The organism is Cupriavidus pauculus (assembly GCF_002858765.1).
Classification (GTDB): Bacteria; Pseudomonadota; Gammaproteobacteria; order Burkholderiales; family Burkholderiaceae; genus Cupriavidus; species Cupriavidus pauculus_B.
In genome coordinates this window covers 340,752-564,772 of the sequence record NZ_PJRP01000001.1, presented here as the reverse complement: position 1 = coordinate 564,772, position 224,021 = coordinate 340,752, and the positions used below count along the sequence as shown (strand labels likewise).

The 224,021-nt window shown below is 66.1% G+C and carries 216 protein-coding genes, 1 tRNA gene, 1 pseudogene and 2 riboswitches (1 of these 220 only partly in view); of the genes and pseudogenes, 71 read left to right on the top strand and 147 right to left on the bottom strand.

The window, feature by feature from the left end:
* From CYJ10_RS02580 to pth, 3 genes are all read left to right on the top strand, one after another.
* Positions 1 to 306, top strand: the final stretch of a protein-coding gene (locus CYJ10_RS02580; protein ID WP_066739710.1) for a ribose-phosphate pyrophosphokinase. 648 nt of this gene lie to the left of the window's left edge; only the last 306 of its 954 coding nucleotides appear in the window; the start codon falls outside the window, past its left edge; it ends in the stop codon at positions 304 to 306.
* A 164-nt stretch (positions 307 to 470) separates the two neighbouring features.
* Entirely contained in the window at positions 471 to 1,085 is a 615-nt protein-coding gene (locus tag CYJ10_RS02575; RefSeq protein ID WP_101679987.1) for a 50S ribosomal protein L25/general stress protein Ctc, read from the top strand.
* A gap of 103 nt (positions 1,086 to 1,188) precedes the next feature.
* Complete coding sequence (gene pth / locus CYJ10_RS02570) at positions 1,189 to 1,785, top strand: aminoacyl-tRNA hydrolase (RefSeq protein WP_101680390.1); 597 nt, start codon at positions 1,189 to 1,191, stop codon at positions 1,783 to 1,785.
* A gap of 119 nt (positions 1,786 to 1,904) precedes the next feature.
* Here the strand turns inward: pth and CYJ10_RS02565 are convergent, their stop codons facing one another.
* The 5 genes from CYJ10_RS02565 to CYJ10_RS02545 all read right to left on the bottom strand — a co-directional run bounded on the left by CYJ10_RS02565 (position 1,905) and on the right by CYJ10_RS02545 (position 6,584).
* Positions 1,905 to 2,165 carry a YfhL family 4Fe-4S dicluster ferredoxin gene (locus CYJ10_RS02565; RefSeq protein WP_101679986.1) on the bottom strand — a complete coding sequence of 87 codons (261 nt, stop codon included), beginning with the start codon at positions 2,163 to 2,165 and terminating at the stop codon, positions 1,905 to 1,907.
* A 67-nt stretch (positions 2,166 to 2,232) separates the two neighbouring features.
* Positions 2,233 to 2,718, bottom strand: a complete 486-nt coding sequence (gene coaD / locus CYJ10_RS02560) for a pantetheine-phosphate adenylyltransferase (RefSeq protein WP_101679985.1) — start codon at positions 2,716 to 2,718, stop codon at positions 2,233 to 2,235.
* 237 nt (positions 2,719 to 2,955) lie between these two features.
* Positions 2,956 to 3,588, bottom strand: a complete 633-nt coding sequence (gene rsmD / locus CYJ10_RS02555; protein ID WP_180862825.1) for a 16S rRNA (guanine(966)-N(2))-methyltransferase RsmD — start codon at positions 3,586 to 3,588, stop codon at positions 2,956 to 2,958.
* 73 nt (positions 3,589 to 3,661) lie between these two features.
* Positions 3,662 to 5,026: a M16 family metallopeptidase gene (locus tag CYJ10_RS02550; RefSeq protein WP_101679983.1), complete on the bottom strand. Its 1,365-nt coding sequence runs from the start codon at positions 5,024 to 5,026 to the stop codon at positions 3,662 to 3,664.
* Positions 5,027 to 5,048: 22 nt separating this feature from the next.
* A complete protein-coding gene (locus tag CYJ10_RS02545) occupies positions 5,049 to 6,584 on the bottom strand; it encodes a M16 family metallopeptidase (RefSeq protein ID WP_101679982.1) in 1,536 nt (511 codons plus the stop codon).
* Positions 6,585 to 6,644: 60 nt separating this feature from the next.
* On the opposite strand from CYJ10_RS02545, the gene ftsY reads away from it, so the two are divergent.
* Positions 6,645 to 7,916, top strand: a complete 1,272-nt coding sequence (gene ftsY / locus CYJ10_RS02540; protein WP_101679981.1) for a signal recognition particle-docking protein FtsY — start codon at positions 6,645 to 6,647, stop codon at positions 7,914 to 7,916.
* Positions 7,917 to 8,015: 99 nt separating this feature from the next.
* Here the strand turns inward: ftsY and maiA are convergent, their stop codons facing one another.
* Both maiA and CYJ10_RS02530 read right to left on the bottom strand, forming a co-directional pair.
* A complete protein-coding gene (gene maiA / locus CYJ10_RS02535) occupies positions 8,016 to 8,663 on the bottom strand; it encodes a maleylacetoacetate isomerase (protein WP_101679980.1) in 648 nt (215 codons plus the stop codon).
* A gap of 4 nt (positions 8,664 to 8,667) precedes the next feature.
* Complete coding sequence (locus tag CYJ10_RS02530; protein ID WP_101679979.1) at positions 8,668 to 9,369, bottom strand: fumarylacetoacetate hydrolase family protein; 702 nt, start codon at positions 9,367 to 9,369, stop codon at positions 8,668 to 8,670.
* Positions 9,370 to 9,545: 176 nt separating this feature from the next.
* Between CYJ10_RS02530 and CYJ10_RS02525 the strand changes: the two genes are divergently transcribed.
* The 5 genes from CYJ10_RS02525 to ybiB all read left to right on the top strand — a co-directional run bounded on the left by CYJ10_RS02525 (position 9,546) and on the right by ybiB (position 14,896).
* Positions 9,546 to 10,181: an ANTAR domain-containing response regulator gene (locus CYJ10_RS02525; RefSeq protein ID WP_101679978.1), complete on the top strand. Its 636-nt coding sequence runs from the start codon at positions 9,546 to 9,548 to the stop codon at positions 10,179 to 10,181.
* A 563-nt stretch (positions 10,182 to 10,744) separates the two neighbouring features.
* Positions 10,745 to 12,055: a CmpA/NrtA family ABC transporter substrate-binding protein gene (locus CYJ10_RS02520; protein ID WP_101679977.1), complete on the top strand. Its 1,311-nt coding sequence runs from the start codon at positions 10,745 to 10,747 to the stop codon at positions 12,053 to 12,055.
* Positions 12,056 to 12,156: 101 nt separating this feature from the next.
* Positions 12,157 to 13,026: a nitrate ABC transporter permease gene (gene ntrB, locus CYJ10_RS02515; RefSeq protein ID WP_101679976.1), complete on the top strand. Its 870-nt coding sequence runs from the start codon at positions 12,157 to 12,159 to the stop codon at positions 13,024 to 13,026.
* 13 nt (positions 13,027 to 13,039) lie between these two features.
* Entirely contained in the window at positions 13,040 to 13,843 is an 804-nt protein-coding gene (locus tag CYJ10_RS02510) for an ABC transporter ATP-binding protein (protein WP_101679975.1), read from the top strand.
* Positions 13,844 to 13,906: 63 nt separating this feature from the next.
* On the top strand, positions 13,907 to 14,896 hold the full coding sequence (gene ybiB / locus CYJ10_RS02505) for a DNA-binding protein YbiB (RefSeq protein ID WP_101680389.1): 990 nt from the start codon (positions 13,907 to 13,909) through the stop codon (positions 14,894 to 14,896).
* A 49-nt stretch (positions 14,897 to 14,945) separates the two neighbouring features.
* On the opposite strand, the gene CYJ10_RS02500 is transcribed toward ybiB, so the two are convergent.
* Positions 14,946 to 15,818 carry a pirin family protein gene (locus CYJ10_RS02500; RefSeq protein WP_101679974.1) on the bottom strand — a complete coding sequence of 291 codons (873 nt, stop codon included), beginning with the start codon at positions 15,816 to 15,818 and terminating at the stop codon, positions 14,946 to 14,948.
* Positions 15,819 to 16,173: 355 nt separating this feature from the next.
* Between CYJ10_RS02500 and rpoH the strand changes: the two genes are divergently transcribed.
* Positions 16,174 to 17,109: an RNA polymerase sigma factor RpoH gene (gene rpoH / locus CYJ10_RS02495; protein ID WP_101679973.1), complete on the top strand. Its 936-nt coding sequence runs from the start codon at positions 16,174 to 16,176 to the stop codon at positions 17,107 to 17,109.
* A 108-nt stretch (positions 17,110 to 17,217) separates the two neighbouring features.
* Here the strand turns inward: rpoH and CYJ10_RS02490 are convergent, their stop codons facing one another.
* From CYJ10_RS02490 to CYJ10_RS02470, 5 genes are all read right to left on the bottom strand, one after another.
* Positions 17,218 to 17,832, bottom strand: a complete 615-nt coding sequence (locus tag CYJ10_RS02490) for an SCO family protein (protein WP_101679972.1) — start codon at positions 17,830 to 17,832, stop codon at positions 17,218 to 17,220.
* A 95-nt stretch (positions 17,833 to 17,927) separates the two neighbouring features.
* Complete coding sequence (cyoE, locus tag CYJ10_RS02485) at positions 17,928 to 18,854, bottom strand: heme o synthase (protein ID WP_374703223.1); 927 nt, start codon at positions 18,852 to 18,854, stop codon at positions 17,928 to 17,930.
* Between the two features lie 8 nt (positions 18,855 to 18,862).
* Positions 18,863 to 19,966, bottom strand: a complete 1,104-nt coding sequence (locus CYJ10_RS02480) for a COX15/CtaA family protein (protein ID WP_101679970.1) — start codon at positions 19,964 to 19,966, stop codon at positions 18,863 to 18,865.
* A 75-nt stretch (positions 19,967 to 20,041) separates the two neighbouring features.
* A complete protein-coding gene (locus CYJ10_RS02475; RefSeq protein WP_257992069.1) occupies positions 20,042 to 20,677 on the bottom strand; it encodes an SCO family protein in 636 nt (211 codons plus the stop codon).
* A 47-nt stretch (positions 20,678 to 20,724) separates the two neighbouring features.
* Positions 20,725 to 21,444: an SURF1 family protein gene (locus CYJ10_RS02470; RefSeq protein ID WP_101680387.1), complete on the bottom strand. Its 720-nt coding sequence runs from the start codon at positions 21,442 to 21,444 to the stop codon at positions 20,725 to 20,727.
* 99 nt (positions 21,445 to 21,543) lie between these two features.
* Here CYJ10_RS02470 and CYJ10_RS02465 point away from each other — a divergent pair, with 99 nt between their 5' ends.
* Positions 21,544 to 21,753 (top strand): twin transmembrane helix small protein, encoded by a 210-nt coding sequence (locus CYJ10_RS02465; protein ID WP_066739763.1) that lies wholly within the window; start codon positions 21,544 to 21,546, stop codon positions 21,751 to 21,753.
* Between the two features lie 210 nt (positions 21,754 to 21,963).
* On the opposite strand, the gene CYJ10_RS02460 is transcribed toward CYJ10_RS02465, so the two are convergent.
* From CYJ10_RS02460 to CYJ10_RS02430, 8 genes are all read right to left on the bottom strand, one after another.
* Entirely contained in the window at positions 21,964 to 22,824 is an 861-nt protein-coding gene (locus CYJ10_RS02460) for a cytochrome c oxidase subunit 3 (RefSeq protein ID WP_101679969.1), read from the bottom strand.
* 96 nt (positions 22,825 to 22,920) lie between these two features.
* Positions 22,921 to 23,136: a DUF2970 domain-containing protein gene (locus CYJ10_RS02455; RefSeq protein WP_101679968.1), complete on the bottom strand. Its 216-nt coding sequence runs from the start codon at positions 23,134 to 23,136 to the stop codon at positions 22,921 to 22,923.
* 12 nt (positions 23,137 to 23,148) lie between these two features.
* Positions 23,149 to 23,703: a cytochrome c oxidase assembly protein gene (locus tag CYJ10_RS02450; protein WP_257993077.1), complete on the bottom strand. Its 555-nt coding sequence runs from the start codon at positions 23,701 to 23,703 to the stop codon at positions 23,149 to 23,151.
* An 82-nt stretch (positions 23,704 to 23,785) separates the two neighbouring features.
* On the bottom strand, positions 23,786 to 23,932 hold the full coding sequence (locus tag CYJ10_RS34405; protein WP_219621413.1) for a cytochrome oxidase small assembly protein: 147 nt from the start codon (positions 23,930 to 23,932) through the stop codon (positions 23,786 to 23,788).
* Between the two features lie 100 nt (positions 23,933 to 24,032).
* A complete protein-coding gene (ctaD, locus tag CYJ10_RS02445) occupies positions 24,033 to 25,664 on the bottom strand; it encodes a cytochrome c oxidase subunit I (protein WP_066739775.1) in 1,632 nt (543 codons plus the stop codon).
* A 42-nt stretch (positions 25,665 to 25,706) separates the two neighbouring features.
* A complete protein-coding gene (gene coxB / locus CYJ10_RS02440; RefSeq protein ID WP_101679966.1) occupies positions 25,707 to 26,972 on the bottom strand; it encodes a cytochrome c oxidase subunit II in 1,266 nt (421 codons plus the stop codon).
* Complete coding sequence (locus CYJ10_RS02435) at positions 26,969 to 27,550, bottom strand: DUF2244 domain-containing protein (RefSeq protein ID WP_101679965.1); 582 nt, start codon at positions 27,548 to 27,550, stop codon at positions 26,969 to 26,971. The genes coxB and CYJ10_RS02435 overlap by 4 nt, the downstream gene beginning before the upstream one ends.
* A gap of 263 nt (positions 27,551 to 27,813) precedes the next feature.
* The gene (locus CYJ10_RS02430; RefSeq protein WP_374703212.1) at positions 27,814 to 28,770 is read right to left on the bottom strand and encodes a methyltransferase domain-containing protein; all 957 of its coding nucleotides are present in this window, start codon (positions 28,768 to 28,770) and stop codon (positions 27,814 to 27,816) included.
* Between the two features lie 84 nt (positions 28,771 to 28,854).
* On the opposite strand from CYJ10_RS02430, the gene CYJ10_RS02425 reads away from it, so the two are divergent.
* Positions 28,855 to 29,565, top strand: coding sequence for a ComF family protein (locus CYJ10_RS02425; protein WP_101679963.1), 711 nt, complete (start codon positions 28,855 to 28,857; stop codon positions 29,563 to 29,565).
* A gap of 51 nt (positions 29,566 to 29,616) precedes the next feature.
* Positions 29,617 to 30,087, top strand: coding sequence for a tRNA (uridine(34)/cytosine(34)/5-carboxymethylaminomethyluridine(34)-2'-O)-methyltransferase TrmL (gene trmL, locus CYJ10_RS02420; RefSeq protein WP_101679962.1), 471 nt, complete (start codon positions 29,617 to 29,619; stop codon positions 30,085 to 30,087).
* A gap of 30 nt (positions 30,088 to 30,117) precedes the next feature.
* Here the strand turns inward: trmL and CYJ10_RS02415 are convergent, their stop codons facing one another.
* From CYJ10_RS02415 to CYJ10_RS02395, 5 genes are all read right to left on the bottom strand, one after another.
* Positions 30,118 to 31,101: a Bug family tripartite tricarboxylate transporter substrate binding protein gene (locus CYJ10_RS02415; protein WP_101679961.1), complete on the bottom strand. Its 984-nt coding sequence runs from the start codon at positions 31,099 to 31,101 to the stop codon at positions 30,118 to 30,120.
* A 5-nt stretch (positions 31,102 to 31,106) separates the two neighbouring features.
* Positions 31,107 to 32,132 carry an NAD(P)H-dependent glycerol-3-phosphate dehydrogenase gene (locus CYJ10_RS02410; protein WP_101679960.1) on the bottom strand — a complete coding sequence of 342 codons (1,026 nt, stop codon included), beginning with the start codon at positions 32,130 to 32,132 and terminating at the stop codon, positions 31,107 to 31,109.
* A 130-nt stretch (positions 32,133 to 32,262) separates the two neighbouring features.
* Positions 32,263 to 32,781 carry a protein-export chaperone SecB gene (gene secB / locus CYJ10_RS02405; RefSeq protein WP_066739790.1) on the bottom strand — a complete coding sequence of 173 codons (519 nt, stop codon included), beginning with the start codon at positions 32,779 to 32,781 and terminating at the stop codon, positions 32,263 to 32,265.
* Between the two features lie 206 nt (positions 32,782 to 32,987).
* A complete protein-coding gene (gene grxC / locus CYJ10_RS02400) occupies positions 32,988 to 33,245 on the bottom strand; it encodes a glutaredoxin 3 (protein ID WP_066739793.1) in 258 nt (85 codons plus the stop codon).
* 85 nt (positions 33,246 to 33,330) lie between these two features.
* Positions 33,331 to 33,744: a rhodanese-like domain-containing protein gene (locus CYJ10_RS02395; RefSeq protein ID WP_101679959.1), complete on the bottom strand. Its 414-nt coding sequence runs from the start codon at positions 33,742 to 33,744 to the stop codon at positions 33,331 to 33,333.
* Positions 33,745 to 33,888: 144 nt separating this feature from the next.
* On the opposite strand from CYJ10_RS02395, the gene gpmA reads away from it, so the two are divergent.
* The 3 genes from gpmA (at position 33,889) to CYJ10_RS02380 (ending at position 37,306) form a co-directional block, all read left to right on the top strand.
* Complete coding sequence (gene gpmA, locus CYJ10_RS02390; protein WP_101679958.1) at positions 33,889 to 34,635, top strand: 2,3-diphosphoglycerate-dependent phosphoglycerate mutase; 747 nt, start codon at positions 33,889 to 33,891, stop codon at positions 34,633 to 34,635.
* A gap of 208 nt (positions 34,636 to 34,843) precedes the next feature.
* Positions 34,844 to 36,454 carry a S41 family peptidase gene (locus CYJ10_RS02385; RefSeq protein WP_101679957.1) on the top strand — a complete coding sequence of 537 codons (1,611 nt, stop codon included), beginning with the start codon at positions 34,844 to 34,846 and terminating at the stop codon, positions 36,452 to 36,454.
* A 99-nt stretch (positions 36,455 to 36,553) separates the two neighbouring features.
* Entirely contained in the window at positions 36,554 to 37,306 is a 753-nt protein-coding gene (locus CYJ10_RS02380; protein ID WP_101679956.1) for a HesA/MoeB/ThiF family protein, read from the top strand.
* Between the two features lie 318 nt (positions 37,307 to 37,624).
* Here the strand turns inward: CYJ10_RS02380 and bfr (CYJ10_RS02375) are convergent, their stop codons facing one another.
* The 10 genes from bfr (CYJ10_RS02375) to CYJ10_RS02330 all read right to left on the bottom strand — a co-directional run bounded on the left by bfr (CYJ10_RS02375) (position 37,625) and on the right by CYJ10_RS02330 (position 47,114).
* Positions 37,625 to 38,104, bottom strand: coding sequence for a bacterioferritin (gene bfr, locus CYJ10_RS02375; RefSeq protein WP_101679955.1), 480 nt, complete (start codon positions 38,102 to 38,104; stop codon positions 37,625 to 37,627).
* Positions 38,105 to 38,262: 158 nt separating this feature from the next.
* The gene (locus tag CYJ10_RS02370; protein ID WP_101679954.1) at positions 38,263 to 38,568 is read right to left on the bottom strand and encodes a (2Fe-2S)-binding protein; all 306 of its coding nucleotides are present in this window, start codon (positions 38,566 to 38,568) and stop codon (positions 38,263 to 38,265) included.
* A 226-nt stretch (positions 38,569 to 38,794) separates the two neighbouring features.
* Positions 38,795 to 40,552, bottom strand: a complete 1,758-nt coding sequence (gene ptsP, locus CYJ10_RS02365; RefSeq protein WP_101679953.1) for a phosphoenolpyruvate--protein phosphotransferase — start codon at positions 40,550 to 40,552, stop codon at positions 38,795 to 38,797.
* A 49-nt stretch (positions 40,553 to 40,601) separates the two neighbouring features.
* Positions 40,602 to 40,871, bottom strand: a complete 270-nt coding sequence (locus tag CYJ10_RS02360) for an HPr family phosphocarrier protein (protein ID WP_092603109.1) — start codon at positions 40,869 to 40,871, stop codon at positions 40,602 to 40,604.
* Entirely contained in the window at positions 40,840 to 41,295 is a 456-nt protein-coding gene (locus CYJ10_RS02355) for a PTS sugar transporter subunit IIA (RefSeq protein ID WP_101679952.1), read from the bottom strand. Before CYJ10_RS02355 ends, CYJ10_RS02360 begins: the two co-directional genes overlap by 32 nt.
* 124 nt (positions 41,296 to 41,419) lie before the next feature.
* Positions 41,420 to 42,373 carry a glutathione synthase gene (gene gshB / locus CYJ10_RS02350; protein WP_101679951.1) on the bottom strand — a complete coding sequence of 318 codons (954 nt, stop codon included), beginning with the start codon at positions 42,371 to 42,373 and terminating at the stop codon, positions 41,420 to 41,422.
* Positions 42,374 to 42,472: 99 nt separating this feature from the next.
* Positions 42,473 to 43,768 (bottom strand): glutamate--cysteine ligase, encoded by a 1,296-nt coding sequence (gene gshA, locus CYJ10_RS02345; protein ID WP_101680386.1) that lies wholly within the window; start codon positions 43,766 to 43,768, stop codon positions 42,473 to 42,475.
* Positions 43,769 to 44,339: 571 nt separating this feature from the next.
* Positions 44,340 to 45,875: an ammonium transporter gene (locus CYJ10_RS02340; RefSeq protein ID WP_101679950.1), complete on the bottom strand. Its 1,536-nt coding sequence runs from the start codon at positions 45,873 to 45,875 to the stop codon at positions 44,340 to 44,342.
* Between the two features lie 32 nt (positions 45,876 to 45,907).
* Complete coding sequence (locus tag CYJ10_RS02335) at positions 45,908 to 46,246, bottom strand: P-II family nitrogen regulator (protein WP_066739826.1); 339 nt, start codon at positions 46,244 to 46,246, stop codon at positions 45,908 to 45,910.
* Positions 46,247 to 46,310: 64 nt separating this feature from the next.
* Positions 46,311 to 47,114, bottom strand: a complete 804-nt coding sequence (locus CYJ10_RS02330; protein WP_101679949.1) for a TorF family putative porin — start codon at positions 47,112 to 47,114, stop codon at positions 46,311 to 46,313.
* A gap of 524 nt (positions 47,115 to 47,638) precedes the next feature.
* Here CYJ10_RS02330 and CYJ10_RS02325 point away from each other — a divergent pair.
* From CYJ10_RS02325 to CYJ10_RS35160, 3 genes are all read left to right on the top strand, one after another.
* A complete protein-coding gene (locus tag CYJ10_RS02325) occupies positions 47,639 to 47,902 on the top strand; it encodes an accessory factor UbiK family protein (protein WP_101679948.1) in 264 nt (87 codons plus the stop codon).
* 85 nt (positions 47,903 to 47,987) lie between these two features.
* Positions 47,988 to 48,440, top strand: a complete 453-nt coding sequence (locus tag CYJ10_RS35165; RefSeq protein ID WP_257992056.1) for a magnesium chelatase domain-containing protein — start codon at positions 47,988 to 47,990, stop codon at positions 48,438 to 48,440.
* On the top strand, positions 48,437 to 48,760 hold the full coding sequence (locus CYJ10_RS35160; RefSeq protein WP_257992053.1) for a magnesium chelatase subunit ChlI family protein: 324 nt from the start codon (positions 48,437 to 48,439) through the stop codon (positions 48,758 to 48,760). Before CYJ10_RS35165 ends, CYJ10_RS35160 begins: the two co-directional genes overlap by 4 nt.
* Positions 48,761 to 48,884: 124 nt before the next feature.
* Here CYJ10_RS35160 and CYJ10_RS34520 read toward each other — a convergent pair whose 3' ends face one another.
* The 3 genes from CYJ10_RS34520 to CYJ10_RS02305 all read right to left on the bottom strand — a co-directional run bounded on the left by CYJ10_RS34520 (position 48,885) and on the right by CYJ10_RS02305 (position 50,458).
* On the bottom strand, positions 48,885 to 49,010 hold the full coding sequence (locus CYJ10_RS34520) for a hypothetical protein (RefSeq protein WP_257992051.1): 126 nt from the start codon (positions 49,008 to 49,010) through the stop codon (positions 48,885 to 48,887).
* Between the two features lie 84 nt (positions 49,011 to 49,094).
* Positions 49,095 to 49,748: a LysE family transporter gene (locus CYJ10_RS02310; protein ID WP_101679946.1), complete on the bottom strand. Its 654-nt coding sequence runs from the start codon at positions 49,746 to 49,748 to the stop codon at positions 49,095 to 49,097.
* Between the two features lie 98 nt (positions 49,749 to 49,846).
* Positions 49,847 to 50,458: a hypothetical protein gene (locus tag CYJ10_RS02305; protein WP_101680385.1), complete on the bottom strand. Its 612-nt coding sequence runs from the start codon at positions 50,456 to 50,458 to the stop codon at positions 49,847 to 49,849.
* A 141-nt stretch (positions 50,459 to 50,599) separates the two neighbouring features.
* Here CYJ10_RS02305 and CYJ10_RS02300 point away from each other — a divergent pair, with 141 nt between their 5' ends.
* From CYJ10_RS02300 to CYJ10_RS02290, 3 genes are all read left to right on the top strand, one after another.
* The gene (locus CYJ10_RS02300) at positions 50,600 to 51,094 is read left to right on the top strand and encodes a thioredoxin fold domain-containing protein (RefSeq protein WP_101679945.1); all 495 of its coding nucleotides are present in this window, start codon (positions 50,600 to 50,602) and stop codon (positions 51,092 to 51,094) included.
* A gap of 129 nt (positions 51,095 to 51,223) precedes the next feature.
* Entirely contained in the window at positions 51,224 to 51,760 is a 537-nt protein-coding gene (locus CYJ10_RS02295) for a TlpA disulfide reductase family protein (protein ID WP_101679944.1), read from the top strand.
* A gap of 170 nt (positions 51,761 to 51,930) precedes the next feature.
* A complete protein-coding gene (locus CYJ10_RS02290; RefSeq protein ID WP_101679943.1) occupies positions 51,931 to 54,039 on the top strand; it encodes an ATP-dependent helicase in 2,109 nt (702 codons plus the stop codon).
* Between the two features lie 141 nt (positions 54,040 to 54,180).
* Here CYJ10_RS02290 and cmdF read toward each other — a convergent pair whose 3' ends face one another.
* From cmdF to CYJ10_RS02270, 4 genes are all read right to left on the bottom strand, one after another.
* Positions 54,181 to 55,785 (bottom strand): tyrosine 2,3-aminomutase, encoded by a 1,605-nt coding sequence (gene cmdF, locus CYJ10_RS02285; protein WP_101679942.1) that lies wholly within the window; start codon positions 55,783 to 55,785, stop codon positions 54,181 to 54,183.
* A gap of 308 nt (positions 55,786 to 56,093) precedes the next feature.
* Complete coding sequence (locus CYJ10_RS02280; RefSeq protein ID WP_101680384.1) at positions 56,094 to 57,416, bottom strand: sigma-54-dependent transcriptional regulator; 1,323 nt, start codon at positions 57,414 to 57,416, stop codon at positions 56,094 to 56,096.
* A gap of 23 nt (positions 57,417 to 57,439) precedes the next feature.
* Positions 57,440 to 59,461, bottom strand: coding sequence for a sensor histidine kinase (locus CYJ10_RS02275; RefSeq protein WP_101680383.1), 2,022 nt, complete (start codon positions 59,459 to 59,461; stop codon positions 57,440 to 57,442).
* A 148-nt stretch (positions 59,462 to 59,609) separates the two neighbouring features.
* A complete protein-coding gene (locus CYJ10_RS02270) occupies positions 59,610 to 60,899 on the bottom strand; it encodes a dicarboxylate/amino acid:cation symporter (RefSeq protein ID WP_101680382.1) in 1,290 nt (429 codons plus the stop codon).
* Positions 60,900 to 61,368: 469 nt separating this feature from the next.
* Here CYJ10_RS02270 and CYJ10_RS02265 point away from each other — a divergent pair, with 469 nt between their 5' ends.
* The 7 genes from CYJ10_RS02265 to CYJ10_RS02235 all read left to right on the top strand — a co-directional run bounded on the left by CYJ10_RS02265 (position 61,369) and on the right by CYJ10_RS02235 (position 67,032).
* Positions 61,369 to 61,689, top strand: coding sequence for a (2Fe-2S) ferredoxin domain-containing protein (locus CYJ10_RS02265; protein WP_092603084.1), 321 nt, complete (start codon positions 61,369 to 61,371; stop codon positions 61,687 to 61,689).
* A 115-nt stretch (positions 61,690 to 61,804) separates the two neighbouring features.
* Positions 61,805 to 62,449 carry an alpha/beta hydrolase gene (locus CYJ10_RS02260; RefSeq protein ID WP_101679941.1) on the top strand — a complete coding sequence of 215 codons (645 nt, stop codon included), beginning with the start codon at positions 61,805 to 61,807 and terminating at the stop codon, positions 62,447 to 62,449.
* Between the two features lie 43 nt (positions 62,450 to 62,492).
* Positions 62,493 to 63,698 (top strand): D-alanyl-D-alanine carboxypeptidase family protein, encoded by a 1,206-nt coding sequence (locus CYJ10_RS02255; protein ID WP_101679940.1) that lies wholly within the window; start codon positions 62,493 to 62,495, stop codon positions 63,696 to 63,698.
* A 29-nt stretch (positions 63,699 to 63,727) separates the two neighbouring features.
* The gene (locus CYJ10_RS02250) at positions 63,728 to 64,036 is read left to right on the top strand and encodes a DUF493 family protein (protein ID WP_101679939.1); all 309 of its coding nucleotides are present in this window, start codon (positions 63,728 to 63,730) and stop codon (positions 64,034 to 64,036) included.
* A gap of 4 nt (positions 64,037 to 64,040) precedes the next feature.
* Positions 64,041 to 65,234, top strand: a complete 1,194-nt coding sequence (locus CYJ10_RS02245) for a class I SAM-dependent rRNA methyltransferase (protein WP_101679938.1) — start codon at positions 64,041 to 64,043, stop codon at positions 65,232 to 65,234.
* A gap of 310 nt (positions 65,235 to 65,544) precedes the next feature.
* Positions 65,545 to 66,522 (top strand): NAD(P)H-dependent flavin oxidoreductase, encoded by a 978-nt coding sequence (locus tag CYJ10_RS02240; RefSeq protein ID WP_101679937.1) that lies wholly within the window; start codon positions 65,545 to 65,547, stop codon positions 66,520 to 66,522.
* A gap of 30 nt (positions 66,523 to 66,552) precedes the next feature.
* Complete coding sequence (locus CYJ10_RS02235; protein WP_180862822.1) at positions 66,553 to 67,032, top strand: YbaN family protein; 480 nt, start codon at positions 66,553 to 66,555, stop codon at positions 67,030 to 67,032.
* Between the two features lie 34 nt (positions 67,033 to 67,066).
* Here CYJ10_RS02235 and CYJ10_RS02230 read toward each other — a convergent pair whose 3' ends face one another.
* The 7 genes from CYJ10_RS02230 to CYJ10_RS02200 form a co-directional block, all read right to left on the bottom strand.
* On the bottom strand, positions 67,067 to 68,317 hold the full coding sequence (locus CYJ10_RS02230; protein WP_101679936.1) for a phenylacetate--CoA ligase family protein: 1,251 nt from the start codon (positions 68,315 to 68,317) through the stop codon (positions 67,067 to 67,069).
* A gap of 20 nt (positions 68,318 to 68,337) precedes the next feature.
* The gene (locus CYJ10_RS02225; protein WP_101679935.1) at positions 68,338 to 69,153 is read right to left on the bottom strand and encodes an ABC transporter ATP-binding protein; all 816 of its coding nucleotides are present in this window, start codon (positions 69,151 to 69,153) and stop codon (positions 68,338 to 68,340) included.
* Positions 69,154 to 69,215: 62 nt separating this feature from the next.
* Positions 69,216 to 70,562, bottom strand: coding sequence for an ABC transporter substrate-binding protein (locus CYJ10_RS02220; RefSeq protein WP_101679934.1), 1,347 nt, complete (start codon positions 70,560 to 70,562; stop codon positions 69,216 to 69,218).
* A 42-nt stretch (positions 70,563 to 70,604) separates the two neighbouring features.
* Positions 70,605 to 71,681, bottom strand: coding sequence for a branched-chain amino acid ABC transporter permease (locus tag CYJ10_RS02215; RefSeq protein ID WP_101679933.1), 1,077 nt, complete (start codon positions 71,679 to 71,681; stop codon positions 70,605 to 70,607).
* 12 nt (positions 71,682 to 71,693) lie between these two features.
* Positions 71,694 to 72,608, bottom strand: coding sequence for a branched-chain amino acid ABC transporter permease (locus CYJ10_RS02210; protein ID WP_101679932.1), 915 nt, complete (start codon positions 72,606 to 72,608; stop codon positions 71,694 to 71,696).
* 18 nt (positions 72,609 to 72,626) lie between these two features.
* The gene (locus CYJ10_RS02205; protein ID WP_101679931.1) at positions 72,627 to 73,583 is read right to left on the bottom strand and encodes an ABC transporter ATP-binding protein; all 957 of its coding nucleotides are present in this window, start codon (positions 73,581 to 73,583) and stop codon (positions 72,627 to 72,629) included.
* Positions 73,584 to 73,600: 17 nt separating this feature from the next.
* On the bottom strand, positions 73,601 to 75,565 hold the full coding sequence (locus tag CYJ10_RS02200) for an AMP-dependent synthetase/ligase (RefSeq protein ID WP_101679930.1): 1,965 nt from the start codon (positions 75,563 to 75,565) through the stop codon (positions 73,601 to 73,603).
* 240 nt (positions 75,566 to 75,805) lie between these two features.
* On the opposite strand from CYJ10_RS02200, the gene CYJ10_RS02195 reads away from it, so the two are divergent.
* On the top strand, positions 75,806 to 76,486 hold the full coding sequence (locus tag CYJ10_RS02195) for a Crp/Fnr family transcriptional regulator (RefSeq protein WP_101679929.1): 681 nt from the start codon (positions 75,806 to 75,808) through the stop codon (positions 76,484 to 76,486).
* A gap of 23 nt (positions 76,487 to 76,509) precedes the next feature.
* On the opposite strand, the gene CYJ10_RS02190 is transcribed toward CYJ10_RS02195, so the two are convergent.
* The 5 genes from CYJ10_RS02190 to CYJ10_RS02170 form a co-directional block, all read right to left on the bottom strand.
* The gene (locus CYJ10_RS02190) at positions 76,510 to 77,763 is read right to left on the bottom strand and encodes an insecticidal delta-endotoxin Cry8Ea1 family protein (RefSeq protein ID WP_101679928.1); all 1,254 of its coding nucleotides are present in this window, start codon (positions 77,761 to 77,763) and stop codon (positions 76,510 to 76,512) included.
* Between the two features lie 415 nt (positions 77,764 to 78,178).
* The gene (locus CYJ10_RS02185; protein WP_374703222.1) at positions 78,179 to 79,060 is read right to left on the bottom strand and encodes a 3-hydroxybutyryl-CoA dehydrogenase; all 882 of its coding nucleotides are present in this window, start codon (positions 79,058 to 79,060) and stop codon (positions 78,179 to 78,181) included.
* 42 nt (positions 79,061 to 79,102) lie between these two features.
* Entirely contained in the window at positions 79,103 to 79,540 is a 438-nt protein-coding gene (locus CYJ10_RS02180; protein WP_101679926.1) for an HIT family protein, read from the bottom strand.
* 100 nt (positions 79,541 to 79,640) lie between these two features.
* Entirely contained in the window at positions 79,641 to 82,937 is a 3,297-nt protein-coding gene (gene icmF / locus CYJ10_RS02175) for a fused isobutyryl-CoA mutase/GTPase IcmF (protein WP_101679925.1), read from the bottom strand.
* Between the two features lie 298 nt (positions 82,938 to 83,235).
* On the bottom strand, positions 83,236 to 83,574 hold the full coding sequence (locus tag CYJ10_RS02170; protein ID WP_101679924.1) for a DUF2917 domain-containing protein: 339 nt from the start codon (positions 83,572 to 83,574) through the stop codon (positions 83,236 to 83,238).
* 178 nt (positions 83,575 to 83,752) lie between these two features.
* Between CYJ10_RS02170 and CYJ10_RS02165 the strand changes: the two genes are divergently transcribed.
* Positions 83,753 to 85,153, top strand: coding sequence for an aminotransferase-like domain-containing protein (locus tag CYJ10_RS02165; RefSeq protein WP_101679923.1), 1,401 nt, complete (start codon positions 83,753 to 83,755; stop codon positions 85,151 to 85,153).
* On the opposite strand, the gene CYJ10_RS02160 is transcribed toward CYJ10_RS02165, so the two are convergent.
* The 3 genes from CYJ10_RS02160 to CYJ10_RS02150 form a co-directional block, all read right to left on the bottom strand.
* Entirely contained in the window at positions 85,154 to 86,563 is a 1,410-nt protein-coding gene (locus CYJ10_RS02160; RefSeq protein WP_101679922.1) for an amino acid permease, read from the bottom strand.
* Between the two features lie 298 nt (positions 86,564 to 86,861).
* Complete coding sequence (locus tag CYJ10_RS02155) at positions 86,862 to 88,379, bottom strand: CoA-acylating methylmalonate-semialdehyde dehydrogenase (RefSeq protein ID WP_101679921.1); 1,518 nt, start codon at positions 88,377 to 88,379, stop codon at positions 86,862 to 86,864.
* A gap of 31 nt (positions 88,380 to 88,410) precedes the next feature.
* Positions 88,411 to 89,742, bottom strand: coding sequence for an aspartate aminotransferase family protein (locus CYJ10_RS02150; protein WP_101679920.1), 1,332 nt, complete (start codon positions 89,740 to 89,742; stop codon positions 88,411 to 88,413).
* Between the two features lie 308 nt (positions 89,743 to 90,050).
* On the opposite strand from CYJ10_RS02150, the gene CYJ10_RS02145 reads away from it, so the two are divergent.
* Positions 90,051 to 91,499, top strand: a complete 1,449-nt coding sequence (locus tag CYJ10_RS02145) for an aminotransferase-like domain-containing protein (protein WP_101679919.1) — start codon at positions 90,051 to 90,053, stop codon at positions 91,497 to 91,499.
* Positions 91,500 to 91,514: 15 nt separating this feature from the next.
* On the opposite strand, the gene CYJ10_RS02140 is transcribed toward CYJ10_RS02145, so the two are convergent.
* The 4 genes from CYJ10_RS02140 to leuC all read right to left on the bottom strand — a co-directional run bounded on the left by CYJ10_RS02140 (position 91,515) and on the right by leuC (position 95,625).
* Positions 91,515 to 92,066: an acyloxyacyl hydrolase gene (locus CYJ10_RS02140; protein WP_257992023.1), complete on the bottom strand. Its 552-nt coding sequence runs from the start codon at positions 92,064 to 92,066 to the stop codon at positions 91,515 to 91,517.
* Between the two features lie 594 nt (positions 92,067 to 92,660).
* A complete protein-coding gene (locus CYJ10_RS02135; RefSeq protein WP_101679917.1) occupies positions 92,661 to 93,539 on the bottom strand; it encodes an alpha/beta fold hydrolase in 879 nt (292 codons plus the stop codon).
* 12 nt (positions 93,540 to 93,551) lie between these two features.
* A complete protein-coding gene (gene leuD, locus CYJ10_RS02130; protein ID WP_101679916.1) occupies positions 93,552 to 94,196 on the bottom strand; it encodes a 3-isopropylmalate dehydratase small subunit in 645 nt (214 codons plus the stop codon).
* 13 nt (positions 94,197 to 94,209) lie between these two features.
* Entirely contained in the window at positions 94,210 to 95,625 is a 1,416-nt protein-coding gene (gene leuC, locus CYJ10_RS02125) for a 3-isopropylmalate dehydratase large subunit (RefSeq protein ID WP_101679915.1), read from the bottom strand.
* Between the two features lie 142 nt (positions 95,626 to 95,767).
* Between leuC and CYJ10_RS02120 the strand changes: the two genes are divergently transcribed.
* A complete protein-coding gene (locus CYJ10_RS02120; protein WP_101679914.1) occupies positions 95,768 to 96,685 on the top strand; it encodes a LysR family transcriptional regulator in 918 nt (305 codons plus the stop codon).
* A 112-nt stretch (positions 96,686 to 96,797) separates the two neighbouring features.
* Positions 96,798 to 97,808 (top strand): CDF family Co(II)/Ni(II) efflux transporter DmeF, encoded by a 1,011-nt coding sequence (gene dmeF, locus CYJ10_RS02115; protein WP_101679913.1) that lies wholly within the window; start codon positions 96,798 to 96,800, stop codon positions 97,806 to 97,808.
* Positions 97,809 to 97,846: 38 nt separating this feature from the next.
* Here the strand turns inward: dmeF and CYJ10_RS02110 are convergent, their stop codons facing one another.
* From CYJ10_RS02110 to ribA, 6 genes are all read right to left on the bottom strand, one after another.
* Positions 97,847 to 98,830 carry a quinone oxidoreductase family protein gene (locus tag CYJ10_RS02110; RefSeq protein ID WP_101679912.1) on the bottom strand — a complete coding sequence of 328 codons (984 nt, stop codon included), beginning with the start codon at positions 98,828 to 98,830 and terminating at the stop codon, positions 97,847 to 97,849.
* A 71-nt stretch (positions 98,831 to 98,901) separates the two neighbouring features.
* Positions 98,902 to 99,345 (bottom strand): GNAT family N-acetyltransferase, encoded by a 444-nt coding sequence (locus tag CYJ10_RS02105; protein ID WP_101679911.1) that lies wholly within the window; start codon positions 99,343 to 99,345, stop codon positions 98,902 to 98,904.
* 373 nt (positions 99,346 to 99,718) lie between these two features.
* Positions 99,719 to 99,793, bottom strand: a tRNA-Cys gene (locus CYJ10_RS02100).
* A gap of 143 nt (positions 99,794 to 99,936) precedes the next feature.
* On the bottom strand, positions 99,937 to 100,416 hold the full coding sequence (gene bfr, locus CYJ10_RS02095) for a bacterioferritin (protein ID WP_101679910.1): 480 nt from the start codon (positions 100,414 to 100,416) through the stop codon (positions 99,937 to 99,939).
* A 212-nt stretch (positions 100,417 to 100,628) separates the two neighbouring features.
* The gene (locus CYJ10_RS02090) at positions 100,629 to 101,084 is read right to left on the bottom strand and encodes a PA2169 family four-helix-bundle protein (protein WP_101679909.1); all 456 of its coding nucleotides are present in this window, start codon (positions 101,082 to 101,084) and stop codon (positions 100,629 to 100,631) included.
* 174 nt (positions 101,085 to 101,258) lie between these two features.
* Complete coding sequence (gene ribA / locus CYJ10_RS02085) at positions 101,259 to 101,855, bottom strand: GTP cyclohydrolase II (RefSeq protein WP_101679908.1); 597 nt, start codon at positions 101,853 to 101,855, stop codon at positions 101,259 to 101,261.
* 555 nt (positions 101,856 to 102,410) lie between these two features.
* Between ribA and CYJ10_RS34515 the strand changes: the two genes are divergently transcribed.
* Positions 102,411 to 102,740: a hypothetical protein gene (locus CYJ10_RS34515; RefSeq protein ID WP_257992017.1), complete on the top strand. Its 330-nt coding sequence runs from the start codon at positions 102,411 to 102,413 to the stop codon at positions 102,738 to 102,740.
* A gap of 444 nt (positions 102,741 to 103,184) precedes the next feature.
* Here the strand turns inward: CYJ10_RS34515 and CYJ10_RS02070 are convergent, their stop codons facing one another.
* Positions 103,185 to 104,306, bottom strand: coding sequence for a 4-hydroxyphenylpyruvate dioxygenase family protein (locus tag CYJ10_RS02070; RefSeq protein ID WP_101679905.1), 1,122 nt, complete (start codon positions 104,304 to 104,306; stop codon positions 103,185 to 103,187).
* Positions 104,307 to 104,553: 247 nt separating this feature from the next.
* Here CYJ10_RS02070 and CYJ10_RS02065 point away from each other — a divergent pair, with 247 nt between their 5' ends.
* The 4 genes from CYJ10_RS02065 (at position 104,554) to CYJ10_RS02050 (ending at position 109,007) form a co-directional block, all read left to right on the top strand.
* Positions 104,554 to 105,387: a shikimate dehydrogenase family protein gene (locus CYJ10_RS02065; RefSeq protein ID WP_101679904.1), complete on the top strand. Its 834-nt coding sequence runs from the start codon at positions 104,554 to 104,556 to the stop codon at positions 105,385 to 105,387.
* Between the two features lie 59 nt (positions 105,388 to 105,446).
* Positions 105,447 to 106,772 (top strand): MFS transporter, encoded by a 1,326-nt coding sequence (locus tag CYJ10_RS02060; protein ID WP_101679903.1) that lies wholly within the window; start codon positions 105,447 to 105,449, stop codon positions 106,770 to 106,772.
* 46 nt (positions 106,773 to 106,818) lie between these two features.
* On the top strand, positions 106,819 to 107,883 hold the full coding sequence (locus tag CYJ10_RS02055) for a porin (RefSeq protein WP_101679902.1): 1,065 nt from the start codon (positions 106,819 to 106,821) through the stop codon (positions 107,881 to 107,883).
* Between the two features lie 140 nt (positions 107,884 to 108,023).
* Positions 108,024 to 109,007, top strand: a complete 984-nt coding sequence (locus CYJ10_RS02050; RefSeq protein ID WP_101679901.1) for a LysR family transcriptional regulator — start codon at positions 108,024 to 108,026, stop codon at positions 109,005 to 109,007.
* A 102-nt stretch (positions 109,008 to 109,109) separates the two neighbouring features.
* On the opposite strand, the gene CYJ10_RS02045 is transcribed toward CYJ10_RS02050, so the two are convergent.
* Positions 109,110 to 109,877: an IclR family transcriptional regulator domain-containing protein gene (locus CYJ10_RS02045; protein WP_101679900.1), complete on the bottom strand. Its 768-nt coding sequence runs from the start codon at positions 109,875 to 109,877 to the stop codon at positions 109,110 to 109,112.
* Between the two features lie 146 nt (positions 109,878 to 110,023).
* Here CYJ10_RS02045 and CYJ10_RS02040 point away from each other — a divergent pair.
* A pseudogene (locus CYJ10_RS02040) lies at positions 110,024 to 110,866 on the top strand (sugar phosphate isomerase/epimerase family protein); the annotation flags it as partial.
* A 26-nt stretch (positions 110,867 to 110,892) separates the two neighbouring features.
* Here the strand turns inward: CYJ10_RS02040 and CYJ10_RS02035 are convergent.
* The 3 genes from CYJ10_RS02035 to glmU all read right to left on the bottom strand — a co-directional run bounded on the left by CYJ10_RS02035 (position 110,893) and on the right by glmU (position 115,226).
* Positions 110,893 to 111,783, bottom strand: coding sequence for a DMT family transporter (locus tag CYJ10_RS02035; protein WP_101679898.1), 891 nt, complete (start codon positions 111,781 to 111,783; stop codon positions 110,893 to 110,895).
* Between the two features lie 227 nt (positions 111,784 to 112,010).
* Entirely contained in the window at positions 112,011 to 113,849 is a 1,839-nt protein-coding gene (glmS, locus tag CYJ10_RS02030; RefSeq protein ID WP_101679897.1) for a glutamine--fructose-6-phosphate transaminase (isomerizing), read from the bottom strand.
* Between the two features lie 12 nt (positions 113,850 to 113,861).
* Positions 113,862 to 115,226, bottom strand: coding sequence for a bifunctional UDP-N-acetylglucosamine diphosphorylase/glucosamine-1-phosphate N-acetyltransferase GlmU (gene glmU / locus CYJ10_RS02025; RefSeq protein ID WP_101679896.1), 1,365 nt, complete (start codon positions 115,224 to 115,226; stop codon positions 113,862 to 113,864).
* Between the two features lie 266 nt (positions 115,227 to 115,492).
* Between glmU and CYJ10_RS02020 the strand changes: the two genes are divergently transcribed.
* A complete protein-coding gene (locus CYJ10_RS02020; RefSeq protein ID WP_101680380.1) occupies positions 115,493 to 116,299 on the top strand; it encodes a DUF6279 family lipoprotein in 807 nt (268 codons plus the stop codon).
* A gap of 77 nt (positions 116,300 to 116,376) precedes the next feature.
* On the opposite strand, the gene ttcA is transcribed toward CYJ10_RS02020, so the two are convergent.
* The 3 genes from ttcA to CYJ10_RS02005 form a co-directional block, all read right to left on the bottom strand.
* A complete protein-coding gene (ttcA, locus tag CYJ10_RS02015) occupies positions 116,377 to 117,348 on the bottom strand; it encodes a tRNA 2-thiocytidine(32) synthetase TtcA (protein WP_101679895.1) in 972 nt (323 codons plus the stop codon).
* A 136-nt stretch (positions 117,349 to 117,484) separates the two neighbouring features.
* Positions 117,485 to 117,883, bottom strand: coding sequence for a dihydroneopterin aldolase (locus CYJ10_RS02010; RefSeq protein WP_101679894.1), 399 nt, complete (start codon positions 117,881 to 117,883; stop codon positions 117,485 to 117,487).
* 24 nt (positions 117,884 to 117,907) lie between these two features.
* The gene (locus CYJ10_RS02005; protein WP_180862821.1) at positions 117,908 to 118,729 is read right to left on the bottom strand and encodes an SDR family oxidoreductase; all 822 of its coding nucleotides are present in this window, start codon (positions 118,727 to 118,729) and stop codon (positions 117,908 to 117,910) included.
* A 16-nt stretch (positions 118,730 to 118,745) separates the two neighbouring features.
* On the opposite strand from CYJ10_RS02005, the gene CYJ10_RS02000 reads away from it, so the two are divergent.
* Together CYJ10_RS02000 and CYJ10_RS01995 are read left to right on the top strand one after the other, a co-directional pair.
* The gene (locus tag CYJ10_RS02000) at positions 118,746 to 119,924 is read left to right on the top strand and encodes a class I SAM-dependent methyltransferase (protein ID WP_101679893.1); all 1,179 of its coding nucleotides are present in this window, start codon (positions 118,746 to 118,748) and stop codon (positions 119,922 to 119,924) included.
* Positions 119,925 to 119,944: 20 nt separating this feature from the next.
* On the top strand, positions 119,945 to 120,139 hold the full coding sequence (locus tag CYJ10_RS01995; RefSeq protein WP_092602987.1) for a DUF2905 domain-containing protein: 195 nt from the start codon (positions 119,945 to 119,947) through the stop codon (positions 120,137 to 120,139).
* Between the two features lie 166 nt (positions 120,140 to 120,305).
* On the opposite strand, the gene CYJ10_RS01990 is transcribed toward CYJ10_RS01995, so the two are convergent.
* The 4 genes from CYJ10_RS01990 to CYJ10_RS01975 all read right to left on the bottom strand — a co-directional run bounded on the left by CYJ10_RS01990 (position 120,306) and on the right by CYJ10_RS01975 (position 125,548).
* Positions 120,306 to 121,547 (bottom strand): multifunctional CCA addition/repair protein, encoded by a 1,242-nt coding sequence (locus tag CYJ10_RS01990; protein WP_101679892.1) that lies wholly within the window; start codon positions 121,545 to 121,547, stop codon positions 120,306 to 120,308.
* A gap of 2 nt (positions 121,548 to 121,549) precedes the next feature.
* Complete coding sequence (locus CYJ10_RS01985) at positions 121,550 to 122,239, bottom strand: glutathione S-transferase family protein (protein ID WP_101679891.1); 690 nt, start codon at positions 122,237 to 122,239, stop codon at positions 121,550 to 121,552.
* A 232-nt stretch (positions 122,240 to 122,471) separates the two neighbouring features.
* Positions 122,472 to 123,494 (bottom strand): complex I NDUFA9 subunit family protein, encoded by a 1,023-nt coding sequence (locus CYJ10_RS01980; protein ID WP_101679890.1) that lies wholly within the window; start codon positions 123,492 to 123,494, stop codon positions 122,472 to 122,474.
* A gap of 86 nt (positions 123,495 to 123,580) precedes the next feature.
* A complete protein-coding gene (locus tag CYJ10_RS01975; RefSeq protein ID WP_101679889.1) occupies positions 123,581 to 125,548 on the bottom strand; it encodes a lytic transglycosylase domain-containing protein in 1,968 nt (655 codons plus the stop codon).
* Positions 125,549 to 125,649: 101 nt separating this feature from the next.
* Between CYJ10_RS01975 and CYJ10_RS01970 the strand changes: the two genes are divergently transcribed.
* Complete coding sequence (locus CYJ10_RS01970; RefSeq protein WP_101679888.1) at positions 125,650 to 126,282, top strand: 5-formyltetrahydrofolate cyclo-ligase; 633 nt, start codon at positions 125,650 to 125,652, stop codon at positions 126,280 to 126,282.
* An 80-nt stretch (positions 126,283 to 126,362) separates the two neighbouring features.
* Here the strand turns inward: CYJ10_RS01970 and CYJ10_RS01965 are convergent, their stop codons facing one another.
* The 5 genes from CYJ10_RS01965 to ahcY form a co-directional block, all read right to left on the bottom strand.
* Positions 126,363 to 127,133: a Mut7-C RNAse domain-containing protein gene (locus CYJ10_RS01965; RefSeq protein ID WP_101679887.1), complete on the bottom strand. Its 771-nt coding sequence runs from the start codon at positions 127,131 to 127,133 to the stop codon at positions 126,363 to 126,365.
* A 90-nt stretch (positions 127,134 to 127,223) separates the two neighbouring features.
* A complete protein-coding gene (locus CYJ10_RS01960; RefSeq protein WP_101679886.1) occupies positions 127,224 to 127,586 on the bottom strand; it encodes a TfoX/Sxy family protein in 363 nt (120 codons plus the stop codon).
* 4 nt (positions 127,587 to 127,590) lie between these two features.
* On the bottom strand, positions 127,591 to 128,421 hold the full coding sequence (gene metF, locus CYJ10_RS01955) for a methylenetetrahydrofolate reductase [NAD(P)H] (RefSeq protein ID WP_101679885.1): 831 nt from the start codon (positions 128,419 to 128,421) through the stop codon (positions 127,591 to 127,593).
* 47 nt (positions 128,422 to 128,468) lie between these two features.
* Entirely contained in the window at positions 128,469 to 128,816 is a 348-nt protein-coding gene (locus tag CYJ10_RS01950; protein WP_101679884.1) for a phage holin family protein, read from the bottom strand.
* 140 nt (positions 128,817 to 128,956) lie between these two features.
* Positions 128,957 to 130,375, bottom strand: coding sequence for an adenosylhomocysteinase (gene ahcY / locus CYJ10_RS01945; protein ID WP_101679883.1), 1,419 nt, complete (start codon positions 130,373 to 130,375; stop codon positions 128,957 to 128,959).
* A 145-nt stretch (positions 130,376 to 130,520) separates the two neighbouring features.
* A riboswitch (S-adenosyl-L-homocysteine riboswitch) is annotated at positions 130,521 to 130,593 on the bottom strand.
* 101 nt (positions 130,594 to 130,694) lie between these two features.
* On the opposite strand from ahcY, the gene thiD reads away from it, so the two are divergent.
* Together thiD and CYJ10_RS01935 are read left to right on the top strand one after the other, a co-directional pair.
* Entirely contained in the window at positions 130,695 to 131,525 is an 831-nt protein-coding gene (gene thiD / locus CYJ10_RS01940; RefSeq protein ID WP_101679882.1) for a bifunctional hydroxymethylpyrimidine kinase/phosphomethylpyrimidine kinase, read from the top strand.
* Positions 131,526 to 131,543: 18 nt separating this feature from the next.
* A complete protein-coding gene (locus CYJ10_RS01935) occupies positions 131,544 to 131,999 on the top strand; it encodes a PGDYG domain-containing protein (protein WP_101679881.1) in 456 nt (151 codons plus the stop codon).
* Here CYJ10_RS01935 and CYJ10_RS01930 read toward each other — a convergent pair.
* From CYJ10_RS01930 to thiC, 6 genes are all read right to left on the bottom strand, one after another.
* Positions 131,996 to 132,430 (bottom strand): PaaI family thioesterase, encoded by a 435-nt coding sequence (locus tag CYJ10_RS01930; RefSeq protein ID WP_092602957.1) that lies wholly within the window; start codon positions 132,428 to 132,430, stop codon positions 131,996 to 131,998. The two genes, CYJ10_RS01935 and CYJ10_RS01930, sit on opposite strands and share 4 nt — an antisense overlap.
* Before the next feature lie 156 nt (positions 132,431 to 132,586).
* Positions 132,587 to 133,717, bottom strand: coding sequence for a thiamine phosphate synthase (locus tag CYJ10_RS01925; RefSeq protein WP_101679880.1), 1,131 nt, complete (start codon positions 133,715 to 133,717; stop codon positions 132,587 to 132,589).
* Positions 133,714 to 134,562 carry a thiazole synthase gene (locus CYJ10_RS01920; protein ID WP_101679879.1) on the bottom strand — a complete coding sequence of 283 codons (849 nt, stop codon included), beginning with the start codon at positions 134,560 to 134,562 and terminating at the stop codon, positions 133,714 to 133,716. The genes CYJ10_RS01925 and CYJ10_RS01920 overlap by 4 nt, the downstream gene beginning before the upstream one ends.
* Positions 134,563 to 134,570: 8 nt before the next feature.
* Complete coding sequence (gene thiS, locus CYJ10_RS01915; RefSeq protein WP_092602951.1) at positions 134,571 to 134,768, bottom strand: sulfur carrier protein ThiS; 198 nt, start codon at positions 134,766 to 134,768, stop codon at positions 134,571 to 134,573.
* Between the two features lie 12 nt (positions 134,769 to 134,780).
* Positions 134,781 to 135,980 (bottom strand): FAD-dependent oxidoreductase, encoded by a 1,200-nt coding sequence (locus CYJ10_RS01910; protein ID WP_180862820.1) that lies wholly within the window; start codon positions 135,978 to 135,980, stop codon positions 134,781 to 134,783.
* A 163-nt stretch (positions 135,981 to 136,143) separates the two neighbouring features.
* The gene (gene thiC, locus CYJ10_RS01905; RefSeq protein ID WP_101679877.1) at positions 136,144 to 138,021 is read right to left on the bottom strand and encodes a phosphomethylpyrimidine synthase ThiC; all 1,878 of its coding nucleotides are present in this window, start codon (positions 138,019 to 138,021) and stop codon (positions 136,144 to 136,146) included.
* A 124-nt stretch (positions 138,022 to 138,145) separates the two neighbouring features.
* Positions 138,146 to 138,248: riboswitch (TPP riboswitch) on the bottom strand.
* 175 nt (positions 138,249 to 138,423) lie between these two features.
* Here thiC and CYJ10_RS01900 point away from each other — a divergent pair.
* Entirely contained in the window at positions 138,424 to 140,118 is a 1,695-nt protein-coding gene (locus tag CYJ10_RS01900) for an acyl-CoA dehydrogenase family protein (protein ID WP_101679876.1), read from the top strand.
* A gap of 176 nt (positions 140,119 to 140,294) precedes the next feature.
* Complete coding sequence (locus tag CYJ10_RS01895; protein WP_101679875.1) at positions 140,295 to 141,836, top strand: methyl-accepting chemotaxis protein; 1,542 nt, start codon at positions 140,295 to 140,297, stop codon at positions 141,834 to 141,836.
* Positions 141,837 to 141,888: 52 nt separating this feature from the next.
* Here the strand turns inward: CYJ10_RS01895 and CYJ10_RS01890 are convergent, their stop codons facing one another.
* Positions 141,889 to 143,571, bottom strand: a complete 1,683-nt coding sequence (locus tag CYJ10_RS01890; protein ID WP_101679874.1) for a GMC family oxidoreductase — start codon at positions 143,569 to 143,571, stop codon at positions 141,889 to 141,891.
* 235 nt (positions 143,572 to 143,806) lie between these two features.
* On the opposite strand from CYJ10_RS01890, the gene CYJ10_RS01885 reads away from it, so the two are divergent.
* The gene (locus CYJ10_RS01885; protein WP_101679873.1) at positions 143,807 to 145,210 is read left to right on the top strand and encodes a coniferyl aldehyde dehydrogenase; all 1,404 of its coding nucleotides are present in this window, start codon (positions 143,807 to 143,809) and stop codon (positions 145,208 to 145,210) included.
* Positions 145,211 to 145,361: 151 nt separating this feature from the next.
* Here CYJ10_RS01885 and CYJ10_RS01880 read toward each other — a convergent pair whose 3' ends face one another.
* Both CYJ10_RS01880 and metK read right to left on the bottom strand, forming a co-directional pair.
* A complete protein-coding gene (locus CYJ10_RS01880; protein ID WP_180862819.1) occupies positions 145,362 to 146,249 on the bottom strand; it encodes a Kdo hydroxylase family protein in 888 nt (295 codons plus the stop codon).
* Positions 146,250 to 146,390: 141 nt separating this feature from the next.
* Positions 146,391 to 147,554: a methionine adenosyltransferase gene (gene metK / locus CYJ10_RS01875; protein ID WP_101679872.1), complete on the bottom strand. Its 1,164-nt coding sequence runs from the start codon at positions 147,552 to 147,554 to the stop codon at positions 146,391 to 146,393.
* Between the two features lie 272 nt (positions 147,555 to 147,826).
* Here metK and CYJ10_RS01870 point away from each other — a divergent pair, with 272 nt between their 5' ends.
* The 4 genes from CYJ10_RS01870 (at position 147,827) to CYJ10_RS01855 (ending at position 151,378) form a co-directional block, all read left to right on the top strand.
* A complete protein-coding gene (locus CYJ10_RS01870) occupies positions 147,827 to 148,720 on the top strand; it encodes a lysophospholipid acyltransferase family protein (protein ID WP_101679871.1) in 894 nt (297 codons plus the stop codon).
* The gene (locus tag CYJ10_RS01865; protein ID WP_101679870.1) at positions 148,717 to 149,610 is read left to right on the top strand and encodes a lipid A biosynthesis lauroyl acyltransferase; all 894 of its coding nucleotides are present in this window, start codon (positions 148,717 to 148,719) and stop codon (positions 149,608 to 149,610) included. The genes CYJ10_RS01870 and CYJ10_RS01865 overlap by 4 nt, the downstream gene beginning before the upstream one ends.
* A gap of 14 nt (positions 149,611 to 149,624) precedes the next feature.
* A complete protein-coding gene (gene dapF / locus CYJ10_RS01860; RefSeq protein WP_101679869.1) occupies positions 149,625 to 150,491 on the top strand; it encodes a diaminopimelate epimerase in 867 nt (288 codons plus the stop codon).
* 77 nt (positions 150,492 to 150,568) lie between these two features.
* The gene (locus CYJ10_RS01855; RefSeq protein ID WP_101679868.1) at positions 150,569 to 151,378 is read left to right on the top strand and encodes a polyphosphate kinase 2 family protein; all 810 of its coding nucleotides are present in this window, start codon (positions 150,569 to 150,571) and stop codon (positions 151,376 to 151,378) included.
* A 24-nt stretch (positions 151,379 to 151,402) separates the two neighbouring features.
* Here CYJ10_RS01855 and CYJ10_RS01850 read toward each other — a convergent pair whose 3' ends face one another.
* Together CYJ10_RS01850 and pyrE are read right to left on the bottom strand one after the other, a co-directional pair.
* The gene (locus CYJ10_RS01850; protein WP_101680377.1) at positions 151,403 to 152,734 is read right to left on the bottom strand and encodes a DUF3734 domain-containing protein; all 1,332 of its coding nucleotides are present in this window, start codon (positions 152,732 to 152,734) and stop codon (positions 151,403 to 151,405) included.
* Positions 152,735 to 152,792: 58 nt separating this feature from the next.
* On the bottom strand, positions 152,793 to 153,470 hold the full coding sequence (gene pyrE, locus CYJ10_RS01845) for an orotate phosphoribosyltransferase (RefSeq protein ID WP_066730642.1): 678 nt from the start codon (positions 153,468 to 153,470) through the stop codon (positions 152,793 to 152,795).
* A 31-nt stretch (positions 153,471 to 153,501) separates the two neighbouring features.
* Between pyrE and CYJ10_RS01840 the strand changes: the two genes are divergently transcribed.
* Entirely contained in the window at positions 153,502 to 154,278 is a 777-nt protein-coding gene (locus CYJ10_RS01840; RefSeq protein ID WP_101679867.1) for an exodeoxyribonuclease III, read from the top strand.
* Positions 154,279 to 154,462: 184 nt separating this feature from the next.
* Positions 154,463 to 155,410 carry an N-acetyl-gamma-glutamyl-phosphate reductase gene (argC, locus tag CYJ10_RS01835; RefSeq protein WP_219621411.1) on the top strand — a complete coding sequence of 316 codons (948 nt, stop codon included), beginning with the start codon at positions 154,463 to 154,465 and terminating at the stop codon, positions 155,408 to 155,410.
* A 99-nt stretch (positions 155,411 to 155,509) separates the two neighbouring features.
* Here the strand turns inward: argC and CYJ10_RS01830 are convergent, their stop codons facing one another.
* Entirely contained in the window at positions 155,510 to 156,442 is a 933-nt protein-coding gene (locus CYJ10_RS01830; protein ID WP_101680376.1) for a M48 family metallopeptidase, read from the bottom strand.
* A gap of 117 nt (positions 156,443 to 156,559) precedes the next feature.
* Here CYJ10_RS01830 and CYJ10_RS01825 point away from each other — a divergent pair, with 117 nt between their 5' ends.
* The gene (locus tag CYJ10_RS01825) at positions 156,560 to 157,840 is read left to right on the top strand and encodes a muropeptide transporter (RefSeq protein ID WP_101679865.1); all 1,281 of its coding nucleotides are present in this window, start codon (positions 156,560 to 156,562) and stop codon (positions 157,838 to 157,840) included.
* Between the two features lie 67 nt (positions 157,841 to 157,907).
* Here the strand turns inward: CYJ10_RS01825 and CYJ10_RS01820 are convergent, their stop codons facing one another.
* From CYJ10_RS01820 to argB, 6 genes are all read right to left on the bottom strand, one after another.
* Positions 157,908 to 158,726, bottom strand: coding sequence for an acyl-CoA thioesterase (locus tag CYJ10_RS01820; RefSeq protein ID WP_101679864.1), 819 nt, complete (start codon positions 158,724 to 158,726; stop codon positions 157,908 to 157,910).
* A gap of 129 nt (positions 158,727 to 158,855) precedes the next feature.
* Positions 158,856 to 159,467: a methionine biosynthesis protein MetW gene (gene metW / locus CYJ10_RS01815; protein ID WP_101679863.1), complete on the bottom strand. Its 612-nt coding sequence runs from the start codon at positions 159,465 to 159,467 to the stop codon at positions 158,856 to 158,858.
* Positions 159,464 to 160,636 (bottom strand): homoserine O-succinyltransferase MetX, encoded by a 1,173-nt coding sequence (gene metX, locus CYJ10_RS01810; RefSeq protein ID WP_101679862.1) that lies wholly within the window; start codon positions 160,634 to 160,636, stop codon positions 159,464 to 159,466. The genes metW and metX overlap by 4 nt, the downstream gene beginning before the upstream one ends.
* A gap of 286 nt (positions 160,637 to 160,922) precedes the next feature.
* Positions 160,923 to 161,579 carry a nucleoid occlusion factor SlmA gene (slmA, locus tag CYJ10_RS01805; RefSeq protein ID WP_101679861.1) on the bottom strand — a complete coding sequence of 219 codons (657 nt, stop codon included), beginning with the start codon at positions 161,577 to 161,579 and terminating at the stop codon, positions 160,923 to 160,925.
* The gene (locus CYJ10_RS01800) at positions 161,576 to 162,610 is read right to left on the bottom strand and encodes an HAD-IA family hydrolase (RefSeq protein ID WP_101679860.1); all 1,035 of its coding nucleotides are present in this window, start codon (positions 162,608 to 162,610) and stop codon (positions 161,576 to 161,578) included. The genes slmA and CYJ10_RS01800 overlap by 4 nt, the downstream gene beginning before the upstream one ends.
* Positions 162,611 to 162,681: 71 nt before the next feature.
* The gene (argB, locus tag CYJ10_RS01795; RefSeq protein ID WP_066735077.1) at positions 162,682 to 163,599 is read right to left on the bottom strand and encodes an acetylglutamate kinase; all 918 of its coding nucleotides are present in this window, start codon (positions 163,597 to 163,599) and stop codon (positions 162,682 to 162,684) included.
* A gap of 156 nt (positions 163,600 to 163,755) precedes the next feature.
* Here argB and CYJ10_RS01790 point away from each other — a divergent pair, with 156 nt between their 5' ends.
* Both CYJ10_RS01790 and CYJ10_RS01785 read left to right on the top strand, forming a co-directional pair.
* A complete protein-coding gene (locus tag CYJ10_RS01790; protein WP_101679859.1) occupies positions 163,756 to 163,977 on the top strand; it encodes a cysteine-rich CWC family protein in 222 nt (73 codons plus the stop codon).
* Between the two features lie 63 nt (positions 163,978 to 164,040).
* Positions 164,041 to 164,982 carry a LysR family transcriptional regulator gene (locus CYJ10_RS01785; RefSeq protein ID WP_101679858.1) on the top strand — a complete coding sequence of 314 codons (942 nt, stop codon included), beginning with the start codon at positions 164,041 to 164,043 and terminating at the stop codon, positions 164,980 to 164,982.
* A 52-nt stretch (positions 164,983 to 165,034) separates the two neighbouring features.
* Here CYJ10_RS01785 and CYJ10_RS01780 read toward each other — a convergent pair whose 3' ends face one another.
* Complete coding sequence (locus CYJ10_RS01780) at positions 165,035 to 165,532, bottom strand: copper chaperone PCu(A)C (RefSeq protein ID WP_101679857.1); 498 nt, start codon at positions 165,530 to 165,532, stop codon at positions 165,035 to 165,037.
* A gap of 205 nt (positions 165,533 to 165,737) precedes the next feature.
* Here CYJ10_RS01780 and CYJ10_RS01775 point away from each other — a divergent pair, with 205 nt between their 5' ends.
* Complete coding sequence (locus CYJ10_RS01775) at positions 165,738 to 167,111, top strand: ATP-binding protein (RefSeq protein ID WP_101679856.1); 1,374 nt, start codon at positions 165,738 to 165,740, stop codon at positions 167,109 to 167,111.
* The gene (locus tag CYJ10_RS01770; RefSeq protein WP_374703211.1) at positions 167,111 to 167,734 is read left to right on the top strand and encodes a response regulator transcription factor; all 624 of its coding nucleotides are present in this window, start codon (positions 167,111 to 167,113) and stop codon (positions 167,732 to 167,734) included. The genes CYJ10_RS01775 and CYJ10_RS01770 overlap by 1 nt, the downstream gene beginning before the upstream one ends.
* A 74-nt stretch (positions 167,735 to 167,808) precedes the next feature.
* Here CYJ10_RS01770 and CYJ10_RS01765 read toward each other — a convergent pair whose 3' ends face one another.
* On the bottom strand, positions 167,809 to 168,135 hold the full coding sequence (locus tag CYJ10_RS01765) for a hypothetical protein (protein ID WP_101679855.1): 327 nt from the start codon (positions 168,133 to 168,135) through the stop codon (positions 167,809 to 167,811).
* A gap of 353 nt (positions 168,136 to 168,488) precedes the next feature.
* Here CYJ10_RS01765 and CYJ10_RS01760 point away from each other — a divergent pair, with 353 nt between their 5' ends.
* A complete protein-coding gene (locus tag CYJ10_RS01760) occupies positions 168,489 to 169,046 on the top strand; it encodes a YcnI family copper-binding membrane protein (RefSeq protein WP_101679854.1) in 558 nt (185 codons plus the stop codon).
* A gap of 86 nt (positions 169,047 to 169,132) precedes the next feature.
* Here CYJ10_RS01760 and CYJ10_RS01755 read toward each other — a convergent pair.
* The 5 genes from CYJ10_RS01755 to CYJ10_RS01735 form a co-directional block, all read right to left on the bottom strand.
* Positions 169,133 to 170,502, bottom strand: a protein-coding gene (locus CYJ10_RS01755) for an IS3 family transposase (RefSeq protein WP_374703210.1) whose coding sequence is annotated in 2 segments (ribosomal slippage) — positions 169,133 to 170,034 and positions 170,034 to 170,502 — 1,371 coding nt in all. Because the reading frame shifts where the segments join, the coding sequence is not laid out codon by codon here.
* Between the two features lie 84 nt (positions 170,503 to 170,586).
* Positions 170,587 to 171,918 carry an ATP-dependent protease ATPase subunit HslU gene (gene hslU, locus CYJ10_RS01750; protein WP_101679853.1) on the bottom strand — a complete coding sequence of 444 codons (1,332 nt, stop codon included), beginning with the start codon at positions 171,916 to 171,918 and terminating at the stop codon, positions 170,587 to 170,589.
* Between the two features lie 18 nt (positions 171,919 to 171,936).
* Complete coding sequence (gene hslV / locus CYJ10_RS01745) at positions 171,937 to 172,473, bottom strand: ATP-dependent protease subunit HslV (protein ID WP_101679852.1); 537 nt, start codon at positions 172,471 to 172,473, stop codon at positions 171,937 to 171,939.
* 237 nt (positions 172,474 to 172,710) lie between these two features.
* Complete coding sequence (locus tag CYJ10_RS01740) at positions 172,711 to 173,697, bottom strand: tripartite tricarboxylate transporter substrate-binding protein (protein WP_101679851.1); 987 nt, start codon at positions 173,695 to 173,697, stop codon at positions 172,711 to 172,713.
* 238 nt (positions 173,698 to 173,935) lie between these two features.
* Positions 173,936 to 174,847 (bottom strand): alpha/beta fold hydrolase, encoded by a 912-nt coding sequence (locus CYJ10_RS01735; protein ID WP_101679850.1) that lies wholly within the window; start codon positions 174,845 to 174,847, stop codon positions 173,936 to 173,938.
* A 148-nt stretch (positions 174,848 to 174,995) separates the two neighbouring features.
* Between CYJ10_RS01735 and CYJ10_RS01730 the strand changes: the two genes are divergently transcribed.
* The 6 genes from CYJ10_RS01730 to CYJ10_RS01705 all read left to right on the top strand — a co-directional run bounded on the left by CYJ10_RS01730 (position 174,996) and on the right by CYJ10_RS01705 (position 181,813).
* Entirely contained in the window at positions 174,996 to 175,526 is a 531-nt protein-coding gene (locus CYJ10_RS01730; RefSeq protein ID WP_101679849.1) for a Fur family transcriptional regulator, read from the top strand.
* Between the two features lie 50 nt (positions 175,527 to 175,576).
* Positions 175,577 to 176,683 carry a CobW family GTP-binding protein gene (locus CYJ10_RS01725; RefSeq protein ID WP_101679848.1) on the top strand — a complete coding sequence of 369 codons (1,107 nt, stop codon included), beginning with the start codon at positions 175,577 to 175,579 and terminating at the stop codon, positions 176,681 to 176,683.
* A 354-nt stretch (positions 176,684 to 177,037) separates the two neighbouring features.
* Entirely contained in the window at positions 177,038 to 177,724 is a 687-nt protein-coding gene (dksA, locus tag CYJ10_RS35330; protein WP_257991990.1) for an RNA polymerase-binding protein DksA, read from the top strand.
* 218 nt (positions 177,725 to 177,942) lie between these two features.
* Positions 177,943 to 179,127 carry a GTP-binding protein gene (locus CYJ10_RS01715; protein ID WP_101679847.1) on the top strand — a complete coding sequence of 395 codons (1,185 nt, stop codon included), beginning with the start codon at positions 177,943 to 177,945 and terminating at the stop codon, positions 179,125 to 179,127.
* Entirely contained in the window at positions 179,117 to 179,536 is a 420-nt protein-coding gene (locus CYJ10_RS01710) for a hypothetical protein (protein WP_257991984.1), read from the top strand. Before CYJ10_RS01715 ends, CYJ10_RS01710 begins: the two co-directional genes overlap by 11 nt.
* Before the next feature lie 108 nt (positions 179,537 to 179,644).
* Complete coding sequence (locus tag CYJ10_RS01705) at positions 179,645 to 181,813, top strand: TonB-dependent receptor (protein WP_101679845.1); 2,169 nt, start codon at positions 179,645 to 179,647, stop codon at positions 181,811 to 181,813.
* Between the two features lie 166 nt (positions 181,814 to 181,979).
* Here the strand turns inward: CYJ10_RS01705 and CYJ10_RS01700 are convergent, their stop codons facing one another.
* The 24 genes from CYJ10_RS01700 to CYJ10_RS01580 all read right to left on the bottom strand — a co-directional run bounded on the left by CYJ10_RS01700 (position 181,980) and on the right by CYJ10_RS01580 (position 206,159).
* Positions 181,980 to 182,531 (bottom strand): GNAT family N-acetyltransferase, encoded by a 552-nt coding sequence (locus CYJ10_RS01700; protein WP_101679844.1) that lies wholly within the window; start codon positions 182,529 to 182,531, stop codon positions 181,980 to 181,982.
* Between the two features lie 2 nt (positions 182,532 to 182,533).
* Entirely contained in the window at positions 182,534 to 183,478 is a 945-nt protein-coding gene (locus tag CYJ10_RS01695) for an MBL fold metallo-hydrolase (protein ID WP_257991983.1), read from the bottom strand.
* Positions 183,475 to 183,726 (bottom strand): DUF1289 domain-containing protein, encoded by a 252-nt coding sequence (locus CYJ10_RS01690; protein ID WP_101679843.1) that lies wholly within the window; start codon positions 183,724 to 183,726, stop codon positions 183,475 to 183,477. The genes CYJ10_RS01695 and CYJ10_RS01690 overlap by 4 nt, the downstream gene beginning before the upstream one ends.
* Entirely contained in the window at positions 183,723 to 184,217 is a 495-nt protein-coding gene (locus CYJ10_RS01685) for a YbaK/EbsC family protein (RefSeq protein WP_101679842.1), read from the bottom strand. The genes CYJ10_RS01690 and CYJ10_RS01685 overlap by 4 nt, the downstream gene beginning before the upstream one ends.
* 18 nt (positions 184,218 to 184,235) lie before the next feature.
* The gene (locus CYJ10_RS01680; protein ID WP_101679841.1) at positions 184,236 to 185,168 is read right to left on the bottom strand and encodes a hydroxymethylglutaryl-CoA lyase; all 933 of its coding nucleotides are present in this window, start codon (positions 185,166 to 185,168) and stop codon (positions 184,236 to 184,238) included.
* 51 nt (positions 185,169 to 185,219) lie between these two features.
* Positions 185,220 to 186,161 carry a 2-hydroxyacid dehydrogenase gene (locus CYJ10_RS01675; protein WP_101679840.1) on the bottom strand — a complete coding sequence of 314 codons (942 nt, stop codon included), beginning with the start codon at positions 186,159 to 186,161 and terminating at the stop codon, positions 185,220 to 185,222.
* Positions 186,162 to 186,512: 351 nt separating this feature from the next.
* Positions 186,513 to 188,564, bottom strand: a complete 2,052-nt coding sequence (locus tag CYJ10_RS01670; protein ID WP_101679839.1) for an acetyl/propionyl/methylcrotonyl-CoA carboxylase subunit alpha — start codon at positions 188,562 to 188,564, stop codon at positions 186,513 to 186,515.
* A gap of 65 nt (positions 188,565 to 188,629) precedes the next feature.
* Positions 188,630 to 189,670, bottom strand: a complete 1,041-nt coding sequence (bioB, locus tag CYJ10_RS01665; RefSeq protein ID WP_101679838.1) for a biotin synthase BioB — start codon at positions 189,668 to 189,670, stop codon at positions 188,630 to 188,632.
* Between the two features lie 37 nt (positions 189,671 to 189,707).
* Positions 189,708 to 190,457 (bottom strand): dethiobiotin synthase, encoded by a 750-nt coding sequence (gene bioD, locus CYJ10_RS01660; RefSeq protein ID WP_101679837.1) that lies wholly within the window; start codon positions 190,455 to 190,457, stop codon positions 189,708 to 189,710.
* Positions 190,454 to 191,674, bottom strand: coding sequence for an 8-amino-7-oxononanoate synthase (bioF, locus tag CYJ10_RS01655; protein ID WP_101679836.1), 1,221 nt, complete (start codon positions 191,672 to 191,674; stop codon positions 190,454 to 190,456). Before bioF ends, bioD begins: the two co-directional genes overlap by 4 nt.
* Positions 191,664 to 193,034 carry an adenosylmethionine--8-amino-7-oxononanoate transaminase gene (gene bioA, locus CYJ10_RS01650; RefSeq protein ID WP_374703221.1) on the bottom strand — a complete coding sequence of 457 codons (1,371 nt, stop codon included), beginning with the start codon at positions 193,032 to 193,034 and terminating at the stop codon, positions 191,664 to 191,666. The genes bioF and bioA overlap by 11 nt, the downstream gene beginning before the upstream one ends.
* Positions 193,035 to 193,426: 392 nt before the next feature.
* The gene (locus CYJ10_RS01640; RefSeq protein WP_101679834.1) at positions 193,427 to 194,215 is read right to left on the bottom strand and encodes an enoyl-CoA hydratase/isomerase family protein; all 789 of its coding nucleotides are present in this window, start codon (positions 194,213 to 194,215) and stop codon (positions 193,427 to 193,429) included.
* Between the two features lie 23 nt (positions 194,216 to 194,238).
* Positions 194,239 to 195,165 (bottom strand): dienelactone hydrolase family protein, encoded by a 927-nt coding sequence (locus CYJ10_RS01635; protein ID WP_101679833.1) that lies wholly within the window; start codon positions 195,163 to 195,165, stop codon positions 194,239 to 194,241.
* A 46-nt stretch (positions 195,166 to 195,211) separates the two neighbouring features.
* Positions 195,212 to 196,819 carry a carboxyl transferase domain-containing protein gene (locus tag CYJ10_RS01630; protein WP_101679832.1) on the bottom strand — a complete coding sequence of 536 codons (1,608 nt, stop codon included), beginning with the start codon at positions 196,817 to 196,819 and terminating at the stop codon, positions 195,212 to 195,214.
* A 70-nt stretch (positions 196,820 to 196,889) separates the two neighbouring features.
* The gene (locus CYJ10_RS01625; protein WP_101679831.1) at positions 196,890 to 197,324 is read right to left on the bottom strand and encodes a YchJ family metal-binding protein; all 435 of its coding nucleotides are present in this window, start codon (positions 197,322 to 197,324) and stop codon (positions 196,890 to 196,892) included.
* Entirely contained in the window at positions 197,321 to 198,007 is a 687-nt protein-coding gene (locus CYJ10_RS01620; RefSeq protein WP_101679830.1) for an HAD family hydrolase, read from the bottom strand. The genes CYJ10_RS01625 and CYJ10_RS01620 overlap by 4 nt, the downstream gene beginning before the upstream one ends.
* Positions 198,004 to 198,663 (bottom strand): 2-hydroxychromene-2-carboxylate isomerase, encoded by a 660-nt coding sequence (locus CYJ10_RS01615; RefSeq protein ID WP_101679829.1) that lies wholly within the window; start codon positions 198,661 to 198,663, stop codon positions 198,004 to 198,006. Before CYJ10_RS01615 ends, CYJ10_RS01620 begins: the two co-directional genes overlap by 4 nt.
* Positions 198,664 to 198,714: 51 nt before the next feature.
* Positions 198,715 to 199,845, bottom strand: coding sequence for an acyl-CoA dehydrogenase family protein (locus CYJ10_RS01610; protein WP_101679828.1), 1,131 nt, complete (start codon positions 199,843 to 199,845; stop codon positions 198,715 to 198,717).
* Positions 199,846 to 199,857: 12 nt separating this feature from the next.
* Positions 199,858 to 200,538, bottom strand: a complete 681-nt coding sequence (locus CYJ10_RS01605; protein ID WP_101679827.1) for an SDR family oxidoreductase — start codon at positions 200,536 to 200,538, stop codon at positions 199,858 to 199,860.
* 43 nt (positions 200,539 to 200,581) lie between these two features.
* Positions 200,582 to 201,772: an acetyl-CoA C-acetyltransferase gene (locus tag CYJ10_RS01600; protein ID WP_101679826.1), complete on the bottom strand. Its 1,191-nt coding sequence runs from the start codon at positions 201,770 to 201,772 to the stop codon at positions 200,582 to 200,584.
* Positions 201,773 to 201,814: 42 nt separating this feature from the next.
* Complete coding sequence (gene can, locus CYJ10_RS01595; protein ID WP_101679825.1) at positions 201,815 to 202,486, bottom strand: carbonate dehydratase; 672 nt, start codon at positions 202,484 to 202,486, stop codon at positions 201,815 to 201,817.
* Entirely contained in the window at positions 202,483 to 204,294 is a 1,812-nt protein-coding gene (gene aceK / locus CYJ10_RS01590) for a bifunctional isocitrate dehydrogenase kinase/phosphatase (protein WP_101679824.1), read from the bottom strand. The genes can and aceK overlap by 4 nt, the downstream gene beginning before the upstream one ends.
* 110 nt (positions 204,295 to 204,404) lie before the next feature.
* A complete protein-coding gene (locus tag CYJ10_RS01585) occupies positions 204,405 to 205,586 on the bottom strand; it encodes an isovaleryl-CoA dehydrogenase (protein ID WP_101679823.1) in 1,182 nt (393 codons plus the stop codon).
* Between the two features lie 147 nt (positions 205,587 to 205,733).
* Positions 205,734 to 206,159: a MerR family transcriptional regulator gene (locus tag CYJ10_RS01580; protein ID WP_101679822.1), complete on the bottom strand. Its 426-nt coding sequence runs from the start codon at positions 206,157 to 206,159 to the stop codon at positions 205,734 to 205,736.
* Between the two features lie 177 nt (positions 206,160 to 206,336).
* Between CYJ10_RS01580 and CYJ10_RS01575 the strand changes: the two genes are divergently transcribed.
* Positions 206,337 to 207,413, top strand: coding sequence for an MBL fold metallo-hydrolase (locus CYJ10_RS01575; protein ID WP_101680372.1), 1,077 nt, complete (start codon positions 206,337 to 206,339; stop codon positions 207,411 to 207,413).
* Here the strand turns inward: CYJ10_RS01575 and CYJ10_RS01570 are convergent.
* The 5 genes from CYJ10_RS01570 to argS all read right to left on the bottom strand — a co-directional run bounded on the left by CYJ10_RS01570 (position 207,410) and on the right by argS (position 212,682).
* Positions 207,410 to 208,264, bottom strand: coding sequence for a helical backbone metal receptor (locus CYJ10_RS01570; RefSeq protein ID WP_101679821.1), 855 nt, complete (start codon positions 208,262 to 208,264; stop codon positions 207,410 to 207,412). The two genes, CYJ10_RS01575 and CYJ10_RS01570, sit on opposite strands and share 4 nt — an antisense overlap.
* Positions 208,264 to 209,061 (bottom strand): SDR family oxidoreductase, encoded by a 798-nt coding sequence (locus tag CYJ10_RS01565; protein WP_101679820.1) that lies wholly within the window; start codon positions 209,059 to 209,061, stop codon positions 208,264 to 208,266. The genes CYJ10_RS01570 and CYJ10_RS01565 overlap by 1 nt, the downstream gene beginning before the upstream one ends.
* A gap of 256 nt (positions 209,062 to 209,317) precedes the next feature.
* Positions 209,318 to 209,956 (bottom strand): thiol:disulfide interchange protein DsbA/DsbL, encoded by a 639-nt coding sequence (locus CYJ10_RS01560; protein ID WP_101679819.1) that lies wholly within the window; start codon positions 209,954 to 209,956, stop codon positions 209,318 to 209,320.
* Positions 209,957 to 210,069: 113 nt separating this feature from the next.
* Complete coding sequence (locus CYJ10_RS01555) at positions 210,070 to 210,807, bottom strand: SPOR domain-containing protein (protein WP_101679818.1); 738 nt, start codon at positions 210,805 to 210,807, stop codon at positions 210,070 to 210,072.
* A 54-nt stretch (positions 210,808 to 210,861) separates the two neighbouring features.
* Complete coding sequence (gene argS / locus CYJ10_RS01550; protein ID WP_101679817.1) at positions 210,862 to 212,682, bottom strand: arginine--tRNA ligase; 1,821 nt, start codon at positions 212,680 to 212,682, stop codon at positions 210,862 to 210,864.
* A 185-nt stretch (positions 212,683 to 212,867) separates the two neighbouring features.
* On the opposite strand from argS, the gene CYJ10_RS01545 reads away from it, so the two are divergent.
* Positions 212,868 to 213,188, top strand: coding sequence for a DUF1840 domain-containing protein (locus tag CYJ10_RS01545; protein WP_101679816.1), 321 nt, complete (start codon positions 212,868 to 212,870; stop codon positions 213,186 to 213,188).
* A 310-nt stretch (positions 213,189 to 213,498) separates the two neighbouring features.
* Here the strand turns inward: CYJ10_RS01545 and CYJ10_RS01540 are convergent, their stop codons facing one another.
* Both CYJ10_RS01540 and CYJ10_RS01535 read right to left on the bottom strand, forming a co-directional pair.
* Positions 213,499 to 213,918, bottom strand: coding sequence for a DUF883 family protein (locus CYJ10_RS01540; protein ID WP_101679815.1), 420 nt, complete (start codon positions 213,916 to 213,918; stop codon positions 213,499 to 213,501).
* 72 nt (positions 213,919 to 213,990) lie between these two features.
* Positions 213,991 to 214,155 (bottom strand): DUF1328 domain-containing protein, encoded by a 165-nt coding sequence (locus CYJ10_RS01535; protein ID WP_066734861.1) that lies wholly within the window; start codon positions 214,153 to 214,155, stop codon positions 213,991 to 213,993.
* A 281-nt stretch (positions 214,156 to 214,436) separates the two neighbouring features.
* Between CYJ10_RS01535 and CYJ10_RS01530 the strand changes: the two genes are divergently transcribed.
* A complete protein-coding gene (locus tag CYJ10_RS01530) occupies positions 214,437 to 215,828 on the top strand; it encodes a sensor histidine kinase (RefSeq protein WP_101679814.1) in 1,392 nt (463 codons plus the stop codon).
* A gap of 74 nt (positions 215,829 to 215,902) precedes the next feature.
* On the opposite strand, the gene CYJ10_RS01525 is transcribed toward CYJ10_RS01530, so the two are convergent.
* The 5 genes from CYJ10_RS01525 to CYJ10_RS01505 form a co-directional block, all read right to left on the bottom strand.
* Entirely contained in the window at positions 215,903 to 216,310 is a 408-nt protein-coding gene (locus tag CYJ10_RS01525; protein ID WP_066734857.1) for a response regulator, read from the bottom strand.
* Positions 216,311 to 216,379: 69 nt separating this feature from the next.
* Positions 216,380 to 217,012, bottom strand: coding sequence for a response regulator (locus tag CYJ10_RS01520; protein WP_101679813.1), 633 nt, complete (start codon positions 217,010 to 217,012; stop codon positions 216,380 to 216,382).
* 304 nt (positions 217,013 to 217,316) lie between these two features.
* Complete coding sequence (locus CYJ10_RS01515; protein ID WP_101679812.1) at positions 217,317 to 217,712, bottom strand: hypothetical protein; 396 nt, start codon at positions 217,710 to 217,712, stop codon at positions 217,317 to 217,319.
* 327 nt (positions 217,713 to 218,039) lie between these two features.
* Positions 218,040 to 220,787 (bottom strand): methionine synthase, encoded by a 2,748-nt coding sequence (gene metH, locus CYJ10_RS01510; RefSeq protein WP_101679811.1) that lies wholly within the window; start codon positions 220,785 to 220,787, stop codon positions 218,040 to 218,042.
* 33 nt (positions 220,788 to 220,820) lie between these two features.
* Entirely contained in the window at positions 220,821 to 221,888 is a 1,068-nt protein-coding gene (locus CYJ10_RS01505) for a homocysteine S-methyltransferase family protein (protein ID WP_101679810.1), read from the bottom strand.
* Positions 221,889 to 222,137: 249 nt separating this feature from the next.
* Here CYJ10_RS01505 and CYJ10_RS01500 point away from each other — a divergent pair, with 249 nt between their 5' ends.
* Entirely contained in the window at positions 222,138 to 222,530 is a 393-nt protein-coding gene (locus CYJ10_RS01500; RefSeq protein WP_101679809.1) for a rhodanese-like domain-containing protein, read from the top strand.
* A gap of 73 nt (positions 222,531 to 222,603) precedes the next feature.
* Here the strand turns inward: CYJ10_RS01500 and CYJ10_RS01495 are convergent.
* A protein-coding gene (locus CYJ10_RS01495; protein ID WP_101679808.1) for an IS3 family transposase occupies positions 222,604 to 223,970 on the bottom strand; the annotation gives its coding sequence in 2 pieces (ribosomal slippage) (positions 222,604 to 223,493 and positions 223,493 to 223,970; 1,368 coding nt in all).
* Positions 223,971 to 224,021 lie beyond the last annotated feature (51 nt).

The following is a 224,021-nucleotide window of genomic DNA, read 5'->3' as shown; positions in this document are numbered from 1 at the left end:
TGCGTGATCATGGACGACATGATCGATACCGGCGGCACGCTGTGCAAGGCTGCCCAGGTGCTGAAGGAACGTGGCGCGCTGAAGGTGTTTGCCTACTGTACGCATCCGGTGCTGTCGGGCGGTGCCGCTGCCCGCATCGCAGCTTCGGAACTGGACGAAGTGGTGGTCTGCGACACGATCCCGCTGTCCGACGAAGCCCGCCAGTCCGGCAAGATCCGCCAGGTTTCGACCGCCCCGCTGCTGGCCGAGACCTTCACCCGGATCGTCAAGGGTGACTCGATCATGTCGCTGTTTGCCGACCACTGATCGGTAAACAAGCGCAGGACGGGCAAAAGCCTGCTAGAATTTTGGGTTTACCGCATTGGCCACCTCAGGGTGGCCAATGCGATTCGTGCGGTACGGTTTGAATGCCGTATCGTCAGTCGAGGCTGTCTGGTCGCGGACAGCCTTCTTCACATCTGGAGTTGAACATGAAAGTAGTCGCTTTCGAGCGTAGCGTACAGGGAACGGGTGCGAGCCGCCGCCTGCGCAATTCGGGCAAGACCCCCGGCATCATCTACGGCGGCGCCGCCGAGCCGAAGATGATCGAACTGGATCACAACGCACTGTGGCACGCCCTGAAGAAGGAAGCGTTCCACTCGTCGATCCTGGATCTGGAAGTGGCTGGCAAGGCTGAAAAGGCCCTGCTGCGCGCATTCCAGATGCACCCGTTCAAGCCGATGGTGCTGCACGTTGACTTCCAGCGCGTGTCGGCCACGGAAAAGATCCACGTGAAGGTGCCCCTGCACTTCATGAACCAGGAATCCGCTCCTGGCGTGAAGCTGGGCCACGGCATCGTGAACCACATCCTGAACGACCTGGAAGTGTCGTGCCTGCCGGCCGACCTGCCCGAGTTCATCGAAGTGGATCTGGCTGCAGCCGAACTGAACCAGACCATCCACCTGTCGGACCTGAAGCTGCCGAAGGGCGTGACCGCGATCACCCACGGTGACGACAACCCCGCAGTGGCCAACATCTCGCTGCCGGCTGGTGCCCAGTCGGCCGAAGCCTCTGAAGGTGGCGAAGGCGAAACGCCGGCTGCCTAAGCTGCCCGCGCTTCACGAAAAGACCGCCGGTTCGCCGGCGGTTTTTTTTCGTACGCCGTTTTCGCGTATCCTTTCACGCCTGCTTTTTCGCTTTCTTCAGCCCATGATCAAGCTCATCGTCGGCCTCGGCAATCCCGGGGCGGAATACGAGGCCACGCGCCATAACGCCGGTTTCTGGCTGGTCGACCAGCTCGCCCGTGTGGGCGGCACCACGCTGCGCGTGGAAGGCCGCTTCCACGGCCTGGCCGGCCGCGCACGGCTGTGGGACCAGGACATCTGGCTGCTCAAGCCGTCCACGTTCATGAACCGCTCGGGCCTGTCCGTGGTGTCGCTGGCGCGCTTTTACAAGATACTGCCCGACGAGATCGTGGTGGCGCACGACGAGATGGACCTGCCGGCAGGCTCGGTCAAGCTCAAGCGCGGTGGCGGCTCGGGTGGCCACAATGGCCTGAAGGATATCTCCGCCCACCTGACCACGCAGGACTACTGGCGCCTGCGCCTGGGCGTGGGCCATCCACGCAACGCCCCGGGCGCTTCAGCCGGCGGACGCGAGGATGTGGTGAATTTTGTGCTGAAACCGCCACGCAAGGAAGAACAGCAGGCCATCGACGAAGCGATCGACCGCTGCATGGGCCCGCTCGGCGTTCTGGCGCGTGGCGAGAGCGAGCGCGCGATGATGGAGCTGCATACCGGCCGCTAGGCCACGCACGGCACGTCGCCATGAAAAAACCCCGCCGGCCTTGCGGTCGTGCGGGGTTTTTCGTTTCTGCTTGTCTGCTTTGTGGGGCCGGAACGAAGTGGCCGGATGTGTCTCCGGCTTCAGGCCGCATGCTTGGCCGCTGTGAGCAGCCGGTAGCGTTGCATCAGCACCTCGTGCGATTCGATGCGGTTCGGATCCTTCGGAATGCAGGCCACAGGACAGACCTGCTGGCATTGCGGTTCATCGAAGTGGCCGACGCATTCGGTGCACTTGTTGGGGTCGATCTCATAGATCTCGGGCCCCATCGAGATGGCTTCGTTCGGGCACTCGGGTTCACAAACGTCGCAATTGATGCAGTCGTCGGTGATCAGTAGCGCCATGATGGTTCCTTCCAGCGACCCCACCCGCGCCCGGACTGGCCACGTCGGCGGAATCGAAGCCCGTATTTTATTCCGGTTTGCCGATCTTCTCCTGAAGCCAGCGCTCCACGGAGGGGAAGACAAACTTGCTGACATCGCCACCGAGCACGGCGATCTCGCGTACGAACGTGCCGGAGATGAACTGGTACTGGTCCGACGGCGTCAGGAACATCGTCTCGACATCGGGCAGCAGATAGCGGTTCATGCCGGCCATCTGGAATTCATACTCGAAGTCCGACACCGCGCGCAGGCCCCTTACGATCACGCGCGCGCTGTTCTTTCGCACGAAATCCTTGAGCAGGCCCGAAAAGCCTTCGACCCGGACGTTCGGATAGTGGCCCAGCACTTCACGGGCAATGCCGATACGCTCTTCGAGCGAGAAGAACGGGCGCTTGTTGGGGCTGTGCGCCACGCCGACCACGAGTTCGTCGAAGATATTCGACGCACGACGGACGAGATCCTCGTGTCCCCGGGTCATGGGATCAAAAGTACCGGGATAGACGGCGACGACCATGTTTCCTCCTTTGGGGCTGCCCGTTGCCGGCCCGCGATACCGGGGCCGCTCTCGAATACTGCCTGCGTGACGGGCGTTGGACAAACAACAGCGGCGTAGTGTAACCCCAAACGCAGCTTTTGGAAGTCCGCCCGGACGGCTTTTTGCCGCATTGCAGCAGGCCCGCAAACGCTTGCCCGGCGCGGCAAACCGCCTGGCAGTCGTCATATGACCCGCGTCATCCGACGACGCTGGTTCCTAGTCCGCCCCGTTGCCGGCGCGGTGCTGCAGCAGGTGAAAATGCACGGCGCCGGCGCGCGCCTGGCGGATGATCTCCAGCGAGGCCGGCACCGGTGCATCTGCACCGATCAGCGCCTTGTCCGACTCGACATAGACCACGCCGCCCGGCCGTGTCAGGCGCGCCGCGTGCTCCAGCGCGGGGCCGATCCAGTCCTCGGCAAACGGCGGATCCAGGAAGACCACGTCAAAGCCGCTGGCCGGCATCTGCGCCGCCGCCGCGAAGGCGTCGGCCTGGACGACCCGCACCTGCGACGCGTCGAGCTTGTACTGGTTGTCGCGCAGCTGCTTGGCCACGCGGGGATTGGCTTCGACCATCGTCACCGCCGCCGCGCCGCGCGATGCGGCCTCGAATCCCAGCGCGCCCGATCCAGCGAACAGGTCCAGACAAACCAGGCCGGTCAGGTCCTGGCCCAGCCAGTTGAACAGGGTTTCCCGGACACGGTCAGGCGTGGGGCGCAACCCTTCGGCTTCCAGCACCGGCAGCAGCGAACGTTTCCAGCGACCGCCGATGATGCGCACCTGGGTCGGTGCCTGGCGGGACAGAGAAGTTCGCCCGCGCGGTGCGGGCGAAGGTCGGGATTGCGGATTCATGCCGTGATTGTAGAGCCTGCCAAGCCCCGGCACAGTGCCACGGCGTGTGCTGCCCCACAACCAGGCCGAAGAATCACTTTTCCGGGCCGCCGACGATGACCGTGGCCATGGCGTCCGGATGGACGTGGCGCTGGAAGGCGGCACGCACCTGATCGCGCGTGACCTTGTTGATCTGCGCGGTCCACGTATCCAGATAGTTAAGCGGCAGGCCGTACCAGCCAATGTTGGCCACATTGGTCAGCAGCTTGCGGTTGCTGTCGATACGCAGCGGGAAGCCGTTGACCAGGTTGTCCTTGGCGGCCTTCAGTTCGGCATCGGTCGGGCCCTGGGCCACATACTGGGCCAGGATCTGACGTACCAGCCCCAGCGCCTCGTTGGTGTTTTCCTTCTTGGTCTGCAGCGTGATGCTGAACGGCCCCGGCTGCTTGGACGGCGCGAAATAGCTGTCCACGCCATAGGTGAGCCCACGCTTCTCGCGCACCTGATCGGTCAGGCGCGAGCTGAAGCCACCGCCGCCCAGCACGTAGTTGCCCACCAGCAGCGCAAAGTAATCGGGGTCGCCGCGCGCGATGGCCGGCGCGCCAATGGCCACGCTGGCTTGCTGCGCCGGGTGCCGAATGCGCTTCTCGCTGGCCGGAATCGTCATTTGCACGTCGGGCAGCTTCGGCGCCGCAGTGCCCTCGGGCAGGCCACGCGTCAGGTCTTCGGCAATCTGCTCGGCCTGCTTGCGGTCGATGGCACCGATCAAGGTCACGACCGCACGCTTGGCCGTGTAGTTGTCGCGCCAGAACTTCAGCAGGTCATCGCGCGTGATCGAACCCACCGATTCCGGTGTGGCCGAAACGCCATATGGATGGGTGGGGTAGATCGCCTTCGACAGCGTCTTGTCGGCGATCACGCCGGGGCGGGTATCCCCCTCGCGGATGGCGGTAATCAGGCGCTGCTTCTCGCGGGCCACCACAGCGTCGGGATAGGCCGGCGCCTTGATCAGCTGCCCGGCCAGCCGCAGTGACTGCTCACGTTCCGACGGCGCCGTCAGCGTACGCAAGCCGATGCCGCCCCGGTCGCCGCCGGCAGCGCCGCCAAAATCGGCGCCGGTATCGGCAAAGGCGTCGGCAACCTGCGCCTCGTTGCGCGCGGGCTGGCCATCCTGCGCGTTGGCGCCCTTGTCGAGCAGCGCCGCGGTCAGCGTGGCCAGGCCGGACTTGCCGGGCGGGTCATAGCGGCTGCCGGCGTCGAAGTCGATATTGACGTCGAGCATCGGGATCGACGGGCTCGGCACGAAAAACACCTTGGCGCCGGTGGATGCCGTCCAGCTTTCGATGGGAATGGCGGCCTGGGCAACGGAACCGGCCAGCAGCGCGGCCGCCCCGCAAGCGGCGCCGGCCAGGCGGCGCAACACTCGCGGGGACGCAATCGTCATGACGGACAGGGACATTGTTTCTCCTTGGACGCTGTCCTCAGTGACGCAGCCCTTCGGGGGCGGCTGTCTTGGGCTTGTTGGGGTCGATCGGCTGCGGCAGCAGCGTGGCCACGGTCAGGTTGTCGTCGCTGAAATACTTGGCGGCAACCGCCTGCACCTGGGCCGGGGTGACTTCCTTGATCTTGTCGAGCATGCGGTCGATCTGGCGCCACGAGATGTTCGAGATCTCGGCCACGCCGATTTCCATGCCCTGCCCGAACACCGAATCGCGCTTGTAGATCTGTCCGGCCACGACCTGCGCCTTGACCCGCTTGAGCTCTTCCTCGGACACCCCGTTCTTCGCGATGCGCTGCAGTTCCTCGCGCAGCGCCTTCTCGATTTCCTCGGTGGTGTGGCCGCTGGCGGGCGTGCCGTCGAGCACGAACAGCGATTCGTTGCGGTTGATGCTGTCGTAGCCCACGTTGACGTCGTCGGCCAGTCGCTGCTCGCGCACCAGTTCGCGCGTCAGGCGGGCGTTATCGTAGCCATTCAGCACGGCCGACAGCACCTCCAGCGCGTACGGATCGACGTCCTTTTCCACGTCATACAGGCGCGGCACCTTGTAGGCCAGCACGATGTACGGGTTCTCGGCCGGCGCCTTGACCCAGATCCGCTTGATGCCCTGCTGGGCCGCTTCCAGTTGCGTCTTGCGAAGCGGCAGCGGGCGCGCCTTGAGCTTGCCGTAGTAGCGCTCGGCCATCGCCCGCACCTCGTCGGCCTTCACGTCGCCCGTGACCACCAGCAGCGCGTTGTTCGGCACGTACCAGGTCTTGTACCAGTCCTGCACGTCTTCCACGCGCATGTTGACCAGGTCGTCCATCCAGCCGATCACCGGATGCCGGTACGGCATGGCCGTGTAGACCGTGGCCAGCAGCTGTTCGTAGACCTTGCCGCGCGGGGAATCGTCGGTCCGCAGGCGGCGCTCTTCCATCACCACCTTCATCTCGCGGTCGAACTCTTCCTTCTTGATGATGAGGTTGGCCATGCGGTCGGCCTCGAGCTCCATCATCTTCGGCAGGTACTGCTTGGCGATCTGCTGGTAGTAGAGCGTGAAGTCGCGGTTGGTCAGCGCATTCTCGCGGCCGCCCAGCAAGGCGATCTGCCGCGAGAACTCGCCGATCGGCACCTTGGGCGTGCCCTTGAACATCATGTGTTCGAGCATGTGGGCCACGCCGGTGGTGCCGCTGACTTCGTCGCTGCCGCCCGCCCGGTAGTAGATCTGGTGCGCCACCGTGGGCGCGCGATGGTCTTCCTTGACGATCACGCGCATGCCGTTGGACAGCCGGAATTCCGTGGTGCCGGCCTCCGTCTGGCCCACCTGGCCGGCCGTGGCCATGCCTGAAGGCGGCCCCTGCGGGGTAGTCGCCCTGGCGGTCTCGCCCCTGGCCTGCGCCCAGGCGGTGCCGGCCAGCGGGCCGGCCAGCGAAGCGACGATCAGGGTGGATAGAAGGCGCCGCGAGAATCGGGCGGTGCCGGTGGACGGCGATGCAATGCGGGCGGCGCCCGCTCCGGACAAGTCAGCGCAATGGTTCATGCGACCCCGTCTGCTAGAATTTTGGCGATTGATTCTACCGGGGTATTGACCCCTTTCCCAATGTTTAGTTTCTGGAAGAAGCGCAAGGCCGAGCCGGCTCCCGCGTCCGTCGAGCCGCCGGCGGCTGCACCTTCGCCCGCACCCGCGCCCGCGCCGGCCCCCGCGCCCGCACCGATTCCCGCCCCGACCCCGGCTCCGGCACCCGCGCCGGTGCCTGTCCCCGTGCCGGTGCCGGTCCCAGCGCCGGCTCCCGTTCCCGCGCCGGCTCCCGTTTCAACGCCAGCGCCTGTCCCTGCGCCCACCCCGGCGCCCGTACCGGTCCCCGTGCCCGTGCCGGCCCAGGTACCGCCGCCCCCGCCTGCTCCGGTTGCCTACGAACCGCCCGTGGTCGAGGAAATGGAACTGGTGCCACCGCCCGCGCAAACCGCCGAGGCCAAGCGCGGCTGGATGTCGCGCCTGAAGGCCGGCCTGTCGAAGACCAGCCGCAACATCGGCGTGCTGTTTGTCGGCGTGAAGGTGGACGAGGCCCTGTTCGAGGAGCTGGAAACCGCGCTACTGATGTCGGATGCCGGCGTCGAGGCCACCGAATACCTGCTGGGCGAACTGCGCCGCCGCGTCAAGAGCGATCGCATCGAGACGGCCGACGGCGTCAAGGCGGCGCTGAAGGACCTGCTGGTGCAGCTGCTCAAGCCGCTGGAAAAGACCATGGAGCTGGGCCGCGAACAGCCGATGGTCATGATGATCGCCGGCGTGAACGGCGCGGGCAAGACCACCAGCATCGGCAAGCTCTGCAAGCACTTCCAGAGCTACCACCAGTCGGTACTGCTGGCCGCCGGCGACACGTTCCGCGCCGCCGCGCGCGAACAGCTGACCATCTGGGGCGAGCGTAACAACGTGACCGTGGTGGCCCAGGAAAGTGGCGACCCGGCCGCCGTGATCTTCGACGCCGTGAATGCCGCCCGCGCCCGCAAGATCGACATCGTGATGGCCGACACCGCCGGCCGCCTGCCCACGCAGCTGCACCTGATGGAAGAACTCAAGAAGGTCAAGCGCGTGATCGGCAAGGCCATGCCCACGGCCCCGCACGAGTGCCTGCTGGTCATCGACGCCGACACGGGCCAGAACGCCCTGGCGCAAACCCGCGCCTTCGACGACGCGCTGGGCCTGACCGGCCTGATCGTGACCAAGCTCGACGGCACGGCCAAGGGCGGCATCCTTGCCGCCATCGCCCGCCAGCGCCCGGTGCCGGTGTACTTCATCGGCGTGGGCGAGAAGGTGGAAGACCTGCAGCCGTTCAGCGCCGAGGAGTTTGCGGAAGCGCTGCTGGGGTAAGCGCCCCGGCTGGCCCTCGCAAAGGGCGACACGCCCAAAGAAAAACCCCGGCTTTGACGCCGGGGTTTTTGCTTTCTGGCCAGGCACCGCCTGCCGTGTCTACTCGCTATCCGGCTGCACGCCCGGTGCGGTCTTCTGGAACGCGTCCAGTTCCATGCAGTTGGCGTGGATCTGCGAGATGGTCGGGAACGGGGTCAGGTCCACGTTGAACCGCTGGGAATTGAACACCTGCGGCACCAGACACAGGTCCACCAGCGTCGGCGTATCGCCAAACGCGTAGCAGCCCACACGGCCCAGTTGCCGCAGGTTCACCTCCAGCGACGCAAACCCCTGCTCGATCCAGTGTCGGTACCAGGCGTCCTTGGCTTCCTCAGACACCTTGAGCTCGTGCTTCAGGTACTTCAGCACGCGCAGGTTGTTCAGCGGATGGATCTCGCAGGCGATTTCCTGGGCCAGGCCGCGCACCACGGCGCGCTCGAACGGGTCTTTCGGCAGCAGCGCGGGCTCGGGATGGGTATCGTCGAGGTACTCGATGATGGCCATCGACTGGATCAGCGGACGGCCGTCGACCACCAGCGTCGGCACCACGCCGTCGGCGTTCAGCGCGCGGTACTCGGGCTTCAGCTGCATGCCGCCTTCCTTGAGCAGATGCACGCCCTTGTAGTCGTAAGGCAGGCCCTTCAGGTTCAGGGCGATGCGTACGCGGAACGAGGCCGAGCTGCGGAAGTAGCTGTGGAGCGCGAGCATGGCGTCAGACCACCTTGATGGTCAGGTCGCCCACGCCGGCCACGTGGCACTGCATGACGTCGCCCTTGACCACCGGGCCCACACCTTCGGGCGTGCCGCTGTAGATCAGGTCGCCAGGCTGCAGTTCAAACAGCTTCGACAGGTACGACACCATTTCGGGCACCGACCAGATCAGGTCCGACAGGTCGCCGCGCTGCTTTTCCACGCCGTTCACGGCCAGCGTCACGGCGCCCTTTTCCGGGTGACCGATGGCGGACACCGGCACGATCGGGCCGATCGGCGCCGACTTGTCGAACGCCTTGCCGGTTTCCCAGGGGCGGCCGGTCTTCTTCGACTCGTTCTGCAGGTCGCGGCGCGTCATGTCCAGGCCGATGGCGTAGCCGTAGACGTGGCTGGCGGCCTGTTCCACGGGGATGTCCTTACCGCCCGTGCCCATGGCCACGACCAGTTCCACCTCGTAGTGGCAGTTGCCGGTGCCCGGGGGGTACGGGAACGTGCCTTCGGTGTTATCGGCCACGTAGCTGACCGCGTCAGACGGCTTGCAGAAGAAGAACGGCGGTTCGCGGTCGGGATCCGAGCCCATTTCACGCGCATGCGCGGCATAATTGCGGCCCACGCAATACACCCGGCGCACGGGGAAGCTTGCGCTGCTGCCACGGACCGGCACCCCGACGGGGGCCTGCGGGGCGAATACGAACTCGGTCATTCAAACTCTCCTGCTTTCTCTTTTTGATGGAATGCCGCGCCAGTGCATTCGGCGTGCCCCGGTTTCGGAAATCGGGGGCGCGGCAGGGGCAAAGCATACACCCGGCGTACGGTGGCATACAGTGGAAGCAACCCCGGCGCGAATCTTGCATATTGCACTGCAACCAAGCGACCGCCATGAACCGCCGCACCTCGCCCCCCCCTGTCAGTCCACCGCCGGCCGCAGGCTCCCGCACCCTGAGCATCCTGCTGGTGCGCGACCCGCACGACGCCGATCCGCTCAATGTGGAGACAATCCGCGCCGGATTGGCGCAGGCCGGCTTCACGACGGTGCAGACCGTCGACGCCGACCTGCGGCTGCCCGACGTCATCGCGGCCACGCTGCCTGACCTGGTGATCATCGCGTCCGAATCGGCCGCCCGCGACACCATCGAGCATGTCTGCGTCTCCACCCAGCACGCCCCGCGCCCGATCGTGCTGTTTACGGATAACGACGACGCCCTGCGCATCAAGGCCGCGCTGTCGGCCGGCATCACTGCGTATATCGTCGACGGCCTGCGCGCCGAGCGCGTCAAGACCGTGCTGGACGTGGCCTATGCGCGGTTCGAGCTCGACCAGCAGCTGCGCGCCGAACTGGATGCCACCAAGCTCAAGCTGGCCGAGCGCAAGACCGTGGAACGCGCCAAGGGGCTGCTGATGGAGTCGCGCGGCATCACCGAGGACGACGCCTACAAGCGCCTGCGGTCGATGGCGATGGAGCGCGGCATCAAGCTCGTGGAAGCCGCCCAGCGCGTGATCGACGTGATGGGCTGACGTCCGCGACGCCCGCCCTCCCCTGCGACGCCCGCCTTCGGCCCCCTCTCAGACCCCTCTCAGACCCCTCTCACACCCCCCTCGGACCCGCACGCCACCCTGGCGCCATCCTCACGCCAGCCCGGTGCATGCACGGGCCTGGCGCTGCACCACTCCCGCCGCCTGCCCACCCAAGGCTGCACCACTCCCGCCGGCCGCCCCGTTCCCGCCCCTTCCCGCACGATTTCGAGCTGCCCGTCCGCCCCGCCGGTCCGCGCAGGCCGGCGCCGCGTGCACCGTCGCCATGCGCGGCGCCTCCGCTTGGTGAAAAGCGCCGCTGGCCATACGGTTTTGTGCACCGCAACGAGCATGGCACGGCGCTTGCGTTATCGCTGGCAAGGCCAACGACGGCCGGCATCACCCAGCATCACCGGCATCACCGGCATCACTCACAACATGCATGCCCGCGCGCCAACGACGGCGCGCGCGGCATCGGACAACGGCGTCCTGCACCGCACCCTCCGGCTTCTGGCGAATCCTGGGGCTGCGGTCGGGACGCCTTTTTTCTTCTCGGAGCCATCGCAATGCCCTCTCGCCTCAAGATTGCCAAGCCCAACGTCGCCGACAACGCCGCCGCCGACCGCGCGCCCGCCAGCCACGGCCGCCGCCGCGCGCTGGCCACCATTGCCGGCGCCAGCGTGATGACGCTGGTCGACCCGCTGGTGCGCAGCGGCGCCTGGGCAGCCGGCTCCGACGCGCCCGAGAAGGCCGAGGTCAAGATCGGCTTCATCCCCCTGACCGACTGCGCGTCGGTGGTCATGGCGTCGACGCTGGGGCTGGACAAGAAGTACGGCATCAAGATCACCCCGAGCAAGGAAGCGTCGTGGGCGGCCGTGCGCGACAAGCTGGTCAACGGCGAGCTCGATGCCGCGCACGTGCTGTACGGGCTGATCTACGGCGTGCAGCTCGGCATCGGCGGGCCCAAGAAGGACATGGCGGTGCTGATGAACCTGAACCACAACGGCCAGGCCATCACGCTGTCGCAGAAGCTGGCCGAAAAGGGCGTCAAGGATGGCGCCACGCTGAAGGCGCTGATGACCCGAGAAAAGCGCGAATACGTGTTCGCGCAGACCTTCCCCACCGGCACGCACGCCATGTGGCTCTACTACTGGCTGGCCGCCAACGGCATCAATCCGATGCAGGACGCCAAGGCCATTACCGTGCCGCCGCCGCAGATGGTGGCCAACATGCGCGTGGGCAACATGGACGGCTACTGCGTGGGCGAACCGTGGGGCGCCCGCGCCATCGCCGACAAGATCGGCTTCACGGCCGAAACCACCCAGGCCATCTGGAAGGACCACCCCGAGAAGGTGCTCGGCACCACATCGGATTTCGTCCAGAAAAATCCGAACACGGCCCGCGCGATGGTGGCGGCCATCCTGGAGGCGTCGAAGTTCATCGACGCATCGGCCTCGAACCGCCGCAAGACCGCCGAGACCATCGCGGCCAAGTCCTACGTCAACACCGACATGGACATCATCCTGGACCGCATGCTGGGCCGCTACACCAATGGCCTGGGCAAGACCTGGGACGACCCCGATTCGATGAAGTTCTACCAGGACGGGCTGGCCAACTACCCGTTCCTGTCCGACGGCATGTGGTTCCTGACGCAGCAGAAGCGCTGGGGCCTGCTGAAGGACCACCCCGACTACCTGGCCGTGGCCAGGCAGGTGAACCGCATCGACGTGTTCAAGCAGGCCGCGGCTGCCGCGCAGGTGCCGCTGCCCAAGAGCGACTTCCGCACCGCAAAGCTGATCGACGGCGTGACCTGGGACGCCACCAAGGACCCGAAGGCATACGCCGACGGCTTCAAGATCAAGGCCGGCGCGCTCTGATCCCCCACGCGTTCTTCGCGACCTGATCGCCCTTTGGAAAGGAGCCTGCCGTGAATGCCATCGCCCCTGCCGTTACCCCCACCTCTCCGCAAGGAGCCGCCATGGATGCCGATGTCCTCGATACGGAAGCCAAGGAACATACGCGCCGCCGCGCCCAGGAGATTGCCGCCCAGGCGAAGCAGGCCGCGCGGCGCGAGGCCGTTGCCGGCGTCGTGCTCAAGTGCGTGCCGCCGCTGGCCGGCTTCGTGCTGTTCCTGCTGGTCTGGCACGGTATCGCCACGCTGATCCCGGCGCTGCCCACACCGGGTGCCACGTGGAATGCCGCCGTGCCGCTGTTTGCCGATCCGTTCTATCGCAACGGGCCGAACGACCAGGGCGTTGGCTGGAACATTCTGGCGTCGCTGGCGCGCGTGGCGGCGGGCTTCGGCCTGGCGGCAGTGGTCGGCATCCCGGCCGGCTTCCTGCTGGGGCGCTTCGCGTTCCTGAACGCGATGGCGGCGCCGGTCATCAGCCTGCTGCGGCCGGTGTCGCCGCTGGCCTGGCTGCCCATCGGCCTGCTGCTGTTCAAGGCGGCCAATCCGGCCGCGATTTGGGCCATCTTCATCTGCTCGATCTGGCCAATGATCATCAACACGGCAGTGGGCGTGACCCGCGTGCCGCAGGATTACCTGAACGTGGCCCGCGTGCTCGACCTGTCCGAATGGAAGATCTTCCGCAGCGTGCTGTTCCCGGCCGTGCTGCCGTACATGCTGACCGGCGTGCGGCTGTCCATCGGCACCGCGTGGCTGGTGATCGTGGCCGCCGAGATGCTGACCGGCGGCACGGGCATCGGCTTCTGGCTGTGGGACGAGTGGAACAACCTGAAGGTCGAGCACATCGTCATCGCCATCTTCATCATCGGCGCGGTGGGCCTGGTGCTGGAGCACCTGCTGCTGGCCCTGGCGCGCCGCTTCAGCTACGGCAACACCTGATCGGAGCCCCGTCATGGAAAAATTCGTCAGCATCGAAAACGTCGGCCAGACGTTCAAGACGCGCAAGGGCCCGTTCGTGGCATTGCGCGACATCAACCTGTCGATTGCCGAAGGCGAGTTCATCACGCTGATCGGGCATTCGGGCTGCGGCAAGTCCACGCTGCTGAACCTGATCGCCGGCCTGACCACGCCAACCACCGGCGCGCTGATTTGCGCCGGGCGCGAGATCGCCGGCCCCGGGCCGGAGCGCGCCGTGGTCTTCCAGAACCATTCACTGCTGCCGTGGCTGACGTGCTTCGAGAACGTCCACCTGGGCGTGGAGCGGGTGTTTGGCGCGGCGGAGAACAAGGCACAGCTAAAGGCCCGCACGCACGACACGCTGGCGCTGGTGGGCCTGACCCACGCCGAAAGCAAGTATCCACACGAGATTTCGGGCGGCATGAAGCAGCGCGTGGGCATTGCCCGGGCGCTGGCGATGCAGCCCAAGGTGCTGCTGATGGACGAGCCGTTCGGCGCGCTCGATGCGCTGACCCGCGCCCATCTGCAGGACGAACTGATCAAGATCGTGGCGCGCACGAAGAGCACCGTCGTCATGGTCACGCACGACGTGGACGAGGCAGTGCTGCTGGCCGACCGCATCGTCATGATGACCAATGGCCCGGCGGCGACGATCGGCGAGGTCCTGAGCGTCGATATCCCGCGCCCGCGTGACCGCGTGGCGCTGGCCGACGACAAGACCTACCACGCCCGCCGGACGGCCGTGCTGGATTTCCTGTACCGCAAGCAGCGCAACCCGGCGCTGCAAGAGGCCGCCTGAGCCTTTCGCCGGCGGAATCGTGGGGCTATCATGAACCCCACCCCCACGATTCCGGCAGTCATCATGACCACTGCAGCAGATTCGCCATTTTCGGCGGCAAAGTACATCAAGGAAATTGGCCGCGGCGTCAACGGCGCCCGCGCGCTGCCGCGCGAGGATGCCCAGGCGTTGTTCGACGCCATGCTGGCGGGCCGCATTTCCGATATCGAACTGGGCGCCGTGCTGATGGCGTACCGCATCAAGGGTGAGGCCCCGCACGAACTGGCCGGCATGCTGGAGGCCGCGCACCAGCATTGCCAGCCGCTGGCGGCGCCGCCGGACAAGCCCGTGGTGGTGATCCCCAGCTACAACGGCGCGCGCAAGCAGCCCAATCTGGTGCCGCTACTGGCAATGCTGCTGGCGCGCGATGGCGTGCCCACGCTGGTGCATGGCGTGCGCGGGTTTCAGGGCCGCGTCACCAGCCTGGCCCTGTTCGACGCACTGGGCGTGCCGCTGTGCGCCACCACCCAGTCGGCGCAGGACCAACTGCGCGCGGCATCGAACCCGCTGGCCGTGTTGCCCATCGACGTGCTGTCGCCCGCGCTGTCCACCCTGCTCGACAAGCGCGCCATCATCGGCCTGCGCAATTCGTCGCACACCATCGTCAAGATGCTGCAGCCGGTGGGCGCCCACACGCCGGCCGAAGCCCTGCGCCTGTACAGCTACACCCACCCCGAGTACCGCGAAACGCTGACCGACTATTTCTCGCACGAGCCGGCCAACGTGCTGCTGGGCCGTGGCACCGAGGGCGAAGTCGTGGCCGATGCCCGCCGCAGCACGCGCATCGACTGGCTGCACGATGGCCATCAGCGCACGATGGTTGACCCGGTGGGCGGTTCCATCGCCGAAGTGCCGGCGCTGCCGGCCGGCACCGATGTGGCCGACACGGCGGCCTGGATCCGCAAGGTGCTCGATGGCGCGGAGCCGGTGCCCGCCCCCATCGCCACCCAGATCGCCACCATCAAGGAATGCCTGCAGCAGGCCACACGTGTGGCCTGGGCCAATCCGGTCTGATCGTCCGATCCTCTGAAAGGCGGCCGGCGGAGGTTGGCTGGCCTGCGACCTAGCGTCGCACCGGCAGCGGGATCCGCTCGGTTTCGCCGGGCACGTGCGGGAACTGGTCGTCCTGCCAGCGCTGGCTGGCTTCCTCGATGGCTTCCTTGCTGCTGGCCACGAAGTTCCAGAAGATAAAGCGCCGGCCGTCGGTCGGGTCGCCGCCAAGCAGCATCACACGCGACGGGATGGTCGCCGTGATCGTCACCGGCTCGCCCGGCGTGAGCACCACCAGATGCTCGGCGGGCAGTGTCTCTCCGTCCATTTCCAGGTTGCCGTCCACCGCATAGATCCCGCGCTGCACATGTTCCGCCGGAATCACCAGGCTGGCGCCGGCATCCATCTCGATGGCCACGTAGAGCGTGCGGCTGTACACGCGCACCGGGGATTCGGCGCCGAACGCATCGCCGGCGATCACCGTCATCCGTACGCCCGGCAGTTCCAGCTTGGGCAGCGTGGCGCTCGGATGGTGGTGGAACGACGGCGGATCGTTCTCATGGGCCTGCGGCAGCGCCACCCAGGTCTGGATGCCGTGCAGTCGCGGGCCGGCCTCGCGCGCGGCGTCCGGCGAGCGTTCCGAATGGACGATGCCCGTGCCGGCCGTCATCCAGTTCACATCCCCGGGGCTGATCACCTGCTCGCTGCCCAGGCTGTCCCGGTGCATGATCTCGCCCTCGAAAAGGTACGTCACCGTGGCCAGGCCGATATGTGGATGTGGACGCACATCCATGCCCTGCCCCGGCGCCATCTCCACCGGGCCCATGTGATCGAAGAAAATGAACGGCCCCACGGTCTGGGTCGTGGCGGCGGGCAGCAGGCGGCGTACGGTGAACTCGCCGATATCCCGCACATGCGGTTTCAGCAAGTGTTCGATAGCAGACATGGAAACTTCTCCAAGGAATGGTGCAATGCGGCTGGAAAACAACTTCAGTGTAGCGAATCCCGCAATTCACCATCCCGAAATTGCAGTGAATTCGTCGGAAACCGATTGACCAACGCGTCCTCTAATATTTCTATCGGGAGCACGCTACCCGCCAGGCCTTGTGGGGACTGGGATGGGGCCGGGAGATTCAGGCTATCGGATAGCTATCGAAATACCGGTGACGATGTTACGGAACTATCAACCCCATAGACCTTCTAACTTAGCACTCGTCCGGTTCGAGTGCTAATATGCGTTGCAATGCGGTGTCCTTCCGGGACACACCGGCAACCCACCGCCGGATGCGAAAGGAGTCATAGTGAACGCAGTCCTGTCTGCCGATCAAACCCAAGTTTCTCGCCGTCTGCCGACGGCGCCCCAGAGTGCTGCCGCGAACAGCCTTGCGCTGACGTTTCCGGGCACGCTGGGCAATCTGGATAGCTATATCCAGGCGATCCATCGCATTCCTCTGCTAACCCCCGAGGAAGAGTTGAGCCTGGCCCGCGACCTGCGCGACAACGAATCCGTCGATGCCGCCCGCCGCATGGTGATGTCTCACCTGCGCCTAGTCGTGTCGATTGCCCGCCAGTACCTGGGCTACGGTCTGCCGCACGCCGACCTGATCCAGGAAGGCAATATCGGCCTGATGAAGGCCGTGAAGCGCTTCGACCCCGAGCAAGGCGTGCGCCTGGTGTCGTACGCGATGCACTGGATCAAGGCCGAGATCCACGAATACGTGCTGAAGAACTGGCGCATGGTCAAGGTGGCCACCACCAAGGCCCAGCGCAAGCTGTTCTTCAACCTGCGCAGCCACAAGCAGGGGGCGCATACCTTCACGCCCGAGCAGATCGAGGCCGTTGCGCGCGAGCTGAACGTGAAGCCCGAGGAAGTGATGGAGATGGAAACCCGCATGTCGGGTGGCGATCTGGCGCTGGAAGGCCAGGTCGACGATGGCGAGGAAGAATTCGCCCCCATCGCCTACCTTGCGGACAACCACAACGAGCCGACCAAGGTCATCGAGGCCAAGCACAACGACCGTCTGCAGGTCGAAGGCCTGGAAGAGGCGCTGGGCAAGCTCGACCCGCGCAGCCGCCGCATCATCGAGGCGCGCTGGCTGGACGTCAACGACGACGGCTCGGGCGGCTCCACGCTGCATGAGCTGGCCGCCGAATTCGGCGTGTCGGCCGAGCGGATCCGCCAGATCGAGGCGGCCGCGATGAAGAAGATGAAGGGTGCGCTGGCGGCATTCGCCTGATCCACGCGCCTGCGGCAACGCGAAATGTAAAAGGCCGGTCAGGACTTGACCGGCCTTTTTGTTTGCCTGGGCACCCCGGCATCGCTGCCAGGGCCGCCCTCACGTCCCTCAGGACATCAGCGCCTTCAGGTCATGCGCGATGGGCTCCGGGCCCTGGCCGTGGCGGATGAACAGTCGCAACTGGCCGCTCTGGTCGAATACGTAGCTGCCCGCCGAGTGATCCATCGTGTAGTTGTTCGGCGATGAGCCCGGCACCTTGGCGTAGTACACCTTGAAGTCCTTGGTCACCTGCTTGAGCGCGGCTTCGTCAGCCGGGCGCAGGCCCAGGAAGCGCGCGTCGAAGGCCGGTACGTACTGGCCCAGCAGCGTGCCGGTATCGCGGTCAGGGTCCACCGTCACGAACAGCACCTGCACCTTGTCGGCGTCGGGGCCCAGTTGCTCCATCACCTGCTTGAGTTCGACCATCGTGGTCGGGCAAACGTCCGGGCAATGCGTGTAACCGAAGAACATCAGCACCACCTTGCCCTTGAAGTCGCCCAGCGTGCGGGTCTTGCCCGTGGGGTCCTGCAGCGCGAAGTCCTTGCCGAACTCACTGGCGCCCGAGATATCGACGTTCTTGAACGACGGCTTCGGCTGCCCGCAGGCGGCCAGGAGCCCAGTGCAGACAGCAAGCAGGAAAAAGCGGCGGAATGTGGCGAAAAAGCCAGAGGCGGAGTTCGGCATGCGTCGGAGCGATGGGAAGCAAGATACGCCCGAAAGTATCGCCGATCACGCGGGCCGCGACCTCCGGGCGCGGCAAGATGCCGCAGGCAGACCGATCAGGCCTGCGGCACGAACTTGAAGTAGTGATCCACCAGCAGCGCCGCGAACAGCAGCGACAGGTACAGGATCGAGTAACGGAAGGTGCGCTGCGCGAGCTGGTCCGAGTAGTTGCGGAACAGCTTCCAGGCGTAGCCCAGGAACACCAGGCCCAGCGCCAGCGCGGCCACCAGGTAGATCACGCCGCTCATGCCGTAGACGAACGGCAGCAGCGTGGCCGCGATCATCACCAGCGTGTACAGCAGGATATGCAGCAGCGTGTAGCGCTCGCCGTGGGTGATCGGCAGCATCGGCAGGCCGGACTTGGCATAGTCGGCGCGGCGATACAGCGCCAGCGCCCAGAAGTGCGGCGGCGTCCACGTGAAAATGATCAGCACCAAGAACCAGGCCTCGGCCGGCACGGTACCCGCCACGGCGGCCCAGCCCAGCGCGGGAGGCATGGCGCCCGACAGCCCACCGATCACGATGTTCTGCGGCGTGGCCGGCTTCAGCAGGATCGTATAGACCACGGCGTAGCCCAGGAACGTGGCGAAGGTCAGCCACATCGTCAGGTCGTTGGCAAACACGTGCAGCAGCCACATGCCGGCCCCGCCCAGGATGGCCGAGAAGATCAGCGTCTGGGTGGTGGTGATCTCGCCGGTGGCCGACGGGCGCCAGGCCGTGCGACGCATCAGCGCATCGATCTTCTGTTCCACCAGGCAGTTGATGGCGAAGGCCGCGCCGGCCAGCAGCCAGATACCGGCGGCACCGCCGATCAGGACCGACCAGGGCACCATGCCCGGCGTGGCCAGGAACATGCCGATGACAGAGCAGAACACGGCCAGCTGCGTCACGCGCGGCTTGGTCAGTGCGGCGTATTGTCGGGCCAGGTGACGAATTCGGCCCACGGAAGAGTGGGAGTGGGTAGCGGTAACCACGGGGGGCATCTTGTCCTTCATGTGGCGCGCGCCGCAATTGCGGATTGGGCGGCGGCGCCTGCGGAGCGGGTCGCGAGGCCGATATTGTAGTTGAGACGGAGCAACAGCATCAGCAACAGGGCTGCTCCGCCGTTATGTGCCACCGCCGCCACCAGCGGCCAGTCGAACACGATATTGGACATCCCGGTGGCCAGTTGCAGCGCCAGCACGGCCAGCAGCCACTTGCCATGGCGCGCCAGCCCTTCCAGCCGGCGGGCCCGCAGGCCGAACCACGCCAGGTAGCCCAGCACCACGAACGCAAAGCCGCGATGCACCCAGTGGATGGCCACCAACGCGGCGTGCGGGATGTAGTCGCCGTCGGCCGTCATGCCCAGCTGGCGCCAGAGCGTGAAGCCATGGCGGAAGTCCATCTCGGGCACCAGTTGGCCGTTGCAGAGCGGGAAATCGGTACAGGCCAGCACCGCGTAGTTGGTGCTGACCCAGCCGCCCAGGAAGATCTGGATCACCAGCAGCACAATGGCCAGCAGCCCCGCCCAGCGCAGCGACGCAGCCTGCTGCGCCACCCCGTGCGGCCGGTCGTTGCGCGAACCCAGCCAGATCAGCGACGCCAGCAGCAGCATGGCCAGCATCAGGTGCGTGACCACGATGATCGGCTGCAGCTTCATGGTGACGGTAAGCATGCCAAAGGCGCCCTGCACGCAGACCAGCACGAACACCGCCGTGGCAAACCACGGCGACTGCTTCAGCTCGCGCCGCTTCACCCACGCCAGCACCATCAGCGAGATGATGAGCACACCCACCGCCATGGCGAAATAGCGATGGATCATCTCGATCCACGCCTTGACCAGCGTCACCGGGCCGCTCGGCAGCGCCGTTTCGGCGGCGCGGATCGGCTCCATCGCCGCGTGCGGGTTCGAGTGGCCGTAGCAACCCGGCCAGTCCGGGCAGCCCAGGCCAGAGTCGGTCAGCCGCGTGAAGCTGCCGAACATGATCAGGTCCAGCGTCAGGAACGCCGTGATCCACACGAGCTTGCGATATTTGTCACGGCTGCCGCGCACCATCACATAGGACAGTGGCAGCAGGGCGATCAGGATGCCGATGATGGCGAGCTGGAGCAGCATTTCGGTACAGCCGGTAATTCAAGAAAAAGACGATCAGGGTCGATCGGTCGGTGCGTCAGGGTGGTGCCAGGCGCGTCAGCCGATGCGCGAGTACTTGAGCAGCTTCTTCAGGTCGCTGCTCACCTTCTTCGGGTCGGGGTCCTTCGGCCAGCGCATCATCAGGTTGCCGAGCGGGTCGACCAGGAAAATCGTGTCCTCGGCGCGGCTGCCCTCCTGGGCCGGCAGCCATTGTGCGATGGTCGCCTGGTCCATGCGCAGGAAGCGCACGCCGGCATACGGTTCGTTGTAGGCGGCAGATAGCCGATCGTCCACTTTGCCGGCATCCTGGATCAGCCAGACCGGCACGATGCGCTCGCGGTCCTCGCCCTGCCCGGCGCGGATCTGGCGCATCGTGAACAGCTTGCGCGCGCAGGCGTCGTCACAGGCGGACGGATCGGTCATCAGCATCAGCCATTTGCCGCGCATCGACGCCAGCGGCACGGCCTCGCCACGCTCGTTCACCAGTTGCGCGGCAGGCATCGGGCGCTGCGGGTCCACCAGCGCGCCATAGTTGGTGCTCGCGCCCGTCGGCTTGATGACGTAGTAGGTGAAATACGAGAACAGCACCGGCGATGCGCAAACCAGCAGCAGCATCAGCATTTGCAGGCGGCCACGGCGCGTGCGGGCGTCGATGCGGGGGTCGGGCGTGGCCGAGGGGTCTTGCTGCGGCATGGAGGATGTCTGTACGTTCATCGTTCGATCAATCTGATCACTGTCGATCATTCGGTTGCGGTGGCCGGCCCGGCATCTCGCCGGGCGCGGCGCCAGCCCAGCACGACCACCAGCACCACGGTCAGCGCGGCCAGGCCGAACCACTGCGCAGCGTAGCCATAGTGACGGTCGGCGCCAAAATCGGCGGGCGCCCAGTCGCGCGCCAGACCATCCCCGGTGTCGGTCGACTGTTCCAGCACCACTGGCAGCAGTGGCGCACCGGTCTCACGCGCATACGCGGCAAGGTCGATATTCTGACGTATCTTGCGGCCGGCCTCCGCGGCGGGGTCCTGGCCAAGGCTGTACACGCGCGGCACGGCGGCCAGCGCGGTGCCTTCGACGGTGACCTCGCCCACCAGCGTCGGGAATGGCGCGATGCGCGTGCGGTCCTGCGCGTCGCGCGGCAGCCAGCCGCGCAGTACCAGCACCTGGCCACCATCGGCCAGCTTCAGCGGCGTCAGCACCAGAAAGCCGGCACGGCTGTCGGTGCCGTTGCCGTGCGGCCGGTTGTCCAGCAGCACGGTGCGGTCATTGTCGAAGCTGCCGCGTGCGCGCACGTGGCGGTCCACCAGCGGGGCGACGTCGGCCTGGCCGGCAGCCAGATCCACCGGCGGCTGGACGGCCAGCGCCGCGAGCCGGCCAGCGCGATCGGTCTTCTCGTGGGCACGGCCCAGTTGCCAGTTGCCCAGCGCGCAGGTCACCGCGATCACCGCCAGCGCGGCAATCATCGGCACCGCGCCCGGCGCGCGCCACCGCCTGCGGGTCGTCACGGGTTTCCTCCGGCGGCGGCGGTGCCATAATGGGCGCTTGCCGAAAAGAGCCCCCACATGCGCTTTGTCATCATCGTCGCCTTCATCCTGATCATCGGCAGCCTGTCATCCGCGCTGTTCTTCATGATGCGCGACCGTGGCCGCACACCCAACATGATGCGCTCGCTGATGCTGCGCGTCGGCTTCTCGATCGCCCTGTTCCTGTTCATCCTGTTCTCGCACTGGATGGGCTGGATCCAGAGTACCGGCATCCACATGTCACCATGAGCCGGGATACCAAACAAAAAGCGCCGCTGAGACAGACCTCACGCGGCGCTTTTTGTTTGTGGCTGGTGTTGCTCCCCTCTCCCGCCGCGCGGGAGAGCGGTTGGGGGAGAGGGCGGGCGTATCAGGATGCCACCGTCGCAACTTGCATCGCCGCGCCCTCTTCCCCGGCCCCTCTCCCACAAGCGGGCGAGGGGAGAAAACCACCCGTTCCTACAACCAGTACACAACCACGTACAGGCCCAGCCAGACCACGTCAACAAAGTGCCAGTACCAGGCCGCGCCTTCAAACGCGAAGTGGTGATCCGGCGTGAAATGGCCCTTCAGCACGCGACCCAGCACCACGGCCAGCATGATCGCGCCCATCGTCACGTGGAAGCCGTGAAAGCCGGTGAGCAGGAAGAACGTCGAACCATAGACACCCGACGTGAGCTTCAGGTTCAGCTCGTGGTAGGCGTGCATGTATTCGTAGACCTGCAGGCACATGAAGATCGCGCCCAGCAGGATGGTCAGCACCAGGCCCTGGATCAGCTGGTTGCGCTTGCCGGCCAGCAGCGCGTGGTGTGCCCAGGTCAGCGTCACGCCCGAGGTCAGCAGCAGCGCCGTGTTGATCGTCGGGATCGGCCAAGGACCCATGACCTGGAAGCTCTCCACGGTGCCCGCCGGGCCCGTGTTCGGCCACACGGCCGCGAAGTCCGGCCAGATGATCTTGTTGCTCAGGTCGCCCAGCCACGGCATGGCGATGGTGCGGGCGTAGAACAGCGCGCCGAAGAACGCCGCGAAGAACATCACCTCGGAGAAGATGAACCAGCCCATCGACCAGCGGAACGACGTGTCGATGTTCTTGCCGTACAGCCCGCCCTCCGATTCGCCGATGGCGTCGCCGAACCAGCTCTTGAGCACGAACAGGAACCACACCAGGCCGAAGCCGCACAGGTATGGCGCCCACGGCTGCCCGTTGACCCAACCGGCGGCTCCCGCGCCGGTCATCAGCAGGCCGAACGCCGCCGTGATCGGATGGCGCGACGGGCCCGGCACGAAGTAGTACGGGGCGTTTGCGCGATTCGCACTCATTCTTCTATCTCCAGCTCAAAGTCTCGATTCATGTTATCCGCCCGTCCGGCCCCGACATCTGGCCGGCGGCGTGCTCGCTTTGTATCTGCTGCCCTGCTATGCCTGGCTGACCACCACGCGCACGATGGCGATCAAAACCGCCACGAACACTGCCGCCGCAATCAGCCCGGCGATGATCACATGCACCGGGTTTAGGCGCGCCATGTCGGACTCGTGCTCCGACCCCTTACGCAGCCCGATGAACGACCACAACACCGCGCGCACCGTCTGTGCGAATGACGCCTTGCGATGCACCGGATCGTCCGTCGCCATGCCTTGCCCCTCTCAGCCGCCCTGCCGCGTTGCCGTCACACCGGCTTCCGGGGCCTGCGCCACCGGCGTGCCGATCTCGAAGAACGTGTACGACAGCGTGATGTTCTTCACATCCTTCGGCAGCTTCGGATCGATCACGAAGACCACCGGCATGTCGCGCGCCTCGTTCGCCTTGAGCGTCTGCTGCTTGAAGCAGAAGCACTCCACCTTCTTGAAATACTCCGTGGCCTGCTTGGGCGCGTAGCTCGGGATGGCCTGTGCCGAGATGTCGCGCGACTGGCCGTTGGCCACCTCGTACACGATCGTCGTCAGCTCGCCCGGATGCACCTCCATCGAGCGCTTCACGGGCCGGAATGCAAACGGGCCGCGCGCATTCGAGTCGAACTCCACGGTAATCGTGCGGGTCGTGTCGACCTGCGTGTTCTTCACCGCCGCCCCCGCGCCGTACAGGTCGCGCGTGGTCACCACGTTCAGGCCGGTGATGTCGCAGATCGCCTTGTACAGCGGCACCAGCGCGTAGCCAAAGCCGAACATCAGCGTCACCACCACCAGCAGCCGCTTCATCATGCCGCGGTTGAAACGCTTTTCGAGGGCTTTGTCCTGCGCGTCCACGACGTTGTCTCCGGCTTTTGCTTTCTTTCTTATCGGGTCAGCCGCCAAGAAACTTCATCTTGGCCACAAACCCCAGGAAAAAGACTGCCACGACCGACAACAGGATCCATCCCAGGCGCCGGTTGGCGGCTTTCTGGCTGGCTTGGCGTTCCACTTGCGACGGGCTTTTTGCTGAGGGCTGCATGATTCGGATCTCGCTGGCCGGACGCCCGTGGGCATCCGGCCGATTTGCACTACTTCGCACTACTTCGCGATATTTCGTAAAACTACGATCGTGCCTGCGCTTACTTCACCACCGGCGGTTCCTCGAAGGTGTGGAACGGGGCCGGCGACGGCACCGTCCACTCCAGGCCTTCGGCGCCATCCCAAGGCTTGTCGCCGGCGGCCTGGCCGCCACGGTACGACGGCAGCACCACGGCGAAGAAGAAGTACACCTGCATCAGGCCGAAGCCCAGCGCCCCCAGCGACGCCACGGCGTTGAAGTCCGTGAACTGGGTCGGGTAGTCGGCATAGCGGCGCGGCATGCCGGCCAGGCCCAGGAAGTGCATCGGGAAGAAGGTCACGTTGAAGAAGATCAGCGAGCCCCAGAAATGGATCTTGCCGCGCATCTCGTCGTACATGAACCCGCTCCACTTCGGACCCCAGTAGTAGAAGCCCGCGAACAGCGCGAACAGCGAGCCCGCCACCAGCACGTAGTGGAAGTGCGCCACGATGAAGTACGTGTCCTGCAGCTGGATGTCGATCGGGGCGACAGCCGGCATCAGGCCCGTGAAGCCGCCGATCGTGAACACGAAGATGAAGCCGATCGCGAACAGCATCGGGGTCTCGAACGTCATCGAGCCGCGCCACATCGTGGCAATCCAGTTGAAGATCTTCACGGCCGTTGGCACCGCGATCAGCATCGTCGCGTACATGAAGAACAGCTGGCCCGTCACCGGCATGCCCGTGGTGAACATGTGGTGGGCCCAGACGATGAACGACAGGATGGCGATCGACGCCGTCGCGTACACCATCGAGCTGTAGCCGAACAGGCGCTTGCGCGCGAAGGCCGGCACCACGTGCGAGACGATGCCGAACGCCGGCAAGATCATGATGTACACCTCGGGGTGCCCGAAGAACCAGAAGATGTGCTGGTACATCACCGGGTCACCGCCGCCGGCGGCCGAGAAGAAGCTCGTGCCGAAGTGGCGGTCGGTCAGCACCATCGTAATGGCGCCAGCCAGCACCGGCATCACGGCGATCAGCAGGTAGGCGGTAATCAGCCACGTCCAGCAGAACATCGGCATCTTCATCAGCGTCATGCCGGGGGCGCGCATGTTGAGGATGGTCACGATGATGTTGATCGAGCCCATGATCGACGACGCGCCCATGATGTGCATGGCGAAGATGGCCATGTCCATGCCCGGACCCATCTGCACCGACAGCGGCGCGTAGAGCGTCCAGCCCGCGGCGGTGGCGCCGCCCGGTGCGAAGAACGAGCCCACCAGCAGCAGCGCGGCCGGCGGCATCAGCCAGAAGCTGAAGTTGTTCATACGAGCGAACGCCATGTCCGATGCGCCGATCTGCAGCGGGATCATCCAGTTCGCGAAGCCCACGAACGCCGGCATGATCGCGCCGAACACCATGATCAGACCGTGCATCGTGGTGAACTGGTTGAACAGTTCGGGGCGGAAGAACTGCAGGCCCGGCTCGAACAGCTCCAGGCGGATCAGCAGCGCCAGCACGCCGCCCGACAGCAGCATCGTGAACGAAAACAGCAGGTACAGCGTGCCGATGTCCTTGTGGTTGGTCGCGAACAGCCAGCGGCGCCAGCCATGCGGATGATCGTGCGCGTGATCGTCATGGCCGTGACCATGATCGTGATCGTGCGCGTGGTCGTGCGGATGGCCCAGTGTCTCCGGGGTAGCGGTACTCATCGCAATGACTCCATCAATTCCTGAATGCGGGGCTGCCGCGGGTCAGCCTGCGACGCGGTTGCCCGCGAGGCTGGCCTGCTTGTCGTTGGTCGGCGTGGCGGCCTTCTTGGGGGCCGTATCGCCAGCTGCGGCCTGTGCGCCGCCGCCTTCCGGGAACTTGCCAGCACGGGCTTGCGAGAAGGCCGCCGGCTGAATCACTTCACCGGTCTTGTTGCTCCAGCTGTTGCGCGTGTACGTCATGACCGCGGCCAGTTCGGTATCCGAGAGCTGCTTCCACGACGGCATGCCGCCCTTGCCTTCCAGCAGAATGTGCATCTGGCCGGCCTTCGGGCCGTTGACGACCTTCGAGCCGTCCAGCGCCGGGAACGCGCCCGCGCCCTTGCCGGTCGGCTGGTGGCAGACCGCGCAGTTCGCCGCGTAGACCTTCTCGCCGCGCACCTTGATCTCGTCGAGCGTCCAGGTCTTGTTGGGATCGTCGGCGGCCGCGGCCATCAGCTTCTTCTTGTCGTCGACCCATTTGGCGTATTCGCCATCGGACACCACGCGCACCACGATCGGCATGAACGCGTGTTCCTTGCCGCACAGCTCGGCGCACTGGCCACGGTAGACGCCGGTCTTCTCGGCGCGGAACCACGTGTCGCGCACGAAGCCCGGGATCGCATCCTGCTTGACGCCGAACGCCGGGATCATCCAGGCGTGGATCACGTCATTGGCGGTCGTGACGATGCGGATCTTCTTGTTGACGGGCACTACCAGCTCGTTGTCCACCTCCATCAGGTAGGTGTTCGACTTTTCCTGCTGGTTGTTGATCTGCTCGCGCGGCGTCGTCAGCGTGGACACGAACGAGATGCCCTCGCCCTGGCCCTTGAGGTAGTCGTACCCCCATTTCCACTGGTAGCCGGTGGCCTTGATCGTGATGTCGGAGTTCGTGGTGTCCTTCATCGCCACCACGGTCTTGGTCGCCGGCAGCGCCATGGCGATCACGATCAGGAACGGCACGATGGTCCAGACCACTTCCACAGTGATGCTCTCGTGGAACGAGGCCGCCTTCGCGCCCTTGCTCTTCCGGTGCTTGAAGATGGAATAGAACATCACGCCGAACACGGCGATGAAGATCACCGTGCACATGATCAGCATCATCCAGTTCAGCCAGTGAATCTGTTCGGCGATCTTTGTAACGGGTTCGGCCAGGTTCAGCTGTCGGACGGCGGGGCCGCCCGGCATGTCACTGACCGCGGAGGCCGCCTGGCTGACAAGCAGGGACGTGCCTGCAAGACATGCTGCGGATGCCTTCTTCCACATTTTCATTGTTTATCTACCCAATTTACAGATTCAAATCTGTCCCCGCCCTGCCCCGCACCGCGTCCGGTCTGGACGCCATGCAGGGCCGCCGCGAGCTCCTGCGCGAACTTGCGCCGCCGGTGCGGGTCCAGATACGACCCCACCCGCACGGAGCGCTTGCCCGACCGCAGAATCACGAGCGCCCGGAACGATTCACCCAGTTCAATCCGCACCCACTGTGGATTGAATACTTCCCGCGTGACCCGACTGGCGCTGGCTGTCTCCACGACCAGCATGCCGTCGGTCACACTCACGCGTTCATGATCCGTCGCATGGCGCGCATACGCCAGCAGGGCAATCCCCAGCCCGGTCAGTTCCAGGCCAGCAAACGGCAGCACGAGCCAGGCCCCATGCCACACGGCCAGAAACGCCGCGATGGCAATGGAAAAACATGCGATGGAGAGGTAGAACCAGCCGACCTGGCGCGGAGAGAGCGAACAATTCCGCTTCATCAGCCAGTCGTTGTCCGGCAAGGGGGTGCGTCCGTCGAGATTTCCGCCGGAGTCACCTACTGCCGTCTGGAATGCGATACCCAAGTCTTGCATCGCCAACCACTCCGCATCGGATGCACGCCCGGGACGAAATCCGTCCCTGGAGCGCACGTGCGGAGTGCCTTCCAGGAACGTTCTTGTGCCAGGGGACCACTGCGACAAACCGGCCCATTATATGGCGCTTCGCATACTCGAACAACATAGGATTTGACCGAAGTGCTTGCCATCCGCACAAATTTGTGCATGAGCTTTTTGGCCCCGATAGGCAACACAAACGATAGGCGCCGATTGTCGGGCAACCGTCGTGCTGGCGCGCTTCAGCGGCGCGTTGGGGCGCGGCCGATCCTGTCGACGGGGATGATCGCACGGCCCTGATCGTCGGTTGCCTGTTTGCCACGGGCCGGGATTTTCCATGCATGGCCATAGACAATCTCGAACGTCAGCGGGATCACGCCATCCTGATTGCGCATGCGATGCAGGGCGGCAATCACGGCGCGATGCCACCGGCGTCCGTGCAGCCCGACCGGGCCCGGACGGCGCATGCCGCCGAAGGCGCGCACTTCGTCCAGCAGCTTTTCGGGCGATTCGTAGGTGACGGTCAGCGTCTCCATGTCCATCACGGGCGTGGACCAGCCGCTATGCACAAGCATGTCGCCAATGTCGTGCATGTCGACGAAGCGCAGCGTGTGGGCGTCCAGGTCCACCTCGGCGAACGCGGTGCGCAGTTCCTTCAGGGTGTCGGGGCCAAACAACGAGAACATGACGAGCCCGTCGTCGGCGGTGACCCGATGCCACTCCGGAAACACGCGGTGTGGCTCGGGATGCCAGTGCAGCGCCAGGTTCGACCACAGCAGGTCGAAGCTGGCGGCGCCAAAGGGCAGTGTGGCAAGATCGCCCTGCACAAGGTCGAACATCGGACGCTTGCCCAGCAGGCGCCCCACCCAGCCGGGCCGGCGCTGTGGATCACGCCCGGCGGCCTGCTGCAGCATCGCGCCGGAGATATCGATCCCGGCAATCTGCGCATCGGGAAACCGGGCGCGCAAACCCGCCAGACCCTGGCCATGGCCGCAGCCGATATCGAGCGCGCGGCCCGGCGACAGCTTGACCACTTCCATCCGCTCTTGCATGCGTTGGCCTATCTCGCCAAGCAGGAAATCGAGCTGGCCGAAGCGCGGGCTACGGCGATCGAAGGCAAGCCGGGTCAGCCGCGCGGGCGGCAACCAGGCATCTGGGGAGTCGGAGGCATGCAGGGGCACGGACAGACGAGGCAGCAAGGGTCGAATCGGCAGGTGCGGCAAAGTGTCGCACCATCGGAAACCGCACAGGGCGGGCCGCCGGAAGTATACGCGCCGGGGCTCATGCGTGCCCGAAGGGTCTTTGCCGGGCACGCCGCGCACCTGTGGCGCGCGCTACTGCCATCGGCTTGCCTGGTCTGCGCGACCCTGCAGCGCGATGCGGTCTGCACCGCGTGCGCCGACGTGTTGCAGCGGCCCACGGCCCGCTGCCCGCGCTGCGCCACGCCGGGCAGCCATGGGTATTGCGGGCGGTGCGCCGATGAGGATCCGCTCGATGCCACGCTGACGCTCGGCGACTACGCCGCGCCGTTCGACAAACTGGTCCTGCAGCTCAAGTTCGGCGCCCGGCTACCCGCTGCTGGATGGATCGCCACGGGCCTTGCCATGGTGGCGCGTACCCGCCTGACGCCGGGCGATGTTCCCGACCTGCTGGTGCCGATCCCGCTGTCACCGTCTCGCCTAGCAGAACGTGGCTTCAACCAGGCATGGGAAATCGCACGGCCGCTGGCGCGTCACCTGGGCGTCCGCGCTTCGGCCACGCTACTGTCGCGCCAGCGCGACACGGTCAGTCAGCGCACGCTGGACCTGGCCGCCCGACTGGCCAATCCGCGACACGCGTTCGCGGTCGGCAACGACGCCTTGCCGCACGGGCTGCACATCGGCCTGATCGACGACGTCATGACCACCGGCGCCACGCTGCGCGAGGCCGCCCGCGTGCTGAAAGCGCACGGGGCCGGCCGGGTCACCGCGCTGGATGCGCTGCGCACACCGTGACACAACGGGGCGCTCACGGTAAGCTGCGCTCCGGTTTTTTGATGCCATCCCATGTTCAACGTCGTCCTTGTCGAACCCGAAATCCCGCCGAACACCGGCAATGTGATCCGCCTGTGCGCCAATACGGGCGCGCAGCTGCATCTGGTCAAACCGCTGGGATTTCCGCTGGAAGACGCGCGCATGCGGCGCGCGGGGCTGGACTATCACGAGTACGCGACGATGCGCGTCCACGAAAGCTGGGACGCGCTGATGGCGGCCGAACAGCCCGACCCGACTCGCATGTTCGCGCTGACCACGCATGGCTCCACGCCATTCGGCCAGGTCAGCTTCCAGCCGGGCGACTGGTTCGTGTTCGGATCCGAGACGCGCGGACTGGCGCCTGAACGCCGCGAATGGTTTCCGGCCGCACAGCGCATCCGCCTGCCGATGCGGCCCAACAATCGCAGCCTCAACCTGTCGAACACGGTGGCCGTGGTCGTGTTCGAGGCCTGGCGGCAGAACGGATTCGCGGGCGGCGCCTGAAGCTTTCTCGGCTTCCGGGCCGGCCCGGCGTCAATCCTCGGGCTGCACGTTAGCCGCGCGGATCACCTTGTCCCAGCGCGCCTTCTCGCTGACCATCGTCTGCCGCAGCGATGCCGGCGCCGTACCGGCCGGCACGAAATACTGCGCGCGCATCTTGTCGCGCACGTCGTCGCTGCCGATGATCCCGACCAGTTCGCGATAGAGCCTGTCCACGATCGGCGCGGGCGTGCCGGCCGGCGCCAGGATCGCCTGCCACGAGATCGCCTCGAAACCGGGATAGCCCGACTCCGCCACCGTCGGCACCGACGGCAGTACACCGGTGCGCCCCGACGACGTCACCGCCAGCAGCCGCAGCTTGCCGGCCGTCACCAGCGGCATGGCAATCGCCGGCACCATGAAGCCCGCCTGCACCTGACCGCCAACCATCGCCGTCGTGATCTGCGGAAAGCCCGCATAGGGCACGTGCTGCATGTCGATGCCGGCCATGGCCTTGAGCTGCTCCATCGCCAGGTGCGCCGCGCTGCCGTTACCCACCGATCCATAATTCAGCACGCCCGGCCTCGACTTCGCCAGCGCCACGAAATCGCGCAGGGTATGCACCGGCAGGCGAGCATCGACGACCAGCACGTTGGGCGACGTGGCCACCAGCGTCACCGGCGCCAGCTGCTTCATCGGGTCATAGCTCAAATGGCGATACAGCGACGGCGCCGTCACCAGCGGGCCGTTGATCGTGAACAACAGCGTGTAGCCATCGGGCGCGGCCTTGGCCACCAGCCCCGTGCCGATATTGCCACCCGCGCCGGGCCGGTTCTCGACCACCACGGGCTGGCCCAGCACCCCCGCCAGTTTTTCGGTGACGATGCGGGCGATCAGGTCCGGCGACGATCCAGCCGGAAACGGCACGATCATGCGGATCGGCTTGGCGGGCCAGGTGTCGGCAATGGCGATGCGGGGCATCGCGCCGGCGGCTGCGCACGCAGCCAGCGCCTCCAGGGCGCGGCGTCGGGAGACCATGATGACTATTCGTCGCGGGCGTCGCGCTGGAGCAGGCGGTCCACGGCATCGGCCGCAGGCAAGCCCTCGAACAGCACCGCGCACACCGCACGCGTGATCGGCATCTCGACACCCTTGCGCGCGGCCAGGTCGGCCACCGCCTGCGCGCATCGCACGCCTTCGGCCACGTGGCCAAGATCATGCAGGATCTGTTCGAGCGTCTTGCCGCTGGCCAGTTGCTGACCCACCTTGCGGTTGCGCGACAGGTCGCCCGTGGAGGTCAGGATCAGGTCGCCCATGCCCGCCAGGCCCATGAAGGTTTCCATGCGGCCGCCCAGCGCCAGGCCCAGGCGCGTCATTTCGGCCAGGCCCCGCGTCACCAGCGCGGCGCGCGCATTGAGGCCCAGCCCCAGACCGTCGCTGGCGCCCGTGGCAATCGCCAGCACGTTCTTGACCGCACCGCCGACCTCGACGCCGATCAGGTCGTCGCTGCCATAGATGCGCATCGCGTGATGGTGGAACGCCGCCTGGGCCAGGTCCGTCAGCGCGTGTGTGGAACCGGCCACGGTCAGGGCGCAGGGCAGCCCCTGCGCCACTTCCTTGGCAAAGCTCGGCCCGGTCAGCACGCCATACTCGATCTCGCCGGGCGCCACGCCCAGCGCGTCGAGTTCCTCGCGCACCATCTGGTGCGGCAGCGCGTGGGTATCGGCCTCGAAGCCCTTGCACAGCCACAGCATGGCCAGCGGCCCGTTGCGCCGCGCCGCCAGCCTGCGCGTCATCTCGCGCAAGCCCGATACCGGCGTGGCCACGACCAGCAGGCCCTGTGCGTCAGCCAGCGCATGGTCGACGGCACGGTCGAAGTCGGCTTCGCAGGTCAGCCGGGGCGACAGCGTCACGCCAGCCAGATAGGTGGCGTTAGTGCCTGTCGCGGCGATGTCGGCCAGCTGGTCCGCATCGCGCCCCCAGAGCACCACGTCGTGGCGGGTATCGGCGGCAGCGTGGCTGGCCAGTGCGGTGCCCCATGCACCAGCGCCCAGGATGGTCAGTTTCATGGCAGGTCGAGGATCGGGCCGCACGGTTGCGCGGTCATGCAGACAGTATGGATGTCACGGGACCGTGAGCCATCAGAAAGCGAAACGGGGCCGAAGCCCCGTTTTTCGTCTAATCCGGCCTTGGCGCGGATCAGTGGCGAGCCTGGCTGCCGTCCGGCAGCACGATGCCCGAGTCGCCGCCCTGGGCTTGCGCTTCTTCCATGGCAGCCTGCAGGCGTTGCTCATACAGCGCCTGGAAGTTGATTTCCGACAGGTGGATGGCCTGGAAGCCGGCACGCGTGATCACGTCGGCAATGTTGCCGCGCAGGTACGGGTACAGGATGGTCGGGCAGGCGATGCCCAGCAGCGGGTCCAGCTGCTCGGCCGGCACGTTGCGGATGTCGAAGATACCGGCTTGGTGGGCTTCCACCAGGAACGCCACCTTGTCCTGCACCTTGGTCGTCACGGTGCCCGTCACCACCACTTCAAAAATGCCTTCCTGCAGCTGGGCAGCGCCCACGTTGACCTGCACTTCCACCGACGGGGCTTCCGATTCGAGGAAGATGGCCGGCGAATTCGGCTGCTCGAGCGACATGTCCTTCAGGTACACGCGCTGGATGTTGAAGAAGGGCTGGTCGTCCTGCTGGGTGGCTTGTTGCTGGTCGCTCATGAAAGGCTTCCGGATGGATCGGTTTGGGCGCGCTGCGCCATGCGCAGCCGGGGGCCGAAGCCCCGGCGGCTGTTTGGAAACCGCATATGGTACATGACGCCGATGGCGAATTCACCGTGCCACGGCATTATCAGATTTGTCGCTTGATCTGCTGCACCGCAGCGAAGCCGGCGCGCGGGGCGCCCGGATGTCAGCGTCTGGCCGGCTCAGGCGGCCAGCAGCGGTACCAGGCCACCCTGGCGATCCAGCGCCGACAGGTCGTCGAAGCCGCCCACATGGGTCTCGTCGATATAGATCTGCGGCACGGTGCGACGGCCCGTACGAGTCATCATTTCCTCGCGCCTGCCTGGCTCACGGTCGATCAGGATCTTTTCGATCGTTTCCACGCCACGCTGCTTGAGCAGGCGCTCGGCCATCTGGCAATAGGGGCACACTACCGTGCTGTACATGACGACGCGGGCCATGCGGAATCTCCTTGACTGAAAAAACAACGGCGCGGACCGCCCAGGGCAGTACCGCGCCGCGTGCTGCATGTTGAATGGGGCTGACTTACTTGATGACCGGCAGACCGGCCTGCTGCCAGGCAGCCATGCCGCCTTCCAGCGCATACACCTCACTGTAACCGGCTTCCCTGAGCGCCGCTTGGGCCTTGCTCGAGCGCTGGCCGTTCTGGCACACCACGATGATGGGGACCGCCTTGTCCTTTGCAAGGCCGGCCGCGCGGTTGCCAATGTCGGCAAGTGGCGCACTCTTGGCCTGGGGCAGGTGACCCTTGGCAAATTCGGCGGCGTCGCGGATGTCTACCACCACCGCATTGCGCTTGTTGATCAGCTGCGTGGCAGCAGCCGTGTTGACGCGCTTGCCGCCCGTGCCGGCCTTGATTTGCGGCCAGGCCAGCAGGCCGCCCGAGACCACGGCGATCGCGATCAGGGCCAGGTTGTTGTAATCGGCGAAGAAATTCACGTTGGCATTCCGTTGGGTTGGGTCGGCGGCATTATAAAATACGCGGTTTCGCGCCAGCGCCGTTTATTTCGGGTGGCGCCTGCCACGCCCGGGCGTGACGCGGGCGCCGCGCGCCGCAGGTTACTTACTACCCTGGAAGCTGCAATGTACAAGCTCGTCCTCATCCGCCACGGCGAATCCACGTGGAATCTCGAAAACCGCTTCACCGGCTGGGTTGACGTCGACCTGACCGATACGGGCGTGGCCCAGGCCAAACAGGGCGGCCAGCTGCTCAAGGAAGCCGGCTTCACGTTCGATGTGGCCTACACGTCGGTGCTCAAGCGCGCCATCCGCACCCTCTGGCACGTCCAGGACGAAATGGACCTGATGTGGATTCCGGTACGCAACGAATGGCGGCTGAACGAACGCCACTACGGCGCCCTGGCCGGCCTGAACAAGGCGGAAACGGCCAAGAAGTACGGCGACGATCAGGTGCTCGTGTGGCGCCGCAGCTACGACACCCCGCCGCCCGCCCTGGAGCCGACCGACGAGCGCGCCTCGTACAACGACCCGCGCTACGCCAATGTGCCGCGCGAGCAGGTGCCGCTGACCGAATGCCTGAAGGATACGGTCGCCCGCGTCATGCCGCTATGGAACGAATCCATTGCTCCCGACATCAAATCCGGCAAGCGCGTCGTGATTGCCGCCCACGGCAACAGCATTCGCGCGCTCGTGAAGTATCTGGATCAGATTTCGGATGACGATATCGTCGGCCTCAACATCCCCAACGGCACCCCGCTCGTCTACGAGCTGGACGCCGACCTGCGCCCCCTGCGCCACTATTACCTGGGCGACCAGGAGGCGATTGCCGCTTCGCTGGCCGCCGTGGCCAACCAGGGCAAGTCCCGCTGACCACCACCGCCGGTGCGCCCATGCGCCGGCCCGGGCGGCATCCGGGTAGGCGCGCCACGGCCTTGTGTGGCCGCCCCCACCATGGGGTAATGGCCCGCAGGTCTTTTTCTGCGCACCCTCTTATACTGTCGGTCAATCTAGGCCGGGCGTAACCCGTCCGGCCAGGAATTTCCCTTTCGCATCATCCACAAAAGTTCAGGCAGCCCTCATGCGTAAGACGCTCAAGAACATTAGCCTCGTCTCAGTCGGCGTCGTCGCCGGCGTGCTGGCCACGCTGCAAATCTCGGCCACCGCGCAGAACAGCTCGGGACCGCTGCCGCTCGACCAGTTGCGGCTGATGTCCGACATCTTCGGGCAGATCAAGCGCGAGTACGTGGAGCCGGTCGACGACAAGAAGCTGCTGACCGAAGCCATCAAGGGCATGGTCGCCAGCCTCGACCCCCACTCGGCCTACCTGGACGAGAAGGACTTCAAGGAACTGCAGGAAGGCACCCGCGGCCGCTTTGCCGGCCTGGGCATCGAGATTTCGCAGGAAGAAGGCCTGGTCAAGGTCATCAACCCGATCGAGGACACCCCCGCCTTCCGCGCCGGCATCCAGCCGGGCGACCTGATCACCCGTATCGACGACAAGCCCGTGCGCGGCCTGCCGCTGGAACAGGCGGTCAAGCGCATGCGCGGCGAGCCGGGCACCAAGGTCACGCTGACCATCTACCGCAAGAGCGAGGAACGCACGTTCCCGGTCTCGATCACGCGCGCCGAGATCCGCGTGCAGTCGGTCAAGACCAAGATGCTCGACAACAACACCATCGGCTGGGTGCGCCTGACGAGCTTCCAGGAGCGCACCGTGGCCGATCTGGGCCGCCGCCTCAAGGAAATGGCGGACAAGAACCCGAACCTGAAGGGCATCATCCTGGACCTGCGCAACAACGGCGGTGGCGTGCTGCAAGGCGCGGTCGGCGTGGCAGCAGCCTTCCTGCCTGAAGACGCGACCGTGGTGTCCACCAACGGCCAGGTGCCCGATGCCAAGCGCGTCTACAAGGCAACGTTCAACAACTACCGCCTGTCGTCGCTCGAGGACGATCCGCTCAAGGACCTGCCCCCGCAGTTCAAGAAGCTGCCGATGATCGTGCTGACCAATGCCTACTCGGCATCGGCCTCGGAAATCGTCGCCGGCGCGCTGCAGGACCACAAGCGCGCGCTGACCATGGGCAAGACCACGTTCGGCAAGGGTTCGGTGCAGACCGTGCGCCCGCTGACCAACGACACCGGCATCAAGCTGACGATTGCGTACTACTACACGCCGTCGGGCAAGTCGATCCAGGCCAAGGGCATCCGCCCGGACATCCCGGTCGACCAGAACCCGGAAGGCGATCCGGATGACGCACTGATCACACGCGAGATCGACACCGAGCGCCACCTGCACAACAAGCAGGAATCGGAAGAGCCGGAAATGAACGAGCGCGAACAGCGCCGCGTGGACGAACTGCGTCGCCTGGAAGAGGAAAACTCGAAGAAGTCGCCGGAAGAACGCGAGAAGGAACGCAAGAAGAAGCCGGTGGAATTTGGCTCGGCCGACGACTTCATGCTGCAGCAGGCCATCGCCCAGCTCGACGGCAAGCCGGTGCAGAAGTCGAAGTCGCGCCTGGAAGCCACCGGCGCGGCCGGCAAGCCCGACACGAAGGAAGAAAAGGCAGGCAAGGCCCCGGCCAAACCCGCCGCCAAGCCGGCTCCGACGCCAGCCAAGCCCGCGCCGGCCAGCCAGCCGCCCGCGAGCGCGCCGATCGGCCAGCCGCTGGGCACGCCGACCGGTCAGAAGTAACGGAACCGCGCCTGCCGCCTTGGCGCGCGGCGCGCTTCCCCTCAATCCTGCGGCCCGCGGCATGCCACCGTCGGGCCGTTTTTCATTTGCCGCCGAACCATGAATGACGATCAGCTGCTGCGCTATTCGCGCCATATCCTGCTGGATGAACTGGGCATCGAGGGCCAGGAGCGCCTGCTGGCGGGCCATGCGCTGGTGATCGGCGCCGGCGGCCTGGGTGCGGCCGCCCTGCCCTATCTGGCATCGGCCGGCGTGGGACGCATCACGATCGTCGACGACGACGATGTCGACCTGACCAACCTGCAGCGCCAGATCCTGCATACCACCGCCAATGTGGGACGCCGCAAGGTGGAGTCGGCCCGGGAAGGGCTACTGCGCATCAATCCCGACGTCGATATCCGGCTGGTGGCGCAACGCGTAGGCGATGTGGAGCTTGATCCACTGGTGGCACAGGCCGATGTCGTACTCGATTGCTGCGACAACTTCGCCACGCGCCAGGCCGTCAACCGGGCGTGCCTGAAGCACCGCCGGCCGCTGGTCTCGGGCGCCGCGCTGCGCTTCGACGGTCAGGTCAGCGTGTACGACCTGCGCAACCCCGAGGCGCCGTGCTACGGCTGCCTGTTCCCGCCGTCCGAGCCGGCCCCGGAAGCGGCCTGTGCCACGATGGGCGTGTTCGCGCCGCTGGTCGGCATGGTGGGCACGGTGCAGGCCGCCGAGGCGCTGAAGCTGCTGACCGGCGTGGGCGAAACGCTGGCCGGACGGCTGCTGATGGTCAACGCGATGACGATGGAATGGAGCACGATGCGGCTGGCGCGCACGCCGGGCTGCGAGGTGTGCGGGCAGGCCCATTAGGTCCGGGCGCATTCAGTCCGGACGCATTAAGTCCGGGCTCAGCTATGTCGCCTGCGGCGCAGGGCGCGGCCGGTCGAGTCGGAAAGGCAGAAAAACGCAGGAATGACGCCTGGAAATCTGGCGACCCGCGGTGGAGCCCCCTCCCCGCCGGGTCGCCATTTTTTTGGCGCGATGTGACTGGATGAAGACAAGAATCCGAATGAGAAGGGTTACCAACCCGCTCCGCAACGGGGCGCGGCGCCATCCTGCGCCACGCGCCTGCCCCGCCGCGCTTGCCAGTGATCGGTCAGGCTGCGGCCGGGTCGGAAACCGGCGTGCTTATTGCTCGCCCGGCTCCAGTTGGGACTGCAGGTAGTTTTGCAGGCCAACCTTGTCGATCAGGTCCAGCTGCGTTTCCAGGTACTCGATATGCTCTTCGGTGTCCGTGAGGATATCGACCAGGAGTTCGCGGCTGACGTAGTCGCCAACGGATTCGCAGTACGCAATGCCTTCCTTGACCGTGGCGTGCGCAGTCTGCTCCAGCTTCAGGTCGCACTTGAGCATTTCCGGCGTGTCTTCGCCGATCATCAGCTTGTGCAGGTCCTGCAGGTTGGGCAGCCCGTCGAGCATCAGGATGCGGTCGATCAGGCGATCGGCGTGCTTCATTTCGCCGATCGACTCCTTGTACTCGACATCACCGAGCTTTTTCAGGCCCCAGTGGCGGTACATGCGTGCGTGGAGGAAATACTGGTTGATCGCGGTCAGCTCGTTCTTGAGCTGGGCGTTCAGATGCTGGATGACCTTCTTGTCACCTTTCATTCGGGGCTCCTGTTACCGACAACAAACGGACCCGGCGGATGGACGAAGGTGATGGAACGCAACGAGATGCAACGGTCGGGAACGACAAAACGCGCCTCGGACGAATCCGTGGGCGCGCTTTTCAATCCACGCGTTGTTCGGTGAGAACGCTTCCTGAATCAGGCGACCAGCGCGGTACGCTGATCGTTCGCGACTGCCGGGTCACGAGCGTCCATTATGGCATGTGACGCAGCCGGCGAACAGGCTGAAATATCGACGACCTGGATGGTCGCGATGGTGGAGGCCTTGATGGTCTGTACGGCGGCAACGCCTTCGCAAAGCACTTGCTTCGCGCAATCGCGGCAGCGGCCGCAGCAGGTTCCCACGCCTAGCGTTTCGGCCAGCTCGTCGAGCGTGGTCACGCCAAGATGAGCGGCACCATGAATCTCATGGTCGGTAACCTGATTGCAGATACACACGTACACAACTTGCCTCCTGGGGGCTGGCGGCACCGGCATGCCGCACGCGATGAGAGGCAGAATAACAGAGATCGAAAATGATAACAATTCCCATTACTTCACATGGGAAGCGTCATGCACAGCCTGGGTGAAATGACGGAAAAAGGAATCTAAGACGCCACTTTTCACGCGGAAAAGTGGCGTTTGGACCGCCGACAATAGAGACAAAAACCCCAGCGTTTTAAGGGTTGTGCTATGCCGACAACAGCTTCAGGGCCGCCGCCTGTTCTTCGGGCTCGTAGCAGGTCAGGATCTGGTCCACCACCTTGCACAGGCGCTCGCAGTCGGCGTGGATGACTTCCTGCTTCACTCGCAGCAACTGGGCCGGATGCATCGAGAATTCACGCAGGCCCATGCCTAGCAACAGGCGGGTCATCGCCGGATCGCCAGCCATTTCGCCGCAGACCGCCACCGGCACACCCGCGTGGTTGGCGTCACGGATCGTGCGTGCAATCAGCTGCAGCACGGCCGGATGCAGGGGGTCGTACAGGTGCGCCACGGCGTTGTCGGCGCGGTCGATCGCCAGCGTGTACTGGATCAGGTCGTTGGTGCCGATCGACAGGAAGTCCATTCGCTTGAGAAACAGCGGCAGCAGCAGCACGGCTGCGGGGATCTCGATCATCGCCCCGATCTTGATGCCCGGGTCATACGGCTGGCCGCGCTCGTCCAACTGGCGCTTGGCCTGCTTGATCAGATCCAGGGTCTGGTCGATCTCGCTGGCATGGGCCAGCATCGGAATCAGCAGCCGCACCGGCCCGAACGCCGACGCCCGCAGCAGTGCGCGCAATTGCGTCAGGAACATGGCCGGCTCCGACAGCGACCAGCGGATCGCCCGCAGCCCCAGCGCCGGGTTCAGCGCGGTCTCGAAGTCTTCGCCCAGGCCGTCCAGCGGCTTGTCGGCGCCCACGTCGATCGTGCGGATGGTCACGGGCAGGCCGTGCATGGCCTCCGCGGCGTTGCGGTATGCCAGGAATTGCTCGTCCTCGTCGGGCATTTCGTCCCGGCGGTTCATGAACAGGAATTCCGAGCGGAACAGGCCTACGCCGACCGCACCTGCACCCAGCGCGGCACCGGCATCCTCGGCCAGCTCGATATTGGCCAGCAGCTCGATCTCCAGCCCGTCCAGCGTGACAGCGGGCATGTGCCGCAGCCGCTGCAGGCGCTTTTTCTCCAGCGCGCGCTCGCTCTGCCGGTGGCGGTATTCCTCAAGGATGATGGCCGACGGATCGACGATGACCAGGCCGGCATCGCCGTCGATGATGATCCAGTCGTCCTGGCGGATCAGCTCGCTGGCGCTCTTGACGCCCACAGCAGCCGGGATGTCCAGGCTGCGCGCCACGATCGCCGTATGCGACGTACGCCCGCCCAGGTCGGTCACGAACCCGTGGAACACCGTGTGCTTGAACTGGAGCATGTCGGCCGGGCCAATGTCGTGGGCCACCACGATCACGCCGGGCGCGGCCTCGCCATCGGGGGCCAGGGGCGGCACCGGAGCGGGCGCCAGCACGGGCGCGCCGGCCAGCACCTTCAGGATCCGCTCCACCACCTGCTGGATATCGGCCTTGCGCTCGCGCAGGTATTCGTCCTCAATCTCGTCGAACTGGCGCATCAGTTCTTCAAGCCGCGTGGTCAGCGCCCACTCGGCGTTGTAGCGGCGCTGGAGGATCAGTTCCTCGGGCTCGCGCGACAACGCCTCGTCGTCGAGGATCATCGCGTGCACGTCCAGGAACGCGCCCATTTCCTCGGGCGCATCGCGCGGCAGGTCGCGCTTCAGGGTCACCAGTTCCGCCCGCACGGCCGCGCGCGCCGAGCGTAACCGCTCCACCTCGGCGTCGAGGCGGTCTTCGTCGACCAGGTAGTGCGAAACATCCAGCGCAGCCGGCGCAAGGATATGGGCCCGCCCGATGGCGACCCCACGAGAAACCGGAATGCCGTGCAAGGCAAAGGGCATGACCCGCTCCGTCAGGAACGTTAAGGAATTCTGGGTGTGGCGCCGGGCCTCACTCGCCTTCGCCGAAGCGGTTGGCAATCAGCGCCAGCACGGCGTCCATCGCCTCCTGCTCGTCGGGGCCGTCGATCTCGATCGTGACCGTCGAGCCAATGCCGGCGGCCAGCATCATGACACCCATGATGCTCTTGGCATCCACCTGGCGGCCGTTCCGCGACATCTTGACCTGGCTTTTGAAATTGCCCGCCAGCTGGGTCAGCTTGGCGGATGCCCGGGCATGCAGCCCGAGCTTATTGATGATGGTGGTGTCCCTCTGCAGCATATTTGTCGGGATGATTTGCGGTTTGATTCTGGACTGCGGTCGTACCGATCTGCAGCACACCTTGCGAGCCGCCAGCCAATGCCTTGGTGGCCAGCTGGTCAAGCTTTTCGGCGCGATAGCAGATCGCACGCACGAGCATCGGCAGGTTCACGCCTGCCAGCACCTTCACGCGGCCCGGCTCGGCCAGGCGCGCGGCAATGTTGGCCGGCGTGGCGCCAAAGATATCGGTCAGCACCAAGGCACCGTTCTCTTCGCTTACCGCGGCCAGGCTGCGCTGTGCCTCGGCCAGTACCGCAGCCGGATCGGCGTCGGCGACGACGTCGATGGCTGCCAGCCTGGGCGGCTGGCCACAGTAGACGTGGGCAGCACAATCGCGCAACGCCGAAGCCAGTGGCGCATGCGCGATGATCAGAATTCCTGCCATGATGGTGAATCCGTTGGACTGCCCAAATTGTAGCAGGCAGCCTTACGGCCTCTCCTCGTGTTTGTGCGCGCCCTTGGGACTGTGGTGCCTTCGCATCAACTCCGGCGAGCCCTTCCGGGCGGTTTCAGCGGCGGTCGCTGGCCACGGCTTCTTCCAGCGCGTCGATGAACATCGCGCCCACGTTGAAGCCGGTCTGCTGCGTGATTTCCTGGAAACAGGTCGGACTCGTCACATTGACTTCGGTCAGGCAGTCGCCGATCACATCCAGACCCACCAGCAGCAGGCCCTGTTTCCACAGCCCCGGGGCCAGCGTCTCGGCGATCTCGCGGTCGCGCGCGCTCAGTTCCTGGGCGCGGCCCACGCCGCCGGCGGCCAGGTTGCCGCGAATCTCGCTGCCCTGCGGAATGCGCGCCAGCGAATAGGGCACCGGCTTGCCACCGATCAGCAGGATGCGCTTGTCGCCGGCCTTGATTTCGGGGATGTAGCGCTGGACCATCAGCGTGCGGGCGCCGTTGTCGCTCAGCGTCTCGACGATCGAGCCCAGGTTCATGGCATCGGCGCCCACGCGGAAGACGCCCATCCCGCCCATGCCGTCGAGCGGCTTGACGATGATGTCCTTGTGTTCGGCCTGGAAGGCGCGAATACGGCCCGCGTCGCGCGTGACCAGCGTCGGCGTGACGAACTGCGGAAACTGGGCAATCGCCAGCTTCTCGGAATGGTCGCGGATAGCCTGCGGCTTGTTGAACACGCGGGCGCCCTGCTTTTCCGCCAGTTCCAGCAGCCAGGTGCTGGTCACGTATTCCATGTCGAACGGCGGGTCCTTGCGCATCAGCACCGCATCGAACGTAGCCAGCGGCAGCAGCGCGGCCTCGCCCAGGCGGAACCAGTCGTGCGCATCGTCAAGCAGCGTCAGCGGCCGTGCGTCGGCCTCGACCACGCCGACCGACAGCGATACCTGCGACTGCAGACAGAAGAACAGCTCGTGCCCGCGCGCCGCCGCCTCAGTCATCATGGCGTAGGTGGAATCCTTGTACGTCTTGAAGGTTTCCAGCGGGTCGGTGATGAAAAGGATACGCATGATGGCTCGTCGCGTTGGCGTCAGGGGAATGGGGGCCGGCGCGTTCGGACAGACCGCGCCGGACCAGGGGCGTGCGTGACAGGCGGCAGGCGCCTCCGGTCAGAGGATCGGGTTGGGATCGGTCTTTTCAAGCTCCACCGAGGCCGCCAGCAGCGCCAGGCGACCCACCACGCCATACATGTAGAAGCGGTTCGGCACAGCCGCGCCAGGCTTGGCATGGCTGTCCGGAATGCCGTTCGGGGCAAACGCCAGCGGCACGAAGTGCATGCCCGGCGCGTTCAGGTTCTCGTCGTTGCCGCGGCCGGTATGCACGCGGTAGAAGCCGCCCACCACGTAGCGGTCGATCATGTAGACCACCGGCTCGGCCACGGCCTCGTTGACCTTCTCGAACGTGTGAACGCCTTCCTGGATGATGACGTCGGAGACCTCCAGGCCTTCCTTCACGACGCTCATCTTGTTGCGTTCCTTGCGGTTCAGGCCCTTGATCTCGGACGGGTCGCGCACGGTCATGATGCCCATGCCGTAGGTGCCGGCGTCGGCCTTGACCACCACGTACGGCGTTTCCTTGATGCCGTACTCGCGGTACTTCTTGGCGATCTTCTTGAGCACGCCTTCCACGGAATCGGCCAGTTCCTCCTCGCCAATGCGCTCATGGAAGTTCACGCCCGACTGGCGCGCGAAGTACGGGTTCACCATCCACGGGTCGATGTCGATCAGCTTGGCGAACTTCTTGGCCACTTCGTCGTAGGCGGCAAAGTGGCTGCTCTTGCGGCGCGTGGACCAGCCGGCGTGCAGCGGCGGCAGCAGGTACTGCTCGTTGATGTTCTCCAGGATCGGCGGAATGCCGGCCGAGAGGTCGTTGTTGAGCAGGATCGAGCAGGGATCGAAGTCCTTGAGCCCCAGGCGGCGGCCCTTGGTGCCCAGCCGCGCCAGCGGCTCGACCACCAGCGTCTGGCCGTCGGGCAGTTCGATCGGGGTCGGTTCGGTGATTTCCTCGGACAGCGAGCCCAGCCGCACGTTCAGGCCAGCCTGGCGCATGATCAGCGACAGCCGCGCAACGTTCTGCAGGTAGAACATGTTGCGGGTGTGGCGTTCCGGGATCAGCAGCAGGTTCTTGGCGTCCGGGCAGATCTTCTCGATCGCGGCCATGGCGGCCTGCACGGCCAGCGGCAGCATCTCGGGCGCCAGGTTGTTGAAGCCACCCGGGAACAGGTTCGTGTCGACCGGCGCCAGCTTGAAGCCGGCATTGCGCAGGTCGACGGAACAGTAGAACGGCGGGGTATGTTCCTGCCATTCCAGCCTGAACCAGCGCTCGATGGACGGCGTGGCGTCCAGGATCTTCTTTTCCAGTTCGAGCAGCGGACCGTTCAGCGCGGTGATGAGATGCGGGACCATATCCATCCTAAGAATCAGCTTTTATTGTCCGCCCCGATTGTAAGGGAACGGCTATCTGGCTGCAGGCTCGCCTTGTATAACCTTATACGGAGCCTGGCCAGGGGATAGAAATATGGGGCCAATCGGCGGTTTTCAAACCCCGGTGCCGGGAAGGCCGGCGGGCGGGCCCGGAGCGCCGGGTGGCGCACGAGCCGGGATCGGAATGAATCAGGATTCAGGATCGAACAGGCAAAAAAAAGCGCGGCGTGGTGCCGCGCTTTCAAATGGCCTGACAGATACGGGGAGCGTTCTGCAGGTGGAGGAAACTGCCTCAGTGGCACTCTATGCGCGCACCCGATTAAATACAATTGAGACTTTTTAAGATCCGATTTAAGCACCCTGCGAATAGGGCCGGCAGCCCTTGTCCCGCCTTGGGTCGTTCAAATCGGTCGGTTCCGCACCGCGGAATGTTGGTCAGCCATCACACACAAATTCCCCGTATCGACAATAAAAAAGCCCCGGCACAAGGCCGGGGCAAAACTCCTGAGAGAAGATTCCCAATCAGCTCTCCAGCACAACTCTGTTGTAGATATCAACCTTCATAGGCCGTTTCGCCGTGCGAAGTGATATCCAGGCCCTCGCGCTCTTCCTCTTCCGGCACGCGCAGGCCAATCAGCATGTCCACCAGCTTGTAGGCCACCAGGGCCACCACGCCCGACCACACCACCGTGGTCAGCACGCCCTCGAACTGGATCCAGAGTTGGCCGGCGATCGAATAGTCGTCGGCCACCTTGTTGGCCACGTAGTCGTAGATGCCCACGCCGCCCAGGCTCGGGGCCGCGAACACGCCAGTCAGCAGCGCGCCGATGATGCCGCCCACGCCGTGCACACCGAACACGTCCAGCGAATCGTCCATGCCCAGCATGCGCTTCAGGCCGGTGACGCCCCACAGGCACAGCAGGCCAGCCACCAGGCCCATCACGATCGAACCCATCGGGCCGACAAAACCGGCAGCCGGGGTGATCGCCACCAGACCGGCCACGGCGCCCGAGGCACCGCCCAGCATCGACGGCTTGCCCTTGCCGATCCACTCACCGAACGTCCAGGCCAGCACGGCGGCGCAGGTCGCCAGCAGCGTGTTGACGAAGGCCAGCGCGGCACCGCCGTTGGCTTCCAGGCCCGAACCGGCGTTGAAGCCGAACCAGCCGAACCACAGCAGCGACGCACCCACCATCGTGAACGTCAGGCTGTGCGGGCGGATTGCCTCGCGGCCGAAGCCGATGCGCTTGCCGAACATGAAGGCACCCACCAGGCCCGCCACAGCGGCGTTGATGTGCACCACGGTACCGCCGGCGTAATCCAGCGCGCCCTTCTGGAACAGCCAGCCCGACTTGGCCGTGGCTGCGGTGGCGGCAGCGGCGTCAGTGTAGGCATCCGGACCCGGCCAGAACCAGACCATGTGGGCCATCGGGATGTAGGCGAACGTGAACCAGATCACCACAAACACCAGCACGGCCGAGAACTTGGCGCGCTCGGCGAAGGCGCCGATGATCAGGCCGCAGGTGATGCAGGCGAACGCGCACTGGAACGCGAAGAACACCAGTTCCGGGATCACCACGCCCTTGCTGAAGGTGGCCGCCACGGCGTCGACGTTCAGGCCCTTCATGAAGAGCCGGTCGGTGCCGCCGAAGAACGCATTGCCTTCGGTAAAGGCGAAGCTGTAGCCGTAGATGGCCCACAGGATCGCCACCAGCGAGAAGATCACCAGGCACTGCATCAGCACCGACAGCATGTTCTTCGATCGCACCAGGCCGCCGTAGAACAGCGCCAGGCCGGGCAGCGTCATCAGGATCACGAATGCCGTGGCTACCAGCAGCCAGGCGGTATCGCCCTTGTTGGGGACGGGGGCCGGGGCGGCGGCGGGCGCGGCTTCGGCAGGTGCGGCAGCAGCCGGCGCAGCGGCCGCACCTGCCGGGGCCGCCGCGGGGGCAGTGGCCGCTGCCGGGGCCGAAGCCTCGGCGGCGGGCTTGTCCTGCGCCACGGCGTGGGTGGACAGGCCGAGGCCGGCCGTGCCGATCGCCAGCGTCATCGCGCCAGCCGTCAGGAATCGCTTGAACCAGGTTTTCATGGGTCTAACCTCTGTCTCTCGTAGTTCTGTTGTCACAGCGCATCGCCGCCGGTCTCGCCGGTGCGGATGCGGATGACCTGTTCAACCGGGGCGACAAAGATCTTGCCGTCGCCGATCTTGCCGGTGCGGGCCGACTTCTCGATGGCCTCGATGGCGCGTTCCACCACGTCGTCCGGCACCGCCACCTCGATCTTCACCTTGGGCAGGAAGTCGACGATGTATTCGGCGCCGCGATAGAGCTCGGTGTGGCCCTTCTGGCGGCCAAAGCCCTTGACCTCGGTGACCGTGATGCCCGACACGCCCACGTCCGAGAGCGCCTCGCGCACCTCGTCGAGCTTGAACGGCTTGATGACTGCAATGATCAGTTTCATTGGGGTTCTCCTTGAGGCAGCCCGATGGGTTCAGGCCGCCCGTCCTGGATGTGTGCTGTTGGAATTAGAAAGTCTTGGTGATCGATGCCCAGGCCGCGGCCTTGCCCAGGTAGCGGCCGCGGTTGGCGCTGGTGTAGAACGATTCCTTGGCGTTGGTGTCCACATAGGCCACCGACAGCGCAAAGCCCTTGCCCAGGTCCTTGGTCAGGCCGATCTTCCAGTCGGTGTACGACGCATCGCTGTGATGCGTCACGCCCTGGTAACCCACGTGCGCGTTCAACGTCAGGTCCCAGAAGTTCAGCGGCACGTTGGCCGACAGGTCGACGTAGTAGCTGTTCTTGCTGTCGTCGATGCCGAACAGGTTGGTCACCGCGTGCGAGTACTTCAGGAACACCGGGCCCCAGCCGATGCCGGCGTAGAGTTCGGTCGTGTACGGGCGGGTGGTCGTGTAGCCGCCCGGGTAGTAGTACTGCAGCACGCCGACGTCGTAGTTGAATTCCTCACCGCCGACCGCGAACTTGTTCTTGTAGCCGCCGTAGAAGTCCATTTCCACGGGAGCAGAGACCGACGAATCCGCATCCTCCAGCCAGCTGATGCTCGAGTTCCAGTTGCCGACGTAAAAGCCGCTTTCGTGCGAATAGTCGAACCCGCCCTGGATGGCCGGACGCAGGTTGGTCTGGCTGATGCCGCGATAGCGGTAGTCAGACACCAGCGACACGTTGGCACTGAACGTGTGGGGCGATGCCGGCTCGGCGGCGGGTGCGGCTGCCGGCGCGGCAGCGTCCGGGGCGGTCTGCGCGAACGCCATCGGGGCTGCCAGGCTGAACAGGACCGCAGCGGCGCTGACTGCGAGGCTCGACGTCTTCATCTGGTTCTCTCCTTTTCCTTGAAATCTTCGCGGGCTCGTTTTGAGGGATCTGCTCTTTGTTGCTTTGTGGTCTTGACGCTCCTGGCAACCAGTACTGCAACTGCCGTGCCAGCTATCGGCGCCCTGCGGCGGCGCATGCGTGGGGCGGCCCGGGCGAGCCTCCGGGACCACACGACGGGATGGCCGGCGGTACCCCTTGGGCCACCCTGAAAGCGTTAAAAGATGTGACCAGCCCTTGCCAGAGCTTTCATGGCGGGCGCCGAAGCGCCATAATCCGCGTCATGAAGGGTCAAGTGCTGCGTGCTTGGCGTATCCGGGAGGAAGCCGGGCTGCCGAAGGCGCGGAAGGCGCGATACGCCCCAGTCAGGTGCATCGCCTTGCCGGACCAGTGTGCCGGGGGTCTGCAGCCATCGCCCCAACGCGGTGCATGACTGGCCAAATCGCCACAAGCGGGTGCCTGCCAGGTGCCCGCCGGCCGCGACCTGACCCGAACGATCCAAATTGGTCACAACAGGAGCTTCACCATGAAACCGACCGATCTCTTCAACGACCTGCAGCAAAAGGTCAGCGAGGCGCTGCGCAATTCGCCGGCCAAGGACATCGAGAAAAACGTACGCAGCATGATGACCCAGGGCTTTGCGCGCCTGGATCTGGTCACGCGCGAGGAGTTCGACGTGCAATCGCAGGTGCTGGCACGTACCCGCGCACGGCTGGAGGAACTGGAAGCCCGCGTGGCGGCCCTGGAAGCCCGCGCCGGCGTCAATCCGCCGCCATCGGCGGGGGTATGACCCCCAGGCGCCAGCCGCCTCCCCCGCATCGCCAGAAAGGCCACCGTCACCCGGTGGCCTTTTTCTTTAACAAATCCGCATACGTATGAGCCTTGCAGTCTTGCGCAGCCGCGCCCTGAACGGCATCGACGCGCCGCCCGTTTCGGTGGAAATCCACCTTGCCAATGGCCTGCCCGCGTTCAATATCGTCGGGCTGGCCGATACCGAAGTCCGCGAAAGCCGCGAACGCGTACGGGCGGCGCTGCTCAACAGCGACTTCGAGTTTCCGAACCGCCGTATCACAGTCAATCTGGCCCCCGCCGACCTGCCGATGGAGTCGGGGCGCTTCGACCTGGCCATCGCGCTGGGCATCCTGGCGGCCGGCGGCCAGTTGCCGTTCGAGGGGCTCGATGTGTTCGAGTTCGCCGGCGAGTTGTCCCTTGCCGGCGACCTGCGGCCGGTACGCGGCGCGCTGGCCATGGCCATGGGTCTGGCACGCGACAACCGGGCGCGGGTGGCCGCCGGCCAGCGTTCGCGCGCGTTCATCGTGGCCATGTGAAGTTGCCCGCCCAAGGCCAGCACGAAATCCTGGACGGGCCGCCCGGCGAACCAAGCGAAGCCGTCCGCGCCCGCGCCGTGGCCGCACGCGATCGCCAGCTGGCGCGCCAGGGCACGCCCAACAGTGAACTGGCTGGCCGGGCCATCGACACGCACTGCCCGCTCGACAACGCCGCGCAGGCCCTGCTGCGGGGCGCGATGGATAAGCTGGGCTGGTCGGCCCGCGCGTACTTCAGGGTGCTGAAAGTGGCCCGCACCATTGCCGACCTGGAGGGCGCCGAAGTGCTGACGGCCAGCCATGTGGCGGAGGCCATTCAGTAGCGGCGGGTGTTGCGGGCGGGGTAGGGAAAGGACCATGCAGGCTGCCTGGCATGGCGCCTACTGCCTGAAGCGTCTCAGCGCACCCAGACAAAAGGCCCGCGGGCCTTTTGTCATGTCACACCGGTCACACGGGTGGTTCCAGCGGCGGTGGGGGCGGTTCCTCGATGGGCGGCTGGTCCGCCGGAAAGCCGGGTGGGGGTGGCTCGTCGGGCGGCGGTTCGCGGTGGGCAGTCAGGTCGACATCGTGCATCTGGGGCTCCATGTACGCCGGGTCACTCCCCATTGAAGCAAACGTTGCCGCACGATGCCAGTCGTTCGGGGCGCCGTCGTGGCTTCAGGTGTGATGACGGCGCACAAAAAACAGCGCAGTGCCGACGGCCACCAGCACGCCGCCGAAGAACCGGTTCTGCCAGCGCACGGCGCGTGCGTTGCGGAAGAGCCCCTGCATGCGCGACGCGAGCAGCGCGTAGCCGTGCATCACGATCAGGTCCACAAAGCACATCGTGGCGGCCAGGATCGCCAGTTGCACGCCCAGCGGATGGCTCGGGTCGATAAACTGCGGCAGCACCGCCACCATGAAGATGATGCCCTTGGGATTGGTGACATTGGTCAGCAGGCCCGTCGCAAAGCGACGCCGACGGCTCATCACCGCCGTGCGTACCGCGTCGCCCTGGCCGTTGGTGCCCGCCTGCGGACCCGTCTCCACTTTGGAACGCCATTGCTGGACGCCCAGGTAGATCAGGTACATCGCGCCGATCGTCTTGACGACCAGAAATGCTTCTTCGGACGCCAGCAGCAGCGCGCCCAGGCCACCGCCTGCCACCAGCAGGATGATGACCAGGCCGGTCTGCAGACCCAGGATGGTGGTCGACGTCTTCTTCAGGCCATACGACAGGCCATGGCTCATCGACAATACCGCGCCCGATCCTGGCGAAACGGCGATCACCCAGCACGCGGCAAAATAGGCCAGCCACACTTCCCAACGCATCACTGCACTCCTGAAGGTAACAACGGTTAAAAGCGGTCCAGATCGAAAAACACTTGAAATCGGACAAGGTGAAACGGCAACACAGCGAAAAGGCGCGGTCAGAACGGATGGAACCCGGTCAGGAACTGATCGACCTGCTCGGCCTGGCGCGCATCGCGGGCGGCATCGCCGGCCTCTAGCACCACGGCCTGGTAAACGCGCTCGCCCGATGCCACCAGCCGCGCCGTCAGCCGGCGCGGCGCCTTGTCCTGCGGCGATACGCCGGCCACCGACACCTCCACGCCGTCGAGCGACACGGGCGGCTGGGCCGCCGACATCACCGTGATGTGGCGCGCCTGGGCGGGTGCCTCGGGGTGCGCGCCCAGATTGGCCACCAGCCCCGCCTGCATGGCATCCATGGCATCGCGGCGCAGCGCGGCATCGTCGCTGGGCAGCGTGACCACGCCCACCGCGAACAGCGTGCCGTCGATGTTGGCCGCCTCCATGGTCATCGGCAGCTTGTGGCCGGCAATTGACACATCCCGCGCGGCGCTGGTCGGCTTGGCCGGATACAGAGCGGCGTACTTGCCGTCGCTCGACACGATGGTGCGCCAGTCATAGCGCGGCGAGCACCCCGCCAGCCAGAGCAGGGCGAGCAGCGGCAGCAGGTAACGGGTGGGACGGAACAGGCCGGGGCGGGACGGACGGTAGCGGAGCGTGGTCGGGGGCATCGGAATGGGCGGCGCATTCGTGCGCAAGCCGGTATTATCCGGGAAGCCGCCCGCCCGCGCATGCCCGTCTTGTGGCGTTCATCGCCCCATCGGTCCCTTTGCCCCCAATGCGCCGGCCCGCCCGTTTTCCGTGAGGTGACCATGCCCTTCCGTTCCCTGCCCCGCTTGGCCGCGCCCTGGCTTGCCAGCCTGGCCGTACTGGCCAGCTTCAGTGCCGTGGCTGCCACCGCGCATCTGCCGCCGGTGACCGATATTGGCGCCCAGTCGGCCGCTGCGGCCAAACAGGGCGAGCCGCTGGTTGTGCTGGTCAGCCTTCCCGGCTGCACCTATTGCGAGACGGTGCGCCGCAACTACCTGGGGCCGCAGGTGGCGGCCGGGGACATTGCCGCGCGGGAAATCGACATGACGGCCGATACGCCGATCCGTGACGTCGACGGCACCATGACCACCGCCAAACGCTGGGCCCAGGCGCACAACATTTCGGTCGCGCCGACCGTGCTGTTCCTGGACCCGCACGGCCGCAACCTCGCCAAGCCGCTGCGCGGCATGCAGCCCGATTTCTATGGCGCCTACCTGGAGCAGGCGATCGACGAGGCTCGCGCCAAGGTGGCCGCCCGGTCCGGCACGCCGCAATAGCGCGAGCGACCGACCCAATATTGCGACGAATTGCCGCAGCGGCAGCGGGCTTGACCGACAACGGTGCCGGCTTTTGCGCCCGGCAGTAGAATAGCCGCTGTCCGATGGCTGTCCCGGTACCGTTATCCCATGTCCAACACTGCTACTTCCGCCACTTCCTCGCGCAAGCGCTGGCCGATCGCCGTCGCGGTCGTGATCGTCGCCCTGCTCGGCTTCTTCGGCTATCGCGCCATGACGCCGGCCAGCAAGGTTCCCGACGCCACATTCACGCTGCTGTCGGGCCAGAAGATCAGCACGGCCGACCTGAAGGGCAAGGTCTACCTGGTCAACTTCTGGGCCACCAGCTGCGCCACCTGCGTCAAGGAAATGCCGCAGATGATCGACACCTACAAGCAGTTCAAGGACAAGGGCCTGGATTTCGTGGCCGTGGCCATGAACTATGACCCGCCGATGTACGTGGCCAACTACGCCAAGACGCGCGAACTGCCGTTCAAGGTGGCCATGGATTCGGATGGCACGGCGGCCAAGGCCTTCGGTGACGTCCAGCTCACGCCCACCACGTTCGTGGTCGACAAGAACGGCAAGATCCTGAAGCGCTACGTGGGCGAGCCCGAGTGGGATGCGCTGCACAAGCTCCTGGACGGTGCGCTGGCCAGCGCGGCCTGATCCCCGCCCGAAACAACCGGATCCCGACGGATCCCAACAAAAAGGTGCCCATGCGGCACCTTTTTTGTTGCCCGAACGCCGCGCGGGAACGTCCGGCTTGCCAGTCGAAGCTGTATGGATATACAGTGGGCGACAGATTTTTCTCAATCCTCCCCTCTGCCCTTCCCGCTGTGCTACCGGATCTCGCCCCTGAAGCCGACGTGCCCGCCGATCTCTCCCACGAGACGGGCGACGCCGCCGCCTACCTGTCCAAGCTGAATCCGGAGCAACGCGCCGCCGTGGAATACGCGGGCGAGGCGCCGCTGCTGATCATTGCCGGCGCGGGCTCGGGCAAGACCAATACGCTGGCGCACCGCGTCGCGCACCTGGTGGTGGGCGGCGCCGATCCGCGCCGCATCCTGCTGCTGACGTTCTCGCGCCGTGCGGCGTCCGAAATGGGCCGCCGCGTCGAGCGCATCGTCGACCAGGCGCTGGGCATCCAGTCCGGCGCGGGGCGTGCGGCGCTGCAGTGGTCGGGCACGTTCCACGCCATCGGCGCCCGGCTTTTGCGCGAGTATGCCGAGACGCTGGGCCTGGCGCCGAGCTTCACGATCAGCGACCGGGGCGATTCGGCCGACCTGATGCACGTGGTGCGGCATGACCTGGGGCTGTCCGAGCAGGCGTCGCGCTTTCCGCGCAAGGAAACCTGCCTGGCCATCTATTCGCGCGTGGTCAACACCCAGTTGCCGATCGAGGTGGTGCTCAAGACCCAGTTTCCGCGCTACGCGATGTGGGCCGACGCACTCAAGACGCTGTTCGCCGGCTATGTCGAAGCCAAGCAGAAGCAGCAGGTGCTGGATTACGACGACCTGCTGCTCTACTGGGCGCAGGCCATGACCGAGCCGGCACTGGCGCAGGACATGGGTGCGCGATTCGACCACGTGCTGGTCGACGAATACCAGGACACCAACGCGCTGCAGGCGTCGATCCTGCTGGCGCTGAAGCCGCAGGGCCGAGGCCTGACCGTGGTGGGCGACGACGCGCAGTCGATCTATGCCTTCCGTGGCGCCACGGTGCGCAACATCCTTGATTTCCCGACGCAGTTCGCGCCCGCGGCCGAACAGGTCACGCTGTCGCAGAACTACCGGTCCACGCAGCCGATCCTGCAGGCCGCCAACGCGGTGATCGGCCTGGCGGCCGAGCGCTTCACCAAGGACCTCTGGTCGCTGCGCGAGTCGGCCGAAAAGCCCGGCGTCGTGGTGGTCAACGATGAAGCCGACCAGGCGCGCTTTGTCGTCGAGCAGGTGCTGGCGCGGCGCGAATCGGGCCTGGCGCTGATGCAGCAGGCGGTGCTGTTCCGTGCAGCCGACCACAGCGCGCAGGTCGAGATCGAACTGGCCCGGCGCAACATCCCGTTCGTGAAGTTCGGCGGCCTGAAATTCCTGGAGTCCACGCATGTGAAGGACGTGATGGCCGTGGTGCGCTGGCTGGAAAACCCGCGCGACCGCATGGCCGGCTTCCGCACGCTGCAGCTGCTGCCCGGCATCGGCCCCAAGACTGCCGCCCGCGTGCTCGAAGGGCTGGAAGCCGCCACCGAGCCGCTGGTGGCGCTGGAGGCGTTCGAGGCCCCGCCCGCCGCCGCGCCCGCGTGGGACGCCCTGCTGACGCTGGCCCGCACGCTGATGGCGCCCACGTCGCCGTGGCCGTCCGAATTCGAGCAGGTGGTCGCGTGGTATGCGCCGCATCTTGAGCGCATGCACGACGATGCCGCCGCGCGCCAGGCCGACCTGCAGCAGATCGAGCGCATCGCCGCCACCTATGCGTCGCGCGAGCGCTTCCTGACCGAACTGACGCTGGACCCGCCCAGCGCATCGAGCGACGAATCGGGCGTGCCGTCGCGCGACGAGGACTACTTGATCCTGTCGACCATCCATTCGGCCAAGGGCCAGGAATGGAAGGCCGTGTACGTGCTCAACGCCGTGGACGGCTGCATGCCGTCCGACCTGGCCACCGGCACCACCGAGGAAATCGAGGAAGAACGCCGCCTGCTGTACGTGGCCATGACGCGCGCGCGCGACCACCTCAACGTGATCGTGCCGCAGCGGTTCTACGTGCACAACCAGGTGGGCTTTGGCGACCGCCACGTCTACGCGTCGCGCACGCGCTTCCTGCCGAACCGCGTAATGCCGAATTTCTACAGCCGGTCGTGGCCGCCCCCGCCGATGCCGGGCGAAGGGCAGGAGAAGGCGTCATTGCCGCAGGTCGACCTGGCCAGCCGCATGCGCAGCATGTGGAAGTAGGACGCCGTTTCAAAGCGACTCTGGCCGCGTTGCGCAGCCTTGGCCGATCCGCTTGTACTGTCTGCGGCCGCGCGCCTGGCCAGAACCGCTTCGCTTCATCCTGAACGGCCTCCCTGCCGGGACGCAAAACAGGCGGCTGAACTAGGCCAGTTCCACACCCACCTGCCGCACCACCTCTACCAGCGCCCCGTCGCGCAGCAGCGCGGCCACGCGTTCGATCTCGTCGGTCATGTAGCGATCCGCGTCCAGGAACGGCACGTGCCCGCGCACGAACGCAAACATGGCGCGGCCGGCTGGCGACAGGTGCTCGACCGCGCCGGCCAGTTCCGCCGCCTGGCAAGCGGCCAGCAACTCCAGCGCCAGGATGTACTGGTTGTTGTCGAGAATGCGGCGCGCGTTGCGGGCCGAGATCAGGCCCATGCTGACCACGTCCTGGTTGTCGCCGTTCGACGGCACGCTCTGGATGCTGGCCGGGCTGCAGATCGTGCGGTTCTCGGCCACCAGCGCCGTGGCCGGGTACTGGGCGCCCGCGAAGCCGCACGACAGGCCTTCGTTGGCCGCCGCCAGGAAGGCCGGCAGCCGGTTGTTCAGGTGCGGGCTCAGCAGACGGTTCAGGCGGCGCTCGGCCATCACGCCCAGCTGCGTGGCGGCGATGGCCAGGAAGTCCATCGCGAAGGCCACCTGCTGGCCATGGAAATTGCCGCCGTGGAACAGCGCGTCATCGTCAAAGAACAGCGGGTTGTCGTTCGATGAATTGAGTTCGCGCGCCACCACGGTGGCGCAGTGGTCCAGCGTATCGCGCACGGCGCCCAGCACCTGCGGGATGCAGCGCAGCGTGTAGGCCTTCTGGATGAACACGCCCGTGCCGGTGTTCTTTTCGTCGCCGGCGCGCTGCTTCATTTCCGCGCTGAGCGTGTCGTGCCCCGCCAGCCGCGTCGATCCGGCCAGCAGCGCACGCAGGTTGGCGGCGGAGCTGATCTGGCCCGGGTGCGGCTTGGCGATGTCGTGGCCGTTCGCCATAAAGGCATCGGCCGACGCCGACAGCCCTTCGAGCGCCAGCGCCGCGATGGCTTCGGCCTGCCGGACCTGCGCGCGCAGCGTTTCCAGCAGCAGGCACGACACCCCCGTCATGGCTGAAGTGCCATTGATCAGCGCCAGCCCTTCCTTGTACGCCAGCGTGATCGGCGCGATGCCGTGCGCCTGCAGCACGTCGGCGGTGGGCGCCGTGCCGCCATCGGCGGTCAGCACCTTGCCTTCGCCGATCAGCGTGATGGCCACGTGCGACAGCGGCGCAAGGTCGCCACTGGCGCCGAGCGATCCCACCTGCGGCACGGCCGGCGTGATGCCGGCGGCCAGGTACTTGAGCAGTTGCTCGATCACCACCGGGCGCACCGCCGAATAGCCACGCGACAGCGCATTGGCGCGTGCCACCATCATGGCCCGCACTTCATCGCGCGAGAACAGCGGCCCCACGCCGGCGCAATGGCTGCGCAGCAGGTTTTCCTGCAGCGCGCGGCCGTGTTCGATATCGACCCAGTTGTGGACCAGTTCGCCAAACCCGGTGGACACGCCATATATCGGCACGTTGGTGGCAGCCACCTGCTCGAAGCGGGCGCGGGCGTCGCGTACCTTGTCGAGTACGTCGGCCGGTACTTGCGCGGTCAACTTGCCGTGGGCGATGGCGGCGACGGATTCGGGGCTGAGCTGGTAGCCGTCGATGGCGGCGGGGTGTGCGGCGTTGGGCATGGGGCGGGCGGTAGTGATTGAGGCGCTTGCCCTCTCCCCCGCCCCTCTCCCGCGCGCGGGAGAGGGGCGCAAACCGGCAGCTTTTGCTATGCCTTTGAGGTCCCCCCTCCCGCAGGGCGGGAGAAGGGAGCAAACCGGCTGCTTTTGCTATGCCTTTGAGGTCCCCCTCCCGCAAGGGCGGGAGGGGGACCAAACCGGCAGCATCCAATATGCGCTTGGGTTCTCCCCTCTCCCGCCTTGCGGGAGAGGGGTCGGGGGAGAGGGCCGGGCCTGAGTGTACCGAGCCCCGATTCGTCCCGCTGCCGCCGTTACAGTCCGTAGCGTTTGATCTTGTCGTAGAGCGTCGCCTTGCCCACCTGCAGCAGATCGGCGGCCTGATTCACGGCGCCGCCGGTGCGCGCGAGCGTATCGGCGATCACGGCGCGCTCGTAGCGCTCCATCCGCTCGCGCAGCGGGATCGATTCGTCGCCGCCTTCGACCTTGCCGGCATGTCCCCCTTCGGGCACCCCCAGCACCAGCCGGTCCGCCGCGTTACGCAGTTCGCGCACGTTGCCGGGCCACGGGCGCTGCATCAGTTGCTGGCGCTGCATCTCCGACAGGATCGGCGCGGGCCGCTGGTAGCGCACGGCGGCCACCAGCATGAAGTGCTCGAACAGCGGCACGATGTCTTCACGCCGCTCGCGCAGCGGCGGCAGCGGAATCGTCACCACGTTGAGGCGGTACAGCAAATCCTGCCGGAACAAGCCCTGCGCCACCAGCGACTCCATGTCGCCCTTGGCGGCGGCGATGATGCGCACGTCGATCGGCAGCGATACGTTCGAGCCCAGCCGCTCCAGCGTGCCCTCCTGCAGCACGCGCAGCAGCTTCACCTGCAGCGCCAGCGGCATGCTCTCGATTTCGTCCAGGAACAACGTGCCGCCCGACGCATGTTCGAGCTTGCCGATGCGGCGCTTGCCGGCACCTGTGAACGCGCCGGCCTCGTGGCCGAACATCTCGCTCTCGAAAATCGACTCCGGCACCGCGCCGCAATTCAGCGCGATAAACGGCGCGTCGCGGCGCGTGGACAGCGCGTGCAGGCTGCGTGCCACCAGTTCCTTGCCCGTGCCGGTCTCGCCGTTGATCATCACCGGCACATCGGTTTCGGCCACGTTGGCAATCAGGTCGCGCACCCGCGCGATGGCCGGCGACCGGCCGATGATGCGCGTGCCCGCCGCCGGGCCCGCCAGTTCGCGGCGCAACGCCACGTTTTCCAGTTCCAGCGCGCGGCGCTCCAGGGCGCGGCGCACGGTGTCGGTCAGGCGATCCGCGCCGAACGGCTTCTCGATGAAGTCGTAGGCGCCCTCGCGCATCGCCTGCACGGCCATCGTAATATCGCCATGCCCGGTCACCAGGATCACCGGCAGGCCCGGCGCCACGTTGCGGCAATGGTGCAGCAGGTCCAGCCCCGACGCGCCGCCCAGGCGCACATCGGTCACCAGCACGCCGGGGAAGTCGGCGGTCAGGTGCGGCATCGCGGCCTCGGCCGACGGCAGCGCCAGCACCGCGAATCCGGCCAGTTCCAGGCTTTGTGCCGTGGCCTGGCGCACCAGAGGTTCGTCCTCGACAAACAGCACGCGCAGCCCGTCTTGCATCGCAATCATTTCGCTTTTCCTCATCACGCCGCCACGGGCTGGCGCGCCCGCCGCAACGTCACCACAAATTCCGCGCCGCCGCCTTCGGCATTGCCGGCCACCAGCTGGCCGCCGAACTCGCGCACGATCGACGACGAGATGGCCAGCCCGAGCCCCAGGCCCTGGCCGATTTCCTTGGTCGTGTAGAACGGCTCGAACAGGTGCGGCAGCGCCTCCGGCGCAATACCGGTGCCATTGTCGCGCACCGCGATGCGCACCTGTTCCTCGGTGGCGGCGACGCCGATTTCCACCCGCCCATCGGCGCGGCGATCGGCCCGGCCATCGGCGGCGATGGCGTCGAGCGCGTTGCCCACCAGATTCAGCAGCACCTGTTCGAGCTTCAGCTCGTCGGCCCAGACCGCCAGGTCGGCGGCCTCGCCGTCCAGCCCGCGCACCCGCAGCATCACCTGGCCCAGGCGCGGGGCGATCAACTGCAGCACGTGGTCCAGCGCGGCGCGCACGCGCACGGCATTGCGGCGCTGGCGCGCCTTGCCGGCAAACAGCTTGAGCTGGCCCGTGATCTTGCCCATGCGCTCGGTCAGGTCGGCGATGGCCGACAGGTTGCCCGTCGCGGCATCGAGCTGGCCGCGCTCCAGCAGCACGCGCGTGTTGTCGGAGAACGTGCGCAACGCCGCCAGCGGCTGGTTCAACTCGTGCGTGATGCCCGCCGCCATCTGGCCCAGCGCGGCCAGCTTGCTGGCCTGTACCAGTTCGTCCTGGGTCGCGCGCAGTTCGCTTTCGGCGCGCGTGCGCTCGACCACTTCGCCTTCGAGTTGTTCGTTGATGGCCATCAGGTCGGCGGTACGCGCTTCGACCCGACGTTCCAGTTCGTCGTAGGCCGCTTCCAGCAGGCGGCGGCTGTACACCATGTCGCGCGCGCGTTGGCGGCGCTGGCGCAAGTTCACCAGCAGCAGGCAGATGCAGGCATACGCCAGCGCGGCGCCGATAGTCGCGCTGCGGGCGTTGGCCAGCACCGGGTCCAGCGGCGCCATGACCTGCATGTTCCAACCGGCCGGCCCCACCGCGCGGTTGATTTCAAGATAGCGGTCGCCACCGGTGTCGGCCAGCCCGAAATGCAGTCCGGCACCGTCCGCGCCATCGGGCGCGCTCTCGCCATCGCGCCGGTCGGTCGGTCCCACCCGCACCAGGCGCTGGCCGTCGGCAAGCGTGTGGTCGGCCAGCCAGCGCATGACGGGCGACGTCAGCGCCTGCATCGGCAGCGGCGTGACATCCACATCGTGGTACTGGCGCGTGCGGTGCAGTTCGGCCTGCAGGGCTGACGGCAGGGGCTGCAGCGTGCGGTACTGCCAGCCCGGTACCGACGACAGGAAGATCACACCGTGGTCGTCGGACACCATCAGCGGTTCGCCCCGGCCCGACCCGGCGCGCTGGAACCACTCCAGGTTCAGCTTGACCACCGTCACGCCGATCACCTTGCCGCCCGCCTCGATCGGCTGGGCGATGTAGTAGCCCGGTTCGTCGCTGGTGACGCCGATGGCATAGAAGCGGCCCACCTGGCCGCGCGACGCCATCTGGAAATACGGACGGAAGCGATAGTCGGTGCCGACAAAGCTGCCCGGCTCGCCGTGGTTGCTGGCGGCCAGCGCCAGCCCGTTCGCCGCGATCACGTAGGTGGCGGATGCCCGGGCGCGCCGGTTGACCTCCACCAGGTAGTCGTTGACGGCGGCAATACGCGCCGGATCTTGCGGCGACGCCAGCAGCGCACGCACGGACGGGTGCAGCGAGACCAGCGCGGGCAGGAATTCGTAACGGTCGAGCGTGGATTCGAGCGTGCCTGCGTACCGGTCGGCACGCATGGCCGTGGACTGCTGCAACGCCACGATGCCGCGCTGTACCGACAGTAGCCAGGTCAGCGTGCACAGCACCAGCAGGCCGGTCAGCAGCGCGATGGCAAAGCCCCACCAGCGCGAACTGGTCTCCGGCGCATGCACGGAGTCAGGCGGTGCGGGGTCATGCACGGCAAGGAAGTCGTCGGAATGGGGCATCGGCGCGGGCGGGAGCTCTCGCGCCGATGATACCCGCTGGCCGCCCTGGGGGGCGGCGGTGTCAGCGGGGGGATGCGCAGCGGGGGAATGCTGCGCAGCGGTGCCCGCGACGCCGGCCAGCGGGTCGGCGGGCACCTGGCCAGTCATGTCAGGCGCTGGCGTCGGCGAGTTCGACGTTGTCATCGCCACCACCCCGCAGCACGCGGTTCAGGCGGGCGCGGTCCAGCTCGCGTTCCCAGGCCGACACCACCACGGTGGCCACGCCATTGCCGATGATGTTGGTCAGCGCACGGCATTCGCTCATGAAGCGGTCGATGCCCAGGATCAGCACCATGCCGGCCACCGGGATGGTCGGCACCACGGCCAGCGTGGCCGCCAGCGTGATGAAGCCCGAGCCGGTCACGCCGCTGGCGCCCTTGGACGTCACCATGGCCACGGCCAGGATGGTCAGCTGCTGCATCAGCGTCAGCTCGATGTTCGTCGCCTGGGCGATGAAGATCACGGCCATCGTCATGTAGATGTTGGTGCCGTCCAGGTTGAACGAGTAACCGGTAGGCACCACCAGGCCGACCACCGACTTCGAGCAGCCCAGCTTTTCCATCTTTTCCATCAGGTGCGGCAGCGCGGCTTCCGACGAGCTGGTGCCCAGCACGATCAGCAGCTCTTCCTTGATGTAGGCGACGAAGCGGATGATCGAGAAGCCGGTCAGGCGCGCCACGGTACCCAGCACCACCAGCACGAACACGATGGCGGTGAAGTAGAACGTGCCAATCAGCTTGAGCAGCGGAATCAGCGAGCCCAGGCCGTACTTGCCGATCGTGAAGGCCATGGCGCCGAACGCGCCGATCGGGGCCACCTTGGTGATCACATGCACGATGTGGAAGAACACCTTCGACACCTGGTCCACCATGTCGTGGATGATCTGCGCGCGGTCGCCGATGATGGCCAGGGCTGAGCCGAAGAACAGCGAGACCAGCAGGATCTGCAGGATGTCGCCATTGGCGAACGCGCTGAAGATCGTGTCAGGAATGATGTGCATGAAGAACTCGACCGTGCTCTGGCCATGGGCCTTCGACACGTACTGCGAGATCGTCTTGGTGTCCAGCGTGGCCGGGTCGATGTTGAAGCCCACGCCGGGTTTCAGCGCGTGCGACGCCAGCAGGCCGATCAGCAGCGCGAACGTGGACACGATCTCGAAGTAGAGCAGTGCCTTGCCGCCCACGCGGCCTACCTTCTTCATGTCTCGCATGCCGGCGATGCCGGACACCACGGTACAGAAGATGATCGGGCCGATGATCATCTTGATCAGCTTGATGAACGCGTCGCCCAGCGGTTTCATTTCCACGCCGGTAGCCGGCGCGAAATGACCCAGCAGGATGCCCACGGCAATCGCGAACAGGACCTGCACGTACAGGATCTTGTAAAAGGGTTTCCTCATGATGTCGTCCTCGGTGTTTTGACCGGTGCCGGGCGCTCGGTAGGCGCCCACGTTGCACGCCTGGCCCAAGGCAACGGGCGGCGCGTCTGGAAGTAACTATTTGCAACAGCCGTGCCACGCACAGCGGCGCCGCCAAGTCATTGATTTGCAAGGAAAGCCGCCCGCAGCGGCTGCCAGATCGCTCCGGGAATCCGGAAATCCGGAATCGGCGGCTCCGGGAATTCGGACGCCTTCCGGCCCATTTCGGGCCGAAAAGTGGCGTGTTCGCTATCCAGCGGGCCGTTTTGGGCCGCTGGGGGGCTGCCCGGCCAGCCGGGCGCATCGGGATTTCCGGATTTCCGGGCAGCGTCGCCACGCGGAACGGGGGGCGCGACCACGTATAATTCCGAGCTTCCTCGATTCATGCCGCGCCAGTCGCCCGCGTTACCGCGTCGGCGGGCCCGGCGCCACGCAGTCCAGTTCGCCGCCCATGAGCAGCTACTACAAACATCACGTCTTCTTCTGCCTGAACCAGCGCGACGACGGCAAGGCCTGCTGTGCCGACCACAATGCCAAGGCGATGCAGGAATACGCCAAGAAGCGCTGCAAGGAGTTGGGCATCGCCGGCGCCGAAGGCCGCGTGCGCATCAACAAGGCCGGCTGCCTGAACCGTTGTGAACTCGGGCCGGTGCTGGTGGTCTACCCCGAGGCCGTCTGGTACACCTTCGTCGACGAGCAGGACATCGACGAGATCATCGACAGCCATCTGATTCACGGCAAGCCCGTTGAACGCCTGATGGTCGATCGCTGATCCGGTACCCGCCGGCCGCGCCGGGCCGCAGACGCCCGGCTTTTTGTTGTGCTGCCTTTAATCGTGCGGTTTTAGTCGTGCTGTTGCTGTCGCCGAACCTTCCTGCCCCCTCGCCATGAACGCGCATACCCAGGTCATCACCATTGCCGGCCCCGTCGGCGCCATCGACATCTCGATCGATCTGCCGCAGAACGAGCCGGTGCGTGGCCTGGCGCTGGTGGCGCACCCCCATCCGCTGTTTGCCGGCACCAAGGACAACAAGGTGGCGCAGACGCTGGCGCGCACGTTCGTGGCGCTGGGCTATGCCACGGTGCGGCCGAACTTCCGCGGCGTGGGCGGCACGGCCGGCGAGCACGACCAGGGCATCGGCGAACAGGACGACCTGCTGGCCGTGATCGACTGGATGCGCACCCAGACCGCGTGGTCGCCCGACGTGGCCGCCCTGCCGCTGGCGCTGGGCGGCTTCTCGTTCGGCAGCTTCGTGCAGACGCACGTGGCGCGCCGCCTGGCTGAAGCGGGCACGCCCGCGCAGCGGCTGGTGCTGGTGGGCACGGCCACCAGCCGCTGGGAAGTGGCCACCGTGCCGGCCGACACCATCGTGATCCATGGCGAACAGGACGACACCGTGCCGCTGGCCAGCGTGCTGGACTGGGCCCGCCCGCAGGAACTGCCGGTCATCGTCATTCCTGGCGCCGACCACTTTTTTCACCGCAAGCTGCACCTGATCAAGCAGCTTGTCGTCAACGCGTGGGAACGGTGAACCGTCCCGTCCGCGCCATCCCTTTATTGTTGGAACACTACCCATGCTGAACAGAGCCACGCCGCATTTCGCATCCGCCCTTGCTCCCGTCGCCGTTGCCGCGACGCTTGCCTCCGTGCTTGTTGCCGCCCCCGCCGCCGTCCAGGCGCAGGGCGTGCCGATGCCGCAGGTGGCCGCCAAGTCGTGGATGCTGTACGACGTGACCAGCGGCCAGGCCCTGGCGTCGCAAAATGCCGACCTGCGCATCGAGCCCGCGTCGCTGACCAAGCTGATGACCGCCTACCTGGTGTTCGAGGCGCTCAAGGAAAAGCGCCTGACGCTGGACCAGACCATCACGCCGACCGACATCGTGCGCAAGGTCAAAAGCGATGAGTCGCGCATGTTCATCGAGGCCGGCAAGCCGGTCAGCGTGAACGACCTGCTGATGGGCCTGATCGTGCAGTCGGGCAACGACGCCTCGCTGGCACTGGCCGAGGCGGTGGGCGGGTCCGAGGACGGCTTCGTCGCGATGATGAACCGCGAGGCCCAGCGCATGGGCATGAAGGGCACGCACTTCACGAACACCGACGGCGTGCCCGATCCGAACCACTACACCACGGCGGTTGACCTGGCCACGCTATCCACGCGCCTGATCAAGGACTTCCCCGAGTACTACGGAATGTACTCGCAGAAGGAGTTCACCTATAACAAGATCAGGCAGCCCAACCGCAATCGCCTGCTGTACATCGACCCGACCGTGGACGGCCTGAAGACCGGCCATACCAAGTCCGCCGGCTACTGCCTGATCTCGTCGGCCCAGCGCCCGCTGGCCAATGTGCCGAATGGCTCGCGCCGCCTGGTGTCGATCGTGATCGGCACGGCCACCGAGCAGATCCGCACCCAGGAAAGCCTGAAGATCCTGAACTACGGCTTCCAGTTCTTCGACACGCTGCGCCTGTACGACAAGGGCCAGGTTCTGGCTACGCCCGACATCTACAAGGGGCGCGCCAGCACCGTGAAGATCGGCGTGGCCAACGAGACGTTCGTGACGGTGCCCAAGGGCACGGGCGGCCGTCTGAAGCCGGTGCTGGAGCGTCAGGAACTGCTGATCGCCCCGATCGCCGCGGGCCAGCAGGTGGGCACGGTCAAGCTGATGGACGGCACCAACAAGGTGGGCGAGTTCCCGGTGGTGGCGCTGGAAGAAGTGCCCGAGGCCGGCTTCTTTGGCCGCCTGTGGGATACGATCCGCCTCTGGTTCAAGCGCAAGTAAGCGCAAGTAAGCGCACAAGGTTACGCAAGATGACGACAGATTCCAGTAACGGTCCGCTGATTCCGGGCGATATCCCGCCCGAGCAGTCGCTGATCGAATACCCGAGCGAATTCCCGATCAAGGTCATGGGCGCCATGCAGGACGGCTTTGCCGAGGCCATCGTGACGCTGATCCAGGAATTCGATCCGAATTTCCACGCCGGCAAGATGGAGATGCGTCCGTCGCGCAACGGCAACTACCTGGGGCTGACCGTGACCGTGTATGTCACGAGCCGCGATCACCTGGACAGCGTGTACCGCGCGCTGACGTCGCACCCGATGGTCAAGGTGGTGCTGTAACCACATGAACGTCATCACCCTGAAGCCCGGCAAGGAAAAGTCCCTGCTGCGGCGCCACCCGTGGGTCTACGCCACGGGTATTGCCTCCACCGAAGGCCGCTGCGAGGCGGGCTCGACCGTGGTCATCCGCAGCGCGGACGGCCGCTTCCTGGCGCGCGGCGCCTACAGCCCCGAATCGCAGATCCGGGCGCGCGTATGGACGTTCGACGAGAACGAGCCGGTCGACCACGCCATGTTCAAGCGCCGCGTGTCCGCCGCGCTGGCCCACCGCCAGCGCTGGGTCAGCGACACCAGCGCGGTGCGCCTGATCTTTGGCGAATCCGACCGCGTGCCGGGCCTGATCGTCGATTACTACGGCCAGGGCGAGACCGGCCAGCTGGTCTGCCAGTTCAACTCGGCCGGCGTGGAGCAGTGGAAAGACGCGCTGGTACAGGCGCTGGTCAAGGAAACGGGCTGCCCGAACGTGTACGAGCGGTCCGACGCGGCCGTGCGCCAGCGCGAAGGCCTGGAGCTGGTCACCGGCGTGCTGGCCGGCGCCGAGCCCGATCCGCAGCTGTCCGTGACCGAACACGGCGTGCGCTACTACGTGGACGTGCGCAACGGCCACAAGACCGGCTTCTACGTCGATCAGCGCGACAACCGCAAGCTCGTGGGCGACCTGGCCGAAGGGCGCGACGTCCTGAACTGCTTCTGCTACACGGGCGGCTTCTCGCTGGCCGCGCTGCGTGGCGGCGCCAAGTCGGTGACGTCGATCGATTCGTCGGGCGAGGCGCTCAAGATCGCGGCCAGCAACGTGACGCTGAACGGCTTCGACCCCGAGCGCGCCACCTGGCTGGACGCGGACGTATTCAAGACGCTGCGCGAATTCCGCGCCGAGGGCCGCCAGTTCGACCTGATCGTGCTGGACCCGCCCAAGTTCGCCCCGTCGGCCCAGCACATTGACCGTGCCGCCCGCGCCTACAAGGAAATCAACCTGGTCGGCATGCAACTGCTGCGACCGGGCGGCCTGCTGTTCACGTACTCGTGCTCGGGTGCGATCAGCATGGAGCTGTTCCAGAAGATCGTGGCCGGCGCCGTCACCGATGCGCGCGCCGATGCACGCATCCTGCGTCGCCTGTCCGCCGGTACCGATCACCCGATGTCGGCGGCCTTCCCCGAAGGCGAATACCTGAAGGGCCTGCTGCTGGAAAAGGTCTAGGCAGGGCCGGGGTACGCGTCAGATTACGGGTTTTCCGGAATTGCCCCGGAACTGTCTTCTGGTGGTCATATTCGTCCCCTAAGATTCGTCTCACGGTAAGGCATTGGCAGGTGTCTGACCGTCTCTTCTTATCAGTCTTCGTGGTAATCGCCCCGCTAACCCAGCGGGGCTTTTTTTTGGCCGGGGCCGGCTTGGAGGCTTGGCTCTACCCTGGCGCCACGGCAGGCGAAACTCCCTATAATCGAACGACCGTGCAATTCGCACCGCTTGTCCGCGTCATTTCATCAGACGGATTCGAGGAGACTGTTCCATGCCTGCCGCCAAACACATTCCGCCAGCCCTGCAGAACCTGGCCCTGCCCGTCATTGCGTCGCCGATGTTCATCGTCAGCTATCCGGAACTGGTGCTGGCGCAGTGCAAGGCCGGCATCGTCGGGTCGTTCCCCGCGCTCAATGCGCGCCCGGCCGAGCTGCTCGGCGAATGGCTGACGCAGATCCAGGAAGAGCTGGCGGCATTCCAGGCGGCCAATCCGGGCAAGCCCGTCGGCCCGCTCGCGGTGAACCAGATCGTGCACGCCTCCAATGCGCGGCTGGAACATGACATCAAGGTCTGCGTGGAACACAAGGTGCCGATCTTCATCACGTCGCTGCGTGCCCCGCCCAAGGAAATGATCGACGCCGTGCACAGCTACGGCGGGATCGTGCTGCACGACGTCATCAACATTCGCCACGCCGAAAAGGCCATCGAGGCTGGCGTGGACGGTCTAATCCTGGTGGCGGCCGGCGCCGGTGGCCATGCCGGCATGCTGTCGCCGTTCGCGCTGGTCGGCGAAGTGCGCAAGATCTTCGATGGCCCGATCGCGCTGTCCGGTTCGATCGCCACCGGCGACGCCGTGCTGGCCGCCCAGGCCATGGGCGCGGATTTCGCCTACGTGGGCACGCGCTTCATCGCGTCGCAGGAAGGCCACGCCAGCGCCGAGTACAAGCAGTCGATCACCAGCTCGGCCGCGTCGGACATCATCTACACGAACCTGTTCACGGGCGTGCACGGCAACTACATCCGCGAGAGCATCGTCAATTCGGGCCTGGACCCCGACGACCTGCCCGTGGCGGACAAGAGCAAGATGGATTTTTCGAGCGGCAGCTCGAAGACCAAGGCCTGGAAGGACATCTGGGGTGCCGGCCAGGGCGTGGGCCAGATCCACGACATTCCCACCGCCGGCGAGATCGTGGCGCGCATGAAGGCCGAGTACGATGCGGCGCGCGCCCGGCTGGGGCTGGTAGCATAAGGGCGTTTTTGCGCCCCTTGCCCTGAACCGTTGCCTTCTCCCGACCCCGACACACCCATCGCCCCAGCCGACCTGCCTGGCACGCTCACGCACCGGGAACGCGTGATCCGCGCGTTCTGGGTGGCGCTCGGCGTCATCAGCCTGGTGCTCGGCTTCATCGGCATCTTCCTGCCGCTGCTGCCGACCACGCCGTTCGTTTTGCTGGCGGCGGCGTGCTTTGCGCGCGGGTCGGAAAAATTCCACAACTGGCTGATCACGCACGAGCGCTTCGGGCCGCTGGTGCGTGACTGGCAGGCCCACCGCAGCATTCCGTTCCGGGCCAAGTGCCTGGCCCTGTCGATGATGTGGACGTCCATGAGCATCACGGCCTGGCTGCTGCGCGCACGGCCCGTGTCATCGCTGACGCTGATCGCCATCGGCATCGCCGTCACGGTCTGGATGGTGCGGCTGCCCACGCGGCCGCGCGGCGGGTATCCTGAAGCCGGCGACGGTCCGTCGTCACAGGCGTAGCGCTGCCGCCCCCGGGCCGTCGTCCAGACACAACTCAGTCGTAGCTGCGCGCGTCCTCGATCGATTTGCCGTCCTGCGGCAGCGATCCCGGCGCGGCGAAGCGCACCTCTCCACGCAGGCGCATCACCTCGCGCATCGAATCGGCCACGGCAAGCGCCAGGCCCTCGTCGACGCGCGTGGCATCGCAATGCAGCGTCATCACGTCGGCGCCGATCGTGCCAGTCACCACCAGCCGCGCCGCGCGGATTTCGGGGTGGCGCCGCAGCACCTCGGCCACCTGCCCCGGATGCACGAACATGCCCTTGACCTTGGTGGTCTGGTCGGCGCGCCCCAGCCAGCCCTTCAGCCGGATATTGGTCCGGCCGCACGGGCTGGCCCGGTGCGTGGATTCCGCCACGATAGCCGACAGGTCGCCGGTGCCAAAACGGATCAGCGGATAGTCGCCATTGCCCAGCACGGTGACCACCACCTCGCCCACCTCGCCCTCGGGCATCGGCTTCGTACCGCCCGGTTCCACGATCTCGACCAGTACGCCCTCGTCCACCACCCAGCCGTCGCCGCCGTCGGTCTCGAAGGCGATCAGCCCGACATCGGCCGTACCGTACATCTGGCGCGCCGTGATACCGTGGTCCAGCAGCCAGGCGCGCAGCGCGGGCGGGCAAGCCTCGCCCGACACCAGCGCCTTGGACAGGCTGCCGCACGGCAGCCCCATCTCGCCGCCCTTTTCAATCAGCAGCTTCAAAAAGGAAGGCGTGCCCGCGTAGGCGGTGGGCTGCAGGCTGGCCAGCGCCTGCACCTGCGATTCGGTCTGGCCGACGCCAGCCGGAAACACGCAGCAGCCCAGCTTGTGGGCGCCCGACTCCATCATCATCCCGGCCGGCGTGAAGTGATACGAGAACGTGTTGTAGACCAGTTCGCCGGCCCGGAATCCGGCAGCGAACATCGCGCGGGCCGTGCGCCACCAGTCGGCGGCAAAGCCATCGGGCTCGTGGATCGGCCCCGGCGACTGGAAGACGTGGCGCAGGCTGCCCAGCGGCGTGGCATTGAGCCCGCCCAGCGGCGGCGCCAGGCGCTGGCGCGCGCTCAGTTCGGACTTGCGCGTCACGGGCAGCAGCGCCAGTGCGTTGCGCGATGTGATCTCGCGAGCGTCGAAGTCGCACAGGATCTCGGCAAAATACGATGCATGTGCCTGGGCGTGCGCAACCTGGCGCGCCACAGCGGCAATCAGCGCGGCCTCGCGTTCCGCGGGCGCGCGCGTCTCCAGCGAATCGAAGTACTCAGCCATATCGGTTGTCCAGGGGAGATTCAGGCCAGCCAGCGTTTGCGGCGGCGATAGCTTTTGACGTCGCGGAACGACTTGCGCGCGCCGCCTTCGGCGTCGTTGGCGGCCACGCCCAGGTAGAACTCCTTGACGTCCTCGTTGGTGCGCAACGATTCGGCTTCGCCGTCCATCACCACGCGGCCGTTTTCGAGGATGTAGCCGTAGTCGGCGTAGCGCAGCGCTACCATCGTGTTCTGCTCGGCCAGCAGGAAGCTCACGCGCTCGCGGGTATTCAGGTCGCGCACGATCTCGAAGATTTCCTCCACGATCTGCGGCGCCAGGCCCATCGACGGCTCGTCCAGCAGGATCATCGACGGCTTGGCCATCATCGCCCGGCCGATCGCGCACATCTGCTGCTCGCCGCCCGAGGTGTAGCCGGCCTGCGACTTGCGGCGCGTCTTCAGGCGCGGAAAGTAGTCGTAGATCTTCTCCAGCGCGTCGCGCGTTTCGCCGCGCGACAGGCCGCGCGTGTAGGCTCCGGTCAGCAGGTTTTCCTCGATGGTCAGGTGCGCGAAGCAGTGGCGTCCCTCCATCACCTGGATCACGCCGCGCTTGACCAGGTCGTTGGGCGTGAGCTGGTCCACACGCTGGCCCCGGTACTCGATCGATCCCTTCGTGACATCGCCGCGCTCGGCATGCAGCAGGTTGGAGATGGCCTTGAGCGTGGTGGTCTTGCCCGCGCCGTTGGCGCCCAGCAGCGCCACGATGCGGCCCTCTGGCACATCGAGCGACACGCCCTTGAGCACCAGGATCACGTGGTCGTAGATGACTTCGATGTTGTTGACGGACAGGAGGGTCATGTCTGGTCCCTGTGTGTTTTGGCCCCCTCTCCCGCTGTCAGCAGGAGAGGGGAGACCACCGATCAGCCCGCCTGCGACTTCATGCAGGCCGGCGTGATGCCCTTCTCCTTCGCGTACTGCGCGGCCGTGGCCTTGAACAGCGGGTGGATCAGGTTCTTGTTGCCCTCGATCCAGTCCGACACCACCACCCACTTGGTGCCGTCCCACTGCTGGATCTTCACCTTGCCCGATCCTTCGTGGTTGTCGCAGCTGGTCTTGATCTCGGGGAGCAGGCCGGTGGCGCCCAGTTGCTGCAGGCGGGGGCCGGTCAGGTTCAGGTTCTCGAAAGCCCAGCGCATTTCTTCGCCGGACATGACCTTGCCCTTGCCGAACCTGGCCTGGGCCACGCGGATGGCTTCCACCGTCACCACCGCCGCCGACACGCCGCGGTTATAGAGCACCGAGCCCACCTTGTTGCGGTCCTGCATGTTGCCCTTGCCGGCGCCGTACACCACCTTCTCGATATCGGCGATCAGCGGCACGCTCTTGCCCGCCACGTTCCACGTCGCGCTCATGTAGCCCTTGGCGGCGTCACCGGCCGGCGTGGTGTCTTCCTCGGACCCTGCCCACCACGACCCGATCATCTTGTCGCGCGAGAAGCCCACCTTCTGGGCCGCCTTCAGCGCGGTCTGGTTCATCACGCCCCAGCCCCAGAAGATCACGTAGTCGGGGTTTTCCTGGCGGATCTTCAGCCATTGCGCGCCCTGCTCGTTGCCCGGGTGCGCCACCGGAATCTCCACCAGGTTGAACTTGCCAAGCTTGGCCTCGGCCTCCAGCGCGACGATCGGCTCCTTGCCGTAGGCCGAGTCGTGATACAGGTAGACGATCTTCTTGCCGGCCAGCGACCCGCCGTTCTTCGTCGCCAGGTACTTCACGATGGCCGATACCTGCATCTGGTAGGTGGTGACCAGCGGGAACGCGTACGGGAACACCGAACCGTCGACGGCGTCGGTGCGGCCGTAGCCCATCATCACCAGCGGCACCTTGTCGGCGGCGGTCTTGTCGACCAGCGCGTACGAAATGCCGGTGGACATCGTGTGATACGCGGTGCCCTTGCTCTGCGCGTTCTTGGCCTTCAGGCGCTCGTAGCACTCCACGCCCTTGGCGTTGTTGTACTCGGTCTCGCACTCTTCCCAGGACAGCTTCACGCCATTGACGCCGCCTTCCTTGAGATTGACGTAGTTCAGGTAGTCGACAAAGCCGCCATAGAACGATTGCCCGTTCGAGCCATAAGGGCCGACGCGGTAGCTGGGTAGCGCCACGAACTGGTCATTGGCCTGCGCTAGGGCCGGCAGGGCCGGCGCCAGCAGGGCAGCCGCGACGCTGACCACCAGGGCGGCGCGCTGCACGTTGCGAAACACGGTTGTCATGACAGTCTCCTTCACCTCGAACGGGCGTTGTTATGGAAATGACTAATGTGGAAATGGCCAGAGACGCAGCTTTTCCTTGGCAATCTGCCAGAGCCGGGCCAGGCCATGTGGCTCGACAATCAGGAAGAAGATGATCAGCGCGCCGAACACCATGAGCTGGATATGCGACACCGTGGCGTTCGTGAACGGCAGGTGCAGCAGCGCGGCCAGCGCCGGCAGCACGTTATCGAGAAAGATCGGCAGCAGCAGGATGAACGCCGCGCCCAGGAACGACCCCAGGATGCTGCCCACGCCGCCGATGATGATCATGAACAGGATGCGGAACGACAGGTCCAGCGAGAAGCCGTCCGGCTCCACCGACCCCAGGTAGCAGAACGCGTAGAGCGCGCCCGCCACGCCGCAGTAGAACGAGCTCACGGCAAAGGCCAGCAGCTTGGTGCGCATCAGCGGGATGCCGATTACCTCGGCGGCAACGTCCATGTCGCGCACGGCCATCCAGGCGCGGCCCGTGGCCGAGCGCACCAGGTTCTTGGCCAGCATCGCCAGCACCGTGACGATGCCCAGCACGAACAGGTACTTCTTGATCGGGGTATCGATGGCCACGCCGAACAGGTCCAGCCGCTGCGCCGTGATCACGCCCGACGAGCTGTTGTTCGAGAACCAGGGAAACTTGGTCAGCGCCCACACCACGAAGAACTGCGCCGCCAGCGTGGCCACGGCCAGGTAGAAGCCCTTGATGCGCAGCGACGGCAGGCCGAATGCCACGCCCACCACTGCCGACGACAGGCCCGCCAGGATGAACGTCAGCAGCACCGGAATACCTTCGATCCGCAGCTGGAAGTTATAGGCCGCATAGGCGCCCACGGCCATGAACGCCGCGGTGCCCAGCGACAGTTGCCCGGCATAGCCCGTCAGGATGTTCAGGCCCAGCGCGGCCAGCGAGAAGATCAGGAATGGCGTCAGGATGGCGTTGAACCAGTACTCGCTGCCTGTGAACGGGATGACGGCGAACGCCACCACCATCAGCAAAGCAAAGAAAATACGATCCTGCCGGATCGGAAAGACCTGGCTGTCGGCAACGTAGCTGGTCTTGAACTGTCCGGATTCGCGGTAGAGCATGGTTGTTCTCCGTCAAACGCGGTCGATGTGTCGTTCTCCGAACAGCCCCTCGGGCCGTACCAGGAGAAACAGCAGCGCAAACACATAAGGGAACCAGCCTTCGATCCCGCCGAAATTGCCGCCGAACACCGACTGGAAGACGGGCGGGATATAGATCTCTGCCAGCTTTTCCGATGCGCCGATGATCAGCCCGCCGACGATGGCGCCCGGCACCGACGTAAAGCCGCCCAGGATCAGCACCGGCAGCGCCTTGAGCGCCGTCAAGGTCAGTGCAAACTGCACCCCGTTGCGCGACCCCCAGAGCATGCCCGCCACCAGCGCGACAAAGCCGGCTACGCCCCACACGATGGCCCAGATGTTCTGCAGCGGAATGCCCAGCGACAGCGCCGCCTGGTGATCGTCCGCCACCGCGCGCAGCGCGCGACCCACCTTGGTGTACTGGAAGAACAGCGCCAGCACCGCCACCAGCACGGCGGCAATCAGCGCGGCGGCCAGGTCGAACTTCGACACCACGATGTTGAAGTGGGTCAGGATCGGCTCGATTGGCTCATCGACGATGCCAAGCTGGATCGGCCGCACCTCGTTGCCGAACAGCAGCGGCCCCAGCCCCTCCAGGAAGAACGACAGGCCGATGGTGGCCATGAACAGCGTGATCGGCGGCTGGTTCACCAGCTTGCGTAGCACCAGGCGCTCGGTGCTCATGCCCACCACGATCATGACGATAAAGGCGCCGATCACGGCCGCCCACATCGGCAGGCCCTTGTCCATCAGCCCCACCACGGCCAGCGCGGCAAAGTACACCATCGCGCCCTGCGCAAAATTGAACACGCCGGACGCCTTGTAGATCAGCACGAAGCCCAGCGCCACCAGCGAATACATCAGGCCCGAAAGCAGCCCGCCGATCAGGATCTCAAAGAAGAATGTCATCGTAGTTTCCTGATTTCTTCAGTGGGAGGTGCCCAGGTAGGCCTTGATCACGTCGGGGTTGGCCTTGACCTCGGCTGGCGTGCCGTCGCCGATCTTCTTGCCGTAATCGAGCACCACCACGCGGTCGGAGATGTCCATGACCACGCCCATGTCGTGCTCGATCAGCACGATGGTGGTGCCGAACTGCTGGTTCACATCGAGGATGAAGCGGCACATGTCCTGCTTCTCTTCCACGTTCATGCCGGCCATGGGTTCGTCCAGCAGCAGCATCGATGGCTCCGCCGCCAGCGCGCGCGCCAGTTCCACGCGCTTCTGCAGCCCGTACGGCAGACGCCCCACCGGCGTCTTGCGGATGGCCTGGATCTCCAGGAAGTCGATCACTTCCTCCACCTTGCGGCGATGGCGCATTTCCTCGGCGCGCGCCGGGCCCCACCACAGCGCATGCGCGAGCACGCCGGTGCGGAACTGCGTGTTGCGGCCGGTCATGATGTTGTCGAGCACGGTCATGCCCTTGAACAGCGCGATGTTCTGGAACGTGCGCGCGATGCCCTGGCGGGCCGCGGCCGTCGGATGCATCTTGCGGCGCTCCTGCCCCCGGAACACGATGCGGCCCTGCTGCGGGTGGTACACGCCGTTAATCACGTTCAGCATCGAACTCTTGCCGGCGCCGTTCGGGCCGATGATGGCGCGGATCTCGTGCTCGCAGACGTCGAACGAGATATCGGTCAGCGCCTTCACGCCGCCAAACGACAGCGAGATGTGCTGCAGGTCCAGGATCACATCGCCGCGCGTGCTGGCGCGGGCCGTGGTGTCGGGCCGATGGGCATCGCCGGTGCGCGGGCCATCGTCGTGCGCGGTGTCCACATGGCCCGGCGGGGCGATGGTGCCGGGCGACGCCATGGTGCCCGTGGCATCGACGCGCGACATGCCGCCGCCACCTGCGCCGCCCTGCCACGCTGTCTGGGTTGCCGTCATCTGTGCGTCTCCCTGTCTCACGCCGCGCGCGCCCCGCCCACGGGCGGAAAGCGTTTGACGTCCACCAGCTTCAGCGTGGCCGACACACTGCCCTCGCGGCCATCCTCGAACTTCACGCGCGTGTCGATGAACTGCTCCGTCTTGTCCGCGTACAGCGCGTCCACCAGCACCGCGTATTTCTCGGCGATAAAGCCGCGCCGCACCTTGCGCGTGCGCGTCAGTTCGTCGTCATCGGGGTCCAGCTCCTTGTGCAGGATCAGGAAGCGCGCCACCTGCGAACCGGCCAGCATCGCGTCGGCGGCCAGGTCGGCGTTCACCTGTTCCACGCATTCGGCAATCATGGCGATCACGTCGGGCTGGCCCGCCAGGTCCACGTAGCCGGCATACGGCAGATGCCGGCGCTCGGCCCAGTTGCCCACCGCATCGAAGTCGATATTAATGAACGCGCAGACCCGGTCGCGGTCGGTGCCGAAGGCCACCGCCTCCTTGATGTACGGGAAGAACTTGAGCTTGTTCTCGATGTACTTGGGCGCGAACATCGACCCGTCGGCCAGCTTGCCCACGTCCTTGGCACGGTCGATGATCTTCAGATGCCCGTCGGCATCGATCACGCCGGCGTCGCCGGTCATGAAGTAGCCGTCGTCGTTGATGGCCTCGCGCGTGGCATCGTCGCGCTTGTAGTACGCCTTGAGCAGGCCCACGCCGCGCACCAGCACCTCGCCGTTGTCGGCAATGCGGATCTCCATGCCGGGCGCGGCGGGCCCCACCGAGTCGAACTTGACCTGGCCGTCCGGCTGCAGGCACACATAGGCGCAGGTCTCGGTCTGGCCGTAGAACTGCTTCAGGTTGATGCCGATCGAGCGGTAGAAGCGGAACAGGTCGGGCCCGATGGCCTCGCCCGCCGTGTAGCCCACGCGGATGCGGCTCATGCCCAGCACGTTGCGCAACGGGCCGTAGATCAGAATTTCGCCAAGTCCGTAGCGCAGGCGGTCCAGCGCAGGTACCGGCCGCTTGTCGAGGATGTCCGATCCGCAGCGGCGCGCCACGCCCATCGCCCAGTGGAACAGCTTACGCTTGAGCCAGCCCGCGTCTTCCATGCGGATCATGACCTGCGTGAGCAGCCCTTCATAGATGCGCGGCGGCGCAAAGTAGTAGGTGGGGCCGATCTCGCGCAGGTCGGTCATCACGGTCTCGCGCGACTCCGGACAGTTCACGGTGAAGCCGGCCACCATCGCCTGCGCGTACGAGAACAGGTTGTCGCCCACCCAGGCCATCGGCAGATAGGACAGCACGTCGTCGTCGGCACTCAGGCCGTCGAACTGGCAGCCGTTGCGCGCGGCGCCAATCAGCCCCGCGTGCGCGTGGCAGACGCCTTTCGGCTTGCCAGTGGTGCCCGACGTATAGAGGATGATCGCGGTGTCGTCGGACGCGCCCGCCCGTACCTGCGCATCGTAAAAACCTGGATTCGCCTGGTCGAATTCGCGGCCGATCTCCTGCACGCGCTCGTAGGACAGCAGCGACGGATGATCGTAGTCGCGCAGCCCGCGCGGGTCTTCGTAGATGACATGGCACACGGCGCGGCCACGCGACGCCAGCTGCGATTCCACTTCGAGCAGCTTGTCGACCTGTTCCTGGTCTTCGACGATGGCGAATTCGATCTCGGCATCGTCGAGCACGTAGACCATCTCGTTGGCAATGGCGTCCTGATAGAGCGGCACGGGCACGCCACCGAGCGCCTGCGCGGCGGTCATCGCCCAGTACAGGCGCGGACGGTTGTCGCCCACCACGGCCAGGTTCATGCCGCGGCGAAACCCCAGCGCGGCCAGGCCGCAGGCCAGCGCGCGCACTTCGGCGGCCGCCTGCTGCCAGCTGTAGGTCTGCCAGATACCGAGATCCTTCTCGCGATAGGCCGGATGATCGGGCCGCTGCTGGGCATGCGCCAGCAGCCATCGCGGAAAGGTCGTTGCCGACGATTCCTGCATCGCTGTCTCCTCTCCCCTTCGGATGGCCTAGGGACCATGCCGGGTATCAAGCCGCCAGACCGGTCGCTATACTGGGCGCCTTGTCCGGTGCGACGATTGCCGCACCGCATCACGCCCGCCTTGCCTTGTTGGGTGAGGAATGCTGGCAGGGGCGGTTCCGGGTGATCGTAAGATAGCCGATGCCATTCCGCCGGGTTGTCGCGCCGGCGACAATTCCGGGTTAATCCCTACGGGAGCGCAATGCCTGCCGCTGACACCTTCTCGTTCATCGACCGCTGCGCCTGGGCCGTCGACCTGAGCCCCGAGCAGCGCGACCGTGTCAAACGCGTGATGACCGTGCACGAATACGCACAAGGCGACTACGTCTGTCACAAAGGTGAAATGGCCGAACACTGGCTGGGCGTGGTGGAAGGCATCGTCAAGATCACCACCGTGTCGCCATCGGGCAAGTCGGTCACCTTCACGGGCGTGCCCACCGGCGGCTGGTTTGGCGAAGGCGCGGTGCTCAAGCAGGAAATCCGCAAGTACGACGTGATGGCGCTGCGGCGCTCGCGTATCGCTTTCGTCCCACGCGAGACTTTTCAGTGGTTGCTGGATACCAGCCTGCCGTTCACGCGCTTCCTGCTGATGCAGTTCAACGAGCGGCTTGGCCAGTTCATCGCGGCGGTCGAATACGAGCGGCTGCTCGACATCGATTCGCGCGTGGCCCGGGCGGTGTCATCGCTGTTCAACGAACACCTGTATCCGAGCATCGGCTCGACGCTGGAGATTTCGCAGGAAGAGATCGGCCTGCTGGCCGGCATTTCGCGCCAGCGTGCCAACCAGGCCCTGAAGGTGCTGGAACAGCAGGGCCTGGTGCGCGTGGACTACGGCGTGATCGACGTGCTCGACCTGGAGGGGCTGCGACAGTACGGCGAATGATGGCGTGAGTTGGCGCAGGGTGCTTACCTTGCGCTGCGCACCCAGGCCCAGTACGCCTCGCGGCGCTCCTGCAGGCTCCGCGAGATGCCGCTGCTGCGCACCCGCCGCGCGTTGTCATCCTCGCCCGTTGCCGTGATGTAGAGCAGATCGCGCGTGCGTTGCGGCACGTCGTCCGGATCGCGGCTGAAGCCCAGCACCAGACATCCGAGATCGCTGTTGTAGTACCGGCTGCGCGACCACATCGTCAGCGTCGTGAGCTTGCGCCCGGACGGCACGGGCACGTCCTCCATCGGCACATACAGATCCGTGCGATCCCACAGCGTCAACGCGCTGCCATCGGCCAGCTTGAGCACCAGCGCCAGCGGAATGCTGCCGCGGCGAATGGCTACGCCGACGATATTGAAACGCGCGCCGCCCACCGGCGCGGGGATAGTCACCGTCTGCGTCTCCACGCCGGGCTTGTAGTCGGCAGTGATGCCGACCACATCGCCGCGCTTTCCACCGCGCACTATCGGCCCCAGCCCCGCAGGGTAGCGAACGTTGACGATGCGTGGCGTCCGGTTGAAGTACTCGACGTAGATCCGTGAAGGGTTGGCGAGTGGCCGTGCGAACGGCGTGGTCACGCCTTCGCCCCAGCCCCGGCAGGTATTGTCCCAATCGTCGGCAGTGCCATACGCCTCGCTGTACACGTCCTCGTAAGGCAGGTCGTGCACGGGGTCGGGATGCGCCACCGGGTCCATCGCCGCCACGAGGATCCGGAAATCGGACAGCAGCGTCACGCGCTTCCACTCGAACGGCTGCCAATAGTTGTAGAGGTTCGTGCGATGCCGGCCCGGGCTGCCCGGTGCCTGCGCGGCCAGCCGCTTGCGCTCGGCCTGGGACACATCGTCGAGGTACTTCGCATAGTCCTGTGCCGTGTCGGTAGCCAGCTTGACGTAGCTCGCATAGACCTTTGCGTTCCAGCTCCAGTCCTTGCCGTTCAGCACGACGTCGCGCAACAGCACCATATGTAGCTGCGCGAAGATCGCGAACAGCGGCGCCACCTTCCACTGGAAATCGGGATTACGGAATTCCTGTCCAGCCGCCACCATCTGCGTATTCGTCACCACGAACTGCATCATCATGTTCTGCGTGTCGCCGGTCGAGGTGGCCGCCACATAGAGCTTGAGCGTGTCCGCAATGCCATTGAGCTTCTGCTTGAGCAGGCTGAAGACTGCATCCTCGATCTTCTGGTTGATCAGCGCCTCCACCTGCCCGCGGATATCGGGCCCAGACATCGCGGTTCCACGGCCAGAGCAGGCCCAGCAGCGCCGAGCACCCGACGATCGGGATCTCGCCCAGCAGCACCTGCAGCACGGCCTTGAGATCCTCCAGCGGGTCCGTGATCTTGAGATCGTTCAAATTGGAAAGCGGGCCCGGGTTGTCATCCGAATCCGTTGCCAGGCAACCGGTGGTTGCCGCCACGCCCATTGCGGGAATGGCATCAGCATCGTGCGCCTCGTCACCATGATCATCACCACATTGACTGCATGTGATGATGCTACTGCCGGGTGCCGATCCGCGATGACGGCCACGTGACCAGATGATGACGTATGGCAAACGACTGGCATTCATTCGCCCGTCGTCGCCGGGGGGCCGGCCCTTTCGCACGCGCGAAAGGGCCGGGTCCGCACGCGTTGCGCGCGGAGGGGCTTACTTGCTGTACACGTACACGCCGCGGCCGGTCTTGCGGCCCAGGTAGCCCGCGGCCACCATCTCGCGCATCAGCATCGCCGGGCGGTACTTCGGATCGGCGAACTCGGTGTAAAGCACTTCCATCACCGCCAGCATCGTGTCCAGGCCAATCATGTCGGCCAGGGCCAGCGGGCCGATCGGATGGTTGCAGCCCAGCTTCATGCCTTCGTCGATTTCCTCCGGCGACGCCAGGCCCTCGCCCAGCACGCAGAACGCCTCGTTGATCATCGGGCAGAGGATGCGGTTGACCACGAAGCCTGGGCTGTTCTTGACCGTGATCGGGTACTTGCCCAACTGCCTGGCCAGGGCATCCACATCGGCGTGCGCGGCGTCGCTGGTCTGCAGGCCGCGAATCAGTTCCACCAGCGCCATCATCGGCACCGGGTTGAAGAAGTGCATGCCGATGAAGCGGTCGGCGCGCGACGTCACGGCAGCCAGCTTCGTGATCGAGATCGACGACGTGTTCGACGCAATGATCACGTCCGGGCCGACGATGCTGTCGATCTGCTTCAGGATCTTGACCTTGAGATCGTAGTTTTCCGTGGCGGCCTCGATCACGATGTCGGCGCGCTTGAGGTCCTCGTACGACGTGCTGCCGTGGATGCGCGACAGCGCGGCCGCCTTGTCGGCCTCGATGGCCTTTTCCTTCTTGATCAGGCGGTCCATGCTGCCGGCCACCGTGGCGATGCCCTTCTGCACGGCGGCGTCGCTGATATCGACCATCACCACGTCCAGGCCCGCCACCGCGCACGCCTGCGCAATGCCGTTGCCCATCGTGCCGGCACCCACGATGCCCACTGTCTTGATTGCCATGTCTCGCTTCCTTGCTTTGTCAGTGATTTGATTGGTCTGCTTGATTCGGTGCGTCCGACCGGCGGAGGTTCAGCCTTGCAGGCGGGCCAGGGCCGCCACCACGCGCGCCGCGTGCTGCTTGAGCACTTCCATGTCCTGCTGCTGGCGGGCGTGGCCGCGCAGGGACTGGTCCGCATAGCGCGGCACGATATGGAAGTGCACGTGCGGCACGGTCTGGCCGGCCGCCTCGCCGTTGAACTGGCTGATCACTACGCCGTCGGGCTGGAATGCCTCGCGCACGCCGCGTGCCACGATCTGGGTGGCACGGATCGCCGCGGCTGCGCCCTGCTCGGAGAGGCCGAACAGGTCCACGGCAGCCTCCTTCGGTACCACCAGCGCGTGGCCATCCGATTGCGGCATGATGTCCATGAACGCGATCGCGTCGGCGTCCTCGTAGATCTTGAAGCACGGGAGTTCACCACGCAGGATGCGGGCGAAGATGTTGTTGCTGTCGTACTCGGCTTGCATGGGTGTCTCGGGAAGGGATGGCCTGACGGCGACGGAGCAAAGAGTGTAGCCCCAGTGCTCCGTGCCGTGAACCGGCCACCCGCGATTCCCGGCTGCTTTTTCACATGTTGCGACGATACTGGCCGCCCACCTCGAACAGCGCGTGCGTGATCTGCCCCAGCGAGCACACGCGCACCGCATCCATCAACACCGCGAATACATTGCCGTTGTCGATCACGGCCTGGCGCAGGCGATCCAGCATGGCCGATGCGTCCGCGCCGTGGCCGCCATGGAATTCCGCCAGGCGGGTCAACTGGCTCTGCTTTTCCGCCTCGCTCGACCGGGCCAGTTCCAGCGTTTGTGGCGTCGGGTCGCCATTCGGATTCCGGAAGGTATTCACGCCGATGATGGGCAGCGTGCCGTCGTGCTTGAGCTGCTCGTAATACAGCGATTCCTCCTGGATCTTGCCGCGCTGGTAGCCGGTTTCCATCGCGCCCAGCACGCCGCCGCGTTCCGCGATGCGCTCGAACTCCTGCAGCACCGACTCTTCCACCAGATCGGTCAGTTCCTCCATCAGGAAACTGCCCTGGTTGGGGTTCTCGCACTTCGCCACGCCCCATTCGCGGTTGATGATCAACTGGATCGCCAGCGCCCGGCGTACCGATTCGGCCGTGGGCGTGGTGATGGCTTCGTCATAGGCGTTGGTGTGCAGCGAGTTGCAGTTGTCGTAGATGGCGATCAGCGCCTGCAACGTGGTGCGGATGTCGTTGAAGTCGATCTCCTGCGCGTGCAGCGACCGGCCCGACGTCTGGATGTGGTACTTAAGCTTCTGGCTGCGCTCGTTGGCGCCGTACTTGTCGCGCATCGTCACGGCCCAGATGCGGCGCGCCACGCGGCCCAGCACGCTGTACTCGGGGTCCATGCCGTTCGAGAAGAAGAACGACAGGTTCGGCGCAAAGTCGTCGATATGCATGCCGCGCGCCAGGTAGGCTTCCACATAGGTGAAGCCGTTGGCCAGCGTGAAGGCCAGTTGCGAGATCGGGTTCGCGCCGGCCTCGGCAATGTGGTAACCCGAGATCGACACCGAATAGAAGTTGCGCACCTGGTGGTGGACGAAATACTCCTGGATGTCGCCCATCACCTTCAGCGAGAACTCGGTGCTGAAGATGCAGGTGTTCTGCCCCTGGTCTTCCTTCAGGATGTCCGCCTGCACGGTGCCGCGCACGTTCTGCAGCACCCAGGCGCGAATCTTGGCCTCTTCGTCGGCAGTCGGCTCGCGCTGGTTATCGGCTCGGAATTTGTCCAGATTCTGGTCGATGGCCGTGTTCATGAACATGGCCAGGATGGTCGGCGCCGGGCCGTTGATGGTCATCGACACCGACGTGCTGGGGCTGGTCAGGTCAAAGCCGTCGTACAGCACCTTCATGTCGTCGAGTGTGGCGATCGACACGCCCGAGTTGCCCACCTTGCCGTAGATGTCGGGGCGCTCGTGCGGGTCTTCGCCGTAGAGCGTGACCGAGTCGAACGCAGTCGACAGGCGCTTGGCGTCCATGCCTTCGGACACTAGCTTGAAGCGACGGTTGGTGCGGAAGGCGTCGCCCTCGCCGGCGAACATGCGCGTGGGGTCCTCGCCCTCGCGCTTGAACGCAAAGACGCCCGCCGTGTACGGAAAGCTGCCCGGCACGTTCTCGCGCATCAGCCATTTCAGGATCTCGCCTTCGTCCTCGAAGCGAGGCAGCACGACCTTGCGAATCTTCGTACCCGACAACGTGGTCGTGATCAGGCCGGTGCGGATTTCCTTGTCGCGGATCTTTACGACGTACTCGTCGCCGCTGTAGGCGGCCTGCATCTGCGGCCACATCGCCAGCAGCTTGCGCTCCACGCTGCCCAGCGACGCATCGCGCTCGGCGGCGAGCGCTGCGAGCGCCTGCCCGTTGGCATCGCTGTTCGACGATTTCAGCATCGCTCCAGCCGCGTGCAGTTGCTGGCGCTCGCGCGCCAGGCGGCTCTGCTCGGCCACGCGCCGATGGTAGGCGCGCACGGTATCGGCCAGTTCGGCCAGGTAGCGATTGCGCGCCGGCGGCACGATCACGTTCTGGCCCGTCGAAATCCTGCCGTCCAGCTTCGGCAGCACGCCCGGCCCGAAATGCAGGCCGCGCTCGGCCAATGACGCCACCAGGCCCTGGTAGAGCATGGTCACGCCGTCATCGTTGAATCGCGATGCCTGCGTACCGTAGACCGGCATCTCGTCGGCCCTGGCGTGCCACCGCTCGCGGTTGCGCTGCACCTGCTTGGCCACGTCGCGCCAAGCGTCCTGCGCGCCTTTGCGGTCGAACTTGTTGATCGCCACGAAATCGGCGAAGTCGAGCATGTCGATCTTTTCCAACTGGCTCGCGGCGCCGAACTCGGGCGTCATCACGTACAGCGACAGGTCCACGTGCGGCACGATGGCCGCGTCGCCCTGCCCGATGCCCGAGGTCTCCACGATCACCAGGTCGAACGCAGCCGCCTTGCAGGCCGCGATCACGTCCGGCAACGCCTGCGAGATCTCCGAGCCGGCGTCGCGCGTGGCCAACGAGCGCGTGAAGATGTTCGGATGGTTGATCGCATTCATGCGAATGCGGTCGCCCAGCAGCGCACCGCCGGACTTGCGCCGCGACGGGTCGATCGAGATCACGGCGATGGACAGTGCGTCCTGCTGGTCCAGCCGGAAGCGGCGGATCAGTTCGTCGGTCAGCGACGACTTGCCCGCGCCGCCCGTGCCGGTGATACCCAGTACCGGCGTGGCGGACGCCCCGGCCCGCGCCTGCAGCGCGCTGACCAGCGCCGGCGCGGCCTTGCCGTTTTCCAGCGCGGTAATAAGTTGCGCCAGCGCGCGGCGGTCGCCAGCGGCCACCGCATCGAGCGTGGACGGCGCGTAGCGCGTCAGGTCGATATCGCACCGCTGCACCATGTCCGCGATCATGCCGGCAAGGCCCATGCGCTGGCCGTCTTCGGGGCTGTAGATGCGCGCCACGCCGTAGGCCTGCAGCTCGCGGATCTCGTCGGGGACGATCACCCCACCGCCGCCTCCGAACACCTGGATGTGTTCGCCGCCGTGCTGGCGCAGCAGGTCGATCATGTATTTGAAGTATTCGACGTGGCCGCCCTGGTAGCTGGAGATGGCAATGCCCTGCACGTCTTCCTGCAAGGCGGCGGTCACCACTTCGTTGACGGAGCGGTTGTGCCCCAGATGGATCACTTCGCAGCCGTGCGACTGCAGGATGCGCCGCATGATGTTGATCGATGCGTCATGGCCGTCGAACAGCGACGCTGCGGTGACAAAGCGCACCTTGTTGACTGGGCCCTGGCCCTGGGTCGCCTGCGTGGCCTGGGGCCGGACGGCCGCCGTCCTGCTCACATCCGAAAGATCAGTCATTGTCTCCACCGCTCTGTTGTGTGGCTGGCTGCCCATGCTGGCATGCGCCGGCGGTTCTGCGACCGCGCTGACAGGGGCCGGACGATTATATGACGTTTACGTTAACGTAAGTCCAGGGGCGCGGGAAAGCACCGAGGGCCATGGCTGGCATCGTCGCACAGGGGCGGGGACCGAAAAAGGGGGATGAAGGCGGAACGAAGGCGGGAAGAAGGGCCCGGAAGCCGTCTCTTCGCCGCGGGAAGTCGGCAAAGGTGACGATGACGGCTCCGGATCCCAGGAGAAAGTGTCTGGCGCCCGGTCAGGCGTGGATTTGCGGGCAGTCGCCGAAGGCGTCGGTCTTGCGGGCATCCAAGCGGCGCTTGAGCTGGCGGGCGATGAACACGGCGCGGCGCAGCGACCACGGCGCCGGCGTCTCGGTCAGCAGGAAGCGCGCGACCGGCGCCTCGCCGGACAGCCAGATGCGTTCGCCTTCGATGAGCGCGTACACGTCGCCGGGGCGCAGCCAGATATCGGCCATCTGCCCTTCCAGGGTCAGCCACAGGCTGCCTTCCAGCGCGGTCACGCTCTGGCCATGGCGCGCACGCCAGCTGACGGGGCGGCCCGGTTCGTCGAGTTCAAAAGTCCTGAGTTCACGCATGGGTGTCTCCTTGTCTTGCCGGCGCAGCCGCTCTGGATCAATGGATCGGAGGCAAAAGGGGGGCGCTGCACCACGCTTCCATTATTCATGGCGGGGACTACAATCCCATGCACAGTTCCGAACAGTTTTCGTTGAACTGTTCAGTAGTTTTGACTGACAGTTGCCGTCCCCGTCACCTATGAAACTCGTCATCGACTCCGCCACTGGCGTCCCCCTGACCGAACAGATCGTGCTGGGCGTGAAGGACTGGATCAGCTCGCGCGAGGCCACGCCGGGCGCCCGCCTGCCGTCGATCCGCGCGCTGGCCGCCGAACATCGCATCAGCCGCTTTCCGGTCATCGAGGCGTATGACCGCCTGGTGTCGCAGGGTCTGGTCGATTCGCGCCAGGGTTCGGGCTTCTATGTGGCCGAAAGCGCGCTGACGGGGCGCCGTGGGCGCGGGTGGTCGGACCCGAGCCTGGCCGAAGACCTGTCGCTGCATATCATCGACCAGTTCCACCATCCCAGCGGCACGCTGAAGCTTGCGGGCGGCTTCGTGCCAGAGGAATGGCGCGACGTTGAGGGGCTGACGCAGGCCATCCGCCATATCACCCGGCACGACATCGACAGCGTGATCCACTACGCCACACCGATTGGGCATCCGGCGCTGCGCAAGCATGTGCTGACGCGCGTGCGGCAGGTGGGCATCGAGGCGGAACTGTCGCAGGTGCTGATCACGTCGGGCGCCAGCCAGGCGCTGGACCTGATCGTGCGCCATCTGCTGAAGCCGGGCGATACGGTCTTCGTGGAAGACCCCGGCTACTACAACCTGTTCGGGCTGCTGCGCATGCATGGCGTGCAGCTGGTGGGCGTGCCGCACACGCCGAACGGCCCCGACCCCGAGGCATGCGAGCGCCTGCTGCGCGACCACAAGCCCAAGCTGTTCTTCACCAACAGCGTGCTGCAGAACCCCACCGGCTCCACGCTGGCGCCGCCCGTAGCCTTCCGCCTGCTCGAACTGGCGCGCCGCCACAACTTCCGCTTTGTCGAAGACGACATCTTTTCTGACTTCCAGCTCAATTTCACCGACCGGCTGGCCACGCTGGACCAGCTTGAGCATGTGATCTACATCGGCGGCTTCTCGAAGACGGTGTCGGCGGCGCTGCGCGTGGGCTATATCGTCGCGGACAAGGCGCTGATCAAGGACCTGATCGACGTGAAGGTGCTGACCAGCGTGGCGGGATCGCATTTTGCCGAAGCCGTGACGGCGACGATGCTGGAGCGCGGCGCCTATCGCAAGTACGTGGAGCGGCTGCGCGTGCGCACGCGCGAGGTGACGGCCGACGCCGTAAAGATCCTTGGCCAGTACGGCTGGGAGGTGTTCTGCGAGCCGGCCGGCGGCAACTTCCTGTGGGCCCGCTCGCCTGCGATCGAGGATTCGCGCGAGCTGGTGGCGATGGCGGAGACCCACGGCATCTCGCTGGCACCGGGGCATTTCTTCCGCCCCGGCGGCGAGACATCGGCATGGGTACGCATCAATTCGGCCTACGCCGGCGAGCCGCGCTCGCGCGCATTCTTCGAGCAGGCCGGCACGCGCTGATCAGCCCTGGGCATCGCCGCCGTGGTTGTGCAGCACGGCGTTGCGGCGCGAGTAGGCGAAATAGATCACCAGCCCCAGCGCCAGCCAGCAGAGGAACGCGATCCACGTCAGCTTCTGCAGATGCGCCATCAGAAATAGACAAAACGCTACGGACAGCAGTGGCACCACCGGCACGCCAGGGCAGCGGAACGTGCGCGGCAGGTGCGGCTGCGTGCGTCGCAGCACCAGCGTGGCGATCGAGATCAGCGTGAAGGCCGACAGCGTGCCGATGTTGATCAGCTCCGCCAGCACGTTCAGCGGCACGAACCCGGCGATGGCCCCGAACACGATGCCCACCATCCACGTGGCCGTGAACGGCGTGGCATGAACGGGATGCACGGCCGACAGCGCCTCGGGCAGCAGGCCGTCGCGCGACATCGCAAAGATGATGCGCGTCTGGCCGTAGGTCATCACCAGGATCACAGTGGTCATGCCCAGGATGGCGCCCAGGTCCACAAACCCGGCCACCCAGTTCTGCCCCGCGTACTGCAGCGCCAGCGACACCGGATGATCGACGCCCTCGAACTTCATGAACGGCACGATGCCGGTCATGATGGCGGCAACGGCCACGTACAGGATGGTGCAGACCGCCAGCGACCCGATGATGCCAATCGGCATGTCGCGGCCCGGGTTGCGCACTTCCTCGGCGGCCGACGTCACGGCGTCAAAGCCGATGAACGCGAAGAACACCAGCGCCGCCGCGTTGAAGATGCCCGTCAAGCCGAACGGCGCGAACGGCTGCCAGTTGGCCGGCTTCACGTGCCAGACGCCCACCACGATGAACATCAGCACCACGGCGATCTTGATGGCCACCATCACGTTGTTGAGCCGCGCCGATTCGCGCACGCCATACGACACCACCCAGGTAATCGCCAGCATGATCAGGATGGCGGGCAGGTTCACCAGCGTGTGAACGCCCGGCACCGAGCCCGGCGCGGCGGTGATGGCGGCGGGCAGGTGCAGCCCGAAGCCCGCGATCAGCGACTGGAAATAGCCCGACCACCCCACCGACACCGCCGAGGTGGCCAGCCCATATTCGAGCAGCAGATCCCAGCCGATCATCCACGCGATGATCTCGCCCAGCGTGGCATAGCTGTAGGTGTAGATCGATCCGGAAACAGGAATCGCGGACGCAAACTCTGCGTAGCACAACGCTGCAAAACCGCAGGCCATGGCCGCGATCACGAACGACACGGTCAGCGCCGGGCCGGCCGTCAGCGCGCCGGTGCCGGTCAGCACGAAGATGCCCGTGCCGATGATGGCCCCGATGCCCATCAGCACCAGATCCATCGGCCCCAGCACCTTGCGCAATCCATCATGCTCGCTGACATCCAGCATGGATTCGATGTTCTTGGTGCGGAAGAGACTCATGGGCGGCTCCGGGCAAAAGTCCGTGCATTGACTATAGGTTGTACAAGTCGCACCGACGGACCTGGGCTGCATATCTTTTGGATGGCAAGGGCGCGCCGGCGGAGGGGACGCGATGATACGCGGCGGGGGCGCGGTTGTGATGGCGGGCGCCCTGACCACAACGCCCGTGACCTTGCCCGCGCACCGGCAAAAAAAAACGCCCCGTACAAGGGCGCCTTCAAGACGACGATGCCATCCGGCATCAGGGAAATCTGAAATTCAGGAATCTGCGATGCCCTGCTGGCGACTGCCTTCCGACTTACTTCGCTACCGGCATCGTGAATTCCGCGCCCTTGGCGATGCTGTCGGGCCAGCGTTGCATCACGCTCTTGTAGCGCGTGTAGAAGCGCACGCCTTCCTCGCCGTAGGCGTGGTGATCGCCGAACAGCGAGCGCTTCCAGCCGCCGAACGAGTGCCAGGCCATCGGCACCGGAATCGGCACGTTGATGCCGACCATGCCCACCTGGATCTGCCGCGCGAACGCCCGGGCGATGCCGCCGTCGCTGGTGTAGCACGACACACCGTTGCCAAACTCGTGACGGTTGATCAGGTCCACCGCTTCGGCAAAGTCATGCACGCGCACCACCGACAGCACCGGGCCGAAGATCTCTTCCTTGTAGATCGTCATGTCCGGCTTGACGTTGTCGAACAGCGTGCCGCCGACGAAGAAGCCGTTCTCGTGGCCGTCCACCTTGTGGCCGCGGCCGTCGGTCACCAGCTTCGCACCCTCGGTCACGCCCTTGGCGATATAGCCTTCGACCTTGGCCTTGTGCGCGGCCGTGACCAGCGGACCCATCTCGGCGTCGCCTTCCATGCCGTTGCGGATCTTCAGCGATGCGGCGCGCTCGGCCAGGCGCGGCACCAGCTTGTCCGCGACCTCGCCCACCGCCACGGCCACCGAGATCGCCATGCAGCGTTCGCCGGCCGAACCGTAGGCGGCCCCGATCAGCGCATCGACGGCTTGGTCGAGATCGGCATCGGGCATCACCACCAGGTGGTTCTTGGCGCCGCCCAGTGCCTGCACGCGCTTGCCGTGCTTCGTGCCTTCGGTGTAGATGTACTCGGCGATCGGCGTGGAGCCCACGAACGACAGCGCCTGCACGTCGGGGTGCGCCAGCAGCGCGTCCACGGCCACCTTGTCGCCCTGCACCACGTTGAACACGCCATCGGGCAGGCCGGCCTGCTTGAGCAGGTCGGCGATCAGCAGGCTTGGCGACGGGTCGCGCTCCGACGGCTTGAGCACGAACGTGTTGCCGCACGCCAGCGCCACCGGGAACATCCACATCGGCACCATCACCGGGAAGTTGAACGGCGTGATGCCGGCCACCACGCCCAGCGGCTGACGCAGGTTCCAGTTGTCGATGCCGCCGCCGATGTTGTCGGTGAAATCGGTCTTCAGCAGATTCGGAATGCCGCAGGCGAACTCCACCACCTCGATGCCGCGCGTCACTTCGCCCTTGGCATCGGAAAAGACCTTGCCGTGCTCGCGCGTGATCAGCGCGGCGAGGTCGTCGTGGTGGCGGTCCAGCAGTTCCTTGAACTTGAACAGGATGCGCGCCCGGCGCAGCGGCGGCATCTCGGCCCAGGCCGGCCAGGCCGCCTTGGCGGCGGCCACGGCAGCGGCCACATCGTCGGTGGTGCCCATGGCCACGCGGGCGGCCACGTCGCCGGTGGCCGGGTTGAACACATCGGCAAAGCGGTCCGTGCCTGCGCGGTGCATGGCGCCGCCGATGTAGTGATGGATTTCGGCAATCTGCCGGTTTTCTGCGATGTTCACTGCGGTCGTCCTCTATGTCTCGGGGCAGGTCTTACTGGATGCTCTGCAGGGCCTTCTTCACGGTATCGAACAACTGGTCGATCTCGGCCTCGGAAATGATCAGCGGCGGCGAGAACGCCAGGATGTCGCCGGTGTAGCGTACCAGCACACCCAGCTCCAGGCATTTCAGGAACGCCTCGTAGGCCCGCGCGCCCGGCGCGCCAGGGCGCGATTCCAGTTCCACACCGGCCACCATGCCCAGGTTGCGGATGTCCTTCACATACGGCGCGCCACGCAGCCCGTGTACGGCGGCTTCAAACTTGGGCGACATCTCGGCCGCGCGCTCGAACAGCTTGTCGCGCTTGTACAGGTCCAGCGTGGCGATACAGGCCGCCATCGCCAGCGGATGGCCGGAATACGTGTAGCCGTGCGGCAGCTCGATACCGCCCTGCGGCGTGGCGTTGATCACGGCGTCGTGCACCTCGCGCCGCACTGCCACGGCACCCATCGGCACGGCGGCATTGTTGATGGCCTTGGCCATCGTGATCAGGTCGGGCGTGACCTTCAGGCGCTCTGCCGCGGTGGCAGCGCCCAAGCGACCAAAGGCGGTGATCACCTCGTCGAAGATCAGCAGGATGCCGTGCTTGCTGGTGATTTCTCGCAGTTTCTCCAGATAGCCGACCGGCGGAATCAGCACGCCGGCAGAGCCCGCCATCGGCTCGACGATCACGGCGGCGATGTTCGATGCATCGTGCAGCGCGATCAGCCGTTCCAGGTCATCGGCCAGATGGGCGCCCCATTGCGGCTGGCCCTTCGAGAAGGCCGCCTCGGCAATGTTCAGCGTGGCCGGCAGATGGTCGGTGCCCGGCATCACGTTGGCCGACCACATCTTGCGGTTCGGCCCGATGCCACCCACGCCCAGGCCGCCAAAGCCCACGCCGTGGTAACCGCGCTCGCGGCCGATGATGCGCGTGCGCTGGCCTTCGCCGCGCGCTCGGTGGTAGGCCAGGGCGATCTTCAGCGCCGTGTCGACCGATTCCGAACCCGAGTTCGTGAAGAAGATCCGATCCAGCCCCTTCGGCATCAGCGCAGCCACCTTGGTGGCGGCCTCGAATTCCAGCGGATGGCCCATCTGGAACGGCGGGGCATAGTCCAGCGTGGCTGCCTGCTGCGCGATCGCTTCGACGATCTCCTTGCGCGAATGGCCGGCGGCCACGCACCAGAGACCGGCGCAACCATCGAGCACCTTGCGGCCATCGTGGGTCGTGTAGTACATGCCGCTGGCCGATGCCAGCAGGCGCGGGGCGGCCTTGTACTGGCGATTGGCGGTGAAGGGCATCCACAGGGCTTCGAGATCGGGAATCACGGTCTTGGCGGCGTCCATACGTTCTCCTGGTGCGATGTGCAGGGGTGGCGCGCGCAACATGCGACGCCGAGGTTTCCGGCAACTCTACCGGCGGGGTCTGGCGTAAAGAATATACGGTCACGAGATCGTCGCCTTACCGTGCAGTTTAGTCATCGATAACCGTACAGGTCTGTACGCCGCCGCGCGCCCGGCAAGGCTGTGGGCCAAGCGCTGTTACAGCGCTGAAACCGATCAGGCACAAGCCCTGGACGCTGCGACGCACCAATTCGGGCATCCGGCAGGGGTAGCCATTACACTGTACAGGTTTCGCACCTTGCAGCCGTCCCATGCTGAACCTGAACCTTGCACGCAGCCGCCGTGGCGGCGAAACCCTGACCGAGCAGATTGTGACCGGCATCGCCGCGCTGGTGGACCAGCGCGCCCTGCGCGCGGGCGCCCTACTGCCATCGGTGCGCCGCTTTGCGCAGCAGCACAATGTCAGCACCTTCACGGTGGCCGAGGCCTATGGCCGCCTGACCGCGCTGGGCTACCTGACCGCCCGGCCGGGCTCCGGCTACACCGTCGCCCATCGGCACACGCCGGCCGGCCAGGCGCGCGCGTCGCGTTGGGAAGCCCCGGCCCTCAATGCCGCCTGGCTGCTGTCCGATGTCTTCGCCGACCATTCCGTGCCGATCAAGGCCGGGGCCGGCTGGCTGCCCGGCGACTGGCTGAACGAGGAAGGCCTGCACCAGGCCATGCGCAGCGCGGCGCGCGTGCCGGCTGCGCAGGTGTCGGGCTACGGCCATCCTTACGGCTTTGGCGCCTTGCGCGAACACATCGCCACGCACCTGAGCCAGTACGGCATTCCCGTGCAGGCGCAACAGGTGGTGCTGACCCAGGGCGCCACGCAGGCGCTGGACCTGGTGGTGCGCACGCTGCTCCGGCCCGGCGACACGGTGCTCGTGGAATCGCCGTGCTACTGCAATCTGTTGCAGATCCTACGGCTGGCCGGCCTGCGCGCCATCGGCGTCCATCGCACCGAGGCCGGCTTGGACACCGATGCGCTGGAAGATGCCATCCGGCAGCACGCGCCGCGCGCACTGTTCGTCAACACGGTGCTGCAGAATCCCACCGGCGCCAGCCTGACCAGCATGAATGCGTTCCGCGTGCTGCAACTGGCCGAGCAGCACCGCCTGTTGGTGGTGGAAGACGATATCTACCGAGAACTGGCGCCGGCCGGGTCGCCGATGCTGGCCGCCATGGACGGCCTGTCGCAGGTTATCTACGTCAACGGATTCTCGAAGACCATCACGCCGTCGCTGCGCGTGGGCTACCTGGCGGCCAGCCCCGACCTGGTCAAGGCCTTCGCGCAGACCAAGATGGCCGTGGGCCTGACCTCGTCAGAGGTCACCGAACGGCTCGTGTATTCGGTGCTGACCAGCGGCCATTACGGCCGGCACGTGGCCGCGCTGGCCGAACGGCTACGCGCGCAACAGGATCGCGTGGCGGAAAAAATGGAAGCCCATGGGCTGGAAATCATGCTGCGGCCCGACGGTGGCATGTTTGCCTGGGCCCGCCTGGCGCAAGAGGGGCGAGTGCCAGCAATGAATGGCAACCAGCTGGCAACGCTGGCGCTGGAACATGGCATCTGGCTGGCACCCGGCTCGTACTTCGAGCCCGACGAAACCGACTCGCCGTGGATCCGCTTCAACGTGGCCACCGGCGATGCGCCCCAGCTTTGGGCCTTCTTCGACGCGCTGCGCAGCGGCCGGGCGCAAGCCGCCCGTGCCGCCTAGCGCTTGCTGGCGCAATCAGAAGCGATAGCGCACGTAGCCGGTGTAGAAGTTGCTGCCCGGGTTCGGTTCCTTGATGCCGGCATTGGAGATGTGCTGGAACCGGAAGCCCACTTCGGTGTTGGCGTTCTTGCCAAAGCCCACGCCCACGCCAAGCATGTCGGAGAACTGGAAGGCGCTGCCCATGCGGTGCTCGTCGGACGTGCCGGTGTGCGTCAGCACGCGCACGCCCACCGAAGCCTCGGCGAACGGCACGAAGTAGCCGCCGCGCTTTTCGACGCGCAGGATCGGCGAAACGCCAAATTCAAACAGGTTTTGCTGGTTGGTGCCGCCACGCGCGTCCCAGCCGGCCACGTTGAACTCGGCCTGCAGGCGGAACAGCCAGCCCTGCGGGTTGCCGTACTGGATCGGCGTGTTGAAGTTGACGCCCAGTTCGTACTTGTTGACGTCGTGGCTGGTGTCGCGGCCATAGGCCACGTGAACGGCCGGATGGGCCCAGCCCACCAGCTCCTCGGCGCTGGCGGCCGAAGTGGCACCAGCCATGGCCGCGGCGACGGCCAGGGTACGCATGACAAAAAGGGATCGGGGTGACTTGGCGAGATGCATGCGGCGTTCTTGTTGTTCTGTCTTCATGAAAGAAGGCATCGAAGAGAGTGACTCGGCAACTAGACGAAATCGACTGCCGGCCCCGCCGAAGCACCCAGGGCGCTCCGGACGGGTCAGGCCCAGAGCCGCTCTACCACCCAGCTCGCGGCAACACAGATCCCGAGCCAGATGGCGAGGCAGCTTGCAATAAATCGGTACGTCATTGTGGGAATTAACAGCAGAGGAGAAAATTTTTATGAATTTTTGCGACGCATTATACATACATTCATGAATGCATGTAAGTGTGTCTGTCCGGCTCCCGAGATATATCGGCAAGACGGCATCCATCAAAAATTCCTCCAGTCCGCGATGATGCCAGCACCCGGACAACCCTGCAGACGGGAAGTTAAACACTCGAATCAAGGAAACGACGATGCGAACCGCCGGAATGTGAGGCGTGCGCGGTGCATGGCAGCCGAGGCGCTGGCCCGATCCGGCCTGCCAGAGGGGAGAACCGCCGCGCAGCCAAGCAGCTGCGACGAGCGGAAAATTTCTGATAAATCAGAGAGTTGTGGATAATCAACCGCGCAGGAACGGCAGCGCTTCGGCCAGCAATTGCTCGGGCACTTCCTCGGCGATGTAGTGCCCGCACGGCATGGCATGCCCGCTCACCTGGCGCGCAACCTTGCGCCATTCTTCCAAAGGTGAAAAACACTGTTCCACCGCACCGTTGGCTCCCCACAACGCCAGCATGTCGCATTCGACCCTGCGGCCGGCCTCGATATCGGCGCGATCGTGCTCCAGATCGATGCCGGCGCTGGCACGGTAGTCCTCGCACAGCCCATGCGCGGCGCCCGGCAGCTTCAGACAGCGCAGGTATTCGGCCAGCGCCGCCTCGGTGAACGGCGTCATGCCCGCGCTGCGCCCCCCCATAGTCTGGCGCAGATACAGCGCCGGATCGGCCTCGATCAGCGTTTCCGGGAACGGCGCCGGACGGATCAGGAAGAACCAGTGGTAGTAGGCGCGCGCAAAGGCCTCGTTGGTCTGGTTGTACATGGCCAGGGTCGGGGCGATGTCGAGCGTGACCAGTTTTTCCACGGCCTGCGGATGATCGACCGCGAGCCGGTGTGCCACGCGGGCGCCCCGGTCGTGCGCCAGCACCCGGAACCGCTCGAAGCCCAGCCCGCGCATGACGGCCAGCTGGTCGGCCGCCATCACGCGCTTGCTGTAGTTGCTGTGGTCCGGCAGCCCCGCCGGCTTGCCGCTGTCGCCATAGCCGCGCAGGTCGGTGGCCACTACCGTGAAATGGCGCGCCAGTTCGCCCACCACCTTGTGCCAGATCACGTGCGTCTGCGGGTGTCCGTGCAACAGCAGCAGCGGCGGACCCTCCCCGCCCACCACGGCGTGGATCGGTACCCCGTCATGGTCGATGCGGTGCGTCACAAATCCTTCAAACATCGTCTTCCCTCCTCAACCTGCCAGACGTGCCATGGTAGTGGCAGCCACGTCGCGCAGCCAGGGGTTCGCCGCATGGTGGCGGCCGGCGAACGCCGCGATAGCATCGGCGTGGGTCAGCGACATGCCGATGATGTCCAGGCCGCGCCGGAACATGTCGAGGTGCCGGTCCGACATCGTGAACGGCGCGGCGAAGTCTCCGGCGGCCACGGTCATCGTGTCGAGATCGACGCGGATCGATGCCGGTGCCGCCGGGTTGCCGGCCGCGCGCATCAGCACATCCACCTGGGCCTGCGGCAGCATCACCAGCAGCAGGCGGTTGTTCATGGCGTTCGAGTAGAAGATCTCGCCGAAGCTGGGCGAGATGACCGCGCGGATGCCGAATTGCTGCAGCCCCCAGACGGCGTGCTCGCGGCTGGAACCACAGCCGAAGTTGGGGCCGGCCACCAGCACGCGGGTATCGCGCCAGGCCGGCTGGTTCAGGACGAAATCCGGGCGCGGCGCGCCATGCTCGTCGAAACGCATGTCATAGAGCAGGCCACGGTCCAGCCCGGCCTTGTCGATGCCCCGCAGAAACTGCTTGGGCATGATCTGGTCGGTGTCCAGGTTCGGCAGCGGCAACGGTGCGCCCGTGCCTTCGATCAGGGTGAATGCGGACATAGTGGGTCTCCGGTCAGCGGGAAAGGCCAAGCTGGCGCACGTCGGTGATGCAGCCCGTGATGGCGGCCGCGGCGGCCATGGCCGGGCTCATCAGGTGGGTGCGGCCCGCCCGGCCCTGGCGGCCTTCAAAATTGCGATTGGTGGTGGATGCGCAGCGCTCGCCCGGCGCCAGCACATCGTCGTTCATGGCCAAGCACATCGAGCAGCCGGGCTTGCGCCACTCGAAGCCCGCTTCCCGCAACAGCGCGGCAATGCCCTCGGCCTCGGCCTGTTCGCGCACGGCGCCCGACCCCGGCACCACCATCGCCCGCACGCCGGCCGCCACCTTGTGCCCGCGCACCACATTGGCCACGGCACGCAGGTCCTCGATCCGCCCGTTCGTGCAAGAGCCAATGAACACGCGCTGCACCGGCAGGCCCTGCAGCTGGCTGCCGGGGGTCAGGCCGATATAGTCGAGCGCGCGTTCGGCCGAAGCCCGCGCGATGGCGTCCGCGGCATCCGCCGGGTTCGGCACGGCGGCACTGACCGGAATCGCCTGGTCGGGGCTGGTGCCCCAGGTCACATAGGGCTCCACCACCGAGGCATCGAAGACCAGTTCGGCATCGAAGGCTGCATCGGCGTCGGACACCAGTTGCGCCCAGGCCGTGCGCGCGGCCTGCGCCATCGGCCCGTCGATATCGACCGCACGTTCCAGCACATAGCCCACCGATGTGGCATCCGGGGCGATCAGCGCGCCGCGCGCGCCGGCCTCGACCGTCATGTTGCACAGGGTCATGCGCGCTTCCATCGACAACGCGTGGATGGCGCTGCCCGTGAATTCCACCACGTAGCCGCGCGCGCCCTGTGCGCTGATACGCGAGATGATGTGCAGGATCAGGTCCTTCGACGTGGCGCCCGCCGGCAGCAGGCCATCCACGCGGATGCGCATGTCGCGCGCCAGGCGGTAGACCAGCGTCTGCGTGGCCAGCACGTGCTCCACTTCCGACGTACCGATGCCAAACCCCAGTGCGCCAAACGCGCCATACGTAGTGGTGTGGCTGTCGCCGCACAGCACGACCATGCCGGGGCGGATCATGCCGTGCTCGGGCGTGATGACGTGCTCGATGCCCTGCAGCGGGTCATTGGTGTCGAACAGCGGAATACCGTGCAGGTCGCAGTTGCGCTTGAGGTTGCGCGCCTGCAGGGCCGACGCGGGGTCCTGGATCACGCGCGGCGACTCCGCGTGCGTGGGGATGATGTGATCGACCACGGCCAGTTGCTGGCCCGGCGCCGGCACCTTGCGGCCGTGCTCCGCCAGCCCCGCGAAGGCCTGCGGGCTGGTGTACTCGTTCATGATGTGCAGATCGGCGTAGAGCAGCACGTTGTCAGCGTCGAGCGTGACCACGGTGTGCGACTCCACGAGCTTGCGATACAGCGTGCGTCCGGCCATGTTGCTTGCCTGCCTGTGGGGTTGGGGAATCGGATGACTGGCAGTCTAATCGCGGAATCCATCGCTATAATTTCACGATTCGCAATTCATTCGTGCCGTGGATTCACCAGTCTCAGGGCCCGCATTCCGCACGATCGCCACCATGGACACCTTTTCCGATCTCGCCTTCTTCATCCTGCTGGTCAAGTGCGGCAGCCTGGCCGGCGCCGCGCAGCAGTTGGGCCTGACGCCCTCGGCCGCCAGCAAGCGCCTGGCCGCGCTGGAGGCCCGGCTCGGCGTGCGGCTGCTGAATCGCACCACGCGGCGGCTGTCGGTGACACCCGAGGGCGAGGCCTACCTGGATCAGGGCGGCCGCATCCTGGCCGAACTAGAGGAACTGGAACAGGGCCTGGGCGGCAGCCGGGTGGCGCCGCGTGGACTGCTGCGGGTGAATGCCACGCTAGGTTTCGGCCGCCGACACCTCGCGCCGGCCGTGGGCGATTTCCTGCAGGCGTATCCGGATGTCGAAGTCCAGTTGCAGCTGACCGACCGCGCGCTGAACCTGGCCGAGGAAGGGTTCGACGTCGGCATTCTGGTGGGCGACCTGCCCGACGCCCGGCTCAACGCGCGCAAGCTCGCGCCGAACAGCCGGCTGCTGTGCGCCGCGCCCGCCTATCTGGCACGCCATGGCGAACCGGCGTCGCCGCGCGCCCTGCAACAGCACCGCTGCATCGTCATCCGCGAGAGCGAAACCGCGTACGGCACCTGGCACCTGCAGGCGGCGGGACGCCAGGAGACGGTCAAGGTACGCGGCCCGGCGGCTACCAACGATGGCGAGGTGGCCGTGAACTGGGCCTTGCAGGGGCACGGCATCCTGCTGCGGTCCGAATGGGAAGTGGCGCCGCTGCTACGCTCCGGGCGGCTCAGGCAGGTGCTGTCCGAATGGTCGGCGCCGCCGGCGGACATCTACGCGGTGTATCTCTCGCGCGACAAGCTGTCGGCCCGCGTGCGCGCCTTTGTCGACTTCATGGCCGAGCATTTTGGCGGCTACGACACGGCGGCGGACTATCACGGCTGGTAGGCGGCCCCGCGCGGGGTGGCAACAACCCCCCGCCCCCCATGGTTGTCAGATGACTGTCGGCATGCGGCTGCTACCCTAGCCATTGCATTCATCCCGCATCACGGACTTCCCCATGCATACGCACAACTTCTCAGCGTGGACCCATTCCCACGTCTTCGACACCGGCAACCAGGCCGCCGAACGCGGCACCCGTCTGGTGATGTGGATCACGCTGGCGATGATGGCCATCGAGATCGCCGCCGGCCTGGGCTTCAACTCGATGGCGTTGCTGGCCGACGGCTGGCATATGAGTTCGCACGCGGTGGCGATCGGCATGTCGGCGTTTGCCTATGCCGCGGCGCGACGGCTGGCGCAGGACGCGCGCTTCACGTTCGGCACCTGGAAGATCGAGGTGCTGGCCGCCTTTGCCAGCGCCGTCTTCCTGCTGGGCGTGGCTGGCCTGATGGCCTTCGGCTCGGTCGAGCGGCTGTTCAGCCCCGCGCCGATCCACTACCGCGAAGCCATGGCCGTGACCGCCATCGGCCTGCTGGTCAACCTGGGCTGCGCGCTGATCCTGGGCGGCGCCCATCATGGGCACGGGCATGACCACGGACATGACCACCACCACGGCCATGGTCACGATCATGGCCACGACCACGGCCACCAGCACCACGACATCAACCTGCGCTCGGCCTACCTGCACGTGATTGCCGATGCGGCCACGTCGGTACTGGCCATCGTGGCACTGGCCGGCGGCTGGTGGCTGGGCTGGAACTGGCTCGACCCGGTGATGGGTCTGGTGGGCGCCGTGCTGGTGGGTCGGTGGGCCATCGGCCTGCTGCGCCAGAGCGGCACGGTGCTGCTGGACCGCGAAATGGACCACCCCGTGGTGGACGAAGTGCGCGAAGTGCTCGACGGATTCGCCCATGGCGATGGCCACACGCGCGTGGCAGACCTGCACGTCTGGCGCGTGGGCCGCGAGCAGTTTGCCTGCATCGCCAGTCTGGTCACCCACGATGCCACCCTGACGCCGCAACGCGTGCGCCAGGCGCTGTCAGTCCACGAGGAACTGGTACACGTCAGCGTCGAGATCAACCAGTGCGACGATGGTCCGGCAACCGACCGGACCAAGCATCGCCACTAGATCGCCGCCCGGTTTCAGAGGCGCAGGGATTCAGGGGGTTAGGGCTGCAGCAGGATGGCGCCGGTCGTTTCGCGGCGCTCCGCTGCTTCGTGGGCGTGCGCCACATCGGCCAGCGGGAAGCGTGCGCCGATATCGACCTTCACATGGCCGGCGGCGATGGCATCGAACAGATCTTTGGCATTGGCGCGGAAGCGCGTCACATCGGCGTTGTGCGGAAACACCGACGGTCGGGTCAGGAACAGGCAGCCCTTCTTGTTGAGCAGCTCGGGCTCGATGGCCGGCGCCGGCCCCGACGCCGCGCCATACAGCACGACCATGCCGAAGGTTTCGGCGCAGTCGAGCGACCCCAGGAAGGTGTCCTTGCCCACAGCGTCGTAGACCACGGTCACGCCGCGCCCGTCGGTGGCATCGCGCACCTGCTTGACCCAGTCGCCATGGCTGTAGTCGATGGCGATATCGCAACCGGCCGCCCGCGCGCGCTCGCACTTGGCCGGCGAACCGGCCGTGCCGATCACGCGTGCGCCCAGCGCCTTGGCCCAGCCGCTGAGGATCTGACCCACGCCGCCGGCCGCCGCATGCACCAGCACCGTGTCGCCGGGCTTGACCGCATGGGTATGGCGTACCAGGTACTGCGCGGTCATGCCCTTGAAGATGGTGGCGGCGGCCTGTTCGTCGCTGACGTTGTCGGGCAGCTTGACCAGCTTGTCGGCGGCCACGTTGCGGCCTTCCGAATAGGCGCCCAGTCCGGCGTTCATATAGGCCACGCGGTCGCCCACGGCCACGTCGGTCACGCCCGGGCCCACAGCCTCCACCACGCCAGCGGCCTCGAAGCCGAGCCCGGTCCCGGCCGGCAGCGGATACGTGCCACGGCGCTGGTAGATATCGATGAAATTGAACCCGATGGCCGTGTGCCGCACGCGCGCCTCGCCGGGGCCTGGCTCCGGCAGTTCGACCTGTTCCAGCCGCATGACCTGCGGCAAACCAAATTCGTGAAGGCGGATGGCGCGGACGGTCGTCGGCATGGGGTCTCCTCGATGTGCTGGCTGAAAGTGAAGGCCCGATTATTGACGCTTTTTCGAAACCTTGCCGGTGCTCACATCAGTTCGGCGCTCATGCACAGCGCGCTGGTATCGCGCAGCCGGCGGAACTCCTCGCTCTCCAGCACCTCGGTCGGCAGCTTCGACGCATGAATCAGCGAGAAGCCGTAACGCGCGAAATAGCTGGGGCACGTGGACGTCAGCAAGACCGCACGGCGGCTGCCGTTGGCGCGCGCCCGCATCATCACCGCATGCACCAGATGGCTGGCCACGCCCTGGTCGCGCCATTCGCGCAGCACCGCCACCGAGCGAATAATCGCCGTATCGCCAAAAAGCTCGGCACAAGCGCAACCCACCAGTTGCGCTTCGAGCACGGCCACATGAAATTCGCCGACGAGTCGCGGCAGATCGTCCATCGGCAAGCCGCACCGCTCAAGAACGGCGCCGATGGCGAGCGTCTCCGACGGCTGCGCCATCCGGATTCGCATGTCTTTAATCATTTGGAGCCTCTGTTTCTCTCATCACGTTGCGACGGATACGCCATGGAAGCCCTGCATGGTGAAACCTGGTGCGCCAACTGCCGTGCGGCAACGACCGGTGGTCGTACGACAACGGCACCAAAGAGAGCGGTGATTTGCTGACGATTGGTGCAAGCGCGCCTCACAGTATCGCAATCACGTCCGAGTTTCCAGAGGGAAATCACCGAATGCGACGCGTGCCATGCACAGCCAAAAAGCGAGCATGAAATGCGCCAGGCCTGTCGGACAGTATCGGCGTGCTTCGTGAAGAAAATGAGGGCGCGGACTAACGGACACAGGCGCGATGCCGGCAACCGGAAAACGCAGGAGAAACGGAAGGAAAATGCGGAAGGCGTGGAGGCGGGGATACGGAATCGAACCGTCGTAAACGGCTTTGCAGGCCGTCGCATAACCACTCTGCCACCCCGCCCCGGGATGCCGGCCCGAACGGGCCGTTCTGTGGTGCGGGGCGCAGTGTAGCCCAAGTGGGAAAAGTCTGCAGGGCGTGGATCTGTCCTGCCTGCCGGCGGAGCGCGCGGCGAAGGGTGAAGGGGGCGCGACCGGCCGGCCGGGCTATTCCTCTGGTTCGCCCATGGCCGACTGCAGGTAGTTCTGCACGCCGACCTTGCCGACCAGTTCGATCTGGGTCTGCAGCCAGTCGATATGGTTTTCGGTGTCGTCCAGGATGTCGGTCACGATATCGCGCGACACGTAGTCGCTCACCGATTCAAAGTACTTGATCGCTTCCTTCAGGCTGGCCTGCGAAACCAGTTCGAGTTTCAGATCGCAGCCGAGCATTTCCTCGGTGTTCTCGCCGATCATGAGCTTGTCCAGATCCTGCAGGTTGGGCAGGCCGTCGAGCATGAGAATGCGTTCGATCAGCCGATCGGCATGCTTCATTTCCTCGATCGACTCTTCATATTCATGTTTGCCCAGCGCCTGGAGCCCCCAATGACGATACATGCGGGCGTGCAGAAAATACTGGTTGATTGCTGTCAGTTCGTGTTTGAGCTGACCATTGAGCAACTGAATTACCTTCTTGTCTGCTTTCATGACTTCGATCCCCAATACGTCCCGGCGTCGATCTTCATGGTAATTCCCCGATCCGGAACTTCAAGCTCCATGCGGCTTTCCGGTCGATCCTTGATGGCAGATCGGCAAAATTCCACCTACCGATGATTATGCGAGTAATACTGATTCCGATTCATGACAAATAAAAAAGGCGCCTCGCATGGAGGCGCCCTGCTTCATATTGACCGGACCAATCATTCGCCGCTCGCGCGATAGCGGTTGCGCAGGTCACGAATCAGGTCGTGATTACGCAGCACGCCCTGATATTGCCGCTCGATCAGCGCGCGAATATCGAAACTGAGATCGGTTTCCTGCAGCGCATCGGCGTACTTCTTCTTGGCAACGTCCTCGCCCTTCTCGGTTTCTTCCAGAATGGCCAGATCGGATCGATCCGATACCGCCGTACGCAAGCTGAGCCAGCCGCGATGCAGCGCGCCGGCCACGCTGCCGTGATCCTCGGGCTTGCCGCCAAGCGCGGCAACCTGGCCCTGAAGTTCGCGTACTGCCCCGCCAATCTCCGTGGCCCGGCTGGAAAACAGGGTCTTCAGTTCCGGATTCTTGGCATCCTCGGCAGCCTTGCGAAACCCCTCCTCGCCGTCGCGCGAGACTTCAATCAGGTCGTTAAGCACAGAGACATTGTTGTCAGCCATGTCGGACTCCTCTCATCAACGCGCGCGCACCGCGCGACGCGCATGGAACATCCCGCGCGGCACATGAGACCACGCGGACCTTTTATTCCACGATAGAAGAGCAGCCCCGGCCGGGATGTCGGGGGGCATCGCAAGCGGCTGTCGGCCTATGCCTACAGGCCACGGCGTGCCGGATCAGTCCAGCAAGTGACCCATGCGCGACCGCTTGGTCGCCAGGTACTTCTCGTTTTCGGAATTGGGCGGCACGATGTGGCGCATCTGCTCCGTCACCTTGATGCCAGCGTCTTCCAGTGCCCTGATCTTGATGGGATTGTTGCTCATGAGACGCACCGACGTGACGCCCCACTGGCGCAGGAAATCGGCGGCGAACGCATAGGTGCGGGAATCGATGGCCTGGCCAAGCGCCAGGTTGGCATCGACGGTATCGAGCCCGGTGTCCTGCAGCGCATAGGCGCGGATCTTGTTGGACAGGCCGATGCCACGGCCTTCGTGGCCGCGCAGATACAGCAGCACGCCACGGCCTTCCTCGGCGATCTTCTTCATGGCCAGGTCCAGCTGCTCGCCACAGTCGCAGCGGCACGAGCCAAACACATCGCCGGTCAGGCACTCGGAATGCAGTCGCAGCAGCACGTCCTCACCCGAGATATCGCCCATCGAGAGCGCCAGGTGTTCGGTGCCAGTGTCCATGCCCTGGAAGGCATGGGCGGTGAATTGGCCATAGCGGGTCGGCAGCCGGGCGGAGCCGATCAGCTCACTTTCTAGGTCTTTCATATTGATGTTCGCTGGAGGCGCCATGGGGCCCGCGGGGCATGATGCAGGCGCGGGGCAGGCGCGCCACGGGGCGCCGATTGGGAGAGGCGCCGACGCGGCATGCCGGCAAGGATACCGCGAAATGCAATCCGCCATCCGCCAAGGGGTTACCGGACGGTAGGCCACGCGTGGGGCAGGGAGCGATCAATCGGGGACGAAAAGACCGCTCGACCGCACGCGCCGGACGCGAACCGGCTGGTTTCCACGCCCGATCCGGCTGAAGCCGTACCTGAACTCACGTGGCGTCAACGCTAGCGCGCCAGGTACATGCTGGCGGCGGCAATACCGCTCGATTCCCCGCTCTGACAGCAGAAAGTCCAGTCGCCGGCGCCAAGTTGCCGCGCGCAGGGCATCGCGCAGCGAGGGCGCGATGAACCCGGTGGCCTCCTCGATCAAGTCAAGCAAGCGGCGCAATCTGACGACGCTATCGGCCGGCCCCCGTGGCGCAGGCATGACGGTCGCCGGTGGGTGGGCCAGCGAATCCCTGAGGGCACGAAACTTCCACAGGGGCTCGTGATGCGCCAGGCGATTTCGGAATGCGTGAAGTTCGAATGCAAAGTTCAGCCTGGTGAGACGCGCATGCGCGTCGCACCATCCATTCGTCACCCCGTTCAGTGGATGCTGGGGAAAGATGGCTGGCAGAAGCCGGAAAGCATGGGCGGGCGCGATGTTGTTGAGCACGACGGGCCAGAATCCGAAAGAAAGGCTTGCAACAACCTCGTCGGGGCTCGGTGCACCGTTGCCATGTCGCTTGCGAACATCATCGACTTCTTGCGCGACGCCTGCTTCAACGTGTCCCGTATCAAGTCATACCAATGGCAACTCGCGGCCTCGCCGCGGCTATAGAACAGCGACATTGCCTGGTGAATGCTATTGCGAAGGGTGACTTCGAAGTACGCCAGATGCGACGCAAAGCAAGACGAAATCTCCCCGTTCCACAAGTACAAACCTATGACCTCGTCCATCGTCTTTGCCTTGAAATAGCGTTTGTAGCTGTTCAGGCGTGGCTGTGAGACGACGTGCTCGAAGAGCTCGTCAGATATTGTTTGCATCGCGATTGACAGTGTCCGTATGGGCTACTAGGATTCGTTCCGGCGCGTCGATCCGCACAACCCGCAAGGGCGCCCCGGCGTATAGAGTAGAAGGCCTCCCAATCGGGAGGCCTTTTGCTTTGTAGCGCGCCGGAATTGCAACGGCTATGAGACAACGCCGCAATCGCGCTGGACCTTGCGTCAGCTCGCGGCAGCCATTGGGACAGCCTTCGGGGCAGCCATCGGGGCAATGAGGCAATCAGCCCCGGTACAGCGCCTCCAGCACCGGCAGGTTGCCCTCGCCAAATCCATGGTGACCATCGCGTTGGACGATCTCGAAGAAGAACTCGCCGGCCTCGCGCTTCGCGAAGGCCTGCAGGAATTGCTCGGGGCGATTGTCGGCGCGCACGGCGCCGTCGGCCAGGATGCCGTAGCGGCGCAGCGCGTCGATATCGAGCCGATGACCGGGCAGCCGGGTGTCCAGGGTGTCGTAGTAAGGCGCCGGCGGCTCCACGAACGACACGCCGTTACGCGCCAGCATGCCCGCGCTGGCCACAAGGTCGTCGGTCGCCAGCGCGATGTGCTGGATGCCTTCGCCATGGGCGTCGGACAGATAGTGACGCATCTGGTCATGGCGCGGCGTGCCCTTCTCATACAGGGGAATGCGGATCTGGCCGCACGGCGACAGCAGCACGCGCGAATCACTGGCCAGCCGCCATTGCGGATTGACCTCGTGAATCTCGCGGAATCCCAGCACGCGTCGATAGAAATCCATCCATTCATCGAGATGCCCGGCGTCGACCGCCTGGGCCAGATGATCCACGCGCAGCAGGCCCGCGTCGGTGGGCGGCGAAGCGTGTGGCGAAGCGGGCGGCAAGGGTCGGAAGTCGACGTCGTAGATCGAGATATCGCCCACGTCGCCGGGCCGCCCTTCCTTGCCGCGCCAGCGGTCCACAAAGTAGATCAGCGACTGGCCGATACCCTGAATGGCCGGGATATTGAGTTCCATCGGGCCCACGGTACCGCCCTCGAACGGCCACGCGCCAGCCTCCACGGCGTGCGCGTAGGCCGCCGCCGCATCCTGCACGCGCAGACCCAAGGCGCAGATCGACAGGCCGTATTCCGACGCATAGCGCACCGCGAACGAATCGGGCTCGGCGTCGACGATGAAATTCATCTCGCCCTGCCGGTACAGCCTGACGTCCTTGTGCCGATGCTGCGCAATCGCAGAAAAGCCAAAGCGCTCGAACGTCCGGCCAAGCTGGGCCGGGTCCGGCGAGGCAAATTCGATGAATTCGTAGCCCTGGAGGCCCAGCGGATTGTCCCAGGTCTCAAAGCCATCCGCGCCGGGCGCGAAGGCGTTGGAGGCGGCGTCTGTCATCGGCTTTCCTGTACGAATGTGGGCATGGCGATCATGCCTGCTGCGGCTGGCGGGCACCCCTCCGTAGAAACCCCAGCTCCGGCCATTGATCGCCCACTAGCGTGCATTAATCGCGCAAAGTCGGCTTCAGTCCGCTTGGCCTGCGGGGCTCGGCGCAACTACTGTTACGTCATGACAAGGCCCCCTGCGGCCATGAATCGATAGATCGCCCGCCGATCCCCGACGACCCCTTCGCCCCAGACATCCCATGATCAATGGCAAGACTCTTCTCATCGCGCACCTCGGCTATCCGACCGAGTCCTTCAAGGCGCCGATGATTTACAACCCCTGGTTCGCCAGCCAGGGCATCAATGCTGTGGTGGTGCCCATGGGCGTCCAGGCCGACGACTACCCCGACGTCTTCCGCGCGCTGTTCCGCCTGACGAATATCCGGGGCGCGCTGGTCACCATGCCGCACAAGGTGACCACGGTGAAACTGGTCGACGAACTGACGCCCACCGCCCGCATCGCCGGCGCCTGCAACGCCGTGCTGCTGCGCGACGACGGCAAGCTCGTGGGCGACCAGTTCGACGGCGCAGGCTTCGTCAACGGCATCCGCCGCAAGGGCTGCCAGTTGCAAGGCGCCCGGGCAATCGTGTCCGGATGCGGCGGGGTTGGCTCGGCCATCGCCGCATCGCTGGCCGCCTCCGGCGTGGCGGAACTGGCGCTGTTCGACACGCGCGACGCCACAGCAAACGGGCTGCGCGACCGCCTGGCCGCCCACTACCCGGCCTTGCGCGTGGTCACGGGACACAACGACCCGCATGGCTACGATGTGGTGGTCAACGCCACGCCGCTCGGCATGCATCCCGGCGACCCCCTGCCATTCGACGTATCGCGCATCGTGCCCGCTGCCACGGTGGGCGAGGTCGTGATGAAGTCCGAGTACACACCGTTCCTGGAGGCCGCCGCGGCCCGGGGCTGCAAGGTCCAGGTCGGCACCGACATGCTGTTCGAGATGATCCCGGCCTACCTGGAATTCTTCGGCTTCGGCACCTCCACGCCCGACGCGCTGCGCGAGGTGGCCACCATCCGCTACTGACGGCGCCACGCCAACCCACGACGACACAAACATCACCCATCCTCGGTGGAGACAGACAGATGACAACCATTCACAAGCCGCTGGCCGCGCCCCCCGCCATCGACGGCTCGATGCTGGGCAAGATCCGCGCAAGCCTGGCGATCGGCAAGGTGCGCTGGGGCATGCTGAGCCTGGTGTTCTTCGCCACCACGCTCAACTACATCGACCGTGCGGCGCTGGGCGTACTGCAGCCGGTGCTGGCCAAGGCAATGGCCTGGACGGCGCAGGACTACGCCAACATCAACTTCTGGTTCCAGGTGGGCTATGCGATCGGCTTTGCGCTGCAGGGCCGCTTCATCGACATGGTCGGTGTCAAGCGCGCCTTTGCGCTGGCGGTGTTGCTGTGGAGCATCGCCTGCGGCGCGCATGCACTCGCCGCCAGCGCGGTCGGCTTCATGATCTGCCGCTTCTTCCTGGGCCTGACCGAGGCCGCCAACTACCCAGCCTGCGTCAAGACCACACGCATGTGGTTCCCAGCCGGCGAGCGCGCCATGGCCACCGGTATCTTCAATGCCGGCACCAACGTCGGCGCGATGCTCACGCCGGTGATGCTGCCGCTGATCCTGCAGGCCTGGGGCTGGCAGGCGGCGTTCCTGGTGGTGGCCGCGCTGGGCGCCATCTGGCTTGTGTTCTGGTGGCTCAAGTACGCCAACCCGGACCAGCACCCCACGGTCAGCGCCGCCGAACTGGCCTATGTCACCCGCGATACCGAAGCCGCGCCGCAACGCATTCCGTACTCGCGCATCCTGCGCATGCGTGGCACCTGGGCCTTTGCGCTGGCCTACGCCATCACGGCGCCGGTCTTCTGGTTCTATCTCTACTGGCTGCCGCCGTTCCTGAACCAGCAGTACCAGCTTGGCATCAGCGTCACGCAGATGGGCATCCCGCTGATCGTGATCTACCTGTCGGCCGATATCGGCAGCGTCGGCGGCGGTGCGCTGTCGTCGTGGCTGATCAGCCATGGCATGCCGGCCGTCAGGGCCCGGCTGCTGTCGATGCTGATCTTCGCGGTGTGCATCGCATCGATCGTTTTCGCGGCCGGTGCCAGCAGCCTGTGGATGGCCGTGGCCGCCATCTCGGTGGCCATCGGCGCGCACCAGGCGTGGACGGCCAACATCTGGAGCATGGTGATGGACTACACGCCTAAGCACGTGATCAGCTCGGTGTTCGGCTTCGGGGGCATGATCGGCGCCATCGGGGGCATGTTCATGACGCAGCTGGTGGGCTACGTGCTGACCGCCACCCACAACAACTACGCCGTGCTGTTCACGATGATTCCCTGCGCGTACTTCATCGCGCTTGCGTGGATGTTCCTGATGGCGCCGCGCCAGGTGCCGACGGAATAACCGCCCCCTTCAACGCACGGGACGCCAACCTCCCCAGGGAATCTCCATGAAGAAGCAATTGATGACGCTGCTCGCGTGTGGCGCGGGCAGTGCGGGCGCGTTCGCCCAGACCACCGGCGGCGTGACGCTGTACGGCCTGCTGGACACCACCATCCGCTACAGCACGAACGAGGACGCCGCCGGCCACGGCAAGGTGCAGATGACCGATGGCGTGCTGACCGGCAGCCGCTGGGGCATTCGTGGCACCGAGGACCTCGGCAACAACCTCAAGGCCTGGTTCATCCTGGAATCGGGCTTCAACCCGGAGGTGGGCACCAGCCAGCAGGGCGGCCGGCTGTTCGGCCGCACGGCCGTGGTGGGCTTCGACGGCGACTACGGCAAGCTGGCGCTGGGCCGCCAGTACACGCTGGCGCACGAAGTGCTGTCGTCCTACGAGGCCATGGCATTTGCCAACAACTCCATCGTTGGCTACCAGGGCGGCAACTACACCGGCCTGCGCTACGACAACACGCTCAAGTACATCAAGAGCTTTGGCGGGCTGCAGGTGGCCGCCGCGTACACGTTCGGCGAGGTGCCGGGCAGCGTCAAGAACAGTTCGGCCGCGGCCGGATCGCTGGTCTACAGCTACGGCCCGTGGGAAGTGGGCACGGTCTACCAGCAGACGCAGAACGTGACGTCGGCGTTCTTCGGCGCGGTGCCGGCCGCGCAGGCCAGCAAGCAGACGGTGTGGGGCCTGGGCGGCACGTACAAGGGCACGCGCGCGCAGTATTACCTGGGCTACACGAACAACCGGCTCGACGTGGCCGACTATCGCAACAACGTCGGCTACATCGGCACCCGGTATGCGATCACCGATGCCCTGAGCTTCATCGGCACGCTGCAGTACGACTGGCTGAAGCATGCCGGCCAGGGCGGCAAGCGCCTGACCACGGCCGGTATGCTCGACTACGCGTTCAGCAAGCGCACCGACGTCTACGTCGAGGTGGACTACACCCATCTGCAGGGGCAGTGGATCGCCCTGAACAGCTCGCCGAACTTTGCCAACAGCGGCAATACCTACGGCAACGGCACGCGGCTGGGCGTCATGGCCGGCGTGCGGCACAAGTTCTGACGCGACTGGCGGACTGACAGGCTGCCGGGCGGACGGACTGGCTGGCAGGCCAGTAGCGGGCCCCCAAGCCCTGTGGCTGGCGCAGTGGCCGGCCGTGGCGTATCGTGCCCACTTGCCCCTGCCATCCGCCCCGCCCCGTCATGGACACCCCGAACGCGCCCCACGCGGCCAGCGCGCCGAATGCGAACAACGATCCGTTCCTGAGGGATCTGCGCCTGTTCTGCACCGTCGCGCGCCGCGCCAGTTTCATCGCCGCCGCCAACGACATGGGGCTGTCGCCGGCCCACGTCAGCAAGCGCATCGCCATGCTCGAAGCCATGCTCGGCGCCCGGCTGTTCCACCGCACCACGCGGCGCGTCAGCGTAACGGCCGAAGGCGAGAACGCCTTTGTCTGGGCGCGCAAGATCCTGGAAGACGTGGATGGCATGCTCGAATCGGTGGGCAGCCATGCCGATGCCGCGCCACGCGGGCTGCTGCGCATCGCCACCAGCCTGCGTCTCGGACGGCGGCACGTGGCGCCGGTGCTGGCCATGCTGCGGCGCCAGCATCCCGGGCTGGAGGTCTGGCTGGAACTGCTCGACCGCCGGGTAGACCTGATCGGCGAGAACTTCGATATCGACATCCGCATCGGCCAGGTGGAGGAACCCCACCTGATCGCCACACGCATCGCTGCCGGCCAACGCATCCTGTGCGCGGCGCCGGCCTACGTGGCCCAGCGCGGCCTGCCCGCCGAGCCGGCCGACCTGGCCCAGCACGACTGCCTGCTGCTGCGCGAGCGCGACCAGGCGTTCGGCGTCTGGCGCCTGCAGGCGGCGGGCCGCAGCGCCACGGTCAAGGTCACGGGGCCGATGGCGTCGAACCACAGCGACGTCACGCGCCAATGGGCGCACGACGGCTTCGGCATCATCATGGCGTCGGCCTGGGACGTGGCCGACAGCCTGCGCGCCGGCGAACTGGTGCGCGTGCTGCCCGACTGGCACCTGCCGGCCGACATCTGGGCCGTCACCAGCGCGCGGGCATCAGTGTCGCCGCGCATGCGGGTCTGCCTGGACTTCCTGCGCACGCACCTGACCGAAGGCCCCTATTCGCTGCGCAACACGCCTGACGAGCCAGCAGGCGACTGAGGGGGACTGAGGGCGGCTGCCGGCGGCCAAGGCCGGCCAGGCGCCGCTGAACGCGGCTGAAGATCCCCGGCCGCCTACACCCGGCCGCCTACACCCGGCCGCCTACAGCACCCGCATGATCGACAGCGCCGTGTCCTGCAGTACATGCAGCACGCGGCCCAGCGCCTGCTCAGCGGTCTCGTCGCCAATCTGCATGTTGACCGACAGCGCGGCGATCACGCGCCCGTGGCGGTCGCGCAGCGGCACCGCCACGCCACGCACGCCAATTTGTAGTTGCTGCTCCACCACCGCGTATCCTTGCGCGCCGGCCTTGCGGATGTCCTGCAACAGGCGGTCGTGCTGCAGGATCGTGTACGGCGTGTAGGGTGCCAGCACCACGGTTTCCAGCCAGTTCCGCACGTTGTCCTCGGGCAGCGACGCCAGCATCATCACGCCGGCCGACGCCAGCGGCGCCGGCACGCGCGCGCCGAGCACGAATCCCGTACTCATCACGCGGCTGGTACTGGTTCGGGAGATGAAGACCAGTTCCCAGTCATCGAGCACGCTCAGGTAGGCGGCCTCGCCCACCGCCGCCGTGATCTGCTGCAGAAACGGCTGCACGGCGCGCGGCAGTCGCGCCGAATCGAAATACGACCAGCCCACCTTGAGCACACGCGGCGTCAGGCTGAACAGCGTGCCCTCGCTGGTGGTGTAGCCCAGGTGCTCCAGCGTCAGCAGGTAGCGCCGGGCCGCCGTGCGCGTCAGGCCGGTCAACTCGGCCGCCTGCGTGGGCGTCAGCCGGGGATGGTCGTTGTCGAAGGCCTCCAGGATGGCCAGCCCTTTTTCCAGTCCGGCGATCCAGTCGCGCCGGTTCAGTGGTTCGTCGGTCATGGTGTAAACCCGCACTCTGCGCGGCAGTCGATCATGATAGCGCGATTGTCGCACGCGGTGGCGCGAATAGTGGTTGTTCGGTCCACAGGCCGCGCCTAACCTGCCTTCATCGCAGCCCCGCGGCTGCCATTTTCGATCCGATTGCCATGTGCCACCCTCGCGCCCACGCCACGTCCATTGCCACCGTTTCCCTGTCCGGCACGCTGCCGGAAAAGCTTGAAGCCGCTGCGGCCGCCGGGTTCGACGGCGTCGAGATCTTTGCCAAGGACCTGCAGGATTTCTCCGGCACGGCGGCCGACATTCGCCGCTATGCGGCAGGGCTGCACCTGGACATCCTGATGTACCAGCCGTTTCGTGACTTCGAGGCCATGCCAGCCGACCAGTTCGCCGCCAACATGGCGCGGGCCGCGCAGGCGTTCGATGCGATGGAGGCGCTGGGCACGGACCTGCTGCTGGTGTGCAGCAACGTGCAGGACGCGGCCAGCGACGATCCGGAACGGGCCGCGGCCGATCTGTGGCACCTGGCCGACGCTGCCGCACAACGCGGCCTGCGCATCGGCTACGAGGCCCTAGCCTGGGGTCGCCACGTGCGCCACTGGCGCCAGGCGTGGGATATCGTCCAGCGCGCCAACCACCCGGCGTTGGGCCTGATCCTGGACAGCTTCCACACGCTGGCGCTGGCCGCGTCGCAGGGCGAACCGGTGGCCGAAGCGCTACGCGGCATCGACACCATCCCGGCCGACCGCCTGTTCTTCGTGCAACTGGCCGATGCGCCGCGCATGGCGCTGGATGTGTTGTCCTGGAGCCGGCACCACCGCAACTTCCCCGGCCAGGGCGAACTGGACGTGGCGAACTTCGCGCGGGCCGTGCGGCGAACGGGCTATCTCGGCCCGCTGTCGCTGGAAATCTTCAACGACGTGTTCCGCGTGACGCCGCCGCTGCCGGTGGCGCGCGACGGACTGCGCTCGCTGCAATGGATCAAGCAGCAGTGGGTCGACAAGCGGGCCTCCACGGATCAGGCCACCGCGACCTCCGCCCTGCGCTCGTAGAGCATCGCCGCCGTACCGCCCAGGCCGCTGACAGCAATCGCGGCCACGCCCAGCAGCGCCCAGCCGCCGGGCACGTAGCCGAAGATCAGCCAGCCGCCGATCATGGCGAACGCGATCTGCAGGTACAGGAATGGCGTCAGCACGGCCACCGGCGCCCGTGCATAGGCCAGGATCAGGAACAGGTGGCCCACGGTGCCGGCAAGACCCATCGCCCCCAGCAGCAGCCAGTGGATGCCGTCGAGATGACCGGCCCAGCCCAGCGGCAGGGCCAGCGTCAGCGCCCCGGTGGAAATCAGGCCGGTCAGGAAGTGGGTGGTGCCCACGCCGTCGGCCCGGGTCAGCACACTGGTAATCAACTGGTAGGCAGCACTGGTCACGACAATGCCCAGCGGCAGCAGCATGGCGGGCTCGAACCCGTCCGCGCCGGGCTGCACCACCACGATGGCCCCGGCGAAGCCGAGCAGCAGGAAGGCCCAGCGCAGCACCGACACATACTCGCCAAGCAGCCCCGCCGCCGCCACGGCGATCACCATCGGCGTCAGCATGGCCACGGCCGTCACCTCGCCCACGGGCAGGTAGCGCAGGCTGAAGTAGACGCAGACGCTCGACAGCAGCAGCATCGCCGCGCGCAGCACCTGCAGCGCCAGCCGATGGGTACGCAGCAGCGTCCGCCCCCGCCGGGGCAGCAATATAGCCCCCGTCAGCGTCATTTGCACCGCATAGCGGGCCCAGAGCGCCATGGCTACCGGCACCGTGCCACTGATGATCTGCGTCATCGTATCGAGCGCGGCAAAGCACGCCACGGCGGCCGTCATCAGCAGCACGCCGTGCAAGGTGGTGGAAGCAGGGGAAGTCATGAAAGCGGGGAGCGGAGGCAGGAGAAGTTTCGTCAGCTTACCTGCGGGCGGCCCCGTCGATCATGTGCCGCCATGGCAGTAATGAGTGCGTTGACAGCGAATAATCGCCGGCCGGAATCTGGTATGGCAACGTGGCCCGACAAAGACAAAGGCCGCCCGAAGGCGGCCTGTTGTCGATGGCGAAGCTGCGATGGCGCGATGAGATGGCCACGCGAAGACGGCGGGGATTACTCCACCGTCACCGACTTCGCCAGGTTGCGCGGCTTGTCCACGTCGGTACCCCGGGCGCAGGCCGTGTGGTACGCCAGCAGTTGCAGCGGCACCACGTGCAGGATCGGCGAGAGCGCGCCGTAGTGCTCGGGCATGCGGATCACCTGGATGCCGTCCGACGACTGGATATGCGTGTCCGCATCGGCAAACACGTACAGGCGGCCGCCGCGGGCGCGCACTTCCTGAATGTTCGACTTCAGCTTTTCCAGCAGCGCGTCGTTCGGAGCCACCGTCACCACCGGCATGGCTTCCGTCACCAGCGCCAGCGGACCGTGCTTGAGCTCGCCCGCCGGATAGGCCTCGGCGTGGATATACGAGATTTCCTTGAGCTTCAGCGCGCCTTCCAGGGCGATCGGGTAATGCAGGCCACGGCCCAGGAACAGGGCGTTCTCGCGGCGGGCAAAGTCCTCGGACCAGGCGATGATCTGCGGCTCCAGCGCCAGCACGCCATGCAGCGCGGCGGGCAGGTGGCGCAGGTTGGTCAGCGCATCGGCTTCCTGCTGCTCGGTCAGGTGGCCACGCACCTTGGCCAGCGCCAGCGTCAGCATGTACAGCGCGGCCAGCTGCGTCGTGAACGCCTTGGTCGACGCCACGCCGATTTCAGTGCCGGCACGCGTCAGGAAGCGCAGTTCCGTCTCGCGCACCATCGCGCTGGTGGCCACGTTGCAGACGGCCAGCGTATGGGTGTGGCCCAGCGAGCGGGCATGGCGCAGCGCGGCCATCGTGTCGGCGGTCTCGCCCGATTGCGAGATCACCACCACCAGCGCGCGCGGGTTCGGCACGGTGTCGCGGTAGCGGTATTCGCTGGCCACTTCCACCTGGGTTGGGATCTTTGCGACCGATTCCAGCCAGTACTTGGCCGTGCAGCCCGAGTAGTAGCTGGTGCCGCAGGCCAGGATCAGGACGCTGTCGATATCGGCAAACACCTGCGCGGCGTTCTCGCCGAACAGGTCCGGCGTGATGGCGGCGATGCCTTCCAGCGTATCGCCCAAGGCACGCGGCTGCTCGAAGATTTCCTTCTGCATGAAGTGGCGGAACGGGCCCAGCTCCACGGCGGCGGCATGCGCTTCCACCACGCGCTCCTCGCGCTGCACCTCGGCGTCATGGACGTCGCGGATCGTGGCGCCGGCGCGCGTCAGTTCCACCACATCGCCCTCTTCCAGATAGATGATGCGGTTGGCGGTACCGGCCACGGCCAGCGCATCGGACGCCAGGAACGATTCGTCGTTTCCCAGCGCCACCACCAGCGGCGAGCCGGCGCGCGCGCCGACCACCACGTCGGGCTGGTCCTTGGCCACCACGGCAATCGCGTAGGCGCCATGCAGGCGCTTGGTCACCGCGCGCACCGCGCCGAACAGGTCACCACGGGTGGCGCTGCTGGGGTACGTGTAGGCCTGGTGGATCAGGTGGGCCACCACCTCGGTATCGGTCTGCGACTCGAAACCGTAGCCCACGGCGCGCAGTTCGTCGCGCAGCGGCTCGTAGTTCTCGATGATGCCGTTATGCACCAGCGCGATGGTCTCGTCCGAGAAGTGCGGGTGCGCGTTGACGGTATCGGGCTTGCCGTGCGTGGCCCAGCGCGTGTGGGCGATGCCCAGCTGGCCGCCCAGGCCCGACGACTGCGTCTGCGTGTCGAGGTCGGCCACGCGCGACACCGTGCGCGCGCGCTCCAGGATCGCGTCGCGCACCACGGCCACGCCGCAGGAATCGTAGCCACGGTATTCCAGGCGACGCAGCCCTTCGACCAGAACGGGAACAATATTGCGGTGCGAAACCGCGCCGACGATGCCACACATAACTGAACCCCTTTATTTTTTCGGTTGCTTGACCGGACGCTGCCAGGCGTCGACCGTCATCTGTTTTGCGCGCGACAGCGTGAGCTTGTCGGCCGGCGCTTCCTTGGTCAGCGTGGTGCCCGCGCCAATCGTGGCGCCGCGGCGCACGGTGACAGGCGCCACCAGCTGCGTATCGGACCCGATGAACACATCGTCCTCGATGACCGTACGGTGCTTGTTCACGCCGTCGTAATTGCACGTAATCGTACCCGCGCCGATGTTTACGCGCTGGCCCACCGTGGTGTCGCCCACGTAGGCCAGATGGTTGGCCTTGCTGTGGTTGGCAATCTGGCTGTTCTTGATTTCGACGAAGTTGCCGATATGCACGTCCTGACCCAGTTCGGTACCGGGGCGCAGACGCGCGTAAGGGCCGATGCGGCCATCCGGCCCGATCTTTGCTTCCTCAAAGTGGCAGAACGGTTGCACACGTGCGCCAGCGCCGACAACGGTGTTGCGGATGACGCAGTGCGCGCCGATGTGTACGCCATCTTCCAGGTGCACGCGACCCTCGAACACGCAGCCGACGTCGATGGTCACGTCGCGGCCGCAGGTCAGCTGGCCGCGCACGTCGATGCGTGCCGGGTCCAGCAGCGTGACGCCCGCTTCAAGCAGGCGTTGGGCGATGTTGCACTGGTGGATACGCTCGATTTCGGCCAGTTGCACCTTGCTGTTGATGCCCAGCGTTTCCCACACTTCGGCGGGCTGGGACGACACGATCTCCACGCCGTCGGTGGCGGCGCGCTCGATGGTGTCGGTCAGGTAGTACTCGCCTTGCGCGTTGTCGTTGCGCAGCGTGGACAGCCAGCGGCGCAGGTGGGCGGTCGGGCAGACGATGATGCCGGTGTTGATCTCTCGGATGGCGCGTTCTTCGTCGCTGGCATCCTTCTGCTCGACAATGCGTACGACATTGCCGGCAGCATCGCGCACAATACGGCCATAGCCGCTGGGGTCGGGCAGTTCGACGGTCAGCACGCCCAGGCGTTCGCTGCCGGCGGCCTGCACCAGATGCTGGAGCGTGGCGGTCGATGTCAGCGGCACGTCGCCATAGAGCACCAGCGTGGGCTGTGCATCATCGAGCAGCGGCAGCGCCTGCATGACGGCGTGGCCGGTGCCCAGTTGCTGCGTCTGCTCGGCAAAGGCCACATCGTCGGCGGCCACCGCCTGGCGCACATGCTCGGCGCCGTGGCCCACCACGACGACCAGCCGGGACGGCGACAGCGTACGCGCCGTGTCGAGCACGTGGGCCAGCATCGGACGGCCAGCGACCGGGTGCAGCACCTTGGGCAGCGCGGAGTTCATGCGCTTGCCCATGCCCGCGGCAAGAATGACGATATTCACAAGGAGGTTCCTAAGTGAGTGTGTCTGAGAAAAAGCTGAAGAATCCGAGCCTGGGAGCACTGTGGCCGATGTGGCTGAACCGTTGCCACGACTGGGCTGGCGGGCGATTTGCCGGCCCCGGAAACATGCGCGCCGATTCTAGCATGCGTGCCTGTGCCGCATCGGGTCGATCACCTGGCGTTACCGTTGTTCACATTTGGTCACGCGGCGTTTTTGCATGGTTTGCAGCATTTACCATGATTCTGGCGTTGGCTGGATGCAACGCCATGAAACTGGGCTACCAGCAGGGCGACCGCCTGGCCTACTGGTGGGTGGACCGCTATGTCGACGTTTCCGACGCCCAGGAACCGCCAACCAAGGAGGCCATCGCCCGCTTCTTTGCCTGGCACCGGCGCGCCCAGCTGCCCGAGATCGCCACCGTGCTGACCCGCGTGCGGGGCGAGGTCGGGGGCGACGTCAGCCCGGCCATGGTGCGGCAGGTCCAGCAGGATTCCCAGCGCCTGGGCCGTCAGGCCTTCGACAACGCGGTGCCCGACCTGGCCGACCTGTTGCTGACGCTGACGCCCGACCAGATCCAGCGGATGGAGGCGAAATTCGCCGAGAGCAATGCCAAATACCGCAAGGAATTCCTGAAATCCGATGCCGCAGCCCGTACCGACGCCCGCTTCGACAAGATCATGAGCTACGCCAAGCTGATCTACGGGTCGTTTTCCAATGATCAGGAAAGGGCGATCCGCGATGCCATGGGGCCCTATATGCAAAGCGCCGACGCCCGCTATGCCGAGCGCGTCAAGCGGCAGCAGGAATGGGTGGCCCTGGCACGCGACGTCTCGTCGGCCCGACCGCCCAAACCCCAGGTGGAAGCCCAGTTGCGCAAGTACGCCGACGACTGGCAGCGGCCCGGCAGCGGCGAGCAGCGCAGCACCTCGGCCGGCGTGGACCTGACCGTCAGGATTGCCAACATGACCACGCCCGAGCAGAAGGCGCACGCCGTCAAACGGTTTGACGGCTGGATCAAGGACACGCGATCGCTGATGGCCGAAAGCGGCCAGGCACCCCAGGCGGCCAGATAGCCGCCTGGGGTGCCCCCATCGACAAAAAAGCCCCGGGGCCAGGCCACGGGGCTTTGTTCGGGGCGCGGCAGCGCGGATCAGGCCGCTGGCTGGCCCGCCGGCTCGGAAGCGGGTGCGGCGACAGGCTCCGTAGCCGGCTCCGCGCCCTTCTGGATCTTGTCGAACCGCACGAACTCCATGCGGTTCGGCTCCACGTTCCCGCTGAACTGCAGCGCCTGCTGGCTGTAGGTGGTCTCACCAAACAGCGACGCCTCGTCGATCTTGGCCAGGCCGGTGGCCAGGCCCGTGAACGGGAACAGCTCGGTATCGGCCAGGTGCGACGGCACCACGTTGCGCAGGGCCGCGAAGATGTTGTCGATGCGGCCCGGGTGTTCACGCTCCCACTGCTGCACCATCTCGCTCACCTTCTTGCGTTGCAGGTTTTCCTGCGAACCACACAGGTTGCACGGGATGATCGGGAATGCCATGGCCCGCGCATACGACGCGATGTCCTTTTCCGCGCAGTAGGCCAATGGACGAATCACGATGTGCTGGCCGTCATCGGTGGCCAGCTTGGGCGGCATGGCCTTCATCTTGCCGCCGAAGAACATGTTCAGGAAGAACGTGTTGACGATGTCGTCGCGGTGGTGGCCCAGCGCAATCTTGTTCGCCCCAAGTTCCTTGGCCGTGCGGTAGATCACCCCACGGCGCAGGCGCGAGCACAGCGAGCACGTGGTCTTGCCCTCGGGCACCTTCTCCTTGACGATCGAGTACGTGTCGGCCTCGACGATCACATATTCGACGCCCGTCGACTTCAGGTACTCGGGCAGGATGTGCTCCGGAAACCCCGGCTGCTTCTGGTCCAGGTTCATCGCGATGAGCTTGAACTGGATCGGCGCCCGCTTCTGCAGCGCCATCAGGACCGACAGCATCGTGTACGAGTCCTTGCCGCCGCTCATGCAGACCATGACGGTGTCACCGTCCTCGATCATGCCGAAGTCGCCGATGGCCTTGCCCGTCTGCGACTGCAGGCGGGTTTCAAGCCGATAGAAGTTAGCCGAGTGACTCATAAGACGTACCTGGAACGGGGGCGGGCGCTGAACAATGGCCGCGTCCCCCGAAAGAAAAGCCGGAATTGACGGGGCGATATTCTACTGGACCGGCCCGTCCGGCGCTGTGGGCGTCCCCGAGTTGTCCCGGCCGGCGTCAGCCCTGCTTGATATGGAACACCTCGACGCCAACCGACTCGCAATCGGGGTAGACATCGGGCTTTTCGGTCGACACCCGCACGGCGCGCACCTTCGGGTGCTTCAGCATGGCGCGGGCCACGTCGTCGCACAGCGTTTCCTGCAGGTGGATATGGCCCTGGGCCATGCGCTCCGCCACGGTGTTGCGCATGAAGTCGTAGTCGACCACTTCCTCCAGGCGGTCGGCCTGCGGGGTGGTTTCGGCCAGCGACACGAACAGGTCGATGTTCACCAGCACGCGCTGTTCGCCCTTTTTCTCGAATTCATGCACACCGATGTTGATCTGCACTTCGTAGTTGCGCAGAAACATGCGGCGGCAGTCTTGCAGGCTGGGATGGGAGAGGGCGGCAAAGGTCATGGCAGGGTCAATCAAGGTACGGCTTCATTCAGTCAGGAACATCACGTCGCGGGCCAGCGGCATCAGGTGCTGGCCACCGTCGACGTACAGCGTGGTGCCGGTCACGGCGCGCGCCACGGCCAGGTAAGCCACGGCCTGGGCGATATCATCGGGGGTGCTCGACTTGCCCAGCGGCGTCATGCCATGGGCCCGCACGAAGCCAGGGTCCGTCTGGTCGCCGGACACCAGCGTGATGCCCGGCGCCACGCCCACCACGCGCAGGCGCGGTGCCAGAGCTTGCGCCAGCTGCACGGTCGCCGTCTGCAGCGCGGACTTCGACAGCGTGTACGACAGGAAGTCGGGATTCAGGTTGTTGAGCTTCTGGTCCAGCAGGTTGATCACCACGCCGCGCTGCTCGCCGCCATTGTCGCCACTGTTGCCGTCGGCGCCAAGCGCCTTGTGCATCTCACGCGCCAGCAGCAGCGGGGCCGCCACGTTTGTGCGCATATGGGTATCGAGCGAACCGTACGAGAAGCTCGTGGCCACGTCGTACTGGAACAGCGACGCGTTGTTGACCAGGCAGGTCGGTGCGCCCAGCGCGGCGACGCAGGCGGCTATCAGCTTGCCGGTGGCGGCCTCGTCGGACAGGTCGGCCTGCAGCACGGCGGCCCGGCGACCCAGCGCGCGGATCTGCGTGGCCAGCGCATCGGCTTCGTCGCGCGACCGGTTGCAATGGACGGCCACGTCCCAGCCCTGCGCGGCAAGCTCCAGCGCGATGGCACGGCCCAGCCGGCGCGCCGCGCCGGTCACCAGCGCCACGCCGCGCGATTGGACGCCCGCGGCGCCCTGAGTATTCGAGTCTGGCATTGCTACAATTCGCGGTATGCAGAAAGTCGCTAGTCTACCCCTTCCCTCCGCCGATGCGCTGGACGCGTCCAAGGCCCTTTCCATCGTCATCGGCGACGCCATTGCCGCGTCAGGCGGCTGGATCGGCTTCGACCGCTACATGTCGCTTGCGCTCTACGCCCCCCGCCTGGGCTACTACAGCGGGGGCGCAGCCAAGTTCGGACGCGGCGCCGACGACGGCAGCGACTTCATCACCGCCCCCGAACTGACCCCGTTCTTCGCCCGCACGCTGGCCCGCCAGTTCGCGCCGCTGATCGGCATGACCCTGCCACGCGTGATGGAATTCGGTGCCGGCACCGGACGGCTGGCCGCCGACCTGCTGCTGGCGCTGGAGTCCGATGGTGCGCTGCCCGAGTCGTACAGCATCGTCGAACTGTCCGGCGAACTGCGCGCCCGCCAGCAGGGCACGCTGGCGCAGCGCGCCCCGCACCTGGCCGGCCGCGTGCAATGGCTGGATGCCCTGCCCGACACCTTCGAGGGCGTCATCGTCGGCAACGAGGTGCTCGACGCCATGCCCGTGCGGCTGTTCGCCCGCATTGGCGGCCGATGGCACGAGCGCGGCGTGGTGCGCCAGGACGATACGTTCGCGTACGAAGACCGGCTGCTCGAAGCCGCTGCCGTGCCGGCGCAGTTCCACGAGATGCCCGGCGACCACGACGTGGTCACCGAAACCCATGCCGAAGGCGAGGGCTTCACGCGCGCCGTGGGCGCCCTGCTCAAGCGCGGCGCGGCCTTCTTCATCGACTACGGCTTTCCGGCATCGGAGTACTACCACGCGCAGCGCGTCGGCGGCACGTTGATGTGCCATTACCGCCATCACGCACACCCCGATCCGTTCCTGTACCCGGGCCTGCAGGACATCACGGCCCACGTGAATTTCAGCGGCATCGCCGAAGCGGCGGTCGACGCGGGGCTCTCCGTGGCGGGCTTCGCGTCGCAAGCGCGCTTTCTGATGAACGCCGGCATTACCGAGCTGATGATGTCGCTGGACCCGTCCGACGCGCGCAACTTCCTGCCGCAGGCCAATGCCGTGCAGAAGCTGCTCAGCGAGGCGGAAATGGGCGAGCTGTTCAAGGTCATCGCGCTGACACGCGATCTCGACGATGCCTTGCCGCTGGCCGGATTCGCCCGTGGCGACCGCACCTACGCACTCTGACCGATCAACGGGCCATCACCATGTTGCGCTGGACCTTCACCATCTTCCTGTGCGTGATCGTGCTGTCGGCGGCGTTGCCGTGGCTGCAGAAAATCGGCCTCGGACGCCTGCCCGGCGACGTGCGCTTCCGCCTGTTTGGCAAGGAATACGTGCTGCCGTTTGCGTCGACGATCCTGCTGTCGCTCGTGGCGCTAGTGATCGGGAAGGTGCTGTAGGGCTGCAGGGCAAAAGAAGGGGCTGCAGGGCTTGAAACGCCTGCCCTCTCCCCCGGCCCCTCTCCCGCCATGTGGGCGAGGGGCGCAAACCAACGGATCTTCCCATCGCCGAGGGCGCGTCCTCTCTCCCGCATGCGGGAGAGAGTCAGGGAGAGGGCAAGCCGATCTAGTCCGACAGCCCCAGTTTCTGCGCCACCGCCGCCACGCGTGCCTTGTGGACCTTGTCCTTGATCAGGTCGACGCGGTCCGTGCACGCTTTCGCAATCGCCCCGGCATCGACCGATGCCGCCGCCTCCCGGGCCGCCAGCAGCCGCGCGGTCTGCGGATAGTCGCGATCCTCGAAGCCCAGCCGGCCACGGGCGTCGGCCTCGCATGCCTGCAGGGCCTCGGCAAACCGATCGGGCTTGCGCAGCGCGTCGCAGCGCTCCACCAGGCGCGTCAGCGCGGCCGCGCCAAACTCGTTCGCGCGATGGATATTGCCGTGCTCGCGCGCCACCACCAGCCCTAGCTCGCGGCAGTCGTTCGGCACGCGCAGGCGCTTGCAAACCGCTTCCAGCAAGTCCACGCTGCGCTGCTCGTGGCCGATATGGCGCGGCAGCACGTCTTCCGGCGTGGTGCCCTTGCCCAGGTCGTGGGTCAGCGACGCAAAGCGCACGGGCAGCGACGCACCCTGCGCGGCGGCGTAGTCGACCACCATCATCACGTGTACGCCGGTGTCCACCTCGGGGTGGTAGTCGGCGCGCTGCGGCACGCCCCAGAGCCGGTCCAGCTCCGGCAGCAGCCGCGCCAGCGCGCCGCATTCGCGCAGCACATCGAACATGCGCGATGGCCGGGCTTCCATCAGGCCGCGCGCCAGTTCCTGCCAGACGCGCTCGGGCACCAGCGCGTCGACCTCGCCCATGTCCACCATCCGGCGCATCAGCGCGACCGTTTCCGGTGCCACCGAAAAATCGTGGAAGCGGGCCGCAAAGCGCGCCGCGCGGAGGATGCGCACTGGATCCTCAGCAAAGGCGTCGGACACATGGCGAAACAACCGCGCCTGCAGGTCCTGCTGCCCGCCGTACGGATCGATGATCGGGCCCACCAGGTTGTCCTGGTCGTCCACCGCCTGCGCCATCGCGTTGACGGTCAGGTCGCGGCGCACCAGGTCATCCTCCAGCGTGACATCGGGGCCGGTATAGAACGCGAACCCCTTGTAGCCCACGGCCGTCTTGCGCTCGGTCCGCGCCAGCGCGTATTCGGCCTTCGTCTGCGGATGGAGAAAGACCGGAAAGTCCTTGCCCACCGGCTTGTAGCCGGCGGCCTCCATCTGCTCCGGCGTGGCACCCACCACCACGTAGTCGCGGTCCTGGCTCGGCTTGCCCAGCAGTTGGTCGCGGATGGCCCCGCCGACGGCATACACCTGCATGGTCACCCCGTGACGATGATCGCGTCGGCCCGTTCAGGCTGCGTGCGGTAGGGTTCGTCGGCCGGCACGAAGTCGCGCTCCTCGCGGGCGCCGGCCACCCACTCCTGCATGGCCGGCAACGCCAGGATGAAATCGGCGTAGGTCTTGGCGGCCTCGGGCAGATGCACGCCATACGTGGCGAAGCGGCTCACCACAGGCGCGTAAAACGCGTCGGCAATCGTAAAAGCGCCAAACAGGAACGGGCCGCCGGCGCCGTAGCGCGTGCGCAGGTCGGTCCAGATCTCGGCAATGCGGTCCACATCCTGCTGCACGGCCACGTTCCAGCCCAGGCCCGGCAGCACGGCGGTGGCGTTCATCGGCATCTGGCTGCGCAGGTTGCCGAATCCCGAGTGCATCTCGGCGCAGACCGATCGCGCCATGGCACGCGCGGCCACGTCGGCGGGCCAGAGTTGCTTGGTCGGAAAGCGCTCGGCCACGTATTCGGAGATCGACAGCGAATCCCACACGGTCACGTCGCCGTCAATCAGTGCCGGCACCTTGCCGGCGGGCGAATAGCGGGCGATCTCCGACCCGAAATCCTTCGTAAACAGGCGCAGGGGGACTTCCTCGAAGTCGATGCCGGCGTGGCGCAGAAGCAGCCAGGGACGCAGGGACCAGGACGAATAGTTCTTGTTGCCGATGACGAGCTTCATCGTGAATTCCTTGGGGGCGGAAACAGAGGCTGACAAAACGCGAAGCGCGAAACGCTGAAAACGAACGACGCGGACGACGCGGGCGCCGCCATGCGGCTCAAGCGCCCTGAGCCAGACATTCTATCGACCCGGCGCACGGCGTCCAAATGAATTGCGTTCGCAAGCCTGTGAGCGCCAGTCACATCGACCGGCGCAATTTCCGTGCCCCGGCCGAGCCGGATGCGCCGGCTGCCTACCGATGCACGCTGCCGCGCATGGACTGGAAGAACGTGTCGCGGCTGCGGCCGGCCAGCACGTCGGTCATCACGACCTCCAGGCTCACCGGGTGGACGCCCAGTTCGGCCGCCATGGGCTGGCCCAGCACGTTGTCCAACCGCATCGAATCGAGGTTGTCGCGCGACAGCACCGTGCCGCCCGGCATGTGTTCCAGCACGGCGGCCTGCATGCGCGCCAGCGCGTCGGGCAGCGCGATGATCGGCCGTGGATGGCCCGACGCCCGGCCGGCAAACTTGACCAGTTCCTCCAGCGTGTACACCTGCGGGCCGCCCAGCTCGTAGCGCTGCCCCACGGTCGACGCGTTGGCCATCGCGTTGACGAAGGCCTGCACGACGTCCATCACGAACACGGGCTGGAAGCGCGCATGGGCGCATGCCAGCGGCACCACCGGCGCCATCTGCTGCAACTGGGCGAAGAGGTTCAGGAAATGATCGTCGGGGCCGAACACGACCGACGGCCGGAAGATGGTCCAGTCCAGCCCGCTCTCGCGCACAATGCGCTCGCCTTCGCCCTTGCTGCGCAGGTACATCGATGGCCCCTGCGGGTCGGCGCCCAGCGCGCTCATGTGAATCAGCCGGCGAACGCCCGTGCGGTTGCAGGCCTCTACCAGCTGGCGCGGCAGGTCCACGTGCGCGGCGGCGAACTGCGGGCCGTACGGGTCGGCGCGGTCGCCGTGCAGGATGCCCACCAGATTGACGACGATGCCGTCGACGCCAAGCGGGCCGATGGCGTCATCGAGCGAGGCCGCGTCGGCCAGGCCCAGTTCGGCCACTTCCACGCGCGGCAACAGCAGCAGGTGCTGCGCATGTTCGACGCTGCGCGCGCCCACCACGATGCGGTCGGGCGCGATGGGACTATCGGGATTGGTGGCCGGATCGAGCGGCGCGCCGGAGGCGGACGCCGCGCCGGCCAGGCGGGACACGAGGTGGCTGCCGATGAAACCGGCGCCCCCGACGACAAGGACGTTGCTGGTCTTCATTCTGGGCTCCGTGACGTTTCGTGTGACGCTTGCGTGATGCACGCGTCCCGACAGTCACGGAGCCACCGCCCCGTCCCGATGCAGGGTCAGGGCAGGCTGGTCGTCGTGACCGAGGACGGCGCGACCACCCCAAGCCGGTCTTTCAGCGACTGGGGTCGGCCACTCATCAATGCAGCATAGTACGTAGCGTTGGAAAGCACATTCTTGACATACGTTCGCGTTTCCGTGAACGGAATCGTCTCTGCAAAGATCGCGCCTTCCACGGGCCGCGACAGGCTCGAACGCCACGATTTCGGGCGTCCTGGGCCAGCGTTGTAGCCGGCGGATGCCAGCGTCCATGAACTGTCGAGGTCCGTCAGTACCATGCTCATGTAATTTGTACCGAGCAGGATATTGATGTTCGGGTCGCCCATCATGGACGGCGAGAAGTCGGCCATGCCGATCTTCTTCGCCACATACTTGGCCGTGGCCGGCATCACCTGCATCAGGCCGTGCGCACCCGCCGACGACCGCGCATTCATGATGAAGCGCGATTCCTGGCGGATCAGGCCGTACGCCCAGGCCATGTCCAGGCCCACGTCGTCGGTGGCCCGCTGCATGATGTCGCGATACGGCATCGGAAAGCGCTGGGCGAAATCATGTTCGACCTTCGTACGATCCGACGTGTTGACCGTGCGATCCAGCAGATCGATCTTGCGCGCGTACTCGGCGGCGGCGATCAGCTCGCGGTCACTCATGCCGCGCAGTTCCCAGTTCCATTCGCGGTTGCCCTCGAAGCGCAGGTTCAGGTCATAGAACTTCTGCGCGCGGACAAAGCCGGGGCGCGTGCGCATGGCCATGGCCTCGGCGTCGCTGACCGCGGTGCGTGCCGGCAGCGAGATCCGGTTGCCCAGTTCCTCGCTGGCCAGCTGGCCGTAGAAATTGAACTGGCCTGCGATCGACTGGAATTGCGCCTGTGCTTCGGCGCCACGGCCGTCGGCCTTCAGCGCGCGGGCGTACCAGTACGTCCACGCCGGGTCCTTGGCGCGCAGCTCGGCGCGCATCAGTTCGATCGACTGCCGCACCTGCTTCCAGTCACCCTGGCGCAAGGCGGCGCGTACGCGCCATTCCTGCGTTTCGTCCGACAGCCACTGGTTGCCGCCCAGGTCCATCTGGCGACGGTAGTAGCCGGCCGCTTCCGGCATCAGCTTCTTGGCCGCGTACTGGCCCACCACGCCCCATGCCGCGCCCTGCTCGTCGCGCGACAGGTTGCCGACGATGGTGTTTAGATAGGCTGCCGCCTGCGACGGATCATTGCGGGCCATCTTGACTACGGTGGCCAGCGAATCGCTGTCCACGCGCGCATCGGGCACGGCGGCGGCGATCTTCGCGGCCAGTGTCGTGTAGTTCTGCTCCAGCGCCTGACGTGCTTGGAACGCCACGTCGCCACGCTGGATCTGCTGGCTCTGCGCCAGGTAGTTCACCAGGTCCACGCAGCCGTCGCCGTAGTAGCGCGGATCCACCAGCGTGGCGCGCGCCTCGGCGGCCACGTTCTGGCCCTTGAGCGCCTTCGACAGCAGCGCATAGCACTCCACCTGCGTGTCGTCCTTGAGCACGAACTGCGGGTACTGGATGTCGAAATTGGCCCAGTCGCGCTTCTTGCCCAGCACCAGCAGCCAGTCGTTGCGCATGCGGTCGGCAATGGCTTCGCCCTGGTAGCGCTGCAGGAAGGCCGCCACTTCGGCGTCGGGTGCGTCGATACGCGCCTGGCCGCCGGTGTCGAACATCTGCGGCTTGATGCGGAAGTACTCGACGTAGGAGGGAATCGGGTAGTCGACCAGTGTGGCCGAAATGGCGGCGGCGCGGTCCACGTCGTTCTTGCGGGCCGCTTCGCGCAGCGCCACGAAGGCGTCATCCGGGTTGGACGGAATCATCGTCGACGCAGCGGGCTGCTGCGGTGCCGGACGCGCCGGCGCCGGCTTTTTCTGCGCATATGCCGGCATGGCCAGCACCGCGCCTGCGAACGCGAGCCAGGCGAAGCGGCCGGCCCGGCGCAGATATACTCCCTTCGACATTCTTGGCTATCCCTTATGTGGTGGCGCGTGCCCTTTCATGCGAACCGGCACGCATCCTTCATTTGTCTCTGATTGTCTGATCGCGGTCATTATTGCACGCCATGCCCCCATCCCAAGCCCCGGACAACGGGTCGGACGCCCGCCAATTCCAAGCCTTCACGGACCCACCGGCAGACCCGCCCGCCGACCGCCGCACCCTGCGCCGCGACCTGCTGGCGCGGCGTGCCGCGCTGCCCGATCGTGCCGCATCCGATGCCGCCATCGACCAGGCGCTGGAGCCCCTGCTGGAACGCCTGGGCGTACGGAAACTGGGGTTCTACTGGCCGATCCAGCAGGAATTCGACGCCCGTGGCACGGTGGCCCGCTGGCTGGGCGGGATGCCCGGCCGCGTGGCCGCCCTGCCCGTGGTTTCGGCCCCGGGCACGCCGCTCGATTTCCATCTCTGGACCCCTGACACGACGATGCGCGCCGGCCACTACGGCATTCCGGTGCCCGATGACACCGAGCCCGTGACGCCCGACGCGCTGCTCATTCCCTGTGTCGGTTTCAGCGCCAACAAGTTCCGCCTCGGTTACGGCGGCGGCTTCTACGACCGCACGCTGGCGGCCCTGGCCGGACTGGGCGCCACGCCGATCGCGATCGGCATCGGCTTCGGGGCCTGCGAAATCCCGCTCGTCGCCCAGGCGCACGACCTGCCGATGGACTGGCTGGTCACCGAATCGGGGGTGCGGTAGCCCGCCACCGCCACGACGCGCCGGTTAGCTGACCAAGCGACCAAACGACCAAACGGCTAAGCAGCCAAAGGGCTGGCCGGTCATCCTGGCGCACCGTCGGGAGCCGGCTCCGGGGCGCGGGTGAGCCCATCCACCAGCTCGCGCATGTGCTTCCAGTGCGAGCCCTCCCAGAACACCCTGCAGCAATGCGGGCACGTGACAAAGCGGTCGTGCCGCTCGAACACGCCGTCAGGCACGCGGCCCTGCGCCTCGGGCTTGTCGATCCGCTGTAGCGGCACGTTGCAGGTCAGGCATAGCGAGAACGGCCGGGCGCTGCGCGCCAGGTCGAGCCGCGCGAAGATCTCGTGCGCCTGCAGCGACGACTTGATCGCCCGGACGTAGCAACCATGCGTGATCTCGCGCCGCTTGAGCAGTTCGCGGTCGCGCGTCAGCACGACGCGCTGCTCGTCGGCCGCGATGCGGGCGATCTCGCTGTCTTCAAAGTGATTGTCGTAGAGCGTGTCGAAGCCGGTCATGCGCAGCAGGTGCGCCAGGCCGCCCAGGTGGGCATCGGCGATGAAGCGGATGTTGCGCAGCGGATGCTCGCGCACGCGCAGTAGCGGCGTGACGTCGAGCGATTCAAACTTTGGATAAACGGCTACGCGGTCACCGTCCTCGACAATGCGCTCGAACAGCGCAGATTCGCCATTCACGAGGATCAGTTCCACCTCGGTATGCGGCACGCCCAGCGCCTCGATCATGTGCTTGACCGTGGCCGCGCGCGCGCAGGTGCACGACAGGTCCCGGCGGCGCTGCGATGGCGCCAGAAAGTCGTTCAGTTCCTCGTAGAAACGGAAGGTGGCGGAGACCATGGCGGCGAGTATGCCACCATCGCCCAGGCTTGCCGATAGCTGGCGACATGACGACTTCGCCTGCCTGTCCGCCCGGTCTGTACGCCCGGCCTATTTCGCGTTGCCGAGCCGCAGCGCGGCTTCCACGGCCAGGCGCGCCCAGGGCGTCATGGCGGCTGGTGATTCCAGGCAAGCCGCGGGCAGGCTCAGGTAGTGACGCATCGTCACCTCACGCCGGGCCGACTGGTAGCGGAACGGCTCGCTGCCCTCGGTCGCAAAGCGGGGCAACGTGGCGTCGTCCGCCTTCAGATAGCACTGGCCGCCGCTGACCAGCGCGAACATCAACCCGTCGTAGAACAGGCCGTGGCCGCCGAACATCCGCTTGGCCGTGACCGGCCCGATGCTGGCCGCCAGCGGCGCCATCAGTTCCAGCAAATGCTCGATGAACGGGTCCGGGCGGCGCGCGGCGGGCATGCGCTCAGAGCTTCAGCCGCTGCCAGATGGCCTTGGTGGCGCCGGCCGTGTTCAGCGTGTAGAAATGCAGGCCCGGCACGCCCGATGCCAGCAGGCGTTCGCACAGCGCCGTGACCACATCCAGGACGAATGCGCGGATCGACTCCTTGTCGTCGCCGAACGATTCGAGCCGCTTGGCCACCCAGCGCGGCACTTCGGCACCGCACATCTCGGAAAAGCGCATCAGCTGCGAGTGATTGGTAATCGGCATGATGCCGGGCACGATCGGCACTTCCACGCCCATCGCGCGCACATCGTCGACAAAGCGGAAGTAGGCGTCTGCGTTGAAGAAATACTGCGTGATGGCCGAGTTGGCGCCCGCCTTCACCTTGCGCACGAAGTTGTCTAGGTCGTGACGCGGCGAACGCGCTTGCGGGTGGTACTCGGGATAGGCCGCCACCTCGATGTTGAACCAGTCGCCCGTTTCCGCGCGGATGAACTCCACCAGCTCGTTGGCGTAGCGGAATTCGCCGATATCGCCCATGCCCGACGGCATGTCGCCACGCAGCGCCACGATATGGCGGATGCCATTGTCACGGTACGTCTTGAGGATGTCGCGGATGCTTTCGCGCGACGATCCCACGCACGACAGGTGCGGCGCGGCTTCGATGCCCTCGCGCTGGATTTCCAGCACGGCGTCCAGCGTGCCTCGCTGCGTGGTGCCGCCGGCGCCGAACGTCACCGAGATGTACTTCGGCTGCAGCGGTGCCAGTTGGGCACGCGTGTTGCGCAGTTTCTCGGCGCCCTCCGCCGTTTTGGGCGGGAAGAATTCAAAGCTGTAGTAGCGATCGGTCATGGTTGGCACGCCGCACGGGCGGCGCCCCGAAGAATTTCAGTCGCGCTTTAGTCCCGCCCGCCAAGCAGCACGCTGGCGAGAATCGTCGAGATCACGCTATAGAGAATCGAGCCAAGCAGCGCGGCGCCAAACCCTGACACGACAAACCCCTGCAACAGGTTGCCCACGAACAGGAACAGTAGCGCGTTGATGACGAAGATGAACAGCCCCAGTGTCAGCAGCGTCACCGGCAACGTGAGGATGACCAGGATCGGCCGGATCAGCGTATTGACCAGACCCAGCACCAGTGCGGCAACCATCGCCGCGCCAAACCCGCGCAGTTCGATACCGCTGAGCAGGTAGCTCACCAGGAACAGCGAAGCGGCGTTGATGATCCAGACGGCCAACAGTCTCATTGGGACTCCTTGTTATCGGTTTGGATGACATCAGTCGGAAGAAAAGGCGGCGCCTGCTGCGCGACATGGTCGCACGACAGGCGCCAGCCCTCTCCCCCGGCCCCTCTCCCGCATGCGGAAGAGGGGAGCACGGCCGCCGATCAGTAGCGGTAGTGGTCGGCCTTGTACGGGCCTTGCTTCTGCACGCCGATGTAGGCAGCCTGCTGCTCGGTCAGTTCGGTCAGCTGCGCGTTCAGCTTCTTCAGCTGCAGGCGCGCCACCTTCTCGTCCAGGTGCTTCGGCAGCGTGTAGACGCCCACCGGGTACTTGCCGCTGTCACGCTCGGCCCACAGTTCGATCTGGGCGATCGTCTGGTTGGCGAACGAGCTGCTCATCACGTACGACGGGTGGCCCGTGGCGCAGCCCAGGTTCACCAGGCGGCCCTTGGCCAGGATGATGATCTTCTTGCCGTCCGGGAACTTGACGTGGTCCACCTGCGGCTTGATCTCGTCCCACTCGTACTTCTCGACCGACGCGATGTCGATTTCGTTGTCGAAGTGGCCGATGTTGCAGACGATGGCCTGGTCCTTCATCTTGGCCATGTGGTCATGCGTGATCACGTGGTAGTTGCCCGTGCAGGTCACGAAGATGTCGCCGTGCTCGGCGGCGTAGTCCATCGTCACCACGCGGTAGCCTTCCATGGCGGCCTGCAGTGCGCAGATCGGGTCGATTTCGGTGACCCACACCTGGGCCGACAGCGCGCGCAGGGCCTGGGCGCTGCCCTTGCCCACGTCGCCGTAGCCAGCCACCACGGCAACCTTGCCGGCGATCATCACGTCGGTGGCGCGCTTGATGCCGTCCACCAGCGATTCACGGCAGCCGTACAGGTTGTCGAACTTGCTCTTGGTGACCGAGTCGTTCACGTTGATGGCCGGGAACTTCAGTTCGCCGCGCTGGGCCATCTGGTACAGACGGTGCACGCCCGTGGTGGTTTCCTCGGTCACGCCGCGGATGGCGTCCAGGTTGCGGCTGTACCAGGTAGCGTCCTGGGCCAGCTTTTCCTTGATGGCGGCGAACAGGAAGGTTTCTTCCTCGCTGGTCGGCTTGCTGATCAGCGATGCGTCCTTTTCGGCGCGGGCGCCCAGGTGCAGCAGCAGCGTGGCGTCACCGCCGTCGTCCAGGATCATGTTCGGCGTGCCGCCGTCGGCCCAGTCGAAAATGCGGTGCGTGAAGTCCCAGTATTCCTTCAGCGACTCGCCCTTGAACGCGAACACCGGCGTGCCCGATGCGGCGATGGCGGCGGCGGCGTGGTCCTGGGTCGAGAAGATGTTGCACGAGGCCCAGCGCACGTCGGCGCCCAGTGCCTTGAGCGTTTCGATCAGCACGGCGGTCTGGATCGTCATGTGCAGCGAACCGGCGATGCGTGCGCCCTTGAGCGGCTGCGCGGCGGCGAATTCGTCGCGGATCGCCATCAAGCCCGGCATTTCGGTCTCGGCGATGGCGATTTCCTTGCGGCCCCAGCCGGCCAGGCCGATGTCGGCGATCAGGTAGTCTTGCTTCAGGTTAGTCACAGCGTTCATGTTCACTCCGGTGTAAGAGTGGTGCATACGCGGGACAGGAGACGGATCAGGCCAATGAATAAATTGGGGCCCGGGCCGCGTCACGGCGGCCTCCAATGAGGCCATGACGGGCAGACAGGTCGACTCGCGCCCCGTGCGAACCACGGAACAGCGAGCGCCGTTGAGACATTCCGAGCCTGGCGGATGGCAGGGCATCCGTTGCAACGCTCCTCGGAGTGGCGCTATTGTAGCGTGCCTGTTCGCGACGAGCGGGCAGAAATACCAGAATTTTTCCCGCTTTTTTGTTTCCGACTGTTCCCCTTCCGCTCCTGCCTTGCACATGCTCCCCACGCCACCCCGCACCCTGACCATCGCCGGCTCCGACTCCGGCGGCGGCGCCGGCATCCAGGCAGACCTGAAGACGTTTGCCGCACTCGGCTGCTTCGGCATGAGCGCGATCACCGCCATCACGGCCCAGAACACGCTGGGCGTGACCGGCGTACACGCCATTCCGGCCGACATGGTGGCCGCGCAGATCGACGCCGTGGCCAGCGACATCGGCGTGGACGCCGCCAAGACCGGCATGCTCGGCACGGCTGCCATCGTCGAAGCCGTGGCCGGCGCGGTGGACCGGCACGGCATCCGCAAGCTGGTGGTCGACCCGGTCATGATCTCCACCTCGGGTGCCACGCTGTCTGACGACGCCACCAGCCAGGCCATGGTGAAGCTGCTGTTTCCGCGCGCCATCCTGGTCACGCCGAACCTGCCGGAAGCCTCGTACCTGCTCGGACGCCGCATCGCGCGCCGCGCCGAGATGGAAGCCGCCGCGGCAGACCTGCTGGCCATGGGCTGCCAGGCCGTGCTGCTCAAGGGCGGCCACCTGGAGGACGACGGCCCCGACGCCACCGGCCTGGACGACCTGCTGATGCTGGCCGACGGCACCACGCGCATCTACACGCACCCTCGAATCGACACCCCCAACCTGCACGGCACCGGCTGCACGCTGGCGGCGGCCATTGCGTCGCAACTGGCACGCGGCGACGCGCTGCCGGACGCGGTGGGCACCGCGCTGGACTACGTGGCCCAGGCCATTGCGGCCGGCGCGCAACTGCGCCTAGGCGCCGGCAACGGCCCGCTCAACCACAGCTTCGCCCCGCGCCAGCTGGGCTGACCCGGAATCGGATTCGACATGGAAACACTGAAAGACATCGACCTGCGCGATGATCCCGCCGCGCGCTGGTTCGTGAAGGACGAAACCGTGCAGGTGGCGTTTGCCGCCGAGCCCGGCGAACTGGTCAGCCGCGAGGGGCCGAACCGCTACCTGCGCGCCGACGCCATCGTGACGGGTGCCACCGGCGACCGCTGGGTGGTGTCGCGCGGGCGCTTCGATGCGCGCTACGTGGCCGTGGGGCCGAACGCGCACGGCGAGGCGGGTGCGTATCGCAACAAGCCCGTACCGGTGCTGGTCAAGGAAATGCCGGTCGCGTTCGCCCTGGAACGCTCGGCCGGCGGCGATGTGCTGACCGGCAAGCCGGGCGACTGGCTGATGCAATACGCGCCCGGCGACTATGGCATCACCGAGCGCGCAAGGTTTGTGGCGGTCTATCGCCCGACCGAAGGCCCGGCGGACGCGCCGGACGCCTAGTTTCCGCCGGCCAGCTGCACCAGCTTGAACGACGCGCGGGCCACGCAGCAGACGGTGCCCGAAGCGTCGCGGGCCTCGCCTTCGCAGAAGGCGATCTTGGCGCCCCGGCGCAGGATGCGCGCCTCGAACGTCAGCTCGCCGCGCGCGGCGGCCAGGAAATGCGTGGACATGTCGATCGTGATCACGCCCACGTCCAGCGGGGCATGCGAGCGCGCGGCGCCGCTCAGGGTGAAGTCCAGCACGGCCATCAGCGTGCCGCCATGCACGTCACCACGGCTGTTCACCACGTTCGGGCTGGCCGGCAGGCGCGTACGGCATAGCCCTTCCTCCATATGCACCGGCTGCAGGCCCAGCAGGCGCATCAGCGGAATCTCGATACCGAAATAGGGCTTGTCGGGGGTGCCCGGGGCGGCGGGGATGATCTCGTTCACTGCTGTTTCCTCTCTGCGGGTTCCGTATGGCGGAACCTCGATCCTTTTTCCGTTGGAATGGAGAGGATATGCGGATTGGTCGGGCGCTGCCAGACGGGGTGGCCGGTCAGCGCCCAAAGTCTGAGCGGTTGATACGCCGTTCAACCGGCGATATGGTCAGGCAAACAGCGCGTTGAGGCCCGCCACCGCCGCCGGCACGTCGCCAGCCTCGGTAATGGCCCGCACCACGGCCGCGCTGCCCACGCCGACATCGAGCACTTCGCGCATATTGCCGGCGCTCACGCCGCCAATGCCCACCAGCGACGGAATCACCGGCTTCATCAGCGTCACGTACGACTGGAAGCGGCCCATGCCTTGTGGCTGGGTCGGCATGACCTTGGTCGTGGTCGGGAAAATCGCGCCCAGCGCCAGGTAGCTGGGCCGGATCGCCGCTACGCGCAGCATCTCGGCGTAGCCGTGCGTCGACACGCCCAGGCGCAGGCCCGATGCGCGGATGGCGTCCAGGTCGGCCTCGTCCAGGTCTTCCTGGCCAAGATGGATGCCATAGATGCCGCTGTCGCCGCCGATGGCCGCGTGATGGTCGACCGCCACGCGCCAGTGGTCGTTGATGAACAGGCGCGACCTGGAGCCCTTGGCCGCGTTGGCCGCCCGCACCACTTCGGCCTTCACCTCGGCGGCATCGGCCGACTTGAAGCGCAGCTGCACGGTTGGCACCTGCAGCGGCACCAGTTGCTCGATCCAGTCGGCAGTCGGCATGACCGCATACAGGCCGAGATCGGGCGGGCACGGCGCGAAGGCCGGCGCCGGCTGGTCCGGCGAGACCAGCGCGGCATGGCGCACCTTCGGAAAGCGCGCGAAATCGCCCGGCCATGCGGTGCTGCCCGGCGCCCAGGCGCGGGCGATGCACAGCGCGTCGTGCGCGGGGAAATGCAGCGACAGCGCCGCCGTCAGCACCGCCACGAAGCCCGCCGAGTGCGCGGTTTCGTCGTCGGCCTGCGAATCGAGCACCCAGGTGCCCATCCACGAGCGTACGGTATCGATCCAGCGGCCGCCTTCGCGCTCCGACACGATCAGCACGGCATTGGCCGCCGCCACGCGGTCGATGATGTCGGCGGCGGCTTCGCCGTCCGACAGCACCACGTCGTGAGGGCCCAGCGTGGCCGGCGCATTGGCCAGCGGCCACACTTGCCAGGGCATCTCGTCACGGCCAAACACCGTGGCAAAGCGCCGCATCACGTCTTCAAACAGTGCGGCATCGATGGCCGCGGCAACACCCTGGCGCGTCATGCGCGATCCTCCGCGCCTTCGGCGTGCCAGAACGGCATGCCGACCACGGGCGTGCTGGCCTGCGCCACCTCGCGCTCGGGCATCGGCCCGGCCAGGTAGGCGGTGCGGCCGGCGTCCACGGCCAGCGCAAACGCACGGGCCATGTTCACCGGGTACGCGGCCTGCGCCACGGCGGTGTTCAGCAGCACGCCGTCGTAGCCCCATTCCAGCACCTGCGCCGCGTGCGACGGCAGGCCCAGGCCGGCATCGACGATCAGCGGCGTGTCGGGCAGACGGTCGCGCAGCGTGCGCATGGCGTGCGGATTCACGGCGCCACGGCCGGTGCCGATGGGGGCCGCCCAAGGCATCAGCGCCTGGCAGCCCACGTCGAGCAGGCGGCGGCACAGCACCAGGTCCTCGGTGCAGTACGGCAGCACCTTGAAGCCTTCCTTGATCAGCGTCTCGGCCACGGCCGGCAGGTTCAGCGTGTCGGGCTGCAGCGTGTAGTCGTCGCCGATCAGTTCGAGCTTGATCCAGTCGGTCTCGAAGACCTCGCGCGCCATCATCGCGGTGGTGATGACTTCCTGCGCCGTAAAGCAGCCGGCGGTGTTGGGCAGCACCGGCACGCCCAGCGTGCGCAGCATCTGCCAGAAGGTGTCGCCGCCCAGCGTCTGGCCGTCGCCATTGCCGACGGCGGTCTGGCGGCGCAGGGCCACGGTGATCATGGCCGGGCGCGACGCCTCCACGGCGGCCTGCAGCGTGGCCGGCGACGGATAGCGCGCGGTGCCCAGCAGCAGGCGCGAATCGAAGGATTCGCCGTACAGCACGAACGGGTCGCGCAGGGTTTCAGCAGGTTCAAATGTCATGGCAGTGCTTAGCCTCCCGTCACGGGTTGCACGAGGTCGATTTGGTCGCCCGCATTGAGCGAGGTGGCCGCATGCGCGGCGCGCGGCACGAACTGGCCGTTCACCGCAGCCGCGAACGGCGGCGCGATGGCGGCCGCGGTCACGGCGTCGGCCAGCGTGGCGGCGTCCGGCACGTCGAGCGGTTGGCCGTTGAGCAGGATTTGCATGATGGTTTTCGGTTAATGCAGCGTGCCGCCGGCGCCGGTCAGCACGTTGGACGCAGGCTCGTGCACGGGCGCGATCATGCCGGGCCAGCGCAACGCGGCCGGCACCGCATGGGCGGCAGGATCGCCGTCGAGCATCGCCCGGACGACGTGGCACGCGGCCTCGGTCACCGCCGGCGCGATCAGCCAGCCGTGCCGGTACAGGCCGTTCACACGCACCACGCGCGATTGCTGGTCCACGCGGATCGCGGGCAGGTGGTCGGGGCGCGTGGGGCGGCGCTGCACGTTCAGTTCCAGCACCCGCGCCTCGCCAAAGGCGGGATGCAGCGAGTGCGCAGCCGACAGCAGCTCCAGCGCGGAGCGCACGCTCATCGGCGAATCGTCCTCGCTTTCGATTTCGGTGGCGCCAATCACGTAGAGGTCGTTTGGCTTCGGCGCGATATAGATCGGGTAGCGCGGATGCAGCAGGCGCACCGGCCTGTGCAGCTTCACGTCCGGGGCATGCACGCGCGCCACTTCGCCACGCAAGCCGCGCAGGCCCGGCAGCGCCTGGCCTTGCGGACCAGCGGCATCGGTCCACGCCGCACGGGCGCCCAGGCCGCGGCAATCGAGCACGACGCCGGCCTTGATGCCCAGCGCGGGCAGCGCGTCGGCGTCGATCTCGCCCGCTTCCCACACACAGTGGAGCCCTTCCTCGATGGCGCACGACAGCAGCGCGCGCATCGCGCCCCGGTTGTCGAGCTGGCCTTCGCCCTGCAGCAGCAGGCCTTGCGGGAACCGCCCGGCCAGCGCGGGCTCGATCTGGCCCACGCCGTTGCCGTCCAGCGCGCGCAGGCGGGCCTGCACCAGTTCGGGCGGCGCCACGGCGCGCATGCGCCCGGTGAACAGCGACACCTCGCTGCGGTCTCGTGTATGCCATACCACCAGCGTGCCATCCTCCTGGAAGAACACGGGCTCGGGCAATTCCTGGATCCAGGTGCGCCACAGGTCGACGCTGGCGATGCCGAGGTCGACGATGCGCCGTTCGGCAATGGCCGATTCGGCCAGCGGCGCCAGCATGGCCGCGGCCACGTGCGCGGCCGAGCCGCTGCCGTCGGGGCCGCCACGCTCCACCAGCGCCACGCGGGCACCTGCGCGCACCAGCAGCCAGGCGGACAAACGCCCGGCCAGGCCGGCGCCGAGGATGGCGACATCGAAGGACTGTACTGCTGTCATGGGCTTGTATGCCGGCGGCATTGGCCAAGTAAGTGGCGCCGACCGGCCTCCGGTTGGGTGAATACCGCCGCGCCGCGTGGGGGCGCCGCGCGCGGAACTCAGGGTGCTACGGGTAATGCCGGGCGGCGCCGCGTGGGCGGCCGCCCGTCCTGCAAGACAACGCTTACGAGTAGATCTTCGAGCCCGACTTCACGAACTCGATCGACTTCTCTTCCATCCCCTTCTGGGCCGCCGGCAGCGATGCCGCATAGTCGCGCACTTCCTGCGTGATCTTCATCGAGCAGAACTTCGGCCCGCACATCGAGCAGAAGTGGGCGATCTTGGCGCCTTCGGCCGGCAGCGTGGCGTCGTGGAACGACCGCGCGCGCTCCGGATCGAGGCCCAGGTTGAACTGGTCTTCCCAGCGGAACTCGAAACGTGCCTTGGACAGCGCATTATCGCGCAGTTGCGCGCCGGGCCAGCCCTTGGCCAGGTCGGCGGCATGGGCGGCGATCTTGTACGTGATGATGCCTTCGCGCACGTCTTCCTTGTCCGGCAGGCCCAGGTGTTCCTTCGGCGTGACGTAGCACAGCATGGCCGTGCCCATCCAGCCGATATTGGCGGCGCCGATGCCGCTGGTGATGTGGTCGTAGCCCGGCGCGATGTCGGTGACCAGCGGTCCCAGCGTGTAGAACGGGGCTTCGTAGCAGTGCTTCAGTTCCTCGTCCATGTTGGCCTGGATGCGCTGCAGCGGCACGTGGCCCGGGCCTTCGATCATCACCTGGACATCGTGCTCCCACGCCTTGGCGGTCAGTTCGCCCAGCGTGCGCAGCTCGCCGAACTGGGCGTCGTCGTTCGAGTCGGCAATGCAGCCCGGACGCAGGCCGTCACCGAGGCTGAACGACACGTCGTACGCCTTCATGATTTCGCAGATCTCGTCGAAGTGCGTGTACAGGAAGTTTTCCTTGTGGTGCGCCAGGCACCACTTGGCCATGATCGAGCCGCCGCGCGACACGATGCCGGTCACGCGGTCTGCCGTCATCGGCACGTAGCGCAGCAGCACGCCGGCGTGGATGGTGAAGTAGTCCACGCCCTGCTCGGCCTGCTCGATCAGCGTGTCGCGGAACATTTCCCAGGTCAGGTCCTCGGCGATGCCGCCGGTCTTGTCCAGCGCCTGGTAGATCGGCACCGTGCCGATGGGCACCGGCGAATTGCGCAGGATCCACTCGCGCGTTTCGTGGATGTGCTTGCCGGTGGACAGGTCCATGATGGTGTCGGCGCCCCAACGGATCGACCACACCATCTTTTCCACTTCCTCGGCCAGCGACGACGTGACCGCCGAATTGCCCAGGTTGCCGTTGATCTTCACGCGGAAGTTGCGGCCGATGGCCATCGGCTCCAGTTCCGTGTGGTTGATGTTGGCGGGGATGATCGCGCGGCCGGCGGCCACTTCGCGACGCACGAATTCCGGCGTCATGTCTTCCGGACGCAGCGGCAGCGCGGCGCCTAGGGCGTTGCCCGGGTGCTGGCGCAGCAGCGCCTTGTATTCGGGCTTGTCGTACAGCGCCTGCATGTTCAGCGATTCGCGCAGCGCCACGTATTCCATTTCGGGCGTGATGATGCCCTTGCGCGCGTAGTGCATCTGCGACACGTTCGCGCCGGCCTTGGCGCGGCGCGGGTTGGTCAGCTGGGCAAAGCGCAGGTGCGCCGTGGCGGGGTCGTTGGCGCGCGCCAGGCCGTATTCCGACGACAGGCCAGACAGCACCTCGGTGTCATTGCGCTCTTCGATCCACTTCGCGCGCACGTGCGGCAGGCCGGTCTTCAGGTCGATATGCACGTCGGGGTCGCTGTACGGGCCCGAGGTGTCGTAGACGGGAATCGGCGGGTTCGCCATCTCGCCCTTGTCGGTGCGCGTGGCGGTCTGCAGGATCGTGCGCGACGGCACGCGGATATCCGGGCGGCTGCCCGTCAGGTAGGTCTTGCTCGAAGCCGGATAGGCGAATTTCTGGTCGAGATCGCTTTCCAGCGACTCAAACGATGCGGCGGGGGCAGTACGGGCCATGGGTGTCGTCCTCTCTCTTGCGGGGATGGACGAAACCAGGAGCCCTGTGAGCCGACCTGCGCGGCTTGGCCGGCGGCGGCGTCCCGTTGCGGAAAAAGCGGTTTTCCCGCGGGACAAGAGGCAAATCGGTTTTTGTGAAACTTCCCACGCCGGTACTAGCCGGATCGGGTTCGAAGGGACTCTCTCAGCGCGCCCGGCCCATCCGGACGGCACCCCTGTTTCATCCAACGGGGTGAATTTAAGCACAAGCCCAAGCCACGCGCTACCCGAAATTCTGTCCCGGCTGTCGTGCTTCACGGTATCGGAATCATGGTGCCTTGCAGCATTGCGAACGGGGAAGTTGCCGTACCATGGCCGCAGCCCGCCGAAGTGCCGAGAAGCATTGCCGCTCCAGGAGATGCCATGACCGCCACACCCGCCGCCGGCGTTGATCCCACGCAAACCGAACAAACCCACAGCGTGTTCAACCAGGTGCCCGACCTTGCCCACTACAACCTGTTCGATACCGATCCCGGCCTGCGTGCCGCGCTGGACCGGCTAGGCGGCGCCTGGCATGCCGATGCGCTGGCGGGCTACGGCGCCCGGCTTGGCGATCCCGAGGTGCAGGCGTGGGCCGCCGATGCCAACCGCCTGACGCCGGAACTGCATACCCACAGCCGCACCGGCGAACGGATCGACCAGGTGCAGTTTCACCCCGCCTGGCACCACCTGCTGGCCCTGCTGCGCAGCCAGCAATTGCAGGCCCTGCCCTTCGCCCAACCGCGCGCCGGGGCGTGGGTGGCGCGCACGGCCGGGTATTTCCTGCAGGCCCAGGTGGAGTCGGGCTCGCTCTGCCCCACCACCATGACGCTCGCCAGCATCCCGGTGCTGAGCAAGGAACCGGCACTGTTTCGTGACCTGGAAGCCCGTTTGTTCTCGACGGAGCACGATCCGCGCGACCTGCCCTGGCGCGACAAGACCGCCGTGATGATCGGCATGGGCATGACCGAGAAGCAGGGCGGCTCCGACGTCCGCGCCAACACCACCATGGCGATGCCGGTGCGCGGCAAAGGCCGTGGCGCCGAATACGCGCTGACCGGCCACAAGTGGTTTTTCTCGGCGCCGATGTGCGATGCCCACCTGGTGGTGGCACGCATGGGCGCGGCCGATGGCCCCCTGTCATGCTTTTTCGTGCCGCGCTTCCGCGACGACGGCAGCAAGAACCCGATCCTGATCCAGCGGCTCAAGGACAAGCTCGGCAACAAGTCCAATGCCAGCAGCGAGGTGGAATTCCGCGGCGCTTCCGGCATCCTGATTGGCGAGGAAGGCCGTGGCATTCCCACGATCATCGAGATGGCCACCAATACGCGGCTCGACTGCGTGATCGGCAGCGCCGCGCTGCTGCGCGCGGCGCTGGTGCAGGCGCTGCATCACGCGCGCCACCGCATGGCATTCGGCCGGCTGCTGGCCGACCAGCCGCTGATGCGCAATGTGCTGGCCGACCTGGCGCTGGAGTCCGGGGCAGCCACGCAGATGATGATGGCGCTGGCCAACGCCTTCGAGCACGCCGACCACGATCCCCAAGCCGCTGCATGGAAGCGCGTGATGACGCCGGCCGCCAAGTTCTGGATCTGCAAACGTGCGCTGGAGGCCACCGGCGAGGCGATGGAGGTCTGGGGTGGCAACGGCTACGTCGAAGAAGGCCCGATGGCACGGCTGTATCGCGAGGCGCCCGTCAATTCGATCTGGGAGGGCTCGGGCAACATCATGTGCCTGGATGTACTGCGCGCGCTGCAGCGCAATCCCGACGATGGCGCACGCATCCTCCAAGATCTGGCCCGGCTCTCGAACGGCCATGCCGCAGTCCGTGAGGAGCTTGCATCACTTCAGGCGATGCTGCACGGCCCTGCCGAAGCGCTCGAAGCCAGCGCACGCCGGTTTGCGCAAGGCCTTGTGCTGACCGCGCAGGCCGCGCTGATGATTGCCCACGCTGCTCCGGAATCGGCCGAGCAGTTCGTGGCGAGCCGCCTGGGCCGCCAGCACGGCCGCGTCTTCGGCACCCTGGATGCCGATATCGTCACCTTGGGCCGTATCACTTCGCGCGCTTGGCCGACCTGATACTTATAGTGTGCGGACATCGCACACTGCGTGTTGCAGGGCAGCACCCCCCACCTTCAGGGGACATGCCCCTTGCCGTAAACGTTGTGGCGACGGGCTCCGGCCTGCCTGCGAAAACCTTCCAAGTCGTCACAACGGACGGTCCACGCCAAGTAACGTGGCCGCCAAGCCACCCTATGAATATCAGCAAACGTCTGCTTCTTACGCTGTCCCTCGCATTACTCGCGCTACTCTTCGTTGGCCTCGGCGGTATCTGGCAACTGTCCAAGGCCGAGGATCGCTTCGAGTACTTCAACGACAACACGCTGGCCAGCGTGCGCGACCTGAACACCGCCAGCAATGCGTTCGCCATGACGCGCGTGGCCCTGTACCGCCACGCGCTGGCCGAGGACAAGGCCGCCCAGGCCGACGCCGACGCCGCACTGGAAAAGTCGCTCAAGCGTTTTGACGACCTGATGGCCAAGTACGAGCGCGAGGACATTTCCGACGACACCGATCGCAAGCTGCTCGAAGCCGACCGTGCGGCGGCCCAGCAGTTTCGCGGCCTGATTCCGGCCTTCCTGGAGCGCTCGCGCGCCGATGACCGGACCACCACGCAGCAGATGCTGACGTCGGGCGACCTGAACAAGGTGTCCAGCACGGTGCGCAAGGCCCTGGACGAGCATCTGGACTACAACACCAAGCTCGGCGAGCAGGCGGTGTCCTTCAACAAGGACCAGTACCACACGTCCGTGCGCGTGTTCGTGATCGTGATCCTTGTGGCCATTGCGATGACCGGCTTTCTGGCCTTCGGCCTGTACCAGCGCATCCGCAGCAGCCTGGACGAAATACAGGGCACGCTGGAGCACGTCAGCAAGACGCTCGATCTCGACCATCGCGCCCCGGTCGACCGCCTGGACGAAATCGGCCTGACCGCGCAGTCGTTCAACGTGCTGATCGAGCGCGTGGCGGGCACGCTGCGCGAAGTGCGCCGCTCCACCGATTCAGTGAGCGTGGCCGCCGCGCAGATCGCCGCCGGTAACGTCGACCTGTCGTCGCGCACCGAAGAGCAGGCTGCGTCGCTGGAGGAAACGGCATCGAGCATGGAACAGCTCACCGCCACCGTGCGCCAGAACGCCGAGAACGCCCGCCAGGCATCGTCGCTGGCGTCGAACGCCGCACTGGTGGCCGACGAAGGCAACCAGTCGGTGCAGCAGATGGTGGGCACGATGGGCGCCATCAGCAGCAGCTCCGAGCGTATCGCCGAGATCACCAACCTGATCGAAGGCATCGCCTTCCAGACCAACATCCTGGCGCTGAACGCCGCCGTGGAAGCGGCGCGTGCGGGCGAACAGGGCCGCGGCTTTGCCGTGGTGGCCGGCGAGGTGCGCAGCCTGGCGCAGCGTTCGTCGAGCGCCGCCAAGGAAATCAAGGAACTGATCGAGGCTTCGGTCGATACGGTGCGTACCGGCTCCGGCCAGGCCGAGGAAGTCGGCAAGACCATGACCGACATCCGCACGGCCGTGAAGCGCGTGTCCGACATCATCGCGGAAATCTCGGCGGCCTCGCAGGAACAGAGCGCGGGCATCGAACAAGTGGGTCACGCCGTGGGCCAGATGGACCAGGTCACGCAGCAGAACGCCGCGCTGGTGGAAGAAGCCGCCGCCGCCGCGCAATCGCTGGACGAACAGGCCGGCCGCCTGCGCGACATGGTGGGCCAGTTCCAGATGCGTGGCTGATGTTTTGCTCCCCTCTCCCGCATGGCGGGAGAGGGGCAAAACCAATCCCCCCTCAGTCCGCCACCGCCGCCTCGCGGATCCGCAGCGTCACGTGCGGCGCGTAGCGGATCAGGTCGTGGGCGCGCTCGCCGATCATGATGGCCGGCGCGTTGGTATTGCCGCCCACCAGCGTCGGCATGATCGACGCATCCACGACCCGCAGCCCCTCCACGCCACGCACCCGCAGTTGCGGGTCCACCACGGCCAGCGCGTCCATGCCCATGCGGCAGGTGCCCACCGGGTGATAGATCGTGTCCGCGTGCCGGCGGATCATTTCGCACGCCGCCTCGTCATCGCTGCCATCGAGCCGCAACGTCTCCGAGTACAGTTCGCGGCCGCCGAAGACGGCCAGCGGCGCCTGCATGAAGATCCGCCGCACGATGCGCAGGCCTTCCAGCATCGATGCCATGTCTTGCGGATCGGACAGGTAGCGCGGGTCGATGCGCGGCGCCTGCCGCATGTCGGCCGACGCCAGCCTGACCTCGCCACGGCTGCGCGGACGCAGCACGCAGACATGGCAGGAATAGCCATGGCCAAGGTTGATGCGCCGCATGTGGTTGTCGGCCATGCCGACCACGAAGTGCAGTTGCAGATCGGGCTCGGCCAGGTCCGGACGGCTGCGCACGAACGCGCCGGCCTCGGCAAAATTCGACGTCATCATGCCGGTCCGCTCGCGCCGGTAGCGCAGGAGTTCGGCCACCAGCCGCCTTGCCCCGCCCAGCGAAATGCCAAACAGGTCGGACGCCGGCACACGCTTGTGCAGGATGGTGTCCAGATGATCCTGCAGGTTGCCGCCGACGCCCGGCAGGTCATGCACCACGTCGATGCCGTGCTCGCGCAGATGGGCGGCCGGCCCCACGCCTGACGCCATGAGCAACTGCGGCGACCCGAACGCCCCGGCCGACACGATCACTTCGCGGCGCGCGCGCAGCACAACCTCCTGGCCGTCGCGCCACGCCAGCACCCCCACGGCGCGGCGCTTTTCAAACAGGATGCGCAGCACCTGCGTGCCGGTCATCACATGCAGGTGGCTGCGGCCGCCGTTGCAACTGCCGTCCCGGGCATTGCCGCCGTGCAGGTAGGCGCGCGCGGCGTTCCAGCGCTCGCCATTGTGCTGCGTGACCTGATACCAGCCCACGCCCTCCTGCTCCTCGCCGTTGAAATCATCGTTGCGCACGATGCCGGCGTGCTGCGCGGCATCGATGAAATGCTGGCCGAACGGATTCGGCGAGCGCAGGTCGCTGACATGCAGCGGACCGGTGCCGCCGTGCAGCGGATCGTCGTCATGGCCGGCCACGCGTTCATTGCACTCGGCGCGGCGGAAGTACGGCAGCACATCGTCCCACGACCAGCCGTCGCAGCCTGCGGCGGCCCACCAGTCGTAGTCGGCGGGCCGGCCGCGCATATAGATCATGGCGTTGATCGAAGACGATCCACCCAGGCCGCGCCCGCGCGGCTGGTATCCGCGCCGCCCGCCAAGTTCCGGTTGCGGCGCGGTCAGGTAACCGTAGTTGCGTGCGCCGGCGCGCGGCAGCATGGCGGCGCAGCCGGCAGGTGTGCGTACCAGCACATGGTGGTCATGGGCGCCGGTTTCCAGCAGCGCGATGGTGTCGTTGCCGCTGTCGGCCAGCCGCCCCGCCAGCGCGCAGCCTGCCGAGCCCGCGCCCACGACGAGATAGTCAAAGGTGGTTTCCATCTGTCTCCTCGCGTGTCCGGTGCCGGTCAAGTTCCCGACGGACGCCCGCCGCGAAAGTCCAGTTTAGGCGCTGCCGCCGGGGTGGTGAAGCGGGGCAACCCCCGAAACCCGGTGGCCTGCGCGCGGCGCCGCACGCCCCGCGTTTGGGAGGTGTCCTCCATTGCGATAACCGCCACTCTGCCTTATGGTGCGCGATGGCCCAAGGGAAATCCGATCCCGCCAAAGGAGACCGCCGATGAGAGAAGTGCCCGCCATGTCCACGGTGTTCAACGCCATGCATGCCGCGTCGCGCCACGACCAATCCCCGGACTGGGCGATCCGGGCGGACCGGCTGCGGCGCCTCAAGGCGCTGGTACGCGACAACCACGACGGCATTGCGGCGGCCATCAGCGCCGATTTCACGAATCGGCCCCGCCAGGAGACGGCGCTGCTGGAGGTCTTCCCCAGCATTTCGGGCATCGATGACGCACTGCGGCATGGCAAGCGCTGGGCGCGCGTGCGGCGGGTGAAGACCGGGCTCTGGTTCAAGCCGGGCAAATCGCGCCTGGTTCCGCAGCCGCTGGGCGTGATCGGCATCGTGGTGCCCTGGAACTACCCGCTCTACCTGACCATCGGGCCCCTGACCGGCGCGCTGGCGGCCGGCAACCGGGCGATGGTCAAGTTGTCCGAATACACGCCGCGGTTTTCCGAATTGTTTGCGCAGCTGGTACAGGCCGCATTCGCGCCTGACGAGGTAGCGGTCGTCAACGGCGATGCCGAGGTGGCCGCCGCGTTTAGCGCGCTGCCGTTCGACCACCTGCTGTTCACCGGTTCCACCAGCGTCGGCCATCACGTGATGAAGGCCGCCGCCGCGAACCTGACCCCGGTGACACTGGAACTGGGCGGCAAGTCGCCGGCCATCATCGGCCCCGGCGCGGATTTCGAGCGCGCCGTGGAGCGCATCCTGGTGGGCAAGCTGCTCAATGCGGGCCAGACCTGCATTGCGCCGGACTATGTGCTGGTGCCAGCCGATCAGCGCGACCGCCTGGTCGACACCGCGCGGCGCGTGGTGAGCCGGCTCTATCCCGATATCGCGCGCAATCCCGACTACACGAGCATCATCAGCGCACGCCATTTCGACCGCCTGGTATCGCTGGTCGACGCCGCGCAGGCCGCTGGCGCACGGGTGGTGCCGCTGACCGATGCCGGTCCGGATGCCGCCGCCCGCCAGTTGCCGCCCGTGCTGCTGACCGACGTACCGGACGACGTGCGTGCCATGCAGGAAGAGATTTTCGGGCCGGTGCTGCCCGTGGTGACGTACCGCAACCTCGACGACGCGATCGGCTTCGTCAATTCCCGCCCGCGTCCGCTGGCGCTTTATGTATTCGACAAGGGTGGCGACGTGGTGGATCGCGTGATGCGCCAGACCGTGGCCGGGGGCGTGACGGTCAACGACACGCTGTTCCACATCGCCCAGGATGACCTGCCATTTGGCGGCGTGGGGCCCAGCGGCATGGGCGACTACCACGGCGAGGCCGGCTTCAAGACGTTCTCGAAGTTCAAGCCCGTGTTCTATCAGGCCGGCCTGAATGGCGCCGGGCTGCTCAAGCCGCCCTATGGCAAGCGATTCGAGTCGATGCTGAAGATGCTGTTGCGGTAGTTCTCGAAAGGCTCCCCTCTCCGAGCTGGGGAGAAGGGTTGGGGGAGAGGGCGGCGAGGTTCTGCTTGCCGACTTGCCGCAATTTGAACTGCCGCGCCCTCTCCCCATGCCCCGCCTCCCCGACGCGGGAGCGGGGCGAAAACCGCAGGACTCAGGCGGCCAGCATCGGCTTGCCCAGCATGCGCGACAGCACGGCCTCGGGCGAATGGGTACGGTCGCCGATCGCGGCCGCGTCCAGGTAAATGGTCTGCTCCATCATCGCCTTGCCGCGCATGGCGGCGTGCAGCAGCTGGTCGCTGAACACGATCCAGGTGGCACCGGGCGGAAAGTGGAATTCCTGCTGCGGCACGGTCTTCTGATAGTCCAGGTCGGCCTTGGCCAGGTCGTGCAATTGCAGCATGCGGTGATCGTATTCACTGCGTTCGCGCTTGGTGATGTGCAGCGTTTTCATCAGCCAGGCTTGGCCCGGCCACATGCCGTGTGTCTTGGGCACGAAGCGCGTAGCAAAATCGCCAAACGGCTCGCCCACGCGCCACACGCGCGGCGCTTCGGGGTCGATATTGTGGAACACGCGCAGCAGGCGCTTGCCCAGCATCGGGTTCGACGGGAACGAATCCACATGCAGGCGCGTATCGTCCTTGCGCCAGCTGACCGGGCGGCCGGCGATTTCGCTCGGGCGCAGCGACGTGCCTGCGCGCGTCATATGTCCCTCGTACTCGGGGAACAGCGTGCGGATCAGCGATTCGCTCGACGTGGCATAACGATGGATCAGGTTGTACAGATCGGTCAGATCCTGCTGGGTGCCGGCCGCCCCGCGCACGGCCTTGTCGTTGGCGCGCAGGTTGATGTTCTTCGACTTGCCGTCGGAATAGCGCGGATCCAGGAAGCGTTCCTCGCCCGGCTGGAAGCGGAACGCCAGGTCCGGAAAGTACAGCACGGCGCCCTGCTCCAGTTCGCGGCGCAGCGTGGCACGCGTCTCGGGCGTTACCTCGGGCGACCAGTCGGTGTAAGGCCGGGTGCGGATCAGGTCCAGGGACATGGCAATTCCGATAAATTCAGGTTGACCGGATTCTACCCCGCACGAGGTCATTCGCCCCGGTGATGCCGGCGCAACAAAAAACCCCGCGGGTCCCAGGGGACCGGCGGGGTCATGCAGCCTTGCTGAAGGCGCTTGGGGCGCTTACAGGCCGGCGGCGGCGCGCAGCACGGCGGCCTTGTCGGTGGCTTCCCACGAGAATTCCGGCTCTTCGCGGCCAAAGTGGCCGTAGGCGGCGGTCTTCTCGTAGATCGGGCGCAGCAGGTCCAGCATCTGCACGATGCCCTTCGGACGCAGGTCGAAGTGTTCCTGCACCAGCTCGGCAATCTTCTCGTCGGAGATCTTGCCGGTGCCTTCCGTGTACACGGTCACGTTGATCGGGCGAGCCACGCCAATGGCGTAGCTGACCTGCACCTGGCACTGACGCGCCAGGCCGGAGGCCACCACGTTCTTTGCCACGTAGCGGGCAGCGTAGGCAGCCGAGCGGTCGACCTTCGACGGGTCCTTGCCCGAGAACGCGCCACCACCGTGCGGCGAAGCACCGCCGTAGGTGTCGACGATGATCTTGCGGCCGGTCAGGCCGCAGTCGCCTTGCGGGCCACCGATCACGAAACGGCCGGTCGGGTTCACCAGGTACTTGGTGTCCTTCAGCATGTCGGCGGGCAGCACCGGCTTGATGATCTCTTCGATCACGGCTTCGCGGATCTGCGCTTGCGAAATGTCCGGCGAATGCTGGGTCGACAGCACCACGGTGTCAACGCTGTGCGGACGGCCGTCCACGTAGCGCACGGTCACCTGCGACTTGGCATCGGGACGCAGCCAGGGCAGGCGGCCATCACGGCGCAGTTGCGACTGGCGCTCGACCAGGCGGTGCGAGTAGTAAATCGGGAACGGCATCAGTTCCGGCGTCTCGTCGCAGGCGTAGCCGAACATCAGGCCCTGGTCGCCGGCGCCCTGGTTCAGGTAGTCGTCCGATGCACGGTCCACGCCCTGGGCGATGTCCGGCGACTGCTTGTCGTAGGCGACGAGCACGGCACAGCCCTTGTAGTCGATGCCGTAGTCGGTGTTGTCGTAGCCAATGCGCTTGATGGTGTCGCGTGCGACCTGGATGTAGTCGACGTTGGCGGTCGTGGTGATTTCACCCGCCAGCACCACCAGACCGGTGTTGCAAAGCGTTTCGGCCGCCACACGGGCGTACTTGTCCTGGGCAAGGATGGCGTCCAGGACGGCGTCCGAAATTTGGTCAGCGACTTTGTCAGGATGGCCTTCGGAGACGGATTCCGAAGTAAAGAGGAAATCGTTCGACACGATCTAGTTTCTCCAGGTTGGCTATCGGCTATTGCGTGCCACCCTAGGAAACGGTGCGGCGACGCTTTAGCGGTATTTGGGCCGCTCCGGTAGAGCGGCATCGCCCCGCAAGTTGTCAGTTAACTCGGCGATGGCAGGTATTATACCGCCCTGCCGCTTCCGTTGCAGGCTGCTGATTCTCCAAATAACGGCGGGAAACGGTCGTTACTCAGAATTCCCCGACTGCTTTTGCGGTTTTTCCGCGTTACCGGCTCCGTCTTGCCCGCACCGACATGACCTTTCTCTTCTGGCTCATCTCCCGACTGCCCCTGCGCGTGCTCCACGCCGTCGGCGGCGCATTGGGACTGCTGGCGGCGCGCCTGCCTGGCCGCTACGGGCAGCGCCTGACGGAGAATTTTCGCCATGCCTACCCCCAAGCCACCGACGCCATGATCGCGGAGTCGGCGCGCCACACTGGCCGGCTCATCATGGAGATGCCGTACTTCTGGAGCCGAAAGTCCATCACCGTGCGAACCGACAATTTCGACGCCCTGTGGTGCGAAGCCATCAAGCTCGACACGACCGGCGCCGGCATGATCGTGCTGACACCGCACCTGGGCTGCTTCGAGATACTGCCGCAGCTCCACTCACAGAGGCGCCGGGTGACCTGCCTGTTCAAGCCGCCACACCAGCCGTGGCTGCGCGACTTTGTCGAAAAAATGCGCGCGCGGCCCGGCGTGGCCATGGCACCGGCCACGCCGCGCGGCGTGCGCATGCTGGCCAAGGCACTCAAGCGCGGCGAGACGGTCGGCATCCTGCCCGATCAGGTGCCAAGCGGCGGTGAAGGCACCTGGGCGCCCTTTTACGGCAAGCCCGCCTATTCGATGACGCTGGTGCATCGGCTGCAGAAGCTGACCGGTGCCCCCGTGGTGATGGTCTTTGCCGAACGGCTGCCACGTGGAGTCGGTTACCGCGGCCACCTGCGCGTGCTGTGCGGCGGCGGCATGCTGCCGGATGACCCGTCGGCGGCGTCTACTGTCATCAATGCAACGATCGAGGAGTTGATCGAGATCGATCCGACGCAATATTTGTGGGGATATAACCGCTACAAGCAGCCGGCCGGTGCCGAACCGCCGACGGAAATGGACCGCGCCACGCCGGCGGTCACCAACAACGAGAATCGATGAGCCGCATCTTTACCTGGCTCGGCATCGGCCTTTTGACGGTGCTGGGCAAACTCCCCTACGCCTTTGTGGCCCGCTTTGGCGAGGCACTGGGCAGCCTCTTGTACCGCGTGCCGAATCCGCGCCGCGAGGTCGTGCGCGCCAACCTGCGCCTGTGCTTTCCGGAGCGCAGCGACGCTGAAATCGAGGCCCTGGCGCGCGAAACCTATCGCAAGGTGTTCCGCAGCTTTGCCGAAGGCGGCATTTTCTGGACCTGCGGAGATGCCAAGATGCGCCGCTTGGTGCAAATCAAGGACCATGGCAACGTGCTGGCGCTAGACGGCACGCCGCATATCCTGGTGACGCTGCACCTGTCGGGCCTGGAAGCCGGCGCCATCCGCCTGACCATGCACCTGCGCGACAACGTCGGCCGCTCCGGTGCGTCGCTGTACACGGTGCAGAAGAATAAGCTGTTCGACGACTTCCTGAAGGTGGCGCGTGGCCGCTTCGGCGCCAATATGATCTCGCGCAATGACAGCGTGCGTAACATCCTCCGGGTGCTGAAGAAGGGCGAGGCACTGCAGCTGATTTCCGATATGGACTTCGGCGAACGCGATTCGGAGTTCGTGCCATTCTTCGGCGTGCAGGCGCTGACGCTGACGTCGGTGTCCCGCCTGGCGCGGCTGGCCGGCGCCCGGGTGGTGCCGATCTATACCGAGCAGCTGCCCGACTACCAGGGTTATGTGCTGCATCTGCTGCCCCCCTGGGACGGCTATCCCGGCGAAAGTGTCACGGACGACACCCGCCGCATGAACGCGTTCTTTGAAGAGGCGATCCGGCCGCGCATTGCCGACTACTACTGGGTGCACAAGCGCTTCAAGCACCGGCCGCCCGGCGAACCGGACATCTACTGATTACAATCGGCACCATGAAACTCCAGTTCACCAAGATGCACGGCGCCGGCAACGATTTCATCGTGCTGGACGGCATTCACCAGAAGCTCGACCTGACTGACGCGCAGTGGCGCGCGCTGGCCAGCCGCCACTTCGGCATCGGCGCCGACCAGATCCTGATCGTCGAGAAATCGGCGCGCGAGGACGTCGACTTCCGCTATCGCATCTTCAACGCCGACGGCGGAGAGGTGGAGCACTGCGGCAACGGCGCCCGCTGTTTCGTCCGCTTTGTCACCGACAAGGGCATGACCGACAAGCGTTCCGTGCGCGTGGAAGTCATGAATGGCGTCATTACGCTGACGCTGCAGGACGATGGCCAGGTCACCGTGGACATGGGGGCGCCCGAACTGACGCCGGCACGCGTGCCGTTCGTCGTCGACGGCCTGCCCACGCGCGCCGAGGGCGACGACACGCTGTACGGCCTTGAAGTCAACGGCCGCACCGAGTGGATGTCCGCCGTGTCGATGGGCAACCCGCACGCGGTGCAGGTGGTGGACGATGTCGAGCAGTTTCCGGTGCTGCAGGACGGCCCCGTGATCGAGCATCACAAGTCGTTCCCGAACCGCGTCAACGCCGGTTTCATGGCGATCGTCGACCGCCACACCATCAATCTGCGCGTCTTCGAGCGCGGCGCGGGCGAAACCCTGGCCTGCGGCACGGGGGCCTGTGCCGCCGTGGTAGCCGGCATTCGCCGCGGTCTGCTCGATTCGCCAGTCAAGGTGCATACGCATGGCGGCGACCTCAGCATCGCCTGGCAGGGCGTGGGCCAGTCGGTACAGATGACCGGCCCGGCCACGACCGTCTTTGAAGGGTCTATTGACCTGTCCACGCTCCCTGCCTGACCATTAGGGCTCGCCCCCGCACCTGGCGGGGGCCGTGTGGAATGCGGGGCGATACCGGCCCCGCCACCGGAGAGCCCATGAGCCTGGACGATTTCCGCATTACTTCGGGCAAGCAGTTCAAGCTTGCCGCCTTTGACGCTGGCAGCAAGCCACTGTCCACCGGCAGCAAGGCGTCCGACACCGCCCACCTTGCCGAGCTGGGTGGCCAGCTTGATGCCGTGCAGGACATCTTCTACGCCGAGCACAAGCACAAGCTGCTGATCGTGCTGCAGGGCATGGACACCAGCGGCAAGGACGGCACCGTCCGATCGGTCTTCCGCAGCTTCGATCCGCTAGGCGTGCGCGTCGCCAGCTTCAAGGCGCCCACACCCGAGGAACTGGCCCGCGATTACCTGTGGCGCGTGCATGCCCAGGTGCCGCGCAAGGGCGAGATCGCGATCTTCAACCGCAGCCACTACGAAGACGTGCTGATCACGCGCGTGCATGGCTGGATCGACGATGCCGAATGCAAACGGCGCTTCCGGCAGATCCGCGAGTTCGAGCAGATGCTGGTGGAGACCGGCACGACCATCGTCAAGTGTTTCCTGCATATATCGAAAGCCGAGCAGAAGCAGCGGCTCGAGGAACGGATTGCAGATCCGCAGAAACACTGGAAATTCGACATGCAGGACCTGGCCGAACGCAAGTTCTGGAAGGAGTACCAGCAGGCCTACGAGGACGCCATCGCGGCCACTGCCACGCCTGAGGCGCCCTGGTACATCGTGCCTGCCGACTCGAAGAGCCACCGCAACCTGATGGTGGCAGAGATCCTGCGGGCCATCTTCGACAAGCTGCGGCCCGACTACCCGCCACCCAAGCCCGAACTGGCAAAGGTCGTGGTCGAGTGAAACGCGCCCGGCGGCAACGGCGCGTCAGTCGCTGCCGTTGCCGCGATGCACGTCGTGCGTGACAAACGGCCGTTCGGGGCCGGGCATGGCCAGCCAGTGCGGATGCTTGAGCGTGTCGCGGATATCCTCGAGCCCGCTGGACCAGTGCTCGTGCATCGTCAAAACGCCAAACTGATAGTCCTTGGCGCTGCCTTCAAAGCTCTTGTCGCGATAAATCAGCTGGATGACGTTGCGGCGCGCATCGCAGGCGTGGTCGGCCGCACGCTTGTACCACGGGTCTTCGCGCTTTGACGCGGGCACCAGGGCCATCAGTTCACTCAGCATGCGGCGGTAGTTCTGCTGTTCGCGCATGGTATCGGTGATGGCGCGCGTGCGGCTGGAGTACTGGATATCCTTCTGCCGCTCGGCCACGTCCAGCAAGTTGTGCGGCAGCTTGCCGCGGGCGCTCCACAGGTCCACCTGGAAGATCAGCGCGTCACGTCGCGGCTGGGCAGTCAGCACTTCCTGCAACGGCGTGTTCGATACCAGCCCGCCATCCCAGTAGTACTCGCCATCGATCTCGACGGCCGGAAAGCCCGGCGGCAGCGCGCCCGAGGCCATGAAATGCTCGGCACGCAGCGTCATGCGAGTGTTGTCGAAATACGCGAAGTTGCCGGTGCGCACGTTGACCGCGCCCACCGACACGCGCATTTCCTTCGGCCGGTTGATCCGGTCGAAGTCCACAAAGCGCTCCAGCGTGGCCTTGAGCGGCGCGGTGTCGTAGTAGCTGGCGCTGCCCGGGTCGTCAAAGCGCGACCACAGGTCGGCAATGTTGCGCGGCGAGAAAAAGCCACGCTGGCCTTCCAGCAGCGCGCGCGTGGCGTTGATGCCATCGAACCAGATACGCATGGGCTCCGGCCACATCGGCGCCGCCTCGGTCAGCAGGTCCAGCGGCAGCCCGGGCAGCCACGGCTGGGCGCAGATGTATTCCCAGAACGCCCGCAACTGCGCGACGCGCGTCTCGGGCGGATTGCCGGCGATGACCGCCGCGTTCAACGCACCAATGGAAATCCCGGCAATCCAGTTCGGATGGATGCCACCTTCGGCCAGGCCCTGGTAGACCCCAGCCTGATAGGAGCCGAGCGCCCCGCCGCCCTGCAGCACGAGCGCGCGGATGGCATAGGCTTCATGGGCCGGCCCCTCATGCGGAGGCGCGTCAGGCGTGCAATGCTCGAGTGGCGGCGCGCGGCGCCGGCCCGCCGGCCGCTTTGCCTTGGCCGGTGTGGCCGCGTCGGTCGCCGAATCTTGGGGCGGCGCGCCCTGCTCGCCAATCTCGCGCTTGATCGCATCCTGGTTCTGCCGCCGCTTTTCTGCCACGCCCATGCTCCCCTGAAAATGAAAACGGCCCCAAGCGGGGCCGTGTGCAACACAACTGTCAGACGCCGTACTTCTGACGATAGGCAGCGACGGCGTCGCGAGAGTTCCCGAGCGCCGGGTCTTGCGAGGCATCCAGGTACGCCAGCAGGTCCTTCAGCGACGCGATGGCGATCACCGGCACGCCGTATTCGCGCTGCACGTCCTGCACGGCCGAATGCGTGCCGATGTTGTCGGCGGTGCCGCTCTTTTCCATGCGGTCCAGGGCGATCAGCACGGCGGCCGGTTCGGCGCCCGCGGCACGGATCATCTGCATCGACTCGCGCACCGAGGTGCCGGCCGAGATCACATCGTCGACGATCACCACCTTGCCCTGCAGCTTGGCGCCCACCAGCGTGCCGCCTTCGCCATGGTCCTTGGCTTCCTTGCGGTTATAGGCAAACCCGACATCGCGGCCCATGCCGGCCAGCGCCACGGCCGTGGCCGATGCCAGCGTGATGCCCTTGTAGGCGGGTCCGAACAGCACGTCGAACTGCAGTCCCGAGTTGATCAGGGTCTTCGCGTAGAATTGCGCCACCTGGCCCAGCATCGCACCCTGGTTGAACAGGCCTGCGTTGAAGAAATACGGCGACTTGCGGCCAGCCTTGGTCACGAATTCGCCAAAAGACAGCACGCCTGCGTCCAATGCAAAGCGGATAAAGGTCTGGCTCAGGTCGGCCGGCGTCGTCTGCTGCGTCATCTTTTCTCTCTGAATTTCAAAATTTCCCGAGATGTTACGGATTATCAGCGCCAACCTCAACGGCATCCGCTCGGCCCACAAAAAGGGCTTCTTCGAGTGGATGGGCAAGCAAAACGCCGACATGGTCTGCGTACAGGAACTCAAGGCGCAGGAAGCCGACATGACCGAGGCGTTCCTTGCGCCTCATGGCTACCACGGCTTCTTCCACTACGCCGAGAAAAAGGGCTACAGCGGCGTTGGCCTGTACACCCGCCACCAGCCTGAGCGCGTGGTCACCGGATTTGGCTGTGCCGAGTTCGACGCCGAAGGCCGTTATGTGGAAGTGCAGTATCCGCACCTTGCCGTCATTTCGGTCTACGTGCCGTCCGGATCGAGCGGCGAAGAGCGCCAGGCCGCCAAATTCCGCTTCATGGAAGCTTTCCTGCCCCACCTGCTGCAATTGAAGGCCACCGGGCGGGAAATCGTGCTGTGCGGCGACGTGAACATCGCGCACAAGGAAATCGACATCAAGAACTGGAAGGGCAACGTCAAGAATTCCGGTTTCCTGCCCGAAGAGCGTGCGTGGATTGGCGCCCTGTTCGACACCCACGGCTATGTCGACGTGTTCCGCCAGCTCGATCCGCGCCCCGAGCAATACACCTGGTGGAGCAACCGCGGCCAGGCGTACGCCAAGAACGTGGGGTGGCGCATCGATTACCACCTGAGCACCGCGAAAATCGCCGCCACGGCCAAGGCCTGCGCGATCTACAAGGACGAGAAGTTCAGCGACCACGCGCCGCTGTCGATCGACTACGACTTTCCGCTGTGATGTTCGGGCCCCTGGTGCAACGCCGGGGCAGCCACTGGCCGCCGGAATGCGCAGGCTAAACCCGCCAAATCCCAACTCGCCTCTTTTGGCGTAAACCCTGCGTCCGGCAGTCAATCTCGCTACAATGCAGTTTCTCCGCCCCCAAGGACAGGAGACTCTTCGCATTTTTAATAGTGAGTCCGCCATGGTTTTCAAAGTGTTCGTCGATGGTCAGGAAGGCACCACCGGTCTCCGGTTGCTTGACTATCTCTCGGGTCGCTCCGACGTGGAGCTGTTGCGCATTGCCGATGACAAGCGCAAGGACCCGCAGGAGCGAGCACGCTTCCTGAATGCTTCGGACGTCTCTTTCCTGTGCCTGCCCGACGTGGCTTCGCGCGAAGCCGTGTCGCTGGTCACGAATCCGAATACCTGCGTGATCGATGCCAGCACGGCATTCCGCACCACCGACAGCTGGGCCTATGGCCTGCCCGAACTGACGCGCGGCCAGCGCGAGAAGATTCGCGCCAGCAACCGCATCGCCGTGCCGGGCTGCCACGCCAGCGCCTTCGTGCTGGCGGTGCGTCCGCTGGTGGAAGCGGGCCTGATGCCGGCCGACTACCCGATCTCGGCGTTCTCGCTGACCGGCTACAGCGGCGGTGGCAAGTCGATGATTGCCGAGTTCGAGGCCGGCGGTAACCCGAAGCTGAACAGCCCGCGCCCGTACGCGCTGGCCCTGGCGCACAAGCACCTGCCGGAAATGCGCGTGCAGGCTGGTCTGGCGCAGGCGCCGATCTTCAACCCGATCGTCGGCAACTTCCTGAAGGGCCTGTCGGTCACGGTGCCGGTGTACCCGTCGCTTCTGTCGGGCAAGGCCGATGCCGAGGCCATCCTCGACATCTACCGCAAGCACTACGAGGGCGAGCAGTTTGTGCGCGTGCATCCGTACAACAGCGACGACAATCTGGACCACGGCTTCTTCGACGTCCAGGCCAGCAACGACACCAACCGTGTGGACCTGTTCGTGTTCGGCAACGAAGAACGCCTGAACCTGGTGGCCCGCCTGGACAACCTGGGCAAGGGTGCGGCCGGCGCAGCGGTGCAGTGCATGAACGTGCGCATCGGCGCGGACGAAGCCACCGGCCTGAAGGCTTGAAGACCTGGTGAAGACTGGGGCGCCCCCGCCCCGGACGTAAAAAAACCGGCTCCCTGGAGCCGGTTTTTCATTGGGCGCCCGAAATAATGGGCTGCGCGGCTACTTCAGCGGGCGCCGCTGGTCTTCGTCGCCAGCGTCCACCGGCGCACCCGCCAGACCGGCCATGTTGGCCTGGTGGGGTTTCAGCTTGTCCATCGGCATGTTCATCGTCTTGGCGTAGATCGGCAGCACCTCTTTCATGTGCGCCTCCAGCACCGCGATGCGGCTGCGGCCCGACGGATGGGTGGACGAGAATTCGTCGCCCGCCTGCAGGAACTTGCCCATTTTCTGCCACAGCGTGACGGCGGCACGTGGGTCGTAGCCGGCGCGGGCGGCGATATCCATGCCGATCAGGTCGGCCTCGGTCTCTTCCAGGCGCGAGAACCGCAGCGACAGCATCTTGGCGTTGGAGCCGATGTCCATGTTGCCGAGGTTGCCGAAACCGGTCAGCTGCGACACCACGTTAGCGCCCAGGTTGGAGATTTCGGCCTGCGCGGCACGCTGGCGCGCGTGTTCTTCCAGCGCGTGGGCAATCTCGTGGCCCATGACCACGGCCACTTCGTCGTCGGTCAGCTTGAGTTCGTCGAGCAGCCCTGTGTAGACGGCCATCTTGCCGCCCGGCATGCAGAACGCGTTGATCTGCTTGGCGCGGATGACATTGATTTCCCACGGCCAGCGGCCCGCGCGCGGGTTCCAGAGCACGGTCTGCGGCAACAGCCGGATGCCGATCTCGCGCAGGCGCTGCACCTGCGGATCGTCGTCATCCAGCAGCGTATGTTTGGCGATGGCTTCCTGCTTGACCTGTTCGTACTCGCGGGCGGCCTGCTGGTCGATGACCTCCATCGGCACGATCTCGCGCACCTTCGAGTAGCGCCGCTCCACGCGCACGCCGTCATCGGGGGCCGCCACCAGTGCCACCTCCTGCGCCAGGACGGGCAACGCCAGCGCGCATGCCGCGGCGGCCAGGGTGACGCGCAGACAGGACTGACGCATGGTCTCGGGCATGATGGGATTCACGGCGGGGCTCGATGCGAAATAAGTCGTGGCGGGTTCGGGGGCAGCGCGAACGGGTGATGCAATAATACACGCCAGCCTTGGCGCCACCCCAACATGAATTTCCATACCTACCTCGACATCTTCCGCAACCGCCGCATCGGGGCCATGCTGACGCTCGGCTTTGCGTCGGGCCTGCCCTTGGCGCTGACCTCCGGCACGCTGCAGGCCTGGATGACCGTGGAAGGGCTCGACATCAAGACGATCGGCTTTTTCTCGCTGGTGGGCCAGGCCTATATCTTCAAGTTCCTGTGGGCCCCGCTGATGGACCGCTACACGCCCCCGCTGCTGGGTCGGCGGCGCGGCTGGCTGCTGGTGACCCAGATCGCGCTGGTGGGCGGCATCGCGGCCATGGCGTTCTGCCCGCCGCACCAGGCGCTCTGGACGCTGGCGGCGCTGGCCACGCTGGTGGCATTCCTGTCCGCGTCGCAGGACATCGTGTTCGATGCCTACAGTACCGACGTGCTGCGCCCCGCCGAACGGGGTGCCGGGGCGGCGGTCAAGGTGCTGGGTTATCGGTTGGCGATGCTGGTATCGGGCGGCCTGGCGCTCTATCTGGCCGACCGCGTGCTGGGCTGGTCGAACATGTACCTGCTGATGGCCGCGCTGATGAGCGTGGGCCTGCTCACGCTGATGTGGGCGCCCGAGCCGGACACCCCCGCGCGCGCGCCCAGATCACTGGAAGAAGCGGTGCTTGGCCCGCTGCGCGACTTCTTCGGGCGGCAAGGCGCCTGGTGGCTGCTCTTGCTGATCGTGCTGTACAAGCTGGGCGACGCTTTCGCGGGCAGCCTGTCGACCACCTTCCTGATCCGCGGCCTGGGATTCGATCCTGGCGAGGTCGGCATCGTCAACAAGACCCTGGGGCTGGCCGCCACCATCATCGGCGCGCTGTTCGGCGGATCGCTGATGGTGCGGCTGGGGCTGTATCGATCGCTGATGCTGTTCGGCGTGCTGCAGGGGGTGTCGAACCTAGGCTACTGGGTCCTGTCGGTGACGCCGCCGCACCTGTGGACTATGGCCGCGACCATCGCCGTCGAGAACATCTGCGGCGGCATGGGCACCGCAGCCTTCGTGGCGTTGCTGATGACGCTGTGCAACCGCTCGTTCTCGGCCACGCAGTACGCGCTGCTGTCGGCGTTGGCGTCGATCGGCCGCGTCTATGTGGGCCCGACGTCGGGCTACATGGTCGAGGCGTGGGGCTGGGCACCGTTCTACCTGGGCACCGTCATCGCAGCCGTGCCCGGCGTGGCGCTGCTCTGGGCGATGCGCAACACCGTCCACCGCTACGAAGCGCAGGCGCGCGAGCCGGCAGAGTCGGCGGCGGCACGGCCGGCATAAGCCAGCCCCGGCACGGCCAAGCGGCCCGTGCCGATTCCGGGCGCTCTCGCGGCCCCTATTCCTGTTCCTATTCCTTGTAGTAGACGATCTGGTGCGAGGTGGCCAGCAGCTGGCCATCGGGGCTCCAGATCTCCGCGGTCTGGTCGAAGAAGCCCTGGCGGAACACGCGCGCCTGGGCGCTGCCCAGCACGTGACGGTCGCCCAGCGCGGCCAGCGTGGCCGCATCGGCGTGGAAATACGTGGTCAGCGACACCGTGCCGGCCGGCACGAAACCCGCGCGCTTGAGGAAGATGCGCGGATAGAACGCGTCGCACCAGGCCGCGATGGCGGCGTAGTCGGGCGTACGCGCCGGTTCGTCACGGATCCAGAACTGCGTCAGGCTGTCCGGGTTTTCCGTGCCCGGCGCGGCCATGGGCTTGGCGCCCCGCACCGCACGCATGTCGTAGCTGTTAATCCATTTCACCGGCGCAAACCCGCCCATCTTTGGCAGCGTCTGGGCGGCAGGCACGTCTGGCATCGTCGCTTCGCCACAATTCCACGTTTCCCGGCGCACCGCGAACACGGCGCTGCCGGTGGTGGTGACTTCGCCGTTCTGCAGCACTTCCAGATGCCAGTGCTGGGTCGACCGGTTGGTGCGCGATGGCCGCGCGACGATCTCGAACGCCCCTTCCGCAATCGGCCCGGCAAAGTTGACGGTCAGTGCGCCGGGATCGCCCAGCCGCTCGGGGTGGATCAGCGCCGCCTGCAGCATCGCCGCCGCCGTGGCGCCGCCAAACGGCCCGATCATGTTCCAGTAGGCCTGGCTGGTATGTCCCCGGAAGCGGTGTTCGCCGGCCGGTTCCAGTTGCAGGGCGTGATCGAGCGGATGCAGGGGCGCTTGCGTCATGGCGGTCAAGGAGAAAAAAGTACGGTCGTTCGGTAACGACGTACGGTATGCCCGCCGGAAGCTTGCGTCAAGCTAGGGACGCATCGATTCCGCCCTGCAGCGCGCGGGGCGGATCCCGCGTCGCACATGTCAGATGGCCGCCACCCGGTACACCGCCAGGCTGCCGCGCCAGTTGACGCCCCAGTTCACGGTCACGCCTTCGTGCATCACCACGCGGTCCAGCACGCGCAGGCCCACCTTGGGCGCCAGTTCCTCGAAATCGCTGATCGTCAGCACGCGCACGTTCGGGGTGTTGTACCACTGGTACGGCAGCGACTCCGACACCGGCATGCGGCCCTGGAACACCGACAGCCGGTGCGGCCAGTAGCCGAAGTTCGGAAACGAGACGATGCACTCGCGGCCCACGCGCAGCGTGTCGCGCAGCACCTGGGCGGTGTTGTGGATGGTCTGCAGCGTCTGCGACAGAATCACCGTGTCGAAGCTCTTGTCCTCGAACAGCGCCAGGCCGCCCTCCAGGTTCTGCTGGATGACGTTGACGCCCTTCTGGGCGCAGGCCAGCACCCCTTCATCACGGATCTCGATGCCGTAGGCCTTCACGTCCAGCTCGTCCTGCAGCACGCGCAGCAGGCTGCCATCGCCGCAGCCGGCGTCGAGCACGGTGGAATTCGGCTCCACCCAGCGGGCAATCGCGCGGAAGTCCGGACGCAGCGCAAGGATATTGGGATTGGCGGCGGCGTTCATGCACCGATCTCCTCGGCAATGCGTTCGTAGTAGGCGCGCATCAGGTTGTGGTAGCGCGGGTCTTCCAGCAGGAAGGCGTCGTGGCCATGCGGCGCGTCGATTTCGGCGTACGACACCTGCCGCTTGTTGTCCAGCAGCGCCTTGACGATCTCGCGGCTGCGGTTCGGCGCAAAGCGCCAGTCGGTGCTGAAGCTGACCACCAGGAACTTCGAGTGCGTCTGCGCCATGGTCTTCGTCAGGTCGCCCTGGAAGGCCAGCGCCGGGTCGAAATAGTCCAGCGCGCGTGTGATCAGCAGGTAGGTGTTGGCGTCGAAGTACTCGGCGAACTTGTCGCCCTGGTAGCGCAGGTAGCTTTCCACCTGGAACTCGACGTCGAACGAGAACTGGATGTCCTCGGCCTTCAGCGTACGGCCGAATTTCTCGGCCATGTCCTCGTCGGACAGGTACGTGATATGGCCGATCATGCGCGCCACGCGCAGCCCGCGCTTGGGCTTGACGTCGTGCGCGTAGTAGTTGCCGCCGTGGAAATCGGGGTCGGACAGGATGGCGCTACGTGCCACCTCGTTGAACGCGATGTTCTGCGCCGACAGCTTGGGGGTGGAGGCCACCACGATGCAGTGGCGCAGGCGGTCCGGGTACATCAGGCTCCAGGCCACCGCCTGCATGCCGCCCAGGCTGCCGCCCATGACCGCCGCGAACTGCTCGATGCCGAAGTGATCGGCCACGCGCGCCTGCGCATTGACCCAGTCTTCCACGGTCACCACCGGAAACAGCGCGCCGTAGGGCGTGCCTGTCGCCGGGTTGGTGCTCATCGGCCCCGTGGAGCCGAAACACGACCCCAGGTTATTTACGCCGATGACAAAGAACCGGTTGGTATCGAGCGGCTTGCCGGGGCCAACCATGTTGTCCCACCAGCCGATATCGCGCGGGTTGTCGGCGGCAATGCCGGCCACGTGGTGCGAGGCATTGAGGGCGTGGCACACCAGCACGGCATTGCTGCGCGAGGCATTGAGCGTGCCGTAGGTCTCGACCATCAGGTCGTATCCGGCAATCTGGCTGCCGTTGCGGAGCTTCAGCGGCTCGGCGAAATGCAGGCGCTGGGGCGTGACGACGCCGACGGAATCGGTCGGCACATCGAGCACGCCAGCGGGAGGAGCGACATCGGTCATGGAGCAGGCCCGCGTCAAGTCAGCAGGCGAAAAAAAACCCGACCGGCCAATGCGTAGGATTCGCAGCCAAGTCGGGCTTTTCGCGGGATTCCGCGTGCCGGTGCTGGAGCGTGGATGATTTATCCGCGAGGCACCGACCCAACCTCTTTAGCCGCATTTATATTGGCACCCGGAGAATTTTCCCAGGGTGCCGCGCGCCCGCAAGCCAGTCATCAAATCGGCGCGACCCGCACATTATAGTGCAAAGCGCCGGCCAAACGCATGACCGCCTGCCGGCGCGGGGTATTTACCCCAGCAGCACGCGCAGTTGCGCGTCGATGTTGTCGCTCGGCAGCTTGCGGAACCCGCTGCGGGCGTAGCGGTGCCATTGGCCCTGCACGGTCGCGGTAATCAGCGCCACGCGCACCGGAATATCGGTATCGGCCGGAAACGCGGCCTGGGTGACCGCCACCTTCAGGCACTGTCGCAGCGATGCCTCGATCCGATCCACCATCTGGTTCATGCGTTCCTGCAGGCGCTCGTGCTCGCCCACCAGGGCCTCGCCGGTCAGCACGCGCGTCATGCCCGGGTTCTTCTCGGCGAACGTCAGCAGCATGCGCACGATGGCCTGCACCTGGCGCAGGCCGTGTTCTTCCTGCGTGGTGATCTGGTTGATCAGGCCGAACACCGTCTGCTCGATAAAGCCGATCAGACCTTCAAACATCTGGGCCTTGCTGGCGAAATGGCGATACAGGGCCGCCTCGGACACCGACAGCTTCGCGGCCAGCGCGGCCGTCGTGATCTTTTCCCCGCGCGGGTGCTCGAGCATGCCGGCCAGCGTCTGCAGGATCTGGATACGGCGTTCGCCCGGGCGCGGGCGCTTGCGTGCCGGGGTCTCTGGCTCGATGGCCGATGGGGCAACTGGCACGAAAGCCTCTGCCTCGCGAGCGATGGTTTGCGTCATGACCCGATTCTCCGCTTTTGTCGTAGGAGTTGATGCATCAATTGTACTTTTATGTCCACATATCCCGGGCGATTCACCACGCGCGCCCGCACTCTTGGGGCGTGATCGGGCAGCATCTGTGGCGCCGTTGCCGCAGTCTGGGCACTTGACTCGTCGTCCCGGCCGGCGGACGGGTCCTGGCTTTCGGCCGCCACCAGGGTCACCGAGCGCTCCTGGGCCGTGTGGCTCACATGCTGGCGATCTTCGGCCGCCAGCATCGACCGCGTGGCGACATCGCGCGCCGCGCCAGCTTGGGCCGGCACCACATGAGGCCTCGACGGCGCCAGCGTGCGGAGGAAGCCGGTGACCCAGGCCGTGCGGATACCCGTGCCGGCATAGTGCTTCAGGTGCGACACCGTGTCCTCGACCAGCACCACGCGGTGCGGCGCCACGCCAACCTGCGCCAGCAGGCGGCGCAGCATTCGCCGGTCAGGCTTCGGCCGCAGGTGGCCATGCACCCACATGTCCTCGATGGCCACCACGCGCTCGAAGCAGCGGTCGATGCCGGCCACGGCCATCACCGCCAGTGCGTAGTCGCGCGGCGCATTCGTCACCAGGATCTTTCGGCCCGGCAAGCGGCGCAGCCCGGCCACCAGCCCACGGCGCACGCGCACCATGTCGGCCAGTTCGGGAAAGTCGTGCGCGGCGCGCAGGAAGTCCGCCGGGTCTACCTGATGATGGCGAATCATGCCCAGCAGAGTGGCGCCGTAGCGCTGCCAGTAGTCCACGCGCACGCGGCTGGCCGTGGCCTCGTCGCTGCCCAGCACCCGCGCCACGTATGCGGTCATCAGCCGGTTGATGGCCGGGAAGATCGCGTGCGAGGCATCGTGCAGCGTGTTGTCGAGGTCGAACAGCCACACCGTATCGCCGGACACATCCCCCGCCACGCCGCGCAGCAGATGCCGGCGCGGACGATGGGCCGAGGCCTGTCCGGACGAAAGACGACGTGCGCGATCCCTGCCGCGACGCTGGGTGGGCTGACGGATAAACACGCCTGGATTGTGAACCTGAATGGAGAGGAAGACCGGGAACCCGCGCGGGGCGGATTCCCTGACGGGCGCGCTCAGTGCGAGCGGATCATCGTGCCGAAGGCCTGTTCGGTCAGGATTTCCAGCAGCAGCGAGTGCTCGATGCGGCCGTCGATGATGTGGACCGAATGCACGCCGCTCTTGGCGGCGTCTAGCGCCGACGAGATCTTCGGCAGCATGCCGCCGGAAATCGTGCCGTCGGCGAACAGTTCCTCGATCTCGCGCGCTGACAGGTCGGTCAGCAGGTTGCCCTTCTTGTCCATCACGCCCGGGATGTTCGTCATCATGACGAGCTTCTCGGCCTTCAGGATCTCGGCCATCTTGCCGGCCACGACGTCGGCGTTGATGTTGTACGCCTGGCCGTCGTCGGAGAAGCCGATCGGCGAGATTACCGGGATGAATGCGTCATCCTGCAGCGCCTTCACCACGGCCGGGTTGATGGCCTCGATATCGCCCACGTAGCCGATATCGATGAACGTGCCCGGATTCTCGCGATCCGGCATCTGCAGGCGCTTGGCGCGGATCAGGCCGCCGTCCTTGCCGGTCAGGCCCACGGCTTGGCCACCGTACTGGTTGATTAGCATGACGATGTCCTGCTGGACTTCGCCGCCGAGCACCCATTCCACCACTTCCATGGTTTCCTCGTCGGTGACGCGCATGCCCTGGATGAACGTGCCGACCTTGCCGACCTTCTTCAGCGCCTCGTCGATCTGCGGGCCGCCGCCGTGGACCACCACCGGGTTCATGCCCACAAGCTTCAGCAGGATCACGTCGCGCGCAAAGCCGTGCTTGAGCTTTTCCTCGGTCATCGCATTGCCGCCGTACTTGACCACAATGGTCTTGCCGTGGAACTTGCGGATGTAAGGGAGTGCCTCCGCAAGGATTTCAGCCTTGAGAGAGGGGGCGATGGCCGCTACCGACGTGGTGGCAGGCCCAGGATTGTCAGCGTTCATGGCTTCGGACATTCCGTGTGATCTGGAGCAGGTATCATGACGAACCGTCCGCCTGATAAGGCGGTACGGGGCGAGCCGGCATTGCGGGCAGGCGCCGATTCTACAAGAAACCGGCGGCGGTATTGCAATCGCGGCAATGCAACAAGGATACACGCCATGACCGACCCTTCTACGATCCAGACCGGCCGGCTGCGCCCCGTGGAGCATTGCAGCGCCTGCGGGGCGGCCTTCGTCTGCGGGTATGCGGCCGGCCTGCCGGAATGCTGGTGCGCCAGCCTGCCCCTGCTGCCGGCGCGCCAGATCGTGCCAGGCCGGCATTGCCTGTGTCCCGAGTGCCTGAAACGTCGTCAGGCTGAGACACCTCTCAATTCAAAGTGAAAATTTTCGCTCCTGCGTTCGGCGAATGACAAAACGGACGCAGTCCGGTTTAACATTCGTGACATGAATAGCCTACGCGGAATCGACCTCAACCTGCTGGTGGTGCTGGAAGCACTGCTGGCCGAACGCCATATCTCGCGCGCCGCGCTGCGGCTGCAGTTGAGCCAGCCGGCCGTGAGCCATTCGCTGGCGCGGCTGCGGCAGTTGCTGGACGACCCGTTGCTGGTGCGGGGCCAGGGCGGGCTGGTGCTGACGCCGCGCGCCCACGAGTTGACCGGTCCGCTGGCCGAGGCGCTGGCGCAGGTGCGCATCCTGCTGGGCCCAGGCGGGTTCCAGCCGGCCACGGCGCGGCGCACGTTCCGCCTGGCGATGTCCGACTATGGCGCCCTGGTCGTTCTGCCTCGCCTGCTGCGCGCCCTGCGCCGGGCGGCGCCCAATATCGACCTGGTAGTGACGCAGTCCAGCCGGGAGGCGATGACCGCCCAGATTGCCGACGGCGAGCTGGACGTGGCGCTGGCCGCCTTCTCGTTCGAGCCCGAGGGCGTGCGTACGGCGGTGCTGTTCGATGACGATTTTGCCTGCGCGGTGGATGCGGCCACGGTGCGCGACACCGGCCGGCTCGACCATGTGGCCTACCTGGCGCGTTCGCACGTGCTGATCACGGCGGCCACCGAGCGTGGCGAGGCCATCGATGCCGCCGTGACGCGACTGGGCGGCCGGCGCAAGATTGCCTGCGCGGTGCCCCACTGGAGCGTGGCGCCGGCGCTGATCGTCGGTACCAACATGGTCCTGACCACGGCCCGCCGCAGCCTGGAAGCCCTGGCCGACAGCCGCCTGGCCATCTTCGAGGCGCCGTTTACGATCCCGGGCTTCAGCTACAGCATGATCTGGCCCGAAAAGGCCGAGGCCGATCCGGGCCATACCTGGCTGCGCGAACGCGTGCGCGAGGCCGCCACGACAGCCGACGCGGACGCCGAAGCCGCCGCCATCAGCCTGCGCGGCTGACCCGGGGCCATGCCGGGAGCCGCGGGCGCAAGCCGCTCAGTGCCTGGGCCGATCAGTGCTTGTGATCCATGTGGCCGGCGTGGCCACCCGACTGGGCCGACGCGGTCACGTCGCGTACCTCGGCCTTGACGGTCTGTTCCGTCACCTTGCCGTTCTGCTCGATCTTCAGTGTGATGGGCACCGTATCGCCGGCCTTGAGCTGCTGCTTCAGGCCCATCAGCATCACATGATAGCCGCCCGGCTTGAGCTGCACGTCCTGCATCTTCGGCAGGTCCAGCGACGGGATCTGGCGCATCCGCATCACGTTGTTGTCCATCTTCATTTCGTGCAGTTCGGCCGTGGCCACCGGCGACGACACGCCCACCAGCTTGGCCGCGTCATGCGCATGCAGCGTCATGAACGCGCCCGATGCGGTCTGGGCCGGCACCGTGCCGCGCACCCAGGCGTCGCTGACGTCGACTTGCGCCATGGCGTGGGCGCTGGCCAGCAGGCCGGCCAGGCCAAGGGTGACGATGGAAGCGGCGCGCGCCGCGCGGACTTTGACTTGCATGGGGAACATCTCCACGATTCGGATCGAAGGCGACAACATTCAGGGCGTTCATTAGACCATGGCCGGCCGGTCACCGCCCGCCGCCCTGCCTGCCGCCCCGACTGCCGCCGGATAGCCCGACAGTCTGGCAGCCCCGCCTGCCGCCCAGAATGCGGCACGGTGTCGCATGACAGGCACCCTGCCGCAGCATTGCTACACTCGCGCCATGCACGCCTCGATCGACCTGTCCCCCACCCCGCTGCCGGCCATTTTCGGCATGCCGGCGCAACGCCATAGCCTGGTCAGCCTGCGCCGCCTGTGCTGGCTGCGCTGGGCCCTGCTGGCCGGCCAGGCCATGCTGCTGGTGTCATGCGAGTCGATCGCCGGCATCATGCTGCCCTACAAGCCACTGCTGTTCCTGTTTACGGTTCAGACCACGTTCAACCTGTATTCGGTGGCGCGGCTGCGCTGGCATGCCACGCGGGGCACCATACCCGGCGACGGCGAGCTGATGGTGCAGATGATGGTGGACCTGACCGCGCTGTCGGCCATCCTGTTCTATACCGGGGGCGCCACCAACCCGTTCGTATCGTTCTACCTGCCCGGCCTGGCCATCGCGGCGGCCATCCTGCCGTGGCGGCTGGTGGTGGTGCTGGCGGTCTATGCGCTGTCCTGCTATTCGCTGCTGCTGCTCGAATACCTGCCGCTGCACCTGCACAACCCCGACAACGCGGTGAACTATCACCTGGCCGGGATGTGGCTCAATTTCGTGGCCAGCGCCGTGATGATCGCGTTCTTCGTGGCGCGGCTGTCGAACGTGCTGCGCCAGCGCGACGCGCAGCTCAACCACGCGCGCGAACTGCTGCTGCGCGAGGCGCGGGTCGAGGCGCTCAACGACCAGGCCGCCGCCGTGGCGCATGAAATCGGCACGCCGCTGGCCACGCTGGCCGTGATCGCCGGCGAATTGCGCGCCGATGCCGAGGACGCCCGGCGCGGCGCCACCACGGTGGCCGGCTACCTGCCCGACCTGCGCACGATGGAGCAGCAGCTCGAACTGTGCCGCTCGATTCTGGCGCGGCTGCGCGAAGACCACGAGACGCTGGCGCCGCAGCGCATCGACGCCTGGATCGCATCGTTTGTGGAACGCTGGCAGTTGCGCCATCCGCAGGCCAGCCTGCAGGCCGACGTGCCGCCCGATGCCGCGGCGCAGGCCGTGGACACGGCGCGCGTGAGCCAGATCCTGACCATCGTGCTGGACAACGCCGCGCGCAGCCAGTACGGCGAGGGCAGCGGCAGCCGCCAAGCGCCACCGCTGTCGCTGACGGCATCGGTGGACGCCGATGCGCTGGTCTGGCGCGTGACCGACCACGGCAGCGGCATCGCGCCCGCGCTGCGCGCGCAGCTTGGCGAAGCGCCGGTAGCCAGCAGTCACGGCGGCCAGGGCATCGGCCTGTACCTGGCGCAAAGCGCCGCCCGCCAGCTTGGAGGCGGGCTGGCATGGCTCGACAACCCCGCCGGCGGCACGGTGACCGAGCTGCGCCTGCCACTGGCCGGCGCGGCCGCACACCCCATCTCCCTGCAATCCGATTTCCAACCGTAATGATCGACGCACCTGCCGACGTAGCTGCAGCATCCGCCGCCACCAGCGCCCCCGACGCCATGCCCTTCCTGGTAATCGACGACGACGAGGTGTTTTCCGGCACGCTGGCCCGTGCGCTGACGCGCCGCGGCTACGCCGTACAGGTGGCGCACAACGGCAGCAGCGCGCTGGCGCTGGCCGCGAAGACGCCATTTGCCTATGTCACGCTGGATCTGCACCTGGGGCCGCCGCCCGAGGCCAGCGGCACCGCGCCCGCCGAATCGGGGCTGCATCTGGTGGCGCCGCTGCGCCATGCGCTGCCCGATGCGCGCATTCTGGTGCTGACGGGCTACGCCAGCATCGCCACGGCTGTGGCAGCGGTCAAACAGGGGGCCGACGAATACCTGGCCAAGCCGGCCAACGTCGATTCGATTCTGACCGCGCTGATGGCGGGCGTTTCGGAAGATGCAGCCGAGGCCGCGCTGGAAGAACCGGTGCCGCTGTCGGTGGCCCGACTTGAGTGGGAGCATATCCAGCGGGTGCTGACCGAACACGGCGGCAATATCTCCGCCACGGCGCGAGCGCTGAACATGCATCGGCGCACGCTGCAACGCAAGCTGGGCAAGCGCCCGGTGTCACGCTGATTCGTGTCGCGACGTGCGTCGCGCTGATTTGCGCTGATGCCTGCTGACTCGACTTGCCGGCTTCGCCCGGCGTGTTACAGGCGCAGCTGCACGTAGTCCCAGCCCAGGTCGTCGTCCGACGCATCGGCCATGCGCACGGCATCGCTGGCGTGGCGGTCGGCCAGCGTCACGAGCGCGCCCGATGAAATGGCCGTGGCGGCCACGACGGCGCGGCGCTCGGTCTGGTCCCCGGCCTTGGCCACGTTGACGGACGGCACCGCCGCCGCGTGGGCGTTGGTCATCACGCCCGGGCGGATGCAGAGGAATACGGTGGCGGCGGTAATGGCGGCCACGACGCTGGCGGTGGCCATGGCCACCCGGCGCTTGCGCACGCGGTTGCGCTTGAAGAAGGTTGTACGCATGGCTGACTCCCTTTAGGTGTTTGCGCAGGATGCGGTGGCTCCCGCATCGGTCCCATCGACCAAGAAGGTGACCAACAAGGTGCGCAAGGGTCGCATTTTCTTCAAGATTGGCGCCAGTGTGCTTACCAATGCTTACGAGGGTTACGGGTGCGACAACGGGCGGGCCGCATTTGACACACCGCCGACGCGAAACCGGGCCAGGTCGGCCAGTGGGCACCGGCTACCGGGCCGCCGAACTGCTGACCGCCCGCCCGTGCGCTGCCACCCTTGCTGCGGCACCACGTCGCACGTCGGCGCCATGTGCGCAAAGTTAGACTGATGCACTTTGTCACACAGTCAGACGACTCCGCTCCATGATCCCGCGCATCCTCCGTGGCGCCCTGCCCGCCGCCCTGTCCGTTACCCTGTTGGCCGCCGCGCCGCTGGCCTCCGCCCACATCGTCTTTGAACAGAAGCAGGCGCCCGCTGGCAGTTACTTCAAGGGCGTGCTGATGGTGGGCCATGGCTGCAATGGCAGTGCCACAAAGTCGATCACGGTGACGATTCCCGATGGCGTGCAGGGCGCGCATCCGCAACCTAAGCCGGGCTGGCAGCTCGACGTCCAGCGCGCGAAGCTGGCCAAGCCCTATACCTCGCATGGCAAGTCGGTCGAGGACGACGTGCGCACGATCCGCTGGTATGGCAATACGCTGGCCGACCAGCATTTCGACGAGTTCCGCCTGCTGATGAAGCTGCCCGAGCAGGGCGGCAAGCTGTACTTCCCGGTGGTGCAGGAGTGCGAGAACGGCAAGTCGGAGTGGACCCAGATTCCGGCCGAGGGCCAGAACCCGCGCGAGCTGAAGTCGCCCGCGCCGGCGCTTGAGGTGATCCCGGTGGATGCCCATGCCGGCCACGCGGGCCACGCGCACTGAGGGCCGGGCCTAGACCCCCAGCCCCTGCGGACAAAAAAAGAGCCGGACAGTCTGAACTGACCCCAGAAAGTTGGACAGTTGATTTGCTAGGCTAGAGAGGGCTGAGTCCTGTACTTCACGGGACTCAGCCCTTTAAGTTTGAGCTTGATGCGGTCGTGATTGTAATAGTGAATGTATTGGCGCAGGCCTTGCTGTAGCTCCTCGACGCTGGCGAACTTGTTCAGGTAGAAGAACTCGGACTTCAGGGTGCCGAAGAAGCTTTCCATGGTGGCGTTGTCGAGGCAATTGCCCTTGCGGGACATGCTGGGACGGATTCTGCGCTGTTTGAGCATCCGCTGATAGGCCGGCATCTGGTACTGCCAACCCTGATCGGAATGCAGCAGCGGTCGGTCCTTCGGGCTGAGGCGGCGGAACGCCTTCTTCAGCATATTGCTCACCATCTCGAAGGTGGGCCTACGGGCAGTCTCGTAGGCGATGATCTCGCCGTTGTACAGGTCCAGCACCGGGGAGAGGTACAGCTTCTCGCCGGCCACGTTGAATTCGGTCACGTCGGTTACCCACTTCCGATTCGGACGCCTGGCCTGGAATTGCCGTTGCAGAACATTGGGTGCGACACGGCCTACCGTGCCCTTGTAGGAGCGGTATTTCTTCGGCCGGACCAACGACTTCAGTCCCATCTCTCTCATGAGGCGCTGAACCGTCTTGTGGTTGACGATCGTGCCGGTTTGCCGGATTACCGCCGTGATGCGGCGGTAGCCATAACGGCCCATGTGCCGGGCAAAGAGTTCGCGAATGCGCGCTTTCAGCTCCGTATATTTGTCGTGGGCCTGCAGCACGGCCTGCTGGTAGTAGAACGTGCTGCGCGCCAGTCCTGCCACCCTCAGCAAGCCGGCCAACGGGTACTGCTGCCTCAGCTCAAGCACTATTTGCGCTTTTTGGGTTGCGCAGATGTCTTGCTCGCTTGAACCAAGGCGTCGAGCTTTTTTAGGTACGCGTTCTCCATGCGCAGGTAGTCCAACTCTTCAAGGAGTTCTTCGCGCGTGCGCGTCAGGTCGCCTGATGACCGCGATGGCTTTGTCTTGGGAGTCCGTTGTGGCATCTTGCTGGGCCGTCGTCCCCTGGGGCGAGGCGTCAGAGCTTCTAAACCCCCAGCATCATACTGGCGTTCCCACACGCCAATGGCGCCGCTACCGCGGATGTCGAACAGCGCCGCCACTTCCCGATGCGACAAGCCTTGGCGGCGCATCCGCTCAAGCACGGAGAGCTTGAACTCTGCGCTGTAGGTCTTGTACCTGCGCTTGAGACTGGCTTGGCCATGCAGCCGATAGGCTGCAACCCACCGCCGCACCGTCCCCTCGTCAATCCCATAGCGCTTGGCGAGCGCGCCGGCCCCTGCGTGCCCGGTCAGATACTCCTTGATGACCGACAGTCTGAACTGCTCGGTGTACCTATACATGAAAACACCCCAAAAGTTGGTGTCCAACTTTTGGGGTGCAGTTCAAGTCGCCCGGCTCTTTTGCTTTGCGGCGAAGGCCGCGCGTTACAGCACGTAGCGCGACAGGTCCTCGTTGCCCGCCAAGTCGCCCAGGCGGTCATCCACGTACGCGGCATCGATCGTCACGGTGTTGCCCGACGACTTCGTGGCGTGGAACGACAGGTCTTCGAGCAGTCGCTCCATCACCGTGTACAGGCGACGGGCGCCGATGTTCTCGACCTTCTCGTTGACCGAGAACGCGATCTCGGCCAGGCGGCGGATGCCGTCCGACGCGAACTGCAGGTCGACCTCTTCGGTCTTCAGCAGCGCCTGGTACTGCTTGGTCAGGCTGGCGTCGGTCTGCGTCAGGATGGCCTCGAAATCCTGCACCGACAGCGATTCCAGTTCCACGCGGATCGGGAAACGGCCCTGCAGTTCAGGAATCAGATCGCTCGGCTTGGACAGATGGAACGCGCCCGACGCGATGAACAGGATGTGGTCGGTCTTGATCATCCCGTACTTCGTGTTGACGGTGGTGCCTTCTACCAGTGGCAGCAGGTCGCGCTGCACGCCCTGGCGCGACACCTCGCCGCCGCCCACGTCGCTGCGGCTGGCGATCTTGTCGATCTCGTCCAGGAACACGATGCCGTTCTGCTCGACGTTGGCGATGGCCTTGTGCTTGAGTTCTTCCTCGTTCAGCAGCTTGGCGGCCTCTTCGTCGACCAGCAGCTTGAACGCTTCCTTGACCTTCATCTTGCGGCGCGCCTTCTTGCCCTGGCCCAGGCCGGCAAACATCGTGCGGATCTGCTCGGTCATGTCTTCCATGCCCGGCGGCCCCATGATGTCCATGTTCGGCATGCCGGCGGCCACTTCAAGCTCGACGTCCTTATCGTCGAGTTCGCCCTGGCGCAGCTTCTTGCGGAATACCTGGCGCGTGTTCGAGTCCTTGTCCTCGTGCTGCTGGAAGCCGATGTCGCGCGGCGGCGGCAGCAGCACGTCCAGCAGGCGGTCCTCGGCCGCGTCCTCGGCCTTGGTGCGTACCTTCTTCATTTCCGATTCGCGCGTCTGCTTGACGGCCATCTCGGCCAGGTCGCGCACGATCGTGTCGACGTCGCGGCCCACATAGCCCACTTCGGTGAACTTGGTGGCTTCGATCTTGATGAACGGCGCGTCGGCCAGCTTGGCCAGGCGGCGTGCAATTTCGGTCTTGCCCACGCCCGTGGGTCCGATCATCAGGATGTTCTTGGGCGTGATTTCCTGGCGCAGCGGCTCGTCCACCTGCTGGCGGCGCCAGCGGTTGCGCAGCGCCACGGCCACGGCCTTCTTGGCCTTGTTCTGGCCGATGATGTGCTTGTCGAGTTCGGAAACGATTTCCGACGGGGTCATGGTTTGCGACATGGGAATCCGTTGGGCGCGTCAGTCGAGGGTCTCGATGACGAAGTTGGTATTCGTATAGATGCAGAGCTCGCCGGCGATGGTCAGGGCCTTCTCGACCACGTCCTTCGGAGGCAGTTCGGTGTTCTCCACCAGTGCCTTGGCTGCCGACTGCGCGTACGCGCCGCCCGAGCCGATGGCCGCGATGCCGCCCTCGGGGTCGAGCACGTCGCCATTGCCGGTGATGACCAGTGTGGTGTCACGGTCGGCCGTGATCAGCATGGCTTCCAGGCGACGCAGCGCGCGGTCCGAACGCCAGTCCTTGGCCAGGTCCACTGCCGCACGGGTCAGGTTGCCCTGGTATTTCTCCAGCTTCGCCTCGAAACGATCGAGCAGCGAGAAGGCATCGGCCGTGCTGCCGGCAAACCCGACCAGCACCTTGCCGTTATAAATGCGCCGGACCTTGCGGGCCGTCCCCTTCATCACGATATTGCCGAGCGTGACCTGGCCGTCACCGCCCAGTGCGACCTGATTGCCGCGGCGGACGCTGACGATGGTGGTGCCGTGATACTGTTCCATGGTGCCTTTGCGTGAGAGGTGTTCTGCGGCGTAGGTGGCGCCACATGACTGGCTTTCAAGAGGCGGCTATGCCGGCAACAGTCTTCCAATATAGGAAATCGCCGAATCAGGCGTCGGATCCGGCCCGACTGGCCCCGGGAGCACATCGCGCAGCGACAGGTACGCCAAAAACAAAAAAGGCCACGCATCGCGTGGCCTTTTCGGCACCTGTAGCAACCCCGGCAGTCAGTCGGCAGATCAGTCGGCGTACACGCCAGCCTTCTTGATCACCGGCGTCCACTTGTTGATTTCCGACGTCAGGAACGTGCGCAGCGAATCGGGCGTGGCGCGCTGGGCCGGTACGGCTTCGGCACCCAGTTCTGCCATCTTGGCGCGGAAGTTCGGGTCTTGCACCGACTTCTGCAGCGCGGCCGACAGCTTGTCGATGATCGGCTTCGGCGTGCCCTTCGGCGCGTACATGGCGTGCCAGATCTTCACTTCCACGCCCGGCATGCCTTGTTCGGCGGCAGTCGGGATGTCCTTGAACGCTTCCACGCGGCGCGACTGCATTGCGGCGTACGGCTTCAGCGCGCCTGCCTTGAGCTGGCCGGCGATGTTGGTGGTCTGGTCGCACATCAGGTTGACCTGGCCGCCGAGGATATCGGTCAGCGCCGGGGCAGTACCCTTGTACGGCACGGTGGTCAGTTCGGTCTGGAGCGCGCTCTGGAACAGCAGGCCGCACAGGTGCGAGGCCGAGCCGATGCCGGCGTTGGCCAGCGACAGCTTGCTGGCGTTGGCCTTGATGTACGGAACCAGGTCCTTGAAGGTAGCGGGCGGCAGTTGCTTGTTGCCCACCATCACCATCGGCACGTCGGCCACTTCACCGACCATCTCGAAATCCTTGAGCGGATCGAAGCCCAGGTTGCGGTACAGCGCCGGGGCCGTGGACATGCCGATATGGTGGATCAGGATCGTGTAGCCGTCGCCCTTGGACTGCGCCACTTTCTTGGCGCCGATGGTGCCGCCGGCACCGCCCAGGTTCTCGATCACGATAGTCGTGCCCAGATGCTTGGACATGATCATCGTCAGCTCGCGCGCCACCTTGTCGGTCGGGCCGCCTGCGGCAAACGGCACCACCGCCTGCACCGGCTTGTTGCCCGGGTATTCCTGCGCCTGCGCTCCCGTGAAGGCACCCACGCCGGCAACAGCCAGCACGGCTGCAATATTCAATGCAACTCGTTTCATTACGTCTCTCCTGTTCCCTCTTGGATTCCCGTTCCAACGCTGTGGGTGCCGCCGGGTTTTGTCGTTGTTCGCGACCCCGATCGCGTCGATCCATATCGGAAAAACGCGGTGACCATCGGCACGATGTATGGATTCCAGACAGCGTCAAACCCCGCCGACAGGCGGAGCCGGAGGTGGATGTTAGCAATCGCGAACAAGCACCAGATATAGGGGCTAACCCGCGAGAAAGTGGCGTTTCTTACGAGAATGTAATGAAACTGAGGATTTCTTCGAGCAGCGGTTCGGGGGCTTCCTCGGGCAGGTAATGGCCGCACGGCAACGTGGCGCCCGTGACGTTTGTGCCCACTTCCTGCCAGAGCTTCAGCGGCTCGAAGCAGCGGGCCACCACACCGTGCTCGCCCCACAGTACGCGCACCGGCATCTGCAGTTTGCGGCCGGCTTCGCGGTCCGCGCGATCGTGGTCCAGGTCGATGGTGGCGGCGGCGCGATAGTCCTCGCACATGGCATGCACGCGCGCCGGCTCGCGCATCGCCGCAACGTAGGCGGCCATGGCATCGGGCACGAACGGGCTGGGGCCGGTGCCCGGGTGGCGCAGGCCCAGCAGCCGTTCCATCAGGAACTCGGGCTCGGCATTGATCAGCGTTTCGGGGAACGGCGCGGGCTGGATCAGGAAGAACCAGTGCCAGTAAGCCGCGGCAAACGCCATGTCGGTGGCTTCGTACATGGCCAGCGTGGGGGCGATGTCCAGCAGCATGAGCTGGCTGACCGCCTCGGGATGGTCCATGCAAAGCCGATGCGCCACGCGGGCCCCACGATCATGGGCGCACAGCGCGAACTGCCGATAACCGAGCTGGCGCATCACCTCGACCTGGTCCTGCGCCATCGCGCGCTTGCTATAGACATCGTGCGTGGCGCTGCCCGGCGGCGCGCTGCTGTTGCCATAGCCGCGCAGGTCGGTGGCGATGACGGTGAAGCGGTCGGCCAGCGCCGGCGCCACCTTGTGCCAGATCAGGTGGCTCTGCGGGAAGCCGTGCAGCAGCAACAGCGGCGGCCCCGAGCCGCCCCGGACCCCGCCGATCTCGACCTCGCCCACCTTCAGGCGAAACCACTCGAAGTTGGGGAACAGCAGCGCGCTGGCGTCGTTCTGCATGACAAGGTCTCCGGTTTTCGTCTGGCTTGCCTGCCGATCATAGGCGCATTCGCACCACCCAGACGTTATCGGGCGCCTTCCAATATCCAAAAACCCTGTTTGTGCAACTGAATTGCAACTCGCCGGGGGCTATGGTTAAATCGTCGCCATGAACCGCCCCACTTCCCATCCGGATGCCACGCCCGCGCCTGACGACGCGGCCGCCGGCAGCCTTGACGCGGCGCAGGCGCGCCTGCGCCAGCTTGGCGCGCGCGTCACCCAGCCGCGCGTGGCCATCCTGGCGTGCCTGATCGACGCCCAGGCGCCGCTGACGCATCAGGAAGTGATCGACCGCCTGCCGGCCGATGGCGACGTGGACCGCGTGACCGTCTACCGGGTGCTGGACTGGCTGGTGGATCAGGGCCTGGCGCAGAAACGTGCCGGCAACGACCGCGTTTTCCGTTTCATGCTGCTGGAGCACGAGGCCGCACGCGCCGAAGTGCATCGCCAGCACAGCCACTTCCATTGCACGCGCTGCGACCGCACGTTCTGCCTGGAATCGGCCGGCAAGTCCGTGGCGCCCAAGGTGCCCAGCGGATTCGCTGTCGATCACGTGGAACTGACGGTCAACGGGGTCTGTGCGGAATGCGGCAAGGTACGCACGGAGCCAGGCAGTCCCGGCAGCCATGCCGATCACTGATTGAATACGGGGCGATCTCCCTATCCCGGCTTTCCTCGGAGCAGAACAATATGTCCAAACTGATTCCGGTCACGATCCTGACCGGCTTCCTCGGCAGCGGCAAGACCACGCTGCTCAAGCGCATCCTCAACGAGCAGCACGGCATGAAGATCGCCGTGATCGAGAACGAGTTCGGCGAGGAGAACATCGACAACGAGATCCTGGTGCAGGACGGCCGCGAGCAGATCGTGCAGATGAGCAACGGCTGCATCTGCTGCACGATCCGGGGCGACCTGGTGCAGGCGCTGTCCGACCTGATCACCCAGCGCGACGAAGGCAAGTTCGACTTCGACCGCGTGGTGATCGAGACCACCGGCGTGGCCAATCCGGGCCCGGTGGCGCAGACGTTCTTCATGGACGAGGAAATCGCCTCGCGCTACCTGCTGGACGCCGTGATCACGCTGGTCGACGCCAAGCACGGCAACGTGCAGCTGGACAAGCAGGAAGAAGCGCAGCGCCAGGTGGGCTTTGCCGACGCCATCTTCATCACCAAGTCCGACCTGGTCGGCGCGGCCGAGATCGATGACCTGCGCCACCGCCTGCAGCACATGAACGCCCGCGCGCCGATCCGCACCGCCAATTTTGGCGAAACCCCGATCGACACGATTTTCGACCTGCGCGGCTTCAACCTGAACGAGAAGCTCGAGATCGACCCGGACTTTCTGCGCGCCGACGAGCACGAGCACGAGCACGAGCACGAGCACGAGCACGACCATGACCACGAGCATGGCGAGCACTGCGGTACCGACTGCGGCCACGAGCACGGCGGTCACGACCACGACCATGGCCACGCGCACGACCATCACCACCATCACCACCACACCGACCGCATCGCGTCGTTCGTCTTCCGCAGCGACAAGCCGTTTCACTACGGCAAGCTGGAGGAATTCCTGTCGGGCATCCTGTCGGTCTACGGCGAGAAGCTGCTGCGCTACAAGGGCGTGCTCTATATGGAAGGCGTGGACCGCAAGGTGGTGTTCCAGGGCGTGCATCAGCTGATGGGCAGCGACGTGGGCGCCAAATGGGAGGACGAGACCCCGGGCACCAAAATGGTGTTCATCGGCGTCGACCTGCCGCGCGACGCCATCCTGAAGGGCCTGGCCGCCTGCCTGGCCTGACTTTCCCCCGGGCGCGCCGCCAGGTGCGCCCGCCGCCGCTTGGCGGCCCGGGCGCGGAGCCATCCCCGGCAGCGCCCGATACCCTCCCCTTGGGTGGCAATATCGGGAAAACTCCTGTCTCTTGTCGGTCTTTCTCCCATATCTCCGAAAAATTTGTTCAAGTACAATAGGCCGGATTTGATACGGGCGGCGCACCTCTGGTCGCGGCCCGTATCTGCAGGGCGGCGGTCGTCGTCAGCATGAGGCACAGCCGCCAGCAGGCGCGGTCGTTGGCTTCGTGCGGAGACCGCCCTCCGCTTGGGGACCAACGATCGGTGCGCCGTCACTCTTCGACGCGTTGAGAGAGGTGTCCCCATGACAGCCGCAACAAAGACCAAGGAAAGCCGCAGCAAGACAGGTACCGCTGCGGCGGAGACGCTCAAGGCGCCGCCCGAAAAGGCGACGCCAGCTCCCCGCGGCAGTACGGCGCACGCCGATGCGGGCGAGGCCAAGGGAGGCACGCGAAGCAGCAAGACTGCAGCCAGCCAGAGTGAAACAGTCGCACCGCGCAAGCGGGCGGCCACTGCACCCGAGCGGACGAAGACGCCGCCGGTCGCATCAACAAGAGAATCAGCAGGAACCATGAGCAGCAACAAACTTCTGACTGAAGCTGAAATCCTGAAGATGAGCGACAAGGATTACATGAACGAGGCGCAGCTCGCCTTCTTCAAGAATCGCCTTGAGCAGCTTCGCGACGAGATCCTCAAGAATGCGGACCAGACCACGGAACACCTGCGCGAGACGGTCATCGTGCCGGATCCGGCGGACCGTGCGACGATCGAAGAGGAACACGCACTGGAACTGCGCACGCGCGACCGTGAGCGCAAGCTGCTGAAGAAGGTGGAACAGTCGCTGCAGCGCATCGAGTCCGGCGACTACGGCTGGTGCGAGGAAACCGGCGAGCCGATCGGCGTGCCGCGCCTGCTGGCCCGCCCCACGGCCACGCTGTCGCTGGAAGCCCAGCAGCGCCGCGAACTGCGCCAGAAGCTGTTCGGCGACTGATCGTCTTTGGCGGTCACCCCGCGCGGCTGACCCGCTCCGACGCCCAACGGCCCGGTCTTCCGGGCCGTTTTGCTTTTTGCGCGGACATGGCCCGGATCGCGATTGCCTTTGTGGCGTCACGGCTACGGCACTACCATTGCGGAATACCGCCAGCCTGTTACCGCAGCCGGCTTTCTGTTACAGTCGCAACTTTGTTGCAATAACAACGTCCTTTCGTCATGGCCGCTCGCCTGCCCGTCACCGTGTTGTCCGGATTTACCGGCGCCGGCAAGACCACCGTGCTGCATCAGCTGATGTCGCAGCCCGGGGTACGCCTGGCCGTGGTCGACAGCCGTGCCGACCTGCTGGCCGAAGTGGACCGGCTGGCCCAGACCGGCCAGTACGACTTCGCGGTGATCGAGGCCGATCCGACCGACGAACCGCTGGGTATCGCCGAAGGCTTCGCGTTCGAGGACGCCCACGGCGAACAGGCGCCCGGCGTGGCACACTTGGACACGCTGGTGACGGTGGTCGATGCCAGCCGCTTCCTGACGGATTTTCACGACGCCGATTTCCTGTCGGCGCGTGGCTTGGCCGCGCACAATGACGACGACCGCACCGTGGTCGACGTACTGATCGACCAGATCGAAGTCTGCGACGTCATCGTCATCAACAAGATCGACCTGGTCGACGCCGGCCAACTGGGCCGCCTGCATGTGGTGCTGCGCGCGCTCAATCCGCGCGCCAGCATCGTCGATGCCAGCCATGGCAACGTGCAGGCCGCGCAGATCCTGGGCACCGGCCGCTTCGACATGGAAGCCACGCCCAACGCGGCCGGATGGCAGGCGGCGCTGCAGAACGACGCCGCGCCCGATGCCGCCGGCATCGCCACGCTGGTGTACCGCCGCCGCCGTCCGTTCCATCCGCAGCGGTTTGCCGACCTGATCCACACCGAATGGATGCGCGAGCATGGCGACGTGCTGCGCTCCAAGGGCCTGTTCTGGCTGGCCAGCCGCATGGACATTGCCGGCGACTGGAGCCAGGCCGGCGGTGTGTGCCGCCCAGGCGCGGCAGGTGCGTGGTGGGCGGCGATCGACGCCGAGGAATGGCCGGCCGAGGGCCTGGCCCGCGCCGCCATCGAGGCCGACCTGCTCGAAGACGGCCTGCCCGCCGCCTATGGCGACCGCCGCCAGGAACTGGTGCTGATCGGCGCCGACCTGGACGTGCCCGCGCTCGAAGCACAGCTCGACACCTGCCTGCTGACCGACGACGAAATGGCGGCCGGCCCCGAGGCCTGGGCGGCGTATCCCGATCCGTTCCCGGACTGGGGCGATGCGTTCGACGACGACCATGATCACGACCATGGCGACGACCACGGCCATGACCATGGCGACGGTCCGTGCGACTGCGGGCATGCGCACTGATTTCCCGCTCCTCTCCCGCTGGCGCGCGCGCGGCCTCGGCTTCTGGCCGGCGCTGTGTCTGGTCACGTGCCTGCTGCTGGCGCAGCACGTGGGCCTCGTGCACCGCGTGGTACACGGCGGGCTGCTGAACGCACCCCAGGCCGTCGCCCAGATCGAATCCACCGACACTCCGGATGGGGCGGCCGACGCCGGCCACGCCGAACCGTTTTCGCTGAAACTCGGCCTCCACTCGTGCGTGCTGTTCGACGGCGCCACGCTGGCCGACACCCACTTCGGCAGCTTCGTGCTGCCGTCCCTCGCCTTCGGCAAGCCGGTCAAGCCGGCCAACCTGGCCTACCGCTGGCCCGACCTGCCGGCGGCACGCGCCTTCCAGTCCCGCGCCCCTCCGGCCGCATTCGCATTCGCCTGACTTGCAGCCGCGTGTGTGGGGCGATGCCCCGCGCCCGCGCACGCCTGACCGGGCACGCCACGCATTGCCGTGGCTGCGCCCGCCCATACCGAATTCGAATCGCGAGCCATGTACTCGAACTCCAACCGTACTCTGGTGGTGCGTCGCACCCCGCTGGCGGCGCTTGCCGCATTGATCACCGCGGGCCTGTCCTCGCACGCCATCGCCCAGGCCAACACGCAGGCCGCCCCCGAAGCCACGCCAGCCGCGCCGGCCGCTGCTGCACAGCCGGCCACCCCGGCCCTGAAGGAGGTGGTGGTCACCGCCAACCCGCTCGGCAGCGACCTGAACGACATGGTCGCCCCGGTCTCCACGCTGGGCGGCGACGCGCTGGCCGTGCGCCAGGCCAGCACGCTGGGCGAAACGCTCAACAGCATGCCGGGCGTCACGTCGAGCTACTTCGGCCCGAACGCCAGCCGACCGATCATCCGGGGCCTGGACGGCGACCGCATCAAGGTGCTGCAAAACGGCGGCTCCACGCTGGACGCCTCCACGCTGTCCTATGACCATGCGGTGCCCATCGATCCGCTCGTGGCCGAAAAGATCGAAGTGGTGCGTGGCCCAGCCGCGCTGATGTACGGCGGCAACGCCGTGGGCGGCGTGGTCAACGTGATCGACAACCGCATTCCGCGCGATCCGATCACCGGCGTCAGCGGCGCAGCCGACGTCAGCGGCACCATCGGCGGCGACAAGGGCCGCAATGCCAGCGGCATGCTGGAAGCCGGCAACGGCAAGTTCGCGGTGCACGCCGATGCATTCGTGCGCCAGACCAGCGACCTGCGCATTCCCGGCTACGCCCGCAGCGCCAACCAGCGCGCCAACCAGCCGCTGCCCGAAGGCGAGAGCGAGGCCTACGGCAAGATCCCGAACACCAACGCCCACCAGGAAGGCGGGTCGATGGGCGGTTCGTACACGTGGGCCGACGGCTTCGTGGGCGCCAACTGGTCGACCTATCGCAACGACTACGGCACGCCGGCCGAGGAAGACGCGCGCATCAAGATGCGCCAGGACCGCTTTGCGCTGGAGGGCGAATCGCGCAACCTGGCCGGCGCCACCAACGGCATCTTTGAATCGGTGAAGGGCAAGTTCAGCTACACCGACTACGAGCACCGCGAGATCGAGGGCGGCGAAACCGGCACGACCTTCAAGAACCACGGCTGGGACGCCCGCCTGGAAGCCACGCACGGCAAGATCGGCAACATGAGCGGCGTGATCGGCACGCAGTTCGGCCATACCGATTTCTCCGCGCTGGGCGAAGAAGCGTTCGTGCCGAGCACGACCACCGACAACGCCGCGTTCTTCGTGTTCGAGGAGCTGCCGCTGATTTCGTCGGGCGACCTGAAGCTGAACTTCGGCGGCCGCCTGGACCACAGCAAGGTGAAGGCCAGCGCCAACGGCAACGACCGCTTCAGCGACGCCGAGCGCAGCTTCAACGCCGGCAGCGCGTCGGCCGGCCTGCTCTACAAGCTCAACCCGATCTGGACGGTCACGTCGAACCTGTCGTATACCGAGCGCGCGCCCACGTTCTACGAGCTGTACGCGAACGGCCCCCATCTGGCCACGGGATCGTTTGAAGTGGGCGACCCGAACGCCGCCAAGGAGCGCGCCACGTCGATCGACCTTGGCATGCGCTTCAAGCAGGGCGACCATAGCGGCAGCGTGTCGGGCTACTACAGCCGCTTCCAGAACTACCTGGCGCTGCTGAACACGGGCGGCTACCGCGACGCCGAAGGCAACGTGGTGGCCGCCGGCAGCGACGGCGCGCTGCCTGAACTCCAGTACATGGGGGTGCCGGCCACGCTGTATGGCTTCGAGGCCGAAGGCAAGACACGCCTGCTGCAGAAGATGCTGACCACCAGCGATTCGCTCGATTTCGAGGCTCGCGCCGACTATGTCCACGGCGAGAACCGCAGCAATGGCCAGCCGCTGCCACGCCTGTCGCCGCTGCGCCTGGGTGGGTCGCTGGTCTACGCCGCCGGCCCGTGGGGCGCGCGCGTCAACGTGGACTGGAATGCGCGCCAGAGCCGTGTGCCAACCGGCGACACGCCGACCGACGCCTACACGATGCTGGGCGTGGCGCTGACCTACAAGATGAAGCTGTCGGGCACGCAGACGCTGTTCTATGTCCGTGGCGACAACCTCACCAACACCGAGGCACGCAGCGCCACGTCGATCCTGCGCGATATCGCGCCGCTGCCGGGCCGCAGCGTGCGGATCGGGATGCGCACGCAGTTCTGACGGCTGGATTGCGGCTGTCGGGCTCCCCTCTCCCATGCAATGGGAGAGGGGTTGGGGGAGAGGGCATCGGGGTTCTGCTTGCCGATTTGTTGACACTTGAACCGCTGCGCCCTCTCCCCCGGCCCCTCTCCCGCACGCGGGAGAGGGGAGACACAATTTGACGCCACTATCGACCCATCGAAAATGACTCGGGCACCAGCGAATACACCGCCGCCGGCACGGGCCGCCCGCGCAGGATCAGGCGGTTGCGGGCGATGCACTCGAACCCGGCACCGATCTTCTCGGCGACGGCGCGGCTTGCGAGGTTGGTCTCGACTGCCACGATCTCCAGCCGTGTGAGCCCTAGCGTGTGAAAGCCGTAGCAGGCCATCATCGACGCCGCGCCCGACGCCAGTCCCTTGTGCTGCTGGCTCTGTCGGATCCAGTAGCCCAGGTTGCCCGTATTGTCCTCGCGGCGGATCTGGTTGATGGCCACGCCGCCATAGAGTTCGCGGCCATCGGGCGAGAACACGCCGATGTCGTACGCCGCCCCTTCATCCATCATCGTCGCGCACCGCTCGAACCACTCCCGCGCATCGTAGATGCTGTAGTCCGCCCGCGCCCACGGCATCCACAGCCCCACCGTCGGCATCGACTCGCGCACGGCCATGACGAACTGGGCCTCGTCGCTGGCACGGAAGGGCCTGAGCTGGAACGCCTGGCTGCGCAGCGGCTGCATGGTCAGTCCCGGTTGGCCACCAGGTTGCCGTCACGCTGCAAGGCGCCCACCTTCTCCAGCGCCCGCAGCGTCTGGTCGAACACCGTCTCCAGCTGCTGGCCGGGCGTGAAGCGCGCATGCATGCGCTGCATCAGCGGCGTGGCCGCGAACCACGCGAACAGGGCCTCGCGCGGCAGCGCCTGGGCTTCCAGCAACTTGAACTTGGCGAGCACGCGCATGGCGTGCGTGGCGTTGCGCAGCGGATCGGCCTGCAGGTAATCGAGCCGGCTCCGCGCGCGCGCCACGGCACCGGCCACATCGTCGAACGGCCGTCCATGGCCGGGGATCACCAGCTGGACGTCGAGCGTGTCGATCAGTGCCAGGATGGCGGCCTGCTCGGCAAAGCCACTTTCGCCATCAAGCTCGGGAAAGATCACGCCGAAGCCGTTCTCCCACAACGCATCGCCCGAAATCAGGATGCGCTGCGCCGGCGCGAACAGCATCACCGCGTGCGGGTCGTGGCCCGGCGCGGCGATGACGCGCCAGTCGATCCCACCCAGCCGCAGCGTGCCGCCGTCGCGCAGCACATCGTCGAACGTGAAACGCGCGCATTGCTGCCCGGTGGCGTCGAAGGTCAGGGCGTCGGCATCCCAGGCCGATACGGCTGCAGCCTCGGCGGCGGGGATGGCCGTGCGCGGTTGCCAGCGTTGCTGCAGCGCCGCGTTGCCGCCGCAGTGGTCGGAATGCAGGTGGGTATTGATGACGCGCCGCAGCGGCCTGCCGGCGAGCGCGGCATCGACCAGCGCCACGGTCTGGGCAGCGTGCGTGACATAGCCGGTGTCGACCAGCGTGGTGTCCTGCGTGGCGTCGTCGACAAACAGCACGTTGTTCGCGGACAGCCAGCCGCGCTCGAACACGCGCATCGTGGCCGGCAACTCAATCGCAGCCAACGAGCTTCCCGCGCTCATGCCGGGTTGCCTTCGCAAAGTTGCGGTACGCGCGCCGGCAACAGCGCCCAGACGCGGCGGCGTTCCTCGTCGTCGGCGCCCGACCACGCCGCGATCTCCGCGATCGTGCGCAGGCAACCTTCGCAGAAGCCGCTGTCGCGGTCCATCTTGCAGATGCTGCGGCACGGCGACGGCACCGGCGACACGATCTGCGCCGCCGCCGCACCGCGCACCAGATCAGCCAGCAGCCGACGGCGGGCGGGCGTCATGCCTGGGCCTGGGCCACATCGGCCACTTCGGCGCCGGTCATGGCCTGCAACTGCTGCGGCGTCAGGTTGAACACCGCATGGGGATGGCCGGCGGCCGCCCAGACGCTGTCGTACCGGAACAGGTCGGCGTCCAGCAGCATCACCGGCTTCACCGCATGGCCGATCGGGCACACACCGCCGATGGCGTAGCCGGTCTTCTCGCGCACGAACTTCGCGTCGGCCTTGCCCAGCGCGCCCACGCGGGCGGCCACCTTCGACTCGTCCACGCGATTGCTGCCGCTGGCGATGACCAGCACCGGCACATCGTCCTTCACGCGCCGGAAGATGATCGACTTGGCGATCTCGGCCACGGTGCATCCCAGACCAGCGGCGGCCTCGGCCGACGTCTTGCCGGTGGCCGGCAGCATCACCACCGGACGATCATGGCCGATGCCGGCCAGCAGCTCGGCCACGCGTTGCGCGGATTCGGGAAGCGTCGGGTTTTCGCTCATGCTTGGGGTTCTCCTGGTTCAGACACAGACCGTGGCGTCGGCCGCTGCCGCCCACTTTGTCAGCAGCGCCTTGCCCACGCGCGAGCTGTTGGGGCGGCCGATGGCCTGCGAGATATAGTCGCCGGCCCGCACCACGGCTTCCAGATCGATGCCGGTGTGCAGACCCATGCCGTGCAGCATGTACAGCACGTCTTCGGTAGCCACGTTGCCGGTGGCGCCCTTGGCATAGGGGCAGCCGCCCAACCCTGCCACCGAGGCATGGAAGATGGCGATACCCACCTCCAGGCTGGCCAGGATGTTCGACAGCGCCTGCCCATAGGTGTCGTGGAAGTGCCCCGACAGCCGGTCCATGGCGAATTCGGCCGACACGGCGCGCATCACCTCCTGCACCTTCAGCGGCGTGCCCACCCCGATGGTGTCGGCAATGTCGATCTCGTCGCAGCCCAGCTCGCGCATGCGGCGCACCACGTCGACCACGGCATGGACCGACACTTCGCCCTGGTACGGACAGCCAAGCGCGCAAGAAATGCTGCCGCGCAGGCGGAGGCCCGCCTCCTTGGCGGCGGCCGCCACCGGCTCGAAGCGCGCAATCGACTCGGCGATCGAGCAGTTGATGTTCTTCTGCGAGAACGCCTCGCTGGCCGCACCGAAAATCACCACTTCGTCGGCACTGGCCGCGACGGCACCCTCGAAACCCTTCAGGTTCGGCGTCAGCACCGAGTACAGCGTGCCGGGCCGGCGTTCGATGCGGGCCATCACCTCGGCCCCGTCGGCCATCTGCGGCACCCACTTGGGCGACACGAACGACGCGGCCTCGATGTTGACGAAGCCGGCGTCGGTCAGCTTGTTGATCAGCGCGACCTTGACGTCGGCCGGCACCATCGCTTTCTCGTTCTGCAGGCCGTCGCGCGGCCCCACTTCGACGATCTTCACGTATTGGGGGATGGTCATGGTTGTCTCCTCGATGCTGTCACGCCGGGCCGCGCCGTGGCCCGCCGTGCGCTAGTAGCCGCGCTGCAGGTCCACCACGCCCGCGATCGGCTTGCCTTCCGCCAGCAGGCGGATCTTGCCGGCGATCTGGGCGATGCTGTCCTCGCGCAGCGTCAGTGCGGAAATATGCGGCGTGATCGTGATACGCGGCTCCTGCCAGTACGGATGGTCGGCCGGCAGCGGCTCGGTGCGGAACACGTCCAGCGTGGCGCCGGCGATCTGGCCGTCCTGAACGGCCGCCAGCAGGTCGGCTTCCACCAGGTGCTGGCCGCGCGCCACGTTGATCACGTAGGCACCCTTGGCCAGCTTGTAGAGCAGGCCTGTGTCGATGATGTCCTCGGTGTCGGGCGTCAGCGGCAGCACGTTGACCAGCACCTTCAGGCCGTCCAGGAACGCCACCTGGCCGTCCGCGCCATGGAACGGCTGCACGCCCTCAACGGTCTTGGCCGAACGGCTCCAGCCGCGCACCGGAAAGCCGAAGCCGGCCAGCGTGCGCGCGATATGCGAGCCCAGCGTGCCGATGCCCATCACGCCGATCGTGAAATCGGCACGGCGATGGGGCTTCAGGAATTTCCACGTACCGGCCGTTTCCTGCGCGTCATAGGCGTCGAGCTTGCGGAAGTAGCGCAGCACGGCGGCTGTCACGTATTCGCTCATCTGGGCGGCCATGCCGGCGTCGTCCAGCCGCACGATCGGCACGCCGGCGGGCAGCGCCTCGGGGTCGTTGTCGCGCAGGCGCAGGATGCCGTCCACGCCGGCACCGAGGTTGAAGACAGCCTTCAGGTCCGTGCGGCCGCGCAGCATTTCCAGTGGCGGGCGCCACACCACGGCGTAGTCCACGCGCTGGCCCTGGCTTTCTTCCCAGGTCACGCATTGCGCTTCGGGCAACACTTCGGCAAAGCCCTCGATCCACGGTGCGTAGCGGCCATCCGGCACGTACAGCTGCAACTTCATCTCGACTCCATCGTTATACGGGTTAGGCCAACGATTATGCGCGCTTTCCCGGGCGCCGTTGCCCGGCTGTGCGATTACCGGCAGGAGGATGCGCGGCCCGGCTTTGCTCGCCTCTTCGATGCGCACGAGACCGACGGTTCTGCTCCCCTCGCCCATGCAATGGTGTTCAGACTGGACACATAGGTGACAGGTGTGCGAGGACATGTGTCAGCGATGTCTCTGGTCTGAACAAATGGGAGAGGGGTGGGGGGAGAGGGCATCGAGGCTCTGCTTGCCGGTTTGTCGACGTTTGCACCGCCGCGCCCTCTCCCCCGGCCCCTCTCCCGCCAAGCGGGAGAGGGGAGCAAACCGTCAGGCAGTAGCGTCTTCCGCCTGCGCGAACGCCAGCAGCTGGGCGCCTTCAGTCACCTGCTCGCCCACGCCGTACAGCACCTCGCTGACCACGCCGTCGGCCGGTGCGGTGATGGTGTGTTCCATCTTCATGGCCTCCATGACCAGCAGCGGCGTGCCGCGCGTGACCTTGCCACCCGGCTCGACCATCACGGCGATCACCTTGCCCGGCATCGGCGCGGTCAGCTTGCCGCCCTCGCCCTCCGCCTCTCCGGCGTGGGACAGCGGATCGAGCCATTCCAGCACCGTGTGGCGACCCGCGTGGAACACGTGGAAGGTGTCGCGCTCCAGATGCACCTGGCCGTGCGTGCGGCGGGTGCCCAGGTCCACGCGAATGTCGTCGGCGTTGAAGGTGTAGGCGAATGGCGCGGCCTGGTCGGCGTAGATCAGCGTGTGGCGGCGCTGGTCCGGTATCGCGCGCGCGTCGCCCTTGAGCACCACTTCCAGCTTGTGGCCGGCGCCCTCGAAATACAGCGTCCGCACGTCGCGCGCATTCAGGCGCCAGCCGCCGGCGTGGGTCCACGGCGAGTGGCGGTCGGCCTCGTCCACGCGGCGCTCGCGCGTGTCGCGTTCGAGCAGCGCCGCCACGGCCAGCGCAATGGCTTCGATGCCTACCGATTTCTGCGGAGGGAACAGCACGGTCTGGTTGCGCTCGATCAGGCCCGTATCGAGATCGGCCGTGCGGAAGGCCTCGGACTTGACCAGCCGCTGCAGGAAGGCCACGTTGGTGGACAGTCCCACCACGTGGTAGTTGGCCAGCGCCTGCGCCATGCGCGACAGCGCCTCGTCGCGGTCGCGGCCCCAGACGATCAGCTTGGCGATCATCGGGTCGTAGAACGGGCTGATGGTGTCGCCTTCGCGCACCCCAGCGTCAATCCGCACGCCCGCCGGGCCATGGGCGTCACCGCCGCGCATGAACTGCACCGCCGGCGGCGTGCGCAGGAAGCGCAGCGTGCCCGTCGACGGCAGGAAGCCCTTGTCCGGATTCTCGGCGTAGATCCGCGCTTCCAGCGCGTGGCCGTCAATCTTCAGTTGCGCCTGCGTCAGCGGCAGCGGCTCGCCGGCCGCCACGCGCAGCTGCCATTCGACCAGGTCCTGGCCGGTAATCATCTCGGTGACCGGGTGCTCCACCTGCAGGCGCGTGTTCATCTCCATGAAGTAGAACGAGCCGTCCTGGTTGGCGATGAACTCCACCGTGCCGGCGCCCACGTAGCCCACGGCCCGTGCGGAGGCCACGGCGGCGTCGCCCATCGCGCGGCGGCGTTCCTCGGTCATGCCCGGCGCCGGCGCTTCTTCCAGCACCTTCTGGTGGCGGCGCTGCACCGAGCAGTCGCGCTCGAATAGGTAGACGCAGTTGCCCTGCGTGTCGGCAAACACCTGGATTTCGATATGGCGGGGGCGCGTCAGGTACTTCTCGACCAGCACCTTGTCGTCGCCGAAGCTGGCCGACGCCTCGCGCTTGACCGATGCCAGCGCGGCCTCGAAGCCGTCGCCCGCCTCCACCACGCGCATGCCCTTGCCGCCGCCACCGGCGCTGGCCTTGAGCAGCACCGGGTAGCCAATGCGGTCGGCCTCGCGCCGCAGCAGCGCGGCGTCCTGATCCTCGCCGTGATAGCCGGGCACCAGCGGCACCGCGGCCTTTTCCATCAGCTGCTTGGCCGCGCTCTTGCTGCCCATCGCGTGGATGGCATCAGCCGGCGGGCCAATGAACACCAGCCCGGCCTCGGCGCAGGCGCGCGCGAAGTCCTCGTTCTCCGACAGGAAGCCGTAGCCCGGGTGGATGGCCTGGGCGCCGGTTTCCTTTGCCATCTCGATGATGTGGTCCGCGCGCAGGTAGCTGTCGCGCGCGGCCGCACCGCCGATATGCACGGCTTCGTCGCAGAAGGCGACGTGACGCGCGTCGGCGTCGGCGTCGGAATAAACGGCCACCGTACGGATGCCCAGCCGGCGGCACGTGGCCGCCACACGGCAGGCAATCTCGCCACGGTTGGCGATCAGGATCTTGTTGAACATGGCTCCTCCCTTTGTCTCCGGGTCAGGCGAGCCAGGCTCCTTCAGATCGGCAGGTTGTACGTCGCTTACCCCGCGTAACCTTCGGTGCGGATATCGAGACGTGCCAGCAGGGCGCGGTCGCGCTCGGCTTGCGGGTTGCCGGTCGTCAGCAGCTTCTCGCCATAGAAAATGGAATTGGCGCCGGCCATGAAGCACAGCGCCTGCAACGCGTCGTCCATGGCCTCGCGGCCGGCGGACAGGCGCACCATCGCGCGCGGCATCGTGATGCGTGCCACGGCAATCGTGCGTACGAACTCGAACGGGTCCAGCGCTTCGGTGCCCGCCAGCGGCGTGCCCTCCACCTGCACCAGGTTGTTGATGGGTACCGACTCGGGGTACGGGTCCATGTTGGCCAGCTGCGCGATCAGACCGGCACGCGCCTCGCGCGCTTCGCCCATGCCCACGATGCCGCCGCAGCAGACGTTGATGCCCGCATCGCGCACATGGCCGATGGTGTCCAGGCGGTCCTGGTACGTGCGCGTGGTGATGATCTTGCCGTAGAACTCGGGCGACGTATCGAGGTTGTGGTTGTAGTAGTCCAGGCCCGCGTCCTTCAGGCGCTGCGCCTGTTCGGCCTTGAGCATGCCCAGCGTCACGCAAGTTTCCAGGCCCATCGCCTTCACCTCGCGCACCATGTCGATCACCGGCTCCAGGTGGCGGTCCTTCGGGCTGCGCCAGGCAGCGCCCATGCAGAAGCGCGTGGCGCCGTTGGCCTTGGCCGACTTGGCGGCATCGAGCACGGCTTCCAGGTCCATCAGCTTCTCGGCCGTCACACCGGCGTCGTGGTGCGCGCTCTGCGGGCAGTAGCCGCAATCTTCCTCGCAGCCGCCGGTCTTGATCGACAGCAGCGTCGACAGCTGCACGGTGTTGGCGTCGAAGTGCTCGCGATGCACCTGCTGCGCGCGAAACAGCAGGTCGTTGAACGGCAGCGCGAACAGCGCGGCCACGTCGTCCACGCGCCAGGCGTCACCCTCCTTGGGTGCGGCGGCGGCGATATTGCGGGCCGACTGGCGCAGCGCTTCGGCGGAGATGGTGGCGACGGTTTGGTTTTCAGCGATTTGGGTCATGTTCTGGGAATACGTATTCGGTTTCACGATGCGCGGGTCAGGCGTGACGCGGCGCGGAGAGGTTGGACGATGCAACCGGCGGCATGCTGGCCAGCAGCGGTGCGAGGTCCAAGTGTTGAGCGGCGACGGCCGGCGCCACCTGCCAGGGCAGTTCGCCCAGCATCGGTGCGTCCAGCGCGTCCTGCAGCGTGACGATGTTCTCGGTGGGCAGCAGCATGTCCGGGTCGATGCGGTTGGCGATCCAGCCAGCCAGCTTCAGGCCGCGTGCACGCACCGCTTCGGCGGTCAGCATCGCGTGGCTCAGGCAGCCCAGCCGTACGCCCACCACCATGATGACGGGCAGGTCCAGCATCACGGCCAGGTCGGCGGTATTCCACCGCACCGCGCCCACGTCCAGCGGCACGACAAAGCCGCCCACGCCCTCCACCACCACGGCATCGGCCTTGGTGCACAGCGAGTCGAACGCCGCACGGATCGGCCCGCGCGTGATGCGCTCGCCTTCCAGCGCGGCGGCCAGGTGCGGCGACGCCGGCGTACGGAAGAAGAACGGGCACATCTCTTCCTGCGGCACGATCACGGACCCCGCCGCGCGCAGCTGGTCGACATCGTCGTTCTGCCAGCGGTCGTCAAGCCATTCCCCCCCGGCCGCCACGGGCTTCATGCCCACCGTGCTGTAGCCGGCGCCGTGCAGCGCATGCAGCAGCGTGGCCGTGGCGTGCGTCTTGCCCACGCCGGTATCGGTGCCGGTCACGAAGCAGGCGAACTGCTCCGGCTTGTTGGCGATCATGCGGCCTCCTTGTGATGGCTGGGCATGGCACGCGCGATGGCGTCGAGCAGTCGATCCACGTCGGCCGCCGTGTGCGACGCCGACAGCGTGATGCGCAGCCGCGCCGTGCCGGCCGGCACCGTGGGCGGACGAATCGCGCCCACGCGGATGCCGTCGGCTTCCAGCGCCGCCGACAGCGCCAGCGATGCCGCGTTGTCGCCCACGATCAGCGGCTGGATCGCGGTATCGCTCTTGCCCAGCGTCCAGCCGGCCTGCGCGGCCAGCGTCGCCAGCCCCCGGCGCAGTTGTGCAATCAGTTCGGCCAGGTGGGCGCGCCGGGTGCGCCCTTCTTCGCCAGCGATGATTTCCAGGCTGGTCAGCAGCGCATGCGCCACGGCCGGCGGCGCGGCTGTCGTATAGATATACGGGCGCGCCGTGTTGACCAGGTGTTCGACGATCGTTTCGTGCGCCGCCACGAAGGCGCCGGCCACGCCGGCGGCCTTGCCCAGCGTGCCGACATAGATCAGCCGCTCCGAGCGCAGGCCCAGGTGCTCCAGCACGCCGTGCCCGTGGTCGCCCAGCACGCCAAAGCCGTGTGCGTCGTCGACGATGATCCAGGCGTCGTGGCGCTCGGCCAGCGCCAGCAGCGCGGCCAGCGGCGCCAGGTCGCCATCCATGCTGAACACGCTGTCGGTGACGATCAGCTTCAGCTTGCCCTGGCTGGCCTGCAGCAGCGCATCGAGCGCCTGCGTGTCGCCGTGCGGGTAGCGTTGCACGTCGGCGCGGGCCAGCCGCGCGCCATCGATCAGCGACGCATGGTTGAGCGTTTCGCAGAACAGCGTGGCATCGGCCGTACCCAGCGACGTCAGCACCGCCAGGTTGGCCATGTAGCCGGTGCAGAAATACAGCGCCTGCGCCTGCGGGATATACGGCGCCAGCCAGCGCGCCAGCTCGTGCTCCAGTTGCGCATGGGCCAGCGAGTGGCCGCTGACCAGGTGCGAGGCGCCGCTGCCGGCGCCGTAGCGGCGCGCGCCATCGGCCAGCGCATGGGCGATCGACGCGTGATTGGCCAGGCCCAGGTAGTCGTTGCTGCAGAAGGTCAGCAGCGGCGCCGGCGTGGCATCGACCGCCCCGACCGACTGGTGCGGTGCGCAGGCCGTGTGCGCGATGCGGCGGCGGCGCGTCAGCGACTTTGCTTCGCGCTCGGCGGCCGCGCGCTTCAGGTAGTCAAGCAGCATGGCGGGCCTCCTCGGTGGGTGGCAGGATTGCTTGCAGCGTGCCCAGCAATTGTTCGCCGAGCCAATTGGCCAGCGCGGCGTCGAACACATAGGGCGGCATCACGTACAGCGTGTTGCCGATGGGCCGCGCCAGCACGCCGCGCTCGCGGGCGGCCAGATGGAAGCGCGACGCGAAGTCGGGGCCGGTGGCCTCGGGGTCGATGTCGGCGGCCCAGATCATGCCGCGCTGGCGCACGTGGCTGACGCGGGGATCGGCGGCAATGCCGGCCATCGCGTCAGCCAGCCATTGCGCGCGCTCGCGGTTGCGGGCCAGCACGTCGTCGGCTGCGAACAAGTCCAGCGTGGCCAGTGCCGCGCGGCACGCCAGCGGATTGCCCGTGTAGGAATGGGAATGCAGGAAGCTCCGCGCGATGTCGTCGGCCACGAAGGCGCGCTGGATTTCCGGGCGCGACAGCACGAGCGACAACGGCAGGTAGCCGCCCGTGATGCCCTTGGACAGGCACAGGAAGTCGGGCCAGGCATGCGCCGGCACCGGCTCGCCGCCCCGTGCCTGTTCCCAGGCGAAGAACGTGCCGGTGCGGCCGCAGCCCACGGCGATCTCGTCGGCGATCAGGTGTACGCGGTAGCGGTCGCACAGCGCGCGGGCGCCTTCCAGGTACGACGGGTCGTACATTGCCATGCCGGCGGCGCCCTGCACCAGCGGCTCGACGATCAGCGCGGCGATCTGGCCGGCGCGCTCGCGCAGCAGCGCTTCCAGTTCGGCCAGTGCACGCTTGGCCACGTCGGCAGCCGATTCGCCACGGCCAGCCTGGCGTGCGTCGGGCGACATCACCACATGCGCGCGGCGCGTGAGGGGGTCGTAGGCGTCGCGGAAAATCTCCACGTCGGTCACGGCCAGCGCGCCCACGGTTTCGCCGTGATAGCCGTGGCGCAGGCACACGAACTCGCGCTTGGCGGACAGGCCCGTATTGCGCCAGTAGTGGAAGCTCATCTTGAGCGCGATTTCCACGGCGGACGCGCCGTCGGACGCATAGAACGCGTTGCCCAGCACGCCGCCGGTCAGCGCTTCGAGCCGCTCGGCCAGTTCCACGGCCGGGGCGTGGGTGCAGCCGGCCAGCATCACGTGCTCGAGCGTATTCAGTTGCGCGACCAGCGCGGCATTGATCGCCGGATTGGCGTGGCCGAACAGGTTGACCCACCACGAGCTGATGGCGTCGAAATAGCGGCGGCCTTCGGCATCGATCAGCCACGGCCCTTCGCCGCGGGCGATGGCCAGCGGCGGCTCGTTGGCGGCCGCATCGGGGCGCAGGCGCGTACACGGATGCCAGACGGCCCGCTGGCTGCGTGCCGCGAGCGGCATGTCATCGGCGGCTGCGCCGGCGGTATTGGGGACAGGATGTGTCAAGGGGACCCTCCTTTGATTGCCAGGTCCGTCCATGCCGGCGCCTGTCACGGCATGGCCGGGACGCGCGAGGGCTGCGGGCGGATTGGGGAGGCTCATGTTAGGAAGGTCCGTCTTGTCTTGGCAAACCAGGCGCTATCAGCGCGTTGGCGTCAGGTTGAACGAATATGCGCGATGTTGCTGACTGCCGTGCCGCGCATGGCACTTGGAATGGCGCTTCTCGCGGGTAACGTCGGGCAAATACCTGCTAAAAAATTCTGTGGCGGCCGTCCGGCTTGCCCTCTCCCCCGGCCCCTCTCCCACGAGTGGGAGAGGGGAGCAAACTGGGCTTGCGCCGGCCGCATCCCGCACTACTGCGGCTTCCAGGCTGGGGCGCGCTTTTCAAGGAACGACCGCACGCCTTCGCGCCCTTCTTCCGATGCCCGGATCGCCGCGATCCGGTTGGCGGTGTCGGCCAGCAGGTCGCTGTCGATCTCGCGGCCGGCCACTTCCTGCACCAGCCGCTTGCTTTCGCGCACGGCGTTGGGGCTGTTGCCGGCGAGCGTGGCGGCGATCTCGGCCACTTTCTCGTCGAGGTCCTGCGGCGGCACCACCGCGTGCAGGAATCCCAGCCGCAGCGCCTCGGCGGCATCGAAGCGCTCGGCGGTAATGAAGTAGCGGCGCGCGGCCTGCTCGCCCATCGCGCGGATCACATAGGGGCTGATCGTGGCCGGCAGCAGGCCCAGCTTGGCCTCGGACAGGCAGAAGTTGGCCGTGGCGGACGCCACCGCGATGTCGCAGGCGGCCACCAGGCCCATGCCGCCGGCGTAGGTGTCGCCCTGCACGCGCGCGATCACGGGCTTGGGGCAGACCCAGACCGTGTGAAGCATCTGCGCCAGCGTCAGCGCATCGGCACGGTTCTCGTCGTCCGAGTAGCCGGCCATCTTCTTCATCCAGTTCAGATCGGCACCGGCGCAGAACGCCGGGCCGTTGCCGGTCAGCACGATCGCGCGCACCTCGGGCGTGTCGCCCAGCGCCCGGAAGGCGCCGGTCAGTTCGGCGATGACCGTCTCGTTGAACGCATTACGTACATCGGGCCGGTTCAGCGTGACCGTGGCGATATGGCGCTCGGCGGTCACGGAAAGCGTCGTGAATTGCATGTCTCCTCCGGATTCTTGGATTGTCAGGATGTCTTGCCGGTGGTTTTCATTCTGGCGGGCTGGGTCCGTTCAGGGATCTCGTCGAACGGCAAGCCCAAGCCCCGGAAGAACGCGTCCACCTCGGGCAGCCATACCGCCACACCGGCGCGGTTGCTGAACAGGCGGTGCGAATCGCCGTCGAACTCGCCAACGTCGACGAAGCGCGCATCCTTCGCCGCGCCGCTGACATTGGCCTTGTAGCTGTTGAACATGCGCTCCGGCAGCGGCCACGGCCAGTAGCTGTCGTTGTCGCCGTAGATCCACAGCGACGGATAGCGCGCCACGCGCCCGTAATCCCCAAACGCGTCGATCAGGTTGTTCTCCCAGCCCACGCAGTTTTCGTTGCGCAGGCCGCCCGCGAAATTGACCACGCCCACCACGCCGGGGTAGCCGATGGCCGACAGCGCCATGGTCGACAGGCCGCCATGCGACTGGCCGATCACGATGATGCGCGTGGCGTCGACATAGGGCTGCTGCACCAGGTAGTCCAGCGCCGCCACCACGTCCTCGGCCTGCATCATCCCGTTGCCGCGCACATCGCAACTGCCGCCCACGTACTGGCCGCCCGACTTGGAAAACCCCTGCCGCATCGGCAGCGCCACCACATAGCCGCGCCGCACGAACTCGGCGGTCTGCGCGGCAAACCGGGCGCGGCCCTGAAACGCGGGCTTGCCCGGCGACTTGCCGTGGTTGATCACCACCATCGGAAACGGACCTTCGCCGGCGGGGCGGACGATCGTGGTTTCCAGGTCGATGGTGGCTTCCGCCCCCACCTTCGGCACCATCACTACCTGCTCGACCGACTGCGCCGGCATCGCCACCTGCGCGATGGCCGGGCCGCACCATACGATGCAGGCCAGCGCGGCCAGCGCAACCACTGCGCGGCAGGTGGAGGGAACAACTCGGGACATGACAACAACCAACCTTCCTGAAAAAACCAATCAGACGATAAAAAAACTACATGCGGAAAACGCCGAACTTCATGTCGCCGATCGGCGCATTGAGGCTGGCGGACAGGCCAAGGCCCAGCACAGTACGCGTCTGCGCGGGGTCGATGACGCCATCGTCCCAGAGCCGCGCGCTGGCGTAGTACGGATGGCCCTGGCGTTCATACTGGTCACGAATCGGCGCCTTGAACGCTTCTTCCTCGTCGGCGCCCCACTGGCCGCCCTTGCCTTCGATGCCGTCGCGGCGCACCGTGGCCAGCACGCTGGCCGCCTGCTCGCCGCCCATCACCGAGATGCGCGCGTTCGGCCACATCCACAGGAAGCGCGGCGAATACGCACGGCCGCACATGCCGTAGTTGCCGGCGCCGAACGAGCCGCCGATGATCACCGTGAACTTGGGCACCTGGGCCGTGGCCACGGCCGTCACCATCTTGGCGCCGTTGCGCGCAATGCCTTCGTTTTCGTACTTGCGGCCCACCATGAAGCCGGTGATGTTCTGCAGGAACACTAGCGGAATCTTGCGCTGGCAGCACAGTTCGATGAAGTGCGCGCCCTTGAGCGCCGACTCCGAGAACAGGATGCCGTTGTTGGCGATGATGCCCACCGGGTAGCCCCAGATCCGCGCAAAGCCGCAGACCAGCGTGGTGCCGTAGCGCGCCTTGAATTCGTCGAATTCCGATCCGTCGACGATACGGGCGATGACCTCGCGCACGTCGTACGGCTTGCGCGTGTCGGTAGGGATCACGCCATGGAGTTCTTCCACCGGGTACAGCGGCTCCTGGGGCTCGTGCAGGCGGATCTGGTCCGGCTTGCGGCGGTTCAGGTGCTGCACGATATTGCGGGCCAGCGAGAGCGCGTGGTGATCGTTCTGCGCGAAGTAGTCGGCCACGCCCGACAGCCGCGTATGCACGTCGGCGCCGCCCAGGTCTTCGGCGCTGACTTCCTCGCCCGTGGCCGCCTTCACCAGCGGCGGCCCGCCCAGGAAGATCGTGCCCTGGTTCTTGACGATGATCGACTCGTCGCTCATCGCCGGCACATAGGCGCCGCCGGCCGTGCACGAGCCCATCACCACGGCAATCTGCGGGATGCCCTTGGCCGACAGGTTCGCCTGGTTGTAGAAGATGCGACCGAAGTGGTCGCGGTCCGGGAACACGTCGTCCTGGTTCGGCAGGTTGGCGCCGCCGGAGTCCACCAGGTAGATGCACGGCAGGTTGTTCTGCTCGGCGATCTCCTGCGCCCGCACGTGCTTCTTGACCGTCATCGGGTAGTAGGTGCCTCCCTTGACCGTGGCGTCGTTGCAGACGATCACGCACTCCTGCCCCGCCACGCGACCGATGCCGGTGATGACGCCCGCGCCGGGGGCCGCATTGTCGTACATGTCGAACGCGGCCAGTTGCGACAGCTCCAGGAACGGCGTACCCGGATCAAGCAGTTGCTGCACGCGGTCTCGCGGCAGCAGCTTGCCGCGGCCCAGGTGCTTGGCGCGGGCCTCCTCGCCGCCGCCTTCGGCCAGCTTCGCGACCTTCTGCCTGAGGTCGGCCACCAGCGCCTGCATGGACTCGGCATTGGCCTTGAACGATTCCGAGCGTGCGTTCAGTTTGGTTTCCAGCGTGGGCATGTCTCTTCCTGTGTTCTCTTGCTTTTCGTGCCGGGTCAGCCGGTAACGTGCGCCGCATGGGCGCCGCACGTCATTCCTTTCCTTCCTGTTCCTTCAGGTCGCCATCCACGTAGAGCCAGCGGGCCGGCGTGCCGGGCTCGCGCGGCTCGAAGACAAAACGGCTCAGCTCTTCCAGCCGGTGCGCGCGCCCGCCCACCTTGTAGCGCGCCACGAAGGCCACCGTGGCGTGCGTGTCGTCCTGCTGCGCGTGGGACTTCACCGTCAGCCCGAGCCAGCGCGTGCCGGCATCGGCCGACAGGTCCTCAGGACACGTCGACACATGCCAGGTCTGGCGCAGCCAGCCTTCGTCGCCCAGCACATAGGCGCTGTAGCGCGAGCGCATCAGCGCCTCGGCCGTGGGCGGCACCGCCTCGCCACGGTGAAAGCGGCCGCAGCACGTGGCATAGGCGCCGTTGCCGCAGGGGCAAGGCTCCGCGCCGGCGCCGGACTGTCGCTTCCTTGTCATGCGATCAGCTCCGGCAGGTCGCGCATGTCGGTGAAGACGGTCTTCACGCCCACCGCACGCAGCTCGTCGGCATCGGTGCGCGCGGCATAGCCGAACACGGTCATGCCCGCGGCCACGCCGGCGGTGGCGCCGGTGGGGCTGTCTTCCACCACGGCGCAGCGCGACGGCTCCACGCCCATCGTGCGTGCGGCTAGCAGGTAGACGTCCGGCGCGGGCTTGCTGTGCTCGACCTCGGTGGCCGTGAAGATGTGCTCGCGGCGGTCGTTGGGGTCCATGAACAGCCCCAGCAGGTCGGTATGCGTCAGCTGGAGCTTGACCTTGATGCGGTCCGCGCCCGACGCCACGCACACCGGCAGGCCACGCGCCTGGATGGCTTCGATCGTCTGGCGGATGTGCGGCACGGCTTCCAGTTCCTCTATCAGCGCGGCATCGCGCCGCACGAACCATTCGGACAGGAAGTTGCGCGGCAGCGGCTTGCCGAGACGCGCCTCGATATTGCCAAGCTCGTCGCGCACCGCACGGCCGAGGAACCACTTCATCGATTCCTCGAGCGTGATCTCGATGCCAAGCTCGTTGAGCACGCGGTTCAGCACGCGATGGACGATCGGTTCGCTGTCGACGAGAACGCCGTCACAGTCGAAGATCACGCAATCGAAGCGGGCGGCCTGGTTTGCTGCGGTCATGCGGGTTTCTTTTCCTTGTTGTGTTCGTTGCCGCCGACGGCGCGCAGTTCGGTCTGCCGCCGGCTCTTCAGGTGGGCCTCGATCTGCTCGAAGCGGTCGAAGCCCCAGAACGGTTCACCGTCGATGATGACAAACGGCGAGCCAAATACGCCCTTGGCCATCGCCACGTCGATCTCGGCCTTGAGCTGGTCCTTGATCTGGTAGCTCGTGGCGCCTTCGTTCATCGCCACCGGATCGACGCCCAGCGCCTCGGCCAGCTTCGCCAGCTCGGCCGGCTCCGCGATGTTCAGGTCGTCGACGAACAGCGCGCGGTACACGGCCTTGGCAAACGCGGCGGCCAGGTCGGCGCCGTGGTGGTTCTGCAGCCACAGCATGGCGCGGGCGGCGTGCTGTGTCGGCAGCGGGAAGTGCGTCGGGCGCTTGTAGTCGATGCCGTGGAACTGCGCGGTGCGCTCGAAATCGCGCCAGCAGTACTCGCCCTTGAGCGGGATCGACGGCAGCGGCGACGAGCCGGTGGTCTTGAACACCACACCCAGCAGCACCGGATGCCACATCACGCCCCGGCCGTACTTCTGGGCCAGTTCGTCGATGCGCGTGCTGGCAAAGTAACCGTAGGGTGAGGAGAAGTCGAAGTAAAAATCGATCGGTGCGGTCATCGCAGGGGGCTCCGGTTCAGGTGCGACGGTTTCGGGGGTACGGCTGATCTGTCATCCAAGCGCGCGGGCGATCAGAATCTTCTGGATGTCGCTGGTGCCTTCATAGATCTGGCACACGCGCACATCCCGATAGATTCGCTCGACAGGGAAATCGTTCACATAGCCGTAGCCGCCGAACACCTGGATCGCGTCCGAGCATACGCGCTCGGCCATCTCGCTGGCGAACAGCTTGGCCATGGCGGCCTCTTTCAGACAGGGCCGGCCGGCGTCCTTGAGCGCGGCGGCGTGCCACACCATCTGCCGCGCCACATCGATCTGGGTGGCCATGTCGGCCAGGCGGAACTGCACCGCCTGGTGCTGGAACAGCGGCTGGCCGAAGCTCTCGCGCTCCTTGGCATAGGCCAGCGCGGCCTCGAACGCGGCGCGGGCCATGCCGATGCTCTGCGACGCGATGCCGATGCGGCCGCCCTCCAGCCCCGACAGCGCCATCTTGTAGCCAGCGCCCTCCTCGCCCAGCAGGCAGTCGGCCGGAATGCGGCAATCGTCGAACACGATCTGCGCCGTATCGGACGAATGCTGCCCGAGCTTGTCTTCCAGGCGCGCGACGATGTAGCCCGGCGTGCGGGTCGGCACCAGGAAGGCGCTGATGCCGCGCTTGCCGGCCGCCTTGTCGGTCACGGCCATCACGATCGCCACGTCGGCATGCTTGCCGCTGGTGATGAACTGCTTCACGCCGTTCAGCACGTAGTGGTCGCCATCGCGCGTGGCCGTGGTGCGCAGCGCCGAGGCATCGGAGCCCACATGCGGCTCGGTCAGGCAGAACGCGCCGAGCATCTCGCCACGGGCCAGCGGCACCAGCCAGCGCTGCTTCTGCGCGTCGTTGGCAAAGGCCATCAGCATGCTGCAGACGGGGCAGTTGTTGACGCTGATGACGGTGGACGTGCCGCCATCGCCGGCCGCGATCTCTTCCAGGATCAGCGCCAGCGACAGGTAATCGAGCCCCGCGCCGCCCAGGTCCTCCGGCACCGCCACGCCATAGACGCCCAGCCGTGCCAGTTCCTTGTGCACGTCCTTGGGAAAAGTCTTGTCGCGGTCCCACTGCGCGGCCTGCGGCGCGATGACGTCCTGCGCGAACTGGCGCACCGCGTCACGGATCATTTCCTGCTCGGGGGTCAACAACATGAGCGTCGGTCCTTACCAGGGGATGGCCGCGCCATCGTAGTTGTGGAAGCTGCCGTTGTCGTTGTGCGTCAGGCCGGCCAGCGTGCGGCGCATGCCGGTCACGCTCTGCTGCGGCGTCAGGTCGGCGTTCGGGCCGCCCATGTCGGTCTGCACCCAGCCCGGATGCAGCGCCACGCAGATCGCATGGCGGGCGTCCAGCGACACGCTCTTGAGCACCGCGTTGGCCGCCGCCTTGCTGATGCGATACATCCACGCGCCGTTGGTGTCCATGCCGCCGATACTGCCCATCTTCGATGACAGTATGGCCAGCACGCCGCCGCGGCCGTGGTTGCCGGTCTCGACGAACGGCAGCAGCAGCGGCAGCGCCATCATCGGCCCCAGCACGTTGGTGTGCATCACGGCATCGAACTCCGGCTGCGCGACGGGCTGCGCGCCTTCGGTGCGCGGGCCGATTACGCCGGCGTTGTAGATGGCCACGTCGAACGACTCGCCATCGAGCTTCCAGCCCAGTGCTGCCACCGCGGCGGCGTCGGTCAGGTCGATCTGGTGGGCTTCGGCGCCCAGCGCCTTGAGCGCCTCCACGCCTTCGGCACTGCGCGCGGCAGCCACCACGCGCCAGCCATCGGCGCGGTACTGCCGGACGAATTCAAGGCCGAGACCCCGGGAAGCACCAAGGACGAGCGCGGTAGGCATGGCGAGACTCCTGCTTGTTGTAGCGTGTTGTGGTGAGTGTCGATCAGACGATTTCGATGCCGACGGCCGTGGCTTCGCCCCCGCCGATGCACAGGCTGGCCACGCCGCGCTTGCCGCCGGTCTTGCGCAGCGCGCCGATCAGCGTGGTCATGATGCGTGCGCCCGAAGCCCCGATCGGATGGCCCAGTGCGCAGGCCCCGCCGTGGATGTTGACCTTCTCATGCGGAATCTTGTGGTCGTGCATGGCGGCCATCGGTACGACGGCGAACGCTTCGTTGATCTCGAACAGGTCCACGCTGTCGGTGGTCCAGTCGAGCTTGCGGTACAGCTTGGCGATGGCCTCCACGGGCGCGGTCGTGAACCAGCCCGGCGCCTGCGCGTGAGACGTGTGGCCCAGCATGCGAGCGATCGGCACCAGGCCCAGCTGCTTCGCGGTGGATTCGCGCATCATCACCAGCGCGGCGGCGCCGTCGTTAATCGACGACGACGAGGCGGCGGTAATCGTGCCGTCCTTGGCAAAGGCCGGCTTCAGCGACGGAATCTTGTCCACCTTGATGCGGCGAGGGCCTTCGTCGGTATCGATGACCGTATCGCCGCCCTTGCCCGACACCGTGACCGGCGCGATTTCCCAGCGGAAGTCGCCTGCCTCGGTCGCGCGCTGGGCGCGGCGTACCGATTCCATCGCGAACGCGTCCTGCTGCTCGCGCGTGAACTGGTACTTGGCGGCGCAGTCCTCGCCGAAGGTGCCCATGGCGCGACCCTTGTCGTAGGCGTCTTCCAGGCCGTCCAGCATCATGTGGTCATAAATCATGCCGTGGCCGATGCGGTAGCCGCCACGGCCCTTCGGGATCAGGTACGGCGCGTTGGTCATGCTTTCCATGCCCCCGGCCACGGCGATGTCGAACGAGCCGGCCAGCAGGCCGTCGTAGACCGACATGGCCGCGCGCATGCCCGACCCGCACATCTTGTTGACCGTGGTACAGGCCACGTCCAGCGGCAGCCCCGCGCCCAGCGCGGCCTGGCGGGCGGGTGCCTGCCCCTGCCCGGCCGGCAGCACGCAGCCGAACACCACTTCCTGCACCCGCTCCGGCTTGATACCGGCGCGCTCCACCGCCGCGCGGATGGCGGCGGCGCCAAGCTGCGGCGCGGTCAGACTGCTCAGTTCGCTCTGGAACGCGCCCATGGGGGTGCGTGCGGCGGAAACGATGACGATTGGGTCGTTCGGGTTTTGCATGTCTGTGTCTCCTCGAAGCGGGTGGGCTTCAGTCGTAGTCGTTCAGCGAATCGATGCTTGTGGCGGATCGCCGTATTGCTGCAGGGCGGCGGCAATCTGCGTCTGCAGTTCGTCATTGCTGCTGGCCGCCATGCCCAGGTCGCGCAGCAGGCCGTCGGACACGCCGTAGATCCAGCCATGCACGGTCACCGCCTGGCCACGGTCCCACGCGTCCTGCAGCACGGTGGTCTGGCAGATGTTGTTGACCTGCTCGATCACGTTCAGCTCGCACAGGCGCGTGTGGGCGTCGTCCTCGCGCAGCACGGTGCCCAGGTAGGCCGAATGCTTGTCGGCCACATCCTGCACGTGGCGCAGCCAGTTGTCGCACAGGCCCACGCGCTCGCGCTTGAGCGCTACCTTCACGCCGCCGCAGCCATAGTGGCCCACCACAGTGATGTGGCGCACCTTCAGCACTTCGACGGCAAACTGGATCACCGACAGCGCGTTTAGGTCGCTGTGCGAAATCACATTGGCGATATTGCGATGTACAAATACCTCGCCCGGTGCCAGGCCCAGGATCTGGTTGGCGGGCACGCGTGAATCGGAGCAGCCGATCCACAGGTATTCGGGCGCCTGCTGGTTGGCCAGGCGCGTGAAGAATGTCGGGTCTTCCGCGTTGACGCGGTCTACCCACTCGCGATTGTTGCGGAAAAGTTGGGCGATGGCATCAGTCATGCTGCCCTCCTTGCGTCGTCGATTGTTGCTGCGCCGTAGCGGTGGATGAAGCGTTCTTGTTGTGGATAGGCAAAGAAGTCATGTACATGGCCGGCCAGCAGCCGGTCCTTGTGTTGCTGCCACATGGCAGCGTCGAAGAAATCGGAATGGTGCCGCAGGAACGCGGCCCGCACGCGCGGGTCCCCCAGCAGGAACGTGCGATAGGTCTCCGGGAAGATGTCGTGCGGATGTACGGTGTACCACACCTCGCCGGACATTTCCTCTTCCTCGTTGCGCGGCTCGGGCACGCGCCGGATATTGCAGTCGGTCAGGTACTCGATTTCGTCGTAGTCGTAGAACACCACGCGGCCGTGCCGGGTGACGCCGAAGTTCTTGTAGAGCATGTCGCCCGGGAAGATGTTCGCGGCGATCAGTTCCTTGATGGCGTTGCCATATTCCTGGATGCCGTGGTCCACCTGGGCGTCCGTGCCCTCCTGCAGCCAGATGTTCAGCGGCGTCATGCGCCGCTCGATATACAGGTGGCGCACCACAACCTCGTCGCTGCCGTCGCTGCTGCGCTGGTATTCGAGCATCGACGGCACATGCCGGGTCAGTTCGCGCAGCAGCGCGTCGTCGAAGCGCGACAGCGGGAAGGCCACGTTCGAGTATTCGAGCGTATCGGCCATGCGGCCCACGCGGTCGTGCTGCTTCACGAGCTGGTACTTCGATTTCACCTGCGCGCGCGTGGTTTCCTTGGGCGGCGGGAATTCGTCGCGGATCACCTTGAACACATAGGGAAACGACGGCAGCGTGAACACCAGCATCACCAGCCCCTGGATACCGGGCGCCACGACGAACTTGTCCGACGAATGCTGCAGATGGTGCAAAAAGTCGCGATAGAACAGGTTCTTGCCCTGCTTCTGCAGGCCCAGCGACGTGTAGATCTCGGCGCGCGCCTTGCGCGGCAGCAGGTCGCGCAGGAAGGTCACGTACGCCGACGGGATCTCCATGTCGACCAGGAAATAGGCATGCGCGAACGAGAACAGCACCAGAAGCTGTTCCGGGCGCAGCAGCACGGTGTCGAGCACCAGCTTGCCCGACGGCCCGTGCACCACCGGAATCGCCATCGGATACATCTGGTCGCCATTCAGCACCCGTCCGATGATGAACGCGGTCTTGTTGCGGAAGAACAGCGACGACAGCGTATGCACCTGGAAATTGGGCGCGACGCGGAATTCGCCGGCATGCTCGTCGAGCGCACGCAGTACATGGCCGACGTCGCGCTTCAGGTCCTCGAACGGCGCTTCGAGCTGGAAGTTGTGCACGATCCGCTCGAAGCACGCGGCCATGCCCTCGCGGCTGCCCGGGTAGTAGGCCCGATAGGTCGGCCGGGTGGGCGACTCCTCGTTCTCGATGTACTCCGTGGAAACCGCCGGCCGCACGAAGATGAAGTCGTTGTTGAAGTACGAGCGATGCAGGATGCGCGTGCAGACCGAGTTGAAGAACGTCTCGGCCAGTTCGGGCTGGTGGTGGTTGGTCAGCAGGCCGATGTAGTGGAGCTTGATCTGCTGCCAGATATCGTCGTCGAGCTGCTCGGCGTCGTATTCGTCCTGCAGCGTCACCACGGCCTCGTGCACGCGGTCGTTGTAGAACGCGATGCGGTCGCGCTGCAGCGCCTGCAGGCCGTGCCAGTCGCCAGCCTCAAAGCGCGCCTTGGCCGTGACGCCGGCCTCGCGGAACAGCCGGTAGTGCTTGTCGAATCCGTCGAGCATGGTCCGCGCCACATCGTAGGCAATCTGCGAGGCGAGCAGCTTGGGGAAGTGGGACATGACGCGAAAGTTCCGAACGAGCGGGAGAACGGCTGGCAGTCGAAATTGTAATGGCGTTCGGTACTTACTTTCAGGTAACCACCGAACGCCTCCGGGATCACTTTTCCGCTTTACATCGTCTCCGCGAACAGTTCGCGGCCAATCAGCATGCGGCGGATTTCCGATGTCCCCGCACCAATCTCGTACAGCTTGGCGTCGCGCCACAGGCGGCCCACCGGGTATTCGTTGATATAGCCGTTGCCGCCCAGGATCTGCACCGATTCGCCGGCCATCCAGGTCGCCTTCTCGGCCGTGTACAGGATCACCGCGGCGCAGTCCTTGCGCACCTGGCGCACGTGGTCGGTGCCCAGCGAATCCAGGTTCTTGCCCACCGTGTACAGGTAGCTGCGGGCGGCCTGCAGCGTCGTGTACATGTCGGCCACCTTGCCCTGGATCAGCTGGAATTCGCCGATGCTCTGGCCAAACTGCTTGCGATCGTGGATGTACGGCGTCACCACGTCCATGCAGGCCTGCATGATGCCAACCGGGCCGCCCGACAGCACTGCGCGCTCGTAGTCCAGCCCGCTCATCAGCACCTTGGCGCCGCTGTTTTCGGCTCCGAGGATGTTCTCCACCGGCACCTCCACGTCCTGGAACACCAGTTCGCCGGTGTGCGACCCGCGCATGCCGAGCTTGTCGAGCTTCTGCGCCACCGAGAACCCCTTCATGCCCTTTTCGACGATGAAGGCCGTCATGCCGCGCGCACCCAGGTCGGGCTCGGTCTTGGCGTAGACCACCAGCACGTCGCAGTCCGGGCCGTTGGTGATCCACATCTTGGTGCCGTTCAGCACGAAGCGGTCGCCCTTGAAGTCCGCGCGCAGCTTCATGCTGACCACGTCCGACCCGGCGTTCGGCTCGCTCATGGCCAGCGCGCCAATCCATTCGCCCGACACCAGCTTCGGCAGGTACCTGGCCTTCTGCGCGGCCGTGCCATTGCGGTGGATCTGGTTCACGCACAGGTTCGAGTGGGCGCCGTATGACAGGCCCACGGATGCCGACGCGCGGCTGATTTCCTCCATCGCGATCATGTGCGCCAGGTAGCCCATGTTGGCGCCGCCGTACTCCTCGGCCACGGTGATGCCCAGCACGCCCAGGTCGCCCATCTTCTTCCACGCGTCCATCGGGAACTGGTCGGTGCGGTCGATCTCGCCGGCGCGCGGCGCCAGTTCGGCCTGGGCCCAGCTACGCACCGATTCGCGCAGCATCTCGATGTCTTCGCCAAGGTCGAATTTGAGGCCGGGAAGTTCGGTCATGGTGTTGTCTCCTGGTTCTGTCGCTGGTTCTGTCGCCAGTGCTGTCGCGGTCGGCGCAGGGTTCGGTATCGGTGTGTCGAGCTATTTTATTGACGTTTACGTAAACGTCAATTGGAGTTGCCACGAAGTGCCGGCTTCGCGGCAGGATCAGGCCGTGTGGGTGTGGCCGGCGCCATGGTGTGTGGCCAGCAGCGTCTTGCACTGGCGTTCATGCTGGTCGATCTCAGTTAGCTGGGCCTGCAGGTCTTCCAGTTGCCGCTCCAGCGTGCCGCGATGCTGGGCCAGCAGATGCAGAAAGCGTTCAAGCTGTGGAGCCGTGTCGCGCGGCGACTCATACAGATCCAGAATTTCGCGGATCTCGTTGAGAGTAAGCCCTAACCTTTTGCCGCGCAGCGTGAGCTTCAGGCGCGTGCGTTCGCGGCCGTTGTAGACGCGCTTGCGGCCGCTGGGCCCCTCCCGGTCTGGCGACAACAGGCCCTGGTCCTCGTAGAAGCGGATCGCACGCGGCGTCACTTCAAATTCGCGTGCAAGATCGGTAATCGTGTAGGTGGCGGAAGATGGCTGAGCCGACATATGGCGTCCTGCAAAAAATGAACGGTCGTTCGCGGATTCGTTGCATCATCAACTTTTTCGTCTAAGATGACGTGCAGGGTTCGCGAATTGACGTTAACGTTAGCGTCAACTGCTTCGCATGACAATCCGAACAAGAGCGTGCCCGCCGAGTACGCCGATATCGACGAGACAAACCCCATGAACGCACTCGAACATCAGCTTCAATATCCGTTTGGCGACACCATGCCCGATCCGGGCACCCGCCAGGAGGTCGCGCCGGGCGTGTACTGGCTGCGCATGCCGCTGCCTTTCGCGCTGGACCACATCAACCTGTGGCTGCTGCGCGACCGCATCGACGGCCGCGACGGCTGGACCATCATCGATTGCGGCATCACCAACGACACCATCCAGGCCCATTGGGAAACCATTTTCGCCAATGAACTGGAAGGCTTGCCCGTGCTGCGCGTGCTGGTCACGCATTGCCACCCCGACCACGTCGGCCTGGCGCACTGGATCTGCAAGAAGTGGGACGTGCGGCTTTGGATGAGCCTGGGCGACTATATGTCCGCCCGTGTCATGGCGGGTGGCTCGGGCGTCGGATCCAACGCCGGCGGCGACTTCGCGGCCAGCCACTTCGCGCGCCACGGCCTGACCGACCCCGACAACCTCGAAAAGCTGCGCGCCCGCAAGAGCTACTACCCGTCGCTGGTGCCCGACCTGCCCACCCAGTACCGCCGCCTGATGGACGGCGACACCGTGCGGATCGGCGCCGACCCGGCCACGGCATCGTGGCGCGTCATCACCGGGTACGGCCACGCCCCCGAACACGTGGCGCTGTACAACGCGGCCACCAATGTGCTGATCTCCGGCGATATGGTGCTGCCTCGTATTTCGACGAATGTCAGCGTGTTCGACATGGAGCCCGAAGCCAATCCGCTACAGCTCTATCTCGATTCGCTGGGCAAATACGGCGACCTGCCCGACGACGTGCTGATCCTGCCGTCGCATGGTCGGCCGTTCCGCAATCTCCACACGCGGATCCAGCAGCTGCGCGAGCACCACGTCGACCGCCTGGCCGAGACGCTGGCCGCCTGCGCGGAGAAGCCGTGCAACGCGCACGACATCGTCGGCGTGATCTTCCGCCGCCAGTTCGACATCCACCAGCTGACGTTCGCGATGGGCGAGGCGCTGGCGCACCTGCACGCGCTGTGGCATCGCGACGAACTGGTGCGGCAGGTGGGCGACGACGGCGTCGTCCGCTTTACGAAGGCCTAGAACCCTTCCGCCAGCGTCTTGAGGTAGCGCGCGCCGGCCACGGCGCGGCTGCCGTACCACGACAGCATCTCGCCATCCACCAGCAGCACCGGCTTGCCGATCTGCCGCTCCAGCGCGTCCGCGTGGTCCTCGGTGAAGCGGTACGGCTCGGTGGACAGCAACACGACGTCCAGATCGCGCACCAGTGCGTCGCTCCAGCGGAAGGTTGGATAGCGCTCGCCAGCCGCATTCGGGCGGCTGCAATCGCCATCGACGCACGCCTGCGGCGCCGCGTCCGGCCAGGTGACCCAGTTCACCAGTGCCAGCATCTGGCTGATATAGGTCTCACGCGACACCGTCATCCACGGGTCCTGCCAGATCGCATAGAGCACGCGGCGCGCGGGCCATGGCCGGGCGCGCAAGGCATCGAGCGCATCCCGCAGGTCGGCCGCCAGCCGGGCCGCCTCGGCCTGCCGTCCGAAAATGCCGCCCAGCAGCGCATAGAGCGCGAAATTGTCTTCGGGCCGGCACGGGTGGGTGACGATCACATGCGGCACGAAGCTTCGGATTTCGTCTACGGTCTCGCGCCGGTTTTCGTCGATATTGACGATCACGTGCGTGGGCGCCAACGCACGCAGGCGGTCGAGCCTGACGTCCTTGGTGCCGCCCACCTTCGCCACCGCACGCACGGCCGGTTCCGGATGGATGCAGAAGCCGGTGCGCGCCACGATGCGGTCAGCCAGCCCCAGGTCGAACAGCAACTCGGTGATCGACGGCACCAGCGACGCGATGCGCACCGTGCCGGCCACGCCGTCGGCGCGATCGGCGCCTTCCGCCGGGCCATGCACCTGGCCGACCGCATCGGTCCACATCACGCGCTCCGCGACTGGCGCGGCTTGCGCGGCGCGCGCCGGAACAGTGCGTCGTAGAGCCAGCGCGGCATCACGTGCAGCATCGACGCCACGACGCCCATCTGCCACGGAATCACCGCAAAGCGGGTGCCGGCGCCGATCTTGCGGATGGCCTTGCCCGCGAACACATCGGCGTCCATCAGGAACGGCATCTTGTACGGGTTATGCGCGGTCATCGGCGTACGGATGTAGCCCGGCGCGATGGTCACCACGCGAATCCGCTCGTGCGACTGCTCCAGCCGCAGACTCTCCAGCAGCTTGATCACGGCCGACTTCGATGCGCTGTACGCGCCGCCCCCCGGCAGGCCCCGCACGCCCGCCACGCTGGCGATGCCGACCAGCGTGCCGCGCCAACCGTCCGGCCCGGCCGGCTGCGCGCGCATCGGCTCCAGAAATGGCTGAAATGTGGTCAGCGTGCCAAACCAGTTGGTATCCATCACCGTGCGGAAGACTTCCAGGTCCTCACGCTCGCTGGCGACGGTACCCACCGAGACGCCGGCGTTGGCGATGACCACATCGGGACACCCGACATTCGCCAGGAAGTCGGCCGCCGCCGCGTTCATGGCGTCGGCATCGCGGACATCGACGGCGTAGACGCGCACGGCGGCGGGATTGGGCAGGTTGCTGGCAAAGGCGCGAAGCGCGTCCTCACGTCGGCCCACCAGGCCAAGCGTCGCGCCCTGCGCGGCGTAGGCGCGCGCCAGCGCCTGGCCAATGCCGCTGGACGCGCCGGTCAGGAAGATTTTCTGGGAGTTCATGGGTGGGAATATAGCTCGGGTGGCAACGGAAACTCTGGCCCTCTCCCCCGCGCCGCTTTCACAAGCGGGTGAGGGAGACAGAGACCACCGGCGGCATCTCAGAGTGCCCGAGGGTTGCACCCCCCTCCCGCGCCGCGGGAGCGGGGTTGGGGGAGAGGGCCGGCGCGTCAAATTGCCACATCGGCCCAAAACAAAACAGCCCGGTGCATCGGCTGCACCGGGCTGTTGGCGTCGATCCGGCCGGGAAGGCGGTCGATCAGAGCTTCTTGTCGCGCACGCCCGTGACCAGGAAGTCCATCGCCTGGATGGCGGCGGACTTGGTACCGGCGATCGACGGCGAGGTCTCGTACTTGCCTTGCACCACCACGGTCGGCACGCCATCGATCTTGTAGGCGTCGGCAATCTTGTTGGCGCGCTGCGAGTTGGTGGTCACCGAGAACGAGTTGTAGGTGTCCAGCCACTGCTTGCGGTCGATGCCGTTGGCAGCCATGAAATCAGCGATTTCGTTGGTGTCCACCATGCGCTTGCGCTGCTTGTGGATGGCATCGAACACCTTGGTGTGCATGGCGTCGATCTTGCCCAGCGACTCCAGCGCGTAGAAGATCTTCGTATGCGGCAGCAGGTCGTCGCGGAAGGCCACCGGCACGCGCTTGAACACCACGTCCTTGCCCTGCTTCTTGATCCACGCTTCCAACTCGGGCTCGAAGTCGTAGCAGTGCGGGCAGCCGTACCAGAAGAACTCGGTCACCTCGATCTTGCCAGCCGGCACCGGCTGCGGGGCTTTCAGAACCGTGTAGTCCTTGCCTTCCGTCGGCGCCGCCATGGCGGCGGGCGCGGACATCAGCAGGCCGCCTACGGCGGCAGCGGTGGCGATCAGTGCGGCGATTTTCTTCATGTCAGAAGGGCCTTACGGGTTGAACTTGCTCGACGAGCGATTGGATAGCGTCTATGACCAGCGCGGCGGCACATGGTTCGCACCCGTGCCCCAGCTCAGAATATTTCGCCAGATTACTGCTTCGTGAAACGGATCACCGAAGCGTCGAAACCGGCCGTTTGCAGACGGTCGCGCGCGCGGTTCATGTCCTCGATCCGGTTGAACGGCCCCAGACGGACGCGGTACATCTTGACGCCATTGACGTCGCGGTCGGTCACCTTGGCCTCGAAGCCCTGCATGGCCAGGTTGGCCTTCTGGCGGTCGGCATCGTCCTGCGAGCGGAACGCGCCCACCTGCAGCAGGTAGCCCACCTTGTTGGCATCGGCCTGGGCAATCTCGGCGATGGGGTCGGCCACCGGCTTTTCGGCGGGACGCGCCGCGGGCTTTTCCGCCGGCTTCTCGGCCGGCTTGCTGGCCACCGTGCCGTTGCTGGGCGGCACGTCGGCCGGACGGCTGGTCGCCATGGGCGGCTGCGCGGCCGGCTGTTCGGGCTGGCCCACCGGCTTGGCGGGTGTCTTGCTCCACAGCGGCTTGTTCGGATCGGCGGGCTCGGCGCCCGGCTGGGCCTGCTGCGGCTGCTGGGCCGGGTTGGGCAGCGTGCTGGCCACGTTGCCCGGCTCGGTCGGACGCGGCGCCGGGCCGCTGTTGCCATTGCCCTTGAACGGCGCCGGCGACTTGGTGATGTACAGCGCGATGACCACGGCAATGGCCAGGCCGACGATCAGCCCGAGCACCAGGCCCAGGAACGTGCCGCCACGCTGCGTCTGGCGATGGCGGACGGCGCGCGGGGCGCGCTTTGCATTGTGTTGCATGTAGTCCTCTTCGGTGATGCCGGGGATTATAGAGCCAGTCCGATGACGCGAAGTTCAAGCCGCGGGCGTTTCCTGCTCCGGGGCACGGTCCATCCGTTGCGGCGCCGATACGCCGATCACGTTCAGGCCGTTCTTGAGCACCTGCCGGGTGGCGGCCAGCAGCGCCAGCCGGGCGCGCTTGACCGTCTCGTCGTCCACCAGCACGCGGTCGGCGTTGTAGAACGCGTGGAAGTCGCCCGCCAGGTCGCGCAGGTAGAACGCCACGGCGTGCGGCGCCAGTTCGCCGGCAGCCGCGGCCAGCATATCCGGGAACTCGGCCAGGCGGCGGCCCAGCGCGATGGCCTGCGGGCTCACGTCGGCGGCGGTCACGGCCGCCAGGTCGACGCTGGCCAGTTCGGGCAGGCGCGCCTGCCAGTCGGCGCCGCCCCAGGCCTCGAAGATCGAGCAGATGCGCGCGTGGGCGTACTGCACGTAGTACACCGGGTTCTCGTCGTTCTGCTTCAGCGCCAGGTCCACATCGAACACGAACTCGGTGTCGGCCTTGCGCGACAGCAGGAAGAAGCGCACGGCGTCGCGGCCGCGCGTGAAGTGCGCGGGCCAGTCGGCCACGCCGGCCTCCAGGCAGCCACGGATGGTCTCGTCGCCGCCGTTGCTCCACTCGATCAGGTCGCGCACGGTCACATAAGAGCCGGCGCGCTTGGAGATCTTCACCTCCTCGCCGTTCTTCATCACAGTGACCATCTTGTGCAGCACGTAGTCGGGGTAGCCCTGGGGAATGCCGATATCCAGGCCCTGCAGGCCGGCGCGCACGCGGGCGATGGTGCCGTGGTGGTCGCTGCCCTGCACGTTGATGACCTTGGCGAAGCCGCGTTCCCACTTGGTGGTGTGGTACGCCACGTCCGGCACGAAGTACGTGTACGTGCCGTCGCTCTTCTTCATGACGCGGTCCTTGTCGTCGCCGTCGTCAGTGGTGCGCAGCCACAGCGCGCCTTCGCTCTCGTACGTCTTGCCGCGGCCGATCAGCGACTGCACGGCGCCTTCCACGCGGCCGTCGCTGTACAGCGACGACTCCAGGTAGTAGCGGTCGAACTTCACGCCGAACGCCTGCAGGTCGATGTCCTGCTCGTTGCGCAGGTAGGTCACGGCGAACTTGCGGATCGACTCCACGTCTTCCACGTTGCCCGACGCCGTCACCGGCTCGCCATCCGATGCCGAGACCGTCTTGCCGGCCAGGAAGTCGGCGGCGATGTCGGCAATGTAGTCGCCGTTGTAGGCCGACTCGGGCCAGCCGGCGTCGCCCGGCTTCAGGCCGCGCGCCCGGGCCTGGACCGACACCGCCAGGGTGTGGATCTGCACGCCGGCGTCGTTGTAGTAGAACTCGCGGTGGACCTTCCAGCCCTGCCAGGCCAGCAGGTTGGCCAGTGCGTCGCCCAGCGCGGCCTGCCGGCCGTGGCCGACGTGCAGCGGGCCGGTGGGGTTGGCCGACACGAACTCCACCAGTACCTGGCCATGCTCGCCGGCCGGGCGGGCGCCGTAGCGGTCACCGTCGCCCAGCACCGCGCGCAGCACCTCGGCGCGGGCCGCCGGGGTCAGGCGCAGGTTGATAAAGCCCGGACCGGCGATCTCCAGGGCCGCCACCAGCGCCGATGCGCGCGGGTCGGCCTTGACCGCGTCCACCACCTTCTGCGCCAGTTCGCGCGGATTGGTCTTCAGCGCCTTGGCCACCTGCATGGCGATGTTGCAGGCCAGATCGCCGTGCGCGGCCTGCTTGGGGCGCTCGAACGTGACCGCGGGCAGGGCGGCGTCGGCCGGGGCAAGCGCGCGCACGGCATCGGTGAACGCGGCGGCGAGTTGGGAGGTCTGAACAGGCAGCATGGATATCTGGGCCTTGGAAAGCTGGAATGCGACCGGGGTTCGGCGGGGCAAAAAGTGAAGGCCCCGCCGCGTGAACCGGCAGTGGAAATCGGGAAACGCGGAATTTTATCAGGTGCTATGCTGACATCATGCGATGACCTGTGCGCCCCGCGCCAGTCATGTCGCCACTCGTGAAAGGAAACATCATGCTGATCACCTTCAAATCCCACGCGGCGCAAGACCTGATCATGATGAAGGATCTTGCCATCACGCTGCTTGGCATCATCGGCAAGCATCTGGGCGAGCGCGGGGTGATCACGACCGAGGAAATGCCGGCGGCGATCCGCAAGCTGGAAGCCGCTGTCCAGGACGCCAAGAAGGTCCATCCGGCCGACACCACGGTGCATCCGGGCCCGGACGACGACCGGGAAGAGGAACCGCTGCACCTGGGGCAGCGCGCCTATCCGTTCCTGGACATGCTGCGCCTGTCGCAGAAGGAAGGCACTGACGTGATGTGGGGCGTCTGAGCCAGCATTCTCCGGCCTGACCGTTGCCCCTCGGCGCAGCTGCGCGCGGCGCCGATACCCGCCTCTGACCGGCGGCCCGCCCGGCCGCCCGCCCCGATTCGCCTCCCCCTAGAAAGCTAATTGAAAGGTTGCCGCCATGCATGCGTGGCGCCCAAAAAAAGAACCCGGACACCGCTTGGTGCCCGGGCGTCCCGGATCAGGGATATATCCGGAAAGGGGGTTGCTGCAGGCGTAAGGCGTGAAAGAGGAATACCCCTTGAACGACTGATTCCCTGCGTATGACTCCCTGCGTATCTGTGTATCCGTGGCGCTAGTCGCCGCTGCGCCGGCCGGCCAGCATCAGGCCGATACAGGCGCCGACCAGCGCGGCCACGCCAACCGCCTTCAGCGGCGAGTCCACCACGCGCTGCCGGCCATGGTCGACGGCCACGTCCATCTGGTCGCGTGCCCAATGCATGCCGTCGCGGCTGCGTTCGCGCATGCGGTCGCTGAGTTCGTGAGCACGGGCGCGCAGGCGGCGGCCAGCGGCCATGCCTTCGGCGGAGCCTTCGTGCGCCAGTACGTCGATGGTTTGCTGGAGTTGCGCGATCAGCGCCTTCACCTCGTCCGAAACCGGCCCCACCGCATCGCGGGTATCACGGGCGGCATGCCGGATCTGGCGTACGGCCGAATCGGCGTTGTCTTGCAGATGGTTGATTTCCTTGCGGATCTTTGGATTCTGCGTGAGCATGGGTACTCCTATGTCCAGTCCCTGGCGGAGTTGCCTGCCCGTCCCCCGGTCAGGCAACGCGTGCTGCTGCGCTTACCGGCGGCGCACCAGCCCCATCACGGCCGCTACCAGCGCCACGACCAGGAAGATAAAGAACAGGATCTTCGCGATTTCCACCGCGCCGGCTGCGATACCACCGAAGCCGAAGATGGCCGCCACCAGGGCGACAATGAAAAAGACGAGTGCGTAATACAGCATGACCAGTCTCCCGAGGTTAGCGAGCGCACCCGGCCTGGTGGCTGGTGGTGCGTTCGGCTTGCGCCACGGTGCGCAAGCTCATAGCCTCATCGTAGGGTTCCACCCTTGGACCGCACACCGATTCCAGACCGATTCAGATGTCAGCCAAGTCCTACAGCCAGCGCCGCTTCGCGCCGGATGCGGTACGCGTGCGGCCCCGGTACGATTGACCGCTACATGGCGATGTGATTCCATGGCCGCTCGTCCGCCCCGGCACGCGGCGCATCAACCAGTGACTTCCGATGGCCAAGCATTCCCTACTCCTGAGAAACACCCTGCTGCTCGCTGGCGGCATCGTGCTGACACTGGCCGTGCTGATCGCATCGGAAACCGGAAACCTGCGCCTGCGCGAGGGCTACACCGAAGCCATCCGCTCGCAGCAGCTGCAAAGCGACCTGGGCGACCTGATCGCCGAACTGGTCAATGCCGAGGCCGGCCAGCGCGGTTTCCTGCTGACCGGCAAGGAAAGCTACCTCGACCCGTACTACAAGGCGCTGCCCCACATCAGCGAGCTGATGTCGCGCATCCGCCAGCACTACGCCAATGATCCCGAAGGGCTGCGCCAGTTCGGCGAGGCGTCGCAGTTCGTCACGCGCAAGCTCAACGAAATGGCGCTGACGCTGGTCTACGGCAAGCGCGACGTCGACGTGGCGCTGGACATGATTCGCACCGACTTCGGCAAGCAGACCATGGAAAGCGCGCGGCGCGGCCTGGAACACCTGCAGGTGCGCGAATCGGGCACGGTCACCCACAACCTCGAAGCCGCCGAGCACGACCTCCAGTTGTCCCGCTACGGCATCGGGCTGCTGACCGCGATCAACATCCTGCTGCTGGTGGCGGTGGGCATGGGCCATCAGCGGCGCATGACGATGGCCGAGGCCGCGCGCGAGCAACTGGAAGAGGAAAGTGCGCGGCTGGACCGCAAGGTGCGCGCACGCACGCGCCAGCTGTCGGCGCTGGCGGCCCACTTGCAGCGCGTGACCGAGGACGAGAAGACGCGCCTGTCGCGCGAGTTGCACGACGAGCTGGGCGCCATCCTGACCGCCATCAAACTCGACCTGCACTGGGTGAAGATGCGGGTGCAGGAGACGCACCCCGAGGCGCGCGACAAGATCACGCGCGTGATGCAACATGCCGACCAGGCCATCCAGATCAAGCGCCGGCTGATTGAGGACCTGCGCCCCACTGTGCTGCTGAACCTGGGCCTGCGCGAAGCCATCGTGCAGCAGGTGGAAGACGTGGGCGCCCGCAACCAGTGGGAAACCCAGGTCGACCTGCCCGAGTCGCTGCCGCCGCTGCGCGACAACGCGGCCATCGCGCTGTACCGGATCGTGCAGGAATCGCTGAACAACGCCAGCAAATACGCCGAAGCGCAGCACATCTCCGTGTCGCTGGCCTGCACCACGCAGCAACTGACGCTGGCCATCCGCGACGACGGCCGCGGCCTGCCGCCCGATTTCGATGCCGGCACTACCGCCGGCCATCACGGCCTGCTGGGAATGGAACAGCGGGTGCTGGCGCTGGGCGGCACGATGCACGTGGATTCGGCGCCCGGCAAGGGGGTGTCGATCCGCGTCGAAGTGCCATTGACCACGTCGGTGCTGGCGCCTCCCGAAGAGACCACCGAGGCCTGAGCGTACGGCCCGGGCGATCCGGGGCCGTGATCTTCGGCCGGCTTCGTCAAATTGCTATCTATGAAGCTACGAGGTTACGAGGCGGAGGTCGCGTAGTCCTCGATCACGCGGAACACCTGTTCCAGTTCGAGCGACTTGTCGAAGAAGTAGTCGGCGCCGGCCTCTGCGCACTGGCGCCGGTACATCGATACCTGCGCATGATTGGTGTAGACGATGCGGATGCCGGACAGGCCGGCCTTCTGCATTTCGCGCAACACGTTGATGCCGTTGCCCTGGCGCAGCTGCAGGTCGACGATCGACACATCGTACTGGCCATGGGTGGCCAGCTTGACCGCGCCGCTTTCGGTATCGGCCCAGTCCACCGACTCGACGAACGGAAAAGCCGTCAGATATTCCAGCAGCATGCCCCGCAATACTTCGGAGTCCTCGATCAGGAGGACCCGCAGCGAACGGTTCGAGGAGGCCGTGGCTTGCTCCGGCATGGCGCTTGGCAACTGTCAGGCGAAGAGATAGACGATTAACGGTTCTGGCACGATGAATACAAAGCCGGCCTATTCCACAAGCCCGTTCTTGATGGCGTAGTAGGTCAGGTCGGCATTGGTCTTCATGCCCATTTTCTCCAGGATGCGGGAGCGGTATGTGCTCACGGTCTTCACACTCAGAAATAGTTCATCAGCGATCACCGAGACCGACTGGCCGCGTGACAGCTTGCAGAAGATCTGGAATTCGCGCTCGGAAAGCGTCTGGTGCACCGGCTGTTCGGTCGGCTTGTCGAGCCCGCCGATCAGCAGGTCTGCCACGGTGGGGCTCACGTAGCGGCGGCCCTGGGCCACCGTGCGGATGGCCTTGACCAGATCGTCCGGTGCGGATTCCTTGGTCAGGTAGCCCGAGGCACCGGCACGGATCAGGTTGATCGCGTACTGGTCTTCGGGGTATGTGGACAGGATCAGTACCGGCAGGTTTGGCAACCGCTGTCGGATCAGTTTCAGCACATCGATGCCGTTTCGGTCCGGCATGGAAATATCGAGTACGAGTACGTCGAACTCGCTATCGCGCAACTGCGCCATCACTTCGTCGCCGCTGGCGGCTTCGCCCGTCACCTTGATGTCGGGCTCGTCTGAAATGAACTGGCGCAGACCGGCGCGCACGATCTCGTGATCGTCGGCGATCAAGACGCGGATCATCGGTGTCTCCACGGTGAGAAGGGCGGCCCGCGTGCCGAAGCACGGCCCGGGCCGGTTTCCTGCATTGTAGTGCCCGCGCGACGCTGAATATGTCGGTGTCAGGCTGACATGACGCGCCACGGCGACAACCGCCAGACGGGCCAACCTCGGCTGCGGCGGCGGCGGGCCGACGAGAAATGCTGCAGCGCGGCGCAGCAGGATCGGCGCCAAACGCAAACGGACGCCCGAAGGCGTCCGTCAGTCCATTTGCTTTCAGCCGGGATGGGGCGGTCTGGAGGGGCCCGCCCGGCATCCCGTCATGCGGTTACTGGATCTTCGTCCCCGCATCGGCGCCGGCCCCGGCATTGGCGCCCAGTTCCTTGTCACCCTTCTTCGTCTTGGCCTTGGCATGGCCGGTGTGCTTGCCCTTGTTTTCCTTTTCGGTCGGCGTCGACGACAGCGAGGTGTCGGCGCCGGCCTTCGCACCCAGGCTGGCCTTGCTACCCGGATCCGCCGAACTTGGGCTGGCCGGTGTCACCGCGCCACCGGCCGCGCCGCCGGCGTTCAGCCCCGCGTTCGGGCTGGCATTCGGCGAGGGGGCGTTCACAGAGGCGCCGACGCCCGCTTGGGTGCCGGCCGTGGCACCAGTGCCTTGGGCCATCGCAAACGACGAGGCGGCGGCAATCGACAGGGCGGACAGGGAGATCAGCAGCTTCTTCATGGGAGAGACTCCTTTACTGAATGCTCCGCAGCGAAACATTCGCTACGGCATTCACGCGGTGTCACGTGAACTGGGTTCCAGTCTATGGAGCCGGCCGCGACCGGTCTGTGAGCACTTGTCAGGTTCTGTAAGCAGTCGTGAAGACATTGCAAACATTGCCAGCCGACGCCCCGCATGCCGCGCCGGATAACGTATTCGTCGTATTTCCCTTACGTTTCAATGGCGGTGGCAACGGCATCGCCAACAAGCGGGCCATAAAAAAACCGGGGCGCCGCTGTCACGCGGCGCCCCGGTCATTGCAACTGCTTACAGCTGCAGCGATGCTGCTTACAGGTTCGGTGCCAGGGCACGCTCCAGCGTCGTCCGGTCTTCGCCGCGACGCGCCACCATGTCGTCGAGCTGGTCCTGGCCGATCTTACCCACGCTGAAGTACGTCGAGTCAGGGTGCGACAGGTAGAAGCCGCTCACCGACGCGGCAGGCGTCATGGCCAGGCCCTCGGTAATGCCCATGCCGATCTCGGCGGCGTCCAGGAACTCGAACATCGGCGCCTTGACGGTGTGCTCGGGGCAGGCTGGATAGCCGGGCGCCGGGCGGATGCCGCGGTACGCCTCGGCGATCAGCTGGTCGTTGTCCAGCGTCTCGGCGGCGTCGTAGCCCCAGAGGTCGGTCCGCACGCGGCGGTGCAGGCATTCGGCGAAGGCCTCGGCCAGGCGGTCGGCCAGCGACTTGAGCATGATTGCGCTGTAGTCGTCGTGATCGGCCTCGAATTGCGCTTCCTTCTTGTCCACGCCAATGCCGGCCGTGACCGCAAACACGCCAATGTAGTCGGCCACGCCGCTCGCCTTGGGCGCGACAAAATCGGCCAGGCAGCGGTTGGGGCGGCGCACGCCGTCCACCACCGGGCGCTCGCTCTGCTGACGCAGGTTGTTCCAGGTCATCGCCACCTTGCTGCGCGACTCGTCGGTGTAGATCTCGATGTCGTCGTCGTTGACCGTGTTGGCCGGCAACAGCGCCATCACGCCGTTGGCGGTCAGCCAGCGGCCCTGGATCAGGCGGGCCAGCATGCTCTTGCCGTCCGAATACACGCGGCGTGCCGACTCCCCAACGATCTCGTCATTGAGGATGTCCGGGAATTTGCCGGCCAGGTCCCAGGTCTGGAAGAACGGACCCCAGTCGATGAAGTTGGCCAGTTCCGACAGATCGTAGTTGCGGAACACGCGCCGGCCGATGAATTTCGGCTTCGGCGGCACGTACTGGCTCCAGTCCATCGGCGTCTTGTTGGCGCGCGCCACGGCCAGCGACACCATCGGCGTGGCCTTCTTGTTCGCGTGCTGCGTGCGGATGCGGTCGTAGTCGGACTTCAGATCGTCCAGGTACTTTGCCGCGCCCTCGTCGGACAGCAGGCTCGATGCCACGCTGACCGAGCGCGAGGCGTCCGGCACGTAGACCACCGGGCCCTCGTAGTTCGGCGCGATCTTGACCGCCGTATGCACGCGCGACGTGGTGGCGCCGCCGATCAGCAGCGGAATCTTCTTCACGCGGAAGTAATCGTCGCGCTGCATCTCCGAGGCCACGTAGGCCATTTCTTCCAGCGACGGCGTAATCAGGCCCGACAGGCCCACGATGTCCGCGCCCTCGACCTTGGCACGCGCCAGGATCTCGTTGCACGGCACCATCACGCCCATGTTCACGACTTCAAAGTTGTTGCACTGGAGCACCACCGACACGATGTTCTTGCCGATGTCGTGCACGTCGCCCTTCACGGTGGCGATCACGATCTTGCCGCGTGCGCGCACGTCGCCGCCGGCCTCGGCCAGCAGGCGTTTCTCTTCCTCGATGTACGGCAGCAGGTGCGCCACGGCCTGCTTCATCACGCGCGCGCTCTTGACCACCTGCGGCAGGAACATCTTGCCCGCGCCGAACAGATCGCCGACGATATTCATGCCGTCCATCAGCGGGCCCTCGATCACCTCGATCGGGCGTCCGCCGCGCGCCTCCACCTGCTGGCGCACTTCCTCGGTGTCCTCGACGATGAACGTCGTGATGCCGTGCACCAGCGCATGGGCCAGGCGCTCGCCCACGGGCACCGGCGCCTCGGGCGTGCCGCGCCAGGCCAGGTTCTCTTCCTTCTTTTGGCCGCCGCCCTTGAAGCGGTCGGCAATCTCCAGCAGGCGGTCGGTGGCGTCGTCGCGGCGGTTCAGCACCACGTCTTCCACCCGCTCGCGCAGTTCGGCGTCGAGCTGGTCGTACACGCCGAGCTGGCCGGCGTTGACGATGCCCATGTCCATGCCCGCCGCGATGGCGTGGTACAGGAACACGGTGTGGATGGCCTCGCGCACCGTGTCATTGCCGCGGAACGAGAACGACACGTTTGACACGCCGCCGCTCACCTTCGCGTACGGCAGGTTCTGCTTGATCCAGCGCGTGGCTTCGATGAAGTCCACCGCGTAGTTGTTGTGCTCCTCGATGCCCGTGGCCACCGCGAAGATGTTCGGGTCGAAGATGATGTCCTCGGGCGGGAAGCCCACTTCATTCACGAGGAAGTCGTAGCTGCGCTTGCAGATCTCGGTCTTGCGCTCGAACGTGTCGGCCTGGCCTTTTTCGTCGAACGCCATCACCACGCTGGCCGCGCCATAGCGGCGGATCAGCGTGGCGTGGTGGCGGAACTGCTCCTCGCCTTCCTTGAGCGAGATCGAGTTCACCACGGCCTTGCCCTGCACGCACTGCAGGCCGGCCTCGATGACGTCCCACTTGGACGAGTCGATCATGATCGGCACGCGCGCGATGTCCGGCTCGGACGCGATCAGGTTCAGGAACCGGACCATCGCCGCCTTGGAGTCGAGCATCGCCTCGTCCATGTTGATATCGATGATCTGGGCGCCGTTCTCGACCTGCTGGCGGGCCACGGCCAGCGCCTCGTCGAACTGGCCGTTCAGGATCATGCGGGCGAATGCCTTGGAACCGGTGACGTTGGTGCGCTCGCCGACGTTGACGAACAGCGTGTCGTCATCGATCGAGAACGGCTCCAGGCCGGACAGGCGCATCGGACGCGGGGGCAGGTTTTTCTGGCTCATGATGTCTCTGGATCTATGCGGTGCGTGCGATGTTCAGGCGGCGGCCTGTTCGGTGTCTTCACGGTACTGGCCCGGCCAGGCACGCGGCTTCTTGTCGGCCACGCGCTTTGCAATGGCGGCAATGTGGTCCGGCGTGGTGCCGCAGCAACCGCCCACCAGGTTCACCAGGCCCGAGCCGGCGAACTCTTCGACCAGCGCCGACGTGACCTCGGGCGTTTCGTCGAAGCCCGTGTCGCTCATCGGATTCGGCAGGCCGGCGTTCGGATAGCACGACACCGCGGCGTCGCACACCTTGGCCAGTTCGGCGATGTACGGACGCATCAGCGTGGCGCCCAGCGCGCAGTTCAGGCCGAACGTGACCGGCTTGGCATGGCGCAGGCTGTTCCAGAACGCTTCCACGGTCTGGCCCGACAGGATACGGCCCGATGCGTCGGTCACGGTCCCCGAGATCATCACGGGCACGCGTTCGCCGGTGTCCTCGAACAGTTGGTCGATGGCGAACAGCGCCGCCTTGGCATTGAGCGTGTCGAAGATCGTCTCGACCAGGAACACGTCGGCGCCGCCCTCGAGCAGGCCGCGTCCTTGTTCGTAGTACGAATCGCGCAGGGCCTCGAACGTGATGTTGCGCGCGCCGGGGTCGTTGACGTCGGGGCTGATGCTGGCCGTCTTCGGCGTGGGGCCGAACGCGCCGGCCACGAAGCGGGGCTTCTCGGGCGTGCTGTACTTGTCGCAGGCGGCACGCGCCAGGCGGGCGGCCTCGACGTTCATCTCGTACGCCAGCTCCGCCATCTTGTAGTCTTCCTGCGCCACGCTCGTGGCGCCGAACGTGTTGGTCTCGATCAGGTCGGCGCCCGCGGCCAGGTATTGCTCGTGGATCTCACTGATGACCTGCGGACGCGTCAGCAGCAGCAGTTCGTTGTTGCCCTTCACGTCGATCGGATGGTCAACGAAACGCGTGCCGCGGTACTCGGCCTCACCCAGCTTGTAGCGCTGGATCATCGTGCCCATCGCGCCGTCGAGAATCAGGATACGTTCACGCAGCAGCCGGGGCAGGCTGGCGGCCCGGGTATAGGGGCGGGGGGCGGATTTGACAGCGCTCATGGTGGGGCCTGGTTGTGATGCGTGCACCCGGCCGGCTGGCCGAATGCGCTAATTTGGGCAAGAGGGCGATTTTATCAGGTAGATCAATGGATTGCGGGAAGGCGCCTGGCGGCCCGCCGCGCCCGGCGCGGTTGTCAGCCGGCGACACCCCGCCTACACTAGGAGACGTATTCGCCACGAATATCCGCCGCGATTGGCCTTCACTTCCGTCCGCTATCGTTTGCTTTCGTCCGATTTTCGTCAGTTCCCATGCAACACTTGAGCCCCAACGACGCCCTGACGCTGCTCGGCAGCGAGCCCGACGCACTGTTCATCGACTGCCGCAGCGAGATGGAATACCTGTTCGTCGGCCATCCGCAAGGCGCCCACAACGTGCCCTGGAACGACGGCCCCGACTGGGAGGTCAATCCGCACTTCGTCCAAGCCGTGAAGAAACTGGCCGGGCAGGTATCGGCGCGGCCGGTGGTGCTGATCTGCCGCAGCGGCAACCGGTCGTCGGCGGCCGCGCGTGCGCTGGAAGGCGCCGGCTTCGCCACCGTCTACAACGTGCTGCACGGCTTCGAGGGCGATCTCGACACCCACCGACACCGCAATACGGTCAACGGCTGGCGCCACGAGGGACTGCCGTGGGAACAATACTGAAAGCGCGCGCGTCCCGCGCCCAATGAAAAACGCCCGCTTGGCTGAACTGACCCCGTAAAGTTGGACGGGTAAGTTAGGCCGCGAAGGGCTGAGTCCTGTATTGCACGGGGCTCAGCCCTTTTAGTTTGAGCTTGATGCGGTCGTGATTGTAGTACCGGATGTATTCGGCTATGCCTTTGCGCAGTTGGTCGATATCGGCGAAACGCTCAAGCCGGAAGCATTCTGACTTGAGCGTGCCGAAGAAGCTTTCCATGGCCGCGTTGTCCAGGCAGTTTCCCTTGCGAGACATGCTCTGTTGCAAGCCTCGTGCGGCCAGCTTTCGGCGATACGCCGCCATTTGATAGGCCCAGCCCTGATCCGAATGGAGCAAAGGGGCTTCGCCGGGTCGCAGCTTCCGCAATGCCTTGTCGAGCATCTCCCGGATCAATGCGAAGTCGGGCCGCTCACTGGTTTGCCAAGCGATGATCTCCCCGTTGTATAGGTCCAGGACGGGCGAGAGATACAGCTTCTTGCCGCCTACGTTGAACTCGGTCACGTCCGTCACCCATTTCTCATTCGGTTTGCTCGCCTCGAACTCGCGCTGAAGCAGATTAGGGGCGACTCGCCCCACCTGACCTCGGTACGAGCGGTACTTCTTGGGCCGCACGAGCGACTTCAACCACAACACCGACATCAGCCGTTGCACGGTTTTGTGATTGATCAACGTCCCCGTCTGACGCAGCGTTGCCGTAATCCGGCGGTAGCCATATCGGCCCTTGTGCTCGGCATACACACGTTGGATGCGCTCCTTGAGTTCCCCGTGACGATCTCCGGCCTTGCTTGCCGTGAGTTGGTAGTAGAACGTGCTGCGCGCCAGAGCGGCGATCTTGAGCAGGATTGGCAGCGGGTGATGCTCGCGCAAGGCGTTCACGACTTGCGCTTTTTCTTTGGCGCCGCTTGCTCCTTGGCCCGGAGCAGGGCATCCAACTTTTTTAGGTACGCCACCTCCGCGCGCAGATACTCATTCTCCTTGAGCAAATCCTCGCGCGAGCGCTCGTTTTGAGCCGGCTCCGGAGTGAGTTGGGGATCCTGCTTGGGCTGGGACATGTTGGGTGGCCGGCCTTTGCGGCGCGGCTTGAGGGCATCGATACCGCCCTCATGATACTGGCGTTCCCACCGGCTGACTCCGCCGGTATCGCGCAAGTCGAAGACAGCACTGGTCTGCGCATAAGACAACTCGTGGCGCCACATATGATGCAGCACCGCTAGCTTGAACTCGGCACCAAAGGCTTCATGCTTCTTGCGCAGCCCGGCTTCTCCATGATGCTCCCAGGCACTGATCCAGCGACGAACTATAGACCTGTCTATCCCATGCTTCTCGCTCAAAGCCGTGGTCGATATCGTCCCCGACAAATGTTCCCTAACCACCTGACGCTTGAGCGCCTCGTCGTACTTCGTCATGAAAAACACCCCAAAGGTTGGATCTATGTCCAACTTTTGGGGTGCAGTTCA

Coding starts and splice junctions, on each gene's coding strand:
- CYJ10_RS01975 (WP_101679889.1), bottom strand. CDS start 125,548: ATGTCGAAGGGAGTATATCTGCGCCGGGCCGGCCGCTTCGCCTGGCTC.
- dmeF (WP_101679913.1), top strand. CDS start 96,798: ATGCATACGCACAACTTCTCAGCGTGGACCCATTCCCACGTCTTCGAC.
- CYJ10_RS01870 (WP_101679871.1), top strand. CDS start 147,827: ATGACCTTTCTCTTCTGGCTCATCTCCCGACTGCCCCTGCGCGTGCTC.
- CYJ10_RS01765 (WP_101679855.1), bottom strand. CDS start 168,135: ATGCGTACAACCTTCTTCAAGCGCAACCGCGTGCGCAAGCGCCGGGTG.
- CYJ10_RS01575 (WP_101680372.1), top strand. CDS start 206,337: ATGAACGCACTCGAACATCAGCTTCAATATCCGTTTGGCGACACCATG.
- CYJ10_RS02530 (WP_101679979.1), bottom strand. CDS start 9,369: ATGACCGAGTTCGTATTCGCCCCGCAGGCCCCCGTCGGGGTGCCGGTC.
- CYJ10_RS02490 (WP_101679972.1), bottom strand. CDS start 17,832: ATGCCGAACTCCGCCTCTGGCTTTTTCGCCACATTCCGCCGCTTTTTC.
- CYJ10_RS01540 (WP_101679815.1), bottom strand. CDS start 213,918: ATGCTCACGCAGAATCCAAAGATCCGCAAGGAAATCAACCATCTGCAA.
- metF (WP_101679885.1), bottom strand. CDS start 128,421: ATGACCGATCGCTACTACAGCTTTGAATTCTTCCCGCCCAAAACGGCG.
- CYJ10_RS01935 (WP_101679881.1), top strand. CDS start 131,544: ATGGAAACACTGAAAGACATCGACCTGCGCGATGATCCCGCCGCGCGC.
- CYJ10_RS02020 (WP_101680380.1), top strand. CDS start 115,493: ATGAAACTGGGCTACCAGCAGGGCGACCGCCTGGCCTACTGGTGGGTG.
- CYJ10_RS02295 (WP_101679944.1), top strand. CDS start 51,224: ATGTCCAACACTGCTACTTCCGCCACTTCCTCGCGCAAGCGCTGGCCG.
- CYJ10_RS02105 (WP_101679911.1), bottom strand. CDS start 99,345: ATGATTAAAGACATGCGAATCCGGATGGCGCAGCCGTCGGAGACGCTC.
- CYJ10_RS01825 (WP_101679865.1), top strand. CDS start 156,560: ATGAATTTCCATACCTACCTCGACATCTTCCGCAACCGCCGCATCGGG.
- CYJ10_RS34405 (WP_219621413.1), bottom strand. CDS start 23,932: ATGCAGCCCTCAGCAAAAAGCCCGTCGCAAGTGGAACGCCAAGCCAGC.
- CYJ10_RS01680 (WP_101679841.1), bottom strand. CDS start 185,168: ATGACCATCCCCCAATACGTGAAGATCGTCGAAGTGGGGCCGCGCGAC.
- CYJ10_RS02180 (WP_101679926.1), bottom strand. CDS start 79,540: ATGCAAGCCGAGTACGACAGCAACAACATCTTCGCCCGCATCCTGCGT.
- CYJ10_RS02330 (WP_101679949.1), bottom strand. CDS start 47,114: ATGAAGACGTCGAGCCTCGCAGTCAGCGCCGCTGCGGTCCTGTTCAGC.
- CYJ10_RS01840 (WP_101679867.1), top strand. CDS start 153,502: ATGTTACGGATTATCAGCGCCAACCTCAACGGCATCCGCTCGGCCCAC.
- CYJ10_RS01625 (WP_101679831.1), bottom strand. CDS start 197,324: ATGACAAGGAAGCGACAGTCCGGCGCCGGCGCGGAGCCTTGCCCCTGC.
- CYJ10_RS01910 (WP_180862820.1), bottom strand. CDS start 135,980: ATGACAGCAGTACAGTCCTTCGATGTCGCCATCCTCGGCGCCGGCCTG.
- CYJ10_RS02140 (WP_257992023.1), bottom strand. CDS start 92,066: ATGCGTACCCTGGCCGTCGCCGCGGCCATGGCTGGTGCCACTTCGGCC.
- CYJ10_RS01900 (WP_101679876.1), top strand. CDS start 138,424: ATGACCGCCACACCCGCCGCCGGCGTTGATCCCACGCAAACCGAACAA.
- trmL (WP_101679962.1), top strand. CDS start 29,617: ATGTTCAACGTCGTCCTTGTCGAACCCGAAATCCCGCCGAACACCGGC.
- CYJ10_RS02120 (WP_101679914.1), top strand. CDS start 95,768: ATGGACACCTTTTCCGATCTCGCCTTCTTCATCCTGCTGGTCAAGTGC.
- CYJ10_RS01505 (WP_101679810.1), bottom strand. CDS start 221,888: ATGAGCGCTGTCAAATCCGCCCCCCGCCCCTATACCCGGGCCGCCAGC.
- CYJ10_RS02340 (WP_101679950.1), bottom strand. CDS start 45,875: ATGAAAACCTGGTTCAAGCGATTCCTGACGGCTGGCGCGATGACGCTG.
- CYJ10_RS02035 (WP_101679898.1), bottom strand. CDS start 111,783: ATGACTTCCCCTGCTTCCACCACCTTGCACGGCGTGCTGCTGATGACG.
- CYJ10_RS02480 (WP_101679970.1), bottom strand. CDS start 19,966: ATGCTGCTCCAGCTCGCCATCATCGGCATCCTGATCGCCCTGCTGCCA.
- gshA (WP_101680386.1), bottom strand. CDS start 43,768: ATGGTCCCGCATCTCATCACCGCGCTGAACGGTCCGCTGCTCGAACTG.
- pyrE (WP_066730642.1), bottom strand. CDS start 153,470: ATGACGCAGCAGACGACGCCGGCCGACCTGAGCCAGACCTTTATCCGC.
- CYJ10_RS01985 (WP_101679891.1), bottom strand. CDS start 122,239: ATGAAGCTCGTCATCGGCAACAAGAACTATTCGTCCTGGTCCCTGCGT.
- CYJ10_RS01690 (WP_101679843.1), bottom strand. CDS start 183,726: ATGACGCCCGCCCGCCGTCGGCTGCTGGCTGATCTGGTGCGCGGTGCG.
- CYJ10_RS02005 (WP_180862821.1), bottom strand. CDS start 118,729: ATGCCAGACTCGAATACTCAGGGCGCCGCGGGCGTCCAATCGCGCGGC.
- CYJ10_RS01560 (WP_101679819.1), bottom strand. CDS start 209,956: ATGAAGAAAATCGCCGCACTGATCGCCACCGCTGCCGCCGTAGGCGGC.
- leuD (WP_101679916.1), bottom strand. CDS start 94,196: ATGTCCGCATTCACCCTGATCGAAGGCACGGGCGCACCGTTGCCGCTG.
- CYJ10_RS02455 (WP_101679968.1), bottom strand. CDS start 23,136: ATGGCGACGGACGATCCGGTGCATCGCAAGGCGTCATTCGCACAGACG.
- CYJ10_RS01895 (WP_101679875.1), top strand. CDS start 140,295: ATGAATATCAGCAAACGTCTGCTTCTTACGCTGTCCCTCGCATTACTC.
- CYJ10_RS01530 (WP_101679814.1), top strand. CDS start 214,437: ATGGCCAAGCATTCCCTACTCCTGAGAAACACCCTGCTGCTCGCTGGC.
- CYJ10_RS02165 (WP_101679923.1), top strand. CDS start 83,753: ATGAAACTCGTCATCGACTCCGCCACTGGCGTCCCCCTGACCGAACAG.
- CYJ10_RS01760 (WP_101679854.1), top strand. CDS start 168,489: ATGATCCCGCGCATCCTCCGTGGCGCCCTGCCCGCCGCCCTGTCCGTT.
- CYJ10_RS02550 (WP_101679983.1), bottom strand. CDS start 5,026: ATGTCCCTGTCCGTCATGACGATTGCGTCCCCGCGAGTGTTGCGCCGC.
- CYJ10_RS01790 (WP_101679859.1), top strand. CDS start 163,756: ATGACCGACCCTTCTACGATCCAGACCGGCCGGCTGCGCCCCGTGGAG.
- CYJ10_RS02465 (WP_066739763.1), top strand. CDS start 21,544: ATGCGCTTTGTCATCATCGTCGCCTTCATCCTGATCATCGGCAGCCTG.
- CYJ10_RS01675 (WP_101679840.1), bottom strand. CDS start 186,161: ATGAAGTTGCAGCTGTACGTGCCGGATGGCCGCTACGCACCGTGGATC.
- CYJ10_RS02510 (WP_101679975.1), top strand. CDS start 13,040: ATGGAAAAATTCGTCAGCATCGAAAACGTCGGCCAGACGTTCAAGACG.
- CYJ10_RS02110 (WP_101679912.1), bottom strand. CDS start 98,830: ATGCCGACGACCGTCCGCGCCATCCGCCTTCACGAATTTGGTTTGCCG.
- CYJ10_RS02355 (WP_101679952.1), bottom strand. CDS start 41,295: ATGGCAGGAATTCTGATCATCGCGCATGCGCCACTGGCTTCGGCGTTG.
- CYJ10_RS02225 (WP_101679935.1), bottom strand. CDS start 69,153: ATGACCCTCCTGTCCGTCAACAACATCGAAGTCATCTACGACCACGTG.
- CYJ10_RS34520 (WP_257992051.1), bottom strand. CDS start 49,010: ATGCACGATGTCGACCTGACTGCCCACCGCGAACCGCCGCCCGACGAG.
- glmS (WP_101679897.1), bottom strand. CDS start 113,849: ATGTGTGGCATCGTCGGCGCGGTTTCGCACCGCAATATTGTTCCCGTT.
- metW (WP_101679863.1), bottom strand. CDS start 159,467: ATGAACGCCGCCGCCAATCCCAATATCCTTGCGCTGCGTCCGGACTTC.
- bfr (WP_101679910.1), bottom strand. CDS start 100,416: ATGAAAGCAGACAAGAAGGTAATTCAGTTGCTCAATGGTCAGCTCAAA.
- CYJ10_RS01670 (WP_101679839.1), bottom strand. CDS start 188,564: ATGTTCAACAAGATCCTGATCGCCAACCGTGGCGAGATTGCCTGCCGT.
- CYJ10_RS01710 (WP_257991984.1), top strand. CDS start 179,117: ATGCGCACTGATTTCCCGCTCCTCTCCCGCTGGCGCGCGCGCGGCCTC.
- coxB (WP_101679966.1), bottom strand. CDS start 26,972: ATGAAAATGTGGAAGAAGGCATCCGCAGCATGTCTTGCAGGCACGTCC.
- CYJ10_RS01950 (WP_101679884.1), bottom strand. CDS start 128,816: ATGAGACTGTTGGCCGTCTGGATCATCAACGCCGCTTCGCTGTTCCTG.
- CYJ10_RS01740 (WP_101679851.1), bottom strand. CDS start 173,697: ATGAAACGAGTTGCATTGAATATTGCAGCCGTGCTGGCTGTTGCCGGC.
- CYJ10_RS01780 (WP_101679857.1), bottom strand. CDS start 165,532: ATGCAAGTCAAAGTCCGCGCGGCGCGCGCCGCTTCCATCGTCACCCTT.
- can (WP_101679825.1), bottom strand. CDS start 202,486: ATGACTGATGCCATCGCCCAACTTTTCCGCAACAATCGCGAGTGGGTA.
- CYJ10_RS01890 (WP_101679874.1), bottom strand. CDS start 143,571: ATGGAAACCACCTTTGACTATCTCGTCGTGGGCGCGGGCTCGGCAGGC.
- CYJ10_RS02310 (WP_101679946.1), bottom strand. CDS start 49,748: ATGCGTTGGGAAGTGTGGCTGGCCTATTTTGCCGCGTGCTGGGTGATC.
- CYJ10_RS01545 (WP_101679816.1), top strand. CDS start 212,868: ATGCTGATCACCTTCAAATCCCACGCGGCGCAAGACCTGATCATGATG.
- leuC (WP_101679915.1), bottom strand. CDS start 95,625: ATGGCCGGACGCACGCTGTATCGCAAGCTCGTGGAGTCGCACACCGTG.
- gshB (WP_101679951.1), bottom strand. CDS start 42,373: ATGCGTATCCTTTTCATCACCGACCCGCTGGAAACCTTCAAGACGTAC.
- CYJ10_RS02270 (WP_101680382.1), bottom strand. CDS start 60,899: ATGAGGAAACCCTTTTACAAGATCCTGTACGTGCAGGTCCTGTTCGCG.
- CYJ10_RS02380 (WP_101679956.1), top strand. CDS start 36,554: ATGAATGACGATCAGCTGCTGCGCTATTCGCGCCATATCCTGCTGGAT.
- CYJ10_RS02210 (WP_101679932.1), bottom strand. CDS start 72,608: ATGACATTCTTCTTTGAGATCCTGATCGGCGGGCTGCTTTCGGGCCTG.
- CYJ10_RS01620 (WP_101679830.1), bottom strand. CDS start 198,007: ATGACCGCAGCAAACCAGGCCGCCCGCTTCGATTGCGTGATCTTCGAC.
- CYJ10_RS01885 (WP_101679873.1), top strand. CDS start 143,807: ATGAGAGAAGTGCCCGCCATGTCCACGGTGTTCAACGCCATGCATGCC.
- thiD (WP_101679882.1), top strand. CDS start 130,695: ATGCTCCCCACGCCACCCCGCACCCTGACCATCGCCGGCTCCGACTCC.
- aceK (WP_101679824.1), bottom strand. CDS start 204,294: ATGTCCCACTTCCCCAAGCTGCTCGCCTCGCAGATTGCCTACGATGTG.
- CYJ10_RS02055 (WP_101679902.1), top strand. CDS start 106,819: ATGAAGAAGCAATTGATGACGCTGCTCGCGTGTGGCGCGGGCAGTGCG.
- ybiB (WP_101680389.1), top strand. CDS start 13,907: ATGACCACTGCAGCAGATTCGCCATTTTCGGCGGCAAAGTACATCAAG.
- CYJ10_RS02305 (WP_101680385.1), bottom strand. CDS start 50,458: ATGCCCCCGACCACGCTCCGCTACCGTCCGTCCCGCCCCGGCCTGTTC.
- CYJ10_RS01820 (WP_101679864.1), bottom strand. CDS start 158,726: ATGACGCAAGCGCCCCTGCATCCGCTCGATCACGCCCTGCAACTGGAA.
- CYJ10_RS02525 (WP_101679978.1), top strand. CDS start 9,546: ATGAACCGCCGCACCTCGCCCCCCCCTGTCAGTCCACCGCCGGCCGCA.
- CYJ10_RS02415 (WP_101679961.1), bottom strand. CDS start 31,101: ATGGTCTCCCGACGCCGCGCCCTGGAGGCGCTGGCTGCGTGCGCAGCC.
- CYJ10_RS02565 (WP_101679986.1), bottom strand. CDS start 2,165: ATGGCGCTACTGATCACCGACGACTGCATCAATTGCGACGTTTGTGAA.
- CYJ10_RS02425 (WP_101679963.1), top strand. CDS start 28,855: ATGCGTGCCCGAAGGGTCTTTGCCGGGCACGCCGCGCACCTGTGGCGC.
- bioB (WP_101679838.1), bottom strand. CDS start 189,670: ATGACCCAAATCGCTGAAAACCAAACCGTCGCCACCATCTCCGCCGAA.
- CYJ10_RS01555 (WP_101679818.1), bottom strand. CDS start 210,807: ATGCAACACAATGCAAAGCGCGCCCCGCGCGCCGTCCGCCATCGCCAG.
- CYJ10_RS02000 (WP_101679893.1), top strand. CDS start 118,746: ATGCAGAAAGTCGCTAGTCTACCCCTTCCCTCCGCCGATGCGCTGGAC.
- CYJ10_RS01500 (WP_101679809.1), top strand. CDS start 222,138: ATGCAACACTTGAGCCCCAACGACGCCCTGACGCTGCTCGGCAGCGAG.
- CYJ10_RS01865 (WP_101679870.1), top strand. CDS start 148,717: ATGAGCCGCATCTTTACCTGGCTCGGCATCGGCCTTTTGACGGTGCTG.
- ntrB (WP_101679976.1), top strand. CDS start 12,157: ATGGATGCCGATGTCCTCGATACGGAAGCCAAGGAACATACGCGCCGC.
- CYJ10_RS01565 (WP_101679820.1), bottom strand. CDS start 209,061: ATGAACTCCCAGAAAATCTTCCTGACCGGCGCGTCCAGCGGCATTGGC.
- CYJ10_RS01635 (WP_101679833.1), bottom strand. CDS start 195,165: ATGTCCCGAGTTGTTCCCTCCACCTGCCGCGCAGTGGTTGCGCTGGCC.
- rsmD (WP_180862825.1), bottom strand. CDS start 3,588: ATGAATCCGCAATCCCGACCTTCGCCCGCACCGCGCGGGCGAACTTCT.
- CYJ10_RS01965 (WP_101679887.1), bottom strand. CDS start 127,133: ATGGTCTCCGCCACCTTCCGTTTCTACGAGGAACTGAACGACTTTCTG.
- CYJ10_RS02335 (WP_066739826.1), bottom strand. CDS start 46,246: ATGAAACTGATCATTGCAGTCATCAAGCCGTTCAAGCTCGACGAGGTG.
- CYJ10_RS01925 (WP_101679880.1), bottom strand. CDS start 133,717: ATGACGCGCCAGGGTGTTGCCGCGGCCATCGATGCCGCACTGTTTGAA.
- CYJ10_RS02325 (WP_101679948.1), top strand. CDS start 47,639: ATGAAACCGACCGATCTCTTCAACGACCTGCAGCAAAAGGTCAGCGAG.
- CYJ10_RS02135 (WP_101679917.1), bottom strand. CDS start 93,539: ATGTTTGAAGGATTTGTGACGCACCGCATCGACCATGACGGGGTACCG.
- CYJ10_RS02150 (WP_101679920.1), bottom strand. CDS start 89,742: ATGGACGCCGCCAAGACCGTGATTCCCGATCTCGAAGCCCTGTGGATG.
- CYJ10_RS01715 (WP_101679847.1), top strand. CDS start 177,943: ATGGCCGCTCGCCTGCCCGTCACCGTGTTGTCCGGATTTACCGGCGCC.
- CYJ10_RS01535 (WP_066734861.1), bottom strand. CDS start 214,155: ATGCTGTATTACGCACTCGTCTTTTTCATTGTCGCCCTGGTGGCGGCC.
- CYJ10_RS01735 (WP_101679850.1), bottom strand. CDS start 174,847: ATGCAGAACGACGCCAGCGCGCTGCTGTTCCCCAACTTCGAGTGGTTT.
- dksA (WP_257991990.1), top strand. CDS start 177,038: ATGACAGCCGCAACAAAGACCAAGGAAAGCCGCAGCAAGACAGGTACC.
- CYJ10_RS02250 (WP_101679939.1), top strand. CDS start 63,728: ATGACGACAGATTCCAGTAACGGTCCGCTGATTCCGGGCGATATCCCG.
- CYJ10_RS01700 (WP_101679844.1), bottom strand. CDS start 182,531: ATGCAGCCGCTGCGCAGCCAGGCGTTCCAGCTCAGGCCCTTCCGTGCC.
- ttcA (WP_101679895.1), bottom strand. CDS start 117,348: ATGAGTCACTCGGCTAACTTCTATCGGCTTGAAACCCGCCTGCAGTCG.
- CYJ10_RS02520 (WP_101679977.1), top strand. CDS start 10,745: ATGCCCTCTCGCCTCAAGATTGCCAAGCCCAACGTCGCCGACAACGCC.
- slmA (WP_101679861.1), bottom strand. CDS start 161,579: ATGACGCAAACCATCGCTCGCGAGGCAGAGGCTTTCGTGCCAGTTGCC.
- CYJ10_RS02215 (WP_101679933.1), bottom strand. CDS start 71,681: ATGCTCTACCGCGAATCCGGACAGTTCAAGACCAGCTACGTTGCCGAC.
- CYJ10_RS01705 (WP_101679845.1), top strand. CDS start 179,645: ATGTACTCGAACTCCAACCGTACTCTGGTGGTGCGTCGCACCCCGCTG.
- CYJ10_RS01830 (WP_101680376.1), bottom strand. CDS start 156,442: ATGCGTCAGTCCTGTCTGCGCGTCACCCTGGCCGCCGCGGCATGCGCG.
- CYJ10_RS02240 (WP_101679937.1), top strand. CDS start 65,545: ATGCCTGCCGCCAAACACATTCCGCCAGCCCTGCAGAACCTGGCCCTG.
- CYJ10_RS02070 (WP_101679905.1), bottom strand. CDS start 104,306: ATGACAGACGCCGCCTCCAACGCCTTCGCGCCCGGCGCGGATGGCTTT.
- CYJ10_RS01525 (WP_066734857.1), bottom strand. CDS start 216,310: ATGCCGGAGCAAGCCACGGCCTCCTCGAACCGTTCGCTGCGGGTCCTC.
- CYJ10_RS02300 (WP_101679945.1), top strand. CDS start 50,600: ATGCCCTTCCGTTCCCTGCCCCGCTTGGCCGCGCCCTGGCTTGCCAGC.
- CYJ10_RS01960 (WP_101679886.1), bottom strand. CDS start 127,586: ATGCCCGCCGCGCGCCGCCCGGACCCGTTCATCGAGCATTTGCTGGAA.
- CYJ10_RS01775 (WP_101679856.1), top strand. CDS start 165,738: ATGCACGCCTCGATCGACCTGTCCCCCACCCCGCTGCCGGCCATTTTC.
- CYJ10_RS02050 (WP_101679901.1), top strand. CDS start 108,024: ATGGACACCCCGAACGCGCCCCACGCGGCCAGCGCGCCGAATGCGAAC.
- thiC (WP_101679877.1), bottom strand. CDS start 138,021: ATGGCCCGTACTGCCCCCGCCGCATCGTTTGAGTCGCTGGAAAGCGAT.
- icmF (WP_101679925.1), bottom strand. CDS start 82,937: ATGACTGATCTTTCGGATGTGAGCAGGACGGCGGCCGTCCGGCCCCAG.
- CYJ10_RS01580 (WP_101679822.1), bottom strand. CDS start 206,159: ATGTCGGCTCAGCCATCTTCCGCCACCTACACGATTACCGATCTTGCA.
- CYJ10_RS02045 (WP_101679900.1), bottom strand. CDS start 109,877: ATGACCGACGAACCACTGAACCGGCGCGACTGGATCGCCGGACTGGAA.
- maiA (WP_101679980.1), bottom strand. CDS start 8,663: ATGCTCGCGCTCCACAGCTACTTCCGCAGCTCGGCCTCGTTCCGCGTA.
- CYJ10_RS02170 (WP_101679924.1), bottom strand. CDS start 83,574: ATGCGTGAACTCAGGACTTTTGAACTCGACGAACCGGGCCGCCCCGTC.
- gpmA (WP_101679958.1), top strand. CDS start 33,889: ATGTACAAGCTCGTCCTCATCCGCCACGGCGAATCCACGTGGAATCTC.
- CYJ10_RS02460 (WP_101679969.1), bottom strand. CDS start 22,824: ATGAGTGCGAATCGCGCAAACGCCCCGTACTACTTCGTGCCGGGCCCG.
- CYJ10_RS02220 (WP_101679934.1), bottom strand. CDS start 70,562: ATGACAACCGTGTTTCGCAACGTGCAGCGCGCCGCCCTGGTGGTCAGC.
- CYJ10_RS01610 (WP_101679828.1), bottom strand. CDS start 199,845: ATGTTGTTGACCCCCGAGCAGGAAATGATCCGTGACGCGGTGCGCCAG.
- CYJ10_RS01880 (WP_180862819.1), bottom strand. CDS start 146,249: ATGTCCCTGGACCTGATCCGCACCCGGCCTTACACCGACTGGTCGCCC.
- CYJ10_RS35165 (WP_257992056.1), top strand. CDS start 47,988: ATGAGCCTTGCAGTCTTGCGCAGCCGCGCCCTGAACGGCATCGACGCG.
- CYJ10_RS02190 (WP_101679928.1), bottom strand. CDS start 77,763: ATGTCTGGGCCCGATATCCGCGGGCAGGTGGAGGCGCTGATCAACCAG.
- bioD (WP_101679837.1), bottom strand. CDS start 190,457: ATGATCGCCAACAAGCCGGAGCAGTTCGCCTGCTTCGTGACCGGCACC.
- argC (WP_219621411.1), top strand. CDS start 154,463: ATGGTTTTCAAAGTGTTCGTCGATGGTCAGGAAGGCACCACCGGTCTC.
- CYJ10_RS02245 (WP_101679938.1), top strand. CDS start 64,041: ATGAACGTCATCACCCTGAAGCCCGGCAAGGAAAAGTCCCTGCTGCGG.
- CYJ10_RS01630 (WP_101679832.1), bottom strand. CDS start 196,819: ATGCCCACGCTGGAAACCAAACTGAACGCACGCTCGGAATCGTTCAAG.
- CYJ10_RS02060 (WP_101679903.1), top strand. CDS start 105,447: ATGACAACCATTCACAAGCCGCTGGCCGCGCCCCCCGCCATCGACGGC.
- CYJ10_RS02280 (WP_101680384.1), bottom strand. CDS start 57,416: ATGCAAGACGGGCTGCGCGTGCTGTTTGTCGAGGACGAACCTCTGGTG.
- grxC (WP_066739793.1), bottom strand. CDS start 33,245: ATGGCCCGCGTCGTCATGTACAGCACGGTAGTGTGCCCCTATTGCCAG.
- CYJ10_RS02385 (WP_101679957.1), top strand. CDS start 34,844: ATGCGTAAGACGCTCAAGAACATTAGCCTCGTCTCAGTCGGCGTCGTC.
- CYJ10_RS02265 (WP_092603084.1), top strand. CDS start 61,369: ATGAGCAGCTACTACAAACATCACGTCTTCTTCTGCCTGAACCAGCGC.
- ribA (WP_101679908.1), bottom strand. CDS start 101,855: ATGAAAGACCTAGAAAGTGAGCTGATCGGCTCCGCCCGGCTGCCGACC.
- CYJ10_RS02475 (WP_257992069.1), bottom strand. CDS start 20,677: ATGCCGCAGCAAGACCCCTCGGCCACGCCCGACCCCCGCATCGACGCC.
- metH (WP_101679811.1), bottom strand. CDS start 220,787: ATGAGCCAGAAAAACCTGCCCCCGCGTCCGATGCGCCTGTCCGGCCTG.
- coaD (WP_101679985.1), bottom strand. CDS start 2,718: ATGGTCGTCGCCGTCTATCCCGGTACTTTTGATCCCATGACCCGGGGA.
- CYJ10_RS01770 (WP_374703211.1), top strand. CDS start 167,111: ATGATCGACGCACCTGCCGACGTAGCTGCAGCATCCGCCGCCACCAGC.
- pth (WP_101680390.1), top strand. CDS start 1,189: ATGATCAAGCTCATCGTCGGCCTCGGCAATCCCGGGGCGGAATACGAG.
- CYJ10_RS02470 (WP_101680387.1), bottom strand. CDS start 21,444: ATGATTGCCGCGCTGGCGGTGATCGCGGTGACCTGCGCGCTGGGCAAC.
- dapF (WP_101679869.1), top strand. CDS start 149,625: ATGAAACTCCAGTTCACCAAGATGCACGGCGCCGGCAACGATTTCATC.
- CYJ10_RS01785 (WP_101679858.1), top strand. CDS start 164,041: ATGAATAGCCTACGCGGAATCGACCTCAACCTGCTGGTGGTGCTGGAA.
- CYJ10_RS01685 (WP_101679842.1), bottom strand. CDS start 184,217: ATGAGCGAAAACCCGACGCTTCCCGAATCCGCGCAACGCGTGGCCGAG.
- bioA (WP_374703221.1), bottom strand. CDS start 193,034: ATGCCGCTCGCGGCACGCAGCCAGCGGGCCGTCTGGCATCCGTGTACG.
- hslV (WP_101679852.1), bottom strand. CDS start 172,473: ATGGAACAGTATCACGGCACCACCATCGTCAGCGTCCGCCGCGGCAAT.
- secB (WP_066739790.1), bottom strand. CDS start 32,781: ATGAGCGACCAGCAACAAGCCACCCAGCAGGACGACCAGCCCTTCTTC.
- cmdF (WP_101679942.1), bottom strand. CDS start 55,785: ATGCCCAACGCCGCACACCCCGCCGCCATCGACGGCTACCAGCTCAGC.
- thiS (WP_092602951.1), bottom strand. CDS start 134,768: ATGCAAATCCTGCTCAACGGCCAACCGCTCGACGTGCCGGACGCCGCC.
- CYJ10_RS01600 (WP_101679826.1), bottom strand. CDS start 201,772: ATGCAAAACCCGAACGACCCAATCGTCATCGTTTCCGCCGCACGCACC.
- CYJ10_RS02010 (WP_101679894.1), bottom strand. CDS start 117,883: ATGACCTTTGCCGCCCTCTCCCATCCCAGCCTGCAAGACTGCCGCCGC.
- CYJ10_RS01640 (WP_101679834.1), bottom strand. CDS start 194,215: ATGCAATTCACGACGCTTTCCGTGACCGCCGAGCGCCATATCGCCACG.
- CYJ10_RS01730 (WP_101679849.1), top strand. CDS start 174,996: ATGAACCGCCCCACTTCCCATCCGGATGCCACGCCCGCGCCTGACGAC.
- CYJ10_RS01980 (WP_101679890.1), bottom strand. CDS start 123,494: ATGAAGACCAGCAACGTCCTTGTCGTCGGGGGCGCCGGTTTCATCGGC.
- hslU (WP_101679853.1), bottom strand. CDS start 171,918: ATGTCGCAAACCATGACCCCGTCGGAAATCGTTTCCGAACTCGACAAG.
- argB (WP_066735077.1), bottom strand. CDS start 163,599: ATGAACGCTGACAATCCTGGGCCTGCCACCACGTCGGTAGCGGCCATC.
- ptsP (WP_101679953.1), bottom strand. CDS start 40,552: ATGCCCTTTGCCTTGCACGGCATTCCGGTTTCTCGTGGGGTCGCCATC.
- argS (WP_101679817.1), bottom strand. CDS start 212,682: ATGCTGCCTGTTCAGACCTCCCAACTCGCCGCCGCGTTCACCGATGCC.
- CYJ10_RS01605 (WP_101679827.1), bottom strand. CDS start 200,538: ATGCCTACCGCGCTCGTCCTTGGTGCTTCCCGGGGTCTCGGCCTTGAA.
- CYJ10_RS01520 (WP_101679813.1), bottom strand. CDS start 217,012: ATGATCCGCGTCTTGATCGCCGACGATCACGAGATCGTGCGCGCCGGT.
- CYJ10_RS02205 (WP_101679931.1), bottom strand. CDS start 73,583: ATGACGGCAACCCAGACAGCGTGGCAGGGCGGCGCAGGTGGCGGCGGC.
- CYJ10_RS02545 (WP_101679982.1), bottom strand. CDS start 6,584: ATGAACCATTGCGCTGACTTGTCCGGAGCGGGCGCCGCCCGCATTGCA.
- CYJ10_RS02090 (WP_101679909.1), bottom strand. CDS start 101,084: ATGGCTGACAACAATGTCTCTGTGCTTAACGACCTGATTGAAGTCTCG.
- bfr (WP_101679955.1), bottom strand. CDS start 38,104: ATGAAAGGTGACAAGAAGGTCATCCAGCATCTGAACGCCCAGCTCAAG.
- cyoE (WP_374703223.1), bottom strand. CDS start 18,854: ATGCCCCCCGTGGTTACCGCTACCCACTCCCACTCTTCCGTGGGCCGA.
- CYJ10_RS01725 (WP_101679848.1), top strand. CDS start 175,577: ATGTCCAAACTGATTCCGGTCACGATCCTGACCGGCTTCCTCGGCAGC.
- CYJ10_RS01515 (WP_101679812.1), bottom strand. CDS start 217,712: ATGAAGAAGCTGCTGATCTCCCTGTCCGCCCTGTCGATTGCCGCCGCC.
- CYJ10_RS02065 (WP_101679904.1), top strand. CDS start 104,554: ATGATCAATGGCAAGACTCTTCTCATCGCGCACCTCGGCTATCCGACC.
- metX (WP_101679862.1), bottom strand. CDS start 160,636: ATGACCGATGTCGCTCCTCCCGCTGGCGTGCTCGATGTGCCGACCGAT.
- bioF (WP_101679836.1), bottom strand. CDS start 191,674: ATGCTGCTTGACTACCTGAAGCGCGCGGCCGCCGAGCGCGAAGCAAAG.
- ahcY (WP_101679883.1), bottom strand. CDS start 130,375: ATGAACGCTGTGACTAACCTGAAGCAAGACTACCTGATCGCCGACATC.
- CYJ10_RS01570 (WP_101679821.1), bottom strand. CDS start 208,264: ATGTGGACCGATGCGGTCGGCCAGGTGCATGGCCCGGCGGAAGGCGCC.
- CYJ10_RS01855 (WP_101679868.1), top strand. CDS start 150,569: ATGAGCCTGGACGATTTCCGCATTACTTCGGGCAAGCAGTTCAAGCTT.
- CYJ10_RS02275 (WP_101680383.1), bottom strand. CDS start 59,461: ATGCCCCATTCCGACGACTTCCTTGCCGTGCATGACCCCGCACCGCCT.
- ftsY (WP_101679981.1), top strand. CDS start 6,645: ATGTTTAGTTTCTGGAAGAAGCGCAAGGCCGAGCCGGCTCCCGCGTCC.
- CYJ10_RS02260 (WP_101679941.1), top strand. CDS start 61,805: ATGAACGCGCATACCCAGGTCATCACCATTGCCGGCCCCGTCGGCGCC.
- CYJ10_RS02255 (WP_101679940.1), top strand. CDS start 62,493: ATGCTGAACAGAGCCACGCCGCATTTCGCATCCGCCCTTGCTCCCGTC.
- CYJ10_RS02500 (WP_101679974.1), bottom strand. CDS start 15,818: ATGTCTGCTATCGAACACTTGCTGAAACCGCATGTGCGGGATATCGGC.
- CYJ10_RS01585 (WP_101679823.1), bottom strand. CDS start 205,586: ATGACCGAACTTCCCGGCCTCAAATTCGACCTTGGCGAAGACATCGAG.
- CYJ10_RS02230 (WP_101679936.1), bottom strand. CDS start 68,317: ATGGCTGAGTACTTCGATTCGCTGGAGACGCGCGCGCCCGCGGAACGC.
- CYJ10_RS02145 (WP_101679919.1), top strand. CDS start 90,051: ATGCTGAACCTGAACCTTGCACGCAGCCGCCGTGGCGGCGAAACCCTG.
- CYJ10_RS02360 (WP_092603109.1), bottom strand. CDS start 40,871: ATGCTGCAGAGGGACACCACCATCATCAATAAGCTCGGGCTGCATGCC.
- CYJ10_RS01920 (WP_101679879.1), bottom strand. CDS start 134,562: ATGACATTTGAACCTGCTGAAACCCTGCGCGACCCGTTCGTGCTGTAC.
- CYJ10_RS01615 (WP_101679829.1), bottom strand. CDS start 198,663: ATGACCGCACCGATCGATTTTTACTTCGACTTCTCCTCACCCTACGGT.
- CYJ10_RS01970 (WP_101679888.1), top strand. CDS start 125,650: ATGCCCCCATCCCAAGCCCCGGACAACGGGTCGGACGCCCGCCAATTC.
- CYJ10_RS02450 (WP_257993077.1), bottom strand. CDS start 23,703: ATGATGAAGCGGCTGCTGGTGGTGGTGACGCTGATGTTCGGCTTTGGC.
- CYJ10_RS02435 (WP_101679965.1), bottom strand. CDS start 27,550: ATGCAAGACTTGGGTATCGCATTCCAGACGGCAGTAGGTGACTCCGGC.
- CYJ10_RS02195 (WP_101679929.1), top strand. CDS start 75,806: ATGCCTGCCGCTGACACCTTCTCGTTCATCGACCGCTGCGCCTGGGCC.
- CYJ10_RS02410 (WP_101679960.1), bottom strand. CDS start 32,132: ATGAAACTGACCATCCTGGGCGCTGGTGCATGGGGCACCGCACTGGCC.
- CYJ10_RS34515 (WP_257992017.1), top strand. CDS start 102,411: ATGCGCCAGGCGATTTCGGAATGCGTGAAGTTCGAATGCAAAGTTCAG.
- CYJ10_RS01995 (WP_092602987.1), top strand. CDS start 119,945: ATGTTGCGCTGGACCTTCACCATCTTCCTGTGCGTGATCGTGCTGTCG.
- CYJ10_RS02575 (WP_101679987.1), top strand. CDS start 471: ATGAAAGTAGTCGCTTTCGAGCGTAGCGTACAGGGAACGGGTGCGAGC.
- CYJ10_RS02160 (WP_101679922.1), bottom strand. CDS start 86,563: ATGAGTCTCTTCCGCACCAAGAACATCGAATCCATGCTGGATGTCAGC.
- ctaD (WP_066739775.1), bottom strand. CDS start 25,664: ATGAGTACCGCTACCCCGGAGACACTGGGCCATCCGCACGACCACGCG.
- CYJ10_RS01695 (WP_257991983.1), bottom strand. CDS start 183,478: ATGAGCGCGGGAAGCTCGTTGGCTGCGATTGAGTTGCCGGCCACGATG.
- CYJ10_RS02200 (WP_101679930.1), bottom strand. CDS start 75,565: ATGCAGGAATCGTCGGCAACGACCTTTCCGCGATGGCTGCTGGCGCAT.
- CYJ10_RS01990 (WP_101679892.1), bottom strand. CDS start 121,547: ATGCAGGTGTATGCCGTCGGCGGGGCCATCCGCGACCAACTGCTGGGC.